A 184,182-nucleotide genomic window follows, 5' to 3' on the forward strand; every position below is an offset into this window, starting at 1 on the left:
ACGTGGGCTACTTCGCGGACACGCAAGGCGGCTCCTCGGGCTCGCCCGTGGTCGGCTACTCGGACCACCTGGTCGTCTCCCTGCACCACTGCGCCAACTGCCCCAACCGGGGCGTGCCCATCCAGGCCGTCGTCAGCCACCTGGGCTCGCTCCTGCCCACGTGCGCGCTCCCCTCCGCCGGGTGCCCCAACCCCAACGGCAACGGCGAGCCGCCCCCGGAGGAGCCTCCCCCGCCGGCCAACTCCTTCGCCTTCACCGCCTCCGACACCAACAGCGCGCAGCAGAACACCGTCAACAAGAAGCTGGCCCTCACCGCCGGCCAGCAGCTCACCGTGGCCACATGCGGCCTGACGGGCGCGAAGACGTCCGGGGACACCTACCTGCGCCTCTTCGGCCCCACGGGCACCTCCGTGGCCGCCAACGACGACTCGTGCGGCGGCCGAGGCTCCAGCATCACCTTCACCGCCACCACCGCGGGCGAGTACGAGGTGCGCGCCGGCTGCTACTCGAGCGGAAGCTGCGGCGGCACCGTCGTCTGGGAGCTCTCCGGACTACCGCCACCGCCCGCGACGTCCGGCTCGTTCACCTTCAACGGGAGCAACACCAACAGCGCCCAGCAGGCGACCACCAACCGCGACATCAGCGTCACCGCGGGGCAGGTCCTCACCGTGGGCACCTGCGGCGCCACGGGCGCGGCCTTCACCGGGGACACCTACCTGCGCCTCTTCACCGGCGCCACCCAGTCCTCGGCCAATGACGACGCGTGCGGCGGACGGGGCTCCAGCATGAGCTTCACCGCCACCACGTCCGGCACGCTCCAGGTTCGCGCCGGCTGCTACAGCAATACGACGTGCACCGGCACCGTCGTCTGGAACCTCCAGTAGAGACCGCGTTCCACTTCGAGTCGGGCTCACGGAAAACCGTGCCGGACACGAGGCCTGGGCCACGGAAATCCGTGGCCTGGGCACGCCTGCTCGCTCAGTAGGCGTTCTTCGAGAGGAAGCCGCCCAGCGCGGTGCGCACGAGAATCTTCAGGTCCATCAAGAGCGACCAGTTCTCGATGTAGTACAGGTCGTACTCGATGCGCTTCTCGATGCACGTCTGACCGCGCAGGCCGTTGATCTGCGCCCAGCCGGTGATGCCCGCCTTCACCTTGTGCCGCAGGTGGTAGCGCGGAATCTGCCGCTTGAACTCCTCGATGAAGACGGGGCGCTCGGGGCGCGGACCGACGAGGCTCATGTCGCCCGTCAGCACGTTGAAGAACTGCGGCAGCTCGTCCAGCGAGTACTTGCGCAGCACGGTGCCGATGACAGTGCGGCGCGGGTCATCCTTGCGCGCCATCATCGCGCCGGAGTGCTCCGCATCCACGCGCATGGTGCGGAACTTGAGGATGTGGAAGGTGCGGCCATCCATCCCCATGCGCTCCTGTCGGTACAGCAGCGGCCCGCGGCTGCTCAACCGCACCGCCAGCGCAGTGGCCGCCATGAGCGGCGCGGTGACGAGGATGGCCAGCAGCGAGAAGAGGATGTCGAAGGCGCGCTTGGAGACCCGGCTCCAGCCCTCCATCGGGTCGCCCTGGAGGCGGATGATGGGCAGACCGCCGAACTCCTCCAGCCCACCGTACAGGGTGATGTACTGGTAGAGGTCCGGCACCACCCTCACATCCACCGTGCGCAGCGCCAGCTGCTCCATCAGCCGCTTCACGTGCGCCTGGTCCTGCAGCGGCAGCGCGAGGAAGACCTGGTCCACCGGCTGCGCGTCCAGCACGCGCTCCACGTCGTCCACGTGGCCGATGATGCGCACCCCGTTGACATACTGGCCCACCTTCTCCGGCCGCAGCGACAGAAGGCCCGTCACGCGGAAGCCCAGCTCCCGGTGGCCCTCCACCGTCTCCACGACGCGCTGGCCCAGCTCTCCCGCGCCGATGACGAGGATGGACTTGAGGTTGTGTCCCCGGCGACGAATCTCACTGAGCACGTAGCGGAACGCCAGCCGGCTGCACGTCACCAGCACGAAGGCATAGACGACGAAGATGACCAGCGTGAGGCGCGAGTACCGCTCGCGCGCGAAGTACGTCGCCGCCACCAGGATGAGCGTCGCGGTGATGGTGGACTTGAAGACCTCGAACACCTCACCCGTGTTCGTCCGGGAGCGGTTCGTGGCGTAGAGCCGCGACTGCTTGAAGGCCGCCGGGAAGATGACGAGCACCATCAGCAGCGAGACGAGCGAGTCCTCCCAGGGCGGGATTCCCTCCGTGACGGGGACGATGCCGGAGAATCGCGTGACGTACGCCAAGGCGAACGCCACCGCGAGCATCACCATGTCCGCGACAACCTTGATGGACGTGTAGAAGCGCTGGAGACGACTGAACACGCCTGGACTCCTGTAACCTGGTCAACGGGGCGCCACCCCTTTGCAAGACTCGCACCCCGGTACAACGAGCACGTGTCCCGCCCGACTCCCTCTGACTCGCTGGCGTCGTAGCACGGAAAATCCCGTGAAACCAACGAGTTACCCCCGCCCCTGGAGGACAGTGACAGGAGGTGGACATGCCGCGCCGATGAAAGACAGAGCCTGGGATGACAGCGGCGTCACACCGCCGTGGCGCGACGTGGGGATTTCCTCGCCACCCTGAGGACGGACTCCACTTCGGACAACATGGCGCGCTGGAAGACAGCCCGTCCAAAGCGCTCGGCCTGCGAGCGGGCATCCTCCGGCCGGAAGCCACCCTCCCACGTCTCGAAGCGCCGCACGGCGTCCGCGAGCGACGCGGGTGTCTGCTCTGAGAAGAAGAGTCCCGTGCGGCTGTTCACCGTCTCCAGCGCCCCGCCTTTTCCGAAGGCGATGACGGGGCGGCCGGAGGCCTGGGCCTCCAGCGGGGTGATGCCGAAGTCCTCCTCGGGCGTGAAGATGAGCGCGCGAGCATCCCGATACAGGGACGGCAGGGCGTCGTCGGAGACGTTGCCGAGGAAGCGCAGGTTCGGCGAAGGAGCCACGGACGCGAGGCGCGCGGCCTCCTGCCCGGTGCCCACCACCCACAGCGGAGCGCCCAGCGCGCGGAACGCCTCCAGCGCGATGTCCAGCCGCTTGTAGGGCGCGAAGGCACCGAGCCACAGGAAGTAGCCGCCCTTGCCTCCGCCCTCCAGGGGCAGCCGGGTGAAGCGCTCCAGGTCCACGGGAGGATGGACGACGGTGGCGTCGCGGCCCCAGAAGCGCTGGAGCTTGCCGGCGACGTGGTGGCTGTTGGCGACGAAGTGGTCCACGCGCTGGGCGGAGGCGCGGTCCCAGCGCTGGAGCCAGGGGCGCACGGCATGGGCCGCGACGCGCACCGGCAGGCGGGAGCGCCCGGGGCCGAAGTAGTCGTCGAACAAGTCCCACATGTACCGCATGGGCGCGTGCACGTAGCTCAGGTGCGGAACCCCCGACGGCACGGGCATGCCCTTGGCCACGCAGTGGCTGGAGGAGAGCACGACGTCGTAGTCGTCCTGGAGGCGCAGCGCTTCTATCGCCCGGGGCATCAGGGGCAGGAAGTGCCGGTAGCGCTCGTGGATGCCCGGAATCCGCTGGAGGAAGGACGTGAAGATGCGGCGGGATTCGATGGCCGGCGATTGGCTGCCGGGCCGGTGGATGAGCGTGTAGATGTCCGCGTCGGGCAGCGCTTCGCAGAGCGCGTCGAGCACACGCTCCCCCCCGCGGTGGGTGACGAGCCAGTCGTGGACCAGGGCGACCTTCACGATGCCGGCCTTCTAGCACCGGGCGTGCCGCCTGCCGACAGCAACACGAAGCGGGTGCCTGCCCGCCCCCATGAGGGTCGCCCGTGTGGTACGCGGGGAGCGTGGCTCATGTCCTCCTCGACCTGCGCATGGTGCGCGGCCGGCTGCACGGCATTGCCCGCTATGCGCTCGAGCTGGCGCGGCGGGTCCCCGCGCTTGCCCCGGACCTGCGCTTCTCCGCGCTGGTGCCCCCCCAGGGCCTGCCCTCTGATTTGGGCGCGCTGGCGCCTCGCCTGCCCATGCATCGCGCGCTCGCGGGGTTCCTGTCCCCCGTGGAGCAGCCCGCGCTGGCGGCGGACCTGGCGCGGCTGTCGCCCGACGTCTTCCACGCCACGTCGTTCGCCCTGCCCTTGTTCTGGAGCGGACCGCTGGTGGCCACGCTCCACGACGCCAACCACGTGGCGCTGGCGCATCAGTACTCACCGGCGCAGAGCCTGTACTACCGCGTGGTGGTGGGGCCGCGCGCGAAGCGGGCTTCCGCGCTGGTAACGGTGTCCGAGTTCTCACGGGCGGAGCTGGCCAGGCACCTCAAGCTGTCGCCCTACCGGTTGCAGGTGATTCACAATGGCGTGGACGCGCGCTTCCAGCCGCCCTCGGCGGCGGAGGCCCGTGAGTTCCGGGAGCGACAGGAGCTGCCCGCGCGCTACGTGGCGGCGGTGGGCAACGCGAAGCCCTTCAAGAACCTGGAGCTGCTGCGGCACTTCGCCGCGGACCTGCCGGTGCCCATCGTCCTGCTCGCGGGCAAGGGCGCGGTGGCGCACGAGCTGGGGCTCCATGAGAACGTGATTGATTTGGAGGAGCTGCCCGAGTCGGAGATGCCGCTCTTCTACGGCGCGGCGGCGGCGCTGCTCCTGCCGTCGAAGTACGAGGGCTTCGGGCTGCCCGCGCTGGAGGCGATGGCGACGGGCTGTCCCGTGCTGGCCGCGGACGCGACGGCGCTCCCGGAAGTGGTGGGCGGCGCGGCGCTTCGGCTCCCGCCGGACGACGCGGTGGCCTGGCGCGAGGCGACGCTGCGGGTGCTGCGAGACGACGGCCTGCGCACGGAGCTGATTGAGCTGGGCCGCGAGCGCGCCGCGCGCTTCACCTGGGACGAGTGCGCTCGCCAGACGGTCGCCGTGTACCGGCGGGTGCTCGAGACACGCGCGGCACCCGCTCGCTGAAGGGCGGCGGGTGCCCTGCCCGTTATCGGGGCGCCGGGCGTGCGCGCAGCACGTCACTTCCCTCGCACAGCCCCAGGCCCCAGATGAGGGCGAACGAGAGGTGCACGCTGGAGTGGAACGGCAGGTAGTGCACCATCGCGAGGATGTGGAAGCCCACGAAGGACAGGAGCGCGCCGGTGGCCGCCAGTGAGCCCGCGCGGTAGCGACGCACGAGCGCCCAGCCCAGGAGGCCGTGCACCGCCAGCGTCAGCAGCAAGCCCACCAGCCCCGTCTCGGCCCACACCGTCAGCCAGAGGTTGTGCGAGTCGGTGGCCAGCAGGTCGGTGATGCCCGACTCCCCCTGCCTCGCGAGGACGGCGGCCTTGTGGTTGCCGAAGCCCACGCCCAGGAGCGGATGCTCTCGCACCAGGCCCCAGCCCACCGTCATGGCCAGCTGGCGCTCTCCGCCGTAGATGTTGCCCACGGCCTTCTCCAGGCGCGCGCGCCAGGCCGGTGAGGCGAGGACGACCACCACCAGCACCGCGGTGAGCCCCAGCCCCGCCTTGCGCGCGATGCCGCTGACGAGCAGCAGCAGCGCCACCACGCTGACCAGCAGCGCCGCGCCCAGCGCCGCGCGCGCGAAGGCGTTGTAGATGGACACCAGCAGGCCCAGCACCACCACGCCCGACAGCGCGCGCCGCCGAGCCACCTCGGAGCTGCCCAGCACCGCGAGCGCGGGGCCCAGCACGGCGATGGCGCCATGCGCGAAGCGCAGCCGGTGGAAGAAGATGCCCCCGGCCGCGTAGCGCGGCGAGGACTCCGTGCCGAAGTTCTCGTGAAGCCGGCCCGGGTTCAGCTTGAGGAACGCGAACGGCTCCCACGGCCAGCGCACGCGGTTCTGGAACATGCCCAGCGCCGCGGCGAACAACCACCCCGCCGCCACCGTGCCCGCGAGCGCCAGCCACGGCACGCCCACCGAACCCACGCACGCCACCGCGGCGCCCGCCACCGAGTCCAGGGCCTGCCCATAGCGTGAGCTTCGCGGCCACCCGCTCGCCGCGCCCGTCAGCAGCGCCAACCCCGGAGACACCACCTGCCACGCGCACAGCGCCACGCTGGCCAACACGTAGGCGCGCACATCGGTGGCCAGCTTGAGTTGACGCCGCGCCGCCAGCACCAGCGCCAGCAGCACCGCCGCGGACGCGGCCACCTGCAGCACAACTTCCGCCAGCACCAGGCCGACTGCCCAGGCGAGCAGGACTCCCGCCACGGCGCGACGAAGGAATGTCTCCAGCCGGGACTGGGAGGGAAGGTCCATGGATGGACTCACGCTACCTCACCGCGAGCCAACGGCGAGGCAGGTGAAGAAAGCCCTCGCGCCGCAGCCACAGCGCCCCGGCCGCCAGCACCAGCAGGACGGGGGGTGTCCACGCCGCCACCAGGGGGGTCAGACGCTCGGTGAGCACCAACGTGCGGCACACCATCATCAGCCCCCACATCGCCACGGCGACGAGCAGGCCCTCGACGATGGCGGCGGTGAGGTGTCCCCGCCGATTCGTGCGCAGCGCCAGCCCCACCCCCAGCAGCGCCGCCGGCAGCGCAGCCAGCGGATAGGCGAAGCGGTTGTGCAGCGCGAGCTGGAACTGCTTCGTCGCCAGGCCCACCTCGCGGCGCGCGACAATCTGCTCGCGCAGCTCCCGCACCCGCATCTGCTCCGGACGTCCGGGGCGGATGCGGAAGGCCGAGGCGGCGATGCCCAGCTCGTAATCGGCGCTCTCCAGGCTCTTCACCGACGTGTGCTTCTCCCCGGCGAAGGCGCGCTCCACCACCCCCGTCAGCCGCCAGCGCGTCCCGTCCAGCCACTCCATCCGCGCCGCGTCCAGCCGCCGCTGCAGCTTGAACTCCCGAGACAGGGTGAAGATGGACACGTCCTGGAAGCCCTCCTGCGCGCTGCCCGCGCGGAGGAAGAAGATGTGGTCGCCGCGTCGGAACCACTGCTTCGGCGTGTAGTAGAAGCGCCAGTCGCCCCAGCGGTTGAAGCGCTGCGTGGTGATTTCATCGACGCGGCGTCCCGCGTGCGTCGCGACGACTTCGTCGAAGGCGATGAGCCCCGTGCACGCCATCAGCCCGAAGGCCAGCACGGGTGCATACAGCGCCGTGGGCCCGAAGGTCAGCGCGCGGATGGCCGTCACCTCGCCCTGCTTGCGCAACGCGGACACCGTCGTCCCCGCGGCCAGCAGCAACGCCGCGGGCCCCAGCTGCTGCACCGCCATCAGCGCCTTGTACGCGTAGAGCTTCGCCGCGTCCGCCACCCAGCCCGGCCCCGTGTACGACTTCGCGCGGTCGACGAAGTCCACCACCACGAAGACGAGCACCAGCCCGCCGAGGATGCCCAGCGCGTAGCGGATGTACGTCTTCAGCACGTACCCGAAGAGCGTCAGTCTCACCGAACCGTCCCCGAGCGGCTCACCCGGTACAGGGCCACCGCGCCCACCAACATGAAGACGACGTTCGCCAGCTGCCCCGCCAGCGGCGCGGGCAACTTCCCCTGCTGGCCCAGCTGCTCGAAGGCGCGGCTCAAGAGGTAGTACAGGACGTACCCGCCCAGCGTCAGGAGATAGCCCCACGCCCGGCCCGCCTGTCGCCGACCGATGGCCAGCGGCGTGCCCAGCAGGGCGAAGGCGATGGGCGCCAACGCGCCTCCGAGTCGACTGTGCAGCGCCATCCTGAAGCCGCGCGCGTCCCCGCCGCTCGCCTCGGCCTCGCTCGCGGCCTGGAGCAGCTCCGACGGCGTCAGCTCCTCCTTCGCGGAGGTGAAGCGGCCCCGCTTGCCCATGGACGCGCCCACGCCCACGCTGATCTCCGCGCGGTCGAAGTGGATGACGCTGTAGTCCTCGGACGCGCGGCCGGAGCGGTGCACCTCGCCATCCTCCAGGGCGAAGCGCAGCACCTCTCCACCACTGGTCGTGCCCACCTGCCCGCGATGCGCCAGCACCAGCAGGGGCGAGTTCGCCTCGCGGTCATCGTGCAGCAGCACGTTGGTCCACTTGCCATCCTTGGAGGACACCTGCTCCGCGTACAGCGTCAAGTCACTCAGGTCCTCGTAGAAGGTGCCGGACTTCACGTCGCCGACGACGTTCTTCCGGATGACCTCGCTCACCAGCTCCTTCACGCCCGTGAGCCCCCAGGGCTGCGCGGTGGAGGTGATGACCAGCATCAACACGCTGAGCGCCACCGCCACGCCCAGCGGCGCGAAGAGCAGACGTGTGGGGCCCACGCCCAGCGCCTGGAGCGCCGTCAGCTCGCGGTCCTCTCCCAGCCGCCCGAGCCCCAGCAGGATGGCGAGCAGGAAGGCGATGGGCAGCGCCATCATCAGGAAGTGCGGCGTGAGGTAGGCCACCAGCCGGCCCAGGTCCAGCACCGTCACCGACGAGCCCAGCAGCACGTCCGTGCCGCGCAGGAACTGCATCACGAACAGCAGCAGGAACATGAAGGCCACCCACACGCCGAGGGGGACCAACAGCTCCTTGAGGAGATAGCGGGAGATGCGCGTCACGGCGCGGCCTTCAGCCCCTTCGCGCCGATGTCATGACGGAAGTGCATGCCCTCGAAGCGCACCGCCGCCACCGCCGCGTAGGCCCGCTCCCGCGCGCGCGCCAGGTCCTCGCCCCGCGCGCACACCGTCAGCACCCGCCCGCCGCTCGTCACCAGCGCGCCGTCCCGGGTCTCCGCGCCCGCGACGAACACCGTGGCGTCCGCCGGCACCGCGTCCAGCCCGTCGATGCGCTGCCCCTTGCGAGGCGCGTCCGGATAGCCCCGCGCCGCCAGCACCACGCCCACCGAAGCGCCCGGTGCCGCGACCAACGGGCGAGCCTGGAGCTGGCCGCGCGCGCACGCATCCACCAGCGGCAGCAGGTCCTCGCCCAACTGCATCATCAACACCTGCGTCTCCGGGTCCCCGAAGCGCGCGTTGAACTCCAGCACCTTGGGCCCGCCGCGAGTGAGCATCAGCCCCGCGTACAGCACGCCCTTGAAGGGCAGCCCGCGACGTCGCAGCACCGCCAGCGTCGGGGCGATGACGCTCTCCCCCACCTCCGCCAGCTGCGCCTCATCCAGGAACGGCGCGGGGCTGTACGCCCCCATGCCGCCGGTGTTCGGGCCGGTGTCTCCATCACCCACGCGCTTGTGGTCCTGCGACAGCGGCAACATGACGTAGCGCTCGCCATCACAGAGCGCCATGGCGGAGACCTCTTCGCCCTCCAGCAGCTCCTCCAGCACCATGCGCTGCCCCGACGAGCCGAGCGCCGCCACCGCGCGCACTGCCTCCCGCGCGGAGTCCACGTCGTGCGCGACGATGACGCCCTTGCCCGCCGCCAGCCCGTCCGCCTTCACGACGATGCGGCCCTGCGCCACCGCGTAGGCCTCCGCCTCGGCGGCGTCCGTGAAGGTGCGGAAGGCCGCGGTGGGCACGCCCGCCTCGGCCATGATCTCCTTGGCGAACGCCTTGGAGCCCTCGATGAGCGCCGCTCCCGCCACCGGCCCGAAGCAGGGGATGCCCGCCTTCGCCAGCGCGTCCGCGACACCCGCCACCAGCGGCGCCTCCGGCCCCACCACCACCAGGTCCACCGACTCCCGACGAGCGAGCGCGACGACCTCGTCCGGCGCGTCGGCCTTCAACGGCACGTTGGTCGCGAGCTTCGCCGTGCCCGGGTTGCCCGGGGCGCACAACAACCGCGTGAGCCGGGGACTCTGGGAGAGCTTCCACGCCAGCGCGTGCTCACGGCCTCCGGAACCCAGCAACAGGACCTTCACATCCACCTCACCGTTCCAACAGGTAGAGCATCCGCTTGGCCGGGAGGTACGCGGGGTCCAACCCCACCACGCTCACCAACTGAGCACGCGCGTCGTCACGCCGCTGCGGCGCCTCCAGCTCCGCGAGCCGCGCCTTGGCCGACAGCAGCGTGGGAGACAACCCCAGCGCCTCACGCAAGGAGCGCTTCGCCGGCTCCACCTGACGGCTCTCCGCCAGCACCAGCCCCTGCGCCAGATGCGTCACGGGCAACTGCCGCCCCGCGGACACCGCGCGCGACGACAGCGAGCGCGCCTCCGTCAGGTTGTCTCTCCGCAGCGCGATGAGCGCCCGGTACGTCAGCGCGCCCGCGTTGTTCGCGTCCGACTCCAACACGTCGCGGAAGTGCCGGTCCGCCGCGTCCAGCTCTCCCTGGTGGAAGCGCAGCAGGCCCTCGTAGAGGTACGGCCCCGGGTCGTCCGCGTTCTCCGCCAGCGAGAGGATGACGTCCTCCACGCCCTTCACCGTCTCCGACGGCCGCATCCAGAAGCGCGTCACCACGGGCCGGGGCTCCAGCCGCATGGGGTCCGCGCGCAGCGCCAGGTTCAGCGCGCGGAACGCATCCTCGCGCCGCTTCGCCCCCGCCGCCGCCACGCCCGCCAGCAGCTGCGCGTCCAGCCGGCGCTCATCCCGCGACACCGCCTCCTGGAAGCGCTCCAGCGCCTCCGCGGGCTTCTTCTCCAGCAGCAGCAGGCGGCCTTCCAGCACCATCTCCAGGGCGCGGTCTTCCAGCCGTCCCTTGATGCCATCCAGGTGCTTGCGTGCCTTCGCCGCGTCGCGCTGCTCCAGGGCGACGAGGAAGACCTGGAGGTGCGCCTCGGGCAGCTCCTTCGCCAGCCCGAGCGCCTCCTCCGCGGACTTCACCCCCGCCTCGCTGTTGCCCGCCGCGCGCTCCGCCGCCGCCAGGTGGACGAGCACCTCCGCCACGTCGCGGTCGCCATGGCGCTCGCGGGTCTTCAGGAGCGCGCGCAGCTCACGCACACCCATGGCGGGATTTCCCTCGGTCTGGTAGCGCAGCACCGCGAGCGGCAAGAGCGCCCGCAGCTCTCCGGGGTCCGCCTTCACGCGCGCCTCGTACAGCTTGCGCGCCTCGCCCGGCTCTCCCACCTCCTGGTAGATGCGCGAGGTGGCCGCCAGGCTGTCCCAGTCCCTGGGGTCCGCCTTCAGCCGCTTGCGCAGCGTCTCCAGCGCGAGCGAGTACTCACCGGCCGACTCGTGCGCGAGCGCCCGGTAGTACTGGATGCGCTTGAGCTCCGGCGCCAGCTTCTCCGCGGAGTCGAAGTTCGTGCGCGCCAGCGCACCCGAGGACGACAGGTACACCCGGCCCAGCACCAGGTGGGCCTCGGCTTTCTGTGCGTTCGTCGCCTGCGCTTGCGTGAGTGATTCTTCCGCCAGCTCCCGGGCACGCTTGAGCGGCTCGGACTGTCGGGAGCGCGTCAGGAGCAGGTTGGCGTGAGCCAGCAGGAGCAGCGGAGTGCGGCCCGCGCGAGTCTCCGAGGCCTCGACCAGCGCGCTCGCCTCCGCGAAGGTGGACTCGTCCAGACCGGCGCCACGTCCCAGCGCCAGCGCCTGGACATAGCCCGCGATGGCTTCGTCGCTGCGCGGGTCCAGGAGCAACGCCTGCTGGAAGGACTCCTCCGCTTCCGCATAGGCGAAGCGCTCGTCGCGGGCGAGCTGCTGCTGCCCGTCCGCGAGCCGCTCCGCGCCCGTCCCCTCCAGCTCCAGGTACTTCAGCTTCCACCGGGGCAGCACCGCCTGCACGGCCTCCGGAATCGCCGCCACCGGAACGACCTCCGTCCGACGGCGCTCCGCCTCCTGGTGCTTCACGAAGAAGAAGCCACCCACCCCGGTGCCGACGACGAGCAACATCAGCCCGCCCACCAGGGCCCAGCGGCCTCCACCCGAGGAGCCGCGCCCGCCCTGCTTCTCCGCGGAACCGGAGCGGACGTTGGACGTCGAAGTGGTGGTCCGGGGCGCTCCCGAGGCAGCGCGGGGATTGCTCCGAGGCTCCGAGCCCAACGAAGGCGCGGCGCGCGGACCCGAGCCATCCCGAGGCATCAACTCCAGCGAGTCCGCTCCGCTCTCGTCGGGCGAGGAGAGCGGGGGCAGGAAGTCCGCCGTCCCGGGCGCGGCGACGGGCACGGGGACGGCCGCCTTGGGTGCGGCTCCGCCCGCGGGCTCTCGCTGACGACAGTCGTCGCAGATGCCGAGCGCCTGGTCGAACGGGTCCATGAGCGGCTTGTCGCAGGTGCGGCAGCCCATGGTGGCCGGCTTGGGCGCAATGGCGGCGGCCGGAGCCGGAGCCGTGCGCTGCGGAGCCGCCGTGGCCGGAGGCTTCACGGAGACTGGCACCGCGCCGGGCTCCGAGGAGATTCGCGCGACGGGAGCCGGAGGCGCCGCGGGCGCGGGCCCCAGGAAGTCGAGCAGCGGGTCCCCTCCAGCCGAGGGAGGCCCTGGAGCCGGCCCCAGCTCCGCGAACGGATCCACCGGGGGCGCCGTGGCGGGAGTCGGCGCTGGCAGCGCGCCGAAGTCGGCGAACAGGTCCGCTTCCGGCGCCGCGGCTTTCGCGGGCCGGGCCTGCGGGGCGGGAGCCTGCTCCGCGGGCGGATTGCCGAAGTCGCCGAACAGGTCATCCGCCGGAGGTGGCGCGGACGACGCGGGGGTGGGCGCCGAGGGACGCGGCGGTGCGGCCGGCACGTCCCCAGAGGGCACGGCCGAAGGATCGCGCCGGACGAGCTGCAAGTTCCGGCAACGGGGACACTGCGCGCGGACACCCTTTGCCGTGATCAGTCGATCATCGATGGCATAGGCGGCAGCGCATTTCTGGCAGACGATGCGCATGAGTCAGTGCCGGAAGTGTCGCACTCCGGTCACCACCATGGCCATCCCATGTTCGTCGGCGGCCGAAATGACCTCGGCATCCCGAACAGAGCCGCCTGGCTGGATGACGCAGGTCGCACCCGCCCGGGCCGCCTCGTCCAGGCCATCCCGGAAGGGGAAGAAGGCATCCGAGGCCACGGCGGCCCCCTGGAGGGCCTGTCCGCCGCGCTGCATCGCGATTCGGACCGAATCCACTCGATTCGTCTGGCCGCCGCCCTGGGCCAGCAGCTGGCTCCCAGAGGCGAAGACGATGGCATTGCTCTTGACGTGCTTGCACACCTTCCAGGCGAAGCGCAGGGCCCGCTCCTCGTCCGGTGTGGGTGCCCGCTTGGACACCACCTTCCAGCTCAGCTCCGGCTCCACGGCGTCCCGGTCCATCAGGAGCAGGCCTCCGGACACGCTCCGGCCATCGAGCTGAGCCCTCGGCCGGACGGTCGGCGAGGCCAGCGAGGCCCCCGCCTCCAGGAGCCGCAGGTTCTTCTTCGCCGCGAGCACCTGGAGCGCCGCCTGCGAATAGGACGGCGCGATGACCGCCTCCAGGAACGTCTCCGCCATGGCCTGGGCCGTCGCCTCGTCCACCTCGCGGTTGAACGCGACGATGCCGCCGAACGCGGAGGTCTCATCCACCGCTCGCGCCGTGCGGTACGCCTTCACCAGCGCGTCATCCACCGCCACGCCACACGGTGTGTTGTGCTTGATGATGACGGCGGCGGGGCGCTCGGGGAACTCGAGCACCAGGCCCAGCGCGGCATCCAGGTCCAGGATGTTGTTGTACGAAAGCTCCTTGCCCTGGAGCACCCGGGCGAAGCCCACCGTCGGCTCCGAGGGCGCGGAGTGCTCGCGATAGAAGGCGCCACGCTGGTGCGGGTTCTCCCCGTAGCGCAGGTCCTGCGCCTTGCGGAACGACAGCGACAGCTCTCCGGGGAAGGGGTCGCCGGCCTCGGCGGACAGCCACGCGGAGATGGAGGCGTCATAGGCCGCCGTGTGCGCGAACGCCTTGCGCATCAGCTTGCGCCGCGTGGCCTCGCCCACCGCCTTGTGCTCCTCCAATTCCGCGAGCACCGCGGGGTAGTCGTCCGGGTCCACGACGACGGCCACGTGCCGGAAGTTCTTCGCGGAGGCGCGCACCATCGCCGGCCCGCCGATATCAATCTGCTCGATGACCTCCGCCTCCGCCGCGCCCGAGGCCACCGTCTGGCGGAACGGATAGAGATTCACGGCGACCAGGGAGATGGGCTCGATACCGTGAGCCTTCATCTCCTCGCGGTCCGCCTCCAGCTCCAGGCGACCGAGGATTCCGCCATGGATGCGCGGGTGGAGCGTCTTCACACGGCCGCCGAGAATCTCCGGACTGTGTGTGTGCTCGGACACCTGCGTGGCGGCGATGCCGGCGCCCTTGAGCGCCTCCAGCGTGCCACCCGTCGACAGCAGGCGGTAGCCCAGGCCGACCAGCCCCTGGGCGAAGGGAACCAGACCTCGCTTATCGGAAACGCTGAGGAGAGCCAGCACGTGTGCGCCTCGGTGTGCGGGAAGCGGCGGTAGTAGCAACCACCCCCTGGGGTGTCAACGCAACACGTCGGCGCTCCGTCGGCGGCAGTGAGCCGCCAGTCACATAGGCTTGCGGGCCGAAACAGGCGGCTCGGCCTCGGTGGCCTCGCGCAGCTTCATCAGCCCGCGCGTCTCCACCTGACGGATGCGCTCGCGGGTGAGGTTCATGATTTCCCCCACCTCCTCGAGCGTGATGCCGCCCTTCTCCGCCACGTCCAGGGCGCAGGTGTGCTCGAGCTCCCAGATTTCCTTGTCCGGGAAGTTCAGCTTGATGGACCCCGTCTCCGGATTCACATCCAGATAGAGGTTGTGCTTGCAGGAGACGAACATGCACGGGCGCGGACCGTTGACGCAGTCGGCGCGGGTGCGCGGACGCGTGTCGTCCATCTGCTTGAGCAGGTCCGCCTCTTCCGGGTCCACCTGCCCCGTGAGACGTCGACGGCGCAAATCACGCGCCATCTCCTTGCGCGACATCGTCTTGGACCGTCGGCGCTCCTGCGCCAAATCCTCTGGCACCGGCTCTCCGCCCTCCTCCACTTGCTTCACTTCCGACATGTCCCCTCCACGTGAGGCCAGTCTAACCGGGTCCACCGGCTCCAGGGCCGGCATCTTATTGCGAACTCATCGTTTCGTCTTCGCGTGCGGTGACTGCGCTGCCCAGCCGGGCCACATCCCGGACCAGATCCTGCGCTCTTTGCCGCAGCGTTGCCAACTCTGCTTCGAGCGAACGTCGGTGCTCCCCCCCGAAGGCCCGCCCTCCCAACTCGTCCCGCAGCCCATCGAATAGACCCCCGAGGTCCCGCTCCACCTGGTCGATGTGATTGCTGTGGAACACGAAGGACTTCTTGATGTCCTCGAGGGTGTGCCCCTCCGCCATCATCTTCTTGATGACGTTGATGCGGCGCACCGCTTCCACCGGATAGAGGCCCAGGCTCCCCTGGTGCTTCCCCTTCCGTCCCACCCGGCGACTCCTCGGTAGCAACCCCGCCTGGACGTACTTGCGGAAGGTCGCCTCCGACAGACGCACGCCCCGCGGACGAAAGATTTCCAGAATGGCGCTCGCGGGAAGTCCACCCGCGTTCTCGCGCTCAATCCGAGCAATCTCGTCGGGAGCCAGCAGGTCCATCGAATCCATTGAATATAAGCTACTCAGAGGAGACCACTGAGTGCCAGAAATGGGCCTTCGGTGTCAAGGTAGACCGCTACAGGTCCGTTGCGCTGTCGGCCGGTTCACGCTTCGAGAACGAGCGCGCGACGAGGCCCGAGCGGCATGGCTCGGCCTCACGACAGGGGTGGAGGAAGACCCGGAGCGCACCGCGCGATGGCGTCGGGTGCCGGGGGTGTGACGGAACCCGGGTGCGCACGCACGGCGGAGCCCCAGGGGCACGCGTGCGTCAGCGCGGGAGCGACGGGGGGACGAGGGGTGCGCCGAGGTGGCGCGGGTTCAGCGGGCGCGCGGCGGGCGGAACTCGCGCGTCACCGTGGCACCGGCGGTGATGGTGACATCGTAGCGCTTCTCCCCCGAGGGATGCTGGAAGAGGAGCTTGTAGTTGCCGGGAGCCAGCTTGTACGAGGCGCGTCCAGAGACTTCGCCCAGGCGCCGGCCGTCCAGGAACACCGTCGCGTACGGGGTTGCCCGGAGCTGGAGCAGGCCGGTCGCGGCGGGTGCGGCTCGCGGCGCGGGTTCCGGGCGGGAGTCGGCGGCCTTCGGGCTCGTGCCGAGGACGGCCTCTCGCTTCAGCCCGTCCATTTCCGCGTCAGCTTCGGAGGGCGCCAGCTCGGGGCTCGCGGCGACATCGCGCGGCTCGGGCTCGGCGGACACCGTGTCTTTCGTCTCCTGCGCGACACTTCCGACGGAGCCTGCCCCGGGAGGAGCGCCAGCGGCGGGTGCCGGAGGTCGGTCCGTGGGCGTCGACGACGTGGCGGCCGACGGCGCGGTGGCGGGACTCGGCGTCTCCGGGGACCGTTCGGCGCGGAGCCCGTTCATCACCCCGGCGCCCACGATGAGCAGGAATCCGAGGCCCATCGTCGCGCCCACCATGCGACGCGGCCTGAGCCACCCCGAGCGCTTCGGCTGTCCCGGCGACGACTCGGTGACGGTGGGGACCTCGCTGCCAGAGAGCGACTGAGGGCCACCCTCTCGCGCGTCGAGCACAGCCAGTCCGGGCGACAGTGCGCTCGCATCGCTGACAGCGGAGGCCGTCCCGGCACCACGCTCCTCGGAGCCGCGTTGCTCACGCGCGGTGTCAGACACCTCGACACGCACTGCCCTCGACGCAGCCGTGTGCTCGGGGTTCGGCGTCAACGCCTCGGAGGAGCCCTGCCCCTGCTCCCCTGCGCGCTCCGCCTCGGCGGCTTCCGCCAAGGCAGTGAGCTGCGCCGGCTTCGCGGCGCCCACCGCGTCCACGTCGTGTGACAGCCCCTGTACATGACCCAAGGCGCTCGCCGCCGCGCCTCGCGGTGACAGCTCGTCAGGCCCCCGCGCGGCATCACCCTGAGTCGAGGAGGGCACCGATTCGGCGGCGCGTCCTGACGACTCGGAAGCCTCCTCGCCCTCCATCGCGGAGCGCTCGAGCTCAGCGACTCGCGACGAAGCTTCGGAATCGCCCTGCCGCGACACGGGCGAGAGCCCACCCGAACGGCTCGGCGTCTTCGTGGGCGCGGGCGTGACGTCGGAACGAAGTCCGTCCCGTCCCCCTGCCTCCGCTGAGACCACAGCGGGCGTCCCCTCGGGACGGCTCGGCCGCACCGACGCAATGGGCGCGGCCAGCGGCGGCAGCGGCGCATTCGCACGAGGCACGGGTGACGAAGCCACCGCGGGCAACGGCATCATCGGCGTGGCCATGGGCGGCAGCGGCACGGACAGCGCCTCCACGTCCTCACCCCGACGCGGAAGCACGAAGGTGGACGCGTCCACGTCATCATCCGGTGAGGACGGCGTCGCCACACTCGCGCGCCCCGCCACCATCACCGCCGTGGGCTCCCTTCGCGGCGGAGGCAGCAGGTCACCGTCATCATCGTCATCGGGGACCGGCGTCCCCTCGACCACGTGCGTGCGCTCCTGCACCGTGGGCATCGCCTGCGTGAGGCTCCCGGGGAACAGGCGCCGCATGAAGGCACCCAGGTCCGTGTCATCCACCGACGTCGCGTGCTTCATCACGCACTGAGCCAGCGCCCGCTCCAGCTCACCCGCCGTCTGGAACCGCGCCGAGGGCTCGCGCTCCAGCGCGCGCATCACCACCGCGTCCAGCTCCGGGGGCACCGCGGGATTGAGCCGGGCCGGGGGCGGAATGACGCTGTGCTGCACCGCGCGCAGCACCGCGACCTCGGACTCCCCGTCGAACAGCCGCCCGCCCGTGAGCATCTCCCACAGCACCACGCCCAGGGCGAAGAGGTCCGTGCGCGAGTCCACCGCCTCGCCCCGCGCCTGCTCCGGGGACATGTACGCGAACTTGCCCTTGAGCACTCCGGGCTGCGTCAGCTTCTTGCCCGCCTTCGCGATGCCGAAGTCCGTCAGCTTCACCGCGCCGTCGTACGACAGCAGCACGTTGTGCGGCGTGACATCCCGGTGCACCAGGTCGAGCGGCTGCCCGTTCACCTTCAGCCGATGTGCGTAGTGAAGCCCTCGGGCCACCTCCGCGCCCAGGTGCGCCACCAACACCGGGGGCACCGGGTCCATCAGCTCCTTGGACTTCCGCCGCAGCTCCCACAGGGAACAGCCGCGCACGTACTCCATCGCCAGGTAGTAGGTGTCCTCGTGCTTGTCGAAGTCGAAGATCTGCACCACGTTCTCATGGTTCAGCCGCGAGGCCAGCCGCGCCTCCGCGATGAACATCCCCACGAACTCCGGGTCGCTCGCGAGGAAGGCACGCACCCGCTTGATGACGACCTCCTTCTCGAAGCCCTCCGCCCCGCGCGCGGTGCACAGGTAGATCTCCGCCATCCCGCCCTCCGCGAGCTTGCGGCGGACGACGTACTTGCCGATCTGCGTACCGGCGACGAGCGTCAAGAGGGCTTCCGGAACATGCGCTATTCGAACTTCACGCTCACCACGTTGAGGTCGATGGCCTTCACCTCGATACGTCGGCTGAGCGTCTTCTTGAGGTCGGGGTTGAAGAACTTGCAGTCATACGTCCCGACGCGCAGCTCCACCGCCTCGAACGGCGTCTCCCCCAGCTTCTTGCCTCCGCACGTCACCTCGGCCCACGGCCGCACAGCGAAGCGCACCTTCGCCGTGCGCGTCTCCGCACGCGGCTCCTGCCTCGGAGGACGCGGCGGCGTGGGAGCCACCACTCGAGCTTCCGGGTTCAGCGTGAAGCGCTCCACCTGCTCCGGCCCCGCGCCCACCGTCACCGTGCGCTCGCTCGACTGGTGCCTGGCGGCCTCCACCCGGACGGCCAGCGCCACACCCGGCTCGGCCTCCAGCATCACCGGCGCCGCGCCCCGTGGGCGGCCATCCACGATGACGACGGCCTGCGCGGGCTGCGCCTCCACCCGAAGCCGCACCTTCGCCACGGCCACGGGCTCCACGGGCGCCTGGACCGGCGGCGTCTTCTCCACCGGCGGCTCCTGCACGGGAGCCTGCTGCACCACCGGCACCAGTCGCAGCACGCCCAGCGGCACCGGCCCCGTCGCCTGGATCTCCAGCTCCGTCCTCAGCTCCTGGTAGCCCTCGTGCGACAGCACCAGCGAGTAGCGCCCCTCGGGCATCCCCGGCAGCGTCACCGGCGTGCGCTCCGCCAGCTCCTGCCCGTCGAACATGACCCGCGCCCCGGCGGGTGCGGACTCCACACGCGCAGGCGCCTGCACCGCGGTCCCCGGCTTCAGCCAGCCCCACAGCAGCACCAGCACCACCAGCCCCAACCCCACCGTGGGAATCCACCACCCCAGCCGAGAACCCGGGGGCGGCGCCTCCGCCTGACGCGCCGCCGCGCCCTTCTTCCGCCCCGGCCGCGACATGCCCAGCGACAGCGTGGGCGCGTCCTCCTCCAGGTCCTCCAGTTCCTCGGCCCCCCGAGGCAGCGGCAGCGCCAGCCGCGACGGCCGAGGCAGCGGCCCCGCCATCTCCGGCATCGCCAACGTCGGCGCGTCCTCCTCCACGTGGTGCACGACAGCGGGCATCGGCCGCGTGACGGCGCGCCCCTCCACGCCGTGCGACTCCGGCTCCCTCACCTGCGGGTTCGCCACGCGCGAGGCGGCCCGTCCATCGGCCGGCTTCGGCTCGGTGGCGATCTTCACGTCCGTCAGCGTCGCCCGCGAAGCGGCGCGCCCATCCATCGTCGGCGCGTCCTCCTCGACCGCCACCCGAGGGGGGGCCTGCACCGCACCCAGCCCCGAGCGAGAGGAGCGGTCCGGAGGCGCCTGCTCCACCGCGCGCCGCTGGCCCGTGAGCCGGGCGCTGGGGGACTCCAGCTCGATGCGGCCCGTCTTCCCGGTGCCGCGAGGCCGCAGCGCCGCCGTCTCCCCCTCCGGCACCCCGGTGGAGCGCGGCAGCGCGGGCCGAAGCCCCGAGCGACGCGAGCTCGCGTCCTGGCGCCCTGAACCCGACACCGGGTCCGAGTCCTCCGTCAGCAGCTCACCCGAGCGCGCCTCCGACGCCAGCCGCTCCGCGTAGATCTCCTTCATGTACGCGCCGACGTGGGCCGTGGACGACGGCAGCCGCCGCTCCGTCAGCCAGTCCTCCAGCGCGAGCTGAAGGTGGACCGCCTCCTGGTAGCGCTCCGCCGGGTCCTTCGCGAGCGCCTTGAGGACGATGGCATCCAGGTCCTGCGGCACGTGCGGGGACACCTGCGACGGCGGCGCCACCTTGCACTCCGCCACCGCCGCCAGCGTCTGGATGTCGCTGGGGCGCTTGAACAGGCGCGTGCTGGTGAGCAGCTCGTACAGCACCACGCCCAGCGCGAAGATGTCCGAGCGCCGGTCCACGCGCTGCCCCGCCGCCTGCTCCGGCGACATGTACGAATACTTCCCCTTCAGCACGCCCGAGCGCGTGACGGTGGCCTGGTCCGCCGCCTTGGCGATACCGAAGTCCACCACCTTCACGCCGCCCTCGAACGTCACGAGGATGTTCTGCGGGGACACGTCGCGGTGGACGATGTCCAGCGGCCGGCCCGTCGTCGGGTCCGTGCGCTTGTGCGCGTAGTCCAGGCCCGAGCACGCCTCGATGAGGATGCGACACACCAGCGGCACGGGGATCGGCTGCCCCATGGCCTCCGACTGCTTCCACACCCGCCGCATGTCCTCGCCGTGGATGTACTCCATGGCGATGAAGAACGAGTCGTCCTGCGCGCCCAGGTCGAAAATCTGGACGACGTTGGCGTGGTTGAGCCGCGCGGCGATGCGCGCCTCATCCAGGAACATCTTCACGAAGTCGTCGTTCTCCGCGAGGTGCGGAAGGATTCGCTTCACCACCACCAGCTTCTCGAAGCCCTCCGGACCTGGCTGGCGCGCGAGATACAGCTGCGCCATCCCGCCCATGGCGAGTCGCTTCAGGAGCTGGTACCTGCCATACGTTTCAATGGTCACGGCGACCTGACCGCACCCCACCCACGGGGAAAACCCACGGCCCGTGGCCTTCCGGAATCGGGGCGCGGCGAAGCCCCGAGCGTAAGCGCACACGACAGGGGGGTCAAACCCTTGTAGGTACGGAGGAACCGGAACAACCGCCCTGATTACCTCCGGGCGGCGCGGACCTCACGCGACTCCCGCATCAGCGCCTCCAATTCGTCCAGGTGCCGCTTGAGCACCGGCATCAACACCGGCGCCGAGTCCACCCGGTCGAACAGGTCCAGCACCCGGTCCACCTTACGCTCGATTTCCTGGGCTCGAGCCGGAGTAATCCGGCGCAGGAGCATGTCCGCCCCCGCCTCCATCAGCGCGCGGGCCACGGCGTCCCGGGAAGCGAGCGGCTCTTGCTGTCGGCGACCCTCGCCCTGGATGACTCGCAGCCCCGGGGCGCGCGCCGGGGAAGCGCTGCCCGCGCTCGTCGTCTTCGTGTTTTCGGAGTCTGGGGACATCACCGGGTGCCTCCTCGGCGGGCTCAGGTACGACCTCAGGGTACACACCGTGAGGAGCCCTCCAATTTTCTGGTCATCCGCACAGGCGGAACCAGACCTGTAGCACCCGGGACCGACATGAACGTCGAGGGCCGGATGACCGGCCCTTCGACTGGTACACACGACGCGCCTGCTCCCCTGCTTCAGCCCGCGTCGCAGGAGCGACGGTAGGAGATGGCCACCTTCGCGCCCGGCGCCGGCACGTTGGTGAAGATGACGCTGTTGGTGGGGGCGTCGTAGCGCCAGCCGGTGGTCACCGGGGCGCCGTCCACCGTCACCGTCACGCTGCCCGGCTCCGGAGAGTCGCTGAGCGGGAAGCGGTCCTGCGAGGAGAAGGCCTTGTTGGCCACCGCGGCCAGGAGCGGCCCGTAGTTGGCCGCGCACACGTTCATCACCTCGCCACCGGTGCGCGCCGCGGCCTCCGCGTAGCGCGTGCCGGTGCCGCCCGCCGTTCCACACGCCGTCGCCGTGGGGGCAATGGCGTAGAACGTCGCGCGCTGCGGCTGGTTCTGCCCCTTTCGCTGCTGCGCCCACTGCACGTAGGTGTCCACCGCGTCTGGCGAGTGGTCATCCTCGTCACCCACGAAGACGACGACCAGCGCCGCCGAGTCGCGCAGGAAGCCCAGGTTGCCGTCCTGGGCCGCCGGCGTGCGCGGGTCATCCGCGTTGTTCACCAGCGGAGGAGACAGCGCGCGGCGCATCGCCTCGAAGCCCTGCTCCACCTGGGCGCACTGCCCCACCTGCACGTTCTGCTGCAGCAGCGCCGTCAGGTTCGGCATGCCGTTGGTGAGGATGCGAGGCCGCGAGTTGTCCACGGGGAAGAAGCGCCCCGCCTCACCGCCCTGCGCGCCACCGGGGCACGTCGCCGCCACCTGCGTGATTCCCGTCGTGGTGACGGCCACGTGCATGTCCACCTGCTTGGCGAGCGCCGCGTCCACGAACGAGGGGATGGCGGACACCAGGCGCGGGTGCTCCTCCACCATGGACGCCGTGTTGTCCACGACGAAGAGGACGTCCACCTTGCTCACGTCCTGCTGGGTGAAGGTGTCCGTCTTGTCCGTGCGCTTGGAGGACTCGCCGATGAGCGGCACCAGCAGCGGCGCCGGCAAGTCACTGGAACTCACGTAGAGCGGCGACAGGTTCATGCCGTACACCTGCGCGGCGTAGTCGAGGTCCACCGTGAAGGCCTCGCCCGGCTGCAGCGTGAAGGGCAAGGGCGCGGGCACGCCGCCCAGGGTGAACTCGCCGTCCGTCGTGCCCGGGCCAATCCACACGTTGGACACCTCCACGGGCATGGTGCACGCGTTGAGGTAGTTCACCTCGCGCGGCTCGGGAGGACAGTCGCGCCGCGCCACGCCCCAGTCCACGTACCAGGGCGACGCCATCAGACACGTCGCCTCCGAGTGGGCCAGGAGCGGCACGAGCAGGACGGGGTTGACCGGGTCCATCTGCTCCACCTGGAGCATGCCCGTGAAGTCTCCGCCGTCATGAGGCGCCTGGAAGGCCACCTGGAAGCTGAACCAGTCACCCGGGTAGATGATGACGCCGAAGAGGTCCCCACCCGGCAGGCGGAAGGAGCCACCCCCGTTGTCGCGCAGCCGGATGTTCTTCACCGGGCACAGGTCCGCGCCCTTGTTCTCCAGCTTCACGCCCAGCACCGCGCCCCGGCCCGGAGGCACCGTGCCGAAGTCCAGCGCGAGCGGCGTCACCGTGAGGTCGCAGGGCGCGTGCTCCTGCGCCGTGCCCCGGAAGTCCAGCTCCACCGTGGCCGCCGAGTACGCGTTCGTCGTCATCACCAGCACGCCCGTCGCGGCGCCCGGACGCGTGGGCTCATAGAAGACGGAGATGTTGACCTCCTGCCCCGGCTGCAGCGTGAGCGGCATGGCCAGCGGGGTGTTGTTGAACTGGAGCGCGCCCGCGGGGTCCGGCTGCCACGCCAGCGTCTCCAGCGTGAGCGCCCCCGCGTTGGAGGAGCCACAGTTCTTCACGTTGACGATGACGCGCGTCTTCGAGCCCAGCGGCTGGGTGCCGAAGTCGTAGGTCATGGGCGACACACACAGCTCCGACGCACCACCGAAGCCCCGGAGCTTCACGTCGGTGGTGGGGTGGCGCTTGCTCACCACGTGATAGCGGGCCATGTCGTCCGCGGGGCCCATGTGGCCGGGGCTGTAGCGGAACTGGAAGCCGCGCACCTCGCCAGGCTGGAGCACCAGCGGGAAGCCCGCGTTCGCCTGGGAGAAGGAGGCATCCAGCCCGTCGAGCGTCAGCCGCGTCACCGTCATCGGCTCCGTGCTGATGTTGTGGATGCGCGACTCGCGGAAGGCCTCGCGGTCCACCGGCACCGCCGCGAAGTCCAGCACGGGCGGCTCCGCCACCACCGCCTGCTCCAGCGCCTCCGCCGCCACCTGCACCGTCACGTCCGCGCAGCCCCGGCACGGCGTCACCGCCAGCGCCACCTGCTTGCGGCCCACGCGCACGGGGTTGAACGTCAGGGGAAGCTCCGCACGGCCACCCGGGGCCACGACGACGGGCCCCGCCACGAACTCGCCCCGGTCCGCGCCCACGAGGCGGGGCGTCACCTCCACCGGCAGCTCCGTGGGGTTCTCCAGCGTCAGCACCAGCGTCTTCGTCGAGTCCGCTTCAATCCGCCCGAAGTCCAGCAGCCGGGGCGACACCCGCGCCCACGCGTCGATGCCCAGCCCCGTCAGGGGGATGCGCATGAGCGGCTCGATTCGCGTGTCCGAGCGCACGACGAGGAACGCCTCCTGGCCGCCCTCCTTCATGGGCGCGAAGCGCACGCGCAGGGAGCACGCGCTGCCAGGCGCCAGGCTGTGCGGCCCCTCGTGCGTGAACTCCGCCCGGTAGGCCCCTTCCGGGCCCTCCACCCAGACCTCGTTCACGTCGACGGGCGCTCGCCCCACGTTGCGCAGCGAGATTTCCGTCTCACGCGCATCGAAGAGGGCGACCTTCTCGAAGTCCATCCCGCCAGGGGTCGCCGTCAGCCGCCCGTCCGCGAGGGACGACCGTTCGCGATCCGCACACCCCACGGCAGCCACCAGCCCCAACACCGCGAGGGCCCAAATGCCCCTGCGCCCCGTCATGGCCTCCACCCCTTCCCCACGCCCATCGCCCGGTTCCGCCCCGCAAGCCTCGAACGAGGCGCTCTTGCGGATCAGGTTGCGAAACTAGGCACCCACCCGTGGGCGGGCAACCACCCACGAAGGACAATCCAGGTGTCAGAGGGGGCCGCCCCGTTCACTTTCAAATCTTCGGGATTCGCAGCGTCTTGCTGATCATCGCGCTGCCGCTGGCCGCGTACAACAGCACCAGGGGATGAAGCACCACCGGCCCCACGTCCCACGCCCCGCCCAGCAGGGTGTCGCCAATGCGCCCCATCCACGTGGCCACCGCCAGCACCATCACCAGCGCCAGGCTGGTGGGGATGGGCGTTCCCTCGAAGTACTTCACCTTCCCCGTCGCGTCCGCCAGATCCGCCGACGTGACGTTGAAGCGCGCCAGCCGGCTGATGCCGCACGCGACGAAGTACAGGAGCACCGCGACATCCAACGCCCCCCTCATTCCCACCGCGAAGGCCAGCGCCGCGGGCGCCATGCCGAAGGAGATGACGTCCGCCAGGGAGTCCAGGTCCGCCCCCAGCGGCGACTTCTTGTAGCGCCACCGGGCGATGCGCCCGTCCAGGACATCCATCACCAGCGCCAGCGGCATCAACCCGAAGGCCACCCACAGGAAGCCCACGCGCCACGTGGCCAGGTACTGCATCGCGGCGAGGATGGTCCCCGCGCCCGCGAAGCCGTTGCCGAGCGTCACGAAGTCGGCGAGCACGAAGGTGCGAATCATCGAGAAGTGGCGGCGCGGGCGGCGGGCACGCGGCTGCTCGGTCGTCATAGTCGCGCTCTCCTAGCACAGTGAACCCTCACTGCCCGTCCCTCACTGCGGCGTTTATTGCCGCGGTGCGTCTGACTCCAGGCTCCCAGGAAAAGTCAAACCTCAGAAAACTTTTGACGTGTGGATCAGCCCCTCCCTACGCTCATTGTCATCCATGCCTCCAAACCATTCCGTGTCCTCTTCGCGGGGGGCGACCTGGAAGTCCGGGCGCTCCCGCTGGCACCTCCCCCTCCTCGCCGGACTGAGTCTCGTCTTCGCCACCGCATGTGGTGAGGATGATGACGGAGGCCCGGTGACGCCACCCGTGGAAGGCCCTCCGAAGTACGAGGCCACCATCCGGCGCACGTCGCACGGAATCCCGCACATCATCGCCAACGACATGGGCAGCCTGTCCTACGGACAGGGCTACGCGTTCGCGAAGGACCACGTCTGCATCCTGTCGGATCAGATCGTCAAGGTCCGCGGTGAGCGCGCGCGCTACCTGGGGCCGGGGCCCGGCAACACCTACGCGGGCAGCGACTTCGGCTACCGCGTCCTCCAGCTCCAGGAGAAGGCCCAGGCGGCCTTCCCCACCCTGCCGGCGGACATCCAGGAGATGTTCAACGGCTACGCGGCGGGCTTCAACAAGTACCTGTCGGAGACGCCGGGTGATCAGCTCCCCGCGCCCTGCACCAACGCCCCCTGGGTCAAGCCCATCCAGGGCGTGGACCTGCTCGCCTACGACATCAGCGTGGGTCTGGCGGCCAGCAGCTACCAGCTCATCCTCGCCATCGCCGCGGCCTCCCCGCCCATCCCCGGCGCGCGCACCGAGGGCCGCCCGGTGCCGGGCAGCTTCAAGGTGGAGCGTCCCGAGTTCAGCCAGGTCGGCAGCAACGGCTGGGCCATTGGCGCGGAGCGCTCCGCGTCCGGCCACGGCATGGTGGTGGCCAACCCGCACTTCCCCTGGGAAGGCGAGCTGAAGCTCTGGGAGAGCCAGCTCACCGTGCCCGGCCAGCTCAACGTGTACGGCGTGGGCCTCTTGGGCGTGCCCGCGGTGCTCATCGGCTTCAACGAGAACGTGGCGTGGACGCACACGTTCTCCTCCGGCCAGCGCATGACGCTCTACGGGCTGCAGCTCGTGCCGGGCAACCCCACCCGGTACAAGTACGGCCCCAACGCCGCTGACGAGCGGGACATGACGTCCCGCGACATCACCATCCTGGTGAAGCTGCCGGAGGGCTCGGTGACCAACATCACCCAGCGCTTCTACAGCAGCCACTACGGCCCCATCATCGTCATCCCCGGCACCGCCGAGTGGACCCAGCAGACGGTGCTCAGCTTCCGCGACGCCAACCTGGACAACACCCAGCTCGTCACCCAGTTCGTCGGGATGAACCGGGCCAAGAGCCTGGAGGAGTTCCAGAACGTCTACGCCAACGTCCAGGGCATCCCCTGGGTCAACACCATGGCGGCGGACCGCGCCGGCAACGTCTGGTACACGGACGCGACGCCCACCCCCAACCTCACCGCCACCGCCATCGGCACGTGGCGCGCGGCCTCCAGCGGCCTGGACCCGGCGACCACCGCCATCTGGCAGGGCATGGGCCTGGTGCTGCTGGACGGCAGCAACCCGGAGAACGAGTGGCGCAACGCCACCGGTGCCCGTGGCCCGGGCCTGGTGCCCTTCAGCGGCGTCCCCAAGCTGGCCCGCCGCGACTTCGTCTTCAACGCGAACGACAGCTACTGGCTGGCCAACCCGAACGCGCCGCTCACCGGCTTCTCGCCGCTGCACGGCCTGGAAGGCGTGGGCCAGACGCCGCGCACGCGCATGAACGCCGTCCTCCTCATGGAGCAGAACGGCGCGTCCGGCTCCGACAACAAGTTCACCGTGGCGGAGCTGGAGAACGCCATCCTCGGCAACCGCGGCATGACGGCGGAGCTGCTGCGAGATCAGGTCGTCGCGCGCTGCACGGGCAAGACGACGGTGCTCTACAACACCACGCAGGTGGACATCCGCGCGGGCTGCGCGGCGCTGGCCGCCTGGGACATGCGCTACGACGTGGGCAGCAAGGGCGCGGCCCTGTGGCGCGAGTTCAGCGGCCACTTCAGCATGGGCGCCCTGTCCAGCGGCACCAGCCCGTCCGCCACCGGCACGCCGTTCGCCGTGCCGTTCGACGTGGCCCAGCCCATCGCCACGCCGCACACGCTGATCGCCGAGCCGACGACGGGCTCGGACCCGGCGATGCTCGGCCTGGCCGCGGCGGTGTACCGCCTCCAGATCGCCGGCATCCCCGTGGACGCTCCGCTGGGTGACTCGCAGTACACCACCCGCGTGGACGGCAAGAAGATCCCCATCCACGGCGGCGGCGGATACGATGGAACGGCGAACGTCGTCTCGTGGGGCACGCTCAAGTCCACCACGCCCGACTCCGACTTCGGCGCGGTGCGCGGCGCGCTGCTCAACTCCCGCACCAACCTCACCACCACCGGCTACAACATCAACAACGGCAGCAGCTTCATCATGGCCATGGAGTTCACCCCCACGGGCGTGAACGGCCGCGCGGTGCTGACCTACAGCGAGTCCAGCGACCCGGAGTCGCCGTACTTCTCCGACCAGACGGAGCTGTTCTCCAACAAGCAGTGGCGGCCCATCGTCTTCACCGAGGAGGCCATCGCGGCCACCAAGGTGGAGGAGAAGAAGATCTCCGGCAACTGACGTCTCGCGGGGCTCCCCTTCTCACCCGAGGGGAGCCTCGAGCCGCACCCCAAGCCCCTGCTCCGGCGGGGGCTTTTGCTTTGGCGCGGACAGTTGGGGCCACCTGGGGGGAAGTCCTCTGTCCGCCCGGCGATGCCCGCCCTTTCGGGAGGCTACCGCCGTGACGCGGCGAACCCAGGATGCCCTGGCAGACCGCCCGGCACCGCATGGCAGTACACGGTGAAACGGCCCCGGGGGCAACGGTACTGCGAAGGAGCGGCAGTTCGTCATGACGACACCCGTCTACAAGACCGCCATCATCGACAGGGTCTTCTTCCTGCGCTGGGAATCCCCACCCGACCGGGCGGACCTCCACGCCGTCTTCCAGCAGATGAAAGAGACGCACGAGCGACTCAAGTCACCCCTGGTGCTGGTGGCGAGCCTGTCCTCGAAGTCCGCGGTGCCCAACAAGGAGCAGCGCAACAACCTGTCCGAGTTCCAGTCCGACGCGCGGCCGCTCTTCAAGCAGATCCACGCCATCGTCGAGGGCAATGACCTTCAGTACAACCTCCAGCGCGTCATCATCGCGGGCATCAACATCGTCACGCACACCCACGACGAGGCGCTCCAGCACGTGCACCAGCGCGCCGAGCAGGTCGCCCCGCTGCTCTCCGACAGCCTGGGCGTGGACGGCCCGAAGGTCATCGAGGAGGCGCGCAGACGCGGCGTGGTGTGAGCCCGGCGTGGTGAGCCCCGCAAGGGCGGCGCGTCCGCCTCCAGGCATTACATGGGCTGACGCGCCTGCTGCTTCGTGGGACTGACGGCCGCTCGCACGTAGCGGTGGTCGAACAGGTCCACGTAGAGGTACTCCGGCCAGGACACCATCGCGCGCGCGCCCAGCATCACCCCACGCATCAGCTCGCTCACCATCATCCCCGCGGCCGTCGTGGCTCCGACGACGCACGTGGGCGCGTGCCCCTGGCCCGCGAAGCACGCGTCCATGGCGTCCTGCAACAGATAACTCCCCAGGTGGGGAATGATGGCCGGCAGGTCCACGCGACCATCCGGGAGGATGTAGAGCTGCTCATACAGCGGCGCATCCGGTTGGAAGACATGCAACGCGGCGCCAAACCCCAGCATCAATCCCGTCATCGCCGGCACGCCGCGCTCACGACACGCGCGGTGGAGCGCCTGCTTCGCGCCCGCGCCCGCGATGTCGATGACCTCCACCACGAAGTCCACCGGCGGCAGGACTTCGCCTCCCGCCAGCACGTCGTCCACGTTGGCCTTGGTGATACCCGCCTCCACGCGCCGCAGCCGCAGCCCCGGATGGATGTCCAGACACATCCGCCCCACCACGTCCACCTTGGACTGGCCCAGCGTGCTCTCGAAGCAGCCCACCTGCCGGTTCATGTTGTGGCGCTCGTAGGTGTCGAAGTCCGCCAGCGTCAGGCACCCCAGGCCCAGCCTCGCCAGGTCCACCGCGCACTGGCCTCCGGCGCCGCCCACTCCGGCCACCAGCACGTGCGTACGGGCCAGCCTCGCCATCACCTCCGGGCCGATGACCCCCAGGTTGCGCTCGAAACGGGGCTCCACCATGACGCCTCCACTTTCTCCCCAGGAGGCGTCGAGGTGCTCTTCGGACGCGCCTGCCTCCGCCCCGCCGGGACACCTGGATGTGGGCTCGGGGGTTCATCCCCGGGAGGCCAGCGCGACCCCAGGTGTTCAGCACTCTCCCCTCCCCGGAGGACGTTGTCCGACGCAGGGCACTCCCCACGTCCTCCGGCAGGTGACCCGGTCCGGTCTGCCCCGCACCGCTCATGGGTCTCTGACGCCACAACCGTGATGCGCCTGCTTCAGTCGTGAAGTGGGGTCAACGGCACCACACCCACCAGGGCATGTCAGACGGGTGATTCACAGTGGACTTCAAGCGTGAAGTCCAGGGATAGACAACACTTCAAGCCATTCATGTGTTCAAAGCTTGGCGTGGATTCTGCTCTGCAGGTGACACGGCACGGAGGACCCTTGGGCCACTCAACACTGGCCTTCCTCCGAACCCCTCTTCTTCGATTCGAGGTCTCTATGCGTTCGTGGTTCAGCCTTTTTGTCTGCCTGACATTCCTGTCATTGGGTTGTGGAAATTCCGAGCCTCCCGAAAGCTCGGAGGACCTCCGCGACAGCGCGACAGCGGCGCTGGTGTCGGGTGTCACCTCGTTGGACGGAGTGGCCAGCAGCGCCTCCACGCGGAGGGCCTCGCGTGAGGCGGTGTTCGGCGACGTTGCGCACTACCGCTTCGAGCTGCAGGTAGGTCCGGGCGTGCACGACACCGTCACGGTGCACCGGGTGGTGAAGGAGCGCGCGGCGTGGGTGCCCGCGAAGGCGAGCCGGGCGGTGTTCATGGTGCATGGCGATGCGTGGGGTTTCGAGGCGGCGTTCCTGTCCAGCGTCGACTCCGCGCACGTACCGGTGAACCACTCCATCGCCGCGTACCTGGCGCAGGAGGGCGTGGATGTGTGGGGCATCGACATGCGGTGGGTGGGGGTGCCGGCGGGCACGACGGACTTCGGCTTCATGGCGGGGTGGAACCTGGGCACGCACGCGAAGGACGTGGGCACGGGCCTGCTGCTGGCGCGGACGCTGCGGCTGGCGGGCGGCAACGTGGGCTCGATGAACCTGCTCGCGTGGAGCCGGGGCGCGATGGTGGCGTATGCCTATCTCAACTCGGAGGCGCGGCTGCCCAAGCTCTTGCGCCAGGTGGATGGCTTCATCCCCGTGGACATGGCGGTGCGCCACGCGCCCCAGTTCGCGCAGCAGCAGGCGTGGGCGTGTGAGCGGCACACGGCGCTGAAGGCGCGGCGCGACTCGGGTGTCACGGAGGGCGGCCTGTTGGGTTCGGCGCCCGGCATCACCCTCCAGTACATCGGCATGTTCGCGGCCACGGCGCCGAACGCGCCCTCCCCGCTGCTGCCGGATGACGTCTTCGGCCCGGGCACCGGCCGGCCCTCCAACCGGCGCGCCGCCATCGTCTCCGCGGCGGCGACGTACGCGCTGCTGGCGCCGCTGCAGCCGCTCGCCCCGGGCTACCACCTGATGGCGGGCATCCCCGACGCGTCGGGCCTGCCGGGCAGCCTCACGTACACGTCGGAGCACTACCTCTACGAGTACGCGCAGCGCGCGGCGCCCTACCAGAGCCTCAACGAGGTGGTGGAGTCGGACGCGTGGACGTGCGGGCTGGACGTGCCCTACGACGATTACCTCAAGCGCGTGAAGGTGCCGGTGCTGTACGTGGGCGCGGGCGGCGGCGTGGGCGAGTACGGCGTGCACTCCGCGACGCTGCTGGGCAGCACCGACGTCACGTCGCTCGTCGTGCGTGACTTGCCCACGGCCTCACGCGCGCTCGACTTCGGGCACGCGGACCTGTTCCTCGCGACCACGGCCCGTCAGCGCGTGTGGCAGCCCATCCTCCAGTGGGTGCGCGCCCACTAGTGGTGAACGGACTCAGTCCGCCTTCCACAACCCGTGGCGCCGGGCCCTTCGGCCCAGCGTCACGGGGTCCATGCCCAGCGCCACGGCCGCCCGGCGCAGCACGCCGCCGTGGCGGTCCAGGGCCTCGCGGATGAGCTCTCGCTCCACCCGCTCCAGCCGCGCGCGCAGCGAGCCGTCTCCCGCGAGCTCGTTGCGCGCCGGGGACACCGTCACGAGCGGCGGTGGCAGCAGGCGGCGCGACACCACCTCGCCCGGACGCGACAGCAGCACGGCGCGCTCCAGCACGTTGCGCAGCTCGCGCACGTTGCCGGGCCACGGGTAGGCGCGCAGCAGGTCCTCCACGTCCTGGGACATCCCGCTGGCGGTGCGGCGCAGGGCGCGGTTGAACACCTGCAGGAAGTAGCGCGCCAGCTCCGGCACGTCCTCGGGCCGCTCCCGCAGCGGGGGGATGTCGATGGTGAAGCTGTTGAGGCGGTAGAAGAGGTCCGCGCGGAAGCGTCCGGCGCGCACCTCCTCCCCCAGGTCCTTGTTGCTGGCCGCGAGCACGCGCACGTCCACGTGCCGCACCTGGGTGCCACCCACCGGCCGCACGTCGCCCGTCTCCAGGACGCGCAGCAGCTTCGCCTGGAGGTTGGGCGTCGTGTTCTCGATTTCGTCCAGGAAGATGGTGCCGCCGTTGGCCAGGACGAACAGGCCCGGGTGGTCCGCCACGGCGTTGGTGAAGGCGCCCTTCACGTGGCCGAACAGCTCGCTCTCCAGCAGCGTCTCCGTGAGCGCGCCGCAGTCCTGCACCACCAGCGGCAGCTCTTCCCGTCCGCTGTGCCGGTGGAGGATGCGCGCGAGCACCTCCTTGCCCGTGCCCGTCTCGCCCTGGAGCAGCACCGCCACGCGGTGCGGGGCCACCAGGCGCACCATCTCCATCACCCGCTGCATGGCCGCGCTGCGCAGCCCCACCTCCTCCTCGCCCCGCCCGCCTGGCTCCAGGGGTTGGGCCTGCGACAACGCGCGCTCCCGCAGCAGGTTGCGCTCCAGCTCCAGCGTCATGCGCCACTGCTCGGTGCGCACGCCGCGCTCGCGCCCGGCCTGGAGCACCGCCTGCCTCAACGCCTCGCGCGAGGGTGACTCCCCGAGCGCCCGGAACACGAGGCCCGCGTTGAACAGCGCCACCAGTCGCTCCGGTGCGGCGGGCGCGCAGTAGAGGATGCGCGAGGCCAGGTCCGACGGAGGCACCGCGCCGGACAGCTCCACGTCTGGGTTCACGGTCGTCAGCCCCTCCACCAGCGCCAGGGCCCGGGCCTCCTCGCCTCCGCAGACGAGGAGCGCCGCCGCGTCACCGCGCGCCAGCAGCGCGTGCGCATCCTCCGCGCTGGCGGCGAAGTGCGGCACGGCCTGACCTTCCAGCGACGCGCGGATATCCTTCGCCTCCTCCTCGCTGGCGAACGCCACCACCACCTGGAGCCGCGCCGTCGACAGGTAGCGCGCCAGCTTCACCCCGTCGGAGCCCTCGAAGGAGTGGAAGAAGACGCCCAGCGCCGTCACCGCGCCGCCCGACTCGTGGCGCCAGCGCACGTCGCCGCGCGCGCGGATGTGCTCGTTCGAATCCGGCAGGGAGAACGACAGCTCCACGGACTCACCCTCGCGCGGGCCCTCCTGGGGGCCTCGCGGCGTGGCGATGAGGCCAATACCCGTCTCGCTGATGTTGACGGCCCAGCACCCCGGAAGGGCGGGCTGCGTCACCACCTTCACGTACAACGGCTTGCGCTCGCTTCGAGGGGCGTAGGCGGACACAGGCCGCGTCATGACCACCACACTCTACTGCAGGGATGAAGCCTTGCTGGGAAATTGCGGCGCCAGAAGATTCTCCACCCATCACTCATTCTCGCAACCCGCGAGAGCAACGGCCCAGAAGCGAGCAAGCGGGTTGAAGTCGACTCAGGCCCTCGAAGCGTCGAGCAGCAGGCCCATGATGAGGCCGTCGACATAGGTGCCGTCATCGACGCGCAGGTGGGCACGCTGGGTGCCTTCGATGACGAAGCCCATGGAGCGATAGAGCGCGACGGCCTTGGTGTTGTCGGCCCGGACGTGCAGCTCCACGCGGGTGACGGCGCCACCGTCCGGGTCGCGGTGGGCGCGCACCCAGGTGAGCAGGTGCTCCATCAAAGCCCGGCCGACGCCCAGTCCCTGGGCCGACAGATGCACGCCGATGCCCAGCACGCCCGTGTGGCGCAGCATCTGGAAGCCATGACGGAGGATGGAGGCCTCGCCCAGGAGCGCGCCGTGCGCGTCCGTCACCACGAGGGCGAACGCGGTGCCATCCAACCGGTGCAGCCCCGCGGCCTCGCGCCGGGACATGAAGGCCACCGCGTCGACGGGCAATTCCTCCAGACGCTTCACCACCCCATGCCGGTCCAGGACCATGGCGCGCTCCAGTTCGAGCAGCGCGGGCCCGTCACCGCGCGTGGCCTCCCGGACCTGGGCGGGACGACCATCACGAAGCGACAGCGGGACAGGGGGAAAGCGCATGGACAAGGACCTCGGGGTACGACGGCCAGGGGGCCGAGCATGGGGCCTTCACGGTACCTGACTCGCCCCCGTGCTCGGGGCATGATGTGGACACGCCGATGAGGGGGACGATGCCTTTGACGATGACCGCGAGCGCCCGGAGCGAGGAGCACGAACTCGCTTTGCTGCTGAGCGGGCGCTGCCGCCGGTGCGCCGAGCGGATTCCAGGAGGGACCGCGCTGCGCGGGCGACCCTGCCCCCGGTGCGACGAGCAGACGCTGCCCAGCCCCACGGACCGCGAGGTCCTCCACCAGCTCGCCTCCGAGCGGGCCACGGTGAGGTTGGGCATCGCCGTGGCGGTGGTGGCGCTCGCCGCGCTGGTCGCGAGCTGGGTGCCCCTGCTCACGTCGCTGCTCCTGGTGGCCGCGCTGGTGTGGCTGCGCGTGACGCTGGTGACTCCCGCGCTCCAGCTCCTCACGCCCCAGCGTCGGCTGGTCTCTCGGTGGACGCTGCGCCTGGCCGCGGGCTGCTTCGTCGCGCTTTCCGTCCTCGTGTTGGAGCTGCTGACGCTGGTCCCCGCTTTCGGCGCGCTGGCCAAGGTGGCCCTCAGCGCGGGCCAGGTCGCGGTCGCCGGCCTCTTCGCGCGTCGCTACCTCGCGTGGCAGACCGAGCGCGAGGCGCGCGGTGTCTCCGTCGCCTTCTGGGAGATGGGCCTGCTGGTGGGGTGGATGCTGATGCTGCTGACCTTCACCGCCGCGTCGGTGTTGCTGGTGCTGTACGTGCTCCAGTCGCTGGGGCTCGTGCAGGGCTTCCTCGCCGCGCCCATGGGAGGGCGCTGAGCCATGCTCTCGTTCGCCCTTGCTTCCCAGGTCATCGGCCTGAGCGGCGCCTCCGGCACGCGGGCGGGAGGCAGCCTGCTGCTGCTCGCGCTCGCCGCGCACTACCACTACCTGTCGCTGCCACCGGAGATGATGTGGCTCGCGACGCCCCAGGCGCTCGGGGCCTTCGTCGCCTTGCTCGCGTTCGAGATGTACACGCAGCGCGACAGTGACTTGCGCATGGTGCTGGGGCTCGCGCAGTTCGCGCTGAGCGCGGGCAGCGGCGCCACGGTGGCGCTCGCCTCGCTGGGCGTGGGGACGGAGCAGCTTCCTCCATGGGCGGTGGGCGCGGTGGGGGCCTTCGTCGCCGTGTCCACGTTGTCGGTGCGACAGTGGCTTCACACTCGCGTGGACCAGCTCGAGTCGGAGGTCTTGCATCCCCGGCGCTGGCTGTTGCGCACCGAAGACGTCTTCGGCCTGGGGCTCGCGGCGGTGGCCATCCTCTGGGCTCCGCTGTCGCTGGCGCTCGTGCTGCTGTTCACCCTGGCCTGCGGCGCGGCGGGGCTGGCGGCGTATCGGCTGGAAGCACGCTCGCGCCGCGCGTGTCCCGCCGGGTGTGGGGCGAAGATTCGCGAGGAGGCCTCGCGCTGCCCCAAGTGCCGCGCGGACGTGCCCGTGGCCAAGGCTTTGGACCTGCGACTCGGTGGACGGATGCGGGACGCGCTTCGCGGGGCGCTCGGGTCCGGGAACTCCAGTGCTCCACGCCTTGAGCCAGGCATCCAGCGCGACGGCGGCAAGGTCCCTTCCCGGCTGGGATGATGGGCGGTCCCCGCCGTTCCTGGCATGCTGCGGACGGCTCCCATGTCTTCGACCGCGGACGCGTCTTCTCCTGGCCCGGTGCTCCGGGTCGCCCAGCAGGTTCCCCGCACCGAGGCGGAGGGCCCCGGGCGCCGCTTCGCGCTCTGGCTCCAGGGGTGTCCGCTGCGCTGTCCCGGGTGCTGCAACCCGGAGATGTTCGCGATGGAGCGCGGCACCGTCGTGACGGTGGAAGCCCTCGCGACACGGGTGCTCGCGACGCCTGGAATCGAAGGCTTCTCACTGCTGGGGGGCGAGCCCTTCGCGCAGCCCGGCCCCGCCGCCGACCTCTGTGAGCGCCTGCGCGCGGGCGGCCTGAGCACCATGGTCTTCAGCGGCTACACGCTCGCGGAGCTGAAGGCCCAGCTGAACCCGGAGGTCGAGCGGTTGCTCGCCAGCCTGGACCTCCTGGTGGATGGGCGTTACGAGAAGGACTTGCCGGAGACGCGCCGGCGGTGGATTGGCTCGAGCAACCAGGTCATGCACTTCCTCACCCCGCGCTACTCACCCGAGGACCCGACGTTCACCGCGCCGAACACGGCGGAGCTGCACCTCGTCGAGGGCCGGCTCATCGTCAACGGCTGGCCCGACCTCGCGGACCGTCTCCGTCCATGACTCGCGTCTCGGCTTCCGAGCACCTGCTGCTCACGCTCGCGCGGACCGTCATGGGCCTGGGGCAGTACGCGCCCGTGGAAGACCTGCTGCGTGAACGCCACACCGTCGCCGCGCGCTTGAGCCCCGGCGCACTGGGCTCGCTGCGCGACACGCTGGCCAAGGGCACCGTCCTCGCGCTGGCCCGCTGTGGAGGAGCGAGACGACGACGCCACCTGACCTCCGATTCGGGCCAGTCGGGCCCCTCGCGGCTCTGGGAGCGACACCGCGCCCCCGCGCTGCGCTTCTCCGCGCTCTGCTTCCACACGTTGCGCTGGCTCGTGGAGCAGCCGCTCGTGATTCCCGGCCACCGCCCCCTGGACGTAGACGCGCCGCCGACCCTCGCAGACGAGCTGTTCCTGTTCCTGTGCTGCCGACTGATGGCGGGCACGGCCTGCGCTCCGGCGCTCGGCGCTCAGCCCCAGTTCCAGCGCTCCATCCTCTGCCGACTGGGGTTCCCCGACCTGTTCGTCGCCGTGCCCGGGCACCTCGACGTGGAGGACTTCGCGCCGCTGCTCGCGGAGGGCGGCTGGTTGATGGAAGCGCTCCAGGACGAGCTGGCACTCCGGTGGCGCCGGCTCGAGGAAGCCAAGACCCGGCTCATCGAGCCCAAGCAGTTGGTCGACCTGGGCACCACGCAGGAGCGCACGCTGGCCGCGTTCCTCGATGCCGTGGACGGCGCGGGCCGAAGGGACCTCGCGGGCTTCGTGCTGGAGGCGCTGCGCCCCCTGGTGGACCAGCCCGCGTCGCGCTGGGTGTCGAGCCTGTCTCCTCGCGCCTCGCTGAGCGTCAAGGCCGAGGCACGACGGGCGGCGGGCGCGAGCCTGCGCGCGCTCGGACGGATGGCGCGCTGGGACGCCGAGCACCGCGCGGTGCGCTTCTTCGACGACGGCTACGAGGGCGCGCAGCTGCTGCTCTCCGCGTGGGCCTCCTTCGGTGAACCCGGCTTCCGCCTCGCGTCGGACCGCGAGCGCGAGCTGACCACGGACCTGGCGACCCCCGTCGAAACGATTCCGGATACCCTCCCCCTCCCTTCCGCCGAGAGCGCCCCATGAGCCGCGCCTATCGTGTCTCCGTCTCCGAGTCCCTCAACCGCATCGTCCAGGCTGAAGACGGCGTGTGCTCCAAGCTGGAGCTGTTGCCCTTGCTGTCTCGCGAGGAGACGGCGGGCCTGCTCGCCGCGGAGCTGGCGAACCGTGGCTTCACGCAGGAAGGCGACGTGGCGGTGCGCATCGAGGCAGACGGCGTGCGCGTGGCCGTGGACGTCACCACCGGCGAGGTCAGCGTCACCCTGTCGGACAAGGAAGAGGTGGAGCTGACCGCGACGGCCGAAGTCCTCACCCACACTCCGGACGCATCCGAGGCGACGCGCAAGCTCGCGAGGGAGAAGGCGCGCGCGAAGCTGGAGGACCAGACCCAGGACGCGACCGAGACGCTGCGCGAGGACATCACCCGCCGGCTGGAAGGGCGCTTGAGGGACCTCAAGTCGGAGCTGGACTCCATCGCCAACAAAGTCACGGGCGAGGCCCTCAAGGTGCGCGCGTCGCAGCTTGGCACCGTGGAGGAGATCCACGAGGACGCGGCGACAGGCTCGCTCACCATCAAGGTGCGAGTATGAGCCAGCGCATCCCAGAGGAGTCCCTGCCCACGGAGCTGACGCCCTTCGCGGCGGTGGAGGCCGCCTATCCCGCGGAGCTGGGCCGCCTGTGCGAGGCGCTGCTGCGGGGCCTGCCGGTCATGGTGGAGGCGGACAAGGAGCTGACGCCGTACTTCTACAAGTGCCTGCGAGACAGGCTGAAGAAGGACGGCAAGCAGTTCCTCTACCTGGACGGCCGCGCCGCCGCGGAGCCGCCGCCCGGGATGCCCGCGCCCAGCATGATGGCCACGCTCATCGGCCAGCTCCGCGACGCGGTGCGAGGCGCGGTGCGTGAGCGCATCGTCGTGCTGCCCCACCTGGACCTGCTCACCACCAGCAGCGGCGGCCTCACCTCCGAGGCGCGCGAGGTGATTCCGCTGCTGTATGAAAACCCGGAGATGCTCTGGGTGGGCTTCAAGGACCCGTCCTTCCCCCTGCCTCGCGTCATCGAGAACCTGTTCCCCCACAAGGAGAGCATCCTCGGCGTGAGTCGGGAGCGGCTGCGCCACCTCGTCACCCAGCGCGAGTGCCGCAAGTTCGGCCAGGGCCTCCAGCCGTATTCGCTCTACAAGCACGTGTCCGGTGTGAATGCCGTGCGCCTGCGACGGCTGCTCGGAGCCATCACCGGAGAGGACTATCCCAGCGACGCGCGGCCCGCCTTCGCGCAGCTCCGCTCGGCCACGCTGAGCGGCTCGCTCAACGTGCCGGAGATCGACCTGCACACGGAGATCGGCGGCTACGCGAAGGTGAAGGAGCGACTCCAGCGCGAGATTCTCGACGTGCTCGCGCACAAGGAGACGCTGACGGACGCGGACGCGGTGAAGCGCGTGGAGGGGCTGCTGCCGCGCGGAATGATCTTCTGGGGCCCGCCGGGCACCGGCAAGACGCTGTTCGCCAAGGCGATGGCGTCCTCGCTGGGCGCGGCGGTGCTGGTGGTGAGCGGCCCGGAGCTGAAGAGTCGCTGGGTGGGCGAGAGCGAGGAGAACCTCCGCCAGATCTTCGTGCGGGCCCGCCAGGCCGCGCCCAGCATCATCATCTTCGACGAGCTGGACTCCTTCGCGGCGGCGCGCGGCACGTACACGGGCTCCGGCGTGGAGCACTCGATGGTGAACCAGCTCCTCACGGAGATGGACGGCTTCCGCAAGGAGGAGCTCGTCTTCGTGGTGGGCACCACCAACTTCGTGGAGTCGCTGGACCCCGCGCTGCTGCGCCCGGGCCGCTTCGAGTTCCAGCTCTGCATCCCCTACCCCAACAGCGCTGACCGCCGGGCCATCCTGGCCATCTACAACCAGAAGCTGGCCCTGGGCATGACGGAGCGGGCGCTCGACTACGCGGTGAAGCGCACCGGGGACCGCGTCGAGGGCACGGGCACGCGCTTCTCCGGTGACCACATCCAGGCGCTGTGTCGGGCCCTGGCGCGACGCAGGCTGCGCGATGGAACGCAGGCGCCCACCGAGCCGGTGGACGTGGAGAAGGCCCTCACGGACTTCCTGGACCGGCCGGAGCTCACGTCCGCCGAGGAGAAGGTGGTGGCCACGCACGAGGCGGGCCATGCCGTGTGCGCGCTGTTCTGTCCCAGCGCTCCCGCCATCGACCGCATCAGCATTCGCGGAGACCTGGCCGGGATGCTCGGCTTCGTGCAGTACGCGGACCCCGCGCATCGCTACGTCGTCACGCGGAGCCAGTTGCTGGACACCATCTGCATGCTCTTCGGCGGACGAGAGGCGGAGGCGCTGCTCCTGGAGGACCTGTCCATCGGCAGCGCGCATGACCTGGAGCGCGCCACGGAGATTGCCCGCGAGCTGGTGGAGACGCTCGGCATGGGCGGCGATGGAGTCCCCGTGCGGCGCTTCGACGCCCCAGGGCGGGACGCTGAGCGGCATGCGCTCTCCGATGCGACGCGCTCCACGCTGGAGGCCGCGGTGCAGGAGGTGCTGGCGGTGCAGCGCGCCCGGGCCCGCGACATCCTCCACCGCGAGAAGGCGCGCCTCGTCGCGTTGCGGGACTTGCTGCTGGAGCGCAAGGTGCTGGACCGCGAGGCATTCGTCCACCTGGCGCCCACGGTGGCGCCGCAGAAGGAGCCGGCCCATGGCTAGTCTCATCCTCCGTCTCCTGGTGAATCCCCAGACGGGTCGCAAGGACGTCGTCATCCAGTACGAGAGCGACTCCGACGCGCTGCCCATGGAGCACGAGGAGGAGCACCGCCGCCTCGTGGACCAGCTCATCGCCGGGGGCGCGCTCAAGGCCTCGGAGCTGGGCCGCGTCATCGTGCAGCGAGACACCCCGTCCGGCCAGGTCGCGCAGCCCGAGTCCACGTCCGAGAGCACCGCCGAGAAGGTGAGCCAGAAGGCCTGATGTCCACGATCGTGTTTCCCACCGAGGAGGCGCTCCACCTCGCGCTGACCTCCCGCCTCGTCCCTCCGGAAGTCCAGGCCACGCCGGCCCGCTACCGTCGGTCCGCCGAAGGTGTGCTCCACGTCACCGCCCAGGCGCCCTTGTCGAAGGCCGTGCTCGCGGAGCTGGCCACCTTCGGAATCAAGGCCGACGCGAAGGCGCCTCGCGCGGAGGACTCCGTGCTGTGCTGGGCGGAGCTGCTGGCCTCGCGCCGCGTCCCCGTCGAGAGCGCGCCCCTGGGCTCGGTGTTGTTCCTGCCCGTGGATGGTGACGGGCTGCTGTCGCTCGCGGGCGAGCTGCTGCGCCTGGGGTGTGACCGCCAGGAGTTCTGCTTCGCCGAGGAGAAGCAGGGACGGCGGGCCCTGCTGCGCGCGTCCGACCCGCCCTACTTCACGCTCACCGGCGCGATGGACCGCGTGGGCGGCCTGCGCGCCTTCGTGCCAGCGGTGCCGGGACAGCACTCCATCTGGGTGGAGCTGGGCCATGCGCATCCGCTCGCGCGCACGCTCCTGCCCGCGCCTGGCACCGTGCTGCTCATCCCCGGGGAAGGCCCGTGGCTGACGGCGCCGGATGGCCCGTGGACGGACCTGTATCAGCTCACGGACCTGCGGCTCCCCGCCCCCGCGGAGGACTGGACGTCGACGGCCGCGCCGGGCCGGCTCTCCGTCCACTTGAAGCTCACCCGCGCCGCGCGCACGGAGGCCGCGAGCCTCTGGGTGCTGCGTGAGAACGCCGTGGCGCAGGTGGAGTCGCTGGTCCACACGCTGCCGGAGGCGCTGCTCGCGCAGCTTCGCTTCGCGGTGACCGGGCCCGCCGACGCGCCGTGCATCATCCTTCGCGCGCGCCACGGGCGTGAGCGCCCTCCCGAGCTGGGCCTGTCCGCCATGGCTTATGCGCCACTGCCCCAGCTCTCCGACCTCTACCTGCCCTGTGACGGACTGCTGGAGCCGCCCGTGCGCAGGGACCGGCTGCGCGCGCTCCTCGCGCCCGTACCGGACACCGTCACCTGGTTGCACCCCACGGGTGGCGGAGGCTTTCGAGCGGAGCGAATCCCCGAGCAGGCCTTCCAGCCGCTCGAGTCCTGGGTGGACTACGTGGTGGACACCGCCGCCTCGGCCCTGGAGCCGTGGGTGAAGGGAGCCACGTTCGACTTCGGCGCCCTCGAAGCCACGGAGGGCGAGTGGATGCCCGGCGCGGCGCGCCCCGCTCCCACCGAGGAGAGCGAGGACCCGGACGCCTCGTCGACTCGGAGCCGTCGCACGCGTCGGGGACAGAAACCGCCGCCGGTGCCCGTCGAGCCCGCGCAGCCAGCGACAGCGAAGCGCTCCGCGTCGCGTGGCGCGGGGACCAGCCTGGAGCCACTCACGCCCGCGCAGCTCGGCGCCGCCGAAGAAGCTCTCACGGTCGCCGAGAAGTCCTTCCTCGACCTGGAGGCGTCCGCCGATGCGCCCGAGCGGCAAGCGCTCTGGGTGCACATGGCAGAGCTGAATGGTCAGCTCGGTCGAGGGCGCGACGCGGCGCTGTGCTGGACGCGTGCGCTCTGGAATGCCTCGGGAGCGGAGGCCACGGAGCTGGCCCGGCACTGGGCGGAGGCGGAGTCCCGCGCGGGTGTCTCCCAGGCCGAATTGCTGGCCCGCGCCACGCCCTCCGAGGACGACGTGCGGAGCCTCGCGAGCGGCCTCGTCCTGGGGGCGCTGACGTCGCCACGGAAGCCGCCAGGGGATGTGCCTTCGCTCCAGCGCTGGTTGGACCGACACGACACCGCGCTCGACGTGCGCACGCTGTGGCTCTCGCGCGCCGCGCTGGACACGTTGGCGGGCGGCGACCCGCTGAGCCTCGCGAGGACGGGCGACCGGCTGCTGGAGATGCTCCAGCGAGGGCTCTCCCTCTCGCGCGACGTGCCGCGCTTCCTGCGCGGTGGCGCGGATGCGTCGGCGCTTCCCAGGCTGGCGGCGCAGCTCGACGCGCTGCTGGACCGCTTCGAGCGCACGACGCGGCGTCGCTCCTCCGTCGAAGCACCCGCTGAGCTGACGCAGGCCTATGTCCGCTTCGTCTTCGCCTGTGGCCTCGCGAGGCTGGGTCAGGCGGACCGGGCACGGGCGCTGGTGGCATCGGCCACGGCGGCGCTGGACGCCAAGGAGCCCATCCATGGCTTCCTGTCACGGGCCTATGGCGCGCGCGTGGCGCAAGCACTGGAAGGTGAACCGCTGGAGAGCCCGCTGCCGGCGGACATCTCCGCGGAGCTCAACGCGCTGGCCACCTTCCAGCGGTACAAGGTGGACCGGCTGCGACAAGCCTCGGCGCTGCTGGAGCCCAGCGAGCGATTGGACCCGGCCCGAGCCTTCGGACGCGGGACACGCGACTTGCGAGGCGAGGAGTTCGCCGCGCTGCGAGACATCCGAGACGCCGCCACGGTGACGCACGAGGTGGTCCAGTTGGTGAGACGCGCCACGAGCGCCCGCCTGCAGGCGCCCGAGCGACTTCGCCTCATCGGCGGCTTGCTGGACACGTTGCCTCGCCTGTCCCCGGCGCGGGCGCTGCCGCTGATGGATGAGCTGGTCTCCGCGATGGAGGGGCTCCCGGGTGAGTCCCAGGCCAGGCTCCTGGGTGACGCGCTCACGCTGGCGGCGCTGTTCGGCCGAGCGGACCGCGCGACATCGCTGGCCGGACGGCTGCGGCTGGTGTTGGCCGGACTTGCGCCGGAGTCCCCCGCGTGGGGCGAGGGCATCCTGGAGGCCAGCCTGCGCGGCCTGCGTCGCGTGGGACTGGCTCGCGAGACGGGCGAGCTGGTGGAGGCGACGCGAGGGTTGCTCAAGCGGGCCAAGGCGCCCGTGGCGGCGCGGCTGGGTGTGGCGTCGGGAATGGCGATGCTCGGGCACGTGGACGAAGCGCTGCCCGTGTTCAACATGGCCTTCGACGCGCTGGCCGCGGCGAAGGGCTCGCCCCAGGAGCGGATGGCCCTGACGCGGAGCCTGGCGGGAGCGCTGGCGCACACGCCGACGAACATCGCGCTGCCGGGGCTGGCGAGACTCTCCGAGGGGCTCGCCACGGTGACTGACAGCTTCAATACCAACAGCCACTTCTGTCTGTCCGTGGTGGAGCTGGCGGACGCGTTGGTGCTGGGCCACGTGGAAGTGGCGCAGGGCTCCAGCGAGCGGGCACGAAGCTGGTTGGACGAGGATGAGTTCCTGGTGCGGCGACGCATCCATCAGGAGTTGGAGGAGCGTACATGAGCAGTGTTCCCCGACGGGAGGAGCCCGTCGCCGACCCCATCACCGCGCTGACGTTCGACGCGCTGTCACGCGAGGCGCAGGGGCTGCGCGAGCGACTCAACCGGTTCCGACAGGGGCTCGGGCGACACTTCGTGGGCAAGCAGACGCTGGTAGATTTGATGACGGTGGCGGCGGTGGCGCAGGAGCCGCTGCTGCTCGTGGGTCCCCCGGGCACGGCGAAGTCGGACCTGGTGCTCAAGTTCCGCGAGGCGCTGCGCATCCCCAACGAGGACTACTTCGAGTACTTACTCACGCGCTTCACCGAGCCCTCAGAAGTCCTGGGCCCCATCGACATCAACCTCCTGCGCCAGGGCCGCTACATCCGCCGCGAGGGTGGCAAGCTGCCCACCGCGAAGCTGGTGTTCCTGGACGAGGTGTTCAAGGCCAGCTCGGCCATCCTCAACGCGCTGCTGACGGTCATCAATGAGCGCAAGTTCTACCAGGACGGCGCGCCGCAGCCGGTGAAGCTCAAGGTGCTCTTCGCGGCGACCAACGAGCTGCCCGAGCACGCGGAGCTGGGCGCGCTCAAGGACCGCTTCTGCTTGAAGGCCGCATGCCGCCCGGTGCAGGACCGCTACTTCCTGGAGCTGCTCGACTCCGGCCTGGAGTCGCAGACGCACCGGGAGCTGAACCAGAAGCCGTGGGCCGAAGGGCACGCGACGCTGGAAGACCTCCTGAAGGCGCACCGCTACCTGACGCTGATGATGGGGCGCAAGGAGATGGGGCCGGACGGGCGTGAGCTGAAGGACCGTGACCTGTTCTTCCGCGACGAACTGCTGCGCGAGTTCCGCCGCGTGGTGCAGACGCTGACGCGCGAGGACGGCGTGTTCATCAGCGACCGCAAGCTGGTGAAGCTCTACCGGCTGCTGCGCACGCGCGCGTGGATCTTCCACGGCGGCGCGGTGGAGCGACAGGACCTCCAGCTCCTCTCCTACCTGGGAGAGACGCGGGAGGAGATTGACCTGCTCGAAGAGAAGGTGCCCCGGCTGCTCGGCCTGACGTGACGTGCATCCGCTGAAACGCAACGAGGACCTGGAGCGATGTCTCCAGGTCCCCGTGTCACGACCCGCGAGCAGTGGCTACGGCGTACAGGTCACGTTCGCGGGCACGGCCCAGAGCTGGTACCGGAACGTCTCTTCATCCCTCGCGGCGAAATAGATGAGATTCCCCACGCGGGAGAATGCCCAGGGCGACGACGTCAACACGGGAGGCTCGGTCGTCAACTCCGCCGTGGTGGCGGCCGTGCCACGCGTCACCCAGGGATTCGTGAAGTTCCCCGGCGCGTCGGCGCCCGCGAAAATCACCCCGCCGCCCGCGAGGGGATAGACGTCGGAGTTGAAGTCGCCGGAGACGCTCAGCTCACTGGGCAACTGGCGCGTGTTCGCGGCCGTGCCATCCGTCACCCACAGCCGCACCACTCGCGCAGTGGGGCCCGAAGTGCCGATGGCCACGGCGAAGTACAGCTTCCCTCCCGAGCGGGTGAACTGCTGCAGGTACGGGAGCGCGTCAGGTTGGCTCGCGAAGGGATTGGCCAGGTACGTGATGGTCGTCTTTCCGCCACCCGCCAGCGCCACCCGATACAGCCCCATCCGCTGCGTCACGGGGTCCGCGCTCGTCAGGTACACGGAGGTCCCCAGCGAGCCGGACATCCGCATCGCCCTGCCAAAGGTCTCCAGCCGCACCGTGCCGGCGGCGGTGCCATTCGACTTCCACACCTCCGTGTTCGGCCCATCCTGGAGCGTGAACAGCCCCGTGGCGCCGTCCTCGGTGACATTCACATCGACCACCCGGACCTCGCCCGCATCCAGTCGCTTCACGAAGGCTGTTCCGCCCGTCGTGCCATTCGTCCGCCACAGCGCCGTGCCTTCGTCGGGCGAGGACAGGAAGAACAGGTGCGAGCTCGTGGTCCGCACATACTGAGGCAACAGCGTCGCCAGGACGCCGAAGTTCACGAGCAGCGTCGTGCCTCCGGACGTGCCATCCGAGCGCCACAGCTCCACCTGCGTCCTCGGCGGCGTCATCACCTCCCGGCTGTTGAAGAACGTCGCGGCGCCGCCGAACACGGAGACCTGGGAGAACGACGAGCTCTCCGTCCCCGGCGTCACGTCCTTCACCAGGTGCGTGCCGGCATCCGTCCCGTCGGTAATCCACGGCTCCAGGCCCGTCTCGGGCGTGTGGACCTGGAACAAGAGCCGACTGCCCAGGGGCGCCAGCGAAAAGACGTTCCGCGCTGGAGTCGTCGCCGAGAAGGACTTCACCACCACGGTGCTCGCGTCCGTCCCCTGACTTCGCCACAGCGTGGCGCTGCCATCTCGGAAGTTGACGGAGAAGTACGCCTTGCCCTGGACGTCCCTGATGCCCTCGGGCGTGACGACGAAGAAGGGTGACTCCGGTGTGCCCGCCGGGACGACAATCTTCACCCGCTCGGCGCCCGAGGGCGAACAGGCCAACGCGGACAGCTCCGCGGGCTCCGACTCCAGCGAGGATGTCTCCAACCCGGGAGCACCACCGCACCCCCACCCACCCAGACAAAACAAGGCCCAGCCCCACATCGCGCGCATGCTGTTTCCTCTCCTCCAAAGCAAGCACTGCGACGGTGGGAACCAGGCAGGCACTGAGCAACTGCCCCGGAAGGCCATCAAGCTGTGCGCCCCAGGACAGGGCTCCGCTCCTGCGCCCCGCTGCCGAAAATCCCCAGATTCTCTCCCGCGCGCCGACGCGGCCCTCCATCGATTCCCCTCGGAGGTGATACAGAAAGGACGCATGGCAGCAGCGGAGCCGCGAGGCCCCCAGGACATGGAGCGATGGTTGTGCGCCGGGCTCGCCCTGGCGCGGCAGGAAGGCCTCGACGCGGAGGCGCTCGCCACGAGCGTGCCCTGGCTCCTGGCCACGCTCGCGGAGTCGCCCACCCTGCCACCGCCCGCGCTGGTGGCGGACCTGGGGCGGCTCGTCAGCGGCCATCCCCTGGCCCCCTCACTGCCCGTCCCCGACACCCTGCCCCGCCTGCGCGCCGCGGTGCGCGCGTATGACGACCATGTCCTCGCGCGGCTCGCCGCCGAGCCTCACCTGGAAGCAGTCTCCGCCGCGCTCGCCCGCCTGCCGGAGGCGCTGCGCCCCCGAGGCGTGGCCTTCCTGGTGTCCCGCATCCTCTCCCGCCTGGGCTTTACCGCCAGCACGTCCGTGAGCCCCGCGCTCGCGCGGCGCGTCCTCGAACGTCCACCTGGGGAACTGTTGTCATCCGGCTACATCTCCCTGCGTGAGCCCGGCCCCGCGCTGGAGCAGCTGGCCCAGGGCTACGAGGCCCTGAGCACCGGTGCCCGGCGCGCGAGTGCCCTGCTGGGCGACGCGGAGGCCTTCACGCTGGAGAACCTGGAGCACCTCCAGGGCAAGGCGCAGCGCCTGGCGCTGGAGCAGGCCGTGGAGGCCGCCGAGGCCCTCTCTCGCGCCCTTCCGCCCCGCCTCCGCGCGCGCTCCGTGTCCACCGGTCCCGCGCCCACCGCGATGGAGGACGACGCCGCGTTTCCGCAGGGCGGGTTCTCCTCCGTCTCCAACGTGGGCAGCCTGGAGAACCTGGTCACCTCCGAGCTGGTCTACATGGAGGACGAGCCCACGCTCGACTTGTTCGACGTGCGCTACGTCGAGGGCGAGCTGCTCTACTACACGCGCGACGAGAGCCTCGCGGTGCGACGCCGCCGCGTGGTGACGTTCGTCCTTCCGCCGAGCCTCGCGGACGCGAGGGTGAAGGACGCGGGCGTGCGATGGCAGCGCGCCGTGCTGGCCCTGGGACTGGTGCTGTGCCTGGTGCGGAGGCTGTCCACGTGGCTGGGAGACCAGGACCTGCGCTTCCAGGTCGCCTTCCCCTGGGATGGCGACGGTCCCCACCCGCTCGAGGCCGAGCGCGGCCTGTGCGAGCTGCTCCTGCGCGAGTGGCGCGCCCGGGGCACCGCGGAGATTCTCACCCCGCGAGACTCCGCCGAGGTGCTGGCGAGCGCGGCGGAGCAGGCGAAGCGTGCCCGGGTGGATGTGCTGCTGCTCGACGCGGCCCGTCAAACGCGGCTCGACACAGCGAAGCTGCCCGCCCGCGTGGGGCTGCATCACCTGGACATGAGCGAGCCGAGCCCGCGCCTCCAGGTGGCGGGCCCCGGGGCTTCTTCACGGGAGCCAGGAATCCAGGAAGTCGGTCCCCAGCAGGGCCCTGAAGAGACGCCTTGGGAGGCCTGGACTGGCGCGACGCTTGAGCTTGCGCGAGGGCTTCTCTAGCGTCCGGTCCGGGAAGCGCCACGCTGGGCGCAGGAGAGGACGGCCATGCCGCGGTACGAGTTCAAGGAAGGCAGCTCCAACAAGTTCTGGGAGATCAAGCTCGAGGGCAAGGCCTTCACGACGCGATGGGGCCGCATCGACACCGACGGCCAGGAGAAGACGCAGTCCTTCCCCTCCGACGAAGCGGCGCAGAAGGAGTACGACAAGCTCGTCCGCGAGAAGGAGAAGAAGGGCTACGAGCTGGTGGGCGACGGTGAAGGGGGCGAGGACGGGGATGACGAGGCGCCGAGCGTCGAGGGCAAGTCCAACCCCGAGCTGGAGGCCGCCATCCTGAAGGACCCGGACAACGTGGACGCGTACCTCGTCTACGGCGACTGGCTCCAGAGCCAGGGCGACCCCCGCGGCGAGCTCGTCGCCTTCCAGCATGCGTTGTCGAAGGCCGAAGGCACCGAGGCCTCCAACCTCAAGCGGCAGGTCAACGCGCACATCAAGAAGCACAAGGCGCTGCTGCTCGGCGCGCTGGCCAAGGCGTGGTCCGAGGAGGAGCTCAAGGTGGAGTGGCACCTGGGCTTCATCCGCGACGCGCGGCTGGGCAAGAAGGACTACGACTCCGAGCTGGAGGTCGCCGAGACGCTGGCGAAGCTGCTCGCGCACCCGTCGGCGCGGTTCCTCCAATCGCTCACCATCGGCATGGTGGATATGGAGGGTGAGAACTATTACGACGAGCCCATCAAGGCCATCGTCAAGCTGAAGAGCCTGCCGACGCTGCGCAGCCTGTTCCTCGGCGACTTCGAGTACCCGGACGAGACGGAGATCTCCTGGTCGTACATCAACGACGTCTCGGGGCTCTACAAGGTGCTGCCGAACCTGCGCTCGCTGCGGCTGCGCGGCGGGTCGGCGGACCTGGGCAAGATTGATTTGCCGGAGCTGCGTGAGTTCACGATGGAGACGGGTGGCCTGCCGCTGGGCGCGGTGAAGTCCATCGCCACGGCGAAGTGGCCGAAGCTGGAGAAGCTGGAGGTCTGGTTCGGCTCGGAGAACTACGGCGGGGAGGGCGGCGTGGAGGACATCCAGCCCATCCTCGACGGCAAGGGACTGGCGAACGTCAAGGTGCTGGGCCTGTGCAACTCGGAGTTCACGGACCAGCTGGCGCAGGCACTGCCCACGGCGAAGATCCTCCCCCAGCTCGAGAAGCTGGACCTGTCCAGGGGTTGTCTGTCGGACAAGGGCGCGCAGGTGCTCGCGGACAACGCCGCGGCGTTCAAGCACCTCAAGCACCTGGACGTGACGGAGAACACGCTCACCAAGGCCGGCGAGAAGCTGGTGGCGAAGCTGGCCGCGACGGTGGCGGCGGGCAGCCAGCGCGACTACGACGAGGAGTACCGTTACGCGGCGGTGGGCGAGTAGCGCCGCATGACGGCGGTGCCTGACTTCATCCTCATCGGCAACGCCGAGAACCGGCGCGTCACGTTGTTTCAGGACGCGCTGGCCCGTCAGGGACTTCCGCCCGCGAGGGTGGTGCCCTGGCGGGAGCTGCTGAGGCGCCCTGCCCTCCTCGCGGAGCTGCCCGACACGGACGCCTTCGTCCGCATCGACTCCGCGGGTGAGAGCTGGGAGGTGGAGAAGGCGCTGCTGAAGTATGGGTATGAAGCCGCGCGGGAGTACGGCGGTCAGGTGCTCGCGCCGGACGCAGTGGATGGGCTCGTCGAGGACCACGGGCGCATCCTGGCGCCGCGCCAGGGGCACCTGGGGTTCCTGCGAGTCCTCTCCGAGCTGGATGCGGTGTTTCGCGAACGGCCACGCTGGCGGGTGCTCCAGTCCCCCACGAGCATCGCGGACCTGTTCGACAAGCGCATCACCTCGCGGAGGTACGCGGCGCTCGGGGTGCCCGTGCCGGAGCCGTTGGATGGCGTGACGGACGTGGCGTCGCTGCGCGAGCGGATGGACGAGGAGGACTGGCGCGAGGTTTTCGTGAAGGTGTCGTGCGGCTCGTCGGCGTCGTGTCTGGCCATCTTCCGCAGACATCGGGAGCGCGAGTCACTGGTCACCACCGTCGAGCAGACGCCGACGGGTTGGTACAACTCGCTGAAGGTGCGCCGAATCACGGAGCCGGAGCGCGTGGAGGAGGTGCTGGACTTCCTGCTGCGCGAGGGTTCGCAGGTGGAGCGCTCGATTCCCAAGGCGCGGCTGGACGGTGACTACTTCGACTGTCGGGTGCTCGCGGTGCGAGGAGAGCCCGCCTTCATGGTGGTACGCCAGAGCCGAGGCCCCATCACCAACCTGCACCTGGGCGGCTGGCGCGGGGAGCCAGAGGAGCTGGAAGCGGCGGTGCCACGCAACGAGTGGAAGGCCGCGATGGAGAGCTGCCGCGTGGTGGCGCGCGCCCATGACTGTCTTCACGTGGGCATCGACCTGATGTTCGAGGAGTATTTTTCCGGACACCGCGTGGTGGAGGCGAATGCCTTCGGCGACCTGCTGCCCAGCCTGCGTCGCGACGGCCTCTCTGTTTACGAGTGGGAGATTCGCGAGGCCTTGAGGACTGTCTGAGGGCACTGCGACGCGGAAAATTACGCGACACCAGGAATACGAGATTAGTCAGAAACTTGTTCCACAGGCTCCCGACAAACAAGAAGTCGTTCCATCCTTGCTCGGGAGTATTCCGTGATGTCGTTCCGCCTTCTCCTCGCCACCGTCGCCCTGACGGTGTTGCTGCCCTTCCACGCAGGCGCCCAGACCCAGCTCGTCGTGTTTGGCGACAGCCTCAGTGACTACGGAAACAACGGCATCGCCACCAGCAGTCCGACCAGCAATCCCAGGAGCCAGATCACCGGTGTCTGGGTGAAACAACTGGCGAACCAACTCGCCCTCCCGCTCACGGCCTCCGACAACGGCGGGACGAACTACGCCCGAGGCGGCGCCGTCACCAGCGGGATGACCACGCAGGTCCGCAGCTACCTCACCGCGCATCCGACGGCCTCGCCCACCGCCCTCTACATCCTGTGGGGCGGCGGCAATGACATCCACTACCGGGCCCAGGCGAACCCCTTCGACGCGGCGGGCCTCAGGACCACGGCCGCCACGGCCGTCTCCAACATCGAGTCCCAGATTCGGCTGCTCGCGCGGGCCGGCGCGAAGTACGTGCTCTGGGTCAACATGCCGGCGCTGCACAAGACGCCCGCCGCGCTGTCCATTCCGGGCGGCCTGGGAACCACCGTGCTCCAGCCTCCCTCACAGCACTTCAACACGCTGTGGGCCCAGTCCCTCGCCCGGCTTCGGACGGAGTTCCCGGGCCTCACGCTCGGAGGCATGGATGTGTATGCCCTCTTCCTCGACATCACGTCGCGCCCGTCCGCGTATGGGCTGACCAACGTGACGTCCACGGCCAAGGGCAAGGCGGTCAACCCGGACACGTATCTGTTCTGGGATGAAATCCACCCCACCAGCTACGCCCACGGAATCCTCGCGGACCGCGCCTACGACCTCATCCAGGACGCGACGTCCATCCTGGAGGAAGACGCCCCGTGGGCCGGGCTCGCGTACTGACCTGAAGTCCGGGTGCCCCTCGCGAGCCTCAGTTGCAGCCCGTGGCGTCGCGAGAGGGCACCCAGTTGCAATCGAAGGTGTGCACCTCTCCGGTCGCACGACCGCGACCGGGAGCCGAGCCGAGCATCGTGTTCCAGAACCGCGAGAGCACCGAGTTGAGCGAGTTGGCGGAGCCCGTCGGCGGGTCGTTGGCGTAGAGCTGCGCCCCGTGCACGTTCGGCTCGACGGTGCCATTGGCGCGGCGCACGACAGGGTCGCTCGGCGCGTAGAGCCACTTCATGCGCGACGACGCGTTCCTCCCGGTGATGCCCATGGCCCGGTCCATGGTCTGCACCCACTCGGCGCGGACCGCGCGCTCCGCCGGAGTGTTGCTCGCCGATTGGAACGGCAGCCCGGCGTTCGACATGTAGAGCTGGTCCTGACGGTTCTGCCAGACGAGCGTGGGAAGGTCGAAGCCCCCTTCCGACACGGGCGCGGTGAGGATGTCGTAGAGCACGGGGCCGCTGATGCACTCGTGCGGCGGATGCACGGGGTCCCCCGGAGTCCGCGCGGCCACACAGGACGGCGTGAGCGAAGACTCCCAGATGCGCGTCAGTTGCCCGAAGGCCTCCAGGCCCGTACCAATCCCCAGCACGGGATAGTCCGGGTGGGTCCAGTCGAGCGGCACATACCCGGACCCCGGGAAGACGAGCAGCCGCCCTGCCTTCGCGGCCTTGGGGAGCCGCCCCACGACGCGATGCGTGTTGTTGAAGGCACCGAAGCCTCCCGCCGAGCCTCCCCGCCACAGCACGCGCAGCGGCTTGTTGTCGTCCAGGCCATAGCGCTCGACGAGCACGGCGAGCATCGCATCCACATTGTAGGCCCCCGTGAAGCGCCAGTCCCGTCGCGTCCCCTTGTAGGTGATGTCGGGCGCATCCAGCGCCGTGCCCGTCCACAAGTCACTCGAGCAGTAATGACCGAGCACATCGATGGCGCCGCTGAAGTCGTCGGGGCTCGCGGGAGCGCTCTCTCTCAGCGCGCGGTCCGCGGGCAGGTTCACCGAGGACACGAGGTCGATGCCTCGATTGCCACACCCTCCCAGCGGGCTCTCGCTGTCGAACGCGCAGAAGCCACCACCTTCGAGGCGAAGCACCCACTGCGTCGGAAGAGTCCCGCCCGCGGGAACCGGCGGGAAGGTGACCTCCAGGACGAACTCGTCGCCCAGGTTGCAACGGGCATCCGTCCAGCGGGCGTCACGGAGCGCCGGGCGCACCGTCTCCGTCAACCGCCGCGCGAGATTGCCCGCGCGAGTACACGCGGTGACGTTGTAGCCATTGCCAGAGGTCCGACAGGTGGCCGTACCGCTGGCCCAGGCGGACGCGAGCGACGTACAGGCCACCGACGTCCCAGGCACACACGCCGTCGCCACGGGTTCGAGCGACAGGGCCGTGTCACCTTCCTCGGAGAGGGGTTCACGGCGCTGTTCCGCCTCACCACAGGCGGTACAGGTCAGGAGCACAGGGAGCAGCAATAATAGGGAGCGCATTCCCTCTCAACCCGCGACACACCAGAAAGTCGCGGAGGTCCCGATTCGATTCCCAACGCTGGAGCCCGCCGCCAGGGACGGGCTCCAGCCAGGAAGAGCAGGACTCAGCCAGCGGGCGGCGTGCCCGACGCGGGCTTGCGTCGGCTGAACACCCGCTGGACGACGACGAAGAACAGCGGCACGAAGAAGATGCCCAGCAGCGTGCCGACAATCATGCCCCCGAGCACGCCGGTGCCAATGGCCCGCTGCGCGCCCGAGCCCGCGCCGGACGCAATCGCCAGCGGCGTCACGCCGAAGCCGAACGCCAGCGACGTCATCAGGATGGGCCGCAGACGCGAGCGCACCGCGCTCAACGTCGCCTCAATCAACTCCATGCCCTTGTCGAGGTTCTCCTTCGCGAACTCGACGATGAGGATGGCGTTCTTGCTGGAGAGTCCGACCGTCGTCAGCATCGCGACCTGGAAGTACACGTCGCGGTCCATGCCCCGCAGCGCGCTTCCCAGCACCGTCCCCAGGATTCCCAGCGGCGCCACGAGCAGCACCGCCGTGGGAATCGTCCAGCTCTCGTACATCGCCGCCAGGCACAGGAAGACCAACAGCAGCGAGAGCGTGTAGAGCAGCGGCGTCTGAGCCCCCGCCGCGCGCTCCTGGTACGACTGGCCCGTCCACTCCAGGCCGAAGCCCGGAGGCAGCTGGGAGACCAGCCGCTCGACCTCGGCCATCGCCACGCCGGAGCTCACGCCCGGAGCGGCCTCGCCGTTGATCTCCATCGCCGACACGCCGTTGAAGCGCTCCAGTCGCGGAGAGCCAGAGCCCCAGCGCGGGCTCGCGAAGGCCGCGAACGGAACCATCTCGCCCTTCGCGTTGCGCACCGACCAGCGGTTGAAGTCCTCGGGAGCCATGCGGAAAGGCGCGTCCGCCTGGATGAACACCCGCTTGACGCGGCCCCGATCGATGAAGTCGTCGATGTACTGCCCACCCCACGCCATGGAGAGCGTGTTGTTGATCTCCGCGGTCGCGAGGCCCAGCGCGGAGGCCTTCGCGACGTCGACGTCGATGCGGAACTGGGGCGTGTCGTCCTGACCGTTCGGACGCACGTTCGCGAGGAGGCCGTTCTGCGCCGCCGCGCCGAGGAACTGGTTGCGCGCCGCGGTCAGCGCCTCGTGGCCCAGGCCCACGTTGTCCTTGAGGAAGAAGACGAAGCCCGCCGAGTTGCCCAGCTCCGACACCGCGGGCGGTGGGAAGGCGAAGGCCAGCGCATCCTGGATCTGCCCCAGCGCCCCCATGGCCCGGCCCGCCACGGAGTTGACGCCGAGCTCCGCCGACTTCCGCTCGGACCAGTCCTTGAGGCTGATGAACGCGATGCCCGCGTTCTGACCGCTGCCACCGAAGCTGAAGCCCTGCACGCTGAACAGCGCGGCGACGGTGTCCTTCTCGTTCTCGAGGAAGTGTTTCTCGACACGCTCGATCACCTTCATGGTGCGCTCTTGCGTCGCGCCCACGGGTGTCTGCACCAGCGCGAACAGGAAGCCCTGGTCCTCGGACGGCAGGAAGGAGGTCGGCAGGCGCAGGAACAGCACCACCATCACCGCCACCATCGCGACGAAGACGAGCATGAAGCGCTTGCTCCGGGACAGGATGCCGCGCACCGCCCGCTGGTACTGAGCATTGCCCCTATCGAACCAGCGGTTGAACGCCCCGAAGAACCCCGTCTCCTTCGCGTGGTGCCCCTTGGGAATGGGCTTGAGCAGCGTCGCGCAGAGCGCCGGCGTGAGCACGATGGCGACGAGCACCGACAGCACCATGGACGTCACGATGGTCACCGAGAACTGCCGGTAGATGACGCCCGTCGAGCCCGCGAGGAACGCCATCGGCACGAACACCGCAGAGAGCACGACACCGATTCCGACGAGGGCGCTGGTGATCTGGTCCATCGACTTGCGTGTGGCCTCCAGCGGCGACAAGCCCTCCTCGCTCATCAGTCGCTCGACGTTCTCCACGACGACGATGGCGTCATCGACGAGCAGACCGATGGCGAGCACCATGGCGAACATCGTCAGCATGTTCGCCGAGTAGCCCAGGGCGGTGAGCACCCCGAGCGTCCCCAGCAGCACGACGGGCACCGCGATGGTCGGAATCAGCGTCGCGCGGAAGTTCTGGAGGAACAGGTACATCACCAGGAACACCAGGACGATGGCCTCGAGCAACGTCGAGATGACGCCCATGATGGCGACGCGCACGAAGGGAGTGGTGTCGAACGGCACCACCGCCCTCAGCCCCTTCGGCTCCAGCAGCGGCTTGAGCTCCTCCAGCGCCGCCGCGACCCCTTGCGCCGTGTCCAGCGCGTTGGCGCCGGTGGCCAGCGACACGGCGATGCCGGTTGCGGGCTTGCCGTTGAAGCGGCTGATGACGCTGTAGTCCTCGGAGCCCAGCTCCACCCGGGCCACATCCCCGAGCCGCAGCAGGGAGCCGTCGCCATTGCCACGCACGACGATGTCGCGGAACTGCTCCGGCGTCTGCAGACGATCCTGGGCGGTCACCGTCGCGTTGAGCTGCTGGCCCTTCACCGCGGGCGTTCCACCGAGCTGCCCCACCACGACCTGCTGGTTCTGGGCGCGGATGGCGGCGACGACGTCGCCTGGGGTGAGCGCATAGGTGTCGAGCTTGTTCGGGTCCAGCCAGATGCGCATCGCGTACTTCGTACCGAACACCTGGGTGCTGCCCACGCCCGGAACGCGGGCGATGGGGTCCACCATGTTCGTGCTGACGTAGTCCTGGATGTCGTCGCCTCCCATCTTGCCGTCCTCGGAGACGAAGCCAATCACCTGCAGGAAGCCCGTGCTGGCCTTGCTCACGGCGATACCCTGCTGCTGCACCGTCTGCGGCAGCAACGGCGTGGCGAGCTGCAGCTTGTTCTGCACCTGCACCTGCGCGATGTCCGGGTCGGTGCCGTTGCGGAACGTCAGGGTGATGGTCGCCGCGCCGTTCGACTCACTGGTCGCCGACATGTAGAGCAACCCATCGAGCCCCTTCATGCTCTGCTCGATGACCTGCGTGACGGAGTCCTCGATGGCCTTCGCCGAGGCCCCCGGGTAGACGGCGCCAATCGTCACCGTGGGAGGCGCGATGACGGGGTACTGCGCGATGGAGAGTTGGGTGATGGAGAGCGCGCCCGCCATCATGATGATGATCGCCAGGACCCAGGCGAAGATCGGACGGTCAATGAAGAATCGTGCCATGTGAAGGTCCCGTCACTCTTGCTTCTGCGCGGGGACCAGGGGGTCTGCTTCCCCTGGCTTCGCGACCGCGGGTGGGGCTTCCGTCGCCTGGACGGGCATCCCCGGTTGGATTTTCTGGAGGCCTTCGACAATCACCCGGTCACCCTCGACCAGGCCGCTGTCGACCAACCACTTGTCGCCCACCGTCCTGCTGGCCTGGACGACGCGAGGCTCGACCTTGCCGTCCTTGCCCACCACCAGGGCGGAGGCGTTGCCCTTCGGGTCCCTGGCGATGCCCTGCTGGGGAACGAGGAGGCCCTGCTGGCGCAGCCCGTTGCCGACGAGCGCGCGCACATACATGCCCGGCAACAGCGTCTGGTCGGGGTTGGGCACCGTCACGCGCAGCGCGAAGCTGCCCGTGCCCGGGTCCACCGTCACGTCGGAGAAGGTCAGCGAACCCGCGTGCTCGTAGCGGCTGCCGTCCTCGAGGAGGATGGTCACCGGCGTGCTGTCGGTGTTCTTGAGCGTGCCGGCGCTCAGCTCCTTGCGCAGCCGCAGCAGCTCGCCGCTGGACTGGGTGACATCGACGTAGAGCGGATCCAACTGCTGGACCACCGCGAGCGCCGTCGGCTGGTTGGCGGTGACGAGCGCGCCCTGCGTGACGGACGACTTGCCGATGCGCCCGGAGATGGGTGAGGTGAGGCGGGCGTGGCCTAACGTCACGTTCGCCCGCTGCAACGCGGCCTGGGCGGCCTTGACGTCGGCCTCGGCCATTCCCAGCGAGGCGACGGCCTTCTCGTTGTCCGCCGGGGTGACGGCCTCGAGCTTCGTCAGCTCAGCCGAGCGCCTGGCCGTCAGGGCGGCCGACGTCAAGGTCGCCTGGGCTCGCTCCAGCGCGGCCTTCGCGCTGCCGTAGTCCGCTCGGTAGGTCGCGTCATCGAGCTCGTAGAGCGGCTGCCCCTGCTTCACCACACCACCTTCGGTGAAGAGCCGGCGCTGGATGAGGCCGTTGACCTGGGGGCGAACCTCCGCCACGAGAAAAGCACTGGTGCGGCCTGGCAGCTCCCGGGTGAGGAGCACGGACTCGGCCTTGAGCGTGACGACGGTGACTTGAGACGGCCCGTAGGCCTCTTGCGGCGGGGCGGCTTTCTGACAGGCGGCCAGAAGCACGGCACCAGACGACATTCCAACGAGCGCCAGCCGAAGCGAGCGCGAGCGAGACCACATGAAAACCTCGGAGCGGGGATGGAAAGCAGGGCGCGAGCCTTCAGCGCGGCCCTTCCTCTACCGAATGCGCGAGTTCTCGCCACCAAAACCGCACGACCTTTGATGAGAGCCCCGCTGACGGAAAATCGCTGGACACTTACGAAAGTGCCCCCGGTAGTCTGACAGGGCCCAGTTATCCCGATTGGACCTGGAGCGCGGCTCCTTGAAATGGTTCGGCTCCAGCACAAGGAGTCGCGATGCCGCGCAGCCCGTCCCCCTCTCGTCGGAAGCAACCTCGCCAGCAGCGCGCACAGGCCACCTGCGACGCCATCCTCACGGCCACCGCCCGCATCCTCATCCGGGACGGCTACGAGGCCACGAGCACCAACCGGATCGCGCAGGAGGCCGGGGTCAGCATCGGCTCCCTCTACCAGTACTACCCGAACAAGGAGGGGCTGGTGTTCGCGGTGCTGGAGCACCACGGCTCCCAGTGGCTCGCGGGATTCGAGACGGCGTTGCACGACTCCGCCGCCTCGTCGCTGAACGTGGCGGTCCGCGCCATCATCCAGGAGATCATCACGCTCAAGCGGCTCCATCCCCAGCTCGATCCGCTCCGGTATGCGCTGCTGCCCGTGCTGCGTCCGCTCGGCTACGTGGACACGTTCGAGCAACAGCTCTTCCGCCTGGTGCGCGCGTTCCTCGCGACGCGCCTGGAGGAGATCCGGCCGCGTGAGCTGGACATGGCGGTCTTCATCATCGTCCACACGCTGGAGGCGCTGTGCCACGCCGCGGGGGTGGACCGTCCCGACTACCTCACGAACGAGGCGTTCCAGGAGGAGCTGTGCGCGCTCGTGCTCGGCTATCTGCGTCCCGAGCCCGCGGCCCTGCGCCACCCGCCCCACCGGTCCGCCGCGCCTCGACGCAAATATGAGCAGTAGCCCCGTGGAGCAGGCGCCGAGGGCCCCGTTCCCCTCGGTGGCGAGAATGTGAGCCCCCATGCGAGTTGAGCCGGGGTGCAATCAAATACATCCTGATTGCACCTCCAGCGCCTGTCTCGACGGCTCTCCTCTCCATGAATCTCCATCCCGATGACCAGCGGCGCGCGGCCGAGCACCACGAGCACGCGCTCAAAGCCTTTCCCTCCCTCACGCCGCCCCAGCTTGAAGCCATCCGCCACCGGGCCCGCGCCCTCCAGGAACAGTTCCGCGCCCACCCCGTGCTTCACGACACCGTCAACGTCCTGCTGCTCCTGGGTCTGTTCGCGGCGGATGTGCTGTCACTGACGCTGCTGCCTTCCGTGTTGCCCTGGGCGCTGTCGACCCCGGGAAACACCGCGCTCGCGGGGCTGGTGTCTGGCGCGGTGCACGGCTTCCTCGTGTGCGGCATCGTCACCTTCAGCGTCCACGAGGGCGCCGCGCACAACCTCATCATCATCGGCAGGGGCCGGCTGGCGAGCGGGCTGCGAGTCCTCGCGAACAATGCCTGCCGTCTCTTCCTCGCGGACCCGCTCCACTACACGGAGGCCCATGCGAGCCATCACCGGAGCCTGGGGACCCAGGACGACGGCTCCTTCACCCACTTCGTCCGCTTCCGCCGGCTCTTGGGCAGCCTGCTGCCACTGGCGCCCATGATCAGTCACTCCGACTACTTCCCGTGGCGCCCTCGGGAACACACGCGCAGCCGCAAGCTCTCCGTCGCGCTGACCAACGTGTACCTCGTGCTCTGCGCGGTGCTGGCGACGTGGCTTCATGGCCTCCTCTTCACGGGCGTGGCGTTGTTCCTCATCGGCAGTTGGCTCAGCTTCGTGCTGGACCGGCTGCGTGAGAGCACCGAGCACCTCTTCATGCCCCTGGACCGGGTGAATGGAACGCGGGAGCTGGGCCTGGGCTTCTGGGGACTGCTCCTCGGCGGTGGGCCGTGGGGCCAGCCCTGTCATCTGGCGCATCACCTGGCGCCCGCCCTGCCCTGGTACCAACAGCTCCGCCTGCACTTCTTCCTGCGCCGCGTATTGAGCCCGGAGCAGCGGCGTCACTTCTTCCTGCGGCCCGTCATCGGCCTCCCCTCGCTGCTCTGGCGATTGGCCACCGCTCCCGCGCGCGACTGAAAGGTCCAGCTCCATGAACTCCCTTCCTCCACGCGGCGATGCGCTCGCGACGGGTGCGTCCTTCGATGCCATCTTCATCGGCTCGGGCATCAGCTGCCTGGGCGCGGCGGCGGTCCTCTCGAAGCACGGCATGAAGGTGCTCGTGCTGGAGCAACACTCCATCGCCGGAGGCATGACCCACACCTTCCAGCGCAAGGGCTATGAGTGGGATGTCGGCGTGCACTGTCTGGGCAAGCTGCATGACCCGAACGCGCAACTGCGGCAGGTCTTCGACTACGTCACCGACGGTGCGCTCAGCTGGGCGCGCATGGCGCCTGTGTATGACCGGCTCGTCTTCGGCGACCGGAGCTACGACTTCGTCACCGGCGCGGAGGCATTCCAGGAGGAGCTGGGCCGCGCCTTTCCGTCCGAGCGCAAGGCCATCGCCACCTACGTGGGGCTGCTGCGCGGAGTGGAGCGAGCCTCGCAGCGCTACTTCATCCAGCACGTGCTTCCCCGCTGGTTGACGCCGCTCACCTGGCCCGTGCTCGGCTGGCCCTTCCGGCGTCACTCCAATCGCACGACGCGAGACGTGCTGCGCTCACTCACGTCGGACTCGCGACTGCTGGGAGTTCTCACCGGGCAGTGGGGCAACTACGCCCTTCCGCCTGGAGACAGCAGCTTCGCCATGCACGCGCTCGTGGCCGAGTACTACCTGGAGGGCGGCTGCTATCCGGTGGGAGGCGCCGGGAGCATCCTGAAACACATCACCCCGGTCATCACCCGCGCCGGAGGACTGCTTCGCGTTCGCGCCGAGGTGAAGGAAATCATCGTGCGCGACGGTCGTGCCCTGGGCGTGCGCCTGACGAACGGAGAAGAGCTCCTGGCTCGACACGTCGTCAGCGGCGCGGGCGCGGCGCGGACGCTGGGCGTGCTGCTACCGGAGCGCAGCCGGCCACCCGAGGCCGTGAGGGCACTCCAACGGATTCCCCAGTCCATCGGGCACCTCGGCCTGTACCTCGGCATCCGAGGCTCACCCGAGGAGGTGGGCCTGCCCGCCACCAACGTCTGGGTCCATGCCGGGTATGACCATGACGCGAACCTGCGCGCGTTCAGGAGCGACGCCTCGGCTCCGCTGCCTGTCGTCTACCTGAGCTCCTCGTCCGCGAGAGACCCCGCGTGGTCCCAGCGACACCCGGGACGCTCCACGCTCACCGCCTTGTGTCCCGCGCCCTACGAGTGGTTCGAGCGATGGGAGGGCACGCGCTGGCACCGAAGAGGGCCCGAGTACGAGGCCCTCAAGGCCCAGCTCACCGAGCGCCTGCTCTCCGTCGTCCTCGACCAGTTCCCCCAGCTTCGTGGGCGGGTGGAGTACCAGGAGCTGTCCACGCCGCTCAGCACGGCGCACTTCGCCCATCGGCCGCGAGGCTCCATCTATGGGCTGGAGCACAGCCCGGAGCGCTTCCGCCAACCCTGGCTCCGCTCGCGACTCCCCATCCGCGACCTGCTCCTCGTCGGGCAGGACGCCGTCTCCGTGGGCGTCGGCGCGTCGCTCATGTCCGGCGTGCTCGCCGCCTCCATCATCCTGCGGCGCAACGTCCTCGGCGACGTCGCGCGCTAGCCCTCCCACCTCCCTCACCACTTCCGACGGCGCCCGAGAACCGGACAGCCGCTGTGCCGGCGCATGCCCGGACGCTCCTAGCTCGCGCGAAAGGATCCACCATGAAGCCCTCACTCCGATTGCTCCAGACCCTCCTGCGAGGACCCTCACGAGGACGACTGGCCCCCCTGGAAGAAAGCGTCACGCACTGGCGCGTCCTGCCCACGGACCTGGACCTCTTCGGCCACATGAACAACAGCCGCTATCTGGCGATGATGGACCTGGGCCGCGTGGACCTGCTCGTGCGCGCGGGGCTCCTGTCGGACCTGCTCCAACACCGCTGGGTCGTTCCTGTCGGCGAGACGTCGCTCCAGTTCCGAGGCTCACTGCGCCTGTTCGAGAAGTACGAACTGGGCACCCGACTGGTCGCCTGGGACGAGCACTGGCTCTACTTCCAGCAGGAGTTCCGAAGACCCTCGGAGCCCGAGCGCCCCGTGGCCACGGGCTATGTGCGCGCCGTCTTCCGTGACGCGAAGGGCACCATTCCACCGGCCCGCATCATCCACACCGTGCTGGGACATGAGCTGCGAAGCCCGGAGCCTGGCGAGGAGCTGCGTCGACGCTTCGGCCTGAATGGTGCTCCCACGGCGCCCACGCGTGAGCCCCTGGCCATCGTCGGCATCGGTTGCCGCCTCCCCGGCGGCATCGAGGACACGGACGGCTTCTGGAAGGTGCTGATGGAGGGCCGCGAGTGCATCGTCGACATCCCCGAGGAGCGCTGGGACCCGAAGAAGTTCCACGATGCCTCCGGCAAGGCTCCGGGGCGAACGGCCGTGCAGCGCGCGGGCCTGCTCCAGCAGGACCTCCGCGAGTTCGAGCCGGGCTTCTTCGGCATCACTCCACGCGAAGCCAATGCCCTGGACCCACAGCAGCGCTTGATGCTGGAGGTCTCGTGGGAGGCGCTCGAGGACGCGGGAGTGCCGCCCGGCTCACTGGCGGGCAGCCGCACCGGCGTCTTCGTCGGCGGCTTCATGATGGACAACCTCATCCTGCACGCGAGCCCGGACAACCGGGAGCGGCTCGACAGCCACTCGGCGACGGCGAGCACGCTGACGATGCTCTCCAACCGGCTGTCGTACTTCTATGACTTGCACGGCCCCAGCGTCTCCATGGACACGGCCTGCTCGTCCTCGCTCGTCGCGCTTCATATGGCGTGTCAGAGCCTGTGGGCGAAGGAGAGTGACTCGGCGCTCGTTGGAGGCGTCAACGTCCTCCTCCTCCCGGAGACCCAGGTCACCATGTCCAAGGGGCGCTTCCTCTCCCCCCGAGGGCGCTGCCACGCGTTCAGCGACCAGGCCGACGGCTACGTGCGCGCGGAGGGCGCCGCGGTGCTGGTCATCAAGCCCCTGTCGTCCGCCCTTCGCGATGGCAATCCCATCCATTCACTCATCCTGGGCACCGCTGTGAATCAGGACGGACGGACGCCGGGCATCACCGTGCCCAACGCGGAAGCGCAGGTGGCGGTGATGCGTGAGGCGTACGCGAAGGCAGGCGTCGACCCGCTGCGCGTCTCGTATGTCGAAGCGCACGGCACGGGCACGCCCGTGGGCGACCCCATCGAAGCGCGAGCCATCGGCACGGTGACAGGCGTGGGACGCGGTGACGGCGAGCGCTGCCGCATGGGCTCGGTGAAGACGAACCTGGGCCACCTGGAAGCAGCGGCGGGTATGGCGGGTGTCATCAAGGCGGCCCTCGTCCTCAAGCACGGCACCGTGCCGCCGCACCTGCACCTGGAGAAGGTGAACCCCCAGATTCCGCTCGATGAACTCGGCCTGCACATCCCCACGCGTCCGGAGCCGTTGCCGCGCGGGACGGAGCCACGCATCGCGGGAGTGAACTCCTTCGGCTACGGGGGCACCAACGCGCATGTCGTCCTGTCCGAGCCACCTCCACGCGTGGCCACCCTGACACCCCGACGACCCGAAGGACGCCCGCTCGTGCTGCCCCTGGGCGCGAAGTCGCCCGAGGCCCTGTCCGCGCTCGCGGGCCGCTACGCCACCTGGTTGGAGACAGGGCGTGGCACGCCCGAGCAACTCTGCCGCGACGCGGCCGTGCATCGCTCGCACCCGCGCCACCGACTGGCCATCCGTGGCACGAGCAGGGACGCGCTGGTGACCTCCCTGCGCGCCTTCGCGAGCGGTCAGCGCGATGTCCCCGGTCTGGACTTCGTCGCGGAGCCTCCCGAGGGACGCAAGGTCCTCTTCGTCTACACGGGGATGGGCCCGCAGTGGTGGGCGATGGGGCGACAGCTCCTGGCCACCGAGCGAGTCTTCCGCGACGCCGTCGAGGAGTGTGATGTCCTCTTCCGCGAGCTGGCGGGGAGGTCCATCGCCGAGGAGCTGACGCGGGATGCAGCGGCTTCGCGAATCACCCGTACGGAGGTGGCGCAGCCCGCCAACGCGGTGTTGCAGGTGGCGCTCACGCGGTTGTGGGCGTCGTGGGGAATCATCCCTGACGCAGTGGTGGGGCACAGCATCGGCGAGGTCGGCGCGGCGTGGGCCTCCGGAGCGTTGGACCTGAGAGACGCGCTGCTCACCGCCTTCCATCGCAGCAGGCTCCAGCAACGGCTGGCGGGGCATGGCGCCATGCTGGCCGTGGGACTCGGGCCGGACGAAGCGCTCGAGTGGGTCGAGCGTCACGGTCCTGGCATCGCCGTCGCGGCCATCAACAGCGCGCGCTCCGTCACCCTCGCGGGCGAGCGAGCCCCGCTGGAGCGCGTGGCCTCCGAGCTGGCCTACTCCCAGCGCTTCCACCGCTTCCTCCAGGTGGAGGTCCCGTATCACAGCCCGCTGATGGACCCGCTCCAGGGAGAGCTGCTCACCGCCCTGTCACCGCTCCAACCGCGCGCGCCTCGCATCCCCATCTACTCGACGGTGTCTGGTCGGCGCATGGAGCCGAGCGAGCGTCATGACGCCACGTACTGGTGGAACAACGTCCGAGGCTCGGTGCGCTTCGCGGATGCGCTTCGGCAGGCCGTGGAGGACGGGCACGGGGCGTTCGTCGAGATAGGGCCCCATCCGGTGTTGGCCTCGTCCATCCGGGATGTGCTGGGCACGGCCAAGGCACGCGGAGAGGTCATCGCATCGCTCGTGCGTGAGGCGCCCGAGCAGGAGACGATGGCCGCCGCGCTCGGACGACTTCATGTCCTGGGGGCGGGTGTCTCGTGGGCGGGATATTTCGGAGCGGGAGCCTACTCGGGAGCCCCTCGCACGCCGTGGCAGCGAAAGGTCTACTGGGAGGAGAGCCTGCGCTCCGCGCGTCGGCGGCGCGCCTTCGTGGGTCATCCCCTGCTGGTGGACTCCGAGCAGGGCCCGTCCCCTACGTGGACGGCGGAGCTGAACCTCGCTGCACTGCCTTATCTCGCGGACCATCGAGTGGCCGGCAGCCTCCTCTTTCCGGGCGCGGGACACGTGGAGCTGGCGCTGGCCGCGAGGCACGCGCTCACGGGGGATGCGCGCTGCTGCATCGAGGAGTTGGAGCTCTCGTCGGCGGTGCTGCTCCGTGAAGACTCAAGCCCACGAGTGCGACTGAGCTTCTCGTCGGAGACGTCCTCCTTCCACATCCAGCGGCAGGACGAGGAGCAGCAGCCCGTGGTGTGTGCCCGAGGCAAGCTGGCCTCCGCAGGACAGGGAGCCCGCACCGTGAGCGTCGCGGCGCTCCGAGCGCGACTGTCGGACCTGACGGACACCCACACGCTCTATGCCGCGCTGGAGCGCCGAGGGTTGAGCTACGGCCCGTCCTTCCGCGCGGTGGCGGCACTGCACCGCGCCCCCGGAGAGGTGCTCGCGCGGCTGTCCCTCCCCTCTTCCGTGGACGAGCGGGGCTACCACCTGCATCCCGTGTTGCTCGATGGCGCGTTCCACAGCCTCATCGCCGCGGCGACGGAGGACACGAATCACGACATCGTGCCCACGGGCATCGAGCGCATCCAGGTGCTCGGCGTCCCGGGGCGAGAGCTGTTCGCCCATGGGCGACTCCTCTCGGTGCGCGGAGCCACCCTGCGTGGGGACATCACGCTGATGTCCGACGACGGCACCGTCGTGGCCGAAGTCACCGGCTTCACGTGCCGCTTGTTACCAAGGGCCGCCTCGGACGATGCCGCGCTGTTGGAGCGCTCCGTGTACCTGCGTCAGTGGGAGCGAATCGAACCCTCGGAGCCCGGGGTGCATGAAGAGGTGACGTGGGTGGTGCTGGGTGGCTCGGTGCCGGAGACAGGCGCGCGTGGCTGGCACCACGTCCCCGACTCCACCGCGCTGCACTCGATGCTCGGAGGGCTGCCGGAACAGGAGCGCGTTCGGCTCGTCGACTTGCGATGGATGGCCTCGCCTCCCGAGAGCGAGACCCCGGTGGAGCGAGGAACGGAGGCGGCGGACACGCTCTTGAGAGGAGTCCAGTCACTGCTTGCGGGCCGGATTGAGCGCTACTACCTTGTCACTACCCGCGCCGAGACAGTGCCTGTTGGAGGGCAGTCGAACCTGCCTTCGCTGGAACATGCGCCGCTGCTCGGTCTGGCCCGGACGGTCATGACGGAGCGACCCGACCTCCGCCTCACCTGGATGGACCTCGACGCGGCTCCGTCGAGTGTGGAGGCCCTGCTGGTCCGCCTGCGGGGGCTCGGCATGGAGCAGGAGGTCGCCGAGCGCGATGGGCTGTTCCATGCCGCGCGCCTCGTCCACGGCACGTTCCTGGCCTCCCCATCCCTCACGGAAGGCCCACCGCTGATGCCAGTCCCCGAAGGCATGGGCCACGAGCTGGTGCTCGGAGAGGAAGGGCGACTCGACACGCTCGTGTTCGTGCCTCGCGAGCGGCGCATTCCCGGTACCGGTGAAGTCGAAATCGAGGTCGAGACCACCGCCCTGGGATTCAAGGACATCATGAAGGCCCTGGGGCTGCTCTCCGAGCGCGTGAAGCAGAACACCTATATCGGCGACGCCATTGGAATGGAGGCAGCCGGACGCATCAGCGCTGTGGGTGCGGGAGTGACGGACTTCGCGGTGGGAGACCGCGTCTACGGCGTCGCCCCTGGCTTCGTGGCCTCCCACGTGGTGCTGCCCGCCGGGCATGTGGTGAAGCTCCCCGAGCGCCTGTCGTTCGAGCAGGGCGCCAATCTCATCGTCTTCATGACCGTGTACCACGCGCTCGTTCGAGTGGCCCGACTGCGCCGGGGAGAGCGAGTCCTCATCCATGGCGCCACGGGTGGCGTCGGGCTCGCGGCCATCGAGGTCGCCCGCTGGTGCGGCGCGGACATCATCGCGACGGCGGGCAGTGAGGAGAAGCGTCAATACCTGCGCGAGCACGGCATCACGCACGTGAGCAACTCCCGAGACGTGAGCTTCGCGGACGACGTCCACACCTGGACGGGCGGGCGCGGCGTGGACGTGGTGCTGAACTTCATGCCCGGTGAAGTCATGACGCGGAGCCTCGGCTGCCTGGCCCCTTTCGGCCGGTTCATCGAGCTGGGCAAGGCCAGCTTCGAGCAGGACGAGCTGCTCCGCCTGCGGCCCTTCAACGAGAACCTGATGTACGCGGCCGTGGACTTCGACAGGCTCCTGGAGAGTCGCCCCGAGGAGGTGCGCGAGCTGTACCAGGAGGTGCTGCGACGCTTCGAGGAAGGGAGCTTCCTGCCCCTGCCCTCCCGCTCCTGGCCCGCGAGTCAGGTGGAGGAAGCCTTCCGGACCATGGCGAGAGGCAAGCACATCGGCAAGGTGTGCATCTCCCTGAAGGACCCGGAGCTGCGTGTCCGTCCGCCAGCTCGGAGTGAGAGACTTGCACCCGACGCCACCTATCTCGTCACCGGTGGCCTCGGAGGGTTTGGCCTGGAGGTGGCGCGCTGGCTCGTGGAGCAAGGCGCACGGCACCTGGTACTGGTGAGCCGGCGGGGCGCCCAGTCAGAGGAGGCTCGTGAGGCCCTCGCCGCCTGGAGCACTCGCGGCGTCAGGGTTCTCCCAGTGTCGGCGGACGTGGCCCGGTACTCGGACCTGGAGCAGGTCTTCACGCGACTCCACGCCGAGTTCCCGCCGCTGCGAGGCGTCTTCCATTGCGCGGTCGCGATGGACGACAAACCCCTGGAGCGCCTGGACCGGGCTTCGTTGGAGCGCGTGATGGCCGCCAAGGCCCAGGGCGCCTGGAACCTGCATCTGTTGACCCGCGCGTTACCGCTCGAGCACCTGATTCTCTTCTCCTCCATCTCCTCGCTCATCGGCAACGCGGGGCAAGGCAGCTACGTCGCGGCGAACGCGTTCCTGGACCAGCTCGCGGTGTACCGGCGTCAGCAAGGCCTGGCGGCGACAGCGCTCCAGTGGGGAGCATTGGGTGAAGCGGGGCTCGTCGCGCGCAACGCGAACGTGGCACAGCACCTCGAACACCTGGGGCTGCGCGGACTGTCCACCCGTGCCGCGCTCCAGGCCATGGGGCGCATACTGGACGCCCCTCCGGTGCAGTTGGCCATCGCGGACGTGGACTGGCACAGACTGGGGGCGGCGCTCGTGCCCTGGAGCGGAGCGCGTCGCCTCGTCGGGCTGATGGAAGCACCAACACAGTCCCCGAGCCACGAGCCGAGCGCCTTCGCGGGCCTGGACGAGGACGCCCGACGCGGGCTCATCACCCAAACGCTCTCTCGAATCGTCGCGAGGGTCATGCGCACCCAGGAGGGCGCACTCAATCCCACCCAGCCCCTCCGTGAGCTGGGAATGGACTCCATCATGGCCCTGGAAATCGTCACGGCGGTCGAAGGCCAGCTGGGAGTGAAGCTGTCCACGATGGAAGTGGTGAGCGGTCCGTCCCTCCGGGAACTGGCCACGCGGCTGCTCGGACAGTCCCTGAATGCAGTGCCCGGGAGTATCGCCCGGGCTCAATGAAATACACCCAGAGCCTCCTCGCCAGTACGCCATGAGGTCCTGGCGAGGGGGTTTCCTGCTCAGGGCACCGAGGCGCGCTGCTGCGCGAGGAGCCAGTCCCAGAACGCATAGTTGTTGTACTGCTGCGTCCAGCAGTCATGGGCAGAGCCCGGCAGCACGGTGAGCCTGGCGATGGCGGTTCCGGTCGCCACCACCCCGGCCTGCGGCACCCACGTGGGGCTGGCCGCGCCGGGGAACAGATAGGTCTGGGTCGCGGTCGGCTGCGCCACCGCCACCAGCTGGAACTGCCCATAGTTCTTCGTCACGCCCTGCATCCACGAGCGCTCGGCGGACAGCGACGAGCCGTCCGCATACGAGTGCACCGCCCACACGGGCACGTTCAACAGCTTGGTGATGGTGGGCCCGGGAGCACCGATGTTCGTGGCCATGGGCGCCAGCGCGGCCAGCCGGTGGCCGTACTCATACGCATACTTCCAGCTCCCGTAACCACCGTAGCTGAGGCCCGTCAGGTAGATGCGCCGGGTGTCCACCCGGTAGTTGGCCACCAGGAAGTCGACGAACGTGTTGAGATCCGCCGGCACCCAGTTCGTCGGTGCGCGCGGCGAGAAGACCAGCACCTGCTTCTGACCGAAGTACGCCTTGCCCTCGCTCGTCGTGCGGATCTTCTTCAGCGCCCCATGGCGGGTGACCACCTCCAAGAGGTTCGCCTCCGTGGTGGACGTGCCGAACTCCGTCAGGCCATTCAGATGGATGATGACGGGATAGGTCGTGTCAGGAGACGTCAGGTAGCCGGGCGGCAGGTACTCCGCGTAGCCGTAGATGGCCCCCGTGCTCGCGGGCAGTCGTGCCACGACCTGGTCCTCGGTCGTGATGACGACCCTCGCGGACTGCGTGCCCCACTGCTCGGCGTCGCCCTCCTCCAGGCCGCCTCCGCAGGCAAGGGTCCCCAGCGCAATGAACAGCGCAATCACTCTGAGCCGCATGGTGTCCTCCGTCGATGAACTCCTACCCCTCTCCAAGTCTGCACAACAAGCTATCCCAGCGAAAGCCGTCTTCATAAATCAGAGGGCGTTTACAACCTGGATACACATGACCCCACCGCCCATGCTTCAACGTTCTTGCCTGACTTGAATCAATCCAAAGATTGACATGGTGAAATCGCCGCTCCCAATGTGGGTCCCTCGCCGACGTTGGCGACGCTCAATACAGAGGACCGTTCCATGTCGAAATCGAACCCATCAGCGCCGACCCTATTCAGTCGCCTGTTGCCAGCACTCACCGCGCTCGCCCTGGCGACCTCCGCGCCGACCGCCAACGCAGCCTCGGCTGTCTACGGCGGCGGCCCGTTCTATTCCGGTGGTACCGCGGTGATGGATGACCTGCGCGCCTCGGGCTTCACCACGGTGATGCTGTGGAGCTTCCACATCGAGGACAACGGCGACCTCGTCTACAACGACATCCCCGTGGTCAAGAATGGCGCCTACATGGGCGATGCCGCGTGGCCAACCCGGCTGGCGACGCTCAAGACCGCGCCCACCTCCATCAATCGCATCGAAGTGTCCATCGGCGCCTGGAGCGTTCCTGACTTCGAGCGCATGGCCAGACTGGTCAACGGCACCGCCACTGGCTGCGGCACCACCCTCGTCTGCGGCACCGGCAGCAACAGCATCCTGTACCGGAACTTCCAGGCGCTGAAGGCCGCCACCGGCGCGGACGCGGTGAACTTCGATGACGAGAGCGCCTACGACCTCGCACCGACCACGACCTTCGGGCAGATGCTGATCGGACAGGGCTACAAGATCACTTTCGCGCCGTACACCCAGCAGACGTTCTGGCGGAACCTCAAGGACAACCTCGGCAGCGCGGTCGATAAAATCTACCTTCAGGTCTACGACGGCGGCGCCGGCAACAACCCGGCGAGCTGGAACACCTCGATGGGAATGACGGTGGACCCGGGCCTCTGGTCCAGGCATGGCAACGGCTGCGCGTCGGGCGACAGCCCCTCCTCGGTGCAGACCCGGATGAGCGGCTGGAAGACCAGCGCGGGCATCCGTGGCGGCTTCATGTGGCTGTATGACGACATCCAGCGGTGCACCGCGCAGGGAACGACGGCGCAGTACGCGGCGGCGATCAACACCGCGGTCAGCGGCAACACGCCGCCTGTCGCCAACTTCGGCGTCACCGTCAGCAGCCTCACGGCGACCTTCAGCGACGCCTCCACCGACGCCGACGGCACCATCACCTCGCGCAGCTGGAACTTCGGCGACGGCGGCACCTCCACCGCGACCAACCCTTCGCGCACCTACGCGACCGCCGGCAACTACAACGTCACCTTGACCGTCACCGACAACGGCGGCGCGAGCCATACCAAGACCCAGACGGTGTCGGTCGGCGGGGGCTTCATCAACCTGGCGTTGAACAAGCCCACCACCAGCTCCACCGCGTGCAACAACAACGAGTCGGCGGCCAAGGCGGTCAACGGCAGCGTGTCGGGCGGCACCACCGACAAGTTCTGCTCACTGGCCGCGGCGGCGTGGATGCAGGTCGATCTGGGCTCAGCGCAGACGGTCAGCAGCTTCACCGTCAAGCATGCAGGGGCGGGAGGTGAGTCGACGACCTGGAACAGCAAGGCGTTCACCATCCAGACCTCAAGCAACGGGACCACGTGGAGTACGCCCGTCACGGTGAGCAGCAACACCGCCAGCAGCTCGACGCATGCCATCACCGCGACGTCGGCGCGCTACATCAAACTCAACGTTACGACGCCGACCCAGAACGGCGACCCGGCGACGCGAATCTACGAGTTCGAGGTTCGCTGAACCTTCGACGTTGAAGCCGACCCGCGCCGCGTCACTGTCGCGGGTCGGCCTCACCCGGGGTCGTGGTAGCTTCCCGAGGTCCTTCACCGAACCCGGAAGTGCCTGCCCATGCGGATGTCCTGGAACCGCTTACCAAGCTGTCTGCGAACCGTGGCCCTGGCCGCGACCTGCGCGCTCTTATCGGGCTGCGGTGAAGAAGCGTTCGTCCCCACGACCCGACAGGTCACCAGACACGTGGTCGCCCCCACCTGCGAGGACATGGCGTTCTCGTACACCTCCGAGGTGGAGGGATTGGCCGACTATGTTCCCACCTGCTTCCCTCCGTACTTCTACCAGCACGAGGGGTACTTCCTGACGTCCACCCGTCAGGCCGTGCCCAGGCTCGAGAAGACGTGTGGAGCCTTCCGCATCCTGTTCGTGTTCTTCGACACCGAAGCTCACCGGACCCTGCTTCTCCAGAACCCCACCCTCTCCGAGCAGGTGAAGTCGCAAATCCAGACGGATGTCCGGTCCGCGTTGTCGTGGGCGCTCTTTGGCTATGGTCCCCAGCAGGTCTTCAGTCCTCGCTCCGTCCTGCCTCCGGTCACCTTCCAATACGACGTGAAGGTCTCCCCTCTGGAGAGTTCTTCCGCGCTGGGCAACGAAGCAACGGCGGATTTCAGCGGCTACGACGCCATCGTGTTCCTGGAGACGCTCCCGGGAGACGTCTCGGGCTCCGGAGTCCTGCGATGGCCACAAAATCATCCCATCTTCAGGACGGATGAGCCGCTCGTGCTGCGTATCAATCCGCGCGCCCTGAGCCCGGGGCTCTTCTACAACGAATTGTTCCGACGCAACGTGCCGGTCTACCTGGCCCAACACCTCGTAGGCCCCCCGACCTTCGTGGAGGAGAACGGCATCCTCTACAACCGGACGCCCATCACCAACCCACGCAACGGCTGGGTGCTGCGCAAGGAGGACTTCGCGCTGCTCTCGGACATGCTCAATGGCTGGCATGACGTGGATGGGGATGGCATCCCGGAATGCCAGGACACGGAGATCGAGTCGCGTCCCGACAACGTGGACGCGGACTGGGTCCCGGACCTCATCGACCCGGACCTGGCCCAGGACAACGGTCCGTTCGTCTGGACGCGAGGCTGACGGGCGGGTCCTGGATTCTCCTGGGGCTTTGCCCCGAGAATCGCGCGCATCGACGCTCTTGAGGCGTCGCCGTGCTCCCGGCGGTCCTTCATGGCCAACGCAGCCTCCCAGCTCACCGTTCCCCAGCCTCGTGTGCCCCTGGCGCGGCTGCGCGATGCCGCCAACCTCCTGGCCTCGCTCGCCCCAGGCGCGCTCTTCTGCGTGGCGCTGGCGGTGGTGTCGAGCCAGCCGCGCTTCTCCTGGCTCGCGGAGCCCCTGCGCTACCCCTGGGAGCTCTGGGTGATTGCGCTCGCCGGGACGACCGCGACAGTCGCCGGCGTGATGGACTGGCGCTACCACCGCGTGGCGCAGCTCCGAGTCGGCCCCAATGAACACCGCGCGGAGTTCCTCGCCCTCGCTGGCGGCGGCTTCCCGCTCTTCCTGTTGATGTGCGCCGCCTCGGTGGCACACCGGCCTGTCGTGTTCCTGCTCCCCGTGCTCGTCGTCCTCATGGGGACGGTGGTCCTCATCTGCTACGACGAGTTCGTCTTCCACCGTCGGCGGTGCGACCGCTGGGAGTCCTTGCTGCATCGCACCCTGCTCCTCGGCCATGCGACGGCGTTCCTCGCATGGGCCCACTTCTGCTTCGTTCGCGAGCACCTTCATGGCTGAGCACTCGCGCTCTCCATGGCGGCGAGGACTGGAGCTGCTGGCGCGCGCCGCCCACCTCTACGACGCCCCAGGCTCGACGCTCGCCCACGAAGCCCGGAGCGCATGGCGTGGGGGCTTCGCCAGCAGCGCGACGTGGATGGCCCACGCGCTCACTCAGGTCCGCGGGCGTCCCGTCCTCGCCACGCTTCCACACGCCGGCCGATGGGGCGCGTTCAAGTATGGCTGTGCGCTCCTCGCGGCCCTCTGTTGCTGGGGACTCGCCGTGGGCCTCGGGCTGCCGCACGTTGTCGGCCTCGCGCTGGCGGTGCTCGCGTTCTACGCCGCCGAGGTCCAGGGCCTCTTCCTATTTCCCCTGCTGATGGACGGCGTCGAGCACCCGTGGCGCAGCGGACGCGCGTTGCTGCGCCGAGCAGGCGGCACCCCGGGCGCTGTGGGCACGGTGCTCATGCTGGCCGGAGTGATGCTCCTCGGGGGACTCGTCGGTCGCGGCTGGGTCCGCTGCTGGTGCCTGGGCTGCCTCGCGGTGGTGCACTGGTACGAGGACCTGCGAGCGTGAGGCTCGCGGAGCTGTGGAATCGAGGCCTCGCACGCGCTGTGGACTCCGTGCGCGTCAACACCGTGGCGCTGGAGGCCCGTCAGGACATCTCGCTCTGGCACAAGCAGCGTCGGCTCGGCATGGGCGCGGTGATTGCGGCGGGCAATGTCTTCCTGCGCCTGTCTCGCAGCCACATCCGGATGTTCCCCTCGGCGAAGCACTGGCGCGACTGGGAGCTGTCCACCTTCGCGCTCCTCCACCCGGGCCGTACCGCCGAGGCACGGGGGCAACGTGCCGTCGCACTGGAAGCCCTTCCAGGTGAGCGCCTCGACCTCCTGCTCGCGCAAGGACGATTGACACAGGCCATGGTGGAGGCCGCCGCACGCGAGCTGCACCGGGCCCATGGCCTGACATCACCCCAGACTTCGCACCCGTGGTCCCACGGCGATGCCCACCTGAAGAACGTCCTCTATGACAAAGCCGGGCAGCGCGCCTGGCTCATCGACTTCGAGACCGAGCACGACGCGCACCTCTCCGCCGACGCGCGACACGCGGATGACCTGTTCGTCTTCCTGCTCGACCTGAGAGGGCGCGCGACGCGGGAACAGGCCCTCTCCCTCGCGATGGCCTTCCTGCGCGCCTACGCCGAGCCCGGCGTGCTCAAGGCCCTGCAAGCCCGCCTGCGGCCACCTCGAGGACTGGAGCGCGCCCTCTGGAAGAGCCGCTCACATCACCTTCCAGAGGCTCAGCTCCTCGAATGGCTGGAGGACCTCCGCCACAGCGGCGTCACCGGCACACGCTCCAGGATTCCAGAGCCGAACACGCGGTCCAGCTCCAGGTAGTCCATGTGCACGTAGCCGATGTGACACCCGCACGTCGCCTTCGCGCACGGCCGGGGCCTCAGCGCCTGGTCGAAGTCCGGCGCATAGATGTTTCCAATCGGCTCATCGATGAAGTGACACCGGCGCGCCGTGCCCTCTCCATCCACGGAGATGACCGACTCCCCTCCCCTGCACGCACGACCCAGGCTGGGATGCCGCACGTTGTTCACCGGGAACAACGGGTCCACGGCCGTGAAGCGCGCCACGTCCTCGGGCGTGTACGGCTCCTCCTGCCCGTCCTTCACCGCGTTGATCCACAGGTACGTGTCGTCGGACAGCTCGCGGCGCAGCGCCTCCGCCTCCTCGGCGAAGCGCAGGAACCCCACCATGCCCGCGCTGTGCCGCACACCCAGCGCCGTCAGCGTCTCGCACTGCGCCACGAAGCGACGGCGCTTCATCCACTCGGGATGGTACGTCGCCCAGATGCCGAGCTTCTCCGCGCGACAGTCCTTCACCCAGTCCAGCTTGCACGACAGGTTCGTCTGCGCCGCCACCCGCTCCACGTGCGGCAGCTGCGTCAGCCTCGCCAGCGCCTGCTGATACCAGGGCCAGATGAGCGCCTCGCCCCACGGCGTGAAGAACACGGACACCGTGTCTCCCGTGCGCGCCTCCACCCACGACAGGAACCGCTCCAGGTCCGCGCGGTCCTTCTCCAGCTCCTCGTCCGTGTGCTTCCACTTGCCGAAGGGACAGTACTCGCAGCCGTAGTTACAGCTCGACAACGGACCCCGGTAGAGCACGGTGAGCTTCATCGCCAGGAGTACTCCTGTGACAGCTCACGCACCCCCGTCGAGTGCAACCAGGGCCCCAGCAGGTCCGAGAGCTCCACGCCCGCCGGAGTGAGCCGCAGCGCCGTCCCGTCCCGCAGCGCCAGCCCGTGCACCTCCAGCTCCAGCAGCTCCGGGAAGTCCTCCAGCACGTCGGTGCAGAACTGCTCGCGGTACGTCGCGAAGTCCACGCCCTCCGCCAGGAGCGACAGCAACATGTACCGCCGCCGCCGCTCCTCGCTGTCCAGCCGGAAGCCGTACCCCACCTCGCCGAAGGACTCCGCCGTGCGCGCGCTGTACGACGCGATGATGGAGCGCACCTCGCGCGAGCCGACGGCGTACTCCGACGAGTAGTGCACCTGCCCTGTGTACGAGCGCGCCCCGCACCCCAGCCCCACCATGCCGTCCTCCTGGCAGCGGTACACCGGGCCTCCCGCGTCCGGCGCGTGGCGAGCGCGGAACATGCGCATGGACACCTGCGTGTAGCCCTGGGACAGGAGGAACTCGCGGCCCGCGCGATACAGCGCGATTCGCAGGTCATCCCACGCGCGCGCCTTCTTCCCCAGGAAGGTGAGCGGGCGCACATAGAGCGGATAGAGGTAGATCTCCTCGGGCGTGAAGCGCAGCGCCTGCTGGATGGAGTACAGGAACGTCTCCACCGTCTGGCCCTCCATGCCGTAGATGAGGTCCAGGTTCAGCGTCGGGAACCCCGTGGAGCGGATGAGGTCCAGTGCCGCCTCCACCTGCGCTGTCTGCTGGGGCCGCTTCACCGCGGCCACCTCCGCCTCGATGAAGCTCTGCACGCCGATGCTCACCCGGTCCGTGCCGCGCGAGCGCAGCGCCCGCAGCTTCTCCGCGTCCACCGTCTCCGGAGACACCTCCACCGAGACGGGGATGTGGTGCGGGTCCGCGCCCAGCACCTTCTCCGCCAGGTCGAAGACGCGATGCAGCCCCGCCACGTCGAGCAGCGTGGGCGTGCCCCCCCCCACCGCGAGCCGCGCGAAGCTCGCCGTCCCCAGCGCGGCCTTCACCCGGTGCGCCTCGCGCTCCAGCGCCCCGAGGTAGCCGTCCACCACGTCCTGCTTCGGCCCCGCCGCCGTGAAGAGATTGCAGAAGCCACAGCGCATCTCGCAGAACGGGACGTGGAAGTAGAGGAACAGGGCATCCCGCCGCTCCTCGGCCCACACCGACTCCAGCGAGAGCGCAGGTGTGAAGGGCCGGTAGGCCGTCTTGTGCGGGTAGCCATAGAGGTACGCCACGTACGGCGTCTCCCCCAGCATCTGCTCCAGGCGCGTCATGGTGAGGACTCTCACGACAGGGTGAACTCGGCGTAGGGCACCGTCCAGACGACGGGGTGGCCCACGCGATGACCGTTATAACCGTCCTCGCCGTACGCCGTGCCGTGGTCCGAGCAGACGATGCAGAAAGCCGGCCCCCGGCGCCGCAACGCGGCGAAAAGAGGTGGAAGCTGACTGTCCACGTATTCCAGGGCTGCCGCGTGGGACGCGACGGAGTCCTCGGTGGCCCCGGGCAAGTAGTGGCGATTGGGCTGGTGCAGCGCGGAGACGTTGATGAAGAGGAACACGCGCTGCTCCGGGGGCACGACCTCCAGTCGCTGGACGGCCAGGGACACCTGGTGCTCGGTGGAGCGAGGCTCGCGCACCCCCAGCTCCGGGCTCCAGTGGCTCTCCGCGAAGAGGCTCGGCAGCACGCTGCCCAGGGGATTGAGCTTGTTGAAGAAGCCCACGCCGCCAATGCACACGGTGTGGTACCCGTGCGCCGACAGGCCCGTGACGAGGTCCGGCGCGTCCAGCACGCAGGTGCCCTGCCCCGTCGTCTCGCTGCCCTCGAAGCGCATGGAGAACAGCCGAGCGTGCCTGCCTGGTCGCGCGGGGGTGGGCAGGAAGCCCGCGAAGAAGGCGTGGTGCGCGGCGTAGGTGAAGCTCGCGGGCGAGTGGCGCTCCTCCCACTGGCCTCCCGGCATCAGCGCGGCCAGGTGCGGGATTCGCCCCGCGGTGGCCAGCTCGGTCGCCACGTCGTGGCGCAGGGTGTCCAGCGTGAGGAAGAGCAGGTCGTGCGAGCCGACCACCGTGTTCATATCCATGTCGAGAGCACTTCCGCGAGGGACTCGTGTCGCGAGGTGATGCGCTCCACCGTGAAGGTCGGCGGCGGCAGCGCCTCGGGCCACTCCCGTCCATGGGAGACCCAGCACGTGGTGAACCCCATCCGCGTGGCGCCGACGATGTCCCGCACCGGGTCATCACCCACATGGATGACCTCGGAGGGCTCGCGATTCACGTGCGTCAGCGCGGCCTTGAAGATGGCCGGGTCCGGCTTCTCCACGCCCACCTCGCTCGAATAGAAGCCCTCCGGCACGGAGTGGTAGAGGCCCGCGGTGAGCAGCTTCCTGCGCTGCGTTCCCGAGAAGCCGTTGGAGACCACCTCGACAGGCTGGCGCCGCGCCAGCGTGTCGAGCCACGCCGCCAGCTTCGGGTCGCCGACCACGAAGTCCGACAGCTTCGACTGGAAGTCCAACCAGAACTCCTTCGCCTTCATCCCCGTCGGGAACGTGTCAATCACGTCAGCGCAGAAGGCCTCCCTGTCACGCCCTCCCCACTCGTCGAGCTTCTGGAGGGTGGCCAGGTCCTCGGCCCGACGGTGCTCGGGAAACACGTCGGGGAACCGGGCCATGAAGGCCTCGAAGTAGCGCACGAAGGCGGCCTCGCGGTCGACCAGGGTGTTGTCCACGTCGAAGAAGATGGCCTTGGGCCGCACGGGCCCGTACTTGCCGAACGCGCGCGGCTTGCTCATCCACTTCTTGTCTTCGTACAGGTGGCGATGCCGTCCCATGAGCCCTTCTTCGTGACGCGCTCGAAGGCCGCGCCTCAGCCCGCGATGAGTGCCGCGTCGTACTCCCGCAGCGCCCGGAGGACCTCTTCCCGGGAGTCCGTCAGCAGCAGGTGCCGAGCGTAGTCCTGCCCCTGCGCGAGCTGAGCCAGCAGCGGATAGACGGGGCGCGTTTGCGTCCAGAACTCGCGGCCCAGGAAGATCATCGGGCTGATGACGCCCACGCTGTTGTAGTGGTTCTGGCAAGCGTCCTGGAAGATCTCCTGGATGGTGCCGGCGCTGCCGGGCGCGTACACGATGCCGCCTCGAGCGATGGTGAGCAGACCGTCTTCGCGCACGCTGTTGGCGAAGTACTTGGCGATGTGCGTGGCGAAGGGGTTGGGCGGCTCGTGGCCGTAGTGCCACGTGGGGATGCCCAGGCTGGAGCACGCGAACACGTCCTTCGGCTCCAGCGGGAAGGCCGCGCGCACGTCGAACGCCCGCGCGAGCCACTCGCGGTCCGTGTAGCTGGGGGCCTGGGCGAGGATTTCGAGCGCGGCGTCCAGCTCCGCCTCCGGACGCACGGCGAACCAGGCGCCCAGGTGTGTGGCCTCCATCGCCCCAGGGCCGCCGCCGCTGACGAGGAAGAAGCCCGCGCGCGTCAGCTCCCGCGCCAGCGTCGCCACCTCGCGGTAGTCCGGCTTGCCGCGCTTCATGGAGTGTCCCCCCATGATGGCCACCACCTTCCGGGGCGGGCCCGACGCGGCGAGCAGGTCCTCCATCGCATCCGTGACGGCGTGGTCATGCAGCCGCTGCGCGAGCGTCTCCAGCAGCGTCGGCGGAGAGCCCCGGCCGTGTGATTCCCAGTGCCGGTAGATGCGCGCGTCGAGCGTGTCCGCGTACGTCTCCGGCCGCGTCCGGTCGAAGTCCGAGTACAGCTCCTCCGGCGAGTACAGGCCGCCCCGGTATGGCTGATACGGCACCCCGGTGATGGGCGGGAAGACGAGGGCTCCATGCGCGAGCGCGGTCTGGAGCGCGTCCTTCTCCAGCTCACACCCCAGGAACACCGTCCCTTCGAGCGCGGCGGTGCTCAGCTCGCGCGTGTAGCGCCGCAGGTCCAACCCCTGGATGACGACGTTGACGAGGGTGCGGCCGTCGCGAAGGTGCCGCTCGAAGGCTTCGGGAGTCTCTAGCTCGATCACCCGCGAAGGATTCCATGCCTCGGGCCCTACTAGAAGAGGACAACCATGGTGCCGAGCGGCATCTGGTCATACAGCGCCGTGATATCGCGGGGGTGGAACACGACACAGCCCCAGGACAGCCGGCCGCCGCTCGCCTCCAGGGACCACTCGCCCGCCCACCCGTGAAAGCCGATGCCGCTGCCCAGCCGCGTGGTGGCCTCCGTCGCCTCGCGGGCCTCCCAGGCGCGGGCGATGCGCTCGCGCGTCTTCTCCGTGAGCCAGCCCTTCTTCACCCCTCGGCTCGCGTCCCACGGGTTGGGGTAGTTCACCCGCAGCCAGTGGCCGCCGTAGTACGCGGCGTAGGGCCCGGGAATCTCCCCACGCACCGTCTGCACGATGAAGTACATGCCGACGGGCGTACGGTTGTCGCCTCGCTGCTCCTTGGGCCCCGCCTCCTGGCCGAAGCCCACCTCCACCCGCGCCCGCTCCACGCCTCGCTCGTAGAGCCGGAGCTGATTCAGTGCGTGGGAGATGAGCACCAGCACGGGCTCGCTCGCGGGCCGCGGCAGTCGGGCATGCGCGGCGGTGAAGCGTCGGGCCTCGGCGGCTGACAGCGCGCGGTCGGTGTGCAGCACCACCGTGAGCGGCGCGGACGAGCCCACCTGCCCCAGCACCTGGTTCTTCGTGACGAGCGCGTCGGGACGCAGCGTCACCCCTCGCAGTCCCGAGTACTCCGAGCGGGCGCGGAGCAGCTCGTGGTTATCATGATACAGGTGCTCCAGCGTGACGCTGTCACCTCGCGCGCCCACCGCCACCACGCGGCCCCGGGCCAGCGCGCGCACGTCGCTTCCCGGCCCGGCCCGCGCGACCTCCGGCCACGGCGCGAAGCCCTCCGCCGCCGCGTGCGCGGGACGCAGCCAGGCCTCGAAGACGTCCGGCGTGGAGGCGGTGGCGACCTGGGCGGACAACACCCAGGCGAGGCACAACAGCGGCAACCCGGAGCGCGGCGAGAAGGAAGTCACTCGCGCTGGACACTCGACGCTCGATGACGGTTCCGTCAACTCCCACGTTTCTTCCGGCGAGGTGAGGGGCACCGAACAGCCGACCCCCGGCGCCAGGACCCGCGTCGCTTCTCGTTCTCAGCGCCGGGCCTCCAGGGCGCGCAGCGCGGCCTGGGCCTGGAGCAGCTCTGGACGCGCATTGGCGGCGGCGGCGTCCTGGGCGGCGAGCTGGAGCTGTCGTGCCGCCTCCTCGCGCTCGCCCAGTCGCAGGTGAGCCCGCCCCAGGGCACAGCGCAGCAGTGACTTCAGCTTCCTGTCCCCGAGCATCCCCGCCAGTTGCAGGCCTCGCACCGCGTCCTCCTTCGCCAGCTCGGGTGCATCCGCCTGGCTGTGCAGCAGCGCGAGCCCGTGGTGCGTGTACGCCATGCCGCCCCGGTCCCCCATGCGCGCCTTCAAGTCGAGCGCGAGCTGGAAGTAGTGCACCGCCCGCTCCCGGTCGCCGGCTCGCGCGTAGGCATCCCCCAGGTTGAACAGGGCCGTGGAGTGCTCCCACGTGTCCCCCGCGCGCTCCGTCCAGCGCAGCACGGCCGCGTACTCCACCGTCGCCTGCTCCGGCCGCCCCTGCCCCATCAGCAGCGTCCCCCTGGCCCGGTGCAGCGCGGCCTCCACGTTCGCCCGGCCCGGCCCCTCCTGGTGCGGCGCCTGGAGCAACCTCCCCCGCGCACCCGCCAGCCGCGACTCCGCCTCCTCGAAGCGCCCCAGCCAGCACAGCGCGAGCGCACACAGCGCGTCCAGCGAGGCCCAGCAGAGCAGCGCGTCCCGCGTGGCCTCGAACTCGCCTACCGACTGCCCCAGCTCCACCACTTCCTCGTAGCGCTCCAGCGACAGCACCACGGCGGCCAGCTTGCGCAGACACTGGAGCCGCTCGGGCGTCGCCAGCGCGGCGCCCGGGTCCTCGAGCGACAGCGCGATGCGCCAGGCGGACTCAGCCTCCGCTCGCTCTCCCGCCAGCCGGTGCGCGTCTCCCATTCGCTCCCACAGCACTCGAGACCACTGACGCGCGGCCTCCAACGAGAGCGAGCCCGCGACAGCCAGCGCGACGCGGTACACCCCCAGCGCCGCCGCCGGCTCCAGCGCCGCCAGGTTCCACCCGGCGACCTCCAGCAGGTGCGGCAACGCCCGCTGCGGCACCTTCGCCGCGAGCCAGTGACGCACCAGCTCCGCGCAGGCACGACGCCGCACCTCCGCGGGCAGGGCCTCGTACGCCTCCGCCACACGCCAATGCAGCGCCAGCCCTTCCACATCCGACGACACCTCGTCGCGCATCTCCGGCGGCCGGGCCCCCAGCGTGTACCGCCCGCCCGAGACGGCCATCAGCCAGCCCCCCGCCTCCAGCCCGGCGAGCGACGAGAACCCGCCGACGAGCGCCCCCAGCACGGACCGGGGGAAGCACGGCCCCAGCACCGCGCTCACGGACAGCGCCTCGCGCCAGGTGGGCGACAAGGCCTCGAAGCGCGCTGCCAGCACCGCCGGTCCCGACTCCGGCAGGGGCGCTCGCGGATGTTCTTCATGGAACGCGAGCACATGCAGCAGGTGCAGCGGGTGACCCGCTCCCACGCGGAGCAACGCCTCCTTGGGCCAGCCCGGACGAAGACGTGTGGCGACCAGCGCCGCGGCATCCTCCGGATTGAGCAGCCCCACCTCCAGCAGCTCCGCCGTCGGAGGAGGAAGCGCGGGCCCCCCCGTGCGCTCCAGGACGAGCACGAGCACCGGCGCGTGCGCCAGCCGCGACACCAGGACCTCGACGAGCGCCCGGCTGAGCGGGTCAGCGTGCTGCCAATCCTCCAGGATGAGGATGCGCGGCCCTCGGTGCGGCAGCAGCGCGTGGCAGAGCGCGTCGAACAGCGCGAGGCTCTCGGCGGAGAGGCTCGCCGGGATGCCCTGCCACTCGCGCCCCTCCAGGAAGTGGGCGACGCGCTCCGCCTCCGCGGTCGACATCCGCCCCACGCCCGCCACGGGCCGCAATCCCCGGGTGGCCTCCAGCAACTCCATCAACGGCCCCGCCGGAGTCCCGGGCAGCGCCAGGCCACTGCCCTCCCAGATTTCGAAGCGATTGGCGGCCAGCGACTCCACCAGCGCGTCTTTCAGTCGCGACTTGCCCATCCCCTCCGCGCCCATCAGCCAGACGGCGCGGCCCAGACCTCGCCGGGCCTCCTCCGCGCACCACTTCAGCCGCTCCAGCAGCGCCGTGCGCCCGACGAGCGGCGGCTGACATGACGCCACTCGCCACCGACGCACCCCCGCGGCCAGGGGCATCCGAGGCGGCGTGCGCGGGCACGTGGACAAGCCAGGGGAAAGTCGCGTCCCGCAGGCCAGGCACACGCCCGAAGACGAGGTCATGAGCACCTCCAAGAGCCCGAACCTCTAACGCCACCGCGCGGCCGAGCCCCTCGGGCCCGGGGGTGGTGTGTGTGTATTGAATTCGCCTGTGCTCCTGCCCTCCAGGCCACCGCACGCCCCCTCGGCCCCGCTCACGGTGCGCTCCAGCCCTCACCCTCCGCCCCAATCCGCCACCAATGACAGACGTTTCCAATCCCACCGCCTGAACCCCCACCAAGAGTATGTCCCGCCTCTTTTCTTGGAGGGCAGGCAGGCGTGTCGAGAAGTGTTGAATACGAAATAAATTTGGTCGATGGTTGTCTCCGTCGCAACGCGGCGAACCCCCGCCGTGACCTTGGAGAAGCCCCCCAGCTGAAATCAAATACCGGCCCGTCGGGAGACGGCCGCCGGACACACTCCCCGTCTGTCTGTTTTTGAATTCCCCAGAGGTCCCTACATGAAGAAGTCTCTTCTGCTGGCTGGAGCACTGCTCGGCCTGGGCGCCACCGCTTGCGGTCCCCAGGACGACGTCACCGAGATGGGCGAGGCCCCCGCCGGGCTCGAGGCGACGGAGTTCGCCACGTCCGTCTCCGCCGCCGCGCTGACCGCCACGGGCTGCAACCAGCTCACGGCCGCGTCAGTCATCGCCAAGGGTCATGACGGCAACGTGCCGGCCAACACGATGGACGACAAGCTGGACACCCGCTGGAGCTTTCTCGGCAAGGGTGGCTGGATTGACTACGACCTGGGCTCCATCAAGTCCATCTCGGGCGTCACCATCGCCTGGCACGAAGGCACCACGCGGGCCAACACCTTCACGGTGTCGGTCTCGCCGGATGGCCACACGTACACGCAGGTCCACAGCGCCACGAGCCGGAAGACGTCCACCGCGGAGACGTACTCCTTCGCCGCGACCTCCGCCCGTCGCGTCCGCATCACCTTCATGGGCAACACCGTGAACGACTGGGTCTCCATCGCCGAGGCCCGCGCCTGCTCCACCACGGTGACGACGCCTCCTCCGACGACGCCTCCGACAACACCTCCCCCCACGGGAAACAGCGTGGTGTGGGTGGGTGACTTCGAGACGAACAACATCAGCCAGTGGACGCGCGCGCAGATGGTGAGCGCGGACCGGCTGGCGATGGTGTCGTCACCGAAGCGTCAGGGCGGCTACGCGCTCAAGGCCACGGTGAAGAGGGGCGACGACCCCATCAACTCCAGCGGCAACCGCAACGAGCTGGTGCGGATGACGCGCGAGCCGTCGGGCTCCGAGTACTACTACCGCTGGAGCACGATGTTCGACTCCACGTTCCCCAACGTGAACACCTGGCAGCTCTTCACCCAGTGGCACCAGGAGAGCGACACCGTGGGCGGCTCGCCGCCGGTGGAGTTCTACGTCTACGGCAACGAGGTCCGCCTCAACATCGGCGGCAACCCGGGCACCATCGTCTGGCGCGCCCCGCTGACGCGCGGCAAGTGGATGGACTTCATCTTCCACGTGCGCTGGTCGGCGGACTCGAAGGTGGGCTTCGTGGAGCTGTACCTCGACGGCAAGCTGGTGATGCCCAAGCGCTACATCGCCACCCAGTACTCCGGCCAGGTCAACTACCTGAAGGTGGGCCTGTACCGGAACGACACCATCACCCAGACGGGCATCGTCTACCACGACGGATGGGTGATGGCCCGGAAGCTCGAGGACGTGCTGAACCCCACGGCGGTCATCAAGGCCCCGTAGCACGCCCGCGGCTGTACGGCACCCCACACCGTGCCCTCTCCCGGGCCGAGGTCGCGTCCCCACGCGGCCTCGGCCCGGAGTAGTTTCAGGACATGCCCAACAGCCTGCGGGTCGTCCAGGTCCACATCCACGTCAAGCCGGAGCACGTGGACGCCTTTCGCGAAGCCACCGTGGCCAACGCGCGCGCGAGCGCGAAGGAGCCCGGCATCGCCCGCTTCGACTTCCTCCAGGACTCCGAGGACCCGACGCGCTTCGTGCTCGTGGAGGTCTACCGGACGGCCCAGGCGCCCGCGGAGCACAAGGAGACGGCCCACTACCTCACCTGGCGCGACACCGTGGCGCCGATGATGGCGCAGCCGCGCACCAGCCAGAAGTTCGTCAACCTGTTCCCCGAAGACGCCGGGTGGTGACGTGAGTCCCACCGCCTTCGAGTTCGCCACCGCGACGCGCATCGTCTTCGGCCCGGGCCGCCTCGCCGAAGCCCCGGAGCTGGTGCGCGCGCTCGGCGGTCAGCGCGTGCTGCTCGTCACCGGGAAGACGCCCGCGCGCGCCAGCGCCCTGCGCGAGTCACTGGAGGCGCTCGGCCTCGTCGTGACGGGCTTCCGGGTGGAGTCGGAGCCCACGGTGGACCTGGTGCGCCAGGGCCTGGGCCTGCTCGCAGAGGCGCGCTGCGACGTGGTGGTGGCGATGGGAGGCGGGAGCGCGCTCGACGCGGGCAAGGCGCTCGCCGCGCTGGCGACGCAGGGTGGAGACCCGCTCGACTACCTGGAGGTCATCGGAAGGGGCCAGCCGCTCACCCGGGCGTCGCTCCCCTTCGTGGCCATTCCCACCACCGCGGGCACCGGCTCGGAGGTGACGCGCAACGCGGTGCTGGGCTCGAGAGAGGCCCAGGTGAAGGCCAGCCTGCGCGGGCCGAAGTTGTTGCCGGCCGTGGCGCTCGTGGACCCGGACCTGCTCATCGGCGCGCCCGCCTCCGTGCTCGCCTCCAGCGGCATGGACGCGCTGTCGCAGCTCATCGAGCCCTTCCTCTCCGCGCGCGCCAATCCCCTCACCGACTCCCTGGCTCGGGAGGGCCTGCGCCGCTCCGCGCGCTCGCTGCGGCGCGCCGTCCTGGAGGGGCTGGACGCGGAGGCACGCGAGGACCTGGCCCTGGCCAGCCTCTTCGGCGGCCTGTGTCTGGCGAACTCCGGGCTGGGCGCGGTGCATGGCTTCGCCGCGCCGGTGGGCGGCATGTTCGACGCCCCCCATGGCGCCGTGTGCGCGGCCCTGCTGTCCGCCGTGCTCGACGTCAACCTGAGGGCCCTGCGCGCCCGCGCACCGGAGCACCCTTCCCTGCCCCGCTTCCGGGAGCTGGCCATCCTGCTCACCGGCCGTCCCGAGGCTCGCGAGGAGGACGCCCTGTCGTGGGTGGAGGCCCTGCGCGTGGACCTGCGCATCCCCGGCCTCGCCGCCCATGGACTCACGCCCGCGCGGGTGCCCGAGCTGGTGACGAAGGCGCGCGCCGCGAGCAGCATGAAGGCCAATCCGTTGCCGCTCACCGACGCCGAACTGGCGGAGATCGCCACCCGGTCGTTATAGCGAGCCGCACCGCGCGGCGAGCCACACCGCCCCCCGCCTTCGAGGAGTGCCCATGGAAGACATCGAGCTGCCGACCTGTGATGGAGCGATGGACGCGAAGCTGTTCCAGCCGGAGGGACGCGGCCCGTGGCCCGCGGTCATCCTGCTGACGGACGCCATGGGCATCCGGCCCGCCTTCGAGCACATGGCCCAGCGGCTCGCGGACGGCGGCTATGTCGTCCTGCTGCCGAACGTCTTCTACCGCGAGGGCCGCGCCGGAAGCCTGGACTTGAGTGGCTCGTTCGCGGACGAGGCGTTCCGCAAGCACATCTACGCGCTCATCGCGACGCTGACTCCCGCGCGGCTGCGCGACGACGGCGCCGCCCAGCTCGACTTCCTCTCGCGACTGCCTCAAGTGAAGGGCACCAAGGTCGGCGTCGCCGGCTATTGCATGAGTGGCTCGATGGCCCTGCGCCTGGCCGCGGACTTTCCGGACACCGTCGTCGCGGCGGTGTCCAACCACGGAGGCCGGCTGGCGACGGACGCACCGGACAGCGCCCACCTGCGCGTCGGCGACGTTCGCGGAGAGCTGGTGTTCGGCCACGCGGACCAGGACGGCAGCATGCCGGCCGACGCCATCCTGCGCCTGGAGACAGCGCTGAAGACGGCCGGCGTCCGGCACAAGTCCCACCTCCACGTCGGCGCGCGCCATGGCTATGCGGTGGACGGCTCCGCGACCTACGACAAGGACGCCGCCGAGCAGCACTGGCGCGAGCTGTTCGACGTGTTCGGCCGCACCCTCTCGGCGTGAGCGGGTGAGGGGCCCCCACTTGCCAGCGGAAGCGGCTGGCGTTATTCGTACGGGCATGGTGCTCGTCGTCAGTGCTCGTCGATTTAGCCGCCCCCCGGCTCCCTTTGGGTGTCGGGAGGCCGTGCCGCGCTGAGCGCACGCAACCTCTCGTTGGTGAAACGCCGTCAGGCGCGACGCCCACCCGGAGCCGCCGGGGGGGCATCCGAGGCCGGCGGCGCCTGGCGGACTTCTCGCTCGGCGTGCCGGAGACCCTGCGTTTCCACCGCTTCCGAGAGGTTTCCATGTCGTCCCCTTCCGTCTCCATCCTCAGCGCCGAGGAGCTTCGGCGCGCGCTGTCCGTTCGTGATTTGACCGACCCCGCTTCCGGTCCCCATGCCCTCCAGCAGCTGGTGGCCTCCGCGCTGGACGCCCTGCGCGCCACCTGGGGCTGCGACGTCCTGCTCCACCGACAGAGCCCCGTCGTCTCCATCGCCGACAACTACGACCGGCTCCACTACCCACCCGGAGGCGTGGCCCGGGACGCGCGCTACACCCGGTATGTCTGCGACACCGCGCTCTTGCGCTCGCAGACCTCCGCCATGATTCCGGCGGCGCTGCGCGGGCTGGCCGCGTCTCCACCGGAGGACGTGTTGCTGGCGTGTCCGGGCCTCGTCTACCGCCGCGACTGCATCGACCGCCTGCACACCGGAGAGCCACACCAGATGGACCTCTGGCGCGTGCGACGAGGACCACCCCTCACGCCCGCCGACTTGCGACAGATGATTGCCACGGTGGTGGGCTCGCTGCTGCCCGGAAGAGAGACGCGGCTCACCGACGCCGTGCACCCGTACACCACGGACGGGCTCCAGGTGGACGTGCGCGAGGGCGACGAATGGGTGGAGATTGGCGAGTGCGGCCTGGCGCTGCCCGCGCTCCTCGCGGAGAGCGGACTGGAGGCGGGGCCCGTCACCGGACTCGCCATGGGTCTGGGGTTGGACCGCATCTTGATGTTGCGCAAGGGCCTGGATGACATCCGCCTCTTGCGCTCCACGAACCCGCGAATCGCCACCCAGTTGTTGGATTTGGAGCCCTACCGCCCGGTGTCGTCGATGCCCGCGGTGCGCCGGGACATGTCACTCGTCCTCGACGAGGGCCGGACGTCCGAGGAGCTGGGGGACGCGGTGCGCGCCGCGCTCGGCGAGCGGGCGGAGCTGGTGGAGAGCGTGGAGGTCGTCACGCAGACGCCCTACGCCGCGCTGCCTCCCAGCGCGGTGAAGCGCCTGGCGCTCCGGACCGACCAGAAGAACGTCCTCCTGAGAGTGGTGCTGCGCGCGCTGGAGCGCACGCTGACGCATGACGAGTGCAACGTCCTGCGCGACGACATCTACGCGGCGCTGCACCAGGGCACCACCTGGGAGTGGGCCGCGCGACCTCACTGAAGGCCGCGCGGCGCCAGGGCGTGACGCTCAGACCTTGTAGAGCAGGTCCATGTACTTCTTGAGCAAGTCACTCACCAGGCCCCGGAAGGGGACGGCGGCCGCCATGCCGTAGACAGGCGCCATCGTCCCCTTCTCGCCAGGGTGGGCCTTCACGTGCTCCACCGCCTCGCGCAGGTCCTCGAGGAAGCGCGCCGCCACGCCCGGCTGCGCGTGCCGCAGGGTGACGCAGATGTGCACGGCCGCGGGCTTGTGCAGGCCGTTGAGGCTCCACCCGCGCTCGCCCATCCGCTCCATCACCTTGAAGATGTCCACCGTCTCCGAGCCGAAGGCGATGACGAACAGCGGGTCTCCCAGCACGTGCAGCTCGGGAATGGAGCGGATGCCCTGCTTGAGCGTGTCGGCCGTCTCCAGGATGCGGCGCGTGGCCTCCAGGTAGCCCTGCTCGCCCATGCTCACCAGGGCCGCCCAGGCCACGGCGATGAGCGCGCCGGGGCGGCTGCCGGAGAAGGTGGGCGAGAAGTAGATGCCCCCGGGCCACTCGGTGGCGGTGAAGTACTGGTGCGAGCGCAGCGCCGTGCCCCGGTAGAGCACCACCGACGAGCCCTTCGCCGCGTACCCGAACTTGTGCGTGTCCGCGGACATGGACGTCACGCCCGGCAGCCGGAAGTCGAAGGGCGGCACCTGACGCCCCAGCGTGCGCGCGAAGGGCAGCACGAAGCCGCCCAGACACGCGTCCGTGTGGAAGCCCAGGCGCTTCTTGCGCGCCAGCTCCGACAGCTCGGAGATGGGGTCGATGACGCCGTGGGGAAAGCCCGGCGCGGAGCCGATGAGGAGGATGGTGTTGCGATTGATGGCCTTGCGCGTCGCCGCCACGTCCGCGCGGTAGTCCGGCCCCACCGGCACGCGCACCATCTTCACGCCGAAGTAGTGCGCCGCCTTGTCGAAGGCCGGGTGCGCGCTGGAGGGCGCCACCATCTCCGGCTTCGTGATTCCCTTCGTCTCCCGGGCCCAGTCCCGATACGTCTTCACCGCGAGCATGATGCTCTCGGTGCCACCGGAGGACATGGAGCCGCAGACGTGCTCGGCGGGCACCTTGCCCGCGTTGGCGGCATCGGCGCCCAGCATGCTCGCCGCCATGGCGACGACCTCCGCCTCGAACTTGGTGGCGCTGGGCCACAGGTCCGCGTGCAGCGGGTTGCTCTGGGAATGCAGCCCATAGACGCGGTTGAGGAAGTCGATGTGCTCCTGGTCACCGTTGTAGACGGCGCCAGACACCTTGCCATCTCGCCAGCGCTCCTCCTCCTGCGCCTCCAGCGCCTGAAGCTCGCGCAGCACCTCCTCGCGCGAGCGGCCCGTCACCGGCAGCTTCGCGAAGGCCGGCATCTTCCCCCGGTAGGGCTTGAGGCTGCCCTCCAGCTCGGACAGCAGCGTGTCCGTCTCCTTCGAGAGCAGGTCACGCACCAGCGGCACGGCCTTGAGATAGCGCTCGGCCACGGACAACAGCCGGGGCGGGACGTGGTTCAGCAGGTTGAGCGACTTCGGGTCTGGCAATGCCATGCGCACTCCTGGGAGTCAGGCGCTCCGGGCGCGGTTGAGGCGCGCGAAGATGGCCTTGTTGCTCTTGTAGAGATTGACGAACTCGCGGAACAACTCGTCGTACATCGCCCGGTTCGCCGGGTCGGGCTCGAAGGTGCGCGCCACGGGCACCAGCGACGGAATCTCCTCCACCGTCAGCTCCCCCAGCGCCACCGCCGCCTGGAACGCGGCCCCGCGCGCGTTGGCGAGCACCGGCTCGTCCACCTGCTGAATCACCCGCTCCAGCACGTCCGCGTGAATCTGGCACCACAGCGCGGACCGCGCGCCGCCACCGATGATGCGCAGCGAGTCCAGCCTGCGTCCGACGAACTGCTCCACGTAGGTGAACAGCCAGCGCGAGTTGTAGGCCACGCCCTCCATCACCGCCCGCACCATGTGGGCCCGCGTCGTCTTCAGGGACTGATTGAAGAAGCCCCCGCGCAGGGACTTGTCGTCCACGGGGCTTCGCTCCCCGTTGAGCCAGGGCATAAAGATGAGCTTGTCGCTGCCCGCGGGCACCTTACCCGCCTCGCGCTCCATCAACCGGTACACCTCCGCGGAGTCCTCCTCCTTCTCCCCGGGCTTGCCGCCCTGGCCATAGAGGATGTTGTCCTTGAGGAAGGTGAGGCAGATGCCCGCGGACTCCTGCTCGTTGGCCAGCAGGTAGCGCCCCGGCAGCGCGGACGGGATGGACGCCATCTGGTGGAACAGGTCCGACTTCTTGTAGGGCACGTGGCAGCACAGCCAGGAGGAGGTGCCCACGCACAGGTGCGGCGAGTTGTCTCCCACCGCGCCGGAGCCCACCGCCGCGGCGAGGATGTCCGGCGCGCCCGACACCACGCGCACGTCCTGGCTCAGCCCCAGCTCGCTCGCGGCCTGGGCGCTCAGCGGCCCCAGCACGCTCGCCGCGGGCACCAGGTCCGGCAGCTTGTCGCGGTGCAGGCCCGACAGCTTCAACAGTCGCTCGTCGTAGTCGACGCGGTGGAGCACGCGGTTGTCCGTCACCCAGTGCAGGGTGATGGAGTCGTAGGACGCCGCGAAGCGCCCGCTCAGCCGCAGGTTGAGCCAGTCCTTGGGCTCCAGGAACTTGTAGGTGTCGCGGTAGAGGTCGGGGTGCTCGGCCTGGAGGTAGAGGATGTGGCCCACCGGGTCCTTGCCGGAGAGGCTGGGCACGCCGCCCGTCAGGCGAATCCAGGTCAACAGGCGCGCCGCGCCGTAGCCCTCGATGGGGAGGAGCCCCCCGGCCGCGCGCTGGACATGGGGCGCTCCGCGCGAGTCCATCCAGATGAGGGCTGGACGCAGGGGCTTGCCCTTCGCGTCCACCGCCACGGTGCCGGACCACTGGGCGCTGCAGTTGACGCCGACGATGTCGCGCGCGGCCACGCGCCCCGACTCCAGCAGGCGGCGCGTGCCCCGGACGACGGCGCTCCACCACGCCTCGGGCTCCTGCTCCGCGCCTCCATCGGACAGGAGGTTGAGCTCCAGGGGCTCCACCTCGCCGCCGAGAATCCGGCCTCGCAGGGTGACGACGGCCAGCTTCACGGCCGAGGTGCCCAGGTCGATGGCCAGGATGGACTTCTCACCTGCTTGGGACACTCGGCCCTCCGAGCCGGGATGCGGGGATGCCGCCAACGTCGCGGCGCCCGGACTCTAGGAAGCGCGTCGCGCCTCCCGCCATCCACAACTCACGGCAAGGGCGCTTTTCTGAACGCCCGGGCCCCGCTCGGGCCCGAGGTGCTAGCCTGCGCCGATTCCTGGGGGTGGCATGCGCCGGTTCTTCGTCAGCGCGAGGGCACTGTGGCAGCGGCACCCGGTGGCGCTGGGCGTGGCGGTGACCTTCACGCTCAGCCTGCTGCTGCGGTGGCTGTATCTCCAATCCGCGCCGGACCGCGCGTGGCCCTTCTCCATCTTCTTCTATGGCGACGCGCGCTTCTTCCACGCGTACGCGCTGGAGCACGTGCGAGGCACGGAGGGCCCGGCCACCCTGCCCTACCACCCGCCCCTGTTCCCCTGGCTCCTCGGCGTGTTGTACCGCGTGCTGGGTGAGCCCCAGGGCAATGCCTATCCCTACAAGCTGTGCCTCGCCGCGCTGAGCGCCGCCACGGTGGCGCTGTCCTGGGCCTGGTGGCGCACGCTGCTGGGCACCGCGTGGAGCCTGGTGGGCGCGGCCCTCTTCGCCTCCAGCTTCGGCTGGCTGGTGCTCTCCACCACGTACAGCAACGAGGTCCTCTACGCCTTCTTCCTGTCCGCCACCCTCGCCCTCGTCCTGCGGCACAAGGCGGGACCGAGCTGGGGCGGCGCCGCGCTCCTGGGTCTCGTCATGGGCCTGGGCTCGCTCACCCGCGCCGAGCACCTCTACCTGTGGCCCTTCCTGCTCGCGTGGGCCTGGCTGTACCGGGGCTCGACGCCGCTGCCCGCGCTGGCCACGCGCTGGGGCGCCGCGGTGCTCGTCTGCGCACTGGTGCTCACGCCCTGGGCCGTGCGCAACGCGCGGGTGCTCGGCGAGCTGAACGCGAACACGCCCACGCTGGAGCCGCTGCCGGTGCTCGCGCCCGTCACCGCCTACGGGCCCATCAACTTCGCCATGGCGAACCACGCCCGCGCCACCGGCGGCTTCACCCCGGACTCCGTCAACCAGCTGGGCCAGGAGGGCAACCTGGACGTGGCCAATCCCGCGCAGCGCAAGCTGTTGCTGCACGGCTACGCGGTGGGCCTCGAGTGGATGCGCGAGCACCCCTCGGACGCCGCGCGCCTGTGGAGCACCAAGCTGCTGCGCTGGCTGGACGGCCTGAGCCTGGGGCTGGGCGCCTCCAATCTCCCCGGGGGCCTGCGCGGCGCGCGCGCGCCAGTGGACCTCTTCGTCCCCGAGGGCACCTGGCTGAAGTGGCCGCTGCTCGCGCTGCTCGTCGCGGGCGCGGCGCTGTCCCTCACCCGCACCCGGCGCGAGCTCAGCCTGCTCACGCTCGTCGTCCTCCACCGCGCGCTCATCACCGTCGCCTTCTTCGGCTACACGCGCGGCCTGCTCACCATCTTCCCCGCGCTCGTGCCGCTGCTGCTCCTGCCGCTCGTCGTCCTCACCGCGCGCCGCCCCGCACTGGCCACGCGCGTGCCCGCGCTCGCGGTGGTGCTGCTGCTGCTCTTGTGGGTGGAGGCCGGAGCGCTGGCGCTCGGCGCGCCTCGCGGCTTCATGGCCAGCGGAAGCACCGACAGCGCCAACGGCAAGCTCATCCAGGATGACTGGGTGCGCATCTGGCCGCGCTAGCCCGCACAACCAGTCAATAAAATTCTAATGAGGCGGCACACTTCCGCGCTCCGCGCAACTGCGGGTTTCACTTACAGTGCGTCGATGTGTTGACCAGTTAACACTTGAGGCCCATGAATTTCCTAGGGATCCAGTTTCAATGGGCTGACCGGGAATAAGGCATATTCATTTTTTAGTGGGTCATCAGTAAGGCGTCTGAGGGCTCCGTCTGTCTGGGAGCCACCTCGGGTCCGACCCTCGGGACCCCCATAGAGGAGAACCGCATGCGCCACACCAAGGTGTCAGCAGCATGTCTTGCCTTGCTCATGTCAGCGACGAGCTGGGCGGTGCAACCCCCCGAACAGGGGCAGAGCGCCATCGCCAGCAAGGCCTTCTACAAGCCTGAATTCTACCTGCCCATCCAGAACACCCCGCTGGACCAGGCGATGCGCACCATGGCCAAGGAGACGGCCACGGGCTGGGACGACTTCTTCTCCCGCAACGGGAAGGACTTCCGCGTCCACATCGACCCCCGCACCGGCACCCCGTCGGGCATCGAGGGTTCGGTTCCCCTCATCCCCGGCAAGGGCTTCCGCAACAACGTGACGCTGGACGGCGTGCGTGAGTCCATCGGCCGCTCCGTGGCGGACGTGGACGAGTCCGTCATCGGCGACCTGGTGTTCAAGTTCATCGCGGACAACCAGTCCGCGTTCAACATCGACCTGATGCAGCTGGGCGCGCCCCGCGTCACGCGCATCAACGAGAACCTGTGGCAGGTCCACATCCAGCAGGTGGTCAACGGCCTGACGGTGCGCCACGCGCGCATCGCCGCCACCATCAGCCACGGCAACCTCATCCTCATCGGCACCGAGGCGTGGGCCAACGTGGGCATCGACACGCGCCCGGCGCTCGCGCCGACTGACGCGCTCGTCGCGGGCAACGGCTTCGTCGGCCTGAGCACCAGCCCGCAGCAGCTCTGGCAGCAGCCCACGCTGGAGATCGCCCCCATGGCGCCCCAGGGTGAGTCCTTTGCCGGCGCCACGGGCACCGGCTACGAGCATCGCCTGGTCTACGCCTACGGCTTCCAGGACCCGGCGGCCCACCAGCGCTGGAAGGTGACGGTGGACGCGGACTCCGGCGAGACGCTCGCCATCGAGGACGACAACCACTACTTCGACGCGCAGATCCAGGGCGGCATCTACCCGTCCACCAACATCGGCACCTGCGTGGACAACACGGTGTGCGGCACCATGAAGCCCAACTCGCCCATGCCCTGGGCGAACACGGGCGTGGCCTCGCCCAACAACTTCACGGATGGCGCGGGCATCTTCGCCTACAGCTCCGGCACCTCGAACACCACGCTGGCCGGCCGCTACGTCCGCGTGTCGGACACCTGCGGCGCGGTCAACGTCAGCTCCACCACGGGCAACATCGCCCTGGGCGGCGCGAACGGCAACCACGACTGCACCGTGCCCACCGGCACGTCCGCGGGCAACACCGCCGCGTCGCGCTCCAGCTTCTACGAGCTGAACAAGCTGGCCGAGCAGGCCCGCGGCTACCTGCCGGGCAACACCTGGCTGTCCACGCAGCTGCTGTCGAACGTCAACATCAACAGCACCTGCAACGCCTTCTGGAACGGCTCCTCCGTCAACTTCTACCGCAGCGGCGGAGGCTGCGGGAACACCGGTGAGATTGGCGCCGTGTTCGACCACGAGTGGGGCCATGGCCTGGATGACTTCGACGCGAACGGCTCGCTGTCGAACTCCAGCGAGGGCTACGCGGACATCGCGGCCATCTACCGTCTGCAGACGTCCTGCGTGGGCTACGGCTTCTTCCTCACCACCAGCCGTGGCTGCGGTCTGACGCCTGACGGCCTGAGCCAGAACCAGAACGAGTCGCAGGTCGGTCAGGCGTGGTGCAACACCAAGTGCTCCGGCGTGCGTGACGCGGACTGGAAGGCCGCCACGTTCGGCGGCGTCGCCGCTCCTCCCGCCACCCCGCAGAACTTCGTGTGCCCCAACTGCAGCTCCGGCACCGGCCCGTGCAGCCGTCAGGTCCACTGCGCCGCCTCGCCCGCGCGTCAGGCCGCCTGGGACCTGGTCAAGATCGACCTGGCCGCCGCGCCGTTCAACTACGACGACAACACCTCGTTCATCGTCGGCAACAAGCTGTTCTACCAGGGCAGCGGCAACGTCGGCGCGTGGCACTCCTGCAACTGCACCGGCGGCACGTCCGACGGCTGCGGCTCCACCAACGGCTACATGCAGTGGCTGGCGGCGGATGACGACAACGGCAACCTGGCCGACGGCACGCCGCACATGACGGCCATCCACGCCGCGTTCAACCGCCACAACATCGCCTGTAACACCACGCCCCCGGTGAACTCCGGTTGTTCGGGCGGCCCCACGGCGAAGCCCACGCACACCGCCACCCCCGGTGACGGTCAGATTGCCCTCAACTGGACGGCCTCCGCTGGCGCCAGCGAGTACTGGGTGATGAAGACCGAGGGCATGGGCTGTGACTTCGGCAAGGCGAAGGTCGCCACCGTGACGGGCACCACCTACACGGACAGCGAGGTCGCCAACGGCCGCGAGTACTGCTACTCCATCGTCCCCGCGTCCTCGAACGCGTGCTACGGCGCGGCGAGCACCTGCTCGTGCGCCACGCCCTCCTGCACCGCTCCGGGCCTCGCCACGCTGAGCACCCCCAGCAACGGCGCCACCGGCGCGGAGCTGGCCGCGGTGCTCGACTGGTCGGATGTGACGGGTGCCTCCACCTACGAGGTCCAGGTCTCCACCAGCCCGACGTTCGCGACGGTGGTGGCCTCGGCCAACTCGCTGGTCTCCAGCACCTGGACGGTGTCCCCGGCGCTGAGCGTCAACACCACCTACTACTGGCGCGTGCGGGCGAACAACTCGTGCGGCGGTGTGGGCGCGTGGTCCAACGCGTTCAGCTACACCACGCGCGGCTGCACGGTGCTGGCGGCTCCGACGCTGGCCTCTCCGGCGGACGGCGCCACGGGCGTCGCCACGTCGGCGGCGCTGGACTGGTCGGATGTCGCGAGCGCGGGCAGCTACGTGGTCGAAGTGGCCACGGACTCCGCGTTCACCAACATCGTCCGGACCGGTACGGGCCTGACGGCCAGCAACTGGACGGTGTCCCCGGCCCTGGCGAGCGCCACGTCGTACTTCTGGCGGGTCCGCGCCGCGGATGTCTGCGGCGCCAGCCCCAACAGCACCACGCGCGGCTTCACCACCAGCACGGTCTGCACGCCCGCGCTGGCCACGTTCAACGCCACGCTCCAGGCGCCGACGTGCGGCAGCGTCTGCGGCTGCGACACCGGCCCCACGCTGGTCAACGGCCGCGGCACGCTCGCCGCGGGCACCGAGCCGAACCAGCCGAACACCATCAACGACTCGTGCGCTGACGGCACGTCCGGCACGTACCACGCCGACGAGAGCATCGACCGGGTGGTCCTCAAGACGACGGACCAGGGCGCCTTCGCCGTCGGCAAGCAGGTGACGGTGGAAGTGACCGTGTGGTGCTGGGGGACGACGGACTTCTTCGACCTCTACTACACGACGAACGCGTCGGCTCCCGCGTGGGCGGCGCTGACCACCAACCAGGCCTGCACGGGGACGGGTGCGCGGACCTTCACGCACACGTTCAACCTGGGCGCCACGGCGGGCACGCACGCCATCCGTCCGCAGTTCCGCTTCAGCGGCTCGGCGAGCTCGTGCGCCTCGGGTGGCTACAACGACCGTGACGACATGGTCTTCTCGGTCGGCACGTCCGTGGCTGCCGTGGACAGCGGCAAGCCGGTCACCTCGCAGGGCCGCACGGCCCCCGCGGGCCGCTGAACCCCGCGCCACTCCTCCGGCGCATCCCGGGCCGGAGGGGCGGCACTGAGGTCAGGCTGAGTTGAATCCGAAGGGCTTCCGGCCATCCGCCGGGAGCCCTTCTTCACGTCGGGGCTCCTCCCGCGCTCAATGGCGGTCGTCCGGCGCTTCGTCCATGGGGCCGGCGAACAGCAGCCCCTCCTCCACCGCGCCCTTCCCCGCCTGTCGCCGGGCGTGCTCGCGGCGGTGGGCGCGCTTCCAGCGCAGTTGCCGCGCCCGGAGCACTTCCTGGACGAGCACCTGCGCCGCGGCGGCCAGGGGGACGGCGATGACCGCGCCCAGCAAGCCCGCCAGCGCGCCGCCACACAGCACGACGATGGAGATGAGCAGCGGGTTCATCCGGATGGCGCGGCGTTGCACCATGGGGCTCAGCACGTTGGATTCGATCTGCTGGTAGACCATGAAGACAATCAACGCGATGACGGCGGGGCGCAGCCCCACCGTGGCCAGCGTCGTGAGGCTCACCAGCAGGCCGCTGATGACGCTGCCGATGTAGGGGATGACGCCCAGCACCATCACCGCCAACCCCAGGGCCAGGAAGAAGGGCACGCCCTGGATGAGCGCGACGGTGGCGGCCACGGTGCCTCCAATGGTCATCACCAGCAGCGTGCCCGCGACGTAGTTGCTCACCGCGGCGCGCATGCGCTCCACCAGCTCACGCACGTGGTGCCGACGGCGCGGCACCACCCACTGGAGGATGCTCTCGTAGAGTTCCTTGCCGAACAGCAGGCTGAACACGGAGAGGGCCACCACGGTGACGCCCGCCGCCACCAGTCCCAGGGTGGACGAGAGGACTCCGACGGCACGACCCGCCAGGTCCACCGGCTCGAAGCGCAGCAGCTCCTCGGGCCGCGGCTCGAAGCCGTAGCGCACGCCCAGCTCCTGGACCCACTTGGACTGGGAGAGCCGCTCCAGCAGCCCTGGCATCGCCTGGACCAGCCCTTCAATCTGCTGGACGAGCGCGGGCACCAGCGTGCCCACCATCACCCCCATCAACCCCAGGAGCACCAGCGCCACCACTGCCACACCCAACCCGCGCTTGAGCCCCCACCGCTCCAGCCTCCGCACCAGCGGGTCCAGGGCAAGCGACAGGAGCATCACGACGGCCAGGAGCGTGAGCAGCGGATAGAGCCGTCGGAGCACCAGCCAGCACACCGCGAGCAGCAGCACCTGCAGCCCCACGGCCCAGACCGTGCGGGCGGGCACGTAGACCGGGAGCTGCCGACTGGAATCCTTCATGAGCGACAAGGTAGGAAGTGGTGCTCCGCCAGTCAGGCCCCCTCGCGTGCGAGCCGGTGCGCCTCTGGGCATGCCAGGCACGGCCTGCCTCACTCGGCCGGACGTCGCCTCGTGGAGCAGCCGAGCAACCAGGCCCTACCTCGTCCCCTGACTCCACGGGGCGGGCAGCGGCGGTCCGAATCGAACCCGTGCGATGGGGGTGCAGGCGCCCCACCCTTTTGTTCGACGAGGAAGGGACACAACTGGATCGCGTCCTTGTCCGATAATCTTCAAGCAGGTCTGGAATCACCACGCCACGAGGAGGGCGACACGATGTGGATTGAAGCCATCGTCATGCCCCGGGAGCAGCCCACTGCGTCCCGGCCATCCTCACGTCAGGCGGCCAGGCAACCGGCCCCCGCGCCCCGGAGTCGAGCCGTGGTGCACAAGCAGGCAGGCGAGGAGAGCCAGCAGTTCCGCGACGCGGTGCTGGGCTTCCTGCGGGCGCACGAGCTGATGAGCGCGGTGCGCTGGGTGAGCGAGCCGGGGCTGTTTCCCCTGGTGACGCTGCACTGCACGCGCGGCGTGCTGGACCAGCTGCGCAAGGAGCCCGGGTTCGAGGCGGGGTTGTCCATGCCGCTGGAGCTGATGACCTGAGCACTGCCACACGCCGGGCGCGTCCCTAGGTTTCCAGTAGGAAACATGGGCGGGCCCGGGGTGTCTGGGGCGCGCGACGCTCCCCCTCCTCTGGCTCGCGGAGGGAAACATCATGAGCGAGTTGATCATCAAGCGATTCTCGACGCCCGATGAGCGCCGGCCGTTCGCGGCGCACGGGCATGCGGACGTTCTCCAGTTCGACGAGGGGCGCACGGTGGGGCTGGGCGTCTTCGAGCCCGGCTGGAAGTGGTCCCAGGACGTCAAGCCCATCGCCGGCACTGAGAGCTGCCAGGTAGCCCACTCCCTCTACGTCATCAGCGGGAGGATGATGGTGAAGATGGATGACGGCTCCCAGAGCGAGATGGGCCCTGGGGACGTGGCCATCATCCCACCGGGACACGACGCGTGGGTCGTCGGCGAGGAGTCCTGCCTCGCCGTCGACTTCGAGGGCATGGCGGACTACGCGCGGCGCGAGGCCATGAAGACGAGCCGACCCGGCATGACGCCCGAGTCAGCGCCTGGGTTGCACTGACTCGGCCTGCCCTACAGCCGGGGGTCCACCGGTTCGCTCTCCAGCGCGAGCACGCCGAAGACACACTCGTGCACGCGCCGCAGCGGCTCCTTCCGGACGAAGCGCTCCAGGGCCTCGACGCCCAGCGCCAGCTCACGCAACGCCAGTGAGCGCTTCGTGGACACCCCGCGCTGTCGCAGCCGCTCCAGGTGCTCGGGCGCGGTGTACTCCGGGCCGTAGATGATTCGCAGGTAGTCCGGACCCCGGCACTTGATGGCCGGCTGGAGGAGCCCCTTCTTGCCTCGCGCCACATAGGCCAGCGGCTTCACCACCATGCCCTCGCCACCCCGTGACGTCAGCGACTCCCACCAGCGTGTCGCCTCCTCGACGGCCTCCGCGTCGGCAAGCGACACCACGCGATGGGCCGTCGCCAAAAGCAAACCCGGGTCCGCGCGGCACACCTTCGCCAGCGCCTCCAGGTGCCACACGTGGTCCTTGTCCACATGCACCGCCCCTTCCGTCGCCAGCAGGTGGAAGGGCGCGAGCCTCACGTCATCGAGTGACTTCACCGGCCAGCAATAGCGCCGGTACGCCGCGACATACCGCTCCACGCTCTCCGCCCGTGTCTGGAGCTTGAGTCCGAGCCCCGCCACCTCCAGACCCCGCGCCGCCGCCTGCGCCACCACCGCCCTCGCGTCCGCCACGGAGGCCAGGGCCGCCGCGCCCACCGCCGCGTACTGCTCGCGCACCAGCTCCCGGGCCTTCAACGACCACGGCATCAGCTCACAGTCCAGACAGGCCCAGTCCGTCTGGTGCTCCGCCCAGAAGCCCGAGGCCTCGAACGCCGCGGCGAGACGCGCCAGGAACGCCGCCTCCAGCGCCGCGTCCACGAAGAATCGCCGCCCGGTGCGCGTGTAGCAGGCGCCTCGCTCCTCGCCGTCGAGACCGAAGCGCCGCCGGGCCACGTCCGCGTCGCGGCACAGCACGACGACCGCGCGCGAGCCCATGTGCTTCTCCTCGCACACCACCTGCGCCACGCCTTCGCGCTGGTAGTAGGCGAAGGCCTCGGCCGGATGCTCCAACAACCCGGGGCGCTGGCTCGTCTCCGACGGCGACATCGTGGGCGGCAGGTAGATGAGCCACTTCGGGTGCAGCGCGAAGCGGCTCATCACCTCCAGCGCGGCCGTGGCGTTCTCCTCCTTCAGCGTGATGTTCGGCGTCAGCCGCGTGGAGACGATGCGCTTGCCCAGCACGTCCGCCAGGTCGAGCACGTCGTCATGCTGCTGCTGCGCGGTCAGCGCCGCCACGGGCGCCCCGCTCGCGCCGAGCGGCTTCTTCGGCTCGCAATACACTCGCGCGGCCGGCACGGAGACCACCTCTCGCTCCGGATAGCGCAGCGCCGTCAGCTTCCCGCCGTAGACGCAGCCGGTGTCCACGCACAGGGTGTTGTTGAGCCACTCCGCCTCGGGCACCGGCGTGTGGCCGTACACCACCATCGCCTTTCCCCGGTATTCCGACGCCCAGTCGTGCCGCACCGGAAAGCCGTACTCGTCCGTCTCGCCCGTCGTCTCGCCGTAGAGCGCGAAGTCGCGAACCTTCCCCGAGCCGCGCCCCTGCATCGACTCCTTGAGCCCCGCGTGCGCGACGACGAGCTTCCCGCCGTCCAGCACGTAGTGGGACACCAGCGCGTCGATGAACTTCACCACCTGGGCACTGAATTCGGGCGGCTCGCGCTCCAGTTGCTCCAGCGACTGCGCCAGCCCATGCGACACCTTGACGTCGCCGCCACGCAGCTTGCGCATCAGCTTGACCTCGTGGTTGCCCGGCACGCACAGCGCGGTGCCCGCCTCCACCATCCCCATCACCAGTCGGAGCACTCCCGCGACGCCGGGCCCCCGGTCCACCAGGTCCCCGAGGAACAATGCCTTGCGCCCCTCGGGAGGACGCACGTCGAAGCCCGGCGTGCCGTCCGCGCGGCCCGTCACCGCGTACCCCAGCCGCGTCAGCAGGAGCAGCAGCTCATCCAGGCAGCCGTGGAGGTCGCCGATGATGTCGAAGGGCCCCGGCTCATGCTTGCGGTTGTTCCACAGCGGCTGGCGCTCCAGCTCCAGTGCCTCCAGTTGCTCCGGCTTCAGGATGTGGACATGCCGGAAGCCCTCGCGCTCCAGGCTCCTCAGCGAGCCGCGCAGCTGCTGAAGCTGGCTGCGCACCACGCGCACGCCGAACTGACGCTCCGGGCGGAGCTGGTTGCGCGCGTGACACACCGCCTCCGGGACATCCAGGACGATGGCCACGGGCAGGACATGGAACTCACGCGCCAGCGCCACCAGCGGCTTGCGGGACTCGGGCTGTGTGTTCGTCGCGTCGATGACCGTCAGTCGGCCTCGCGCCAGGCGCTTCGCGGCGATGAACCGCAGCACGTCGAAGGCGTCGCGGGTCGCGTCCTGGTCGTTCTCGTCATCTCCGACGAGGCCGCGGCAGGTGTCGGACGAGAGGACCTCCGTGGGCCGGAAGTGGGCACGCGCGAAGGTGGACTTGCCGGCGCCCGAGGGGCCGACGAGCAGGACCAGGGACAGCTCGGGAATGGAGAGCTTCATCGTGAGAACACCGCCATCTGGGTCGGCGCGCCGACCTCCGCATCCACCACGCCCACCGGGACGAACCGCACGCCGTAGCCGAAGCGCTCGGCCTGCGTTCGAGCCCAAGACTCGAACTGTGCGCGCGTCCACTCGAAGCGGTGGTCCTTGTGCCGGAAGCTCCCCGGAGCCAGGCCCTCGAAGCGCACGTTGTATTCGGCATTGGGCGTCGTCACGACGACGACGGCCGGACGGGCCCACTCGAACAGCACCCGCTCGAACGCGGCCAGCCGGGGCAGGTCCAGGTGCTCGACGACCTCCACCACTGTCGCCGCGTCGTATCCCGCCAGTCGTGCGTCGCGGTACAGCAGCGAGCCGTGCAGCAACTGGATGCGCTGCCGCTGGAAGTCGGGGAGCCGCTCCAGCTTCAAGCGCTCGCTGGCGATCTCCAGCGCCCGGATGGAGACATCCATGCCGGTGATGCGCGTGAAGCGCCGCTCCTGGAGGAGCGCTCGGAGCAGCTTGCCCTCACCGCACCCCACGTCCACCACCGACGTGGCCCCGTGCTCGACGAGCACCGCGAGGACCGCCTCGCGCCGCTGCTCGTCCAGGCTCACCTTCCGCTCCAGCGTCGCCTCGCCTTCGTCGCGCGCGGGCTGCGCCTCCTCGGGCTCCAAGGCCTCGTCGACCTCCGACAGCCGCGCCATGGCCTCGCGAGCGAGGCTCCGCTGGTGGCGCAGGTAGCGCCGGGTGATGACCTCGCGCTCCGGATGCGTGGCCAGCCAGCCCTCGCCGTGGCGCAGCAGCTTGTCGATTTCGTCCTCCGTCACCCAGTAGTGCTTGTCGTCATCCAGCACGGGCACGAGCACGTACAGGTGGCTGAGCAGGTCGCCCAGCGGAGTGGTCGCCTCGAGCGTCACGGTGAAGTAGCGGCTGTCGCCCCACTCCGGCACCGTCGCGTCCAGCGCGTGGCGGGTCGCCGTGACGGTGTAGCCGAGCGGCTCGAAGAGGCGCCGCAGGAAGCCCTCGCCTCCGCGACACGGCAGGACGGACAGGCGCGCCGTGAGCGGCAGCGGACGCGCGGCGAGCTCGGGGCGCTCGCGGCTGCGACCGGAGAGCGCCGCGCCTAAGACACGAGACAGGGCCACGCTCAAGAACGACGAGGCCGCATAGGGGCGGTCATTGACGTACTGCTCCAGGGAGCGGCCCTCACCCGAGGACTTTTGTCGGTCCCGGACCAGCGCCACCGGGTCCACCTCCAGCAGGAGCGCGGCCATGCAGCGTTGAGCGGTGGCCTCCGGATAGAAGACGTGTGCCTGACCGAAGGACACGTCGAAGGACTGGGGCTTGTGCGGGCTCTTGTGCAGCAGGTAGCCCAGGTCCGTCGCGGGGGAGTGTGTCGTCGAGAGTGTCAGGAGCATTCAGTGCCAGACCCGTGTCGCTGCCACGAGGGTGTCGAGGTCGATACGAAAAGCGCGCGTGCCTTCGCCGCCATAGAGCCAGGGGCCGCGCCCGCACATCCACGTGGGCTGCCACCGCGTCCCCTCCGGGTCCACGAAGACGAAGGTGCCCGCCGAGACGAGCGCTTCCTTGCCACCGCCGTGCAGGGCGAACAGCTCGAAGGTGGAGCGCGCCGAATAGGAGCCACCGAACAGCACGTGCGTCGCCCCCACGGCGAGCGCGCTGGCGCCGGTGACAGGAGTCTTCCAGACGGCGGGACGTCCCCCCTCGCGCAGGCGGACCAGGGGAAAGTCCGTGTAGAAGTACAGCCACATCTCGTCATTCGAGGCGACGTTGAGCGCATAGCAGTCGACGATGATGTCGGTGCCCACGGCCCTCGCGTCGTATTCACTCAGGCGCTGGCCTGTCGCATCGAAGAGGACCAGCCCGCTTCGGCCAATCGGCTCGCTGTCGATATCCCCGCGACCCCACCCCCGGTTGCCGAGCACGCCTTCGTCGAGATAGCTCACCCACAGGCGCCCGTCGGCGGTGGCCTGCACGTCCTGGATGCCGTCACCGAGGGTCAGCTCGCGAGCCACGCGCCCGTCGCGGGAATAGACGACCGCGTTGCGTTCATGCGCGTCCTTGTCGAGATACCTGCAGCGTCCGCCCACCAGCAGCAGCTCACCGTCCGGGAGCGGCTGCACGAAATGGAAGTTGCGTCGGTCGGGCGGCAAGCGGGCGCACCTGGGTGGAGCACCCGGCTCGGAGAAGCGGAGGACTTCGTAGGTCTGGGGCTCGTCCGCCAGCGACTTCGCGAAGGAAGGGAGGTCCGGCGCGGCTTGCGCCCGGTCGTCCCGCTCTCCTTCCAGGGCCAGGAGCCACAGGTCGAAGTCGGGTCCCACGCCCTGGGCCATCAACTCGCGCCCCGAGAGGGCCTCCGCGAAATCGACGAAACACGGCACCTCGAGATGCGTCAACTCACGGTCGGTCATCGCTGTTCTTTCGCGCAGGGAGCCGAGGGGCCAGCTCCAGGAACCGTGCGCCGGGGGGCCGGTATCGAGGCCTCGGACGCCGAGCCCGAAACGGACCTGACGCCCCTCCTTCACCCCACCCGAGTGCCCACCAGGAGCCTGCGCTAGGATTCGCTGCTCCCCGCGCACTTCGCTCCTCGCTTTGGAGTCCTTCATGTTGTCGCATCGCGCACTCGCGCCGCTGCTCGTCCTCTTCCTGTTCACCGCCTGCTCCGACTCCGACCCCATCCCCGGGCCGGTGGACAGCGGAGTCCGGACGGATGCCGGAGCCGGTGACTCCGACAGCGGCCCCGACACGGACGCGGGCTCCACTCCCGACAGTGGCCCCGACACGGACGCGGGCTCCGACACGGATGGTGGCTTCACCCCGGACAGCGGTCCCGACCTGGATGGTGGCTTCACCCCGGACGCGGGTCCCGACACGGACGCCGGCCCCGCCACGCCTCCGACCATCCTCACGGAGACGCTGGCGGACACCTACACCGGCAATCCGTACTCACTCGTCCTGTCGGCCTCCGGTGGACTGGCGCCCCTGACCTGGGACCGCACCGAGGGAGTGCTGCCCGCGGGCCTCTCGCTCAACGCCAACGGAACCATCGGCGGGACGCCCACCACCGCGGGGACGGCGACCTTCACAGTGCGCGTGCGGGACGCCTCGGGTGAGAGCGACACCGCGGACCTCTCGCTCACCGTCTACGAGCCTCCGCGCATCGGACCGTTCCAGTTCCCCACCCATCAAGTCGGAGAGAGCCTCTCGCTGACGCTGACCGTCTCCGGCGGCAAGGCCCCCTTCACCTTCGCGCCCGTGGGCGACCTGCCGCCAGGGCTGACGCTGTCCGCGCAGGGACTCCTCCAGGGGACGCTCACCCAGGCGGGCGAGTTCAGCTTCGTCGTCTCGGCGACGGACGCCAACGGAAGGCAGGCCATCTATGCCTCCCAGCTCATCGTCCTGACGTCCTTCACCGTCACCACCACCTCGCTGCCTGGCGCCAACCCGAATGGCACGTCCGTGCATCACGACACGCTGCCCTCCGGACTCCCTTCCTCCCCCGGGCCGGGCGCGGACGACACCGCGTTCTGACGCACCGCGAAGGGCTCGGGAATCCGCGAGCGCCCTCGCCTCCGCGCTACACGGCGGGTGCGGGGAGGAGTAGGAAGCGGAGCATGCGCAACCGCTGGCGACTGCTGCTCCCCTCCGTGCTGCTCTGTCTGTTGATGACTCCCTCGCTCGGCTCCGCCCAGACCGAGCGCCCCCGGGCTCGCGCCAGGAACCTGGGCATCACCTTCGGTGGCCAGTCCGGTCCGCTCGACGCCATCACCGACGTGCCCGGCGTGGAGGTGGGCCACACGACGCTCATCTCCGGCGAGGGCCGCATCGAGAAGGGCAAGGGCCCCGTGCGCACCGGCGTCACGGCGGTGCTGCCCCGAGGCAAGGACGGCGTCGCCGAGCCGGTGTTCGCCGCCTCCTACGCGCTCAACGGCAACGGCGAGATGACGGGCACCCACTGGATTCAGGAGTCCGGTGAGCTCAATGGCCCGGTGATGATCACCAACACCAACGACATCGGCGCGGTGCGAGAGGCCGTCATCTCCTGGGCATTCGACAAGAACCTGGCGTGGGACCTGGGCCTGCCCGTCGTCGCGGAGACGTGGGACGGGATGCTGAACGACATCTACGGCTTCCACGTCAAGCCGTCGCACGCGCTCCAGGCGCTCGACTCGGCGCGCCCGGGTCCCATGGCGGAGGGCTCCGTCGGCGGAGGCACCGGCATGGTGTGCCACGGCTTCAAGGGCGGCATCGGCACCGCTTCACGCAAGCTGCCGGACTCCGCGGGCGGCTACACCCTGGGCGTGCTGGTGCAGTGCAACTACGGCTCGCGCCGCCTCTTCTCCGTCGAGGGCGTCCCCGTGGGCGAGGAGCTGACGGAGAACAAGCCCTGCTACGTCGGCACGCAGAAGCCCGGCAGCCCCATGATGCACGGCCTGTCGTCCTGTGGCGGCACCGGCCCCCGCCCCGCCGCGCCCAATCCCTTCGAGGGCGCGGGCTCCATCATCGTCGTCGTCGCGACGGATGCGCCCCTGCTGCCCCACCAGCTCGGACGGCTCGCGCGGCGCGTGCCGCTCGGCATCGCGAAGATGGGCGGACTGGGTGAGAACTACTCGGGAGACATCTTCCTCGCGTTCTCCACCCAGCACGTGAAGCCGCCGACGGAGGCCCATGTCGCCCCTATCTCAGTGCTCGGCAATGACAGACTCAATCCTCTCTTCGAGGCCACCGTGCAGGCCACGCAGGAGGCCATCCTCAACGCGATGCTCGCCTCCGACACCATGACGGGCGCAGACAATGTCCGCGTCTCCGGCCTGCCCCATGACGGGCTGGTGAAGGCCCTGAAGAAACACGGGCGGCTCACACCCGCGCCCAAGCAGGCGCCCGCCAGGAAATCGGGGCGATGAGCCGAGCTCCAAGCGTGAAGTGTGCTCGGAGGTGCGAGTGAGACAGGAGCCAACCGAGCCTCGGGGCACTGTGAAACCGTGCACTGTCACATCCCTTGACGTCGGTTGCAGGTGACGGCGTTGTGACGTCCGTGGTTAAGAAAAAGGATGCGCTTCTCCTTCTTCGCGACGCCCACCACCCTGAAGAAGCTCAACACCCCCGAGCTGCCGAAGGTCCTCCTCGTTGGAGGATTCAACGGTTACTGGAACTTTGGAGACATCCTCATGCTCCAAGGCGTCGTGCGCTGGCACCGCGCGCGCCGGGAGTCGTCGGTCGTCGCCTCCTTGCATGAGCTGAGCAGGGTGGCGGACCCGCAGGCCCTGCGACAGCTTCCCGGTGTGCTCGGGACGGAGGACTTCGTCTTCTTCTCGGCCTCGCCCTGGGAGGAGGCGGACCGCACGGCGAAGGGGCTGGGGCTGGAGCCCGTGTCCCCGCTCCTGTTGCGAGGTTCCGCCCACCTGCACGTCTATGGCGGCGGGTACTTCAACGGACGCTGGGGAGACTCGATGCTGGAGCTCATCGAGACCGTCCTGCGCACCTGGCTCCCGGTCCACTACGTCCTGTCCGGGCTCCAGGTGGGGCAGGAGTTCGCGGGCCGCGTCGCGGCGCACGCGCGGCAGTGGCAGCCCGCGCTCGTCGGGTGCCGGGACCCCGAGTCCACCGAGGCCCTGGCTGCTTGCGGACTGGAGGCGCGGCTGTCCGGTGACGATGCGCTGGAGGAGCTGGACCGCGCGGCCGAGGAGGCCTCACGCGCGGGGCCACGGGCGCCTGTCCCCGGCCGCTTCGCGCTGCACATGAACCTCTCCACGTATGTCTACACCAACGTGGGCGAGGACCCGGAGGCGATGCCCACTCCGAGCACGGTGATGAACGGGCAGCTCCAGTCCTTGCGCGAGCGGTTCGGAGAGAGCGCCGCGCCCCTCGTCCTCAACGCGTACATCGACGAGCGGCCCGTGGTGGAGGACAGCGTCGCGGCCATGCGCAAGACGGCCTTTCCGGAGCACTTTCCCCGGGCGGACGTCATCGACCTGGTGGGCCTGCTCTTCCTGGGACGGTTGTCCCAGGCCGTGGAGCAGATTCGACAGAGCGAGGTGCTGGTCGCCTCGTCCTACCATGTCACCTTGCTGGGCAAGGTCTCCGGCGTGCCGACCCACTTGTTCGCCTTCAATGACTACTACCGTCAGAAGAAGGCGGGCCTCGCCGAGACGGACAACTCGCTGGAGGAGTTCCTCACGGGCGACTGGAGCCAGGGCCTCGCGCGAGGCACCGAGTACATCGAGGGTCAGCGGGCGCTGCGACGCGCGTGGCTGGAGCAACTGGCCGTCAGCCTGGAGCAGCCTCCCCAGGACGCGAGCTGGGTGGCTCGCGCGTCCCTGTGGATGGAAGACCTCCGCCAGGAGCTGCGGCAGGCGCATCACCAGCGGGACGAGGGCGCCCAGGCGGCTCAGGCCGCCGCGCGGGACGCGGAGGCACGTCACCAGGCCCTGCTCGTGAACAGCGAGGCCACGGAGGCCCGGCTGCGAGAGCTGGAGTCACAGCGCACGCGGTGGGAGGCGGAGCAGTTGGAGCTGACCACCCTGCGCGCGCGGCTCGCCGTTCGAGACCAGGAGCGGGAGGAGCTGTTCGCCCTGCGGGAGCAGCTCGCCGCGCGTGAGCAGGAGCTGCGCGCCTTCGCGGAGCGGGAGGAGGAGCTGCGGGCCAGCTACGAGGCCCTGCTCACCACCGAGCCTCCCCTTCGCCACCGGCTGGTGGACGACCTGAATGACCGCCTCATCAAGGCCGGTGGCCCGCGCGCCCACCGCGCCCTCAAACAACTGGTGCGAGCCACGGTGAAGCGCGGCAAGTAGCTACGGCGCCGGTGCGTGGGACGAAGCCCCCTTCTTGCCCGAGGGAGGCTGCTGTCCCGCCACCCACGCGTCGACCTTGCGCTCGAGCACGTCCAGCGGCAGCGAGCCCCCGAGCAGCACCACGTCGTGGAACTCACGCACGTCGAAGCGCGAGCCCAGCGTCTTCTCGGCGCGCGTGCGCAGCTCCTGAATCTTGAGCTGCCCCACCTTGTACGCGAGCGCCTGTCCGGGCCAGGCGATGTAGCGGTCCACCTCGTTGGTGATGTCCAACGCCTGGCGGGGCGCGTTCTCCATGAAGAAGTCGAGCGCCTGCTGGCGCGTCCACTGCTTCACGTGCATGCCGGTGTCCACGACGAGGCGGACGGCGCGCCACATGTCGTACGAGAGCTGGCCGAACTTGTCATAGGGGTCCGCGTAGAGACCCAGCTCGTCTCCCAGCGTCTCGCAGTACAGCGCCCAGCCCTCGCCATAGGCCACGTAGTAGCCGTAGCGACGGAACTCCGGCAGCCCCGTCTGCTCGGTGGCCAGGGCCGACTGGAGGTGATGTCCGGGCACCGCCTCGTGCAGCGTGAGGGGAACCATCTCCCAGCGCGGGCGCGTCTCCGGGCGGTAGAGGTTCACCAGGTACGTGCCGGGACGCGAGCCGTCCGAGGCCGCCGGGTAGTAGAAGCCCGTCGTCACATCGGGAGCCATCGCCTCGGGCGTCGCCTCCACCGCGTAGGGCTGGCGCGGCAGCGTCTTGAACAGGCGCACCAGCAGCGGGTCGATCTGCTTGGACAGGGCCCGGTAGCGCATCAGCAGCTCGTCACCGGTGCGGGCGTAGAAGCGCGGGTCCGTGCGCAGGAAGTGGAAGAACTCCGCGAGCGAGCCCTGGAAGCCTGTCTTCTTCATGATGGCCTCCATCTCCCCACGGATGCGCTTCACCTCCGCCAGGCCCTGGGTGTGGATCTGCTCCGGCGTCAGCGTGGTGGTCGTGTACTTGCGCGCGAAGAAGCCATACATCTCCACGCCGTCCTGCCACTGCCCGACGCCCACGGCCTCGGGCGCGCCCGGGATGTACTCGGCGGTGAGGAACTGGTGGAAGCGTCGCAGCGCGGGCACCACGCCCTCGCGAACGGCCTTGCGGCCCGCCTCCGCGAGGCGCTGCTGCTCGGCGGCGGGGAGCTTCTCCGGGAAGCGCAGGAAGGGGCTGTAGAAGCCGCTCTTCGTCGGGTCCTCCACCAGCTGCCGCTCTACTTGCGGCGGGATGCGCTGGAGGATGACGCGCGGATGCACCTTCTTCTGGCGCAGGCCCTCGCGCATCAGCGCCACCACCTGGTCCACATAGGTGCCGAAGCCCTGGAGCCGGACGAGCCAGTCCTCGTAGTCCTTCACCGTCTCGAAGCGCAGCGTGTCCGCGAGCTGGTAGGCCGTCTGCACGCCCGGAGGCTGCTTGATTCCCTCGGGGATGCTCCCCATCTGATTCGTGGGCAGCAGGTACCAGCCGAAGCGGTGCTCCTCCACCCACGTCTCGTGCTCTTTGCGGAACAGGTCCAGGTTGAGCTGGTCCTCCTCGGACAGCTTCGCGCGCTCCACCTTCTTCAGCTTCTCCAGCACCTGGCGCGAGTGCTGGTGGTCCGCCTGGATGGCCGCGAGGCTCAGGTCATCCCAGCGCCCATTCCATCGACGGTCCCCCTGCACCGACGCGTACGTCGGGCTGTGCTCCAGTTGGTACTGCCAATCCTGCTCGATGAGGGAGCGCAGCGTGGTGGCCGCGTCCGACTTCTTCGCCTCGGCATCCAGGGACATCATCAGGAGAACTCCCACGGTGGTCAGTCGAAGCCACTTCACGAGAACAACTCCAGCAGGTCTTCACGGGTGATGGCCGCGGCGCCGCCCGCCTCACTCAAGGCCGCTTCCATCAGCGCGCGCTTCTTGTCCTGGAGCCCGAGGATGCGCTCCTCGACGGTGCCCTGGGACACCAGGCGGTAGACGTTGACGGGCCGCTCCTGGCCTATGCGGTGCGCGCGGTCCGCCGCCTGCGCCTCCACGGCCGGGTTCCACCACGGGTCCACCAGGAAGACGTGGTCCGCCGCCGTGAGGTTCAAGCCCGTGCCGCCCGCCTTCAGCGACATCAGCAGCACCGGCGGCCCGTCCTCGGACTGGAAGCGCGAGGTGACCTCGCCGCGGTTCACCGTGGTGCCATCCAGCCGGTCGAACGCGATGCCCGCCTGCTTCAGCGCCGGCTCGATGAGGTCCAACAGCGACGTCCACTGGGAGAACACGAGCGCCTTGTGTCCCTCCGACACCGCGGTGTCGAGCGCGTCCACCAGCGTCTCCACCTTCGACGACGAGGTCGCCTTCTGCCCGGGGACGAGCGCGGGGTGACACGCCGCCTGCCGCAGCCGCAGGAGCGCCTCCAGCGCCTTGAGCACGCTGCCACCCTCGTTCAACAGGGCGACCACTTCCTTGCGCGTGGCCGCCATCACCGAGTCGTAGATGGAGCGCTCGCGCTCATCCAGCGACACGTGCATCACCGACTCGATGCGCGGCGGCAGCTCCGGCGCCACGTCGCGCTTGAGCCTGCGCAGCACAAAGGGACGGATGCGGCGGCGCAGGTCGGAGGATGCCGCCGCGTTGCCCTCGGAGATGGGGCGCGACACCTTCTCCTCGAACTGCCGTCGGCCCCCGAGCAGGCCCGGGTTGGTGAAGTGCATCAAGCTCCACAGCTCGTCCAGCCGGTTCTCCATCGGCGTGCCGCTGAGCGCCAACCGGAAGTTGGACTTGAGGCCAAACGCGGAGCGCGCCACCTGGCTCTCCGGGTTCTTGATGGCCTGCGCCTCGTCCAGCACCAGGGCCGCCCATTCCTTGGAGCCCAGCGCCGCCGCGTCCAATCGCAGAATCGAGTACGTGGTGAGCGTCACGTCGGCCGCCGGGTCCAGCTCACGGCCCGGGCCGTGGTAGACGCAGACGCTCAGCGACGGACGGAAGCGCTTCAACTCCGCCACCCAGTTGGGCAGCACGCTGGTGGGGCAGACGACGAGCGAGCGCGGCCCCAGGACGCAGATGGTCTGCAGCGTCTTTCCAAGGCCCATGTCGTCCGCGAGGATGCCACCCAGCCCCGCGCTCTTGAGGAAGCCCAGCCAGCTCACGCCCGTCTGCTGGTAGTGGCGCAAGGACGCGTTGAGGTCCTCGGGCAGCACAGGCGGCGGCAGCTTCTCGAAGCCCTCGACGAGCGGCGCCAGCTTGTCCAGCCCCGGAGGAGGCGGCTGCTCCAGCGTCTCGCACAGCGTGGAGAGCTGCGGCAGCGCGTGGTTGGCGACGCGTCCGTCCGACTGGCGCGCGGCGAGCAGGTCCGCGACGCGCTGGCCATTCTTCTCCAGCCACGCGCGCGGCAGCGGCGCCCAGCCTCCACCCACCAGCGGCACCAACCCCAGCCCCTCCTGCCACGCCCTGACGACGGCCGCCGCGTCCACCGAGCGGGCCTCACCACCCTTGCCGCCCTCCACCTGGAACTCGAGCGTGAAGCGCACGTCGGGAATGCCCGCCCCGTTGCCCGCGGACTCCACCGTGAGCGACGGGCGCAGCTTCACGTCGGGGCTCACCACCGAAGCGCCGTCGCCCGCCAGGTCTCCGCCCCACCGCCGCAGCCGGTCCGCCCAGCGCACCATCTCCGGGCCCTGCACCGTCACCCGACGGCCGGGCACCAGGTTCAGCTCCTCGCGCAAGTCGTGGATGAGCCGCTGCTCCACCGCCTCGTCGCGCAGCGGCACCGCGCCGCGCAGGTACACCATCTTCCCGTTGTCGATTCGCACCGTCGGCGGCGCGCCGTAGACGAGCGTGGGCAGCACGGACAGGCCAGACTCGAGCTGGTTCAGCTCCAGGAGGATGCGCGGCTTGAGCTCGCGGTCGATGGACGGCACACGCTTCGTGCGCACCTCCACCGGCATCCGGCGGCCCAGCTCCGGCAACACCTTCGACGTCAGCTCCCCGAGGTTCTCGGCGCTGTACGTGCGGACAATGGGGAGGTTCTGCAGCCACGGTCCCGTCATGCCCGTCTCCCCCATCCGGGCCAGCGCGTCTCCCACGCGGGCCACGCCGGGGCTCACCACCTCCGACACGCGCGAGTCGCGCGCCACCGTCACCACCAGCTGCCCGCCGCGCTCCTCGACGAGCGCCCGGGGCACCACCACCTCGTCGGGGATGGCGACGGGGCGGCCGTCCAACAGGACGTTGCGTGCCTGCACCAGCACCTTGAGCAGCGCGTCGAGCGTCTCCGGGTTGAGCGTGCCGCGCGTGCGCCGCTGCTCCAGGATGCGGTCGGCGAGCAGGTCCGCCTGCTCCAGTTGGAGCTTCGCGGCCTGCGCGGGCTTGGCGATGTACGAGGTGAGGCTGCCCTCCAGCGCCTCTTCCTTGCCGTCCGCGTGGGCCAGCGTGCGCTTGAGCTGGAGGCCGTCCCCCGTGCGAGTGAAGTGATAGACGATGCGAGACCAGCGGGTCGCCGCCGTCTGCATGGGCGCGTCCTCCCGCTCCGCCTGCTGGAGCGAGATGGCCGCCGCGACGACGTGCTCACACGGGTCCACGAGGCTGGGGCAGTCGCACTCCCAGGCGTCGTCGGCGGGATAGAGGGCCACCGTGAAGGGGACCGGGCGCCCCGCCGAGCGGACCCTCAGCTCCAGCTCACTGTCCGTCTTCGACTGGAGGACCACGGCCCCGTCACGGGCGAGACCCACGCCCTTGGACCAGAGACCGGGGCGGGCTTCCTTCCGAACGGCTTCGAGCAGCTTGGCGAATGCGGACATGGGAGTGTCGACTCCCTACGCCCCCGGGGTGCGCCGCGCAACGGCGATGCGCACCCCGGCCTCCCGGCTCAGCCGCAGGTCAGCGTCCAACGGCAGCTATTCGACAGGCACTCCTTGCCATACAGGCAGGTCGCCCCCTTGGCCTTCTTCGGCTGGCACTTGCCGGTGTTGAGCCCCCAACCGCAGTACTGGTTGCTCGCGCAGTCGGTCTCCTGGTCGCAGATGCAGGTGCCCGTGCTGTTGCAGCCGGACGCGCTGCACGCGTCGCTGATGCACTCCTCCTTGAAGCGGCAGGACTCGCCCACCGCCTTGGAGTCCGGCGCGTAGTGCTCGCCGCAGATCACCGGGTACGCGGCCTCGCGCGTGCCCTTGTCCACGTAGGTGGCCACACCCGTGGTGTCGATGTCCGCCGCCGCGTCCGCCATGCCCGTGCGCGGATTGGACGCGCGCTCCCACACCTTGAGGAAGGTCTCCGCCGAGCCGGACAGGCCCGTGGTGTTGGCGCCCACGCGGCCCAGGTCCTTCAGGAGGTCGGGCAGGTAGCCCACGTGCGCGAGGCCGAACTCGTCGAAGCCCGTGCCCAGGCGCGCGGGCCCGGAGGCGTTCTGCTGACGCAGGTGCGCATCCGCCTCCGCCTGGAACGTCGCGGAGCACGCGCCGTTGTTGCCGAAGCGCGGACGCGTCTGCTGGATGAAGCCGTTGAGGTCCGCGCCGAAGGCCATGGGGACCTTGAGGCCCTGGCGACCGAACTCGACGGCCTGCGCCAGCGAGCGCGTGGAGCCGTGGCAGTTGTTGGCGACGCCGGAGCGCGAGTACTCGCGCGTCTCGTCATGCGCGGTGCGCAGGCCGAAGATGCCACCGGTCTGCCGCAGGTAGCGCACCACCCACGCGGGCGTCGTCTTCTCGTTGTCGGCGAGCTTCGGGTTCATCACCTCGCGGAAGTGGCCGTGGGAGATGACCAGCGGGTAGTAGGTGTTCGTCTGCGCGACGGCGAAGGCGTCATGGAGGCCCTTCTCCGACAGGTGGGCCACGTCGATGAGCATGCCCTTGCCCATCATCGTCTGGAGCAGCGCCTTGCCGTCGGCGGTGAGACCCTTGGTGTTGCGGCAGTTGCCGGCCGCGTCGCGGTACACGTCGAAGCCCAGCGTCATCGTGTCCGTCGTCACGCCGCAGTCGGTGTCGATGTGGCAGTTCTCCGTGAACTGCGCGGCCTGGAAGATGGCGTTGTGCAGCGCCGCTCCGCCGAAGCGGTTGTCCAACTGGTGCACCGGCTGGAGCGAGCGGACGCCCAGGGCGTGGAAGCGGTCCAGCTCCGCGCGCCAGTCCTTGGTACCGAACAGCTTGCTCGTCTCGATGGAGAGCACGATGGCCAGCTTGCCCGCGGCGATGATGTTGCGCGCGTGCGACGGCGTCAGCGCGATCTCCGCCCAGTCGGTGCGCGCGTCGAAGGCGCGAGCCATCTGGAGCTGCAGCTCCACGTCCACCATCTCGTCACAGGGCCGGGAGATGTTCTGGTACGGCAGCGCCTTGCAGAGGAACTCGTTGCTGACCAGCGACACCATGACCAGGGACATGCCGCCCTGGTGCGCCTGCCGCAGCCACCCTTCCCACGCCTGCTGATGCGCGATGGTGTCCCAGCGCGGCCACTGCGTGTTGACCGACATGCGCCCCAGGTGGATGCCCGTGTCGCCCTCGGTGCCCTCGATTTTACCGATGAACTCCGAGCCCACCGCGCCGCCAATCCCGAAGAGCGCCGCGAGCAGCGGGTTGCCGCTCAGGTCCACCCCGGGGCAGAGGTTGAGCAGGTTGCTCAGGTCCATGCGCACCCGCGCGTGGTCGCTCTCCGGCAGGCCGCCGTCACAGCTCGTCAGCGAGCCGGTGTGGCTGCCGTGGAACCACCCGCCGCCGAACGCCTCCTCCGCGAACATGTGGTGGTGCAGCTCCGCGAAGCCCGGCGCGGCCAACGGCTGCGACTGGGCCTCGGTGGCGGGTTCGACGGGCGCTTCACCCGCCTCCTGCACGGGGCCACACGCGAGCCCGAGACAAAGGGTGAGAGGAAGGAGGGCCAGGACTCCCTGGCGCCGACGATGCTGAGACATGAACATGGAGGAGATTCCTTCTGGATGTACGGGCGGACGGCTCCGCCTTCGCCCGGGGGAGGATACTCCCCGCACGACAGGCATATCGAGTAATCCACGTCCACTCTGAGACAGCGCTTTCAGGTAGGTCGGGGGCTCACCCGCGATACCAGAGTTACACTGATACGATTGTCGGAGCTCACGGCGTTCCGCACTGGCGCGAGGACGGCCGGAGCCTCGATGGAGCCGTCATGTCCCTGCGTCGTGTCCTCCCGTGGAGCCTCGCCCTCTTCTTGTCGTTCACCACGGCCGTCTCCGCCGAGCCGGCCGCCACCGAAGCTGCTCCGACCGAGTCCAGCGAGGAGCTCCGCGCGGAGACGAGCGAGCCCCAGGACGCGGCCAGCCTCGTCTGTGTCGCGGTCCGGTGCTCGACGGTGAGCGAGTGCTGGGCCGCGTGTCCCGGCGCGAGCAGCGTGAGCTGCATCAGCAATGGGTGTCGCTACACCCTGCCTGGCGGTGGTGGCGGCGGCGGTCCGACGTGCCCGCTGACGCGGTGCAGCGACGATGCCGACTGCGTGTGCAAGGGGCAACAGGGCTACTGCGAAACCCGCGCCTGTCGGTACTGAAGACGGAGTGTTCCTTGGGCCGTCATCGCGGCGGCCCGAGGCCTGGCGGTATCCTCGCGCGCCGCACCTGGGACGCAATCCGCCGTCCGGTGCGCCACGAGGGCTTATGCACCTGGACGACTACACGCGATACGACGCGATGGGGCTGGCGGAGCTGGTGCGTCGCAAGGAAGTGACGCCGGCGGAGCTGACGCAGGCGGCGCTCGACGCCATCGCCCGCGTCAATCCGAAGCTGAACGCGGTCATCGATGTCCGGGAAGCGGACGCGAAGAACGCCGTGCAGCAGGGGCTTCCGCAAGGGCCCTTCACGGGGGTGCCGTTCCTCATCAAGGACCTGGCGCTGCATGCGGCGGGCGTCCCGACGGACCTGGGGAGCCGGCTGGCGAAGGGGCTGATGCTGCCCCTCGACTCCTTCTTGATGGAGCGCTTCCGCCGCACGGGCGTGGTGTTGCTGGGCCGGACGAACACGCCGGAGTTCGGCAACAACGCGACGACGGAGCCCGTGCTGCACGGCCCCACTCGCAATCCCTGGGATTTGGGACGCAGCCCAGGTGGCTCCAGCGGTGGCTCCGCGGCGGCGGTGGCGGCGGGCATCGTTCCAGTGGCCCATGGCAATGACGGCGGCGGCTCCCTGCGCATTCCCGCGGCGCTCTGTGGCGTCTTCGGGCTGAAGCCCACGCGGGGGCGAAACTCCATCGGGCCCGGCGCGGCGGAGGCCATCAACGGCCTGGGCGTGGAGCACGTCGTGACGCGCTCGGTCCGCGACAGCGCGGCCATGCTGGATGCCACGCAAGGGCCCGCGGTAGGCGACCCGCACTACGCGCCGCCGCCGGAGCGGCCCTACCTGGAGGAGGTCCGACGGGGGCCGGGGAAGCTGCGCATCGCCATCTGCCGGAAGGCTGCCTCCGGTGTGCCCGTGAGTCCGGACAACGTCGCGGCGGTGGAAGATGTGGCGAAGCTGTGCGCCTCACTGGGGCACGACATCGTCGAGGCGGAGCCTGCCTATGACAACGAGGCCCTGCTGGAGGCCCTGGTGACGGTCTGGTCCGCCTCCAATGCGTCCCTGGTGGAGATGCTGAGCACGGGGCTGGGGCGGACGGCGGGCCCGGACACGCTGGAGGCCTCCACGTGGGCGGCGGTGCAGCATGGTCGCACGCTAAAGGCGACGGACCTCCAGGCGGCGCTCGCGGTGTTCAACCAGGTCAGCCGCGCCGTGGGCACGTTCTACGTGGACCATGACCTGCTGCTGACGCCCACGACGGCGGGGCCGCCCTACGCGCTCGGGGAGATGGACTCCAACAAGCCCAGGAGCGCGGGCGAGTGGTACCGGTTCGTGTTCTCCCTGATTCCCTTCACCGCGCTCTACAACGTGACGGGACAGCCGGCGATGTCCGTGCCCCTGCATTGGAACGCGCAGGAGCTGCCCATCGGCGTCCAGTTCGTGAGCCGCTTCGCGGACGAGGCCACGTTGTTCCGGCTCGCGGGACAGCTCGAGGAGGCGCGTCCGTGGTCCGTGCGCCGGCCTCCGGTGCATGCGGCGCGGGACGCCTGAAACATTTGAGAGGGCTGAGCCTCTTGAAGAGGAGAGGCTCAGCGCGGGAGCGGCAGGTATCGGCCGAGCCCGTCCATGGATTGGGGCTCCATCGAAGTCACTCCATCGGACGAGGGGCGCGCGCCCAGAGCACATCCCAGATGGACGCCGGGGGCGAGAAATCAGGCACCACGAGCCGGACCATCGCCTCGGTGGCGGCCACCTGGGCGCCCTGGCTCCGTGCCTCCGCGAACAAGCTCCGAAGCAGCGCGGGCCCATCCACATACAATGCGGACAGCATCCCGGACTCTCCCACCGGCGTCGGCGGCGAGAGGTCCGGCTCGCGAGGCTTCAAGCCCCAGACCTCGAGCAAGTCGGTGTACAGCTCATCCAGGTCATACAGCGGCGCATGGAGCCCCAGCGCGCCGCACGGGCAATCCCAGCCGAAGCTCCGGTCCAGCATCCCACCCTTCTCCAGCATCCGGCCCCGCGCGGCCTCTCCACAGAGGCCACACTTCAGGGCTCCCACCTCGCCTGTCGGCTGGTGCTGGGCATCGAAGGTAATGGTGAGCGTTTCCATCAGTTCACGGGAGGCAGATAGGAGTCAAAGGCTTCCATCTCGGAGGCGAGGAGCCGAATCCGGACGGAGCGGTCGCCCACCGAGAACGTGTCGGTCTTCATGAAGAAGACACTCTTGCGCTCCCGTCCCTGAACCTCCGACCACGGGATGAGCAGCGGAGGATGGAAGAGTCGGAAGATGAGATTCGGCACCAGATAGAGACCTCGCTCATCGCCGCCGACGGCAAGACAGTTTCGAAACTGCATCCAGCCGACCTGTCCCCAAACGAAGTTCTTCAGCTGGCGCGGCTTCGCACCCTCCGCGCGGTACTGACGCGCAAGGCCATGCCAACCACTCACCCGCGAGCCGATGGCCAGGACCGACACGAACCCCAGCAGGATCAGGAGCGGGAGTCCCCAGGGATGCGTCTTGATCAGGTGGTCGAGGGAGGACGAGTCCATGGCCATGGTCCTAAATCGTCAGGGTCAGCCGCGAAAGCGCCTCGCGCAGTCGTTCGGGAATCGCCGTGGACTTGCGCGTCTGGCGATCCACGAAGACGTGCACGAAGTGCCCATGGGCCGCCGCTTCCGACGCCCCTTCCTTGAAGATGCCAATCCCATACGTCACCGAGCGCGTACCCAGCTTGTCCACGCGCAACCCCGCCCTCAGCACGTCCGGATAGGCGAGCGGCGCGCGGTAGTGGCACTTCGACTCGACCACCAGCCCGATGACGGAGCTGCCGTGGATGTCCAGCCCTCCCTCGTGGATGAGGAAGTGGTTCGCCACCGTGTCGAAGTAGCTGTAATACGTGACGTTGTTGATGTGGCCGTAGACGTCGTTGTCCATCCACCGCGTGGTGATGGGCAGGAAGTAGCGATAGCGCTCAGCGGTCTCGACCTCACTCACGGCTGCAGCCTCCCCACGGCTACCAGTAGCCCAGCGCTTGCTGGAACAGTCCACCCAGCACCGGCCGGGTCATCTCACGCGGAGCATTCTGCAACAGTCGCTGCTGGGGAAAGGCCCCCTCCGTGAGCGCCGCCACGTCCGCTTCGGTGTACCCGACTCCGCCCAGTCCGTTCGGCATCCCCACCGCGCGCATGATGCGGATGAGCTTGTCCGCGAGCACTTCGCCCGCGTCCTTCGGCCCCGCGCCGCGAGCATCCGCCCCCAGCCACGTCGCGGCCTCCAGGTGTCGCTCCGGGCTCTCCTCTGCCGTGTAGCGGAACACCGCCGGCGCATTGAGGATGACCGCCATTCCATGGGGCACGAGGGGCTCGTCCTGGGGATACCCCGTGGGCCTGAACTCGCGCACCAGCCCCGCCACCGCGTACGCCATACCGTGCGGCGCATGCACTCCGGCGTTGCCGAACGCGATGCCGGCCAGCGTCGCCGCCCACATCAACTGCTCGCGCGCCTCGTGGTCTCCCGCGTCCTTCACGCCGCGCTCCAGGTACAACCCCATCAACCGCAGGGCCTCGCGACACCCCAGGTCACTCCATGGGTTGGCCCCCTGGCTCATCGGCCGCAGGCTGGGGCGCGGAGGCGCGGGGCGTCGCGTGTACGGCCGCGCCGTATAGGACTCCAGCGCATGGGAGAGCACGTCCAATCCGCTGGCGGCCACCACCTCGCCCGGCAGCGTCGCGGTGCAGTCCGGGTCCACCAGCGCCTCGGTGGGACGCAGCGCGTGCGAGGCGATGCCCGTCTTCGCCCCCAGGGAGAGCAGGTCGAAGATGGTGATGCCCGTCACCTCGCTGCCCGTCCCCGACGTCGTGGGGCAGGCGATGTGCGGCTTGAGCGGCCCGGGCACCGGCCGGCCGTCTCCCACGGGCGCATTCACATAGGTCAGGAAGTCGGAGGGCCACGTCGCATAGAGGTTCGCGGCCTTGCACGTGTCGATGACGGAGCCGCCACCGAGCGACACGTAGCCATCCGGCCGCAGGTCCGCGGCGAACCGCACCGCCTCCAGGAAGGAGCGGTCCGTGGGCTCGACGCGCACGTCGGTGAAGACCCCCACCTCGAGTCCGGCGGCGACCAGCGAGGCGCGCACCTTCTCGAAGTGAGGCAGTCTGGCCACGCCCGCATCCGAGAACAGCGCCACGCGCCTCATGCCGAGCGCCCGGGCCCGCTCGCCCACCTCCTCCAGACACCCTCGGCCGAAGGTGACTCGCGACGCATCCATCGTGAAGGCGGAGTCACACCCCTCCCCCACCGACTGGTAGTGGCAGCAGCCAAAGCCCATGACAGTCCTCCCACGCCGATTCCCGCCGCAATCTAGCGTGGGTGGGAGGAAGAACGGGCGACATCCGCCCCGCCGCCCTCAACAGTCGTAGTCCGGAGGCGTGCCGCCCTCGTCGACGGGCACGGGCGCGGGTCCGCCCTGCTTCGCGAGCGACTCCCCACAGTCCAGCGAGGCCTCACCCGACAGCGTGCGATAGAGCACACACGAGGCCCGCTCGACGAAGAACGCCTGACGGGGCCAGTCCGGCCCGCGCGCCGCGAGGATGGCCACCGCGTAGTGCCCACCGTCCGGCAGCCGCACCAGCCCCACCTCGTTCAGCACGTTGTAGCGCGAGTCATCCGAACAGCACCCTGGAGGCAACCAGCCCCCCTTGTGCCGCATTGACGCCCGAGCCTTCGCCGGCAGCAACGTCCCCAGCCAACCGCCGCAGCCCGCGCGAGGCGTCAGCTCCATCCACGCGAGCATGCGCGAGGTGGGCTTGGGCTTCAGCAGCTCGCCGCCATTCAGGCGATGGAGGAAGGACACCGCATCCGCCGCGCAGAGGTAGTTGTCGTTCCCCATGGCTTGGGGCGAGTTCGTCGCGCGGCGCGGCTTGCCGTAGTTCCACTTCGTCAGCGCGGTGTTCTTCACGTCCAGCGAGCGCAGGTAGTCATTGATGGCGTCCGGTCCGCCCACCAGGTCGATGAGCGCGCCCGAGGCCTCGTTGTCGGAGGTGCGGAAGACCTTCTCCGCCAGCGGCGCCACCTTCGACGCCTCGGCCTTCTTCAGCGCCGCCGCGACCCAGAACACCTTGGCCGAGCTGGCGGAGATGTGCGGCACCGTGTCGTTGGACCCCGCGTACTCGCCGGTGCGCAGGTCCTTCACCGCGATGGCGACGTCCGAGCCCGGCGCCAGGCGCGCGGCCTCCGCCGCCAGCGAGTCGACGACGGCGCGGAGTGCCTCGCGCTTCGGACCTCCAGCGGCCGGGGCCGCCGCCAGGGCGGTGCCCAGCGAGAGGCAAGACAGCACCACGACTCCGACACAGCCACGCGGCACGAACCACCTTGCCATCATCATCCTCCAGGAAGCTCGGCCCCGAGGTGGACGCCGCACCCGCGACGAAGGCACCGAGGTCATACGCGGCGCCCTGCCGGGAGGATCCCTAGTGGTCGAAGTCCACCACGTTGACCTACAGGTGACAACCACACCCCTGCTTCACGACTTCTCGGTCGCCTCCACGTCGGACCCGGACTGGTCAATCAAGAGGAGGATGCACGCGGGTTCGGTGCGGCTGATTTCCGCCGAGTAAGCCATGGCGGAGAAGCGTACCGGTTCGACCGCACACGTGCGACGACAGACGACTGCGGCCCCCACGTCCCGCCGCGCCTCCAAGGCGAGCGGCGCGGCGGAACGGGGGGCCCGATTCAGGTGCTAGTTCGACGTGCCCTTGGCCAGCTCCGACACGTAGGCCGCGGCGAGCCGGGAGAACTTGAGCGCGTGGTTGGCCGTGCTGCCGGACTTCGCGATGGTGTCGCCCGTCGTGTGGATGTAGGGGTTGCCCTGGCTGACGACGGCCTCATGAGGGATGGAGGCCGCGAAGCCCGCGTTCGTCCACGACGCGTGGTCCGAGCACGCATAACCGCACGTGGTGTTCACGTGGGAGATGGTCGTGTTGAAGTACGTGGCGAGGAGGTTGCGCAGGAACGTGTTCTGCGCGGCGTTGGTGTAGTCGGTGACGATGCCCACGTCGGCCGACGTGCCCCGGTAGTTGGTCATGTCCAGTTGGAGCACGCCCACCACGTTGATGGCGTTGTTCTTGTGGTACGCGGCGATCTCCTTGGAGCCGCGCAGGCCGACTTCCTCGGCCGCGTAGCCCATGAACTTCACCGTGCGCTGGGGACGGTAGTTGCACGCCACCGCCGCCCGGATGACCTCCGTGAAGGAGGCGATGCCGGAGGCGTTGTCATCCGCGCCCGGCGCCGTGCTGCCGGAGGAGATGGAGTCCAGGTGACCACCCACCACGACGACTTCGTTGGGCAGCGTGGTGCCCCGGATGGTGAGGATGACGGAGGGCTGCGCCCAGGCCGCGTGCGTGAACAGCTCCGCGGTGATGTCCGTGCGGCCGGCGGCAATCGTCGCCCAGCGGCTGCGCAGCCAGTTCGCCGCGCTCACGCCCGTCGTCGACGTGTAGTAGCGCGTGGTGTACGCGGCCAGCGAGTTGATGGTGCTGCGGATGTTCGCCTCCGCCACCTGGTTGACGAGGCAGTTGGTCGTGGCGGTGTTGTCGATGGTGTAGGTGATGAGGCCTCGCGTGCCCGTGTCCTTCTCCGGGACCAGCGACTGCTCCGCCTCGTCACGGCTCTCGAACGTCACGAAGCCCGCACAGCGGTTGAACTGGTCGTGCATGATTTCGGCGATGCGCTGCAGCTGCGACTCGCGCACCGGAATCACCACCGCGTCCTCCTTCGACAGCGAGGGTGCGGGCACGGTCCAGCCTTCGCGCACGAAGGCCTCCGAAAGGGGCGCCAGGGCGTCGGAGCCCAGCGAAATCCACAGCTCTTTGTCCTCGGCCTCGGCGAAGGCCGCGGTGGGGCTCAGCAATAACAGGGCAAACGGAATCAACCGCTTCATGGCAGCGCTCCTCGGTGGAATGGATGGTGCGTCGCGGATCACCGCGGGCGGCCGCATCGCGCGGCCTCCGCGTGTGGTCCCCAGGACGCGCGCAACACCAACCCGCGCGCATCGACGGAGACGGACCGGCACTTTCCGCTTTTCCAGTGAATCCCCGCAACTGCTACCTCCCTCGGGGACGAGAAAAGAGCGTTCACGGGTCAACAGAGCCGGTCTGTCCTGTTGCGTCACCCTCCTGGACCCACAAAGGCCCCTACCGAGGTGGCGGCCCTCAGTCCCGGGTCTGCGCGGCCAGGGCGGCCAGGCCCGGGCGGACCGCGCCCATGGGCGAGTCGGACTCGGCGAGGCTGGCCTCTGTGCGCACCATGGGCAGGCCGTGCGTCTGGGTGCGCAGGAAGGCCATCAGCTTCTCGCGGACGATGCACCGCAGCTCGAAGGCCTTGCCGGAGTCCGACGCGCTGATGAGGGCGCGCAGCTTCATGGTGCGCTCGGACAGGTCCGTCACCATGAGGTTCTGCACCTTGCCGTCCCAGAGGCCGTTGGACTCCTGCTCCAGCACGCGCTTGAGCTCGGCGCGCACCGCGGGCACGTCCGTGCGGAAGTCCACGTACAGCTCCGCGGTGCCCATGATGTCCGGCGACACCTTGCTCCAGTTCTGGAAGGGCTTCTCCAGGAAGTGGCCCATGGGAATGACCAGCCGGCGCAAATCCCACACCTTCACGACGACATAGGTGAGGGTGATCTCCTCCACCCACCCCCACTCGTTCTCCACGATGACGGTGTCGCCGATGCGGATGGGCTGGGTGATGGAGAGCTGGATGCCGGCGAGCAGCGTGGAGATGGACTTCTGCGCCGCCAGGCCGATGAAGAGGCCGGCGATGCCCGCGGAGGCCAGCAGCGACACGCCCACGTTGCGGACCGCCTCGAACTGGAGCAGCAACAGCGACGCGACGATGAGCACCACCGCCACTTCAATCACCCGGCGCAGGACCGACAGCTGCGTGCGCAGCCCGCGCGCGCGGGCCACGTTGCCGCCCTTCTCCTCGCGCACCACCGTCTGCTCGACGAAGCCCGCGGCCAGCTTCACGAAGCGCAAGAGGAACCAGCCCACCGCGGCCAGTCCGACCGAGCGGGCCACCAGCTCCACGCCGGCCTTCGCCACGGGCGGCAGCTTCAGCGCCCACAGCCCCGAGGCCACCAGCACGACGAAGAGCAGGTAGCGCACCGGCCCTCGCGCCGACGCCGCGAGCTGATCATCCCAGCCCGACTTCGTCATGGCCGTGGCCCGGTCCACCAACCGCATCACCAGCCACTCCACGCCCCGCCCCAACAGCCACGCCCCGGCCACCAGCACGCCCAGGCCCGCCCACTGCCACAGCTCCAGTCCGCCCCAGGAGCCCTCCGGCACCGGCACGGGCAACGGAGGCGCCGTCCCCGCTACCCCGGAGGCCTCCGCGGGCAGGGCGGACAGCAGCGACAGCAGGGAGCTTGAACGGACCATGTCTCTCGGACCTCTCTTGGCGGGACGCGTGCGAGCGGGAGCGCACCGGACGGTGTGCCCTCGCGAATGCCTCCACCCTCGGGTGAAAGTTTGAGGTCAAATGTACTAGCGGTATGAGGGGATGGGGTCCAGCAACTTCTCCGGGCCTGGACGCCCTGCGGCGTGCAGGCGTCGCGGGCAGCACACGGCGAGCGGCCGTGCGAGCCCTCACGGGACACGAAGCGTCGACGGCGGTGCGCTACTTCTTGTCGGTCGTCGCGGGCGGCGGGGCCTTGGGGAGCCGTGAGATGTGGCTCGCGGCAATCCGCCAGCGGCCCTCGCGCTTGATGAGCGTGTCGGTGAAGCGGAAGTCCGCCTCGAAGGGCGAGCCACCGGAGACGCCCTTCACGGAGGTGACGCCAATCACCACGGCGGCGTCGCCATAGAGGCGGACCTTCATGTCGTGGTTGCGGAAGACCTCGTAGCGAGGCTCCTTCGCGCGGACCTCGGCCAGCGTGGCCGCGCGGTCCGTCACGTTCCCCGCCGAGTCCATCTGGGTGAAGCCGTCCGCGAGGAAGCCCTCCAGGAAGGCGACGTCGCCCTTCCGGAAGGCCTCGCACGCGGCATGGAGCCCATCGAGCACGGCCTTCTCATCCGCGTTCGGAGAGGCGGCGACGGACGGAGACGACAGCGCGAGGACCACGAGGGTGAGCAGCGACCTGAACATGGAGGGCCCTTTCGAGAGAGGCCCTCGACGTACAGGCGATGGCTCCGACTGTCGAACCGTCGTTGTTCCTTGAAGCTCAGTCGTCCGCTGACGCCCGCTGACGCAGCACGAGCAGCCTCGGCTCGGTCATGTCCTCGATGGCGTACTTCACGCCCTCGCGTCCCAGCCCCGAGCCCTTCACGCCGCCGTAGGGCATGGTGTCGACGCGGAAGCTCGGCACGTCGCCCACCACGACACCGCCGACCTCCAGCTCGTCCCACGCCCGCATCGCGCGCGACAGGTCATTGGTGAAGAGGCCCGCCTGCAAGCCGTAGCGGCCCTCGTTCACCGTCCGCAGGGCGTCGGTGAAGGACGTGAAGGGCTGGAGCAGCACCACCGGCCCGAAGGCCTCCTCCGCGCAGAGCGGTTCGTCGGCGGGCACGTTCTCCACCACCGTGGCCTCCAGCAGCGCGCCCTTGCGACCACCGCCCGTGAGCACACGCGCCCCCCGCGCCACCGCGCTCTGAATCCAGCCTTCGAGCCGCCGCGCCGCGGGCTCGTCAATCATGGGGCCGAGCGTCGTCGCCTCGTCCCGGGGATTGCCCGCGCGCAACGCCCGGGCCCGCGCGACGAGCAGCGCCTTGAGCGCGTCGTAGTGCGACACGTGCACGAGCACGCGCTGCACGGAGATGCAGCTCTGCCCCGACTGGAAGAAGGCTCCGTGCGCCACCCGGTCGGCGATGACTTCCAACGAGGCGCCGGGCTCGCGGTCCACGACACAGGCCGCGTTGCCACCCAGCTCCAGCACCACCTTCTTGCGCCCGGCGCGGGCCTTGAGGTCCCAGCCCACTTTCTCCGAGCCGGTGAACGACAGGAGCTTGAGCCGCTCGTCCTCGATGAGCGGGCCGATGTCCGCGAGCGAGGGAGTGATGACGGAGAAAGCGCCTTCGGGCAGGGCCGTCTCCGCGAGCACCTCCGCGAGCAGCATCGCGCTCACGGGCGTGCGGTCCGACGGCTTGAGGATGAAGGGGCACCCCGCGGCGATGGCGGGGGCGACCTTGTGGGCCACCAGGTTGAGCGGGAAGTTGAAGGGAGTGATGAGGGACACGGGTCCTACTGGAACGCGACGGGTGAAGCCCCGGTAGCCCTCCGCGCGCGGCGACACCTCCAGGTCGAGCACTTCGCCCCCACCGCGCACCGCCTCCTCGGCGGCGGCCTTGAAGGTCTCGATGAGGCGCGTGACTTCTCCCCGGGCGTCGCGCAGGGGCTTGCCCGCCTCGATGCAGAGCACCTGGGCCAGCTCCTCCGCGCGCTCCTGGAAGCGGCGCACGCAGTGCTCCAGGATTGACTGGCGCGCGTGGGCCGGCAGCTTGCGCATGGGCTCGGCGGCGCGCACCGCCCAGGCGATGGCCTCCTCCACGGCGGCGGCGTCCGCGAGCGCGACGCGCGTCACCACCTCCCCGGAGTACTTGTCGATGACGGGCAGCTCCGCGGAGGGGCGGCGCGGCCGGTTGGCCAGATAGTACGGGTAGCGTTCAGCCAACATGGAGCACCTCGAGTTCCTTGTCCCCGACGCCGAGCGCGCGGGTGTTGTCCGAGTAATCGATGGGCAGGTCGATGACGTGCACGCCGCCCGCCTCGAGGCTGCGCGCCAGGGTGGTGCCGAACTCCGCCGCGCTCGTGGGCCGGTGGCCGTGAGCGCCATAGGCCTCTGCGTAGCGGACGAAGTCGGGGTTGCCCAGGGCCATGCCGAAGTCCGGCAGGCCCATCTCCCCCTGCTTCCAGCGAATCATTCCGTAACCATCGTCGCGCACGACGATGACGACCAGGTCCAGGCCCAGGCGCACCGCCGTCTCCAGTTCCTGCGAGTTCATCATGAACCCACCGTCGCCGCAGACGGCGACCACCTTGCGCCGAGGGTTCACGAGCTTGGCGGCAATCGCGGACGGCAGCCCCGCGCCCATCGTCGCCAGCGCGTTGTCGAGCAGCAGCGTGTTGGGCCGCTTCGTGCGGTAGTAGCGGGCGAACCACAGCTTGTACATGCCGTTGTCCAGGCAGACGACTCCGTCATCCGGCAGCGCGCGGCGCACCTCGGCCACCAGCCGCGCGGGGTAGATGGGGAAGCGGTCATCCGCGAAGCCTCGCGCGAGCTGAGCCTCCAGTCCGGCCCGAGCCTTGTCGAACGGCGCGAAGTCCCAGTTCGTGCGCGAGCCCAGCCCCTCCGCGATGCGCCACACGGCGTTGGCGATGTCGCCCGTCACCTCCAGCTTCGGGAAGTAGACCGGGTCGACCTCCGCCGAGGAGAAGTTGAGGTGGACGACGGCGCGGCGGCTGTCGCGCATGACGAAGGGCGGCTTCTCGATGACGTCGTGGCCCACGTTGATGATGCAATCGGAGGCTTCGATGGCGCGGTGGACGAAGTCGCCGTCGGACAGCGCGGCGGTGCCCATCCACAGCGGGTGGGACTCGTCGACGACGCCCTTGCCCATCTGCGTGCTGGAGAAGGGAATGCCCACCCGGTCCACGAGGACGCGGAGCATCTCCGACGTGAGCTTCCGGTTGGCGCCCGCGCCAATCATCAACAAGGGGCGCTTCGCGGAGGCGATGGTCTCCACGGCCTGGGCGATGGAGCCCTCATCCGCCACGGGCCGCCGCCAGGAGCTGGGGGCCAGGAGCGCGGCCTCGGTGGAGTCACGCGCCACGTCCTCGGGCAGCTCCAGATGCGTGGCACCGGGCCGCTCCTCCTCCGCGCGCCGGAAGGCCTCGCGGACCGCCGAAGGGATGTGCTCCGCGGAGACGAGCGTGCGCGTCTGCTTGGTGAGCGGACGCATCATCCCCACCACGTCGACAATCTGGAAGTGGCCCTGCTTGCTCGCCTTGATGGGCTTCTGGCCGGTGAGCATCACCATGGGCATGGCGCCGAGCTGCGCGTACGCGGCGGGGGTGACGAGGTTGGTGGCGCCCGGCCCCAGCGTCGCCAGGCACACGCCCGCGCGCCCCGTCAGCCGCCCCCAGGTCGCCGCCATGAAGCCGGCCGCCTGCTCATGACGGGTGACGACCAGCCGCAGGCCGGAGGCGCGCATCGACTCCAGCAGGTCCAGGTTCTCCTCTCCGGGGAGTCCGAAGACGCAGCGCACGCCCTCCGCTTCGAGTGCTTTGACGAACAGGTCCGAGGCCTTCATCGCAGTCCTTCCTTCCGTGACAAGGGAAGTTCTACGGCCCGGGCTCGATTCGTACATTCGTTTGTTCGCATGGAGTCGATAGGCCGCATCTATGATGCACTCATGGAGCTCCGGCACCTGCGCTACTTCACCGCCGTCGCCGACACGCTGCACTTCGGCCGTGCCGCGCGGCGGGTCCACGTCTCCCAGCCCACGCTGTCCCAGCAGATCCGCCAGCTCGAGGAGGAGCTGGGGACGCCGCTCTTCGAGCGGGCCAGGACGGGGGTGCGGCTGACACAGGCGGGAGAACTCTTTCGCACCTATGCCTCGCGGGCACTCGAGGACGTGGACGCGGGGCGGATGGCGGTGGGCGCGCTGCGGGGGTTGGCCAAAGGCTCGCTGCGCGTGGGCTATCCGCCGAGCATGCGCGGCCTCGTGGTGCCGGCGCTGGCCTCGGTGCTGCGTCGCCATCCTGGGCTCGTGTTGAGCGCGGAGGAGGCAGTGGTGCGGCGGCTGGAGCGGCGGCTGGCGGACGGCAAGCTGGACGTGGGGCTGGGTTATGCGCCCGCGCGCTCGCCGGACCTGGACACCGAGCCGGTGTTCGACAGCCGGCTGGCGCTCGTCGTGTCGCGGGGACATGCGCTCGCGTCGGCGGAGTCGGTGGGGGCCCGGCAGCTCGCGAGCGAGCCGTTCGCCCTGCTCTCCCCGGGGCTTCGCGTGCGCTCACGCGTGGATGCGTACTTCGCCACGCTACGGCTGTCTCCGCGCATCGCGCTCGAATCGAACGCGGTCGCCACGGTGCTCGCCATCGTCCGCGCGGGACTGGCTGTCACGGTGCTGCCCGAGCCCCGGCTCGCGGACGTGGAGCGACTGGTGGTGAAGCGACTGGCGCCCGCGCCCCGCTCCGAGCTGGCCGCCCTCCTCTGGCGCAAGGGTGCGCCCCGCGCGCCCGCCGCCGAGCTGTTCGCCTCCGAGGTCCGCTCCCGCACGAAGGAGACCGGAGATTGAGTAGAGCGCGTCGCGCACACCCACAACCAGATGGTTGACTGTCACGTCGTCGCCGCTATGCTCAACGAAGCGGTTGAACGTCGTCCGGACTCCCCGTGGCGGCGCAATCCACTCCCGAGGAAACGATGCGAATCCCTTTCTGCAGTCTGTTCGTCGATGACCAGGAGAAGGCGCTCAAGTTCTACACGGAGAAGATGGGCTTCGTGGAGAAGGTGAACGTTCCCGCCGGAGGTGCGCGGTGGATCACCGTGGTCTCCGCCGAGGACCCCAATGGCACCCAGCTCGTCTTGGAGCCCAATGGGCATCCAGCGGCGACGACGTACCAGAAGGCTCTCCACGAGGGCGGCATTCCCGCCACGGCGCTCATGTCCTCGGACATCCAGAAGGACTATGAGCGCCTGAGCGCGCTGGGTGTGGTGTTCCGGCAGAAGCCCATCCAGATGGGGCCCGTCATGGGTGCCATCTTCGACGACACCTGTGGAAACCTCATCATGATCAACCAGGTCTGAGGGACAGGGCCTGGGGGCGTACACCTCGCGCCCCCCAGGGAGGATGGGCCGTGGCAGCATCGTCGAGTGGGAGCCGCGTGGTGGAGGAATCTCCCCCGGGAGGTCGAGCCGGAAGGGAGAGACGTCCTCGCTCCTTCCCGCGCCCTTCATGGGCAGTCACACTGCAGGGCACCCATGAAGCTGTCGGGATGGCGTTGATGAAGCGGTGATTCGCCGCGCATCAACCCGCCGGAAGGCCTTGCTTGAAAACGTTCGCGTCGAAGGCCGGGGAGGCAACCGAAGCGAGTGAGCACTCCGCCAGGAGCGGCGTGAGCGTCAGCACCACCGAGGGACACGCACCGCCACAAGGCCCGAGGGTCGACTCGTTGATGCAACTCCAGTCGATGTACGACCGGAGTCCGCGCGTCGTCGCCCAGGCGAAGCTGGCGAGGTCCCTCTCACCCCCACCCGTGCAGCGCAAAGAGAACCGCACGGGCCTGCCCGACACCCTCAAGGCCGGCATCGAGTCGCTCTCCGGCATGTCCCTGGACGATGTCCAGGTGCACTACAACTCCTCTCAGCCCGCGCAGCTCCAGGCCTTGGCCTACGCCCAGGGGACCGACATCCATCTGGCCCCTGGCCAGGAGCGCAACCTGCCTCACGAGGCGTGGCACGTCGTGCAGCAGGCGCAGGGGCGAGTCTCGCCGACACGTCAGACCCAGGGCGTCGCCTTGAACGACGACTCCGCCCTGGAGGCGGAGGCGGACCGCATGGGCGCGCGTGCCGCCGCCAGCAGGCAGGCGGCCCCTTCGCAACCCTTGCAGCGAGTCGCATCGGCAGGCGGCACGGTGCAGCGCGCCGTCATCCTGGGGAGGGAGCCCACGTCCTGGTACCACCTGTTCTCGGGCCCGATGATGAAGCGGCTCCTGTCGATGAACGACTACGACAGGGTCCTGGCCCAGGTGAAGGAGTACCTTCAGGCGCTGCCAGAGGAGGCCACGCCGGAGGACGGACTCAGCCCCAAGAATGTCGCCGTGTGGAAGGGGCTGAAGACGCATGCCGTCGACAACCAAGGCTTGATTGAGAAGACGCTCGCCCGATGGATCGGCGCGCGGACGGCGGCGGTCGCCTCGACCACGGGCATCGACGAGCGGGCTGAGTGGAAGGAGTTCGAGAACATCGAGGAGCTGGCGCTCGCCCTGGCACACGAAACGCACCCCCAATACCAGAAGAACATGGCGTTCGAAGGCCAGTTGGCCGACGTGGTCAACAACGACGAATGGGTGAAGACGCAGCTCGAAGCGGTCAGGGAGAAGGTCGACCAGTTCATGGGCGCGGAGGTCTCGACCTTCCGGAAGCTCGCTGAACCGGTCGAGCGTCATCTGGTCGGCAGTTACTCCTGGCAGACGACCGTCACCAACCTCTTCAGCGCGTTCAAGACCACCGACAAGCGCGAGCCGCCCGCGGCCATCTCGGAGAACAAGCAGGTCATCACCGAGCAGATCACCTTCCTGCATGACCTGATGGAGCGGTGGAGTTCGTCGGGCGCCGGGTCCATGGCGGCGACGATTCACGAGAAGCTCAATGTCGAGCCGGTGTTGCCGGACGCGCCCAACAAGGCGTTCGAAACCATCATGCTCGACGAGGACCAGTCGGAGTTCCGCGCGGACGGACCTCCGACCGTCCGGCTCCATCGAAACACCAAGAAGGTGGGCGCGGAGGAACGCGAGGCGGTCGTGCTCGACCTCGCGATGAGGCGCGCGATCCGCGCGGCCCAGAAATCGTTGGCGGCCAATGACAGGATCGGGCGCCTGCGAAACGAAGCGAAGGTGGCCGAGACCCCCGAGAAAAAGGCGGCCCTGGAGCAGGAGATCGCCGAACTGGAGCGCAGAATCGAGGCCCGCAAGGTCAGGCTCACGGCCGAGGGCTTTGGACAACTCAGCTTCAACGACAACCAGACTCCGCGGGAAACGGTGGACGGCCGCGAGGCAGAGGGGCAGCAGCTGCCGGCCCCAGGAATGCTCGTCGGTTACCTCAAGGCGCAGCAGCAGCAGCGCAGCGAGGACAAGCTCCGGCGTGTCAGAGTCAACGAAATCGACAAGTCGTCAAAGGCCAAGGGGCGGCGAAACGTCGGCACCCGACTGGAGAACAACCCGGACACTCTGCTCGCGCGGGTGATGTCGGCGCCCGTCACCGCCGGCCGCTCGATGACCACCGCGAGGATGCTGCAGCTCGTCGAGACGGTCGGAGGCTCCGACGAGGAGAAGACTGCGGTGGCCTACGCGCTGTTCGCCTATTGGGCGCGCACGTACAACCAGGGCCTGACGCCAGTCCACACCTTCCATGAGACCCTGGATGTGGCGAACAACTTCGGCGTTCCCTACAAACCGTTCCACTACCCGACCCCGGTCGACGGAGCACTCGACCTGATGGCACCGGGCAGGTTCGTCCCCATGTCCGAGGTGGCGGAAGACTCCGTCCCTGACGACGAGTAGGACGCCAGCCAGACTGGCCTCGACGCTCTGGATCTGTTCTTTCCAGTCAGCTGTACTCACGGCATGTGCCGTTGGACAGGTTGTCAGGCCGGGGCGCGTCGGTAAGTCTCCCGCGGCCATGCACGAGACTCGCCTCTCCACTCTGCGCGCCGAGCTGTCCGTTACCCACCACGATGCTCGCGTCAGCAAGATGGTCGAGTTGGGTCGCCTCGCACGGACGGAACCCGAAGTCCGCGAGGTCCTCGGGCAATTGTCCCAGGGCGATGCCCATGACCGGCAGCTTGCTCTCTTCGCCCAGTACAGCTGGCGCGATGGGAGCCAGGTGCTCTCCGCCACCACCGACGTGTCCGCCCGCGTCCGGTCCCTGGCCTACCATCTGGTCCCCCTGGCCTGTGACGACACTCAAGCGCTGGAGGCGCTGAAGATGGCGCGCGCCATTCGCCGCCAGGAGGGCCTCCTCCGGGGGCTCGTGAGGACGGAGCGGAGGGGCGTCATCGATGTGTATCTCGACGGGCTGGCCACCTCCGCGGACGTGCCCGACTTCGCTGACGCCGTCCCCTGGGCGACCCCCGAGGGACTCCGCCGCCACCTCCCCCGTGCGCTCACGCGCCCCAGCGTGCGCTTCTGGAACCGGCTGGCGAACGACGCCCCCGGTATTCTCGGAGAGGTGTTCTCCGCGCGGTTGAAGGCCGTGACGGGCGAGCCCGACCCCGTGACGCGCATGTACCTCCGGGCGTACCTGCCTCGCATCGCCGATCAGGCCCCCGACGCGGCGCTGGAAGTGTTCGAACTGCTGCTCTCCCGCCACATCCACCCGGATGACAACGCCTGGCATTCCCTCGTGCTTCATCGGCCCGAGGCCGCCGTGGCGCTGCTCCAGCGGCATGAGCACGCCCCTGTCATCGAGAAGCTGTTCGCCCGCGCCGCGCCGCGATTGAGCGAGGACGCGCTCAAGTGGCTCGTTCGCCGCGCCCCCCGCTCACTGGGGGACGCCAGGACCTTGCTGACGCGGCTCTCCGAGTCCGCCCGTCGCGCCGTGGTCGAGGCGTGGTGCGCGGCGGTGGATGTGGCGCCCGACTGGGGCGCTGCGTTGCTCCGCTCCATCCCCGACACCCACGAGCGAGCGCGCGTCCATGCGCGCTGGAGCGTGGCCGCGAGGAATCCGGAGGGCGTCATTCCCGTGGCCACGTTGACCGCGCTGCCCATCGACCTGCGTGAGCGCGAGGCGCGTCGACATCTCCACGACGTCGTTGCCCTGGGCACCCGCCCCCTGCAGCGCATGGAGTACGCACGGCTGCTGTCCTGGGATGAGGCAGAAGCCGCCCTCAAGTCCCATCTGGGCCACCCCGAGGCCAACGTGCGCGGCGAGGCGCTGGCTTCGCTGCTGGCCATTGCCGGGTTGCGCGCCGACGAGCCGGCCCTGGTGGACCGTGCCCTGCCCCTGGTCCTGGCACGCAAGAACGAGCAGGACCCCGTGCGCGGGGCGATGCTGGGTGCGCTCGTGCTGTGGCCCCGCCGTGTGTGGCGCCGCGAGCACACCGAGGCCGTGGGCCGGTTGCTGCGCGACGCGCTGGATGCGGCGGACCTGTCCTATCGGAGCGCGGAGCTCGCGGAGACGCTGCTGCTGCGCACCTTCGCCAGGGCTCCGGATTGGGGTGCGACGTGGTTGGCCACCCTGCTCAAGGAGCGCGGCCAGCTCTTCAACAGCCGCCTGGGAGAGTTCCTCACGGAGGACGAGGTGCGCGCCGCCGCGCCCCAGCTCCTGGGCATCGCTCGGGGCTGGGTGCAGCGCGAGCGTGGCGAGCCGCTGCTGGCGCTGGTGAACAGCCTGGGCGCGCGTGCGCATCTGGTGCCGGGCCTGTCCGAGCTCGTCGTGTCCATTCGCGACGAGACGCCCTGGTCCATGCTGGCGCTGGGGATCGCCCAGTGGCAGTCCAAGCACGACCGCGCGGGCTTCGAGTCCACCGTGGGCTCCGTGGTCCGGCGCTTCCACGACCGGGGTTGGCTGTCTGAAATCACCGCGCTAGCACGCTCGGAGGACAAGGCGCTGCCGTTGCATCCCGAGCTCGTCTCCGGACTGGAGCGTGTGGCGCTCGGCATGGGGATGGAGGCTCACTCCGCCTTGACGGTGCTCCGGCTGCGGGCTTGGCGGGCCTTTGATGGATTGCTGCCTCGGCTGCTGAAGTCCGATGCCAGCGTCATCTGCTTCCCCGTCGTTCACACGTACCTGCACCGCCGCAGGCAGGAGCTGCTGACGCCCTACCTGAGCGCGCCCGTCGTCCACGGCCGCTTCGCGACGGCGAAGACCGGCTGGCTGCTGGTGTTCGACGCCAACGGCTTCCACCGGTGGACGTCGGAGCAGAGCGCCCTGTACTCGAATGCGGTGGGGCGACTGTTCGAGGACCCCGAGCGCGACACGCCGACGCTGCTGTGGGGCGTCGCGACGCTCGCGGCGGTGGACTGGGCGCCGATGGAGGGGCTGTGCGCGCTGGTGGACGACGCGCGGCTCGCGGTGCGGGACAAAGCCATCCAGGTCCTGTCGCGGTGTGACCAGGGTCAGGGCGTGCCGACCCTGCTGCGCTGCCTGGAGGATGCCCGCGCGCGCGTCGCCATCTACGGGCTGAGACGTGCGTTCAATGGCATGCCTCCCGGGCGCGTGCTGTCGCTGTTGGCCAACGTCCCGCTCACCAAGGTCACCGTCGCCAAGGAGGTGGTGCGCCTGCTGGGGGAGTTGCGCGCGGACGCCGCCTACGAGCGACTCGTGGAGTTGGATGGAATGCGCCTGCACCGGGATGTGCGCATCGCCATGCTGCGCGCGCTCTGGGACCACCTGGAGCGCGAGCCCACCTGGGCTGTCTTCACCCGCGCGGTGGAGGACGCCGACTGGGTCATGGCCGCGCGCCTGGGCGACGTTCCCGCGGAACGGCTCACCGAGGCCTCTGACCGCAAGTTGTCCGCGCTGCTCGGACGGGTGCTGGAGCGGCCCGAGCCGGAGGCGCGCATCGACCTGCTCCAGCGCGCGGCGTGGCTCGCCGTGAAGGATGTCGAGCGGACCTTCCTCTCCGCCTGTGGGGCTCGGCTGGCATCGCCCTACGACGACGAGGTGAGCGCGGCCATGCGGGCCCTGCTCCATCGCTCCAATGAACGAGACCTGGAGCGCCTGGAGGGCATGTTGGAAGCGGTGGCCAAGGACAGGCGCGCGTTGACCGTGGCGCTGAACCAGCTCCTGTGCCTCAACGTGAAGTCCCGCGCAAGCTACATGCTGGCCGCGCGCGTGGCCGAGCAGGTCCTCTCCCAGGACAGCCGCCTGGCGCCGCTGCGCGTGCGGTGCGCCACGGCGGCACTGGCTCCGCTGGCGCTGGCGGAGCGGCTGGCTCACATGGGCGAGTCGGGGCACCTGCATGCGGATGCGCTGGAGGCGTGCCGCGCCGCGGTGAACACGTTGCCCGTGGGCGACCTGGAAGCCGTGGAGGCCCGGCTCACCGTGAGCGGGAGCGCGGAGGCACGGCGCGTGGCGGTGTGGTGCCTGGTGCGCGACGCGGCCCCGGGGCGTGGATGGACGCCGGAGCGCCTGGGCAGGCTCGCGCGACTCCAGCACGACGCGTCCCCGCTGGTCTCCGGTGCCGCACAGGCCTTCTTTCCGCCTCGCGAGCAGGTGTCGCCGGCCGTGGCTTCCTCCGCGTAGGACCTCGGCTCCAAAACGCACGACATTAGGAAAGCTTGAATTCCATGTTAAAATCGAATTCAAGCGCTCGGACTGGAATTGCCAGACGGGCGCCGTCGCGCTTGCGCGGAAAGGCACTCATGTTCAAGCAACTCGGCAGTGTGCTGTGGATGGCGTCGCTTCTGGTGGGCTGTGGCAGCCTGGAGCCGAAGCTGGAGGACGAGGCGTCCTTCGAGGCGTCGTCGGAGCAGGGCATCTGTGGCATCGGCTGTCCATCCGGGCAATACCCCACGCGGTTCTACTGCAACCTCGCATGCAGTACGAATTGCGTCTCTCCCAACGCGACGGACTGCTCTGCCATACCGATGTGTGGGAGCATCTCGACGTGTGGCATTGGTTGTCCGACGGGGTACTCGTCCACGGGGACGTACTGTAACCTCAGTTGCGGCTCGTCTTGCGTCTCCCACAATGCGACGCGCTGCATGAGGACGTGTCCTGAGCAGCCCTGCCCGAACCTGCCGTCGGGGAGCGTGGTGGACAGTGGCTCCGCCGGGGGGTTGCGCTACTTCGAGCTGTACTACTCCTCGTTCACCAGCGTGAACCCGAGCATCGGAACGGCGAGCTTCACGCATCTCAACTGCTTCAATGGCTTCACCGTCGGGCAGATCTCCTGCAACGGCTCGCCGGTATCGGCCACCGTGACGTACTCCGACACACAGCAGATCAACATCGCCATCCCTACGTCGGGTGTGGCGCGGAACTGCGTGGCCTACAGCTCCAGCACGAACACGCAGTACATCCGGTTCGACTTCGTCGCTCCCGCGAACTGAGTGAGTGGCCACGGGATGGGGCCCTCGTCGCGCGAGGAGAGGCCCCGTCCTGGGTGCTGGTCTTCACGAGGAAGCGCGGGAACATGTACGACCGCACCTGTCAGGCCCAACGAACCACGTTCGTCGCGACGCTTTCCATGACCATTCCCCACCCTGCCCCCATGTCTGTTCTGAGTGACGCACAGGTCCAGCGGTTCGTCGAGGAAGGCTTCGTCCGGCTCGATGACGCCTTTCCCAGCCAGGTCGCGGATGCGGCGCGCGACATCCTCTGGCACGACACGGGCTGCTCCCCAGATGATCCATCCACGTGGACTCGTCCCGTCATCCGGCTCGGCGAATACGTCCAGGAGCCCTTCCGACAAGCAGCCAACACCTCGCGATTGAGAGCCGCGTACGACCAGCTCGTCGGTCCTGGACGATGGGCTCCGCGAATGAGCCTGGGCAGCTTTCCCGTCCGCTTCCCCAGCACCGAAAACCCCGGCGACGATGGCTGGCACGTCGACGCCAGCTTCCCTCCCCCGGATGGAGGCACCGGCTCCTTCTTCGAGTGGCGCGCCAATGTCGCATCACAGGGCCGCGCGCTCCTCATGCTGTTCCTGTTCTCCGACGTCGGAGAGCAAGACGCTCCCACGCGCATCCGCGTCGGCTCCCACCGGCACATCGCCAGGCTCCTCGCCCCGGAGGGCGCCGCGGGACTGAGCTTCATGGAGATCGCCCAGAAGCTCGACGCGACCACGTCCTGTCCAGAAGCCCTGGCCATCGGTGACGCGGGAACCGTCTACCTATGCCATCCCTTCATCGTGCACGCCGCGCAGCCCCACCGAGGCACCCGACCGCGCTTCATGGCCCAGCCTCCGTTGTTCCCCTCCGGGCCCATGACACTCGACAGCCACGCGGGTGCCGACTTCCCCATCACGCAGGCGATTCGCAGGGCACTCGACGAAGCCACCTCGCGCTGACGAGGCCCGCCCGTCGACTCGACCTCGGAGAGCAGAGGCCGCGTCGCGTCGCGCTCGAACAGGGAGCGTGGAGCCGCCCCCCGTGGGTCGACTCCACGCTCCCCTCGAATCCCAACCGCAACGCTCATCCCGCCCCGGGCCCGCGCGTGGGGTGTGAGGAAACAAGGCGCGCTCCGGGGTGCATCTCCCTGGAGACACAGCCCGCGCACAGGTGGCGCATTTCCCGCGAGCAAAGCTCCACCCGCGTCACAACCCCCTGGTTTCCCAGCGCTTCCACCCTCGAGTCCCCCAGGGAAATTCAGGAGGGCGTCGCGTCGCGCATGACGCTGCGGATGCTCAAGTCCAGCTGACTCTGCAACACCCGCAGCAGGCTGCTGAGCCCCTGGGAGTCCTCACCCAGGCGGGCAGCCAGGCGCTGGCGCACATCATCGCGCAGCCGCTCCCGGGCCTGGGCCAGCCAGCGCTTCACCGTGGAGCGGTCCACCTGATACGCGCGGGCAATCCGCGCCGTCCCCAGCTCCTCCACCAGGTGCAAGCGCAACAGCGTCCGCGCCCGAGGCTCCAGCGCCTTGAGCGCCTCCTGGAACACCGCCGCGAAGTCGTCCCGGTAGTGCTCCTGGATGAACCTCCGGTCCGCGTCCACCTCCTGCACGCTCGTTTCCACGAGCTTGGAGTCATCCAAGTCGAACGAAATCTTTCGCTCCCGCATCAAGTTGAGGGCGGTGCGCAGCGCGGCGACACGCAGCCATGCCAGCAGTGAGCCCTGGCCCTCGTAATCCGCGATGCGCGGGGCACGTTCTCCACTGGGAAGAAAGAGCTTCACGCGCAGCACCTGGAGCGCCTCATCCACCACCGAGACCTCCAATCGCCGGTGCAGCAACGCCTTGCGGAGCTGTGGGGCATAACGCGCCTCGAACTCCGAGAGGGCCTGCGTGTCGCCGCGAGCGCAAGCCCGCGCGAAGGCCACATCCTCTTCATGGTCGGCGCCATTCATCGTCATGACCGCCCCCGTCGGTTATCTTCGTCGCGAAATGGAATGCATCGAGACGCGACGACTCTTCGCCTTCGCACAGGGTGAACTGGACGCCGAAGCGACGCGCCAGGTGGAACAGCATCTTGATTCCTGCGCCTCCTGTCGAGCACTCGTGGCGGAGGCGGCTCGCGCGGAGGACGGGGAAGCAAGCCCGGAGTCCCTGCCTTCTCCCGCGCCCACCGGCACGACGCTGTCGTGGCTCGAGCGGGGCGCCCTGCTGGGTCGCTATGTCGTGCTCGAGCGCATTGGCGCGGGAGGCATGGGCGTCGTCCACGCGGCGTATGACCCGGAGCTGGACCGCCGCGTCGCCCTCAAGCTGATTCGCATCGACTCGACAACACCCGCGCATCTGGAGCGCGCGCAGGCCCGGCTGCTGCGCGAGGCCCAGGCCACCGCGCGCGTCATCCACCCCAACGTCATCACCATCCATGACGTGGGCCGCTTCGGCGAGCACGTCTTCCTCGCCATGGAGCTGGTGGACGGCACCACGCTGCGCGCGCACATCCGCTCGCGCAAGGGGCATGGCGACTGGCGGGAGACGCTGAGCTTGTTCATCCAGGCGGGACGCGGGCTCGCCGCCGCCCATGCACAGGGCCTGGTCCACCGCGACTTCAAGCCGGACAACGCGCTCGTCGGCAAGGACGGCCGCGTGCGCATCACCGACTTCGGGCTGGCGCGCATCGTCGAGGGCATCGACGACACACCCACTCCGCCAGGCTCCACCGCGCCCGCGCCCCTGCGCTCGGAGTGGCACACGCGCTCGGACATGGTGCTGGGGACTCCGGCCTACATGGCTCCCGAGCAGAAACGCGGTGAGCCCTCCGACGCGCGCAGCGACCAGTACAGCTTCTGCGTCGCGCTCCATGAGGCGCTCTACGGCCAGCGGCCCTTCGCCACGCACGCGGTCGTGAAGGCCACGCCCGACGCGCCCCGAGCCGCGCCAGGGCCGCGCCAGGGCTTGGACGTTCCCGCCTGGGTACACCAGGTGATTCTCCGGGGACTCTCCGCCGCGCCCGAAGCGCGCCACGAATCCATGGAGGCGCTGCTGCGCGGGCTCTCCCGCGCGCCGGGCGAGACGTGGCGTCGCGCCGTCCTCGCCGCGAGCGCGGGCCTGTTGCTCCTGGCGGGAGGCGCGGCCCTGCACCGCTCCACCTCCGGGGACCCCTGCGCGGGCAGTGAGCAGGCGCTCGTCGGCGTCTGGGACCCTTCGCGCAAGGCCGTGGTGCGCACCGTCTTCACCGGCAGCGCCCTGCCCTACGCCGCCGGTGCCTGGAGCGAGGTGGAGCGCACGCTGGATGGCCATGCGCGAAGCTGGGTCGCGGCGAGCCACGAGGCCTGCGTCGCCACGCGCGTGAAGGGACAGCAGACGGAGCGACTGCTCGAGCGTCGTGTCATCTGCCTGGACCAGCGACTCAAGGATTTGGGCGCTGTCGCGGACGCGCTGGCGACGGCGGACACCCAGGTCATCCAGAACGCGTCACGCATGGTGCACGGCCTGGAGAACCTGTCGGTCTGCGCGAACCTCTCCGCGCTCGCCGCGCCAGAGCCGCCGCCCACCGACGAGGCGAGCCAGAAACACATGGAGTCCATCCGCACGCTGCGCGCGCAGGTCCGCGCGAAGCTCACCGCCGGACAGGTGGCCCCCGCGCTCAAGCTCGCGACCGAGGTGGCCCGCGAGGCCCACGCGCTGGGCTACGGCCCCCTGGAGGCGGAGGTGCTGGACCTGCTCGCCGAGTCCCAGGGAAAGAACCTGGCCCACCGCGAAGGCATCAAGACCTTGCACCAGGCCATCCAGGTGGCCACCGCGAGTCGACATGACCGGCAGGCCGCCGAGTCGTGGGCTGGAATGATTCGCCTGCTCAGCCTGGTGGGCCCGGAGGTGGATCCCGACGGGATGGCTCCCGCCCATGCGGAAGCGGCGCTCCGGCGGCTGGGAGGTGATGAGCGCATCGAGGCGAGGTACTTCCGCAACCTCGCCAGCCTGCACCGCGTCCGGGGCCGCCGGGAGGAGGCGTTGGCCGCGAGCGAGCGGGCCGTGGAGCTGGCCCGGAAGCTCTACACGGAGAACGAGCCGGAGCTGGGCACGGCGCTGCTCACCATGGGCCATGCCCTCTACGAGTTCGAGCGCCACTCGGAGGGGCTGCGCTACCTGCTCGCGGCGGAGGCCGTCTATCGGAAGACCCATGGCCCCGAGCATCCCTATCTGGCCACCGTCCTGAGCAACATGGCGGTCTTCAGCGTGCGGCTCGGCGACCACGAGAGCGCGCTGAAGTACGGACGCGAGTCGCTGAAGATCAACGCGCGCGTCTACGGAGAGGAGAGCGAGCCGACGGCCAGCGTGTACTTCAACCTGGGGGGCTTCCTGATGGAAGCGGGCCGCCCGGAGGAGAGCATCCAGCACTACGAGCGCGCCGTGCGCATCCGAGACAAGGTGCAAGGGCCCGAGCACGCGGACCTCGTCGTGCCATTGTCGAAGATGGGCGAAGTGCAGTCTTCCGTGGGGCGCTTCGACGAAGCGCTGAAGACCCACCAGCGCGCCCTCGCCATCGCGGAGAAGGTCTCCGGGCCCGACAGCGCCCTCGTGGCGAGGGACTTGAAGTGCCTCGGCGACGACTACCTGGGGCTCCAGCAGCCCCGGAAGGCGATTCCCCTCCTGGAGCGCGCGGTCCTCCTCTTCGAGCGGCTGAACTCCGAGAAGGAACGGAACCACCAGTCCGATGCGCGCTTCGCGCTCGCGCGAGCGCTGGTGAGCACCTCCGGCGACCGCAAGCGGGCGCTGCGACTGGCCACCACCGCGCAGGCCTACAACCAGGGTGACCTCAAGTCCCGCGAGCGCGAGTTCAAGAAGGTCGCGCAGTGGCTGGCGACCCACGGCGCTCCCGGCTCCCACTGAGGCGTTCGAGGAGACACGCGCGCCAGGACTCCACTATCCTTCCCCGTCATGGCCAGCCCCTATGACGTGACGGCGGTGCGCAGCCCCGGGGAACTCCCGCGCATCCTCGACCTCCAGCGCAAGAACCTGCCGAAGGCCATCAGCGCGGACGAGATGCGCGCACAGGGCTTCGTCACCGTGGAGCACGACGTGTCGGCCCTGGAGCGGATGCACGCCCTGGCGCCCAGCATCATCGCGAACCACGAAGGTGAGCTGGTGGCCTACGCGTTGACGATGCCCCGGGAGTGCCGCGCGCTGATGCCCGTGCTCGTCCCCATGTTCGACCTGCTGGACACGCTGGAGTACCAGGGCCGTCCGCTGACAGGGCAGCGGTTCTACGTCATGGGGCAGGTCTGCATCGACAAGGACCACCGGGGCAAAGGCGTGTTCGAGCAGCTCTATGCCAAGCACCGCGAGCTGTATCGCGAGCGCTTCGACCTGCTCGTCACGGAGGTGTCCACCCGGAACACGCGCTCGCTGCGCGCCCACGAGCGCGTGGGCTTCAAGCCGCTGCACACCTACCGCGACGCGACGGACGAGTGGGCCGTGGTCGCCTGGGATTGGAGCGAGCCGCCGGGCCCCACCCAGAATGTCCCTGGGGAGGCCCGACGCTGAAACAACACGCGTGGCCAGGATGTTCTTGGCCTGGCGCCCGTTAGAGCGCGGTGGCCCAGCGCGTGTTGAGGTCGCTCTGGTAGCGGTGGATGGGGTTCTCGGCCTTCTGGACGAGGACGGCCTCCGACCCATCGTCGAGGATGGCCGTCACGGTGATGCCGTTCATGTTCCAGTTATCGCCCGTGCTGAAGATGTCCGGCTGGCCGGAAGTGAACTGGATGCTGAACTCCTCGACGTTGGCGAGCAGCACGCCCGTGGGCGTCGTCATCGTCACGGTGTGCGTGGACCAGTTTCCCCAGCCCGCGCCGTTGTTCAGGTTGATGCCAGTCGTGAGCAGGTTGCCGGACAGCCCCACGTACTTGAGCGACGCCACCGCATGGCTGGCATTGCGCAGGTCATCTCCGCCCGTGACGACGGTGATGCGGAGCTTGGTGATGACACGCATTCCGTCCTCGGCATGAGCCATTCCGGGCAGCAGGAACAGCACAACGGCGGCCAGCAGCGCCGTCAGGGTCGAAACAAAGCGGGGCGTCATCGCACTCGGGGCAAGGGCAGCGTTCATCGTCGTCTCCTCTAGGGGTGGGTCGACCTCGCGGGCATGGCGCGGCCAACGGGGCCGCTTCGCTCGCGAAGCAAAGCCAAGGTGCCGCGAAGCCATGAGCCTGCCCACTGCCAGATTTCTTGCCCTGCCCCGGATGACAGCGAAGTGGAACCCTCCGCCACCATGGGAAGACTCGCGACACTCATCCTGGGGTTGCTCTGGAGCACACCGCTCCTCGCCGCTCCGGACGAGGACTTCGGCTCGCGGCCGGAGGCGCTGCGCATCCAGTTGGTGACGTTCGGTCCCGGCACGCACGTCCAGGAGCGCTTCGGTCACAGCGCCCTCTGGGTCGAGGACACGCGACTGGGCACCCACGCGCTCTACAGCTATGGCGTGACGTCCTATGGCCCCGGCGCCTCGGTGCGCTACCTCCTGGAGCGCCCCACGTACTGGGCCGCCCGGCTCTCGGTGGAGCACTCGTTCTTCCTCTATCGCGCGCGGAACCGCTCCATCTTCCTCCAGGAGCTGGACCTGTCCGTGGAGCAGCGACGTCGACTCCTCGCGCGCCTCGAACGGGACGTGAATCCCGCCACGCGCGAGTACCCGTATGACCCGCTGCGGGGCAACTGCGCGACGCGCCTGCGCGACACACTGGACGATGCCCTGGGCGGAGCACTGCGCGCCCGGCTCACGGGCCCGGCTCCGCTGACCTACCGAGAGCACCTGCGTCGCTATACCCGCGAGGCTCCGCTGTTCCAGTGGGCGCTGATGCTCTGGCTGAACAACACCGTGGACGCGCCGATGTCCCGGTGGGAGGAGGCCGCCTTTCCCCTGGAGCTGGCCCAGGCGATCGCGGAGGGCTCCTTCACGGACGCACGGGGCGCCTCGGCGCCGCTCGTGAGGCGAAGCCACGACGAGCACCTGACCACCACCCGCCCTCCCGCGCTGGCGCCGGGTCCCTCCTCGCTGACGCGCGGGCTCCTCGCTTTCTTCGCGGCGGGCGCGATGGTCCTGCTCTCGGTGCCTCGCTCAGCCATGCACCGCCGCGCCTTCCGCATCGGCTTCGGCCTGTACCACTCACTCATCGGCGCGACGCTCGGCACGGCGGGCGCCATCGGCTTCATCCTGATGCTCGGCTCCGCGCACCCCTACTTCGGCCTCAACGAGAACCAGTGGCTGGCCCATCCCCTGTCACTCGCGCTGCTTCCGCTCGGCCTGGGCATCGCCTTCGGGAATACGCGCGCCGAGCGCCTCGCACGTCACTGCGTCGGAGTGCTCGCTCTCTGCTCCCTGTTGGCAGTGGTGCTCAAGCTGTCGCCCACCTTCCGGCAGGACACCCGCGAGCCGATGTCCGTCCTGCTCGTCACGAACCTCGGCCTGGCGCTCGTCCATGTGAAGCGGTGGCGGGCCAGCGCGTCGCTCACCCTCCGGCGAGGAGCATCACCTCGACCCGCGCCCCACCTCCCGGAAGATTCGACGCACGCAGCGTCCCTCCGCTCGCCTCGATGAGCCCGCCCACCAGCCGCATCCCCAGGCCCGAGCCCTCCGACTTCGTCGTGCCTCCCGTCGGACGCGCCCCGTCCAACAGCCCCGCCCGGAAGCCCGGCCCGTCATCACTCACCCGCAGCAGGATGTTCCGGGTCCCGCCCTCCGGCTCGACGCTCACCTGCACGATGCCGGCACCGCGCTGTCCGTCGCCTTCACACGCGTTCACGAGCAGGTTCGTCACCACGTGAGCCAGCCCTCGCTCGCCGCCCACCACCCAGACTCGCGGGCCGTGCCCCTCCGGAGCCCCGGGCCCGAGCAGGATTCGCACATGCGAGTAGCGCGTCTGCACCACGGCCGCCGCGTTCCGCAGGGTGGTGGAGACCTCGACGGGGGTCGCCTCGTCAATCATCGCCAGCTCGCCCAGGGCGCGTGACTTCACGCTCTCCACGAACTCCCACAGCTCCCGCAGGTCCGACGCCAGGCCCTGCATATGCCGAGAGCACGAGGCGCCTCCCGGGTCTCTCAAGAGCAGGTCCGCGCGCAGCCGCGCCGCCGACAGGAGCGTCCTCGCATCGTGGTGCTCGCGCAGGATGACGCTCAGGTTCGTCCGCGCCCGCCGGATGCGCACTCCCTCCGCGCCGGACTTCAGGACCATCCGCCGCGCCACGCCACAGGCAATCGCGGCCACGCTCCCCGCGCTGCCGACGAAGATGACGAGCAGCGCGACCTCGGAGAGGCCATAGGTCACATGGCTGGCGTTGAACCGGAAGTCGAGGGCGACGAGTCCGCCCAGCAGCACCAGGTTCGCGCCCGTGCCCACCCAGGCCACGCGCGGTGACAGTCGCAACGCGGTGATGAACACCACCGCGATGACGGCGGAGGGGTCCGGCATCCGGAGCAACCCCGTGTAGCTGGGGCCGTGCCACAACAGCGTGGACAGGAGCGTGCCCTGCGCGACGACGGCATCCAGGAGCGCGGAGGCCACGAGCATCCGGGGACCGAACAGGCGGCGGCGTCCCGCCCAGAACGCGACGACCGACAGCGTCATGCCCGACAGCAACAACGCCAGCTCCAGCACCGCCGCGGGCCAGCCCCCCTCCGCGGCCACGCCCCCCAGCGCCAGGAAACGCGCCAGCACCAGCGCGCAGAAGATGATGCGCACCGCGCTCACCAGCACCTCGCCCTCGTTGGACGCGTCGGTGAGGACCTTGCGTGTTATGCTTTCCTGTATGGCCATGGTCCAACACCTCCTGCTGATAGAGGACTCGGTCAGCCTGGCGCGCGTGCTCGAAGACGTCCTTCAATCCCGCGCTGAACGAATCACTCACGTCACCACCCTCGCCGCCGCGCGAGAGGTGCTTCGCACTCAACCTCCCGACGCGGTGCTCCTGGACGTCAGCCTGCCGGACGGCACCAGCGACTCACTCCTGGACGACCTGCTCGCGGTGGAGCCCCTGCCGTATGTCATTGCCATCAGCGGCAGCGCGACGGCCGAGCAGGCCTTCCGACTGGCCGCCAGTGGCGTGCGCGCCTTCGTCCCCAAGCCGCTGGACCTGGCGCGGCTGGAAGCCGTGTGGACCCAGACGCTGGCGCGCCCTCCCGAACTCGGCCCTGCGTTGAGGGCGAGCGCCGGCAAGGTGCCGCTGCATCACTTCGAGAGCCTGGTCCGGGACACCCTCGTGGACGAGGCCCTCGCCAGATCCGGCGGCAGCGTGCGCGGCGCCGCGAAGCTGCTCCAGAATCTCCCGCCAGCTCCTCCAACACATCCTCAACGCCCGCGACTGAACTTCTTCCCCTTCCCCTCGCCCTGGGACAAACGGCGTCCGCCCACAATCTTCAAGCGGCGTACCAGCAGCGCCCCGTCCGCCCAGCCCCGGCCCGCGGCGCGCGCGTGGACCCGAAGGCAACTTCGCGGCGCCGCCCGTTGCCCCACGAGCCACAGCCCGTCGCTCGATTCCTTCCTGGCGGAAGTGAGGAGCTCCTAGGAACTCGCGGCCGTGAAGCTCGGCGCCGCTCCCGGGTAGGAAGCGCACCAGGGGAAACCGCGAGAAGCCAATCCCACCCCCTACCACCACCCTCCGTCGCCGAGCCCTCGTGATGCGGGGCGGCCGGTCCGAGTGAGCGCTGCGCCCAGAGCGGAATCGCGGGCTCCGCGCCACCGGGGGTTGTGGGGTCCAACGAGGCTTCTTCCCCAGCGGCCATGCGAGCAGGAGCGCCGCGCCACCCCTCTCGGCCGGGTGCGGGCGCGGCGTAGCATGAATGCGGAGGCCCCTGCCTCGTCCCTAGAGGCAATGCCCCGTTGGAGGCAATTGTCTCGTATATGATGCTTTGGTAGAGGACCGCCGCACGCAGCACCCGCCTTTTTCCCCGCCATCATGGTTTTTTCCGTCCACCACTGGGCCGCGTGGGCTCCCGGACTCGTCGGGCATGACGCCTGGCGCTCCTGGCTCTCGCAGCCCCATCCGCTTCCGGCCGAGGGCGCCCCGCCCTTGACCGAGATGCCGGCGATGATGCGCCGGCGGGTGGACCGGCTGGGTCGCATCGCGCTGCAGGCGGCCTATACGTGCCAGGGGGATGCCCCCCCGCGTCCCATGGTGTTCGCGTCGCGGTACGGGGACATGGGCCGCTCGGTGGAGCTGCTGGAGCAGCTGGCCCAGGCCACCCCGCTGTCGCCCACGTCCTTCAGCCTGTCGGTGCACAACGCCATTGGCGCGCTGTACTCCATCGCCCGGGGTGACCTGACGGCGCAGAGCGCGGTGGCCGCGGGCGCGGAGACGGTGGAGGCGGCCTTCGTTGAGGCGTGCGGGATCCTGTCAGAAGGCGCTCCGGAGGTCCTCGTCGTCGTCTATGACGAGCCCCGCCCCGCTCCCTTCGCGCACTTCCCCGAGCAGGTGTCCCTCCCGCACGCGTGGGCGTGCAGTCTCCGGCCGGCCGGCGCCGGGGCCACCTACCGGCTCACCTGCGGCGCCTCGACGGGCGCGCCGGAGCGGGCCTCCGGGGACGTGCTGCCGGAGGAGCTGTCCGTGCTGCGCTTCCTGGTCTCCGGGGACGAGCACTTCGAGCATCACACCGGCTCCCGGCTCTGGCGGTGGCACCGTGATGCTTGAGCGACTGGAGCGCGGCTGGCGGGTGGTCGCCACGGGCATCTCCTTCGCGACCTTCGGCGTGGGGGGCCTGGCGCTGCGCCTGCTGTTCTTCCCCCTGCTGTCGCTCCTGGTCAGGAACAAGCCCCGCCGCACCCGGCTGGCGCGGCTGGCGGTGCACCACTCGTTCCGCTTCTTCGTCGGGCTGATGCGCTTTTTGGGGTGCCTGGACTACCGCGTCGAGGGCGTGGAGAAGCTGTCGCGCCCCGGGCTGCTCATCCTGGCCAACCACCCGACGCTCATCGACGTCGTGTTCCTCATCTCGCTGGTGCCCAACGCGGACTGCGTGGTCAAGGCGAGCCTGGCGAACAACCCCTTCATGCGCGGCCCCATCGAGGCCACCGGCTACCTCTGCAATGACTCCGGCCCGGAGCTCGTGGCGGCCTGCATCGCGTCCGTGAAGGCGGGCAACAACCTCATCATCTTCCCGGAGGGCACGCGCACGCCGGAGTCCGGCCCCATGAAGCTGCAGCGCGGGGCGGCCAACATCGCGGTGCGGGGGCCCTGCGACATCACCCCGGTCACCATCCAGGTCGCGCCGCTGGCGCTCACCAAGGGGCGGCCGTGGTGGCGTGTGGCGCCCACCCGGATGAAGTTCAACATCATGGTTCGAGACGACATTCGCGTGTCGTCCCTGGTCGAGGAGGCTCACGGAGAGGCCCTCGCCGCCCGCCATCTCACCGAGAGATTGCACGACTACTTCTCCACGGAGACACAACGCCATGCAGGCGCTTGAGCAGGAAATCAAGGAGCTGGTCATCGAGACGCTGAACCTCGAGGACCTCAAGCCGGAGGATATAGATCCGGCCGCGCCGTTGTTCGTCGAGGGCCTGGGGCTCGATTCCATCGATGCCCTGGAACTTGGTCTGGCGCTTCAGAAGGCCTATGGGGTTGCGCTCGCCAGCGACTCCAAGGAAAACCGTCGTCACTTCGCCAGCGTGCGCGCCCTCGCGGACTTCGTGAGCGCCCACCGCAAGTCCTGAGCACCCGCACCACCCATTCGAGGGGGATATGCACATGACCAAGACCCAGCTCTTCGAGAACCTGCGCACGCTCCTGCAGGACACCTTCGACATCGACCCGGCCCGGATTACTCCCGAGGCCCGCCTCCGCGACGACCTGGACATCGACAGCATCGATGCCGTGGACCTGCTCGTGAAGCTCAAGCCCGTGACGGGCAAGCGGCTTCCGCCGGAGGTCTTCAAGTCCGTCCGCACGATTCAGGACGTCGTCGACGCCCTGCACAGCCTGCTCGACGAGTCCGTGGCGGCGTGAAGCTTCTGCGTCCAGCGCTGCTCGGCGTGCTGAGCCTCGCGTATCCGCTGCTGGTGTACTGGGGCCTGGGCCGGTTCGAGCCTCGCTGGATGGCGGTGCCCCTGGTGGGCATGGCCGTCGTGCGGGCCGTCGCCACGCGCGAGCGCGTCTGGCTCGTCACCGCCGCCGGAGCCCTCGTGCTCGCGGGCACCAGCATGCTGGGCAACCACGCCCTGCCGCTGAAGCTCTATCCGGTGCTCGTCAACGCCATGCTGCTCACCGTCTTCGCCACCAGCCTCGCCTACCCGCCCAGCGTCATCGAGCGCTTGGCGCGGCTGCGCGAGCCGGAGCTTCCTGCGTCCGGCGTGGCCTACACGCGGCGGGTGACGCAGGTGTGGTGCGGGTTCTTCGTCGTCAACGGGAGCATCGCGCTGAGCACCGCGCTGTGGGCCAGTGACGCGACGTGGGCGCTGTACAACGGGCTCATCGCCTATGGGCTGATGGGCCTGCTCTTCGCCGGGGAGTGGCTGGTGCGCCGACGCGTGAGGGCAAGCCACGCCCATGGCTGAGCGCATCGCCATCGAACACCTCCTCACCCAAGGACGCCCCGCCGACTTCCCGGTGGCGTTTCGCGAGGGTCAGGTCCTCACCTTCGCGGACCTCGAGGCCCGGGCCGCCGGCTGGCGCGCGGCCTATGAGGGACACGAGGGACAGCGCTTCGCCCTCTACCTCGAGGACACCTTCGAGTTCGCCGCCGCCCTGCTCGGCGCGTGGCACGCGGGCCGGTGCGTCTACCTCCCCTCCGAGGTCCAGCCCACCACGCGGGAGCGCCTGCGGCGCGAGGTGGACGGCTTCGTCGGTCAGATTCCCTCCTCCACCGCGCTCCTGAAGTTCCAGGAGGGCGCGACGAGCCAGGCCTGGACGCCGCTCTCCCCCGAGGCCCAGGCGCTGGTCGTCTACACCTCCGGCTCCAGCGGAGAGCCCGCCGCCATCCCCAAGCGGCTGGGTCAGCTCACCCGGGAGGTGGCCACGCTGGCCGACCTCTTCGACGGCCCGCTTGGACACGGCCGCGTGCTCGCGACGGTGTCCCACCAGCACATCTATGGCCTGCTGTTCCGGGTCCTCTGGCCGCTGACGTCGGGCCGGCCGTTCCTGGCCCGGAGCCTGCCGTACCCCGAGGACATCGTCGCGGAGCTGTCGCACGGGCCCGCCGCGCTCATCGCCAGCCCCGCCCACCTCAAGCGGCTGCCGGACACCCTGGACTGGGCGAGCGTGCGGGGGAACCTGCGCTCGGTGTTCTCCTCGGGGGGGCCCCTGCCTGGCGACGCGCTGCACGCCTGTCGCGGGCTGCTCGGGCAGGCGCCCGTGGAGGTCTACGGCAGCTCGGAGACCGGGGGCATCGCCTGGCGCCAGCGAGACCAAGACGAGGCGCTGAGCTGGAGGACGATGCCCGGCGTGGAGGTCCGCCTGACGGACGACGCCCTGGCGGTCCGATCCCCGCATCTGCCGGACGGAGGCTGGTTGCAGACGGAGGACCGGGCCCGGCTGCTGCCGGAGGGCTTCGAGCTGCTGGGACGCATGGACCGGTTGCTCAAACTGGAGGAGAAGCGGGTCTCCTTGAGCGCCATGGAGCGGGCCCTGCTGGAGAGTGACCTGGTGCGCGAGGCGCGGGTGGTCCCCCTGTCCGAGGGGAACCGCCTGACGCTGGGCGTGGTGGCCGTGCTGGGCCCCACCGGCCGGCACCTCCACGCGGACGGCGGCAAGCACTTCCTGAACCAGGCCATCCGAAAGCATCTGGCTTCCCAGTTCGAGCCTGCTGTCCTTCCGCGTCGATTCCGGTATCTGGAGGCGATGCCAGTCAACTCCCAGGGCAAATCCACCGAGGCCGCGCTCGTCGCCCTCTTCGACTCCCGCCGCCCGCCCCTGCGGGTGCTGGAGCACACCGTGGACCGCGCCGTGCTGAGCGTCGAGACGCCCGCGAGCCTGCCGTACTTCAAGGGCCACTTCCCGGAGAAGGCCATCCTGCCCGGCGTGGCGCAGATTGAATGGGCCCTCCAACTCGGCCGGGAGCTGTTCACCCTCCCGCCCGAGTTCCTCCGCATGGAGGCGGTGAAGTTCCAGCAGCTCATCGTCCCCGGGACGCTCCTCACCCTGGAGCTCACCTGGACGCAGGCCAAGGGCAGCCTCCAGTTCAAGTTCACCTCCGAGGCCGGCACCCACGGGAGCGGCCGCATCGTGCTTGGTGAGGTCCACGGATGAAGGTCTGCGTGGTGATTCCCGTCTACAACCACGGCGAGGCGGTGGGCGCGGTGGTGAACGCCGTGCGCGCGCACGGGCTGCCGTGCCTGCTGGTGGATGACGGCAGCGAGCCGGGCTGCGCGAAGGTGCTGGACACGCTGGCGGAGGCGGACAAGACGGGCATCGAGCTGGTGCGCCTGCCCCAGAACGAGGGCAAGGGCGGCGCGATGATGGCGGGCTTCCGGGCGGCGAAGGCCTCCGGCTTCAGCCACGCGCTGCAGATCGACGCCGACGGCCAGCACGACACGCGCGACATCCCCCGCTTCGTCGAGCTGGCGACCGCGTCCCCCGAGAAGCTCATCTGCGGCACGCCCATCTACGATGAGTCCGTGCCCAAGGGCCGGCTGTACGGCCGCTATGCCACGCACATCTGGGTGTGGATCAACACGCTGTCCCTGGCCATCCGCGACTCGATGTGCGGCTTCCGCGTGTATCCGCTGGCGCCCACGCTCGCGCTCATCGACTCGGTACGAATCGGCAGGCGCATGGACTTCGACGTGGAGGTCATCGTCCGGCTGTACTGGCGCGGCCTGGGCATCCTCAACCAGCCCACCCACGTGCGCTACCCCACCGACGGCATCTCCCACTTCGACGTGCTCTGGGACAACGTGCGCATCTCCCGCATGCACGCCCGGCTCTTCTTCGGGATGCTGCTGCGGCTGCCGCTGCTCTTGTGGCGGAAGGTCTCCGCATGAAGTCGCGGCACTGGGCGGAGATGGGCGAGAGCACCTTCGTGCTCGGCATCTGGCTGTTGTTCTGGGTCCACCGGCTGCTGGGGCGCTGGCCGTTCCGCCTCTGTCTGTACCCGGTGGTCTTCGTGCACTGGCTCGCCCGTCCCGTGGTCCGCCAGGCCTCGCTCCAGTACCTCACGCGGCTGGAGCAGGCCACCGGCGCGCTCGGGCGCAAACCCGGGCGGGGCGACAGCCTGCGCCACATGGTGGCCTTCGCGGAGACGATGCTCGACAAGCTCCTGGCCGTCAGCGGGAGGTACCGCTTCGAGCAGGTCCACACCGAGGGGCGCGAGCAGTTCTACGAGGTGGTGAAGTCGAAGAAGGGCGGCATCATCGTCACCGCGCACATGGGCTGCCTGGAGCTGTGCCGCGCCATGGCGGAGAAGCGCGGCGAGGTGAAGCTCCACATCCTGGTGCACACCCGCCACGCCGAGCAGTTCAACCGCATGCTCAAGCGGCTCAATCCAGACAGCGAGTTCGAGCTGGTGGAAGTCACGGACATGGGCCCGGGGACGGCCGTCGCCCTGGAGAAGTACGTGGCCGCGGGCGAGTTCGTGGTGATTGCCGGGGACCGCGTGCCTGTCACGGCCAGTCAGACGGTGGACGTGGACTTCCTGGGGCACCCGGCCGCCTTCCCGGTGGGCCCCTATGTGCTGGCCTCGCTGTTCAAGTGCCCGCTCTACCTGCTGGGGTGCATCCACGAGAACGGTGGGTACACCATCCATTTCGAGCGCCTGGCCGAGCGAGTCGAGCTCCCCCGGGGCAAGCGCGCGGCCGCGTTGACGGGCCACGCCCAACACTATGCCGAGCGGGTGACTGCGCTGCTGAAGCGCTCTCCATTCGATTGGTTCAACTTCTTTCCCTTTTGGGATCAGGCGAATGCCTCCGCCAGGAATCAAGAATGACCGCGCGGTCCGGTTCGATGGGAGCCGGCTCGCCATTGAAGATGTGTCCTCGCTGTCGCGCCGCGAGCGCGACGCCGAGCTGAGCACTGCCACCGACTTCCAGCGCAGAATCACCCGGGGCGCGGAGTTCCTGGACCGGCTGCTGGCCGAGGATGGGAACATCTACGGCGTGACGACGGGGTACGGAGACTCGTGCACCGTCTCCATTCCGCCCGAGCTGGTCGCCGAGCTGCCCCACCACCTCTACGCCTACCACGGCATCGGCGCGGGACGGTTCCTGACGCCCGAGGAGACGCGCGCGGTGCTGGCGGCGCGGCTGGCCTCGCTGGCCCAGGGCGTGTCGGGCGTGGGGCTGGGGCTGCTCACGCAGCTGGAGCTGCTCTTGCGCCACGACATCCTGCCGCTGATTCCCGCCGAGGGCTCCGTGGGCGCCAGTGGCGACCTCACGCCGCTGTCCTACGTGGCGGCGGTGCTCTGCGGGGAGCGCGAGGTCTGGTACCGAGGGGAGCGTCACGCCGCCGCGGAGGTGCTCGCGAAGCATGGCCTGAAGCCCCTGAAGCTGCGCCCCAAGGAAGGCCTGGCCATCATGAATGGCACGGCGGTGATGACCGCCCTGGCGTGCCTTGCGTGGGAGCGCGCGGAGTACCTGGGGCGGCTGGCCACGCGGCTCACCGCGTTCAACGTGGTGGCGAGCGCCGGCAACGCGCACCACTTCGACGAGGCGTTGTTCGCGCTCAAGCCGCACGTGGGCCAGCAGCGGGTGGCCGCGCGACTGCGCGTGGACCTGGCCACGGACCGGCCGAGCCGCAACGAGCAGCGACTTCAAGATCGCTACTCCCTGCGCTGCGCGCCGCACGTGATTGGCGTGCTCGAGGACGCCCTGCCCTTCTTCCGGGCGCAAATCGAGAACGAGCTGAACAGCGCCAACGACAACCCGCTCATCGACCCCGACAGCGAGCGGGTGCTGCACGGCGGGCACTTCTACGGTGGCCACATCGCGTTCGCCATGGACGGGCTGAAGACCGCGGTGGCCAACGTGGCGGACCTGCTGGACCGGCAGCTCGCGCTGCTGGTGGACACCCGCTACAACCACGGGCTGCCCTCCAACCTCTCCGGCTCCACGGGGCCCCGCGCGGCCATCAACCACGGCCTCAAGGCGGTGCAGATCAGCGTCTCCGCGTGGACGGCGGAGGCCCTCAAGCAGACGATGCCCGCGTCCGTCTTCTCCCGCTCCACCGAGTGCCATAACCAGGACAAGGTGAGCATGGGCACCATCGCCGCGCGCGACTGTCTCCGGGTATTGGAGCTGTCCGAGCAGGTGGTGGCGGCGATGCTCATCGCGGCGCGTCAGGGAGTGGCGCTGCGCGGCCGGATTGCTCAAGAAATGAATCTGGCGCCGTCTCTTGCGTCGATGCAAGCCGACCTGGAGCAGCGAATCCCCCTGGTGGTGGAGGACCGAGCGTTGGACAAGGAGCTGCAAGGGCTGCTGGGGGCCATTCGCGCCCGCGAGTGGGGGCTCTATGAAGCCTGACCTCAGCCATGAAATCGAGCTGTCGCCGCCCTTCCATGACATCGACCTGATGGAGGTCGTCTGGCATGGCCACTACGTGAAGTACCTGGAGCTGGCGCGCTGCGCGCTCCTGGCGAAGTTCGACTACGACTACCCGCAGATGCTGGCGTCCGGCTTCGCCTGGCCCGTCGTGGACATGCGGCTGAAGTACGTGCAGCCGGCGCTCTACGGGAAGGCGCTGAAGATTCGCGCCGAAATCACCGAGTGGGAGAACCGGCTCCGTATCGACTACGTGATTCGAGATGCCGCCACGGGCCGCAAGGTGAACCAGGCCCACACCGTCCAGGTCGCCGTGTCCATGGCCACCAAGGAGCTCCAGTACATCTGTCCGCCGGTGCTCTGGCAGCGGCTGGGGGTGAAGCCCGAATGAAGCGCGCGCTCTTGCTGGGGATGCTGCTGGTGGGTTCGACGGCCAGCGCCGGTGACGACGTCATCGCGGGGGTCCGCGCCCGGCTGGCGGACGTGCCGTTGCTGCGGGGTGACTTCGAGCAGAAGAAGACGGTGTCCGGATTCAAGAAGCCGCTCGTCTCGCGCGGCGCCTTCCTGCTGTCGAAGGAGCAGGGCGTGCTGTGGGACACGCGGGTGCCCTTCGCGTCCACGCTGACGCTGACGCGCAAGTCGCTGAGCGCGGAGCAGGGCACGGGCGCGGCGGCCTATCACCTGGACGCGAGCAAGGAGCCGGGGCTGGCGGCGGTGAACGAGGTGATGTTCGCGCTCCTGTCCGGCGACGTGGCCGCGCTGTCCAAGCGCTTCCACGTCGAGGGCGAGCTGGTGGGCACCGCGGGCTGGAAGCTGACCCTCACGCCCACGGACGCGGGCCTCGCGCGCGTCTTCAAGAGCATCCATCTGGAGGGAGACACGTACGTGCGGCAGGTCAAGCTGGACGAGGCGCGGGGCGACACCAGCGTCATCCAGTTCGACAAGCTGACCCAGACGCCTCCTCCCAGTGACGCGGAAGCAAGACGTCTTGCGAAATAAGGCCGCCCTCCTCTGGCTGTTGGTGGTGCTCGCCGTGGGTGTGCACCAGGTCCAGTTCTGGCGCTCGGCGCGCCTGGACACCGACGTCCTGGCGCTCCTGCCCGAAGACGAGCAGGCCCCCGAGGTGGACGCCGCCACGCGCAAGCTCGCGGACCAGGCGGGCCGGGAGCTGGTGTTGCTGGTGGGCGCGCCGGACTGGGAGTCCGCCCAGCGCGCGGCGGACCTCGTCACGGCGGAGCTGTCCAAGGACGCCTCGCTCTTGAAGCCCTCCGCCCTGGACGCGTCCTCGCTGGATGCGGCGCTGGAGCTGTACCGCCCGTATCGAGACAGGCTGCTGACGCCCGCGCAGCGCACGTGGCTGTCACGGGCGACGGCGGAGGAGCTGGGCGGCACTGCGCTGATGAAGCTGTACCAGCCCGCGGGCCCCCGGCTGACGGACTGGGAAGCGGACCCGCTGGGCCTGTGGCCCGACTGGTGGGCGGCGCGCGCGTCGGAGAGCACCGCGCGTCCGCGTGACGGCCGGCTCTGGTTGTCCGGAGAGGGCCGCGAGTGGGTGCTGCTGGCGTGGCACAGCCAGGTCTCCGCCTTCGCGCTGGGTGCCGACGGCAACATCACCACCGTGGTGGCCCGCGCGCGGGCCGCGGTGACGAGCCAGGTGCCTGGAGGCCGGCTGGTGGCCGCGGGTGTGCCGCTGTACGCGGAGGCCGCCGCGTCGCAGGCGAGCGATGAGATGTCCACCATCGGCATCGGCTCGCTGTTGGCGGTGCTCCTGTTGGTGTGGCTGACGTTCCGCTCGGTGCGCCCCATCGTCCTGGTGGGCGTATCGCTGGGCATCGGCTGCGCGGTGGCGATGAGCGTCACTGCTCTGGTGTTCGAGCGGGTCCATCTGCTCACCCTCGTCTTCGGCTCCAGCCTGGTCGGCGTGGCGGAGGACTACGGCTTCCACTACTTCGCCGCGCGCCAGGGCAAGCCGCCCTCCGAGCGCGGGCCGCTGATGCGCAGCCTGCTGCCCGGCATGGTGCTGGCGCTGCTCACCAGCGTGGTGGCGTACCTGGCGCTGGGCGTGGCGCCCTTCCCCGGCCTGCGGCAGATGGCGCTGTTCTCCGCCACGGGCCTGGTGGGCGCGTTCCTGACGGTGGCCTGCTGGTTCCCGACGCTGGACACCGGCGCGCTCCCCGAGACGGCCTTCGCCCGGCGCTTCGCCGCGTCGCTCACGCGCTGGCCCCGCTTCACTTCCAACCGCGTGTGGTGGGGAGGCACGGCCGCGCTCGTCGTGTTCATCGTCGGCGGGCTGTGGCGCATCCAGACGCGCGACGACGTGCGCCAGCTCCAGGGCGCGCCCGCGCACCTCATCGCCGACCAGCGCGAGCTGGGGCGCCTGTTGGGCCTGCCCAGCCCCGCCCAGTTCTTCCTCGTGAGCGGCCAGGACGAGGAGCAGGTGCTCGCGCGCGAGGCGGTGCTGAAGGCTCGGCTGGACCCGCTCGTGACGGACAAGGTCCTCGCGGGCTACCGCGCGGTGTCGGACTGGCTTCCCAGCGCGGAGCAGCAGCGCGCGGACGCGAAGCTGAGCGCCACCGCGGAGGCCCAGGCGGTGGCCGCCGTGGCCCAGGCCACCGGTGAGGCGCCCACCCGCGCTCGCTTCGCGGACGACGTGCTCACCCCCGAGCGACTGCTCGCCAGTCCCGCGTCGGCGGCCATCCGGCAGCAGTGGCTGGGACGCCTGGGGGAGAAGCACTTCAGCATCGTCATGCTGCGCGGGCTGAATGACCCGTCGGTCCTGCCGCGCATCGCCGACACCGCCCAGGGGCTGGAGGGCGTGCGGTGGGTGGACAAGACGCACGAGATTTCACGGATGCTGGAGCGCTACCGCCGGCTCATGGGCGGGCTCATCCTGCTGGGTTATGTCGCAGTGCTGTTGATGCTCGTGGCGCGCTTCCGGCGCGAGGCGTGGCGGGCCTGGCTTCCCACGGTGGTGGGCACGCTCGTCACGCTGGCGGTGTTCGGCTGGGTGGGCGAGCCGCTCCAGCTCTTCAGCGTGCTGGGCCTCATGCTGCTCCTGGGCATGGGCGTGGACTACGGAATCTTCATGCTGGAACACCCCGGAGAGGGCTCCGCATGGCTCGCGGTGGCGCTCGCCGGCGTGAGCACCCTCCTGTCTTTCGGTCTCCTGGGGCTCTCGGCCACTCCGGCCCTGCGCTCCTTCGGTCTCACCATGCTACTGGGCGAAGTCACCATCTGGTTGCTCACGCCCTGTTGCAGACTGCCTCCTGGCAAGGACGTGTCGTGAAGGTAGAAAAAACAGAAGTCGTCATCATTGGTGCGGGTCCCTCGGGTTCCGTGGCCGCGGGGCTTCTGCGCAAGCAGGGCCGTCAGGTGTTGATCCTGGAGCGCGAGCAGTTCCCTCGCTTCTCCATCGGAGAGAGCCTGCTGCCGCAGAGCATGGAGTACATCGAGGAAGCGGGGATGATCCGCGACGTCGTCGAGGCGGGCTTCCAGCACAAGAACGGAGCGGCCTTCGCGCGCGGCGAGCGGTACACGGACTTCGACTTCCGCGACAAGTTCTCCAAGGGCTGGGGCACCACGTACCAGGTGCAGCGCGGGACGTTCGACCACGTGCTGGCGCTCGCCGCCGAGCGCATGGGCGCCACCCTGCGCTTCCGCCACACCGTCGAGTCCGTGGACGTCACCGGCGCGGAGCCGGAGCTCACGGTGCGCTCGCCCGAGGGTGAGACGTACCGCGTGCAGGCGCGCTTCCTGCTCGACGCCAGCGGCTTCGGCCGCGTGCTGCCCCGGCTGCTGGATTTGGAGACGCCGTCGAACTTTCCGGTGCGCGGCGCCCTCTTCACGCACGTGGAGGACCGGGTGCCGTCCGGCGGCAACTTCGACCGCAGCAAGATTCGCGTCACCGTGCACCCTCAGCACGTGCACGTCTGGTACTGGACCATCCCCTTCTCCAACGGGCGCTGCTCGCTGGGTGTGGTGGCCAAGCGCGAGTACCTGGAGCAGTTCCAGGGCACGGAGACCGAGCGGCTCAAGGCCATCGTCGGCGAGGACCCGTCCCTGTCGAGGCTCTTGAAGGACGCGGTCTGGGACACGCCCGCGCGCAGCATCACCGGCTACGCGGCGAACGTGAAGTCGCTGTGGGGCAACGGGTTCGCGCTGCTGGGCAACGCGGGCGAGTTCCTGGACCCGGTGTTCTCCTCGGGCGTCACCATCGCCGTGAAGTCCGCGAGCCTCGCGGCGAAGTGCATCGGCCGGGTGTTCGCCGGGGAGACGGTGGACTGGGAGCGCGACTACGCGGTGCCGCTCAAGGCCGGCGTGGACACGTTCCGCACCTTCGTCGAGTCCTGGTACGCCGGTGGCTTCCAGGACATCATCTTCCACCCCAACGCGTCCCCCGAGGTGCGTCGGATGATCTCCGCCATCCTGGCCGGCTACGCCTGGGACAAGGAGAATCCCTTCGTGGCCGACAGCCGACGTCGGCTCGGTGTGCTCGAGAAGCTGTGCGCCGCCTGATTCACATCGTCGCCCTGTCGGGGCTCATCGCCTGCGTCACTCCGCCTCCTCGGCGGGTGGCGCCGGAGGTGGCCCTGCCCATGCTTTCGCTGGCCCCGGCCTCGTTCGGAGCCAGCGTGAGCTTGTCGCAGCGCCTGAGCTTCGCGCACGACGCGGACCCGGGCGGTCCCCGCTCGCTGGAGGCGCTCGTCGAAATCGACGCCGAGTCGCTCCAGCTCGCGGGCTTCGCCCTGGGTCATCGGGTCTTCACCATGCAGTGGGACGGCGCGAAGCTGGACGAGCAGCGCGACGCGCGCGTGCCCGAGCAGTTCCAGTCGCGCACCGTGCTGCGGGACATCCAGCTCGTCTACTGGCCGGCCGCCTCGGTGCGTGCCGCCCTGCCGCCGGACTGGACGCTGGAGGATGCACCGGGTCTGCGCGTGCTGCGCCACGCGGGCAAGGACTGGCTCACGGTGCGCTATGATGAAGATCCGCGCTGGGCGGGCCGCGCGGAGCTGGTCAACCTGGCGGAGCACTACCGGCTGACCATCGAGTCACGCCCCTCGGAGGAATGAGCCCATGATTCCGCCGGTCTTCTTGAATCAACTCGGTCTGGTGTGCGCCCTGGGACAGGGCCTGCTCGAGGTGGCCACCGCCCTCTTCGGCGACAGGCCCACGGGCGTGTCCGAGCGCTTCGACTTCGCGGACCGCCCGCTCCACGTGGGCTACGTCACCAAGCCGCTCGTCCCCACGGATGAGCTGCCGGTGCCGCTGCGCAGCCGGAACAACGCGCTCTTGCTCACCGCGCTCGCCCAGGTGCGTCCCGCCGTGGACGACGCCCTGCGACGCTATGGCCCGGAGCGCGTGGCCGTCGTCCTGGGCACCAGCACCTCTGGCATCGGCGAGAGCGAGGCCGCCATCGTCGCGCGCGCGAAGACGGGCCAACTCCCAGCGACCTTCGATGTCCGACAACAAGAATTGGGCTCACCGGCCCTGGCGCTCAACCACGTGCTGGGCGTGCAGGGACCCTCGTTCGTCATCTCCACCGCGTGCTCGTCCAGCGCCAAGGCCCTCGCCACCGCCGCGCGGCTGCTTCGCTCGGGCGCCGCGGACGCCGTCATCACCGGTGGCGCGGACGCGCTGTGCCGCTTCACGATTGCGGGCTTCACGTCGCTCGACTCGGTGAGCGACGCGCGCTGCAACCCGATGAGCGTCCATCGCCGGGGCATCAACATCGGCGAGGGCGCGGCCTTGTTCCTGATGACGCGCGAGCCGGGGCCGGTGCGGCTCGCGGGCTGGGGTGAGTCCTCGGACGCGCACCACCTCTCCGCGCCCGAGCCCGGAGGCCGGGGCGCGCTCATCGCCATGCGCACGGCCCTGGAGCGCGCGGGCATCACCCCGGCCGACGTGGGCTACGTCAACCTGCACGGCACCGCGACGCCGCAGAACGACGCCATGGAGAGCCGGGCGGTGAGCGCGCTGCTCGGGGGCAACGTGCCGTGCAGCTCCACCAAGCCGCTCACGGGGCACACGCTCGGGGCAGCCGGGGCGCTGGAGGCCGCGCTGTGCTGGCTGACCCTCACTGACGACGCCCGCGGGCGCCTGCCTCCGCACTGGTGGGATGGCGAGGCGGACCCGTCCCTGCCGGCCCTGTCCCTGGTGAAGCCCGGGGAGGCGCTGGGGCGTCCGCCGCGCTATGTCCTGAGCAACTCGTTCGCCTTTGGCGGCAGCAACGCCGCCCTCATCCTGGGAAGGGCCTGATGCGCACGCCCATTGCCTTCGACATCTCCGAGATTGTTCCCCATGCGGACCGCATGCGGCTGATTGACCGCGCGGTGGAGGGCGACGAGGAGAGCCTCGTGGCCGAGGTGACGCTGCGCGAGGACTGCCTGTTCCAGGAGTCCGGCGCGGTGGGCGGCTGGGTGGGCATCGAGTTCATGGCCCAGGCCATCGCGGCCTACGCGGGCTGGCGTCAGCGGATGCAGGGCGAGACGCAGCGCATGGGCTTCCTGTTGGGGACGCGGAAGTATGAGTGCAGCCGCCCTTCGTTCAAGGTGGGCGAGCACCTGCGCATCGAGGTCCGCCGGCAATTCTGGACGGACAACGGGATGAGCCAGTTCGACTGTACTCTCGGGATTGGTGGCGAGACGGTGGCCACGGCCGCGCTGACGGTGTTCCAGCCCCCGGCCTCCCTGGACGTGATGAAGGCGGGCACGGATGAGTGAGAAGACGGTGCTGGTGACGGGCTCCAGCCGAGGCATCGGCCGCGCCGTGGCGCTGCGGTTGGCGCTCGACGGGTTCGACGTCGTGGTGCACTGCCGCGCGAGAATCGAAGAGGCCGAGGTGGTGGCCGCCCAGGTCCGCGAGCTGGGCCGGACCGCCCGCGTGCTGCGCTTCGACGTGGCGGACCGCGCGGAGACGGAGAAGGCGCTGCTCGCCGACATCGAGGCGCACGGCTGCTACTACGGCGTGGTGTGCAACGCGGGCATCGCCCGGGACAACGCCTTCCCCGCGATGCCGCCCGAGGACTGGGACGCGGTCATCCACACCAACCTGGACGCCTTCTACAACGTGCTCAACCCCCTCTCCATGCCGATGGTCCGTCGGCGCAAGCCGGGGCGCATCGTCACGCTGTCCTCCGTCTCCGGGCTCACCGGCAACCGGGGCCAGGTGAACTACAGCGCGGCGAAGGCCGGCATCATCGGAGCCACCAAGGCGCTGGCGGTGGAGCTGGCGAGCCGGGGCATCACCGTGAACTGCGTGGCGCCCGGGTTGATTGACACGGAGATGGTGGAGCCGCACATCGTGGAGGAGGCGCTGAAGTTGATTCCGGCGAAGCGCCTGGGAAGGCCGGAGGAGGTCGCCGCCGCGGTGAGCTTCCTGATGAGCGAGGACGCGGGCTATGTCACGCGGCAGGTCATCTCCGTGAATGGGGGGCTGTTCGGATGAGGCGTGTCGTCGTCACGGGATTTGGAGCCCTCAGCCCCCTGGGCCACGACTGGCCGCAGGTGGAGGCGCGGCTGAAGTCGCTGCGCAACGCGGTGCAGGTCATCGAGGACTGGAAGCAGTACGAGGGGCTGAACACGCAGGTGGGAGCCCCCGCCGCGCCCTTCGAGCTGCCGCCGCAGACCTACTCGCGCAAGACGATGCGGGGCATGGGCCGGGTGGCGCTGCTGGCCACGCGCGCCAGTGAGTTGGCCCTCGTGGACGCCGGGCTCCTGGGAGACCCGCTGCTGTCGAGCGGGAAGATGGGCGTGTCCTACGGCTCGTCCACGGGCTCGCCGCCGAGCATCGGTGACTTCGGCCGGATGCTGGTGGCCAAGAGCACCGAGGGCATCACCGCCACGTCCTACGTGCGGTCCATGTCCCATACCGCCGCCGTCAACATCGGCGTCTTCTTCGGCCTCACGGGCCGAATCATCACCACGTCGAGCGCGTGCACGTCCGGGAGCCAGGGCATCGGGTACGCGTACGAGGCCATCAAGATGGGCCGGCAGGTGGCGATGCTCGCGGGCGGCGCCGAGGAGCTGGATGCCACCGGGGCCGCCGTGTTCGACACCCTGTTCGCCACCAGCACGAAGAACAACGCGTCGCCTGAGCTGACGCCCCGGCCCTTCCACGCGCAGCGCGACGGCCTGGTCCTCGGTGAGGGCGCCTGCACGCTGGTGCTGGAGGAGTTGGAGCACGCCAGGGCCCGAGGCGCGCGCATCTACGCGGAGCTGGTCGGCTACGGCACGAACAGCGACGGGCGCCACATCACCCAGCCTCACGCGGAGACCATGGCCCAGGCCATGCGCCTGTCGCTGGAGGACGCGGGCCTGGAGCCGGGCGTGGTGGAGTACGTGAATGCCCACGGCACGGCCACCGACACGGGCGACGTGGCGGAGACCACGGCGACGCAGCGAGTCTTTGGAGAGCGGATGCCCATCTCCTCACTCAAGAGCTACATGGGCCACACCCTGGGGGCCTGTGGGGCGCTGGAGGCGTGGATGACCATCGAGATGATGCGCTCGGGCTGGTTCGCCCCGACGCTGCACCTGGACGCGGCCTCGGTGGATGCCCGCTGCGCTCCGCTGGACTATCTGATGGGAGATGGTCGAAGAATCCAGACCGAGGTCGTCATGACCAATAACTTCGCCTTCGGCGGCATCAACACCTCGTTGATCTTCCGCCGGTGGCAGTGACGGAGAAACCCATGAAGAAGGCAATGCTGCTGTCGCTGCTCGCACTCACCGTCTCCAGCCCGGCGCTGGCGCGCGACACCGTGACGATGATTCGGCTCGCCGACGTGCTGTCGATGCCGCAGGCCGAGCAGAAGCTGGACGGCACGGTGAAGTTCTACCTGGCCGGCGCGAAGACGCCCGAAGTCACCAAGGAGCTGGGCGAGGACGTCTCCAACAAGAAGACCAGCGGCGTGGGCAAGTCCGACGAGGAGGGCTGCAAGTGGGCCATCCTGTCCGCGCTGATTTCGCTGCAGGAAGGCGCCCAGAAGCGCGGCGCCAACGCCGTGGTCAACATCGTCAGCTTCTACAAGAAGAACGAGCTGCAGAACGCGACGGAAATCGAGTGCCACGCGGGCACCTTCGCCGTCGGCGTGACGCTCAAGGGCACCTACGCGAAGGTCGCGAGCAAGAAGTAGCTGAGCGCTGTCGCCGGGCCGATGACGCGAGGACGCCTCGCGTCATCCCCGGCCCTCTGGGGTGTCACCTACCCAGGTCTCCAAATCCTGACGCGTCTCGCTGACAGGCCTGTCATCCTGGATGGGCCGTCATTCGCGAGTCATTGGGTGTCTGGGTTAGGCTTTCGACCCGTGACGCCTTACACGATGCTGCATCTGGCGCTGGCGGGGGCGTTCTTCGTGCTCGCGCTGGTGCATTTCGCGACCTGGGCCGCGGTGCGTTCCCAACGCGTGCAGCTGTGGCTCGCGACGAGCTTCCTGAGCTTCGCCGCGCTCAGCCTGTCCACGGGGGCCACGCACCACGAGGTCGGCTGGATGTTCGTGGACACGCGTCCGTGGCTGTTGCTGGGCGCGCTGTGCTCCATTCCCCTGCCCTACACGCTGCTGCGAGTCCTCTGGGCCTTGCTGGACGTTCCCCTGACGCGCACGCGGCGGGTGCTGCTGGGCGTGGCGGTGGCCTTTGGAGCGGTGCGCGTCGCGGACGTGCTCGGGTCCGTGCTGGCGACGTCGGGGCCTCGGATGACGACCGAGGAGCTGGCGCACGCGACGGTGGGCCTGGGGCTGCCGATGTTCTGGCTGCTGGCGGTGACGGTGGGCGGCACCTGGGCCGTGGAGGCGGCGAGGACGCTGAAGCGCCGGGGCGCCATGGCGGCGGCGGTGCTCGTGGCCGCCCTGCTCGCGCTGGGCATCCTGGGGCGTGAGCTGGCGGTGGACGCGGGTTGGATGACGGGGCCGCCGCTGTTCGCGCTCGTGGGGCTGCCGTTCCTGCTGCTGGCGTCCACGTCACTCGCCATTCTTACCGCGCGCTCCTTGAGGGGCGCGGACCTGGGCACGGGCATCCACCGCTACCGGCGGCTCGCGCGCCTGGGACGAGGAGGCATGGGTGAGGTCTGGCTGGCGGTGCGCACGGGGCGCGCCGGGTTCAACCGGCTGGTGGTGCTCAAGCGGATGGTCGATGAGGACAGCGAGGACCCGGCTGTCCGGCTCCACCGCTTCATCGGCGAGGCTCGCACGGCCGCGCGACTGCACCATCCGAACATCGTGTCCGTTCACGACTTGGGACAGGTGGACGGCGCGTGGTTCATCGTCATGGAGTACCTGAGCGGGGTGAATGCGCTGAAGCTCGCGCGGCTGGTGCGGCGCGGTGGCGAGGTGCCCCTCGAAGTCGTGGTGGAGCTCTGCCTGCAGTCATTGAAGGGGCTGGCCTACGCACACGAGCGAGGCGTCATCCACCGCGACATCAGCGCGGACAACCTGGTGGTGACGTTCGACGGGGTGGTGAAGGTCGTCGACTTCGGCATCGCGCACGGAGTGGGCAGTCCGCAGGAGCACCTGGCCGCGCGCTCGACGGCGTCCCTGCCTTCCGTGAGTCGACTCACCCAGGCGGGCGATGTCATCGGCAAGCTCGCGTACATGCCGCCGGAGCGCAGGGCGGGCGCGGAGGCGACGACGTCGGGTGACATCTACGCGCTCGGTTGTGTTCTCCATGAGCTGCTGTGGGGAGACCTTCCCGGCATCGGCCTGAGCTTGCAGCAGCGAGCGCGCTGGGAGGGCCCGGAGGCGCCCGAGGTGAATCGGATGCTCCGTGGAATCGTGGAGAAGGCGTTGCACCTGACACCCGCACGGAGGTTCTCGGACGCGAGGGAGCTGGAGCAGGCCCTGCTCCCCGTGCGACAGGCGCTGCCTACCGTCGACCTCGCGAGCTGGCTGCGAGAGAACTACTCCGAGCGATGGTCGCATGAGCGCGAGCTGTCCGAGCTGAGCGACCCTACGCCCGAAGAGGTTCAAGCCCTTCTGTCCCGAGAGCCAGCTTCCGTGCCCGCCGAGCTGGCACCCACCCAGCTCGTCGCGCAGAAGGAGGAGCCGCCCGAGGAGGCGACCCGGCGCCTCCGGGGCCCGCGCTGAGCCACCGAAGGCGCCGAGGGAGGTGAACTGACGGCTAGAGCAGCTTCGTCAACGTCATCGTCGCCGGGCCAGTAATGCCGGCGAGCCCCTCGTCGGAGCTACAGGCATCCAGGTCCGTCTGTGCCAGCGTGAAGGTCCGGACCACCGTGGCGCCCGCGAATTTTCCGGACACGACCGTTCCCTCCTGCACCAACACGACGGCGAGCCCTTCCACGCGGGTGTTGACCTGCATATGGGAAAACGTCGATGTCTCTCCGGTGTTCCAGGTCACCGAGGACATGGTGGGGATGATGAACAGCAGGTCCAGGCAGGAGTTCTGCGGCCTGAACGTCGAGGAGAAGCCGGTCGCCGAAGTCAGTCCGGCTGGCCCTCCCAAACAGGTGGTGTGGGTTTGCGTCGTGGTCACCGTCATGGCCTGCGGTGTGTTCTTGAGAGGCGGCGAGTAGGTCACCACGTTGGTACCAATGAGACACGTGACGAGCATCAGCTTCTGCTCTGTCGTCCCGACCTCTTGAGGCCCAGTCCCGGGATTCATTTCGGACTCGGGCACGCCACATGACGCCAGATTGAAACCCAGGATGACCAGGACCGCGCTCCGCATCGCACGAAACAAAGACATATCAGCCTCCAGGTGAGGTTCTTTTCGTAACGAATCACTCACACCCGCTCAACGGGCGGGGGCCGAGGTGTCCGAGGCAGGTCATCCGCGTTGACCCTTCGTACAAGGGCCGCGGAGCTCCCGCCCCGCAGCGCAAATCCCCTGCGGGCTGCCCCGAGGCGAAGAATTCCGGCGTTTCGCGTTCGATTCCTCTGCGAGGGCCCATCCCTCTGGATGGCGCCTCGCGTCCGCCAAGGGAAAGTCATGTTCATCGAGACATCAAGGCACCGAATCACCGGAGTCCGAGGGCTCCTCTTCACCATGGGTACAGGGTTGCTGGTCGGATGTGGCGCGCCTCCAGAGCCCACGCCGACCACCGACGCGTCCCTCGTGGCCATCGGCACGTCGGCGCAGTCGCTGTATGTCGACTCGGACGAAGTCTGGGGGCGACCCAACCTGACGGTGTGCTGGGACACGCCGGGCTTCGCCACCGAGAAGGAGTGGGTGCGCACCTCCATCCGCGACACCTGGGAGAAGGAGAGCAACCTGGTGTTCTCAGGCTGGGGCGCCTGTCCCAGCTCCGCGGACATCCGCATCACCATCAGCGACGAGGGGCCTCACACGGAGGGACTGGGCACCAACATCGAGGACGAGGAAGAGGGCATGGTGCTCAACTTCACCTTCGCCAACTGGAGCCCCTCCTGTGCCTCCAGCCCCGCGCAGCGTGAGCACTGCATCCGCGTCATCGGCGTTCACGAGTTTGGCCACGCCCTGGGCTTCGCGCACGAGCACAACCGCGGGGACACGCCGTCCACCTGCACCACGCCGTCCCAGGGAAGCGACGGGGACACCCACGTGGGCGCGTGGGACTTGATGTCGGTGATGAACTACTGCAACCCGACGTGGAACAACGGCGGGCAGCTCAGCACCACGGACATCCAGGGCGTGCGGCAGTTCTACGGACAGCCTCGTGGGGCGGACCAGCAGTTCCATGTGGCCAAGGTGGACACGGACTACCGCGCGGACATCCTCCAGACATACCGAGGCTGGGGCAGCATCCCCACGTGCCGCTCGACGGGGAGCGGTTGGACGTGCTCCAACCCTGGCGCGACTGTCTACAACTGGGGCTCGCCAGAGCAGCGGTACGTCACGGGTGACTTCAACGGCGACGGGCGCACGGACCTGGTGCAGACCTATCGTTTCTGGGCCAGCTACCCGGTCTGTTACTCCACGGGCGCCGCGGCCTGGTCCTGCTCCAATCCCTATGCGGACATCTACAACTGGGGAACAGGGAGCCAGCGCTTCATCACTGGCGACTTCAGCGGTGATGGGAAGACGGATATCGCGCAGGCGTACCACGACTCGTCGATGCTGCCCGTCTGTCGCTCCACCGGCACGGGTTGGTCCTGCAACAACCCTTCGGCCACGCTTCGTACGACGGACTCTCCCGAGGTGCGGTACCTGTCGGGGGACTTCAATGGTGATGGGCGGGATGACATCGCGCAGGTGTATCGCCGCTGGTTGACGCAGCCCTTGTGCCTGTCGACGGGCACGGCCTGGTCCTGCAGCAACCCCAGCGTAGCCATGTACGACGCGGGCAATGCCGAGCAGGACTTCCTCACCGGCGACTTCAACGGCGACGGGCGGGACGACATCCTCCAGTCCTATCGCGGATGGAATGCCATGCCGCTGTGCTACGGCCTCTCGTCGGCGACGTGGTCCTGCAACATCCCGGCGGGCACGTTCTACAACTCGGGCTCCCATGAGCAGCAGATGCTGACGGGCGACTTCAACGGGGACGGGCGCACGGACATCATCCAGACCTACCGTGGCTGGGGGAGCATCCCCACGTGCTACTCCACCGGGTCGGGCTGGAACTGCAGCAACTCGCCGGCGACCATCTACAACTCGGGATCCTCCGAGCAGCGGTTCATGACGGCGGACGTGAACGGTGATGGACGCACCGACGTCATCCAGGCCCACCGCTCCTGGGCCCGCTACCCGGTGTGCCTGTCCACGGGGACGGGTTGGAATTGCGGCAACTGGTTGTCGACTGTCTACGACATCGGGACGTACTGAGTCGGTGGCCCGGGCTGCTGTGTAGCTTTGCTACGGCTCGGGCCGCTGCCTCACGGAGTAGATCCACCCCTCCCCCGTGCTCGCGGCCGTGGGAGGGGCCCCGGTGAAACCCGAGGCCCATGCTGATGCCGCTGACAGGGCAGCGAGAAGCGCGTCGAGCGCATCTCCGTCGGCGTCGGAGACCATCGTGAGCAGATCGCTGTCGGGGATGATCAGGTCCGTGGATGCGCGGACTCGCCGGAGGATTTCTCGTCGGCGTTCCTCGAAGCCACGGCCCTTGTAGGTCTTGGGCAGGCCGAGCCAACGGACGACCTCGGCGGGGAGGACCTCCACTACTGCGGGACCGGGGCTCGTGCTCCAGGGAGGAAAGGAGCCACGACAGGTGCCGAGCGCACGCAGGCCCCAATAGGTCTGCTTGTACATGCGCAGGTTGGTGGGGGCGAATGGGGCTGCGCACTCCGCATCCGTGACGCGCTTCTTCTCAGGCCCGACAGCGGCCTTGAACGCCTCCGCCGAGGTAAACATCGCGCCGATGGCCTGGCCCAGCTCGCGAGGGCCCGCGACGGGGAGCCCGAGCGAGGCCAGTTGGCTGGCTTCGAGGCTGAAACAGAAGTCGAGTCCAGCCACGTCGGTCTCCTGGGCCGACAGCCATGGACCCAGGCCCTCCGACACCGTCTGTGCCCCTTTCGACGAGAAGGGCCGCTGGAGGCATTGGAGGCGCCCCTGTCCGCCCTTGAAGCTCAGCGTCGCGGCCCAGACCTTCCGGTGCGCATGGACCGCACCGCTCCAGTCCACACCCACCGCCCGCCCTTGCTGGGGCAACCACATCCGGGAGGAGCTCAGTCGTAGCGCCACGTGCCTGTCCTGGTTGAGCCCGGACAGGCCTCGCGGGCATGGAGTGAAAGTCCGACGAACATCCCCGGCATGGCGCTCAGGAGTCTACCGCGGGGGTCACGCGGCCTGGCTGTAGCGGTCGCACTCCGCCAGATACTCGTCGCTCGACATCTGGAGGGCGGCGACGCGCAGTTGCTTGACCTTGGGCTTCTTCAGCGTGGTCTTGACCACCACCGACTTCCCGATGGGGATGCCCATGTAGGACTGGTCGACGTAGGTGTTCTCCTTCACGTCGTCCCAGGCGATCAGCACGCCGTCCGGGAAGAGGATGCCGTCCCGGCCGATGGTCAGCACGGGCGTGTCCAAGCTGCCCAGCGGCTTGAGACAGTTGAAGATCATCCAGATGGACGTCGCCGTGATGAAGCCACAGAAGGCCATGACGCCCGTCTCCCCGATGGAGCGGTAGGTGAGCGCGCCGAAGAAGGCCGTGGACAGCGTCCAGATGACAGCGCCCACGATGAGCTTCGTGCGCGAGTAGTAGAACGCGACCGGCTGTTCCGACTTCGCCTTGGTCCTGGCAGAGCTATAGATTTCCATGAGGTGATGCCTGTGGGGGGTTGGGGGAAAAAGTCACTGCTCGAGACGGTCCGTCAGGTAGGCCAGGAGCACCGGGGCGTTGACGATCTTCTCCTCGTCGATCTTCCGGAACCTGCCGTTCACCGTGATGACCAGCTCCCGGGTCGACACGCCCTGGTCGTGCCCGTCCTGGAAGCGGATGCTCTCGATATCGTCCCAGCGGATGAGCTGCCGCTTGTGCGTCAGCCCCTCGGAGCTGAGCGTCAGCGGGCCGAAGTCCACGGACCGACCTGCGGCGACCTGCCGGCGCACCTTGTCCAGCAGCGCGGCGACGACACGATCCGTCACCTCGGCCTCGAGCTCGTCCGAGTCGCTCCACAGGTTCAGCCGCAGCCGGTACTTGCCGCCAGCGTGGCGGAGCACGAGACGATCATGATTGTGCAGCCGGACGATGCTGCCCACGTCCCGCCACGCCACCGTCGTGTCACCCGAGGTGAGCCGCAGCGAGTCCACCGTGAGTGACTCGGGGGCGCGCAGCCAGACGAACAGGTCGCTGGCGCGCCAGCCGATCACGTAGATGCCGCACGGGATGCCCAGCAGGAGGATGAAGAACCCGAAGTAGCTCCGCAGCAGGCCGTGAACCATCGACAGCGGGAGCAGGTGGATGGACAGGGGCGCGAGCACCGCCGCCATCACCACGTAGATGAGGATGAACCCCACCACGAGCCAGTAAACGGCCGGCGAGGGGAAGACCAAGGTGTGTACGCGCTTCAGGGGACAGCTCCCAACGGGCCGGATGGGTCACCGAGGGCCACAAGTCCCGGTGAATGAATGTTCGTTCACCTCTATAATTAAAGACAGGTGCTTTTTCGACTACCAAACGCATGAGCAAGCGTGACGGGACTCGAAGTCAGGCATTTCCTGTCAAAGGAAGGAAACCCGGTAACGAGCACGAGTGAAACACTCCCGTCCTCTCATTCAACGAGAGCGCTCTGAGCAAGCCTTCTTGGCGTCCCACGCTTTCGGTCTCGTCGAATTTCGCGGAGTGAGTGCCTCACGAAACTCGCCTGCCGTTGATGAACGCCATGCCGCCCCTTCGCGGCCAACCGGTGAACTACGACACGTACGAGTACACGGGGCTTCTTCACCACTACCCTCCGCGACGCGGTCCACGACGCTGGCGACCACGCGCGGTTCCACGGGGGCCTTCACGGAGGCTGCGATGGCCGGCCGAGTTCGAAAGAGCAGCGGCGTAGTAAACCTGTCCATCGAACCGGCTCTCCCGCACATTGGGCGTGGCCCGGTTCCGTAGACAGGTTGGTTACGCTGCCATCCTCTTCGTTGTGGACACTCGCTCGAACTCGACTGGGCTGATGTAGCCCAGGGAGGAATGACGCCGCTTCCGGTTGTAGAACACCTCCATGTACTCGAACAACGCTCGCTTTGCTTCCTCACGTGTCTTGAAGTGGGTGACGTAGACGAGCTCCAGCTTCAGCGTGGAGAAGAAGCTCTCGGCCACCGCGTTGTCCCAGCAGTTGCCCTTGCGCGACATGCTGCACGCGATGCCGCGCTCCTCGAGCAGCCGGCGGTAGTCCTCGCTCGCGTACTGGCTGCCGCGGTCCGAGTGGTGCAACTCGGGCGCGGGGCGGCCGAGCAACGCCATGTCGAGCGCGCGCAGGACGAGGCCCCGGTCGATTTTCTCGCCCATCGCCCAGCCCACCACCTTGCGGCTGAAGAGGTCCAACAGTACGGCCAGGTACAACCAGCCCTCGTCAGTCCAGACGTAGGTGATATCGCCGGCCCACGTGCGGTTGGGCCCGTCGGGCAGGAAGTTCCTCTCCAGCGTGTTCGGCGCCACCGGGTGGCTGTGGGCTGAGTCGGTGGTCCGCACGAAGCGACGCGGGACGCGAGCGCGCACGCCGGCCTGGCGCATCAGGCGAGCCACCCGCTTGCGGGCCACGCGTCGGCCACGCGCCTTCAGCTCCGCGTGCACGCGAGGAGCGCCGTATGTGCCTCGGCTCTCCTGGTGCACGGCGACCACTTCAGCGCTGAGGGCCCTGTCACTCCTCTTGCGCTCGGACTCGGGCCGTTTCGCCCAGGCGTAGTAGCCGCTGCGGGAGACGCTCAGGTGACGACAGAGGGAGGAGACCGGAAAGAGGGCCTTCTTCGCGTGGATGAAGGAGAACTTCACTTCATCTCCTTCGCGAAGAAGGCCGCTGCATTTTTTAGTATCTCCCGCTCCAGCCGCAGCTCGCGGTTCTCCTTGCGCAGCCGAGCCAGTTCCTCGCGTTCCGCTGTCGTCAACGCACCGGGCTTGCCCTCGCCCCTGTCCGTCTTCGTCTGCGCCTGGGCGTGGCCCGGTTCCGTAGACAGGTTGGTTACGCTGCCATCCTCTTCGTTGTGGACACTCGCTCGAACTCGACTGGGCTGATGTAGCCCAGGGAGGAATGACGCCGCTTCCGGTTGTAGAACACCTCCATGTACTCGAACAACGCTCGCTTTGCTTCCTCACGTGTCTTGAAGTGGGTGACGTAGACGAGCTCCAGCTTCAGCGTGGAGAAGAAGCTCTCGGCCACCGCGTTGTCCCAGCAGTTGCCCTTGCGCGACATGCTGCACGCGATGCCGCGCTCCTCGAGCAGCCGGCGGTAGTCCTCGCTCGCGTACTGGGCGGATTCAATCGGTCGTCGCAACGCTGTTGGACTGCAATGAGTATAGGTGCTCGTTGAAGGCTTCAGCAGGTGTTTTCCATCCGAGTGCTTTGCGAGGGCGTCTGTTGAGCGCTGCGGCGACAGCGGCGAGGGCGCGGCTCGAGTGCCTGGCCAGGTCTGTGCCCTTGGGGAAGTACTGGCGCAGCAGCCCATTGGTGTTCTCGTTCGTGCCGCGCTGCCATGGGCTGTGCGGGTCGCAGAAGTAGACGGCCAGGCCGGTGTCGATGCGCAACTGGGCGTGTTGCGCCATCTCGGCGCCCTGGTCCCAGGTCAGTGAGCGGCGAAGCTGTTCGGGCAGCGTGATGATGGATGCTGTAATTGCGTCGCGAACTGCCAGGGCGCCGTGTCCAGCGAGCGCAGGGCCGTTCTTCACCCGGGGCTGACCGTAGGTGTCCATTCGGGGCAGATGCAGCAGCATTGTGAAGCGGGTGGTGCGCTCCACCAGGGTGCCAATGGCCGAGCTGCCCAAACCGACGATGAGGTCGCCCTCCCAGTGCCCCGGCACCTCGCGGGCATCTGCCTCGGCAGGCCGCTCACGAAGCATGACGTCTGGGCTGACAAAGTGTTTGCCGCGCCTCTTGGTGCGCCCCCTGGGTACCCGCAGGGCCCGGCCCGTCCGCAGGCACGCAGCCAGCTCACGCCGGAGTGCGCCGCGGCCCTGCACGTAGAGCGCTTGGTAGATGGCCTCGTGGGAGATGCGCATGGAGGACTCCTGCGGGAAGTCGACCTGGAGTCGGTTGGCGATTTGCTGCGGGCTCCACGCCGTCACCCAGCGCCGGTCCTGCCTGCGACCATGCCGTCGGCCTTTCCAGCCCACAGTCGGGCCTGGCACGGCTACCCCATTGGCGGCGCAGAGCGTGCCAGCGAGGCCATCCTGTACGTACCGACGCAGCTTGTCGTTCACCGCGAGTTTCGCTGCTTTGGGGCGCCGGGCGCGTCGGTCAGCGTGCCATTGGGCGGCGGTGGCGCGGTATTGCAAGGCGCCGCCCCGGGTCGCAGCGTTGCGGCGCAGCTCTCGCGATACCGTCGATGGCGAGCGGCCGATTTGCTGCGCGATGTGGCGTACTCCGCACCCCTGGGCGTGCAAGACAGCGATGTCTTCGCGCTCAGCGAACGACAGGTAGCGCTGCGACAGCTTGGCCAGGCGAAACGGCGGCATTCCGCCACTCTCGCGAAACCAGCGCGTCCCGACCACCGGTGACACGCCGGCTGCTGACCCTGCATCCTCACTCGAAAGACCTCGGGCGATGGCCGCCCAAAAGCGCTCTCGATGCTCACGCCTGCCCACCGGTGGACGACCGGGCGACGACATCCGTGTGCGCCCGGCCCGCTCCGCGCGTCGACGTCCTCTTGTGCCCATCGCGACATCTCCTTCTTGGAGTGTTGCGACGACCCCTTGAACCCAAGCTGGCTGCCGCGGTCCGAGTGGTGCAACTCGGGCGCGGGGCGGCCGAGCAACGCCATGTCGAGCGCGCGCAGGACGAGGCCCCGGTCGATTTTCTCGCCCATCGCCCAGCCCACCACCTTGCGGCTGAAGAGGTCCAACAGTACGGCCAGGTACAACCAGCCCTCGTCAGTCCAGACGTAGGTGATATCGCCGGCCCACGTGCGGTTGGGCCCGTCGGGCAGGAAGTTCCTCTCCAGCGTGTTCGGCGCCACCGGGTGGCTGTGGGCTGAGTCGGTGGTCCGCACGAAGCGACGCGGGACGCGAGCGCGCACGCCGGCCTGGCGCATCAGGCGAGCCACCCGCTTGCGGGCCACGCGTCGGCCACGCGCCTTCAGCTCCGCGTGCACGCGAGGAGCGCCGTATGTGCCTCGGCTCTCCTGGTGCACGGCGACCACTTCAGCGCTGAGGGCCCTGTCACTCCTCTTGCGCTCGGACTCGGGCCGTTTCGCCCAGGCGTAGTAGCCGCTGCGGGAGACGCTCAGGTGACGACAGAGGGAGGAGACCGGAAAGAGGGCCTTCTTCGCGTGGATGAAGGAGAACTTCACTTCATCTCCTTCGCGAAGAAGGCCGCTGCATTTTTTAGTATCTCCCGCTCCAGCCGCAGCTCGCGGTTCTCCTTGCGCAGCCGAGCCAGTTCCTCGCGTTCCGCTGTCGTCAACGCACCGGGCTTGCCCTCGCCCCTGTCCGTCTTCGTCTGCGCCACCCACAGCCGCAGTGCCGACTCCGTCAGGTCCAGGTCGCGGGCGACTTGCGGGAAGGACTTGCCCTCCACCAGCACCAGCTTCACCGCCCCGGCCTTGAACTCCGCCGAGAACTCACGGCGCGGCCTCCGGGGCTTCTTCTGCTTCTCCTCGTTCGCGGACATCCCGTCCTCCTTCCATCACATCTCGGGTGTCCACGGAACTGGGCTACTCCCAGTCCGCTCCTTCATCAGCAAGGAGGTGGCCAGCTTCCTGAACAACAAGGGAGGTGTGCTGCTCATCGGTGTGGCCGATGATGGAACGGTGGTAGGAGTCGAGAACGACATCGCCCGGCTGCACGAGAAAAGCCGTGATAGTTATGTGGAGTCGTTCACTAATGACTTCATCCGGCGTCTCGGCAAGTTTGAAAGTTCGCGCGTGGGCTCCTCCTTCCACGAGGTGGACGGCAAGGTGGTGTTCGCCATCAAGATTCCCCAGGGTGTCCAGGCCGCGTACGCGTTGGACACCGAGAATGGGCAGCACAAACAGCGCCTCTACGTCCGCGCGGGCAACACGTGCCAGACCCTCGAGGGCAAGGATGCTGAGCAGTACATCAAGAACCACTGGTCCCCCTGAAAGAGCCAGGTCTTACCGTGTCGCGCCTGAAAGCACGCCAATCTAAGCTCCAACACATAGCAGCGCCAAGACTAGAAGGGAGCATTTCCAGCCAAATACAGTTCGGAAGAATCGTCGAAAACCATCTCAAGTGGTTCTTCGACCAGCTCGGTATGAATGGCCAGCTGAGAATTTGCGAGGATCAGTTCGTCGGGTATGTGACCGTCAAAAATGGCATGGTTTTTAGCGGGCCGGCTACAGTGAGAAAGACCTGCTCGGATTCAAAAAAGAAATTCGAAGACTTCATGTACCGCACGCCTCTCACCGAGTGGAAAAGGGACGCTGCTACTTCCCGGCCTAGAGTCAATGCCCAGATCATCATCCAGACGCTGGAGAGCCCGCACAAAGAGGAGTATCTGCCTCTCGGGGAGCCACCGCGACCGGCTGCCGGCCACGAATGGGGGGAAACCGGATGGGGACTGAGCAAGCTATTTAATACGACTTGGTCACTTCAAGAATGCGTGAGGGAGGGCGGACTGTTCCCCAGGCATGACGCCGACGCAGATGAAACGACTGGAGGGGGAGCTGGCGAGCTTCCTGGAGTCGATGTTCTCGGGCTTGGGACGTGTGGAGCGGCGCCGGGCCATGGACTGGTACGTCAAAGGACTGCTGCTTGAAGGCGAGCGCAAGAGCATCGACCCGATGGCGGGGCGACTGGTGGAGCAAGCATCCGAGAAGGAGGCCATGCGCCAGCGCCTCCAGCAGTGCCTCAGTGGCAGCAACTGGGCGGACGATGAGGTCATGCGCCGGCTGGCCTTGAAACTGGAGGAGGACCTGCCAGGCATCGAAGCTCTGGTCTTGGATGACACGGGCTTCCCCAAGAAGGGCAAGCACTCCGTGGGCGTGGCCCGTCAGTACTCGGGCACGCTGGGCCGCACCGACAACTGCCAGGTGGCCGTCAGCCTGCATCTGGCTGGTGAGAAGGGCAGCGGCTGCATTGGGATGCGGCTGTATCTGCCGGCGGAATGGACGTCCGACACGGAGCGCCTGAGCAAGGTGGGCGTGCCGGAGGACGTGGTGTTCAAGACGAAGCGGGACATCGCTCTGGAGCTGATTGGCCGTGCGTTGGATTGGGGAGTGAAGCGGCGGCTGTTCCTTGCGGACTGCGGGTATGGGAATGACATCGAGTTCCGAGAGGAACTCACTCGCCGAGGGTTGCCGTACATCGTCGGCATTCGGGGAGACTCCGTGGTCTGGCCTCCCGGATTCGAGCCTCCGCCCATTCCCTCGAAGCCCCCGGGCATGAGTGGGCCAGCTCGCACGCGCTACCGTTATGGCGAAGCGAGGCCCGTTGCCGCTCAGAAACTTGCCGCCGACCTACCACCCACCGCATGGAAGTCGCTCACCTGGGGTGAAGGTCCCAAGGGCCGCAAGCGCTCTCGTTTCGCGGCACTGCGCATTCGCATTGGCCATGGACACTCGATAGGGCTGGCCCCGGGCGACGAACAGTGGCTGCTCTGCGAATGGCCCAGGAACGAGGAGGGGCCCACCAAGTTCCATCTTTCCACGTTGCCGGCGGACACGTCCCTCAAGCAGTTGGTGTGCCTGACGAAGCTGCGCTGGCGCGTCGAGCGGGACTATCAGGAGCTGAAGGCCGAAGTCGGCCTCGACCACTTCGAAGGGCGCACGTGGCGCGGCTTCCACCACCACGCCACCCTCTGCGCCGTGGCCCACGGCTTCCTCGCGCTCCGTCGGGCGCTTTTCCCCCCAGAGCCGAGTGCACTGGACCCTGCCGATGGTGCGGCGCGCGATTCAACCCATCCTGCTCCAGCAGATTGGCACCTGCCCGCTTTGCAACAGGGCCATCAACGCCAGAGCGCCGCCTGAGCTGCCCTCGCGGATGTGACCAAGTCGTATTAGACGACGGGAAATATGCGCTTGTTCTGGTCAACGCAATCCAATACCAGTGTTCGCTGGGCGTAGATACGAAGGTGCACCGGACGAAGGTGTTCAAGGATTGCTGGGAAAAATTCGGGCGCGCCTTATACGTGCATCGGATAAAAGGTATCTACGAAGACGGCGATATCACCATCAACTCCTGTACCTCGGATGAAGGCCTGAGGGGGCTGGTTCAGGAGGCGCTTGAGGACGCTCTTCCCGACGACGCGACTATCCTCAAGCTGAATCATCCATGCACTTGGCAGGGTATTGCGAACATGCGCCAAAATGGAAGGTCCCGAAAATATGAGTGGGTCAAGAAGAAGTCCTCGGCCTGATCTGCCTCGCTGGAGTGCAGGAGAATGGGGGCCATGTCGAGGATGAGGGTTGTAGCCGAATGGCCGAGGAGGTCTGCTAACGGGAGTCCCCCGAACGATGCGTCAGAGCGGTAGAGAGACAGTGCAGCCCCTAAAGGCACACGCCAGCCCCAAGCAGATACAGAGAAGGCGAGTGCGGCGCCTGAGCCGGTGTCAAGGAAGAACGCCGAAGAAGGAACGGACGCCAGCCGCGATTCTTCCAACTGTCTTCCGGGTGAACGGACCGCCGTCCCGACTGCTCCGACTTGCTATCCGCTTGGCCGACCCGCTACGAACAGCTTGGGTGACCCGCCTGCGATCCATTACCCCGGCCCGTCACACGTCGACGCGGGCGGCGTCACGGCAGCCTCCATCACATCAGCGCCGGCCGTCATGCTGGCCTCCCCCGGCGTCCGGCGCGACGCCCAACTCGTTGAAGCGCTCGTGAAGCGCGAGGAGCACCTCGGCGTCGAGCGCGGCATACTTCAACTGGTCGGCATCGAGCGGGCGGCGGCTCCAGTTAGAGGTCTGCGAGGTCTTATCGAGGACGATGCCCAGCTCCCGCTCGCACACCATCGCGAGGCTGTGACCGCCGAGGGCGTCGGTGCCGCGCGCACGCCGCGAGGCCTCCAGCGTGTCGAAGACGCCGTCGAGGGCGATTCCGATGGCGGCGAGCACGCGGCGTTCGAAGCGGGCGTTGTGGATGACCTTCAGGGGGGCGGGGCCGCTCAGCACGTCGACGATGGATTTGAGGTCGCCGATGGCCAGTGGGTCGATGAGGAAGGTCCTCGTGCGCGTGGCGAGCTGCAGGAGGCAGAGCGTGCCAAAGTCGAGCGCAGTCTCGACGTCGAGGCCGACGACCTCGGCGGCGCGCAGCTCCTCGCTGACGGCGCGCAGTGCCGCCGGCGTGTCCACCCACTGGACGTCGTTCTTCGGCGCTGCGGCAACGCCAGGGACGGCGCGCGGGGCGAGCACGAGGGGCAGCGGGCCGGGGGCCTCGACGTCGGCGAGGCGCATGCCGGTCGGTCGCGCGGCCACGCGGGAGCCGTTGACCTTCACGCTGGCGAGGAATCGCAACGTGCCGGCATGATCGAGGAGGCGCTCAGACAGGAGCCGGTCCTCAGCCTCCTTAGGAAGGCACGGTTGGAATTTGCTGAGCATCCCGCGCGCCATCTCGCGGGCAGCTTCGGCAGCGACGCACTCCCAGTTCAGGTCGGCGAGCGAGCGGATCGCGTCACCCGCGGCAGTGAAGGCGATGTCCTTGCAACGCAGCGAGAGGTTCCCCGCTACCCACTTCTTGCCGGACTTCTGCTCTAGACCCGCCGCGAGGAGCCGGTTCACCGCACCGCCCGCGAAGGTGTGCCACTGGACGCCGTCGGGGTGGTCTTCGAGCGTTGCCGTGCCTCCCTCAAGGAGGCCGTCGTAGCTGTCACGCACGACAGCCAGCTCGGTGGCGGCGGCCTTGCTGAGCCACGCGCCCTCCTGCTTCTCGTGAAGCAGCACGTCGAGCATGCCCTGGCAGAGCGCGTTCGAGAGCACGCCCGGCAACCCGAGCCAGCTCGGCACGCGGCCGTATTCTGCGGGGCGCACGTGCAGCACACCCTTGCCGTAGTCGATCTGCCCGACCTCCCACGCGCGCCCGGAGAGACGGAAGCAAAGCGGGCCCTTGCTGGCGTCATGCATCGAGACGAAGAGCGCCTGGATGTAGCCGACGTCTTCCTTGCCGTGCTGCACGCGCATGACCGGCGGCGCGGTGAAGACGGCGTAAAGCTCGAAGAAGTTCTTGCGGCCGTAGAGCTTCTCGCCGCGCTGGCCGAGCGACAGGAGCCCGTCGGCCTCGTAGAGAATCTCGCGCTTGAGCATCGTGTCGACCAGTTCTTGGACGCGCTCGTGGCGCACCGATGAGAACGGGTACGCGGCCTCGACCCACGGCATCAGCTTGTGCCGCGAGATGCCTCCCTCCTGGAGAATGAGCGCCATCACCTGGTGCGCGAGCACGTGCATCGCGTGAGCGGCGGGCGTGACGTCCTCCACCCATCCCGCCTCGGCGAGACGCAGCAGCGCCACCGACTGGAGCAGTGACTCGGAGCTCAGGCAGAAGAACGTGCAGTTGGCGCGCGTGTTCGCGCGGCGGCCGGTGCGGCCGAGGCGCTGGAGGAACGAAGCGACCGAGGCCGGCGCGTCGACCTGGATAACCTGATCGAGATCGCCGACATCGATGCCCAGCTCCATCGTCGAGGTGCAGACGATGGCCGTGTTGTGCCCCTTGGCGAACTGCTCCTCAGCGAGGGTGCGGTCAGCTCGGCTCACCGAGCTGTGGTGGATGAAGACCTCGACTCCTGTGCCAGCGAGAGCGTGTGCGACCTTCTCGGCCTTGCTGCGGCTCTCGACGAAGACGAGGCTCTTCTTGCCGCGCGCGACCTGTCCGATGGCGGTTGCGGCCTCGCTGATGTCAACGCACAGGTCGAGGCGCAGGTCACGCTGCGCCTTCGCCTTCGGCGGGTCGACGAGGCGGAACGGCCGCTTGCTCGATCCCTGGAGCCACTCGCCGATGACATTCGGGTTGCCGACGGTGGCCGAGAGGCCGATGCGCTGGATGTCGCGACCCGTCATCGCGACGAGGCGTTCGAGCAGGCTCGCGAGGTGCGCGCCGCGATCGTCGGCGGCGAACGCATGCACCTCGTCGATGATGACCGCCGAGAGCCCCGAGAAGAGTGCCTTCGCGTCGGTGCGCTCGGAGATCATCATGACCTCGAGCGATTCGGGGGTGGTCATCAGGAGGTGCGCGGGCGTGTCGCGGAACTTCTTCTTCTTCGAGTCCGAGACATCGCCGTGCCACTTGAAGACCTCAAGACCCACCATGCGCGTGTACGACGAGAGCCGCTCCTCTTGGTTGTTGAGGAGCGCGCGGATGGGGCACACGTAGAGCGCGCAGACAGGCTTCAGGTCCTCCGTGAGAATCCGCGAGAGCACCGGGAAGATCGACGCCTCGGTCTTTCCGCCGGCCGTCGGAGCGAGCACTACCGCGTTGCAGCCGTCGAGGATCGCGTCGATCGTCAGCTCCTGGACAGGGCGAAGCGAGCGCCAGCCCAGGTCGTGGATGATCGCGTGCTGCAAGTGCGGATGAAGGCGCTCGAGTCCGGCCATAGCTACCCGTCCAGCCGCTTCCGCTTCGGAGCCGGGGGCGGTTCCTCGTTATCGTTGGAAGTCGGCTCTTCGGGCGGCTCTTCGACGGGGCGTCCGTGCTTGGCGGCGAGTTCCTCGGCGGTGAGCTTTCCGTCGTCGAGCTGGAGCTTGTAGTGCTCGCGCGGATCGTAGGCCTCGTGGATGTCGACGCGGTCCATCACGTCGATCAGCTCACGGAGAAACATGCGCGGCGCCAGCGCCACCTTGCCGCCGAAGCCCGCCGTGACCTGCGTCACGAGCCCCTGGAGGAACGCGTCGCTGACGCGCTCGGTAAGGCGCGCCGGATTCTTAGCGGGGTACAAGTTACGGATGCGAGTGCCTACCGTGAGCAGGCGGTCGTCCGTGAACGGCGTGAGCCGCACCTGCGGGGCCTTCAGGTTGTCGAAGCGAGTGTCCTCAGAGAAGTTCACCTGCACGCGCTGGTACAGCGGCGCGAGCGCCTTCAATCCCTTGTAGCCCTCGAAGAAGTCGCGCGTGCCGGTGACCACCAGATACAGCCCGGGCAGCTCTTCCTTCGCGAGCATGTCCATGAGCTGCCGGAGCGCGTTGAGCGATCTCTCGCGCGTCTGCGCGTTCATGCGCTGCACGGTCTCGACCTCGTCGAGGACGACGACGAGCCCGGCGTAGCCCGACTGCCGGAGCAACTGGAGCAGTCCGGCCAGGAACGTCAGCGATGCCTGACCGTCGACCTTGCCCTTCACGCCCGCCGCCGCGAGCACGGAGCGATCCGTGTGCGGTTGCCCTGCGAGCCACGCGAGCAGGCCCTGCGCGGTGGCGAAGTCGCCCTGGTGCGTCGCTCGGTGGTAAGCGCGGAGCACCTGCGCGAAGGCGGGGTTGCGCTTTGAGAGGTCGGCAAGCTTGTCCTCGAGCCGCTGCTCGGTCGCATCGGCGAAGCCTGGGTCGTCCTCACTGATGCCGCGCAGGCGCGTGACCTCGTCGCCGACCTGATAGAGCCACCCCTCGACGATGGCTTGGAACGCGTTGGGCCCGTCAGCTGCTGTCTCGAGCTTCTCGATGAGGCGCCGGTACACCGTCTCCAGGTGATGGAGCGGGGTGTCGTTGATCGAGATCTGTACCTCGGAAGATGCGAACTTCCGCTCGCGCGCCTTCGCGCACAGGTAGCGCGCGGCGAAGGTCTTGCCGGTGCCGTACTCGCCGCGCATCCACTTCGACAGGCCCTTGCCGTCGGCGACGAAGTCGAGGTCCTCGTTAACCGCCCCGACGAGCGCGTCGAGGCCGGTCACGAAGTGTTCGAGCCCCACGTTCGGCACGAGACCGCTGCGGAGAGCGTTCACGATGGCTGCTGATTCGGGGACGACAGCCATCAGCGTCCCTCCTTCGGCTGGTAGCGGTACATGGTCTCCCCACTCGGCAGGACTTCATCGCTGAAGAGAATATGGCCCCCCTCGTGGAGGGTCCGGCGCAGCGCCCGCATGAGTCCGTTGAGGCGGCCCGGGTTCTTCTTGAGGCGCTCAGCCAGCTCGCTCGCCCGCGCAGAGCCGGTTTCGCGCAGGAGCACGAGGATGCTTTTCTCGTCGAGGCTGAGCTTCGCGAGCAGCTCCTTCGCGATGGGCAGCGAGTCAGCCTGGTCGGCCGGGTTGAACAGCGAGAGCTGCGCCTTCGGCTTTGCGGGGACTTCGTCCGACGGCAGCGGCGTCACGATGGGCGGCTGTACCAGCTTCGCCGCGGTGGTGACCTCGGCGAGCGCACCGCGCCCGTACCACCACGCGGGCTCGTCGGCGTGGAGACCTTCGCGCCCCAGCCAAGCAAGAGGGACGACCACCTCTTCGAGCCCGCAGCCGCCGTGGAATCCAACCTGCGACCCGCCGAGGTACGCGCCCGAGCGCCAAGCGAAGGCGCGTCGCTCGGGCGGCCCGCCGAGCCCGGCGATGTCGATCTCGATGAAGCCCTCGGGCACCGGATCGTGCTTGCCGAGCGCGGTGTAGCGTGGCGTCTTGCCATTGCCGGAGCGGAGCGACTTGTCGACGAAGGGGCTGTGCCCGTGGTCGGCAGTGATGAGCACGCGCCGCTTCGCATTGAGCGCCACGCGCAGGGCGGGCTTGAAGGCGCTGATGTCCTCCGGCATTATCTTCACCGTCGCGCCCGTATTCGACGAGCCGATCTGGTCGTCGACCGCGTTGAACACGACGCCGACTACCGAGAGCGACTCATCGTCGAGCGCGGAGAGAAGCTCCTGCCCGCCGTCGGTCAGGTCCCCCTTGAGGAAAAGACGCCGCTTGCGGCTGCCGAGCGCGGCGTTCTGGTTGAAGCGCGCCTTGTCGGTCTTCGCCTCGTCCTGGTCGCGGAAGACGGTCTCGGCGACGAGCGGGTCGTTCGGCAACTCGCCGAGGAAGATGGCGCCGCGTGCGTGGCTCGTGATGGTCGGGAGCGGCGAGAGCGCCGGAAGGCCCGCCACGACCCCGCTTGCGTCGGGCTTGATGCCGAGCGGGAACGAGCTGTCCTGCGCGAGCGCGTAGAGTAACTCGAGGAACACCGGGTAGCTGCAGCCGTCGAGCACGACAAGGAAGAGGCGCGCGTCGGGTTCCTGCTGCCACACGGGCGCGACGGTGCGCTTCCAGAGTCGGTGCAGCGGCGTGAGCCCCTCGCGGTGGAGCGCGGCCTCATAGCCGCCGGAGAGCGTTTCGGCGAAGCGGCGATTTTCGCGGTCGCGGCGCTCACGGCACGCGGCGAGCAGCTTGTTTGCCTCGGCGTGGTAGTGGACGCTGCTCGCGAGAGCGCGGCGCAATTGCATCATCGCGAGGTCGACGAACGCACCACCCCGCTGGTAGTCGCGCACCTGCTCGAGCAGGTCGAGCTTCGGGCTGAAGGGCTGGTCGAGGTAGCGAGAGATGCGCGCCATCGACTCGATTACTGCGAGGTCGCCGCGATGCATGCGCGCCGCGCGGTGGTTCGACAGCCACGTGATGTCGGCCGCGCTGATCGCCCTCCCGTTGGCCGCCTGCTGCGCGAGCTCATGGCAGCGGTCCGAGAATGCGAGCGGAAGCACGCGGCTGGTCTGGAGCTGCGTGGGCGTGAGGCTTTCGCGCCCGACGCGATCTGCACCGGCGAGGAGGTCACCCGCCATGTCGCCCAGGAGCACCAGCGTCTCCTCCGCGAGTCGCGCGACGGTACGCCGGAGGATGCGCCGGTCCATCTCGAGTGGAGGCTCAGTGGCAGCCTTCCACAGCGTGCCCCACGCGGGCTTCGGCAGCTCGGCGGCTTCGACCGTGAGGACCGCGCCGTAGACAACGAGCTCGCGCAGGCGATTATCCGGCTCGGCGAGCGCCCAGGCGAGAAGGCGCCCCTCGTCGCCGTGAAACGTGGGCATCGCGTCGCGCACGAGCTGACTGACGTTCGTCGACCAGCGTGGCGACTCCTGTACCCAGGCGGCCAGAAGCTGCGCGGGGCTGCGCGTCCGCACCTGCTCGCCCACGCTCACGTCGACGAGCAGCTCCGTAAGCAGCCGGCGGTCGACCACCGTGGGCAGCGTACGGTGGCTCATCGCGAAGCCCAGGCGGTCGACGTTCTCAAGCGCGAGCTGTTGCATGTAGGGCGCGTCGGCGCCGACCACACGCACGCCAAGTACAACCTCGAGCACGTCGTTCACCGAGAGCGCGTGGACACGCTGGTTGCACGCGCGCCGCAGCAAGTCTGGGGCGTTCTGGATACGCCTCGCTACGTCCTCGGGCATCACTGCGATGAGAGGCGCTCCTTTCGCCTTCCACAGCAAGTGTCGAAGTCCGAGCTCGGACGAGGTCCTATGCACGCCGTAGGGGCCCTTCGACGTCGGCATCTGGTCCGGCAGGTTCTCGAGGCCCTCGCCGTCGATCACGAGCAGGTAGCCCGTCTCGCTGGCACCGCCAGCTTGATCGAGGAGACGACGGAGAAGGAGCTGGGCAGCACTCACTCGAGGTCCTCCGTACGCACAAGTACGACGCTGATCGGCTTCGTTCCCTGCTCAGTGAGCGCCTTGCGCACCTCGGCCAGGAAGTCCGAAATGGCTCCGGCGTCGGTCGGGTTCACGCGCTTTTTGAGGAGCACCGTGCGCGGCGTGATCTGGGTGCCACCGCCGACGAGAGGGGGCTGGGCCCCACCACCAATGACCGGAAGCTGTGGCGCCTGTGGCTGCTCGATGAGCCGCTTGATCAGCTCCTGAGCCTTCTTGTTCCAGGCCGCGACCCAGTCTTTCGTGAGCGGCTGCTCGGCGTGCGCCGCCGCGAGGCGGCTGTCGAGCGCGCTCAGGTGCCCATTCACCTCGCTGCCGATGACAGGATGACTCACGCCCGCATTGAGGTTCCCTCGCGCGTGCTCGTTCAGCTCGCCGAGAGCGTCACGAAGCGTCTCGGCCTGCTGCACGATGGTGCGCAGCGCGTCCGACGCATCATCAGGCCAGGCGGCGAG

136 protein-coding genes and 4 pseudogenes (1 of these 140 cut by a window edge) are annotated in these 184,182 nt (G+C 69.2%); 76 read left to right on the top strand and 64 right to left on the bottom strand.

The features are described 5' to 3' along the window. On the top strand, positions 1-884 hold the 3' portion of the coding sequence (locus ACN469_RS41885) for a trypsin-like peptidase domain-containing protein (RefSeq protein WP_498777726.1). Its footprint begins 1,054 nt before the window's first position; 884 of the gene's 1,938 nt are visible here — the last part of the coding sequence; its start codon lies beyond the left edge, outside the window; it ends in the stop codon at positions 882-884. Between the two features lie 94 nt (positions 885-978). Here ACN469_RS41885 and ACN469_RS41890 read toward each other — a convergent pair whose 3' ends face one another. Together ACN469_RS41890 and ACN469_RS41895 are read right to left on the bottom strand one after the other, a co-directional pair. Next, complete coding sequence (locus ACN469_RS41890; protein WP_498777728.1) at positions 979-2,373, bottom strand: undecaprenyl-phosphate glucose phosphotransferase; 1,395 nt, start codon at positions 2,371-2,373, stop codon at positions 979-981. 218 nt (positions 2,374-2,591) lie between these two features. Then, positions 2,592-3,734: a glycosyltransferase gene (locus tag ACN469_RS41895; RefSeq protein ID WP_498777730.1), complete on the bottom strand. Its 1,143-nt coding sequence runs from the start codon at positions 3,732-3,734 to the stop codon at positions 2,592-2,594. A gap of 128 nt (positions 3,735-3,862) precedes the next feature. Here ACN469_RS41895 and ACN469_RS41900 point away from each other — a divergent pair, with 128 nt between their 5' ends. Then, a complete protein-coding gene (locus tag ACN469_RS41900; RefSeq protein WP_498777970.1) occupies positions 3,863-4,933 on the top strand; it encodes a glycosyltransferase family 4 protein in 1,071 nt (356 codons plus the stop codon). Between the two features lie 22 nt (positions 4,934-4,955). Here the strand turns inward: ACN469_RS41900 and ACN469_RS41905 are convergent, their stop codons facing one another. From ACN469_RS41905 to pssA, 13 genes are all read right to left on the bottom strand, one after another. Continuing rightward, the gene (locus ACN469_RS41905; RefSeq protein ID WP_498777732.1) at positions 4,956-6,230 is read right to left on the bottom strand and encodes an O-antigen ligase family protein; all 1,275 of its coding nucleotides are present in this window, start codon (positions 6,228-6,230) and stop codon (positions 4,956-4,958) included. Between the two features lie 13 nt (positions 6,231-6,243). After that, positions 6,244-7,359: an LptF/LptG family permease gene (locus ACN469_RS41910; protein ID WP_498777734.1), complete on the bottom strand. Its 1,116-nt coding sequence runs from the start codon at positions 7,357-7,359 to the stop codon at positions 6,244-6,246. Continuing rightward, the gene (locus ACN469_RS41915) at positions 7,356-8,468 is read right to left on the bottom strand and encodes an LptF/LptG family permease (protein WP_498777736.1); all 1,113 of its coding nucleotides are present in this window, start codon (positions 8,466-8,468) and stop codon (positions 7,356-7,358) included. Before ACN469_RS41915 ends, ACN469_RS41910 begins: the two co-directional genes overlap by 4 nt. Beyond that, positions 8,465-9,730: a phosphoribosylamine--glycine ligase gene (gene purD, locus ACN469_RS41920; protein WP_498777738.1), complete on the bottom strand. Its 1,266-nt coding sequence runs from the start codon at positions 9,728-9,730 to the stop codon at positions 8,465-8,467. The genes ACN469_RS41915 and purD overlap by 4 nt, the downstream gene beginning before the upstream one ends. A 1-nt stretch (position 9,731) precedes the next feature. Next, positions 9,732-12,602 (bottom strand): zinc-ribbon domain-containing protein, encoded by a 2,871-nt coding sequence (locus tag ACN469_RS41925; RefSeq protein WP_498777739.1) that lies wholly within the window; start codon positions 12,600-12,602, stop codon positions 9,732-9,734. Positions 12,603-12,605: 3 nt separating this feature from the next. Next, the gene (gene purH / locus ACN469_RS41930) at positions 12,606-14,150 is read right to left on the bottom strand and encodes a bifunctional phosphoribosylaminoimidazolecarboxamide formyltransferase/IMP cyclohydrolase (RefSeq protein ID WP_498777741.1); all 1,545 of its coding nucleotides are present in this window, start codon (positions 14,148-14,150) and stop codon (positions 12,606-12,608) included. A 99-nt stretch (positions 14,151-14,249) separates the two neighbouring features. Beyond that, complete coding sequence (locus ACN469_RS41935) at positions 14,250-14,744, bottom strand: sigma factor-like helix-turn-helix DNA-binding protein (protein WP_498777743.1); 495 nt, start codon at positions 14,742-14,744, stop codon at positions 14,250-14,252. 55 nt (positions 14,745-14,799) lie between these two features. Continuing rightward, a complete protein-coding gene (locus ACN469_RS41940) occupies positions 14,800-15,324 on the bottom strand; it encodes a MerR family transcriptional regulator (protein ID WP_498777745.1) in 525 nt (174 codons plus the stop codon). 309 nt (positions 15,325-15,633) lie between these two features. Next, positions 15,634-18,198: a serine/threonine-protein kinase gene (locus tag ACN469_RS41945; protein WP_498777747.1), complete on the bottom strand. Its 2,565-nt coding sequence runs from the start codon at positions 18,196-18,198 to the stop codon at positions 15,634-15,636. Between the two features lie 20 nt (positions 18,199-18,218). Further along, positions 18,219-20,714: a protein kinase domain-containing protein gene (locus ACN469_RS41950; protein WP_498777749.1), complete on the bottom strand. Its 2,496-nt coding sequence runs from the start codon at positions 20,712-20,714 to the stop codon at positions 18,219-18,221. A 146-nt stretch (positions 20,715-20,860) separates the two neighbouring features. Further along, on the bottom strand, positions 20,861-21,205 hold the full coding sequence (locus tag ACN469_RS41955; RefSeq protein ID WP_498777751.1) for a hypothetical protein: 345 nt from the start codon (positions 21,203-21,205) through the stop codon (positions 20,861-20,863). Positions 21,206-21,387: 182 nt separating this feature from the next. Then, positions 21,388-24,345, bottom strand: coding sequence for a choice-of-anchor D domain-containing protein (locus tag ACN469_RS41960; protein WP_498777753.1), 2,958 nt, complete (start codon positions 24,343-24,345; stop codon positions 21,388-21,390). Between the two features lie 160 nt (positions 24,346-24,505). After that, positions 24,506-25,150 carry a CDP-diacylglycerol--serine O-phosphatidyltransferase gene (gene pssA, locus ACN469_RS41965; RefSeq protein ID WP_498777755.1) on the bottom strand — a complete coding sequence of 215 codons (645 nt, stop codon included), beginning with the start codon at positions 25,148-25,150 and terminating at the stop codon, positions 24,506-24,508. A 292-nt stretch (positions 25,151-25,442) separates the two neighbouring features. On the opposite strand from pssA, the gene ACN469_RS41970 reads away from it, so the two are divergent. Next, positions 25,443-27,845, top strand: coding sequence for a penicillin acylase family protein (locus ACN469_RS41970; protein ID WP_498777757.1), 2,403 nt, complete (start codon positions 25,443-25,445; stop codon positions 27,843-27,845). 268 nt (positions 27,846-28,113) lie between these two features. Next, positions 28,114-28,560: a DofA protein gene (locus ACN469_RS41975; RefSeq protein WP_498777759.1), complete on the top strand. Its 447-nt coding sequence runs from the start codon at positions 28,114-28,116 to the stop codon at positions 28,558-28,560. Between the two features lie 47 nt (positions 28,561-28,607). On the opposite strand, the gene ACN469_RS41980 is transcribed toward ACN469_RS41975, so the two are convergent. Further along, a complete protein-coding gene (locus ACN469_RS41980; protein ID WP_498777761.1) occupies positions 28,608-29,423 on the bottom strand; it encodes a ThiF family adenylyltransferase in 816 nt (271 codons plus the stop codon). Between the two features lie 483 nt (positions 29,424-29,906). Here ACN469_RS41980 and ACN469_RS41985 point away from each other — a divergent pair, with 483 nt between their 5' ends. Further along, positions 29,907-31,310 (top strand): hypothetical protein, encoded by a 1,404-nt coding sequence (locus ACN469_RS41985; RefSeq protein WP_498777763.1) that lies wholly within the window; start codon positions 29,907-29,909, stop codon positions 31,308-31,310. 12 nt (positions 31,311-31,322) lie between these two features. On the opposite strand, the gene ACN469_RS41990 is transcribed toward ACN469_RS41985, so the two are convergent. Both ACN469_RS41990 and ACN469_RS41995 read right to left on the bottom strand, forming a co-directional pair. Beyond that, positions 31,323-33,110, bottom strand: a complete 1,788-nt coding sequence (locus ACN469_RS41990) for a sigma 54-interacting transcriptional regulator (protein WP_498777765.1) — start codon at positions 33,108-33,110, stop codon at positions 31,323-31,325. Between the two features lie 132 nt (positions 33,111-33,242). Then, positions 33,243-33,833, bottom strand: coding sequence for a GNAT family N-acetyltransferase (locus tag ACN469_RS41995; protein ID WP_498777767.1), 591 nt, complete (start codon positions 33,831-33,833; stop codon positions 33,243-33,245). Positions 33,834-33,943: 110 nt separating this feature from the next. Between ACN469_RS41995 and ACN469_RS42000 the strand changes: the two genes are divergently transcribed. The 9 genes from ACN469_RS42000 to ACN469_RS42040 are packed head-to-tail and all read left to right on the top strand — an operon-like array spanning position 33,944 to position 44,442. Then, the gene (locus ACN469_RS42000) at positions 33,944-34,651 is read left to right on the top strand and encodes a hypothetical protein (protein ID WP_498777769.1); all 708 of its coding nucleotides are present in this window, start codon (positions 33,944-33,946) and stop codon (positions 34,649-34,651) included. A gap of 3 nt (positions 34,652-34,654) precedes the next feature. Further along, positions 34,655-35,449: a DUF4126 domain-containing protein gene (locus ACN469_RS42005; protein ID WP_498777771.1), complete on the top strand. Its 795-nt coding sequence runs from the start codon at positions 34,655-34,657 to the stop codon at positions 35,447-35,449. Positions 35,450-35,491: 42 nt separating this feature from the next. Further along, positions 35,492-36,100, top strand: coding sequence for a 4Fe-4S single cluster domain-containing protein (locus ACN469_RS42010; RefSeq protein ID WP_498777773.1), 609 nt, complete (start codon positions 35,492-35,494; stop codon positions 36,098-36,100). Then, complete coding sequence (locus tag ACN469_RS42015; protein ID WP_498777775.1) at positions 36,097-37,191, top strand: hypothetical protein; 1,095 nt, start codon at positions 36,097-36,099, stop codon at positions 37,189-37,191. The genes ACN469_RS42010 and ACN469_RS42015 overlap by 4 nt, the downstream gene beginning before the upstream one ends. Continuing rightward, complete coding sequence (locus tag ACN469_RS42020) at positions 37,188-37,754, top strand: hypothetical protein (RefSeq protein WP_498777777.1); 567 nt, start codon at positions 37,188-37,190, stop codon at positions 37,752-37,754. The genes ACN469_RS42015 and ACN469_RS42020 overlap by 4 nt, the downstream gene beginning before the upstream one ends. Beyond that, the gene (locus tag ACN469_RS42025; protein ID WP_498777779.1) at positions 37,751-39,868 is read left to right on the top strand and encodes an AAA family ATPase; all 2,118 of its coding nucleotides are present in this window, start codon (positions 37,751-37,753) and stop codon (positions 39,866-39,868) included. Before ACN469_RS42020 ends, ACN469_RS42025 begins: the two co-directional genes overlap by 4 nt. Continuing rightward, positions 39,861-40,127 (top strand): hypothetical protein, encoded by a 267-nt coding sequence (locus ACN469_RS42030; RefSeq protein ID WP_498777781.1) that lies wholly within the window; start codon positions 39,861-39,863, stop codon positions 40,125-40,127. The genes ACN469_RS42025 and ACN469_RS42030 overlap by 8 nt, the downstream gene beginning before the upstream one ends. Continuing rightward, positions 40,127-43,399: a DUF8586 domain-containing protein gene (locus ACN469_RS42035; protein ID WP_498777783.1), complete on the top strand. Its 3,273-nt coding sequence runs from the start codon at positions 40,127-40,129 to the stop codon at positions 43,397-43,399. The genes ACN469_RS42030 and ACN469_RS42035 overlap by 1 nt, the downstream gene beginning before the upstream one ends. Beyond that, entirely contained in the window at positions 43,396-44,442 is a 1,047-nt protein-coding gene (locus tag ACN469_RS42040) for an AAA family ATPase (protein ID WP_498777785.1), read from the top strand. Before ACN469_RS42035 ends, ACN469_RS42040 begins: the two co-directional genes overlap by 4 nt. 75 nt (positions 44,443-44,517) lie before the next feature. On the opposite strand, the gene ACN469_RS42045 is transcribed toward ACN469_RS42040, so the two are convergent. After that, a complete protein-coding gene (locus tag ACN469_RS42045; RefSeq protein WP_498777787.1) occupies positions 44,518-45,999 on the bottom strand; it encodes a hypothetical protein in 1,482 nt (493 codons plus the stop codon). 202 nt (positions 46,000-46,201) lie between these two features. Between ACN469_RS42045 and ACN469_RS42050 the strand changes: the two genes are divergently transcribed. The 4 genes from ACN469_RS42050 to ACN469_RS42065 all read left to right on the top strand — a co-directional run bounded on the left by ACN469_RS42050 (position 46,202) and on the right by ACN469_RS42065 (position 51,241). After that, complete coding sequence (locus ACN469_RS42050) at positions 46,202-47,698, top strand: hypothetical protein (RefSeq protein WP_498777789.1); 1,497 nt, start codon at positions 46,202-46,204, stop codon at positions 47,696-47,698. 45 nt (positions 47,699-47,743) lie between these two features. Continuing rightward, on the top strand, positions 47,744-49,105 hold the full coding sequence (locus ACN469_RS42055; RefSeq protein WP_498777790.1) for a WGR domain-containing protein: 1,362 nt from the start codon (positions 47,744-47,746) through the stop codon (positions 49,103-49,105). A gap of 6 nt (positions 49,106-49,111) precedes the next feature. Continuing rightward, positions 49,112-50,245 carry an STM4014 family protein gene (locus ACN469_RS42060; protein WP_498777791.1) on the top strand — a complete coding sequence of 378 codons (1,134 nt, stop codon included), beginning with the start codon at positions 49,112-49,114 and terminating at the stop codon, positions 50,243-50,245. Between the two features lie 117 nt (positions 50,246-50,362). After that, positions 50,363-51,241 carry an SGNH/GDSL hydrolase family protein gene (locus ACN469_RS42065; RefSeq protein WP_498777793.1) on the top strand — a complete coding sequence of 293 codons (879 nt, stop codon included), beginning with the start codon at positions 50,363-50,365 and terminating at the stop codon, positions 51,239-51,241. Between the two features lie 28 nt (positions 51,242-51,269). Here ACN469_RS42065 and ACN469_RS42070 read toward each other — a convergent pair whose 3' ends face one another. The 3 genes from ACN469_RS42070 to ACN469_RS42080 all read right to left on the bottom strand — a co-directional run bounded on the left by ACN469_RS42070 (position 51,270) and on the right by ACN469_RS42080 (position 57,211). Next, entirely contained in the window at positions 51,270-52,766 is a 1,497-nt protein-coding gene (locus ACN469_RS42070) for a pectin acetylesterase-family hydrolase (protein ID WP_498777795.1), read from the bottom strand. A 104-nt stretch (positions 52,767-52,870) separates the two neighbouring features. Next, complete coding sequence (locus ACN469_RS42075; protein WP_498777797.1) at positions 52,871-56,005, bottom strand: efflux RND transporter permease subunit; 3,135 nt, start codon at positions 56,003-56,005, stop codon at positions 52,871-52,873. Between the two features lie 12 nt (positions 56,006-56,017). Beyond that, positions 56,018-57,211, bottom strand: a complete 1,194-nt coding sequence (locus ACN469_RS42080) for an efflux RND transporter periplasmic adaptor subunit (protein WP_498777799.1) — start codon at positions 57,209-57,211, stop codon at positions 56,018-56,020. 236 nt (positions 57,212-57,447) lie between these two features. On the opposite strand from ACN469_RS42080, the gene ACN469_RS42085 reads away from it, so the two are divergent. The 4 genes from ACN469_RS42085 to ACN469_RS42100 all read left to right on the top strand — a co-directional run bounded on the left by ACN469_RS42085 (position 57,448) and on the right by ACN469_RS42100 (position 67,790). Continuing rightward, a complete protein-coding gene (locus ACN469_RS42085) occupies positions 57,448-58,128 on the top strand; it encodes a TetR/AcrR family transcriptional regulator (RefSeq protein WP_498777801.1) in 681 nt (226 codons plus the stop codon). A 134-nt stretch (positions 58,129-58,262) separates the two neighbouring features. Next, positions 58,263-59,294 (top strand): fatty acid desaturase, encoded by a 1,032-nt coding sequence (locus ACN469_RS42090; RefSeq protein ID WP_498777802.1) that lies wholly within the window; start codon positions 58,263-58,265, stop codon positions 59,292-59,294. A 13-nt stretch (positions 59,295-59,307) separates the two neighbouring features. After that, entirely contained in the window at positions 59,308-60,894 is a 1,587-nt protein-coding gene (locus tag ACN469_RS42095; protein ID WP_498777804.1) for a phytoene desaturase family protein, read from the top strand. A gap of 101 nt (positions 60,895-60,995) precedes the next feature. After that, positions 60,996-67,790: an SDR family NAD(P)-dependent oxidoreductase gene (locus ACN469_RS42100; RefSeq protein WP_498777806.1), complete on the top strand. Its 6,795-nt coding sequence runs from the start codon at positions 60,996-60,998 to the stop codon at positions 67,788-67,790. A 59-nt stretch (positions 67,791-67,849) separates the two neighbouring features. On the opposite strand, the gene ACN469_RS42105 is transcribed toward ACN469_RS42100, so the two are convergent. Further along, positions 67,850-68,773, bottom strand: a complete 924-nt coding sequence (locus tag ACN469_RS42105) for a carboxylesterase family protein (protein WP_498777808.1) — start codon at positions 68,771-68,773, stop codon at positions 67,850-67,852. A 237-nt stretch (positions 68,774-69,010) separates the two neighbouring features. Between ACN469_RS42105 and ACN469_RS42110 the strand changes: the two genes are divergently transcribed. The 5 genes from ACN469_RS42110 (at position 69,011) to ACN469_RS42130 (ending at position 73,777) form a co-directional block, all read left to right on the top strand. Then, complete coding sequence (locus tag ACN469_RS42110) at positions 69,011-70,609, top strand: PKD domain-containing protein (protein ID WP_498777810.1); 1,599 nt, start codon at positions 69,011-69,013, stop codon at positions 70,607-70,609. Positions 70,610-70,843: 234 nt separating this feature from the next. Then, positions 70,844-71,749 (top strand): hypothetical protein, encoded by a 906-nt coding sequence (locus ACN469_RS42115; protein WP_498777812.1) that lies wholly within the window; start codon positions 70,844-70,846, stop codon positions 71,747-71,749. Positions 71,750-71,839: 90 nt separating this feature from the next. Further along, positions 71,840-72,400: a hypothetical protein gene (locus tag ACN469_RS42120; protein ID WP_498777814.1), complete on the top strand. Its 561-nt coding sequence runs from the start codon at positions 71,840-71,842 to the stop codon at positions 72,398-72,400. Next, complete coding sequence (locus ACN469_RS42125; RefSeq protein ID WP_498777816.1) at positions 72,393-72,956, top strand: hypothetical protein; 564 nt, start codon at positions 72,393-72,395, stop codon at positions 72,954-72,956. The genes ACN469_RS42120 and ACN469_RS42125 overlap by 8 nt, the downstream gene beginning before the upstream one ends. After that, positions 72,953-73,777, top strand: coding sequence for a hypothetical protein (locus ACN469_RS42130; protein ID WP_498777818.1), 825 nt, complete (start codon positions 72,953-72,955; stop codon positions 73,775-73,777). The genes ACN469_RS42125 and ACN469_RS42130 overlap by 4 nt, the downstream gene beginning before the upstream one ends. On the opposite strand, the gene ACN469_RS42135 is transcribed toward ACN469_RS42130, so the two are convergent. The 7 genes from ACN469_RS42135 to ACN469_RS42165 all read right to left on the bottom strand — a co-directional run bounded on the left by ACN469_RS42135 (position 73,681) and on the right by ACN469_RS42165 (position 81,991). Then, positions 73,681-74,568, bottom strand: coding sequence for an STM4011 family radical SAM protein (locus tag ACN469_RS42135; protein ID WP_498777820.1), 888 nt, complete (start codon positions 74,566-74,568; stop codon positions 73,681-73,683). The genes ACN469_RS42130 and ACN469_RS42135 overlap by 97 nt on opposite strands. Continuing rightward, positions 74,565-75,881 (bottom strand): STM4012 family radical SAM protein, encoded by a 1,317-nt coding sequence (locus ACN469_RS42140; RefSeq protein WP_498777822.1) that lies wholly within the window; start codon positions 75,879-75,881, stop codon positions 74,565-74,567. Before ACN469_RS42140 ends, ACN469_RS42135 begins: the two co-directional genes overlap by 4 nt. An 11-nt stretch (positions 75,882-75,892) precedes the next feature. Beyond that, positions 75,893-76,687: an STM4013/SEN3800 family hydrolase gene (locus ACN469_RS42145; protein WP_498777824.1), complete on the bottom strand. Its 795-nt coding sequence runs from the start codon at positions 76,685-76,687 to the stop codon at positions 75,893-75,895. Then, a complete protein-coding gene (locus ACN469_RS42150) occupies positions 76,678-77,433 on the bottom strand; it encodes an HAD family hydrolase (protein ID WP_498777826.1) in 756 nt (251 codons plus the stop codon). Before ACN469_RS42150 ends, ACN469_RS42145 begins: the two co-directional genes overlap by 10 nt. 35 nt (positions 77,434-77,468) lie before the next feature. Continuing rightward, positions 77,469-78,611: an LOG family protein gene (locus ACN469_RS42155; protein WP_498777827.1), complete on the bottom strand. Its 1,143-nt coding sequence runs from the start codon at positions 78,609-78,611 to the stop codon at positions 77,469-77,471. Between the two features lie 29 nt (positions 78,612-78,640). Beyond that, positions 78,641-79,612 carry a L,D-transpeptidase family protein gene (locus ACN469_RS42160; protein ID WP_498777829.1) on the bottom strand — a complete coding sequence of 324 codons (972 nt, stop codon included), beginning with the start codon at positions 79,610-79,612 and terminating at the stop codon, positions 78,641-78,643. Between the two features lie 117 nt (positions 79,613-79,729). Next, positions 79,730-81,991, bottom strand: a complete 2,262-nt coding sequence (locus ACN469_RS42165) for an AAA family ATPase (protein ID WP_498777831.1) — start codon at positions 81,989-81,991, stop codon at positions 79,730-79,732. Between the two features lie 436 nt (positions 81,992-82,427). Here ACN469_RS42165 and ACN469_RS42170 point away from each other — a divergent pair, with 436 nt between their 5' ends. From ACN469_RS42170 to srmL, 5 genes are all read left to right on the top strand, one after another. After that, positions 82,428-83,705, top strand: a complete 1,278-nt coding sequence (locus ACN469_RS42170; protein ID WP_498777833.1) for a heparin lyase I family protein — start codon at positions 82,428-82,430, stop codon at positions 83,703-83,705. Between the two features lie 92 nt (positions 83,706-83,797). Then, positions 83,798-84,115 (top strand): antibiotic biosynthesis monooxygenase, encoded by a 318-nt coding sequence (locus tag ACN469_RS42175; protein WP_498777835.1) that lies wholly within the window; start codon positions 83,798-83,800, stop codon positions 84,113-84,115. Position 84,116: 1 nt separating this feature from the next. Beyond that, positions 84,117-85,283 carry an iron-containing alcohol dehydrogenase gene (locus ACN469_RS42180; protein WP_498777837.1) on the top strand — a complete coding sequence of 389 codons (1,167 nt, stop codon included), beginning with the start codon at positions 84,117-84,119 and terminating at the stop codon, positions 85,281-85,283. 52 nt (positions 85,284-85,335) lie between these two features. Next, entirely contained in the window at positions 85,336-86,073 is a 738-nt protein-coding gene (locus ACN469_RS42185) for a dienelactone hydrolase family protein (RefSeq protein WP_498777839.1), read from the top strand. Positions 86,074-86,354: 281 nt separating this feature from the next. After that, entirely contained in the window at positions 86,355-87,491 is a 1,137-nt protein-coding gene (gene srmL, locus ACN469_RS42190; RefSeq protein WP_498777841.1) for a PheS-related mystery ligase SrmL, read from the top strand. A 27-nt stretch (positions 87,492-87,518) separates the two neighbouring features. Here the strand turns inward: srmL and ACN469_RS42195 are convergent, their stop codons facing one another. Both ACN469_RS42195 and ACN469_RS42200 read right to left on the bottom strand, forming a co-directional pair. Beyond that, positions 87,519-89,048, bottom strand: a complete 1,530-nt coding sequence (locus ACN469_RS42195; protein ID WP_498777842.1) for a pyridoxal phosphate-dependent decarboxylase family protein — start codon at positions 89,046-89,048, stop codon at positions 87,519-87,521. A gap of 15 nt (positions 89,049-89,063) precedes the next feature. Next, positions 89,064-90,662, bottom strand: a complete 1,599-nt coding sequence (locus tag ACN469_RS42200) for a xylulokinase (RefSeq protein WP_498777844.1) — start codon at positions 90,660-90,662, stop codon at positions 89,064-89,066. Between the two features lie 169 nt (positions 90,663-90,831). Between ACN469_RS42200 and ACN469_RS42205 the strand changes: the two genes are divergently transcribed. Both ACN469_RS42205 and ACN469_RS42210 read left to right on the top strand, forming a co-directional pair. Beyond that, positions 90,832-92,328, top strand: a complete 1,497-nt coding sequence (locus ACN469_RS42205) for an ArnT family glycosyltransferase (protein WP_498777846.1) — start codon at positions 90,832-90,834, stop codon at positions 92,326-92,328. 263 nt (positions 92,329-92,591) lie between these two features. Beyond that, a complete protein-coding gene (locus ACN469_RS42210) occupies positions 92,592-96,167 on the top strand; it encodes a fibronectin type III domain-containing protein (protein ID WP_498777848.1) in 3,576 nt (1,191 codons plus the stop codon). A 126-nt stretch (positions 96,168-96,293) separates the two neighbouring features. On the opposite strand, the gene ACN469_RS42215 is transcribed toward ACN469_RS42210, so the two are convergent. Next, positions 96,294-97,445, bottom strand: a complete 1,152-nt coding sequence (locus tag ACN469_RS42215) for an AI-2E family transporter (protein ID WP_498777972.1) — start codon at positions 97,443-97,445, stop codon at positions 96,294-96,296. A 333-nt stretch (positions 97,446-97,778) separates the two neighbouring features. Here ACN469_RS42215 and ACN469_RS42220 point away from each other — a divergent pair, with 333 nt between their 5' ends. Next, positions 97,779-98,081: a hypothetical protein gene (locus tag ACN469_RS42220; protein WP_498777974.1), complete on the top strand. Its 303-nt coding sequence runs from the start codon at positions 97,779-97,781 to the stop codon at positions 98,079-98,081. Between the two features lie 112 nt (positions 98,082-98,193). After that, complete coding sequence (locus ACN469_RS42225) at positions 98,194-98,613, top strand: cupin domain-containing protein (protein WP_498777850.1); 420 nt, start codon at positions 98,194-98,196, stop codon at positions 98,611-98,613. A gap of 11 nt (positions 98,614-98,624) precedes the next feature. Here the strand turns inward: ACN469_RS42225 and ACN469_RS42230 are convergent, their stop codons facing one another. The 3 genes from ACN469_RS42230 to ACN469_RS42240 are packed head-to-tail and all read right to left on the bottom strand — an operon-like array spanning position 98,625 to position 103,603. Then, the gene (locus ACN469_RS42230; RefSeq protein WP_498777852.1) at positions 98,625-101,189 is read right to left on the bottom strand and encodes a polynucleotide kinase-phosphatase; all 2,565 of its coding nucleotides are present in this window, start codon (positions 101,187-101,189) and stop codon (positions 98,625-98,627) included. Further along, positions 101,186-102,589: a 3' terminal RNA ribose 2'-O-methyltransferase Hen1 gene (locus ACN469_RS42235; RefSeq protein ID WP_498777854.1), complete on the bottom strand. Its 1,404-nt coding sequence runs from the start codon at positions 102,587-102,589 to the stop codon at positions 101,186-101,188. The genes ACN469_RS42230 and ACN469_RS42235 overlap by 4 nt, the downstream gene beginning before the upstream one ends. Next, on the bottom strand, positions 102,590-103,603 hold the full coding sequence (locus ACN469_RS42240; protein ID WP_498777856.1) for a YxiH-YxzG fusion protein: 1,014 nt from the start codon (positions 103,601-103,603) through the stop codon (positions 102,590-102,592). A gap of 193 nt (positions 103,604-103,796) precedes the next feature. Here ACN469_RS42240 and ACN469_RS42245 point away from each other — a divergent pair, with 193 nt between their 5' ends. From ACN469_RS42245 to ACN469_RS42255, 3 genes are all read left to right on the top strand, one after another. Beyond that, the gene (locus tag ACN469_RS42245; protein ID WP_498777858.1) at positions 103,797-104,723 is read left to right on the top strand and encodes a putative Ig domain-containing protein; all 927 of its coding nucleotides are present in this window, start codon (positions 103,797-103,799) and stop codon (positions 104,721-104,723) included. Between the two features lie 83 nt (positions 104,724-104,806). Further along, positions 104,807-106,096, top strand: a complete 1,290-nt coding sequence (locus tag ACN469_RS42250; protein ID WP_498777859.1) for a DmpA family aminopeptidase — start codon at positions 104,807-104,809, stop codon at positions 106,094-106,096. A 147-nt stretch (positions 106,097-106,243) separates the two neighbouring features. Continuing rightward, positions 106,244-107,983 carry a hypothetical protein gene (locus ACN469_RS42255; protein WP_498777861.1) on the top strand — a complete coding sequence of 580 codons (1,740 nt, stop codon included), beginning with the start codon at positions 106,244-106,246 and terminating at the stop codon, positions 107,981-107,983. Here ACN469_RS42255 and ACN469_RS42260 read toward each other — a convergent pair whose 3' ends face one another. The 3 genes from ACN469_RS42260 to ACN469_RS42270 all read right to left on the bottom strand — a co-directional run bounded on the left by ACN469_RS42260 (position 107,984) and on the right by ACN469_RS42270 (position 114,863). Next, positions 107,984-109,771: a DUF885 domain-containing protein gene (locus ACN469_RS42260; RefSeq protein WP_498777976.1), complete on the bottom strand. Its 1,788-nt coding sequence runs from the start codon at positions 109,769-109,771 to the stop codon at positions 107,984-107,986. 38 nt (positions 109,772-109,809) lie between these two features. Next, positions 109,810-112,764: a DEAD/DEAH box helicase gene (locus ACN469_RS42265; protein WP_498777863.1), complete on the bottom strand. Its 2,955-nt coding sequence runs from the start codon at positions 112,762-112,764 to the stop codon at positions 109,810-109,812. A gap of 68 nt (positions 112,765-112,832) precedes the next feature. After that, entirely contained in the window at positions 112,833-114,863 is a 2,031-nt protein-coding gene (locus ACN469_RS42270) for a membrane dipeptidase (RefSeq protein ID WP_498777865.1), read from the bottom strand. Between the two features lie 230 nt (positions 114,864-115,093). Between ACN469_RS42270 and ACN469_RS42275 the strand changes: the two genes are divergently transcribed. Continuing rightward, positions 115,094-115,468 carry a hypothetical protein gene (locus tag ACN469_RS42275; protein WP_498777867.1) on the top strand — a complete coding sequence of 125 codons (375 nt, stop codon included), beginning with the start codon at positions 115,094-115,096 and terminating at the stop codon, positions 115,466-115,468. A 106-nt stretch (positions 115,469-115,574) separates the two neighbouring features. After that, positions 115,575-117,020, top strand: a complete 1,446-nt coding sequence (locus tag ACN469_RS42280) for an amidase (protein WP_498777869.1) — start codon at positions 115,575-115,577, stop codon at positions 117,018-117,020. 97 nt (positions 117,021-117,117) lie between these two features. Here ACN469_RS42280 and ACN469_RS42285 read toward each other — a convergent pair whose 3' ends face one another. The 10 genes from ACN469_RS42285 to ACN469_RS42330 form a co-directional block, all read right to left on the bottom strand. Then, positions 117,118-117,579: a hypothetical protein gene (locus ACN469_RS42285; RefSeq protein ID WP_498777871.1), complete on the bottom strand. Its 462-nt coding sequence runs from the start codon at positions 117,577-117,579 to the stop codon at positions 117,118-117,120. After that, positions 117,579-118,019 (bottom strand): hypothetical protein, encoded by a 441-nt coding sequence (locus tag ACN469_RS42290; RefSeq protein ID WP_498777873.1) that lies wholly within the window; start codon positions 118,017-118,019, stop codon positions 117,579-117,581. Before ACN469_RS42290 ends, ACN469_RS42285 begins: the two co-directional genes overlap by 1 nt. 10 nt (positions 118,020-118,029) lie before the next feature. Beyond that, positions 118,030-118,464 (bottom strand): acyl-CoA thioesterase, encoded by a 435-nt coding sequence (locus ACN469_RS42295; RefSeq protein WP_498777874.1) that lies wholly within the window; start codon positions 118,462-118,464, stop codon positions 118,030-118,032. 19 nt (positions 118,465-118,483) lie between these two features. Beyond that, a complete protein-coding gene (locus tag ACN469_RS42300; protein WP_498777876.1) occupies positions 118,484-119,797 on the bottom strand; it encodes a hydroxyacid-oxoacid transhydrogenase in 1,314 nt (437 codons plus the stop codon). A gap of 78 nt (positions 119,798-119,875) precedes the next feature. Further along, positions 119,876-120,847 (bottom strand): serine hydrolase, encoded by a 972-nt coding sequence (locus ACN469_RS42305; RefSeq protein WP_498777878.1) that lies wholly within the window; start codon positions 120,845-120,847, stop codon positions 119,876-119,878. 360 nt (positions 120,848-121,207) lie between these two features. Further along, on the bottom strand, positions 121,208-122,407 hold the full coding sequence (locus ACN469_RS42310; RefSeq protein WP_498777879.1) for a M20/M25/M40 family metallo-hydrolase: 1,200 nt from the start codon (positions 122,405-122,407) through the stop codon (positions 121,208-121,210). Positions 122,408-122,678: 271 nt separating this feature from the next. Continuing rightward, the gene (locus ACN469_RS42315; RefSeq protein ID WP_498777881.1) at positions 122,679-123,908 is read right to left on the bottom strand and encodes a mechanosensitive ion channel family protein; all 1,230 of its coding nucleotides are present in this window, start codon (positions 123,906-123,908) and stop codon (positions 122,679-122,681) included. Positions 123,909-124,146: 238 nt separating this feature from the next. After that, positions 124,147-124,614 carry a nuclear transport factor 2 family protein gene (locus tag ACN469_RS42320; RefSeq protein ID WP_498777883.1) on the bottom strand — a complete coding sequence of 156 codons (468 nt, stop codon included), beginning with the start codon at positions 124,612-124,614 and terminating at the stop codon, positions 124,147-124,149. A gap of 76 nt (positions 124,615-124,690) precedes the next feature. Next, positions 124,691-126,139, bottom strand: a complete 1,449-nt coding sequence (locus tag ACN469_RS42325) for an aldehyde dehydrogenase family protein (RefSeq protein WP_498777885.1) — start codon at positions 126,137-126,139, stop codon at positions 124,691-124,693. Next, positions 126,129-127,775, bottom strand: a complete 1,647-nt coding sequence (locus ACN469_RS42330; RefSeq protein WP_498777887.1) for an acetolactate synthase large subunit — start codon at positions 127,773-127,775, stop codon at positions 126,129-126,131. Before ACN469_RS42330 ends, ACN469_RS42325 begins: the two co-directional genes overlap by 11 nt. Before the next feature lie 102 nt (positions 127,776-127,877). On the opposite strand from ACN469_RS42330, the gene ACN469_RS42335 reads away from it, so the two are divergent. The 6 genes from ACN469_RS42335 (at position 127,878) to ACN469_RS42360 (ending at position 137,198) form a co-directional block, all read left to right on the top strand. Further along, positions 127,878-128,762 carry a LysR substrate-binding domain-containing protein gene (locus tag ACN469_RS42335; RefSeq protein ID WP_498777889.1) on the top strand — a complete coding sequence of 295 codons (885 nt, stop codon included), beginning with the start codon at positions 127,878-127,880 and terminating at the stop codon, positions 128,760-128,762. 125 nt (positions 128,763-128,887) lie between these two features. Beyond that, positions 128,888-129,271, top strand: coding sequence for a VOC family protein (locus ACN469_RS42340; RefSeq protein WP_498777890.1), 384 nt, complete (start codon positions 128,888-128,890; stop codon positions 129,269-129,271). Between the two features lie 518 nt (positions 129,272-129,789). Beyond that, entirely contained in the window at positions 129,790-131,745 is a 1,956-nt protein-coding gene (locus ACN469_RS42345; RefSeq protein ID WP_498777978.1) for an eCIS core domain-containing protein, read from the top strand. A 118-nt stretch (positions 131,746-131,863) separates the two neighbouring features. Beyond that, complete coding sequence (locus tag ACN469_RS42350; protein ID WP_498777891.1) at positions 131,864-135,430, top strand: hypothetical protein; 3,567 nt, start codon at positions 131,864-131,866, stop codon at positions 135,428-135,430. Between the two features lie 119 nt (positions 135,431-135,549). Beyond that, positions 135,550-136,239, top strand: coding sequence for a hypothetical protein (locus ACN469_RS42355; RefSeq protein ID WP_498777892.1), 690 nt, complete (start codon positions 135,550-135,552; stop codon positions 136,237-136,239). A 161-nt stretch (positions 136,240-136,400) separates the two neighbouring features. After that, positions 136,401-137,198: a phytanoyl-CoA dioxygenase family protein gene (locus tag ACN469_RS42360; protein WP_498777894.1), complete on the top strand. Its 798-nt coding sequence runs from the start codon at positions 136,401-136,403 to the stop codon at positions 137,196-137,198. Between the two features lie 298 nt (positions 137,199-137,496). Here ACN469_RS42360 and ACN469_RS42365 read toward each other — a convergent pair whose 3' ends face one another. Further along, positions 137,497-138,198, bottom strand: coding sequence for a sigma-70 family RNA polymerase sigma factor (locus ACN469_RS42365; protein WP_498777896.1), 702 nt, complete (start codon positions 138,196-138,198; stop codon positions 137,497-137,499). A 31-nt stretch (positions 138,199-138,229) separates the two neighbouring features. On the opposite strand from ACN469_RS42365, the pseudogene ACN469_RS42370 reads away from it, so the two are divergent. The 3 genes and pseudogenes from ACN469_RS42370 to ACN469_RS42380 all read left to right on the top strand — a co-directional run. Further along, a pseudogene (locus ACN469_RS42370) lies at positions 138,230-138,325 on the top strand (zf-HC2 domain-containing protein); the annotation flags it as partial. An 18-nt stretch (positions 138,326-138,343) separates the two neighbouring features. Beyond that, the gene (locus ACN469_RS42375) at positions 138,344-141,124 is read left to right on the top strand and encodes a tetratricopeptide repeat protein (protein ID WP_498777980.1); all 2,781 of its coding nucleotides are present in this window, start codon (positions 138,344-138,346) and stop codon (positions 141,122-141,124) included. Positions 141,125-141,172: 48 nt separating this feature from the next. After that, a complete protein-coding gene (locus ACN469_RS42380) occupies positions 141,173-141,778 on the top strand; it encodes a GNAT family N-acetyltransferase (RefSeq protein WP_498777898.1) in 606 nt (201 codons plus the stop codon). Between the two features lie 40 nt (positions 141,779-141,818). Here the strand turns inward: ACN469_RS42380 and ACN469_RS42385 are convergent, their stop codons facing one another. Beyond that, complete coding sequence (locus tag ACN469_RS42385) at positions 141,819-142,340, bottom strand: hypothetical protein (RefSeq protein ID WP_498777900.1); 522 nt, start codon at positions 142,338-142,340, stop codon at positions 141,819-141,821. A 162-nt stretch (positions 142,341-142,502) separates the two neighbouring features. Between ACN469_RS42385 and ACN469_RS42390 the strand changes: the two genes are divergently transcribed. After that, the gene (locus ACN469_RS42390) at positions 142,503-143,828 is read left to right on the top strand and encodes a lipoprotein N-acyltransferase Lnb domain-containing protein (RefSeq protein ID WP_498777902.1); all 1,326 of its coding nucleotides are present in this window, start codon (positions 142,503-142,505) and stop codon (positions 143,826-143,828) included. Here the strand turns inward: ACN469_RS42390 and ACN469_RS42395 are convergent. Continuing rightward, positions 143,740-145,044: a sensor histidine kinase gene (locus ACN469_RS42395; protein WP_498777904.1), complete on the bottom strand. Its 1,305-nt coding sequence runs from the start codon at positions 145,042-145,044 to the stop codon at positions 143,740-143,742. The two genes, ACN469_RS42390 and ACN469_RS42395, sit on opposite strands and share 89 nt — an antisense overlap. Between ACN469_RS42395 and ACN469_RS42400 the strand changes: the two genes are divergently transcribed. The 21 genes from ACN469_RS42400 to ACN469_RS42500 all read left to right on the top strand — a co-directional run bounded on the left by ACN469_RS42400 (position 145,043) and on the right by ACN469_RS42500 (position 164,764). Further along, complete coding sequence (locus tag ACN469_RS42400) at positions 145,043-145,792, top strand: response regulator (protein ID WP_498777906.1); 750 nt, start codon at positions 145,043-145,045, stop codon at positions 145,790-145,792. The genes ACN469_RS42395 and ACN469_RS42400 overlap by 2 nt on opposite strands. Before the next feature lie 390 nt (positions 145,793-146,182). After that, positions 146,183-146,914: a beta-ketoacyl synthase chain length factor gene (locus ACN469_RS42405; RefSeq protein WP_498777908.1), complete on the top strand. Its 732-nt coding sequence runs from the start codon at positions 146,183-146,185 to the stop codon at positions 146,912-146,914. After that, positions 146,907-147,686: a lysophospholipid acyltransferase family protein gene (locus ACN469_RS42410; protein ID WP_498777910.1), complete on the top strand. Its 780-nt coding sequence runs from the start codon at positions 146,907-146,909 to the stop codon at positions 147,684-147,686. The genes ACN469_RS42405 and ACN469_RS42410 overlap by 8 nt, the downstream gene beginning before the upstream one ends. After that, positions 147,673-147,933 carry a phosphopantetheine-binding protein gene (locus ACN469_RS42415; protein ID WP_498777912.1) on the top strand — a complete coding sequence of 87 codons (261 nt, stop codon included), beginning with the start codon at positions 147,673-147,675 and terminating at the stop codon, positions 147,931-147,933. Before ACN469_RS42410 ends, ACN469_RS42415 begins: the two co-directional genes overlap by 14 nt. A gap of 34 nt (positions 147,934-147,967) precedes the next feature. Next, positions 147,968-148,225, top strand: a complete 258-nt coding sequence (locus tag ACN469_RS42420) for an acyl carrier protein (protein WP_141640876.1) — start codon at positions 147,968-147,970, stop codon at positions 148,223-148,225. Beyond that, positions 148,222-148,773, top strand: coding sequence for a COG4648 family protein (locus ACN469_RS42425; RefSeq protein WP_498777914.1), 552 nt, complete (start codon positions 148,222-148,224; stop codon positions 148,771-148,773). Before ACN469_RS42420 ends, ACN469_RS42425 begins: the two co-directional genes overlap by 4 nt. Beyond that, on the top strand, positions 148,766-150,463 hold the full coding sequence (locus ACN469_RS42430) for an ApeI family dehydratase (RefSeq protein ID WP_498777915.1): 1,698 nt from the start codon (positions 148,766-148,768) through the stop codon (positions 150,461-150,463). Before ACN469_RS42425 ends, ACN469_RS42430 begins: the two co-directional genes overlap by 8 nt. Continuing rightward, positions 150,460-151,197 (top strand): glycosyltransferase family 2 protein, encoded by a 738-nt coding sequence (locus ACN469_RS42435; protein WP_498777917.1) that lies wholly within the window; start codon positions 150,460-150,462, stop codon positions 151,195-151,197. The genes ACN469_RS42430 and ACN469_RS42435 overlap by 4 nt, the downstream gene beginning before the upstream one ends. Continuing rightward, positions 151,194-152,138, top strand: coding sequence for a lysophospholipid acyltransferase family protein (locus tag ACN469_RS42440; protein WP_498777919.1), 945 nt, complete (start codon positions 151,194-151,196; stop codon positions 152,136-152,138). Before ACN469_RS42435 ends, ACN469_RS42440 begins: the two co-directional genes overlap by 4 nt. After that, positions 152,113-153,669, top strand: a complete 1,557-nt coding sequence (locus ACN469_RS42445; RefSeq protein ID WP_498777921.1) for an HAL/PAL/TAL family ammonia-lyase — start codon at positions 152,113-152,115, stop codon at positions 153,667-153,669. Before ACN469_RS42440 ends, ACN469_RS42445 begins: the two co-directional genes overlap by 26 nt. Then, positions 153,659-154,078, top strand: a complete 420-nt coding sequence (locus ACN469_RS42450) for an acyl-CoA thioesterase (RefSeq protein WP_498777923.1) — start codon at positions 153,659-153,661, stop codon at positions 154,076-154,078. Before ACN469_RS42445 ends, ACN469_RS42450 begins: the two co-directional genes overlap by 11 nt. Continuing rightward, positions 154,075-154,686: a LolA family protein gene (locus ACN469_RS42455; RefSeq protein ID WP_498777925.1), complete on the top strand. Its 612-nt coding sequence runs from the start codon at positions 154,075-154,077 to the stop codon at positions 154,684-154,686. The genes ACN469_RS42450 and ACN469_RS42455 overlap by 4 nt, the downstream gene beginning before the upstream one ends. Beyond that, complete coding sequence (locus ACN469_RS42460) at positions 154,676-156,973, top strand: MMPL family transporter (protein ID WP_498777926.1); 2,298 nt, start codon at positions 154,676-154,678, stop codon at positions 156,971-156,973. Before ACN469_RS42455 ends, ACN469_RS42460 begins: the two co-directional genes overlap by 11 nt. Next, on the top strand, positions 156,970-158,202 hold the full coding sequence (locus tag ACN469_RS42465) for an NAD(P)/FAD-dependent oxidoreductase (protein WP_498777928.1): 1,233 nt from the start codon (positions 156,970-156,972) through the stop codon (positions 158,200-158,202). The genes ACN469_RS42460 and ACN469_RS42465 overlap by 4 nt, the downstream gene beginning before the upstream one ends. Then, the gene (locus ACN469_RS42470) at positions 158,190-158,756 is read left to right on the top strand and encodes a DUF3261 domain-containing protein (RefSeq protein WP_498777930.1); all 567 of its coding nucleotides are present in this window, start codon (positions 158,190-158,192) and stop codon (positions 158,754-158,756) included. Before ACN469_RS42465 ends, ACN469_RS42470 begins: the two co-directional genes overlap by 13 nt. 4 nt (positions 158,757-158,760) lie before the next feature. Further along, positions 158,761-159,942, top strand: a complete 1,182-nt coding sequence (locus tag ACN469_RS42475; protein ID WP_498777932.1) for a beta-ketoacyl-[acyl-carrier-protein] synthase family protein — start codon at positions 158,761-158,763, stop codon at positions 159,940-159,942. Further along, on the top strand, positions 159,942-160,406 hold the full coding sequence (locus tag ACN469_RS42480; protein WP_498777934.1) for a hotdog family protein: 465 nt from the start codon (positions 159,942-159,944) through the stop codon (positions 160,404-160,406). The genes ACN469_RS42475 and ACN469_RS42480 overlap by 1 nt, the downstream gene beginning before the upstream one ends. Then, on the top strand, positions 160,399-161,130 hold the full coding sequence (gene fabG, locus ACN469_RS42485) for a 3-oxoacyl-ACP reductase FabG (protein WP_498777936.1): 732 nt from the start codon (positions 160,399-160,401) through the stop codon (positions 161,128-161,130). Before ACN469_RS42480 ends, fabG begins: the two co-directional genes overlap by 8 nt. Continuing rightward, positions 161,127-162,365, top strand: coding sequence for a beta-ketoacyl-ACP synthase (locus tag ACN469_RS42490; RefSeq protein WP_498777938.1), 1,239 nt, complete (start codon positions 161,127-161,129; stop codon positions 162,363-162,365). The genes fabG and ACN469_RS42490 overlap by 4 nt, the downstream gene beginning before the upstream one ends. A gap of 11 nt (positions 162,366-162,376) precedes the next feature. Beyond that, positions 162,377-162,820, top strand: coding sequence for an excinuclease ATPase subunit (locus ACN469_RS42495; protein ID WP_498777940.1), 444 nt, complete (start codon positions 162,377-162,379; stop codon positions 162,818-162,820). Between the two features lie 171 nt (positions 162,821-162,991). Then, entirely contained in the window at positions 162,992-164,764 is a 1,773-nt protein-coding gene (locus ACN469_RS42500) for a serine/threonine-protein kinase (protein ID WP_498777942.1), read from the top strand. A gap of 34 nt (positions 164,765-164,798) precedes the next feature. Here ACN469_RS42500 and ACN469_RS42505 read toward each other — a convergent pair whose 3' ends face one another. Beyond that, the gene (locus ACN469_RS42505) at positions 164,799-165,383 is read right to left on the bottom strand and encodes a hypothetical protein (protein ID WP_498777944.1); all 585 of its coding nucleotides are present in this window, start codon (positions 165,381-165,383) and stop codon (positions 164,799-164,801) included. 243 nt (positions 165,384-165,626) lie between these two features. On the opposite strand from ACN469_RS42505, the gene ACN469_RS42510 reads away from it, so the two are divergent. Further along, positions 165,627-167,441: an FG-GAP-like repeat-containing protein gene (locus tag ACN469_RS42510; RefSeq protein WP_498777946.1), complete on the top strand. Its 1,815-nt coding sequence runs from the start codon at positions 165,627-165,629 to the stop codon at positions 167,439-167,441. Between the two features lie 30 nt (positions 167,442-167,471). On the opposite strand, the gene ACN469_RS42515 is transcribed toward ACN469_RS42510, so the two are convergent. From ACN469_RS42515 to ACN469_RS42545, 7 genes and pseudogenes are all read right to left on the bottom strand, one after another. Next, positions 167,472-168,296 carry a DUF429 domain-containing protein gene (locus ACN469_RS42515; protein ID WP_498777948.1) on the bottom strand — a complete coding sequence of 275 codons (825 nt, stop codon included), beginning with the start codon at positions 168,294-168,296 and terminating at the stop codon, positions 167,472-167,474. A gap of 96 nt (positions 168,297-168,392) precedes the next feature. Next, complete coding sequence (locus ACN469_RS42520) at positions 168,393-168,872, bottom strand: hypothetical protein (protein WP_498777950.1); 480 nt, start codon at positions 168,870-168,872, stop codon at positions 168,393-168,395. Positions 168,873-168,905: 33 nt separating this feature from the next. Next, positions 168,906-169,607: a DUF6585 family protein gene (locus ACN469_RS42525; RefSeq protein ID WP_498777952.1), complete on the bottom strand. Its 702-nt coding sequence runs from the start codon at positions 169,605-169,607 to the stop codon at positions 168,906-168,908. A 565-nt stretch (positions 169,608-170,172) separates the two neighbouring features. Then, positions 170,173-171,218: pseudogene (locus ACN469_RS42530) on the bottom strand (IS3 family transposase); the annotation flags it as partial. A gap of 11 nt (positions 171,219-171,229) precedes the next feature. Continuing rightward, a pseudogene (locus ACN469_RS42535) lies at positions 171,230-171,520 on the bottom strand (IS3 family transposase); the annotation flags it as partial. A 4-nt stretch (positions 171,521-171,524) separates the two neighbouring features. Beyond that, positions 171,525-172,919, bottom strand: a complete 1,395-nt coding sequence (locus ACN469_RS42540; protein WP_498765136.1) for an IS30 family transposase — start codon at positions 172,917-172,919, stop codon at positions 171,525-171,527. A 47-nt stretch (positions 172,920-172,966) separates the two neighbouring features. Beyond that, a pseudogene (locus tag ACN469_RS42545) lies at positions 172,967-173,871 on the bottom strand (IS3 family transposase); the annotation flags it as partial. 76 nt (positions 173,872-173,947) lie between these two features. Here ACN469_RS42545 and ACN469_RS42550 point away from each other — a divergent pair. From ACN469_RS42550 to ACN469_RS42560, 3 genes are all read left to right on the top strand, one after another. Further along, entirely contained in the window at positions 173,948-174,322 is a 375-nt protein-coding gene (locus ACN469_RS42550) for an AlbA family DNA-binding domain-containing protein (RefSeq protein WP_498777954.1), read from the top strand. Between the two features lie 528 nt (positions 174,323-174,850). Then, positions 174,851-176,188: an IS701 family transposase gene (locus ACN469_RS42555; RefSeq protein WP_498765154.1), complete on the top strand. Its 1,338-nt coding sequence runs from the start codon at positions 174,851-174,853 to the stop codon at positions 176,186-176,188. A gap of 104 nt (positions 176,189-176,292) precedes the next feature. Then, positions 176,293-176,577 (top strand): hypothetical protein, encoded by a 285-nt coding sequence (locus tag ACN469_RS42560; RefSeq protein WP_498777956.1) that lies wholly within the window; start codon positions 176,293-176,295, stop codon positions 176,575-176,577. 396 nt (positions 176,578-176,973) lie between these two features. Here the strand turns inward: ACN469_RS42560 and ACN469_RS42565 are convergent, their stop codons facing one another. The 4 genes from ACN469_RS42565 to ACN469_RS42580 form a co-directional block, all read right to left on the bottom strand. Beyond that, entirely contained in the window at positions 176,974-179,742 is a 2,769-nt protein-coding gene (locus ACN469_RS42565) for a DEAD/DEAH box helicase (RefSeq protein ID WP_498777958.1), read from the bottom strand. 2 nt (positions 179,743-179,744) lie between these two features. Then, a complete protein-coding gene (gene brxD, locus ACN469_RS42570) occupies positions 179,745-181,106 on the bottom strand; it encodes a BREX system ATP-binding protein BrxD (protein WP_498777960.1) in 1,362 nt (453 codons plus the stop codon). Continuing rightward, positions 181,106-183,688 carry a BREX-2 system phosphatase PglZ gene (gene pglZ, locus ACN469_RS42575; RefSeq protein ID WP_498777962.1) on the bottom strand — a complete coding sequence of 861 codons (2,583 nt, stop codon included), beginning with the start codon at positions 183,686-183,688 and terminating at the stop codon, positions 181,106-181,108. Before pglZ ends, brxD begins: the two co-directional genes overlap by 1 nt. Further along, positions 183,685-184,182, bottom strand: a 498-nt coding sequence (locus ACN469_RS42580) for a hypothetical protein (protein ID WP_498777964.1), incomplete at its 5' end; no start/stop codon positions are given. The genes ACN469_RS42580 and pglZ, both read right to left, overlap by 4 nt.

The sequence above is a fragment of the Corallococcus terminator genome (assembly GCF_049194865.1).
In the GTDB taxonomy this organism is placed as follows: domain Bacteria; phylum Myxococcota; class Myxococcia; order Myxococcales; family Myxococcaceae; genus Myxococcus; species Myxococcus terminator_A.

Coding starts and splice junctions, on each gene's coding strand:
- ACN469_RS41900 (WP_498777970.1), top strand. CDS start 3,863: ATGGTGCGCGGCCGGCTGCACGGCATTGCCCGCTATGCGCTCGAGCTG.
- ACN469_RS41905 (WP_498777732.1), bottom strand. CDS start 6,230: ATGGACCTTCCCTCCCAGTCCCGGCTGGAGACATTCCTTCGTCGCGCC.
- ACN469_RS41925 (WP_498777739.1), bottom strand. CDS start 12,602: ATGCGCATCGTCTGCCAGAAATGCGCTGCCGCCTATGCCATCGATGAT.
- ACN469_RS41935 (WP_498777743.1), bottom strand. CDS start 14,744: ATGTCGGAAGTGAAGCAAGTGGAGGAGGGCGGAGAGCCGGTGCCAGAG.
- ACN469_RS41940 (WP_498777745.1), bottom strand. CDS start 15,324: ATGGATTCGATGGACCTGCTGGCTCCCGACGAGATTGCTCGGATTGAG.
- ACN469_RS41955 (WP_498777751.1), bottom strand. CDS start 21,205: ATGTCCCCAGACTCCGAAAACACGAAGACGACGAGCGCGGGCAGCGCT.
- ACN469_RS41960 (WP_498777753.1), bottom strand. CDS start 24,345: ATGACGGGGCGCAGGGGCATTTGGGCCCTCGCGGTGTTGGGGCTGGTG.
- pssA (WP_498777755.1), bottom strand. CDS start 25,150: ATGACGACCGAGCAGCCGCGTGCCCGCCGCCCGCGCCGCCACTTCTCG.
- ACN469_RS41975 (WP_498777759.1), top strand. CDS start 28,114: ATGACGACACCCGTCTACAAGACCGCCATCATCGACAGGGTCTTCTTC.
- ACN469_RS41980 (WP_498777761.1), bottom strand. CDS start 29,423: ATGGTGGAGCCCCGTTTCGAGCGCAACCTGGGGGTCATCGGCCCGGAG.
- ACN469_RS41985 (WP_498777763.1), top strand. CDS start 29,907: ATGCGTTCGTGGTTCAGCCTTTTTGTCTGCCTGACATTCCTGTCATTG.
- ACN469_RS41990 (WP_498777765.1), bottom strand. CDS start 33,110: ATGACGCGGCCTGTGTCCGCCTACGCCCCTCGAAGCGAGCGCAAGCCG.
- ACN469_RS41995 (WP_498777767.1), bottom strand. CDS start 33,833: ATGCGCTTTCCCCCTGTCCCGCTGTCGCTTCGTGATGGTCGTCCCGCC.
- ACN469_RS42000 (WP_498777769.1), top strand. CDS start 33,944: ATGCCTTTGACGATGACCGCGAGCGCCCGGAGCGAGGAGCACGAACTC.
- ACN469_RS42005 (WP_498777771.1), top strand. CDS start 34,655: ATGCTCTCGTTCGCCCTTGCTTCCCAGGTCATCGGCCTGAGCGGCGCC.
- ACN469_RS42010 (WP_498777773.1), top strand. CDS start 35,492: ATGTCTTCGACCGCGGACGCGTCTTCTCCTGGCCCGGTGCTCCGGGTC.
- ACN469_RS42015 (WP_498777775.1), top strand. CDS start 36,097: ATGACTCGCGTCTCGGCTTCCGAGCACCTGCTGCTCACGCTCGCGCGG.
- ACN469_RS42020 (WP_498777777.1), top strand. CDS start 37,188: ATGAGCCGCGCCTATCGTGTCTCCGTCTCCGAGTCCCTCAACCGCATC.
- ACN469_RS42025 (WP_498777779.1), top strand. CDS start 37,751: ATGAGCCAGCGCATCCCAGAGGAGTCCCTGCCCACGGAGCTGACGCCC.
- ACN469_RS42030 (WP_498777781.1), top strand. CDS start 39,861: ATGGCTAGTCTCATCCTCCGTCTCCTGGTGAATCCCCAGACGGGTCGC.
- ACN469_RS42035 (WP_498777783.1), top strand. CDS start 40,127: ATGTCCACGATCGTGTTTCCCACCGAGGAGGCGCTCCACCTCGCGCTG.
- ACN469_RS42040 (WP_498777785.1), top strand. CDS start 43,396: ATGAGCAGTGTTCCCCGACGGGAGGAGCCCGTCGCCGACCCCATCACC.
- ACN469_RS42045 (WP_498777787.1), bottom strand. CDS start 45,999: ATGCGCGCGATGTGGGGCTGGGCCTTGTTTTGTCTGGGTGGGTGGGGG.
- ACN469_RS42050 (WP_498777789.1), top strand. CDS start 46,202: ATGGCAGCAGCGGAGCCGCGAGGCCCCCAGGACATGGAGCGATGGTTG.
- ACN469_RS42055 (WP_498777790.1), top strand. CDS start 47,744: ATGCCGCGGTACGAGTTCAAGGAAGGCAGCTCCAACAAGTTCTGGGAG.
- ACN469_RS42060 (WP_498777791.1), top strand. CDS start 49,112: ATGACGGCGGTGCCTGACTTCATCCTCATCGGCAACGCCGAGAACCGG.
- ACN469_RS42065 (WP_498777793.1), top strand. CDS start 50,363: ATGTCGTTCCGCCTTCTCCTCGCCACCGTCGCCCTGACGGTGTTGCTG.
- ACN469_RS42070 (WP_498777795.1), bottom strand. CDS start 52,766: ATGCGCTCCCTATTATTGCTGCTCCCTGTGCTCCTGACCTGTACCGCC.
- ACN469_RS42075 (WP_498777797.1), bottom strand. CDS start 56,005: ATGGCACGATTCTTCATTGACCGTCCGATCTTCGCCTGGGTCCTGGCG.
- ACN469_RS42080 (WP_498777799.1), bottom strand. CDS start 57,211: ATGTGGTCTCGCTCGCGCTCGCTTCGGCTGGCGCTCGTTGGAATGTCG.
- ACN469_RS42085 (WP_498777801.1), top strand. CDS start 57,448: ATGCCGCGCAGCCCGTCCCCCTCTCGTCGGAAGCAACCTCGCCAGCAG.
- ACN469_RS42090 (WP_498777802.1), top strand. CDS start 58,263: ATGAATCTCCATCCCGATGACCAGCGGCGCGCGGCCGAGCACCACGAG.
- ACN469_RS42095 (WP_498777804.1), top strand. CDS start 59,308: ATGAACTCCCTTCCTCCACGCGGCGATGCGCTCGCGACGGGTGCGTCC.
- ACN469_RS42100 (WP_498777806.1), top strand. CDS start 60,996: ATGAAGCCCTCACTCCGATTGCTCCAGACCCTCCTGCGAGGACCCTCA.
- ACN469_RS42105 (WP_498777808.1), bottom strand. CDS start 68,773: ATGCGGCTCAGAGTGATTGCGCTGTTCATTGCGCTGGGGACCCTTGCC.
- ACN469_RS42110 (WP_498777810.1), top strand. CDS start 69,011: ATGTCGAAATCGAACCCATCAGCGCCGACCCTATTCAGTCGCCTGTTG.
- ACN469_RS42120 (WP_498777814.1), top strand. CDS start 71,840: ATGGCCAACGCAGCCTCCCAGCTCACCGTTCCCCAGCCTCGTGTGCCC.
- ACN469_RS42125 (WP_498777816.1), top strand. CDS start 72,393: ATGGCTGAGCACTCGCGCTCTCCATGGCGGCGAGGACTGGAGCTGCTG.
- ACN469_RS42135 (WP_498777820.1), bottom strand. CDS start 74,568: ATGAAGCTCACCGTGCTCTACCGGGGTCCGTTGTCGAGCTGTAACTAC.
- ACN469_RS42140 (WP_498777822.1), bottom strand. CDS start 75,881: ATGACGCGCCTGGAGCAGATGCTGGGGGAGACGCCGTACGTGGCGTAC.
- ACN469_RS42145 (WP_498777824.1), bottom strand. CDS start 76,687: ATGGATATGAACACGGTGGTCGGCTCGCACGACCTGCTCTTCCTCACG.
- ACN469_RS42150 (WP_498777826.1), bottom strand. CDS start 77,433: ATGGGACGGCATCGCCACCTGTACGAAGACAAGAAGTGGATGAGCAAG.
- ACN469_RS42165 (WP_498777831.1), bottom strand. CDS start 81,991: ATGACCTCGTCTTCGGGCGTGTGCCTGGCCTGCGGGACGCGACTTTCC.
- ACN469_RS42170 (WP_498777833.1), top strand. CDS start 82,428: ATGAAGAAGTCTCTTCTGCTGGCTGGAGCACTGCTCGGCCTGGGCGCC.
- ACN469_RS42175 (WP_498777835.1), top strand. CDS start 83,798: ATGCCCAACAGCCTGCGGGTCGTCCAGGTCCACATCCACGTCAAGCCG.
- ACN469_RS42185 (WP_498777839.1), top strand. CDS start 85,336: ATGGAAGACATCGAGCTGCCGACCTGTGATGGAGCGATGGACGCGAAG.
- srmL (WP_498777841.1), top strand. CDS start 86,355: ATGTCGTCCCCTTCCGTCTCCATCCTCAGCGCCGAGGAGCTTCGGCGC.
- ACN469_RS42195 (WP_498777842.1), bottom strand. CDS start 89,048: ATGGCATTGCCAGACCCGAAGTCGCTCAACCTGCTGAACCACGTCCCG.
- ACN469_RS42205 (WP_498777846.1), top strand. CDS start 90,832: ATGCGCCGGTTCTTCGTCAGCGCGAGGGCACTGTGGCAGCGGCACCCG.
- ACN469_RS42210 (WP_498777848.1), top strand. CDS start 92,592: ATGCGCCACACCAAGGTGTCAGCAGCATGTCTTGCCTTGCTCATGTCA.
- ACN469_RS42215 (WP_498777972.1), bottom strand. CDS start 97,445: ATGAAGGATTCCAGTCGGCAGCTCCCGGTCTACGTGCCCGCCCGCACG.
- ACN469_RS42220 (WP_498777974.1), top strand. CDS start 97,779: ATGCCCCGGGAGCAGCCCACTGCGTCCCGGCCATCCTCACGTCAGGCG.
- ACN469_RS42225 (WP_498777850.1), top strand. CDS start 98,194: ATGAGCGAGTTGATCATCAAGCGATTCTCGACGCCCGATGAGCGCCGG.
- ACN469_RS42230 (WP_498777852.1), bottom strand. CDS start 101,189: ATGAAGCTCTCCATTCCCGAGCTGTCCCTGGTCCTGCTCGTCGGCCCC.
- ACN469_RS42235 (WP_498777854.1), bottom strand. CDS start 102,589: ATGCTCCTGACACTCTCGACGACACACTCCCCCGCGACGGACCTGGGC.
- ACN469_RS42240 (WP_498777856.1), bottom strand. CDS start 103,603: ATGACCGACCGTGAGTTGACGCATCTCGAGGTGCCGTGTTTCGTCGAT.
- ACN469_RS42245 (WP_498777858.1), top strand. CDS start 103,797: ATGTTGTCGCATCGCGCACTCGCGCCGCTGCTCGTCCTCTTCCTGTTC.
- ACN469_RS42250 (WP_498777859.1), top strand. CDS start 104,807: ATGCGCAACCGCTGGCGACTGCTGCTCCCCTCCGTGCTGCTCTGTCTG.
- ACN469_RS42255 (WP_498777861.1), top strand. CDS start 106,244: ATGCGCTTCTCCTTCTTCGCGACGCCCACCACCCTGAAGAAGCTCAAC.
- ACN469_RS42260 (WP_498777976.1), bottom strand. CDS start 109,771: ATGTCCCTGGATGCCGAGGCGAAGAAGTCGGACGCGGCCACCACGCTG.
- ACN469_RS42265 (WP_498777863.1), bottom strand. CDS start 112,764: ATGTCCGCATTCGCCAAGCTGCTCGAAGCCGTTCGGAAGGAAGCCCGC.
- ACN469_RS42270 (WP_498777865.1), bottom strand. CDS start 114,863: ATGTCTCAGCATCGTCGGCGCCAGGGAGTCCTGGCCCTCCTTCCTCTC.
- ACN469_RS42275 (WP_498777867.1), top strand. CDS start 115,094: ATGTCCCTGCGTCGTGTCCTCCCGTGGAGCCTCGCCCTCTTCTTGTCG.
- ACN469_RS42280 (WP_498777869.1), top strand. CDS start 115,575: ATGCACCTGGACGACTACACGCGATACGACGCGATGGGGCTGGCGGAG.
- ACN469_RS42285 (WP_498777871.1), bottom strand. CDS start 117,579: ATGGAAACGCTCACCATTACCTTCGATGCCCAGCACCAGCCGACAGGC.
- ACN469_RS42290 (WP_498777873.1), bottom strand. CDS start 118,019: ATGGACTCGTCCTCCCTCGACCACCTGATCAAGACGCATCCCTGGGGA.
- ACN469_RS42300 (WP_498777876.1), bottom strand. CDS start 119,797: ATGGGCTTTGGCTGCTGCCACTACCAGTCGGTGGGGGAGGGGTGTGAC.
- ACN469_RS42305 (WP_498777878.1), bottom strand. CDS start 120,847: ATGGCAAGGTGGTTCGTGCCGCGTGGCTGTGTCGGAGTCGTGGTGCTG.
- ACN469_RS42310 (WP_498777879.1), bottom strand. CDS start 122,407: ATGAAGCGGTTGATTCCGTTTGCCCTGTTATTGCTGAGCCCCACCGCG.
- ACN469_RS42315 (WP_498777881.1), bottom strand. CDS start 123,908: ATGGTCCGTTCAAGCTCCCTGCTGTCGCTGCTGTCCGCCCTGCCCGCG.
- ACN469_RS42320 (WP_498777883.1), bottom strand. CDS start 124,614: ATGTTCAGGTCGCTGCTCACCCTCGTGGTCCTCGCGCTGTCGTCTCCG.
- ACN469_RS42325 (WP_498777885.1), bottom strand. CDS start 126,139: ATGTTGGCTGAACGCTACCCGTACTATCTGGCCAACCGGCCGCGCCGC.
- ACN469_RS42330 (WP_498777887.1), bottom strand. CDS start 127,775: ATGAAGGCCTCGGACCTGTTCGTCAAAGCACTCGAAGCGGAGGGCGTG.
- ACN469_RS42335 (WP_498777889.1), top strand. CDS start 127,878: ATGGAGCTCCGGCACCTGCGCTACTTCACCGCCGTCGCCGACACGCTG.
- ACN469_RS42340 (WP_498777890.1), top strand. CDS start 128,888: ATGCGAATCCCTTTCTGCAGTCTGTTCGTCGATGACCAGGAGAAGGCG.
- ACN469_RS42345 (WP_498777978.1), top strand. CDS start 129,790: ATGTCCCTGGACGATGTCCAGGTGCACTACAACTCCTCTCAGCCCGCG.
- ACN469_RS42350 (WP_498777891.1), top strand. CDS start 131,864: ATGCACGAGACTCGCCTCTCCACTCTGCGCGCCGAGCTGTCCGTTACC.
- ACN469_RS42355 (WP_498777892.1), top strand. CDS start 135,550: ATGTTCAAGCAACTCGGCAGTGTGCTGTGGATGGCGTCGCTTCTGGTG.
- ACN469_RS42360 (WP_498777894.1), top strand. CDS start 136,401: ATGTCTGTTCTGAGTGACGCACAGGTCCAGCGGTTCGTCGAGGAAGGC.
- ACN469_RS42365 (WP_498777896.1), bottom strand. CDS start 138,198: ATGACGATGAATGGCGCCGACCATGAAGAGGATGTGGCCTTCGCGCGG.
- ACN469_RS42380 (WP_498777898.1), top strand. CDS start 141,173: ATGGCCAGCCCCTATGACGTGACGGCGGTGCGCAGCCCCGGGGAACTC.
- ACN469_RS42385 (WP_498777900.1), bottom strand. CDS start 142,340: ATGAACGCTGCCCTTGCCCCGAGTGCGATGACGCCCCGCTTTGTTTCG.
- ACN469_RS42390 (WP_498777902.1), top strand. CDS start 142,503: ATGGGAAGACTCGCGACACTCATCCTGGGGTTGCTCTGGAGCACACCG.
- ACN469_RS42400 (WP_498777906.1), top strand. CDS start 145,043: ATGGTCCAACACCTCCTGCTGATAGAGGACTCGGTCAGCCTGGCGCGC.
- ACN469_RS42395 (WP_498777904.1), bottom strand. CDS start 145,044: ATGGCCATACAGGAAAGCATAACACGCAAGGTCCTCACCGACGCGTCC.
- ACN469_RS42405 (WP_498777908.1), top strand. CDS start 146,183: ATGGTTTTTTCCGTCCACCACTGGGCCGCGTGGGCTCCCGGACTCGTC.
- ACN469_RS42410 (WP_498777910.1), top strand. CDS start 146,907: ATGCTTGAGCGACTGGAGCGCGGCTGGCGGGTGGTCGCCACGGGCATC.
- ACN469_RS42415 (WP_498777912.1), top strand. CDS start 147,673: ATGCAGGCGCTTGAGCAGGAAATCAAGGAGCTGGTCATCGAGACGCTG.
- ACN469_RS42420 (WP_141640876.1), top strand. CDS start 147,968: ATGACCAAGACCCAGCTCTTCGAGAACCTGCGCACGCTCCTGCAGGAC.
- ACN469_RS42430 (WP_498777915.1), top strand. CDS start 148,766: ATGGCTGAGCGCATCGCCATCGAACACCTCCTCACCCAAGGACGCCCC.
- ACN469_RS42435 (WP_498777917.1), top strand. CDS start 150,460: ATGAAGGTCTGCGTGGTGATTCCCGTCTACAACCACGGCGAGGCGGTG.
- ACN469_RS42440 (WP_498777919.1), top strand. CDS start 151,194: ATGAAGTCGCGGCACTGGGCGGAGATGGGCGAGAGCACCTTCGTGCTC.
- ACN469_RS42445 (WP_498777921.1), top strand. CDS start 152,113: ATGCCTCCGCCAGGAATCAAGAATGACCGCGCGGTCCGGTTCGATGGG.
- ACN469_RS42450 (WP_498777923.1), top strand. CDS start 153,659: ATGAAGCCTGACCTCAGCCATGAAATCGAGCTGTCGCCGCCCTTCCAT.
- ACN469_RS42455 (WP_498777925.1), top strand. CDS start 154,075: ATGAAGCGCGCGCTCTTGCTGGGGATGCTGCTGGTGGGTTCGACGGCC.
- ACN469_RS42475 (WP_498777932.1), top strand. CDS start 158,761: ATGATTCCGCCGGTCTTCTTGAATCAACTCGGTCTGGTGTGCGCCCTG.
- ACN469_RS42480 (WP_498777934.1), top strand. CDS start 159,942: ATGCGCACGCCCATTGCCTTCGACATCTCCGAGATTGTTCCCCATGCG.
- fabG (WP_498777936.1), top strand. CDS start 160,399: ATGAGTGAGAAGACGGTGCTGGTGACGGGCTCCAGCCGAGGCATCGGC.
- ACN469_RS42490 (WP_498777938.1), top strand. CDS start 161,127: ATGAGGCGTGTCGTCGTCACGGGATTTGGAGCCCTCAGCCCCCTGGGC.
- ACN469_RS42495 (WP_498777940.1), top strand. CDS start 162,377: ATGAAGAAGGCAATGCTGCTGTCGCTGCTCGCACTCACCGTCTCCAGC.
- ACN469_RS42505 (WP_498777944.1), bottom strand. CDS start 165,383: ATGTCTTTGTTTCGTGCGATGCGGAGCGCGGTCCTGGTCATCCTGGGT.
- ACN469_RS42510 (WP_498777946.1), top strand. CDS start 165,627: ATGTTCATCGAGACATCAAGGCACCGAATCACCGGAGTCCGAGGGCTC.
- ACN469_RS42520 (WP_498777950.1), bottom strand. CDS start 168,872: ATGGAAATCTATAGCTCTGCCAGGACCAAGGCGAAGTCGGAACAGCCG.
- ACN469_RS42540 (WP_498765136.1), bottom strand. CDS start 172,919: ATGGGCACAAGAGGACGTCGACGCGCGGAGCGGGCCGGGCGCACACGG.
- ACN469_RS42555 (WP_498765154.1), top strand. CDS start 174,851: ATGACGCCGACGCAGATGAAACGACTGGAGGGGGAGCTGGCGAGCTTC.
- ACN469_RS42565 (WP_498777958.1), bottom strand. CDS start 179,742: ATGGCCGGACTCGAGCGCCTTCATCCGCACTTGCAGCACGCGATCATC.
- brxD (WP_498777960.1), bottom strand. CDS start 181,106: ATGGCTGTCGTCCCCGAATCAGCAGCCATCGTGAACGCTCTCCGCAGC.